Origin of the sequence: Proteus sp. PR00224 (genome assembly GCF_016238105.1) — a bacterium.
In the GTDB taxonomy this organism is placed as follows: Bacteria; Pseudomonadota; Gammaproteobacteria; order Enterobacterales; family Enterobacteriaceae; genus Proteus.
Map to the genome: position 1 here is coordinate 57,672 of NZ_JAEHQU010000006.1, position 195,823 is coordinate 253,494.

A 195,823-nucleotide genomic window follows, 5' to 3' on the forward strand; every position below is an offset into this window, starting at 1 on the left:
TAGATGTATATGCACAAGCCACGTTATCATGCATTACTCTTCCTAATATTTACCTTTATGATTGGTCTAATCATAAAAATGCGGTTTATCAGCGTTGTTCGATCAAACGGCGAAATATTATCAACTCATCAAGAACAATCACTTTGATTATGTGATATTTGGACAGGTTTGGAATAACTACGCGTCAAACCATGTCATTAATAAAATAGGTGATGTTAGAACCGTCGAAGAGCCTCGTAAACGCGTTGAGAAAGCGATGCGTGAAGCGCTTGATCTTATTATTACCACAGGCGCTAAACCCGTTTTTATTAAAACAGTTAATTCTATGCCAAGTGGTTTTATGACCTGTTTTTATGAAAATACAAAATTAAGAAAAGACTTTGCAGATAATAACTGTAATCCCAAAAACTATAAAGGTGAGGGGAATACATGAATGGATCAGTTATTCGTTAAATTAAAACAGGATTATCCAACTTTAATTATCATCGATCCTAAAGATGTGCAGTGTGATAAAAATATCTGCTTAACCGATATAGAAGGCGTGCCGGTTTATCGTGATGTAGGGCATATTACAGATTATGCTTCAACAATCTTTGGAATGATGTATCTAGAACGTTTTGGTAATCCGCTAGTCATCAAAAATCCTTAATATGACCATCAATCGGTCATCAAAATAATAAAAAGGGCGCTTTATCTTAGATAACCGCCCTTTTTATTTTTGAATATATTAATGATCCAAAGAAACAGAATGAACATGTTCAAGCTGTTTTAATGAGCAATAAAATTCAGGTAAGGTAATTTTTTGCCTAACTAACAGCTTCAAATTTACTTCAACGCGTTCTTTTTTAATATCACGAATAGTCAGATTTTCAATCACGTCTTTATGGTTTTTTAAATACTCAATTAAAAGAGGAACACCGCTTTCATGAGTAAATAACATACGTACTTTTATCTTACCTAAACGTTGGTTTTTCATTTGGAATAGCACCACTTGTGGGCTGAGTTGAATAGCCATAAAAAAGAGAAAAGTCACAATCATGGCATGCCAATAAAACCCTGAACCACAAGCAATCCCCACACCCGCTGAAGCCCATACTATCGCTGCTGTTGTTAGACCTGAAATTGCGTCATCACGTCGATGCAATATAACACCTGCGCCAAGAAAGCCGACACCACTGATAATTTGTGCTGCTAATCTCATGGGATCGCTACGAATATTGTCGGAGATATTGGCGTAATATTCTGCGGATTGAATAGAAACAATGGTTAATAAACAACTGGCAACGGCAATAATGACACAGGTTTTAAAACCGACAGGCTTTCCCTTTGATTCACGCTCTAAGCCAATAAGGCCGCCTAAAATAAAGGCGGCCAGTAATTTAGCGATACTTGAAAGTGATAAAGGGCCAATGCTGTCAACAAACTGTATTAATGCGTCCATGGTTTGCTCCTAACGTTGGCTTATTCCTTTATTTTAAAACTACGGTGTTGCAATACTTTCTTGTGCTTTTTTATCTTCGTTACTTTTCTTTTTACTCACATCATCTTTAAAGAAGAAGATAAAGAATATCGTCACAACGGCGGCAACAATCGCTGGGTATATCCAGAATGTTGACCATTGTGGTAAGGCTGCATCACCTGTTTCTGTTACGGTTGAATTAAAGATTTGACCACAAATAGTGGAAGCAAATAATAAGCCGAAACCATTAGAGACAATAAAACGTAAACCTTGTGCTTGAGCGCGAATTTCAGGTTTTGCTTTGCGGTCAACATAGATATCACCAGCGGTAAAGAAGAAGTCCCAACATAATCCCTGCAACATTAATCCGATGACGATAAAATAAAACTCTGTATTTATCGCTGCATAAGAGAAGAATATTGAGCGAATGATCCAGCTAACAGCACCTAAAAGAAGTGTAATTTTGAAGCCAAATTTCATTAAGAAGAATGACAAGACAAACATAAACAGCACTTCACAGGCGATCCCTATTTGCATAATAGACGCTGCATTATTAAAACCTAATGCTTTAATAAATACGGGAATATAAGCTGAGTAAGCTGTTTTAGGGATCATTAAAATAAAGATACTAAACATTAAGATAGCAAAATAGCGATCTTTAAATAATGACAGTGCATCCAAACATAAAATATCACGAGCAGAGAACGGTTTGCCTTTCGCTTTCGGTGGTGTATTCGGCAATGTAAAGCAATAGAAACCCAGTAATACGCCCACAGCAGAAGCAATATACCAAGTCATCGTACTACCAGAGAAGCCCATTTCTCCTAATATAAATCCGATAGCCATAAAACCGAACGTACCGAATACACGAATAATAGGGAAATATTTCACACCATTAATGTGGGAGAAACTAATACTATTTGAAAGCGCAGTGGTTGGATAAAACAATAATCCAATAATGAAAATTAAGAATAAAGTCATACCACTGTTTTGTGCTTCAATAAATTGAGGAACACAAATAATGACTGCGGCATTAATTAAATGAAGGATGCCCATCACTTTTTGTGAAGCAAAGAAACGGTCAGCCACCATACCAATAAATAATGGGGAGATAATTGTTGCTACACCTAATAAAGCATAGGCATTACCAATAATGCTTGCCATACCATAGGTACTTAATACTAGCCCCATAGTCATATTCCACGCACCTTGCATGAAATATTGCACAAACATCATAATTAGTAAGCGAGAGGTTATTTTCATATCCATCATCGTTCTCCTCTTAATTTGTTTCTAACGTTAATCCGTCGTAGGCAACGCGGATATTATGAGGAGCACAAACAGCTTCTAATTCGTGGTGAAGCAATTTACCGCTATGTGAAATATGCGAAACGGCAATTTGTGTATCTTGATGTAAACAACCTTGTTGTTGCAGTTTTTCTTTTGCTGCAAATACGGTTTCTAAGCTCATATGATTATCAGTACGATCTTTACCATTGAGTCCATAAGTACATTCAAAAACAACGATATCAAGTGGTTTGTTTTCTAACCATTTCCACGTTAATTCAGGGAACCAACCAGAATCATGACCATAGAAAATCACCTTGCCATCCTTCTCAATATGATAAACATAGCAAAGTTCCCATTTCGCATGATTAGCAAGTAATGGCGTAATTTTATAACCGTTTCTTTCGACAGTAACAAAAGGAATTAAGCAGTGAAAAGCGAAACGCTCTTTGCTGTAACCAGGTAAAACTTCGATACAACCATTAATGGCGCGATCATTGCCAAAAATATGAAGGGGATGGTTAATTTCAAAACCATAACCTTCCATTCGGCTAAACAGATCGCCAACATTGAAATGATCAGGATGCGTGTGAGTGAATAGAAGACTTTCAAAATGGGTAGCATCCATTCCATCACGCATTAACTGGTAGCTAAATGTAGGTGATACGTCGATTAACATAATGTCATCGACAATGGCAGACGAGTGAGTTCGGATATCTTTCCCACCAAGTTCTCTTGCTTTTAGACAGTGTTCACAACGGCAGAAGGGATTGGGTATGCCTTCTGAGGCAGCCGTCCCTAAAAAATGAAGTTTCATAAGAAATCCCCTTATCCTATTGTTTTATTATGATTTTATTAATTATCTGGTGTTGGCTATCTATAAGACATAGATAAATTTGAACGTTCCAATAATAAAATGATGAAGAGTCTTTGCCAATAAATGAAGATCAGATCAGTGATCTTATTCAAATTAATTTTATTATCTTATTGATTAATATGAATATGAGTTTTTAATTGATATTGATAATTATTTATTTGAGACAAGTAATAAAAGATTGTTTTATAAACAATTATTAAATGGAACGTTCAAATTAATTATCGGTAGTCGAGATAAATAATTCAGGTATGCTAGTGAAAGCGGAAATTGAGATGGAAAAAGGTCTATGGCAACGATAAAAGATATTGCAAAATTAGCAGGTGTTTCTCATGGTACTGTTTCTAACGTATTGAACAAGCGTGGAAATGTAAGCGTTGAGAAAATTGAAGCTGTGTATCAAGCCGCCAAACAAATGGGTTATCAATTAAATACACAGGCTCAACTGTTAAGAACCAATAAAAGCCATAAAATTGCGATACTTTTACCTCAATTAGTTTCTGAAAAATATGCTGTTTTCTTTAATTCTTTAAGACAATCTATCGCTCATTTTCCTGAGGTTACTTACGATCTTTTTTTAACGGATGACCTTGAAACCACAGAGTTAGAGCTATTACAGAAAATTGCAGCAGGTGGTTATAAGCAAGTGATCACCGTGAGTTGCCTTAATGATGCGAATATCTATTTTGACACGTTAAAATTGTCCCCTTCTCAAATTGCATTTATTTATCGCCAACCACTCAATACACAACGTTTTTTTACACTCGATTTTGCTCAAGCGGCAGAGGCTATTTGCCAACAGGTAGCAAAAACTGTCGGTAAATTGGTCGGCATTTTTATTGGCAATAGTGATTATTTAAATAATCAGATTTTTGTTAATGAATTACAACATCGACTTTTGAAGTACGCACCAAATAAAAAAAATGTGGTGCTTTGCGCGTCAGATGAAGAGAGCTATAAAATTGCGTTTGATTTCTTTTCTATGGAGCAAATTCCAGACATATTTATTGCTCAAGATATAGAAAAAGCACGTTATTTAACACAAGCCAGTTATTTCGGTAGCCATAATGATTGCCCGCCTATTTTTGCATTGAGCGATAATATTCCACCTGTATTAAAAGGGTTGTATTACTTTCCAATGAACTATGCCCAACTTGGGTTAGAAGTAATTGATGCGTTAATGCAAGATGCCGATGAGGGAGAGATAACAGCAAATAATGCCATTTATGTGCGTAATCAAAGTGATCATCTTTATACGCAAACCGCTGCGGTTATATGTGAGGATAAAGCAGATATAAATCTTAATTTGCTTATTCTGCCTAGTCCTTCAACCAGTGCATTAAAAAAACTATTGCCCCATTTTTATCGCCAGACAGGAATTAAAGTTAATTTGGCGATACACCCTTATGATGAAGTTTATCAAATATTGAGTCAGCTACATTTACATCCATATTATGATTTGCTGCGTATTGATATGGCGTGTTTTCCTTGGTTTGCGGAAAGAATATTGCAGCCATTAGATAAGATCGGTAATGGACTAACGGATTTATTAAATAATTTCTCATTGCCCACTCAACAGAAATTTAGTTTAGTCAATAATGTTGCTTACGCCATGCCTTTTGATGCCAGTGCGCAACTTCTGTTTTATCGAAAAGACTTGTTTGAAGATCCTATTCTAAAAAGAATGTATTACGAAAAAACCGGTAATGAATTAACGGTGCCTGCGACGTTCGAAGAATACGATAATGTAACGCAGTTTTTTACTGAACAGCATGAAGAAGGGCAATTAAATCGTCCAATGGGCGCTTCAACAACATTAGGGAGTGCAGGGCTCATTGCAACAGAATATTTATTACGTTACTACGCAAAAGGTGGGCGTTTAATAGGAAGTAATAATATTCCTAGATTAGCAATGCCGTTAGCGGGTGAAATATTAGAAGAATATCTACAGCAATTGTCGATCACCGAAAATATTGATAATAAATGGTGGAGTGAATCAGTTAGACAATTTGAGCAAGGTCATCTTGCTATGCTTATCGCTTATATGAATTTATTTAACGATGTCGCTCATAGCAATATTTTACCTAAAACAGGTTTTGCACCTGTGCCCGGAAGTATTCCACAATTAGGCGGTGGCGTATTAGGCGTTTCACGTTATAGCCAAAAATCACAATATGCAGAGCAATTTTATCGTTGGCTTTATTCCCCAATGGTGATGGATCACCTAATTTTATTAGGTGGAAACAGTAATCATCAAAATTTCAGCCATAACCAAGAAATTAGCCATCGTTACCCATGGATGACATTGGCTTATCAAGAAATTAATAAGGGAATACGAGAATCTTCGGTACCTAATGGTAAGTTATTTAATTTACGCCAAGCCGAGATTATTATCGGACAAGGTATTACGAATGTCGTTAATAATATTATGACGATAGATGAGACTATTGATTATATAAATCAGCGTTTGTTGATAGATACTCAAGGTGAGCGGTGAATCAGTTTTTATTAGGCGACTTGCATTGTATTTATTATCCGTATATTACTTGCGCTAGAGCTGGTATGAGTGGTCCTGCTCTATAAATTATCGAACGTCGCCCGCGCTGCACCCTGATATACGGTCAGATCGTAAGGATCAAAATGTATATTCCTTAGAGAGCGGATAAGGCAACAAGCAAGGTTGTAAAATATTGCAAATTCGAATTTGTATTGTTTCAGCAAAAAGCACCTCTTGAGGTGCTTTTTGTCGTTTAAGAGGTCAAAATTAGAGAAGAGATTTAAATTAAGCGGACAGTGCTCTTAATAAAGCAAACGCTTCTTTTACCTGCTCTTCTGTTACCACAAAGGCACGTAATACATCATTTTTATCAAAGCCTTTAGCGATAATGCCCGATTGTGTTGTACTAATATTCCACGTTAAATCTTTACGTGCGGTTTCACCGGCAAGGTGCAGTGGCATTAAAGGCGTTTTTACCCGAATAATCATTGGCGGTAGATTAAGTGGCGCATTATTTTCACCTACAAGTGATTTTGCTAAATGCATCGCACTCAATTGTATTGGCTGTAAAAATGGCAATAAGCTACCGTTGATTTGTGCACAGTCACCTAAGGCATAAATATCTTTATCACTGCTTTGCAGATATTCATTCACAATAATCCCACGGTCAGTATGTAAGCCTGCAAGATAAGCAAGCTCTATATTTGGTGTAAGCCCAGTCGCGGCAATAACACAATCAACGGTTAATTGATGATGTTGATTAAATGTCGCTAAAATTCCGTTATCGGTTTGTGTTAATGACTGTAACGGTGATTTGAGCATTAAACGCACACCAATTTCTGTTAGGCTTGATTGTAAACGACCACTGAGATCAGATGGGATCAGCGACGATAATAATTGCCCAGAAATATCAGCAAGGATCACTTCTTTACCTGCTCGACTAAAATCCATCGCTAATTCAGTACCAATTAACCCAGCACCTAAAATTAACACACGTTTAGCGTGATGAATTTGCGTTTCATAAGCTCGGTACTCTTGTTGGCTATTGAGCGTCAACATTAACTCATGCCCTGAAATTGGCGGACAATAGGTTTTGGCACCAGTGGCTAATATTAATTTATCGTAATACCATTGTTCGCCTTGCATGCTCTGAATACGTTTTTCATCCGTATTAATATCCGTAATTTGCGTATAAGGATGAATTGCTAATTGATATTGTTGTGCAAAGTCTTGAGCCGTTTGTTTCGTTAAATCATCGGCACTTTGTGCCTGACTGATTACATGGCTTAAATCGGGTTTGTTATATTCATCAATACTGTCTGATGCAATTAGGGTAATAGGAATATCTGCATTAAATTTGCGAATATTTTTCACTAATTGGCGCGCAGCAAAGCCCGCGCCAATAATGACAATCCCATTACTGAGAAGGTCTTTACTCATTTTGCCTCCTTGGCAAGTGCATCAAAGACATCTTTTCCTAATGAACATTCAGGGCATAAGAAGTTATCAGGTACTTCACTCCACGGCGTATTAGGTTGAACATTTTGTATCGGTTCACCAATTGCAGGATCGTAAATCCATTGACACACACTGCATTGCATACAAGGACCTAAATCGACAGCTTCAATATTTGTGGTAACTTCAGGTTGTGATGAGACTGTACAACAAGATTGGGTTGCAGGAAGTGGCGCTAAAGCCCATTGACGTGCAATTTCACGACCATATTCACGACAAATCTCTTGTGCTTGCATATCTGGACGCCATTTGGTTTTTAGCGCCAGTGCGGTTTCAAATCCGGCATCCATCAAGCGAGTTTGAATGCGATCAACAGCGCCACCATTCCAGCCATAACTCCCGAAAGCAGCCGCTTTTTTATTACGAAAACGTAAGCCTGTCATCTCTTCAAGCATCGCTGCAATTTTTGGCATCATCACATTATTCATTGTCGATGAACCGACTAGAACACCCTTAGAACGAAAAGCACTAGTGATGATGTCATTTTTATCACTTTTGGCGACGTTATAGCTTTTTACAAATACGTTAGGGTCAATTTCGTTAATACCTTGTGCAATCGCATCTGCCATCATTCGTGTATTGTTTGACATGGTGTCATAGAAAATAGTGATGCGATCTTCTTGATAGTCTGCTGCCCATTTTAGATATAATTCAACGATTTGCGTTGGGTTGTCACGCCATACCACACCGTGAGAAGTAGCAATCATATCAACAGGTAAGTTAAAGCCTAAAATTTCATTAATTTTGGGTGTTACAAGGCGACTAAATGGCGTCAAAATATTGGCATAATAGCGTTGGCATTGTTCAAATAATTCAGTTTGGTCAACTTCATCGTTAAATAACCGTTCATCACAATAGTGCTGACCAAAGGCATCATTACTAAATAAAATCGCATCTCCCGTTAAATAGGTCATCATGCTGTCAGGCCAATGTAACATTGGCGTTTCAACAAAAATGAGTTGCTTGCCATTACCAATATCTAGGCTATCGCCTGTTTTAACGATATTAAAATTCCATTCAGGATGATGGTGATGACCATTGATTGAATCAATGGCATTTGCTGTGCAATAAATCGGGGTATTAGGTATAAAAGACATCAGCTCAGTGAGTGCGCCAGCGTGATCTTCTTCTGCATGATTAATAATAATGTAATCAATCTCTTCTAGAGCAATTTGCGTGCATAAATTTTGCACAAATTCACGGCTGAATTTATGATCAACCGTATCAATAAGCACATTCTTTTCTTCACGTATTAGGTAACTGTTGTAGCTACTGCCTAATAATGTTTTGTATTCAGTGCCATGAAAATCACGAACTTCCCAGTCACGTTGTCCAACCCAATTAACATTATTTTTAACATGAATAGCCATTTTGTATTGTTCCTTCTCATTAATCTTTTCATAGGGATATGTATTGATATAATCAAGAAGCGTGCCATTTTTTAATTTGTTGTTTTATAACGTTTTTTATTTTGTTGGCTATTTATATATTGTCAATATGACTATCTTTATCATGTCAAAATGACCATAATAACAGTCATAATGACTATGAGGTGTTTTTATGGGCTTTTCTGTTGATGTGCTGGCTAAAATTGCCATTGAATTACAAAAAGATGTGGGTCATCAAGATAGGTTTCAACGCCTTGTGACCACGCTTCGGCAAGTGCTAAATTGCGATGCAGCCGCTCTGCTTCGTTATGAGCCTCATCAGTTTATTCCATTGGCGATAGATGGTCTTGTGCCTGATGTATTAGGGCGGCGCTTTTTACTTGAAGGGCATCCACGCCTTGAAACTATTGCGCGTGCTGGGGATGTTGTTCGTTTTCCTGCGGATAGTGATTTACCCGATCCTTATGATGGGCTTATTCCGGATAGAGAGCATTTAAAAGTGCATGCTTGTGTGGGATTGCCGTTATTTGCGGGACAAGACTTAATTGGTACGTTAACGCTTGATGGAATGGACCCTAATCAGTTTGATACCTTTAGTGATGAAGAATTACGTTTAATTGCTGCATTAACCGCAGGAGCATTAAATAATGCATTATTGATTGAGCAACTTGAAAATCAAAATATGTTATTTACGCCAACCAATACGTTTAAGCCCACAGTAAAAACAGAAATTATTGGTTTATCGCCTTCAATGATGCAACTGAAAAAAGAGATAGAAATTGTTGCACCCGCAGATATGAATATTTTAGTGAGTGGCGAAACGGGAACGGGTAAAGAGCTGGTGGTAAAAGCCATTCATGAAATGTCTAATCGTGCAGATAATCCGTTAGTCTATTTAAATTGCGCCGCACTGCCTGAGAGCGTGGCGGAAAGTGAATTATTTGGTCATGTGAAAGGGGCTTTTACAGGAGCAATTAGTCATCGTAGTGGTAAATTTGAAATGGCAGATAACGGAACGTTATTTCTTGATGAAATAGGGGAGTTATCATTATCACTGCAAGCCAAATTACTGCGTGTCTTACAATATGGTGATATTCAACGTATTGGTGATGATCGTAATTTACGCGTTAATGTGCGTGTATTAGCAGCAACAAATCGTGATTTATGGGAAGAAGTATTAGCGGGGAATTTCCGTGCTGATTTATTTCATCGTTTAAGTATTTTCCCTCTGCATGTGCCTCCATTACGAGAAAGAGACGAAGATATTCTGCTATTAGTAGGTTATTTTTGTGAGCAATATCGTCAACGTTTTAATCTTACTCAAGTGATTATTAGCCCAGAATTACGCCTTTATTTATTACACTATTCTTGGCCAGGTAATGTGCGAGAATTAGAACACACCATTCATCGAGCGATTGTTTTAGCCAGAGCGGGAAATAAAACTGATAGCCTTATTTTACAAGTGAGCCATTTTGCTTTAGGAGCTGAAAATCCAGTTCACTCTGGTTCTCAAATGTTACCTTCAGAAGAAAAAAATCTAAAAGAAGCAACGGACGAATTTCAGCGAGACTTAATCAAACAAGCATTACTGCGTAATAACCAAAATTGGGCAGCAACCGCGCGAGAATTATCACTTGATCCGGCTAATTTACGTCGTTTAACAAAACGCTTGGGATTAAAATTATCATAATTTTAAAAGGGATGTTCTAAATGAAAAAAGGTAATTTGGGTGCGTGGTCCAAATTACCTTAAATAATTATGTTAGGATGATAAGTTGTTAATAAATTTCTATTTTCTGAATGCGTTCACCGTGATGGTTACCAGTTCTGTTAATGTGCTATAAAATTGGCTATACCCACTCATTTTTAATTTATTTAAATAGTGAGGTAGCCATGTGGTTAAATGAAGGGAAAATAATTCATTAACTGCTTCTTCTTTTTTTTCCGATGCCAATACCGCCGCTTGAAATAGCATCAAACCGATATGATCAACAGGCTCTGGAAAAGGCGTGTTTACTTTTAAACGTTCCCGTTTTAAAAATTCACTCAGCGCAAGGGTAGAATCCCCTTGTAATAAACCTTCAAGATCTAAATAGACCGAACCCCAAGGTGGGGCAGGCAATGCATTAGGGCCAACAAAAAGATTTTGCCATTGGGTTTTTAATTGCTCTGTATCGATAGACACAGAATCAATTAAACGTTCACACAGACGGTTTTCAATTTTACAAGGCCACTGTGCTACAAAATCCCCAGTTTTAAAAAAGTTGAGTGCAGTTTTATTGGTGTCATCATCAGGTGGGAACAAATAACAAATTCCCAATAAATTAAATGCAGCCGCATAATAAGAGAGTCTGCTCATAATTTTGATATTTCCTTAAACAAACCCCGATTAATGAGGTTTGTTTTTTTTATTATTTAAACGACATACTCAATGGCAATTAGTGAATTGAGTAGAAAACATAGCGCAACATAAAGTCCGCGATAATTGCGATAACACAGCCAAGTGCAAAAATAGACTCAGTGGATTTCTCTTGATTTTTAGGGGCTAGGAATTTCACTAAACTATAACCACAAGCCAATACTGCAAAGGTTGCTAAGATCCAGCATGTAGTCCGTAACGAACCAATGGAGTAATAGACTTGAATAGGTGATAACGGGAATGTCACCGATTTTTGGCTATATAGAGTGCTAGTTAAATATTGCTCATAAAAAGGTTGATACAATAATCGACCCATTAAGCTAACTGCTATTATTCCCCATAGTTGCCATTTCCAACGCATTGGGAAAGAGGTTTGTGGTATTTCAATACCTAACTTATTTCCGACACGTTGCACTATTTTGAACAATAAAAAGAAAATTGCAGCACCTAGCGTTAACATTGCCCCGAAGAACATCACATACGTGTTGTTATCCATCCATGTCAAAATGGAGGTGTGGCGATAAATTGATGCCATGCAATAAATATCAAATAACCCAATCAGAATACTGGTACTTAATAACAGCATTGAGAGTTTGCGAGTGCGCCAGAGCCATAAAAAGGTTAAGCCTAGACAACCGACAAAAATAGCTGTGATAGCAACTTCACGACTTAGCCAAGCGGAAAAAACATTTCTAATCGCATTTGGGGCATTTAATGGCACACCTAAGTGAGTGATTGAGGCAATAGAGCCTAAACCTGCTAGTCCGCAAATAACAAATAAGGCCAATAGCATAAAGCGATAGTAGCTTTCTGCATTGAGATAATGAGAAAGGCGGCGAGCAAAAAGCCCTGTTGTTAGCGCAAGACCAATGGCCGCATTCATCATAAATGTGAAGATTAATAATGACCATTCATTCATTTTCTTTCTCCCTTATTATTAATTCCGTCACTATTGGCACCCTGATGTGGGTTAATAACAAGGTTTGGATGCGTTATTTCAGGGGAAGGTAAACCCGTGACATAATCTAAATCGCCATAGCGTTCACGTAGTTCATCAATAGGGCCAAATTGGATTGCACCTAACGGACAAGTAGCGACACAAACGGGTTGTTCACCTTTTTGCTGTAAATCGATGCAAAAATCGCATTTTGACATCTGTTTGGTTTCTGGGTTCATTTGTGGTGCGCCATAAGGGCAAGACCACGCACAAGCACCACAACCGACACATTTGTCTGTATCTACCATCACAATGCCATCACCTTCACGCTTATGCATTGCGGTTGTTGGGCAATTTTTAACGCAAATAGGATCGTCACAATGGTTACAAGAGATAGATAAGGTGTAAGCAAAGACATTATTAATCAGTGCGCCTTTAGGATTTCGGGTATACCCGCCACCCGTAATTTCATAGACACGACGAAATTTGCGCCCGACATCGAGGTTATTTTTATCTTTGCACGCAACCTGACACGCTTTACAACCTGAACAGCGAGCGCTATCGATATAAAATCCTAACTGTTTACTACTCACTGCGGGATAAACGATAAATTTACTCATGCTTTTGCTACCTCGACCAATAATGTTTGGTGAGCATTGCCGTGTGCCATTGCGGTGCTACGAGATGATGTTAATACGTTGGCACATCCACCTTGATCTATGCCTTTTGCATCAGGTTGCCACCAAGCACCTGCTTGCAAGGCGACAACACCAGGCATAATTCGTTGTGTTAATTTGACGGGAACCATGGTTACCCCGCGATCGTTATACACTTTGACTTTCTCGCCCTCTTTGATGTTTCTATCTAGGGCATCTAACGGATTAATCCACAGTTCTTGGCGTTGGACTTCTTGCAACCAAGGGTTAGCAAATTGTGTTGAGTTTGCGCGGTTACGCCCTTTCCATGTGATAAGTTGCAGAGGGAATTTATCCGTTAACGTATCTTCGGGGCCCTCAATTGCGGGTACATAATGAGAAAGCGCAGGAATATCGACATTATTCATGTCATATAAACGCTTAGAGAAGATCTCAATTTTTCCTGATGGTGTTGGGAATGGGTTATTCTCGATATCTTGGATATTTTTCTCAAATGCCACATTTTGAGTATGAGGACGATGTTTTAAGAGATGACGGCGTTTAACCAATAGCTCTTGAAAGGTTGGAATACCGTCTTCAGGACGTTTAACACTCGCGTCATTAACTAAATATTCAATCCAATCACGGTCAGTCTCTTTGCCTTCGCTAAATTGTTCGCCTACCCCTAATTTATCGGCAACTTCACGTAACCAATCGTAGTCAGTGCGACGCTCAAACTCAGGTTCAATTACTTTTTCAGAAAGAATAATGTAGTCGCCATAACTCCATGTACCACCGATGTTCCAACGTTCTAGGAAGCTGGTTTCTGGTAGTAAAATATCGGCGTATTTTGCACTTGGCGTAAGATAGAGATCACTACAGACGATAAACTCGACTTTCGATTCATCTTCAAGTACTTTCGCAGCATGAAGAATATCGGTATTTTGATTTGTCATGTAGTTACCGGCCATTGAGAAAATCATCTTGATTTCAGTATCAAGTTTCTCTGCATTCAGTAACCCATTTTGTGGTGTGACTAAACTTTTATCTTCACACGCTTGTACCCAGTTGGTGATATTGATTTTCGCTTTTACTGGGTTGATTAATAGGCTTGGCCCTGCGATGGTTTTACGCAGTTCAGAATTTAATGCCATTCCATAACCCGCAGCCCAACCACCACGCACTCCCACATTCCCCGTGATAGTGGCGAGTAAAGTAGCGCCACGCGCCGTCCGTTCACCACAAATATGACGTTGAGGCCCCCAGCCTTGCATTAATGCAGCAGGTTTTGTCGATGCGTATTCACGCGCTAATTGTTTAATAGTATCGGCAGGTACTTTAGTGATGGTTTCAGCCCATTCAGGGGTTTTCTTAATGCCATCTTTTTTACCCATTAAATAGGCAACTAAAGACTCATTTTCACCCACACCTTCTGGCATTTGGTGCTCATCAAAGCCGATTGTGTATTTATCAATAAAGGCTTGGTCATGCAGGTTTTCGCTGACGATGACATACATCATCGCATCCATCATCGCGTTATCTGTCGTGGGTAATAAAGGGATCCACTGATCAGCTAAAGAAGAGGCGGTATCAGAATAACGAGGGTCAACGACAATAAATTTAGTGCCGTTTTTCTTCATTTTTTGGAAAAAATGGTTTGAATGACCAAAAATAGTTTCGTTAGGATTATGACCCCATAAAATCACGAGAGGGGTATTTTCTAACGTATCTAATGTACTGCCACTGGCTGCGGTGCCGTATGTATAAGGCGTGACCGCAAGGGTATTGCCGTTACTGACAGAGTGATAATTTTCCAGAAAACCGCCAGTGATATTAAACAGGCGACGTAACATATTCGCACCTGAGAAAATACCGCCAGTAACGCCCGTACTTAAACTCACAAAGCGAGACGCTGGACCATATTGCTGGTTAATGTGTTGCATATTTTGTGCGATAAGCGTGGTGGCTTCTTCCCAACTGATGCGCTCAAATTTGCCTTCGCCACGTTTTCCAACGCGTTTCATTGGGTATTTTAAACGGTCTGGGTGATAGACAAATTTACGATAACCACGGCCTCGTACACAGGCACGCATAATGGGCATCTCTTCATCTAAATCAGCATCTGGGCGTGTGCTAATACGGGTGACTTTGCCATCTTTTACATGGGCACGAATGTCACATTTGCCTCCACAGTCAAAGCTACTACAGGTTGAAACAACGCGCTCTTCATCTTCGGTTGTTATTGATTTTACTGGGATAGCGTTATCTGTTGTCGCAGCAAAAGAGTTTGATGCGAGAAAAGGAAGGGTGACTAATGCTGAGCTCGCTTGAATAAAGTGACGGCGGCTAACATCGTTGAGAATGCTCTTTGTATCACTATCGTGATCGGACTGATTGCTCATAATGAACTCTACCTTAAACATAATAGGCGGATCCCGATATACCCGATACTTGATATAAAGAATGTGCGTGTTTTTTCTAGGCTATGAATAAAGGGAATGTCTGGTATCCGCTGCATTATTATTGAATGCATAGATAATTGCAGAATGCTCGAAATAACCTCTGCGAGAGGGATAGTAGTTGATTAATCTTTTGCCAACATTCTAAAACCAGACAATGACATTTGAATTTCAGCCTATTTACGAGAGGTGTTAAAAGCTCGTTTTTTGATTGTTAATAGGGTTTGTTAAATAGATATCAAGAAGGTTGAAATTTCGCATAAGGTATTTTAGCTATATATTTAAATATATAACGATTTTAATTATATAGGTTATTATTTGCCAGTGTGTAGAGCGTGGGATAACTGCTATATTAAAAGGAAGAAAATAAAAAGAGAGTGGTTTAAATTGTGAGAAATGTACCTTTAAAAAGCGTTGATTCACTTGACCGAGATGTTATTGCGCTAGGTACAGACTATCTGCCTAATACGTTGTTAGAAACGCATCAACATCGTCGAGCTCAATTTTTATATCCTGCCACAGGCTTAATTGAAGTGAGTACCAATGATGGTGAGTGGGTTATTCCACCGTCTTGTGGCGTATGGATACCGCCAGAAACAGGGCATGAAACTCGTATGTTAGATGTGAGTACGCGAAGCTTGTATATCGAGCCTTCTGCTGCTCCTCGTCATAGTAAACAGTGTGAAGTGTTAAGTGTTTCTCCTCTCTTTCGTCAGTTGTTACTTGAAGCTGTTGATGTACCTGCGGAATATGACAAAAAAGGGCGAGATGGTCTTTTAATGCAGTTAATCCTATGTGAATTATCGAAAGCAAAACCATTACCGTTTTTTGCGCCTATTCCACAAGACAGTAAATTAGCTAAATTATGCCGTGATTTTATCCGTAATCCTAAAATAGATTCTTTACCGCAACAGTGGGCAGATAAATTACATAAAAGTGAGCGCTCTTTTAGCCGATTTTTTCGTCAGCAAACAGGAATGTCATTTTCACAATGGCGACAGCAAGTCTGTTTATTAAATTCATTAACACAAATCTTATCAGGACGCGGTATTACCGAGATTGCCTTTGATTTGGGTTATAACAGCGCTGGCTCATTCTCAACAATGTTTAAAAAACAGATGGGACAATCGCCTTCTCATTTTAGTATGGATGCATTGGATATTGATCGGTTTTAATATGAATAATAAAATAATTCTCTAATTAAATTAAATATAGATAATTTTTGAGTTTAAAAATAGATATACTCTTATTTTAAGTTAGATGTTAATTTTATTTAAATAAGTAGGAATAGTATTCTTAATAAATATTTTCTTTAGAAGATAGTTCTATTATTTTATCTCTTTTATACTTTGCTCTCTTTTAGTATAGAGATATGTTTGTGGGATTAATTCTTAAAGAACAATGTGTTATTGTGGAACATGATTGCTCTGATTGGTTAACAACTCAGTCTGAAGAAAATCCAACTATTGAATATTCGAATGGTTTAAAAATTTATGCAATTTTTAAACGACAGTTTCTTTCAGGTAAACAAAGTCGTGACAGAAAACAACGTCACCTAGGAGATAACTGTCCTTTAATTTCTACAAAAATGTGCAAATAGCTATTATCAAAACAATTTTACTTTCGCACCTCATTCCGTAAACAATAAGGTAGAACCACTAAGCTAAGTGCCGTAATAATTGCGGTCGCGGTTAGCACGACAAAAAAGGCATTTTCAAAGGCGATATTTGCTTGAGATATCACAAGAGAAGCCATGTCATTTGGCAATTTTTCTGCCACAATAAGAGCCTCATCTAAACTGTCATATACCGCATCATCAATTGTTAATGAGTCAGGTAATATCAGTTTTAAGGTGTACACGGTACTCATCAAACTGCCCATAAATGTCACACCAATCACACTACCGAGCTCATAAGCTACATCTTCAATTGATGCCGCCATTCCCGCTTGCCTATCTGCGACACTCAACATAATTGACGTAGATGCCGAGGTAAAGATAATACCTAAACCAAAGCCGATTAAGAATAAGCTACCGATTAACACCATTGGAGATGTTGTTTGATAAACAGCAATTAACCACAGATTTCCCACCAAAGTAAGCATAAATCCAGCAATAATTAAGCGAACTTCACCTAAACGCACCAAGAAATAACCTGCCAAGGGAGAAGCAAGTACAGAGCCAATAGGAATAGGTAAAATGACCAGCGCTGCATTCAGTGGAGTAAAACCCGCAACAAGCTGTAAACGCTGGCTAAGCAATAATTCAATGCCTACAATGATCACCATAGAAAGTACGGCCATTAAAATACCGATACTAAAAAAGCGGTTTTTAAATAACCTAAAGTCAATCATCGGGTGAGTCTGTTTACGTTGGCGTAGAGTAAATAGAGTGAGGAAAACTACGGCAATAATGGCGGCAATCGTCGCTTCATTCCACTGTGTATAAGGTTTTCCTATCTCTTTTAAGGCATAAATAGTACTGATCAAACCCACTAAAATGAGTACTGAGCTTAAATAATCAATTTTATGATCACCATATCCCGAAAACTTAGGAATAAGCCAAATAGAGAACGGCAAGACAATAAGCACAATAGGGACGTTAATTAAAAAGACAGAACCCCACCAAAAATGTTCAAGTAACATGCCACCAATTAAAGGCCCTAAAGCAGCTCCGCCAGAAGCAACCGCAGACCAAATGCCAATCGCAATAGCTCGCTCTTGTGGATCGCTAAAAACTTGGCGCACGATTGATAGTGTTGCAGGCATACTCATTGCGGCACCCACGGCTAAAAAACCTCGAGAAGCAATTAAAGTGGTTGCTGTCGGTGAGAAAGCAGCACATAGAGAGGCAATCGCAAAAAGAGGAAGACCACAGATAAACAGCGTTTTATGACCAATTCTATCGGTTAGCATACCTGCTGCGGGTAATAATCCAGCAACAATTAATGGATAAGCATTCATTATCCAAAGTTTTTCTGAAGCACTTGCGTTTAAATCATAAGTTAAACGTGGCAATGCGGTATAAAGCACGGTTACATCAACAACAATGAGAAACAGCATGCTAGATACCAAAAGTAATACTATCCAACGTTTATAATCTTTTATCATAGAAATCTCAGTTATTTTTATGTGTATTATTTTTACTAGCGGCTATAATATAAATCCATACGAACGTATTGAAAAGAGGTTTTTTTTATGGGACGTCAAAGAACCATTGATAGAGAAAAACTGTTAGAAGCTATCTTCGACATTGTCATGGAGCAAGGAGCGGCAGCATTAACGATTGATACTGTTGCAAAAAAAATGGGGATCTCAAAAGGGGGCGTTCAATACTGTTTTAGTAGCAAAGAAGCAATGATTGATGCGATGTTTGAGCACTGGGAAGGCAGTTATGAAACGCAATTTAAAAAAATCGTTGAAAACGATAACTCACCTGAAAATCGAGTCACTGCACATATTCATGCCACTCATAATCATGACAAAGTCTCTTTTGCTAAAGGAGCGAGTTTGATGGCAGCATTGCTGCAAACGCCTGAATATCTACAAAGTACAAAAGAGTGGTATCAGCAACGATTAGCAGGTGTAGATATGACAACAGAAGCTGGAAAACGGGCAAGATTGGCATTTTTAGCGACAGAAGGCACTTTTTTACTGCGCTCTTTTGGATTAATGGATATTGATGATAACGAATGGCAATCTATCTTTGAAGATATTGATTCAGAGTTACTTCAGCAAGGGAAAAGGCAATAAAAAAGCATGTTGTTAATGAAAAGAACAACATGCTTTTTATTGAAGATAATAGGGCTAAATGGAATTAGTAATACATAGCAATTAGCTTATTATCTAGCTCTTTAACGTCAACGGGTGTATCGAAAATATCTTCGATAATCTCTGCTTTCATGATCTCTTTTGGTGAACCGTGATAATACAGTTGTCCGTTACGCATGGCTAAAATATAGTCAGAATAAACAGAAGCAAAATTGATATCATGAATAACGATAATAATGGTTTTTCCTAATTCATCTGCTGCTTTTCGCAGAAGTTTCATCATGATTACCGCATGCTTCATATCAAGATTATTCAGTGGTTCATCAAGCATGACATATTCTGTGTCTTGGCATAGCACCATCGCAACATAGGTACGTTGACGTTGCCCACCCGATAATTCATCTAGATAACGATGACGAAATTCAGTCAAATTTAAAAAGTCTAATGACTCATCAATAACTTTTTTATCATCGAGCGTTAAACGACCTTTGCTGTAAGGATAGCGACCAAAGCCAACTAATTCTTCTACGGTTAAACGGCTAACAAACTGGTTTTCTTGGCGCAGTATTGAAAGATTTCTAGCAAGAACATCGCTATCAGTTGCAGCAACATCCATACCATTAACGCTCACCATGCCACTTTCAGGAAGTAATAGACGTCCAATAACAGAAAGTAGTGTGGATTTACCCGCGCCATTAGGGCCTATGATCGAAGTAATACCGCCACGTTGAATTGTTGTTGTAATATTATCGAGAACGGTCGTGTCTTGATAACGTTTTGATATTTTGCTGATTTCAATCATATTAAAGTCTTCTTAACACCAAATAGATAAAGAACATCCCACCAACAAACTCAATCACAACAGAAAGTGTTCCTGTCATTTTTAAGCCATATTCTAAAACCAGTTGCCCACCGATTAAGGCAATAGTGCCCAGTAGGAAGGCTACGGGCATCAAGAAACGGTGCTGGCTACTGCCACTGATATGATAAGCGAGGTTAGCGACAATTAACCCTAAGAAGGTTAACGGACCCACTAACGCCGTTGATACAGCCACTAGAATAGAAATCAGTAACAGAATATAAGTGGTTTGTTTGCGGTAATTAATACCGAGGTTAATGGCATTGGCTTGTCCTAATGCCATGACATCAAAGCTATAACGCATACGCCAAAGTAAAACACCGACAACCACAATCATGGCTAAGGCACAAAAGATAAGATCAGGCGTTGCACGGGTGAAAGTGGCAAACATACGACTTTGTAAGACGGAAAACTCATTGGGGTCCATCAAACGTTGTAATAGCGTAGCTGAACTACGAAATAAAGTGCCTAAAATAATCCCGATCATCAGGACTAAGTTAATGTTAAAGCGTACCGAACTAAACAACCAACGATAGAGCACAACAGAAAATAGCACCAGCAATGTCGATTCTAAGAAGAACTTTGATAGGTTCAACATCCACGAGGCAGGCATATCCCCTTCAAAGAAAATAAACACAGTTTGTAGTAATACAAACAGGGCTTCTAACCCCATAAGTGAGGGTGTCAAAATACGGTTATTCGCGATGGTTTGAAACAATATCGTGGAAACACCAGCGGCAAACGCTACCACAATCATTGTAAGTACAATATAAGCACGGTGAGTCAGAATATAAGAGATATTGCCGTTTAGGTTTATCGTCATAAATAACACAATGGATAATAACGATGCCCCTAATAATAACCAAATACGAGACATAGGTGAGAGGCGCGTTTTCTTATGTTCGACAGCGCCAGTACATTTGCTAATTATGGATGAATTAACTTTTTGCATAACGTTGCTGCTTTAATATTAAGAAAAGGAAAATAACGGCACCCACTGCGCCTAAAATAACGCTGGCAGGAATTTCAAATGGGTAGCGAATAAGGCGACCAATCACATCACACAGTAAAACAATTGCACCACCACTCAAGCAAACCCAAGGAATGGTTTTGCGGATGTTATCGCCCATTACTAAGCTCACCAGATTGGGCACAATTAAGCCGAGGAAAGGTAATGCGCCGACAACGGAAACCACAACACCACTAATCAGTGCAATAATGGATAACCCAATGATCATCACTTTGCGGTAATTGAGTCCCACGTTAATGGAAAATTCACGCCCCATTCCGGCAACAGTAAAGCTATCAGCTACCCAACACGCCATGATTGCTAGCGCACCGACAAGCCATAACAGCTCATAACGGCCTTGTAACACACTTGAGAAATCGCCACTTGTCCATGCATCTAATGATTGCAGTAAATCGAAATATACCGCTAAGAAGATGGTGAGTGCGCCAATAACTGCACTGAGCATAATGCCCACTAAAGGTACTATTAGTGTTGTTTTTAAGGTGATCCTTTGCAAAAGCAACATAAATAACAAAGTACCAAGAAGGGCAAAAACAGTTGCAACCATCATTTTGGTAAAGATGCCAGCGGCTGGAAAGACCAACATGACAACTAATAAGCCAAGACTTGCAGATTGTGTTGTTCCTGCAAGAGAAGGTTCAACGAAGCGGTTTTGAGTGAGTAGTTGCATGATTAAACCTGCAACACTAATGGCACCACCAGCGAGTAATAATGATAGGGTTCTTGGCACACGGCTGATAAAGAAGATATCGCGCATATCGGGATCAGAAAAAAGCGAAGCAGGAGTAATATCTCCTGCGCCGACAAATAGACTGATCATTGAGAGGATAGCAACAATCCCTATCCCCAATGATAAATGGAACGTTTTCATTCGATTATTTTATTTTTTCTGATCCAACGCCTGATTAATGGTATCCATTAAGCGAGAGTAAGTTTGGATCCCGCCTGAAATGTAAATAGAGCTTGAATCAAGATAGATAACTTGGTCTTTGTTCCAAGCGTTTACTTTTCTTACCAGTGCGTTATCGAGAACTTGTTGAGCAGGTTGTGAATCTTCACGACCAATTGCTGCATCACGGTCAATGACAAACAGCCAATCTGGGTTAAGTTTTAACAGTAATTCAGAGTTAACGATGTTGCCGTGTGAACCTGGGCTATCAAAAACATAAGCGGGTTCAAAACCTAATACATCATAGATAAAGCCAAAGCGAGAGCCTGGCCCATAAGCTGAAATTTTACCGCCACTGACTAAAACCACCATTGCTTTACCCGCATCTGGGGTTTTTGATTTTACGGTAGCAATTTTGCTATTGAAATCAGCCAATAATTTTTTAGCTTGCTCTTCTTTACCAAAAATTTGACCTAATGTGGTTGTGCGTTCAGCAAGGCTTTCAATAAAACGCTTAGGATCGATATCCATTGAAATCGCAGGTGCAATTTCACTTAATTTAGGATAAGCATCACGCGCACGGCTACCACTTAAAATTAAATCAGGCGCTGTTGTGCTGAGCTTTTCATAGTTTGGTTCAAATAAGGCACCTTCATTGATGTAATCGTTCGGATTGGTGTACTTCTCTAAGAATTTTGGTAAATGAACATTCGTTTGTGGAAGACCAACAATAGAAACACCTAATGCATCAATAATATCGAGGGTTTCCATATTCATCACAACCACTTTTTGTGGGTGTGCAGGGATTTCAGTTGTCCCTTGGAAATGTTCAATCGTGAGAGTTTGTTTCTCTGCTGATTGTGTTGTTGATGTGTCTTGAGCGTTATCACAACCTGCGATAACAAGTGAAGAAAGCAGTAAGAACAGTGGGCTTAATGACTTTTTAAACATTCTCTTTCCCATATTGTTGCAACACGAAATAACACGGATCTTTACAGCAGTGGCCTAAATATCGATCCACAAAGAAGACGATAATACCATCAAAAATATAAAGAGTAATGATACTAATTCACATTCTCATAATAATAAAGAATTAACTTGACTAAAATGGCGAAATTTTGCGAGTAGTCATAAGTGTTAATCAGAAAGACAAATTTCGTGACGTGAAAGAACTCTTAAGATTATTTGCTCAATTTGTGAAGAGTGTCAAAAGAGTAGGTCAAGGAGAGACAATTCTGAACCTATAAGAAATATCGTTAACCAGTATCATTGCGTATACTTCATTCAAGCAGAAACAATCCTTATTTTAATCTTACTTCGGTTTCTGTACTGACACAGTAATGAATGCACAAGAGAAAGCCTTGTTATCTCTAGGGTAAATCGTTGCCAACTCAAGAGGGTTTTATGCAAAAGAAATATATTTACTTATTTTGTTCTGCTGGCATGTCAACATCTCTTCTCGTGACCAAAATGCGAGCACAAGCAGAAAAATATGAGGTGCCTGTGGTCATTGAAGCATTTCCTGAAACCTTAGCAGCACAAAAAGGACAGGATGCGGATCTGATTTTACTGGGTCCACAAATTAGCTGGATGTTGCCTGATATCCAAAAATTACTCCCTAATAAACCGGTCGAAGTGATCGATTCTTTGTTATACGGAAAAGTAGATGGCTTAGGTGTGTTAAAAGCCGCTGTCGCCTCTATTAAAAAAGCATCTGCAACAACAAATTAATTCTATTTTTTATTTTTTTATTATTTCTATTCCAGTCAAAGAGCGAATTTTTCAGCAAGCCGAGCAATTAGCGGCATTTTAAGGGTATTTTTCTATGAGTAAGTTTATTGGTTCACTTGAAAAGGTACTCCTTCCTTTTGCGGTTAAAATTGGAAAGCAACCTCACGTTAATGCGATTAAAAATGGCTTTATTCGTTTAATGCCATTAACCCTTGCAGGGGCAATGTTTGTACTTATCAATAACGTTTTTCTTAGTTTTGGTGATGGCTCCTTCTTTTATTCTTTAGGTATCCGCCTTGATGCATCAACAATAGAAACGCTCAATGGTTTTAAAGCCATCGGGGGAAATGTCTATAATGGTACATTGGGTATAATGTCGTTGATGGCACCGTTCTTTATCGGAATGGCATTAGCAGAAGAGCGTAAAGTTGACCCGATTGCAGCAGGTTTACTTTCCATTGCAGCCTTTATGACAGTAACACCTTATAACGCAGGTGGTGCTTATGCAGTCGGCGCTAATTGGTTAGGCGGGGCAAATATCATTTCAGGTATCATTATTGGTCTTGTTGTGGCTGAAATGTTTACCTTTATTGTGCGTCGTAACTGGGTAATCCGTTTACCAGATAGCGTACCCGCATCTGTTTCACGTTCATTCTCTGCATTAATTCCAGGCTTTATTATTTTATCAGTCATGGGGATTGTTTCGTGGGGATTAGCAACGTATGAAACGAACTTCCATCAAATTATTTTAGATTCTATCTCCACACCATTAGCATCAATGGGATCTGTGGTTGGTTGGGCTTATGTTATCTTCACTTCTCTACTGTGGTTCTTTGGTATTCATGGATCACTCGCTCTTGCTGCACTTGATAGTGGCATTATGACGCCTTGGGCGTTAGAGAACGTGTCAATTTACACCGAATACGGTTCAGTGGAAGCGGCACTGGCAGCGGGTAAGACGTTCCACCTCTGGGCAAAACCAATGTTAGACTCCTTTATCTTCTTAGGCGGTACAGGGGCAACACTGGGACTTATTCTGGCTATCTTTATCGCATCTCGTCGTGCCGATCATCGCCAAGTGGCAAAACTGGCATTACCAGCAGGTTTATTCCAAATTAACGAACCGATTATTTTTGGTCTGCCTGTGATTATGAACCCAGTGATGTTTATTCCATTTATTCTTATTCAGCCTATTCTTGCTGCGATTACGGTGACGGCTTATTACTTAGGGATAATCCCACCAGTGACAAATATTGCGCCGTGGACAATGCCAACCGGACTAGGTGCTTTCTTTAATACCAACGGTAGTATTGCGGCACTGTTATTAGCACTGTTTAACTTGGGTGTTGCCACACTGATTTATCTGCCTTTCGTGATTATTTCAAATAAAGCGCAAACTGAAATTGAAAAAGAAGAAAGTGAAGAAGATATTGCCAATGCGTTGAAATTTTAAGTGATAGAAAACACAAGTGCAGAGGCTTCTCTGCACTTGCAGTGTCAAAGAGGAAATATGATGTTAGATATTGAAAATGCTGTTGATAGCAGTGCAACCGATGATGAATTTGAAGAGATCATTATGGGGCTTATCATTAACTCAGGCCAAGCTCGTAGTGTGGCTTATGGCGCGTTAAAAAAAGCCAAAGAAGGTGATTTTGATGGCGCGAGAAAATTAATGGAACAATCTCGCGAAGCATTAAATGAAGCACATAAAATACAGACTCGTTTAATTGGTGATGACCAAGGTGTAGGAAAAACGAAAGTCAGTTTGGTATTAGTTCACGCGCAAGATCATTTAATGACATCAATGTTAGCCAGAGAGTTGGTGACAGAATTAATCGAGTTACATGAGAAGATAAAATAAGATGAATACCGTGGTGGAGTCATTGAGAGCGCAAAGCGAAATACGCATGGTCTATGAAGATCAGCTATTTAATGGCAAAAACTTTCATGTCTTTATTTATAATAAAACAGAAAGTGTTAGTGGATTGCATCAGCATGACTATTATGAATTCACCATTGTATTAACAGGGCGCTATTATCAAGAGATAAATGGTAAAAAGATTTTACTCGAACGTGGTGATTTTGTTTTTATTCCCATTGGTTCTCATCATCAAAGTTTTTATGAATTTGGTGCAACTCGTATTCTCAATGTGGGTATTAGCAAAGCCTTTTTTGATAAACATTATCTCTCGTTACTGCCTTCTTATTTTGTTGCCTCACAAGTTTATGAATTAAAAAATGAGTTTCTTTCCTATATTGAATCGGTTGTTGGATCACTGAATTTCCGCCATACCGAATTTAATGAGTTTATTGAAATTATCACCTTTAATGTGGTGAATAGATTACGACACCATCGAGAAAATAGAACACAAGACGATATTCCCTTATGGCTGAAAGACACTGTAAGCGAGATGCATGACAAACAAAAATTTGGTGAAAATGCATTGGCGAATATGGTGATGTTATCAGGGAAATCACAAGAATATTTAACCCGAGCAACTCGGCGTTATTACGATAAAACACCCATGCAAATTATTCATGATATTCGAATTAATTTTGCGAAAAAACAATTGGAAATTACAAACTATTCGATAACAGATATTGCTTTTGATGCAGGTTACAGCAGCCCAAGTTTATTTATTAAGACATTTAAGAAAATAACTTCGCTGACTCCAAATAGTTATCGAAAAAATTTATACAGCATTAAAGAAACAAACTAATTCATTATTAAGCGTAAGAAATTAATCAACAATAAAGATTAATTTTATCGAAAATAGAGAGAAAGAAGAAAATAAGCTTATTTTCTTCATGGCTCTTTACGCCTTAATTTCGCCATTAATACACAAATAACAGCACTATTACGCTGTATGGGAGTATTTTATGAGTCATAAATTAAAAGTAGTTACCATTGGTGGTGGAAGCAGCTATACGCCTGAATTACTAGAAGGTTTTATTAAGCGTTATCATGAACTACCCATCACTGAATTATGGTTAGTGGATGTTGAAGAAGGGCAAGAGAAGCTTGATATTATTTTTGAGCTTTGCCAACGCATGGTAAAAAAGGCGGATATTCCTTTAACCATTTATAAAACACTTAATCGCCGTGAAGCATTAAAAGACGCTGATTTTGTCACGACACAATTGCGTGTTGGTCAATTGAAAGCAAGAGAGCTTGATGAATCAATTCCTTTAAGTCATGGTTATTTAGGGCAAGAAACCAATGGTGCTGGTGGGCTATTTAAAGGTTTACGCACTATCCCTGTTATTTTCGATATTATTAAGGATGTTGAAGAGATTTGCCCTAATGCGTGGATCATCAACTTTACGAATCCAGCTGGCATGGTGACAGAAGCCGTTTATCGCCATACCAATTTTAAGAAGTTTATTGGGGTTTGTAATATTCCAATCGGTATGAAGATGTTTATTACAGATGTTCTTAACCTGACGGATAAAGATGAACTCTCCATTGATTTATTTGGCTTAAATCATATGGTGTTTATTAAAGACGTTATTGTAAATGGTCAGTCTCGCTTCCCTGAATTATTAGATGGCGTGGCTTCAGGAACATTAACCGCGGGCTCTGTGAAAAATATTTTTGATCTACCATTTAGTGAAGGCTTGATCCGCTCTCTTAATATGCTGCCGTGCTCTTATTTGCTGTATTACTTCAAGCAAAAAGAGATGTTAGCTATTGAAATGGGCGAATACTATAAAGGCGGTGCTCGCGCTAAAGTAGTACAAAAAGTCGAAAAACAGTTGTTTGAATTGTATAAAGATCCTGATTTAAATATCAAACCGAAAGAGTTGGAATTACGTGGTGGTGCTTATTATTCTGATGCAGCCTGTGAAGTGATTAATGCTATTTATAATGATAAACAAGCTGAGCATTATGTGAATATTCCACATCATGGTCATATCGATAATATTCCAGCAGATTGGTCAATTGAAGTGACTGCTATTTTAGGGCGTGATGGCGCTAAACCTCATCCTCGTTTAACACATTTTGATGAAAAAGTGATGGGATTAATTCATACCATCAAAGCCTTTGAAATCGCGGCCAGCAAAGCGGCTATTAGTGGCGAATTAAATGATGCTTTATTAGCGATGAACTTAACACCGTTAGTACTTTCAGATAAAGATGCAGAAGTACTTACGCGTGAAATGTTATTAGCACATAAAGCACATCTACCTAATTTTGCCAAAGCAATTGCTGAGTTAGAAAAAGCCTCTCATTAATTGTCAGTAGATAAAAATAAGTAATAAGGAGACAGAATGGCTGGTTTATTAATTGTGAATGCGGATGATTTCGGGCTAAGTAAAGGTCAAAACTACGGTATTGCAGAGTGTTTTCGTCATGGCGTGGTTAGCTCAACAACGGCACTTGTCAATGCTGAAGGAATTAAACATGCAGCACAATTGCGTCATGAGTTGCCTGGATTAGGTGTTGGGCTTCATTTTACGTTGACGATGGGTAAACCGCTGTCTCCTTTATCTTCTTTAACGCGTGAAGGTGTGCTAGGGAAATGGGTCTGGCAAATGGCAGAAGAGGGCAATTTGCCACTTGATGAAATACGTGTTGAGCTTAGCGCTCAATATCAGCGTTTTATTGAGATCTTTGGTTGTGAACCAGACCATATTGATAGCCATCATCATGTGCATATGTTCAAGCAAATTTTTCCTATTGTGGCGGAATTTGCCAAAGAAAAATCGTTACCAATGCGCGTTGATAGACCTTTAGCGCAAAAAGAGGGCATTGATACTCAAGGTGTGATCAGTAGTGAGGGTTTCGATAGCCAGTTTTATGGTGATGAAATCACACAGGCTTTATTTTTAAAGGTGCTTGATGAATCAAAAGCACGTCGTGAGCACTCTCTTGAAGTGATGACACATCCTGCTTTTATTGATAATTCGTTACGTGCAAGTGGTTATTGCTTTCAGCGCTTAACGGAGCTTGAAGTATTAACAGATATCACGTTAAAACAAGCGATTGAGGAACGAGGTTATCAGCTAGGCACTTATCAAGATTTAATAAAATGATTTAGAAAGTTGTTTAGACAATCGGTGTCTGTGTTATTCCCTAGTGTGGGTCTTTTTTGCGTTAATTTGCCTCTGTTTTTATAAAGCAGAGGCTTTTTGTTTTTAAGTGTTTTTATTAAGTCATAATAATTTAATTAAAAGCGATAACCAATATTGGCAATAAAACCATCCATGACTAAACGGTTACTGCTTAATTCATTCATTTTATAGCGGCTATTCTCATAACCCACAGACATAGATAGCATTTCAGTAGGATTAATAATGATACCCGCACCCCAACTAAAGGCATTCTTCTTGATTTTGTTTTGTGCGATATCTTTATCAGCGATATTCTTAAATTGTATTTGGCTAATACCTGCAACACCATAGACACTGAAAAAATCATTTAAACGTAATGTAGGGCCAGCCATAACAGAATAATAGCGGGCATTAATATCACGCAGTACTTTTTTAACTGGCTTATCTAAGTCATATTCATTTTGTGCATAAGTTGCGGTGGCTAAAATACCAACCTGCTGATTCAGCTCTTGGCGTAAAGAGAGAGAACCACCATGCATAGGGTTTTGGCCTTCCATTTTAAGTTGTGCGTAACCCGCTGAAAGTGTTGTTTTATCTAATTTAATCTCATTTTGAGCATAAGCCGAAGATGTAGCCAATAAACCAGTAATAAATAAAGTTGATAGTAATTTTGTTTTCATTAGTTATATCCCATAATTTAAATAATAAGAATGTATTATTAAGCGATGGAATTATAATGATGAGTCCATTTCAAATGGAATAAAAAATAACACGTTAGCTTAAATGCGGTTGTTTTATTAAAGAGGTCTATTAGTTGTTATTAAGATTATATAAATAATATTTTGATAATATAAATCACTATGAAAATAAATAAAAAATAAGAATGGAATTAAATAAAAAGGCTCTCTAAATAATAATAGAGAGCCTTTTTAGGCTTATTTAAGACCTAAATCACTTTGTAGGTTAATGACTTGATTTTGTAAGTTCTCTAATTCAAGTTGTTTTTCCATCACTGATTTTGATGGGTTGTTTTGTGCCGCTTTCATTTGTTTGTCAATTTCATTGATCTGTTTTTGAATATCATTTTGCCCTTTCGTTTTTTGGCGAATTTGATTTAACAGATTATTCATTGATTGGTTTAATGCTTGTTGGCTAGCTTGCTGACTTTTGAGAGAGGCATTGGTTTGTTGCTTTTCTTTCTCAATGGCAGCAAGAACGGCTTTAAACTCTGTATTTAATGCTTTCTCATTAGCGAGAATAGCTTTTTTTTGCTCGACACGATTGTCGTAAGTCCCTGAATAATTACAGTTAAACTTAGTAATTATACTGACATCACCCGTTGTTGGATCACAATCAGCGGGATTGGTGACACAACCGCTTAATAGTAAGGTCATGCCAACAAGGGAAAGAGGTAAAAATTTCATTATCATCCTTTTTAACGTTAACTAAGCTTTATTGCTGTCCGTTGAGTATAAAGACTATCAAGTTCTTCTTGTAAAGAGGTCACTTGCTTCTTCATCCCATCGATTTGTTTATCAAGTTGTGCTGTTTTTAAGCCATCTTGACGACTCTGCGCTGCAATATCTCGCCACTCACCTTCACGTTTTTTCATATCTGCTAAACGAGAACGCAGTGCTGCAATATTGGCATCAATACCTTTCAGTTGTTTCTCTGCAGCTTCTTTATTTAAACGTTGTTGTTTCATTTCTTGCTGAATTTTTGCAATGGCTTTTTTATCATCAGCAATAACCGCTTTCGCTGTGTTAGAGGCACTCTGTAAACGCTGATTTTCATTTCGAATATCAGCAATCATTGAATTGAGCATCTCTTCTTTCGTCGCATAGTTTTGGCGTTTATTGTCTAAATAGGCATTTGCACCAATACCGACACCACAACCCGCAACTGCAGCAATAAGCATACATGCGCCTTTATTGCTGGAGTTTGAGACTAAACAGCCTAATGCACCAATCGCCGCACCACCCGCACAAGCCGTAATGCCTGATTTGCTGAAAAACTCCATATCACTGTTATTTTTCAAACGAGGGTCAGTACCGCTATTACTTTGACATCCTGATAGGGCAAGCACAGCACTAATGCCAAGTACTGCCATAAGTTGTTTGTTCATACCACACCTATTATCCCAAGTCTCTGTTATTGTTTTTTGCACGCTTCAAGCCATTCGTTCCGTGAAACTTTACCGTTAGCCCAATATCCTTGGAGTCCCTGCATATACGTTGAAAGGTACGTATTTAAATTTGATTTTCCTCTGGCTTCCATCAATTGGCGTACAACGTCAATTTGTGGTTTCACCAAAGAGGCATCATAAGTTGTTGCCATATCCACTAATGTGTCTGCGTAATAACTCACGACAAAGTCGAGGGTTTTCTTATGTTCGTTAACTTGCTCTTGGCGTCGTTCGCAAGTGGCATCTTTTGTGCCCGCAGGACAATTTTTTTCATGTAATGCAATTAATCTGTCGTAGAACTCGCCATCATCTTTTAATTTGGTACATAAAAATGCACCCAATTGCAGTGATGTGCGGATAGCTTGATCTCGTTGCTCATCACGCAGTTGGGCATTTGCGCGTAATGTATTTTTCAATTCAGCTAACTGTTTTTTCAGTGCTTCATCTTGCACCTGGGTTGAGAGCGTATTTAGGCTATTAATCGAGTTATCGCTATTGGTTTTTGATTTATCGTTAGCGGGCTTCTCATTGCCCAGTTGTTGCCACTCTTTTTCGATCTCTTTGATTTTGTCTCTCGATGTCAATGCTGGCGCGACAATCGCTAAACGAAAGCCTGTGTATTTGTTTTTATTTGCACCGGTATTGGTGTAATAAGGCTCTTCTTGACGCCATGAACTGCGCATATCGCTTTCTGGGGTGAGATAACTACCACCACGCACAATAAAGCCACCAGCTTGCCCATGTAAGCGGTCGAGTTTGTTTAATCTAAAGGGTTCAAACATCATTTCAGCGACATTACCGAGCATGTCATGTAAGCCTAGTGGATTAGGCGATAACAAACCGGTTAACTGTAAAGAGCCATTCGCAGATTGACTGCCCGCAGACCAAATATAGTTTTTGGTGCCTTCTGGCATCGGGAAGCGCATATCACGAAATTCTGAGGCAGACACTTTTAAGCCACCACGCGCCGCAAATTCCCACTCCGTTTCTGTCGGTAATCTTGCAAAACCTTTTGCGCCATCTTCAACAGGTAGTGCTTCGGGATGTTTGCTTCTTAACCATTGGTTATATTGGTCTGCAAATTGCATTGCTTCATACCAACTGATATTCACTTTTGGTAAACGTAATTTATTTGACGCAACAGGGCACTCTTTACCGTTAATCACGCTCTGCATGGCGTTATATTGCAGATCGGTAACGGGGTATTTTGCCATAAGGTAGTAACGGCCTTTCTCTTTACCTTTTAATGGAAAGCTACCCGCAATATGTTCTGCTCGTGATTGTTCCAAATAACCCCATTCATCGCCTTCTTGCCCTAATGTCACACTGTAGTCTTGTAGCGGTTGGCTTAATGGAATAGTGACTTGGCGAAAGACCATTGAACCTTCACAAGGAAAAGGCAAGATCACATCATCAGGCAAAGCTTTTGGGTTAACGAATTTATCATCCCATTTGGCAGATGCGGTAAAACTGCTAGATAACAGCGCGAATGATAAAGTTAGAAGTGATAAATTAAATTTCACGTAAGCTCTCCGCAGGTTCAATCGAAACGGCACGTAATGCACCAATACTTGCCACCACTAAAGCCACAAGTAAGGCACTGCACATGGCAATCAATAAATCCCAGAATGTTAACTGACAGACAAAGGATTGTTCAGGTAAATGTGTGCCTAATAATGTGGTAAATAAGGTGCTACCGATACCATAAAGCCCAAGGGCTAAAATAAAGGCAACACTCGTTAATAACAGCGCTTGCAACACAATATATAAAGAAACTGCAAATTGACGAAAACCCAATAGGCGTAGTACTGCCATGTCTTTACGTTTGCGATCAATATTGGCAAGGAAGGCGCCAATTAATGAGGCAATACAGCCTAATAGTGATACCCAAGCAATCACGGAAAAAATAACGTTAAGAACGTAGCTGATGGCTTTTACAGACTCTATTTGGCTTTTTTGTGTCATCACATCAATGTGTTGTTGTCTAAACCAATCATCTAGTGGTGCAATGGCATCTAAATTTTTTGCATAAAGGCGAGCTTTAGCAAATTGAGTTCTTGGTTTCGCTTCAGTGCCTTGTGTTATGCCAAAAAGCGGCGTTTGATAACCATCTCGGTAATCTTCCATTGCCACTAAAACATCAAGAGAAACAAAAGCGGCCGCTCTTGGAAATTTGCTATCGCTGATAATGGCGCCAACAGTAAAGGTGCGTTTGGCGCGCTCATTAACGCCATTAAGTTTACGGCTGATAAATAAGCGCACACTATCGCCGACATTTGCTTGTAGTTTTTGAGCGGCATTGGACGAAAGTACTAAGGTGTCTGCATTTTTGGGAATAGCCACACCTTCTAATAACGGATCGTTTTCTGCTGTCGGAATAATTTCCGCATTATCAATAAAATGTTGCCCATCAATCACAATATCGGCTTGTGTGTTTAAGCTACGAGTTAATGGGATAACAAAACGAACCTCTTCTTTGTGTGCAATCTCATTAAACCAACTTTGTGGATAATTACCATTGCCTAACATACGTATTTCAAGGTTACGAGGATCATTTAGCAGTTGGTTGTGAAGCTGCGTCACAATGCCGTTTTTTAGTCCAAATAGCAGTAACAGTGGTGCAATAACTGAGACTAAAGAGAACACAATACAGAGAGCGACTTTGCGATCATAAATTAAGTCTCGCCAAGCGAGTGAACTGAGTAAGCCAAGGCGATTAGGATTGGCGCTATTGTTTGATAAAGACACTACCGCCTCCTTCTAGTTGTGCGTGATAGTGGCTGAAGCCAAAACGCTCGACTAAAGACCAATCGTGACTAACAACCAGCGCAGAGATATCGAGTTGTTTTACCATCTCCACAATCAATGCATACAACGCTTGTGCATTATGGGGATCGAGAGCGGCCGTTGGCTCATCGGCAAGTAATAAAGCTGGCTCATGGGCGATTGCGCGAATAAACGCAGCGCGTTGACGTTCACCAATGGAGAGCTGGCGAGGAAGGCGATTAAGCAAGGGGCGTAATTGCAAATGATCAATAGCGTGATCAAGCCAAGAAGAGTGCAGTGTTAATCCCAACATTTTACGAGGTAATTGGATATTTTGCATGACGGTTAAAAAGGGAAGTAACCCGCCACTTTGGAGCATAAAACCCAATTTCTCAGCACGTAATGATGAGAGTTGCGCTTGTTCATTATTCAACACCGCTTGCGTGATAATTAAATCATCACCGAGTTGAAAATGGGTTAATTCATCGGGACGTAAAATCAGCCCGAACATTTCCAATAAGGTGCTTTTACCGCAACCGCTTAAGCCAGTTAGCGCGCCGATTTCCCCTTTCTCAAGGGTCAATGAAGGAAGCGCAACACGAAAGCCGTGTTGCGCATCACCACGCGTAATTGCCATGCCTTCAATCTGGATCATTAAGGCAGGTTTTCCAGTGGAACAGGATAAACGTGATCGCGAGGATCGCTTTGTGGTGCAAGGGATATCCAACGATCAACATCTTCGTTATAGCGTTGATAATATTGCAACTTCGTATTGAGTCGGCGGATAAATTTCTCTTGCTCAAGGCCATCCCAGCTTTTCCACGTTTCTTCATCTAAACCAAGCACCTCACTTAAGTAAGGGAGGTTTTCGATGTATTCACCGAGTAAGCCCATTTCGCCTAATTTGGTTGCTGAACCTTGTTTGATTTGATTTGGATCGTTACCCATTGTGGCGGCAATCGAACGCAAATCCGCAAACATATTGTCTGGAGAGATCAAACCTTCATTAGCAGCATTAACGATTTTTTTCATGACATCGCTTAAATCACTCAACTCACTTTTAGTCAATAAGACCTGTACTTCTGTGGTTGGGATATTTTGCTGCAATAAATCACGGTCGCTTATCCATGCTTTAAACACAGGTGGTGCTTTAGTGCCTTGTTTTTCACCTAAATAGGCTAAACGCATGGCATACCCTAAATCGTGCGCATCGTTAAGTAAGGTGTTTGTTTCTTTGTCTTTGCTATAAGCAGGATCAGCATTTAGTGCGCTACCCACAGCCGCTTCACCACGATAAGCCGTTTGAATTTGAGTGGTTACAGCGGTTGCTAGGCTATCGACCATCCGACCAAAGCTATTGATATCCCCTGAATTAATCGGGTAGTAAAGCGATTTGTGTAAGAAAGGATTGAGCGTTAGCGCCTCATATTGTGCTTGTGCAGAAGCGTGATTTTTTGCACCTGATGGCGTTTTTAAATGCAGTGTATAAAGTGCAACACCGCGATAAGCGGCTTCTTGGCGAATTTGTTCAGCATCGAGCTTAGTTGATGAAAGAGGATCATCTCCCGTTAATGCGCCTGCATCGGTGATTAAAATAACGTAACGCGCACCAAAGCGTGTCCAATCAATATCATCAAGGGCTTGCATTACACCCGCATAAGCATCTTCATCAAAACGGCTACTTGAGACTTTCGCTTGGCGTAATTCTTTTACTTTATTGAGGAAGTCAGGGCCATCTTTGACATCATTGGGATTAACAAACATTTTGCTGTCGTATTCCAATGCAGGAACGGCTTTGATATTAGAGCGAAATGCCACTAAACCAAATTTGACCTTATCCAACATGTTGTCTTTTTCGACTTGTGCGTAAACCTTTTGAATCGCTTCTTTGGTTCTATCAATGTAAGGATCCATTGATATTGTTGAGTCGATAACAAACACTACTGCGGCAGAAAAACCTTGCATCATATTGTCAGCATCTTTGCTGTTAGGTGTTGTTGGTTTTGCACTGTTTGCAGTAGCATTCGCATTCTGTGCGTCTTTGCTGTCTTTGGTTTGTGAAGAGACAGAAGCCACATTGAGCACTCGCACTTTATAGCCAGCATCAGTAAAGACTTCATCTGAGCCTAATACAGGCAGTAGATAGAAATTACTTTTCTGATCAATCATATAATCAGGCTCTTTTGCTAAAACAGCCTGATTCACTTTTTGGTTTTTGATATCTGCTAAAAAGGGCTTGTACTGTTTTTCAGGGGTTGGACTTTCAAGTAAGCTTTCAACCGTTTGCTTATCTTTGAAAAACAGCATTGGGTTACGACCCGCAGGGTTAGTAAATGCGAGAGTTAACTGCATTTTCCACTCTGATGTACAACTTGCATTCATCCAACCGCTAATATGACCTAAGCTATCAGGGCCAACTTGTAGCCACTCATTGGCGCCTTGTTTTTGACGCTGATAAACATAAAAACGGCTAAATGCAGGTTGCTCTTTCCCTGTTGCGCCAATCTTGTCAGCAACTTGGCAACCTGGATAAGTTAATACACGTTGATAGAGGGTTTTTTTACCCTCTTGTAATAGCGGCTTTTTCTCTTCAGCACTTGTTGGTGCTGTTAGAATTAAACCGCTGAGAATAAGAGTAAGCCAATGCGCCTTTTTCATGCGACTTTCCTATTTTTTCAAAGCTTCAAGACGCGCTTTTGCGTCGCTGTTTTGTGAGTCATGATTTAGAACCGCTTCGTACCAATAAATGGCGGTTTCTTTGTCTGCACTAAAGCAACCTTGTGCTGATGCGGTTTCTGGATCGTATTCACGAGCGTAATTCAGTGCGATATCAACATCACCTGATTGTGCTTTATAAGCATATAAACGTTGAGCAACATCACATTGATTGTTCTGTTTTGCTTGTTCAATCGTTGCAAGGATAGTTTTGCTATCTGGTTGGCTCTGTATGCAGCTTTGTACAAAGGCTAATGCAGTACCAGATTTCATATTTTCAACACTACACACACTTGGGGTTGTGGGTTCTGGTGTCGGCTGTGGCGCAGGCTCGCCAGCAGGATTACCTCTTAGTAAGAAGAACCATGTTAAGACACCTGCTAAAATTAAAATCAAGATAATGGCTAAAATTAAGCCAATTTTTGATTTTTTCGGCGCGGGTGGTATTGGGCGCTGTGGCGGTTCATCTACTTTGATTTCAGGGATAATTGGCTCTGGTTCTTCAGATCCAATTTTGATAGGTTCTGGCTCTGGCTCCTGTGGCGCTTCTTCAACAATAGGAGCCGGTGGAACAGGCTGATTATCTAATGTTGCCGTTGATTTTAATGCTTCACTTTGACCTTGCGCTTGTGAGGCTAATACGCCATCACGAATACGTAATCGCCCGATATCTTGTGTTTCATTATCGTCTTTCAACGTAAATTGATACGCCATTTGTAAGTTGCTAACGAGGGGATCAACCAACGTTTTATCAAGAACGATTTGATAACCGTCATCAGCATCTTCAAGTGAAAGCTGGTGGAAAAAGGCATTACCTACCCATTCCCCTTTATCATTTAAGAAATAGCGATCTTGGTTACGCTGAATGCTTAAATAAACAGGGGAAGCGTCACCTTCCCAATTACGAATACTTAATACCGCAAAGCCAGGACGAGCAGGTTGTACGGGTTTTAATTCTGGATTAAACACGAATTATGACTCCACGACGGATGATTTCATGGTTTGAATTATTTGGCCTAATAGTGCGTTTTGTTCAGCACTGATCTCTCTTCCCGCAGAATGCCCCGCATTCTCAGTAATAATCGCTGATAAAGCGATAAGCCAATCAATTACAAATAAAAGGGTGTAGTTAACAGGGTTGGTAGGTAAGCGAACTAAGCGCTCATCCTCACCCCATTGCACGCTAGTGTTATCGGGTTTTTCAAAGATTTTATGACCGACATTGATTTTGCTATCTGGCTTCTCAACACCGTTATCTTTGAAATTAAACCAAGTAATAAAATCACCCAGCACATTATAAACACGAGATGACTGCTGTTCGGCTAAGTCATCACGACGGGCAATGGCTTCTGTCCCTGCAAGGGTTTTCAACATGCGTTGTTCAACACCTAGGCGATTAATAGCCGTGATAAGCTCATCAACTAGCAACACCATAATTTCTTGGTCAATGCCTAAATAGGTTAACAAGGTACTGTTATCAGGCAGGCTACGCAGATGATTTATCCATAATGCCATCACTTTTTTAGGATAGGTAACCTCATTGCCGTGACCTTTAGGGGCTTCATCTTCTTCAGGCTCTAGAGAAATCGGGGCATCGCTAAAGAGATCAAAAGTCGGTTGCTCTATAGCTGCAAAGGCAGAAACTGGCGCTTGAGTCGCTTTTTTGTTATCTGAAAGCGTATCGATAACCTCTTTTTCTTGCATATATAGATCGTAGAGTGATTTGCGAGAAGGCAACAGGTAATCCAGTAAAGCACCTTGCAAATAAGGGCGACTTTGCATAAAGCGTAAAATAGTGGCTGCGTTACGGCGTTTGACTTGGAGCTCTTCTTCACCGCCTGATTGATACCATTTTTCAAGATGATGACCGATTAAATCACGTTGAATTTCTTGCAATTGCTCACTAATACGTTCAAGTTTCAGTGATTTTAACGCAACGGTTTCAAGGTAGTCGGCAAGGCGTTGCATACCGCCATCGTTAAGCGACAACATAGCATCCCATGCTTGGTCTGGCTCACGAATATAGCGTTGGACAGTTTCGTCTTCAGCAAAGGTTTTTTTCATCAGATGTAATTGTGAAACACTGCCCTCGTTTAAGACAGTCTCTTTGCCATTACTGATTTGAATAAATGGGGTAGGTACACCTGGTTTACGCACTAAGAAGGTGTTATTGAAGGCTTCACCATTGATCCAATCTGATGACATCCATTCATATTGACCAAAGCGCTCTAACATGGCCATTTTGATCATGCCACCTTTACCCCATGATTGACGCAATAACGCTTCATTCAGGGTTAATGAGTTGGTAATACGCATATCAAACATGGTCATTGCCCAAATTAAACCAGAAGGGCGTTTAGCGCGTGTTAATGCATCTTTACCTTGCGTGTTATTGATCCACTCTGTGAGAACTGCACCGACTTCTTTTACGTCTGATTGCTTGTTTGATGCGGTACATACCACAAGTACATTCATCTCTTGGTTATCGGTATAACGTTCAAACAGATAGGCAACTTTACCCCGAAGAATAAGCTGTGCCAGAGGATTAGCGCTGTCATCGTTGACCTGACGACGTACATCCGCCATAGTTTCAACGCCTAAACGACCGCGATAGCCCGGAAAATCAAGCAGTTCAACGTGTTCAAATAGAGCCTTACTCGGTGCATCTAATAATGGGACGACTAATTCAACCGTCAGTGCAGTTAATTCGGCTAATGACAATGTGACAGGGGCATCAATACGATCGCCATGAACAGGACAAATGCTGATCTGGCTATCATTGGCAGTATTGAGACGCTCTAACATATCCACATTCATAATACTGTCTGCTTGTACTAACACGCCGTCTTGTTCTTTGACTAAAGAAGAGAGCGGAGCCAAAACAAGAGATGCATTACCTAAAGAAGCCAGTGTGGTGCTAAAACGTTGATAAGCGGATGTCAGCTCTGCAATATCGCCCCATAAAACAGAAAAGAGTTTAGCGCGTTGCGCAATGCTGAGATAAGGCGCTAATTCAATCGCTTTAGGCCAATAGGTTGTCGCCAGTTTTTTCTGGCTTTTTTCCGCATGGCGTTGCAGATAATCCCATAATGAAACAACATCATCATGAGTAATACCCGCAACAGGTGTCGCACTGCGTTGTGTGCTTAATGAATTGATTAAACGAGAAATTTTCTCATCATCTAATTCAAATTCAATTTTTTCCTGATTAAAGTCATACAGATAAGCATTGGCGAGAATTTTAACAATCTCAATTTCGCTGAAAAGATGTAGCTCGACAGGAAACTCTTGCGTACCTTTTGTGGCATTGCGACTAAAGCGAGTCACTAAACCTGTGGCTTCTTTACCGCCACCTGGTGGGTTGATGTGGTCGATAAAATCAAGGGTTTTACCTGACATGCTCGTTCTTAATCGGCCTTCTTGTCCTGCGGCAAGTGCTGAAATCAGGTACGATTTTCCTGCCTGAGACAGACCAAAAAAGCCCACAGACATTGGTCGTTGTGTCGCTAAACTGAGATTTTTCGCCATATTACGGCTACGGCGCAGACGATAGATAAGGCTATCGGCTTCGGTATTTAAACGAGGTGCATTACCTCTTACGGCCGTTACCCAATCAATGGCTTTACCTGCGCCTTGATAAATGGCATCCCATTTGGCTGTTAACTGTTTTTCATCCATCATATTCATTTACCTAATACACTCCCGCTATCCAGCCAATAGGATGTTTCACCAATACCACTATCTGCTAACGTATTGAGTTTGAAGCTTAAACCGTTCTTATTAACGCCACCTTTGCCATTAATAAGCTCCATCTCTTCAATACGTAATTTTTCAGATTTATTGTCATCATTATGGCCAGAGGCACCTCTTTCTTCTCCCAACTTGATATGCAATACGCTGTCTTCTTGGCTAAGTTGCTGTGCCAATTTCGGATTTTTAATGCGTAAGGTATAAAGTGGAGACGCAGGCCAACGGGCATTATCCAATTGACGGAAACCTAAGCGTATTCCGCCTCTGACTTCAAAATAGGTATCAGGATCAGGCTCAAATTTATCCTGAATATCACGGTAGTAAACGTCATTATCGGAAATAGTGTTGTTGTTATCCAACATCCCTAAATAACGTACTGTTGAGTAAGTTTTAAAGTTACCTGTCGAGAAGTAGAAGTTGAGTAAACGTGCATTTTCAGCCATTAAACACAACATTGCACCGACTGCCGCTGTTGATTTTGGATCGTCAATACGGCCTTTTTTGTTGAATGGATACCAACCCCCTGTTTTGTAGCCGTGTAATGGCAGAATACGAGAAGGCGGTACAGGCTGTAATACTTTTAATAGCGCTTGAATTCCCGGTAAACGAGAAGGGCGACCTGTCAGCAGTAAAACATCACAGGAGTAGTAATAAAGTACTTCACACAGTGCTTTTAAACTACGTGTGATATTAATACGTTCACCTGAAATAAATTCAGCGTGCAATTGCGCAAAGTTAATTTGTACAGGCACATTTAAAATGGAGAAACTGTCGCCACCACCAAGCTCTTTATTGGTTGCGTCATCAATATAACGACGTACATGTTCTGTCGGTAGAACGTTAAGTAATTCACCAAAAGTACTGTTAATGCCTTCATGAGGAACTAAGGGATCGTAGTTTTCGTATTGGCTTAAAATCTTTAACCCAATCGGATTAAAGATTTGTAGGGTAAGCTGTTGGCGCAACACTTGTTGCCCTGCATCTAAACCTTCACTGCCAAAAAGAGAAGACATCAGAGCATCAGCATCAGAAATACCCGCATCCGTTAATGCTGTGCGTAATGCAGGCAACACACAAATTTGGATGATATCTAATAAAATATCATCACCTGCAATTTTGAATCCTTCACGGAATAACTGTGTTGGAATAATTTTGACGTTGCTACCTGTACCCGTATCCAATTTATAGCGTGTGATAACGAGATCGGTTGTTCCGCCGCCAATATCAATTGAGGCAATCTTTAATGTACTATCACCCGTTAATGTGCGGTTATCTTCACGCACTTGGCTGGCAAAAAAGGCTTCAGTACGCTCACCAAATTTAATTTGAGTTTCGTTGTAGAGATAAACTAACTGGCCACAAGTGGCTTCATCCCATTTCACATGGATGTTTGGCATCGGTATACGACATTGTTCATCTTTACCGTCAAAACGCAATTTTTCGTCAGTCGGGTCCCAATTCATGGCTTTCCAAATTAGCCCTAATGCGTTTTCCATGCACGTCTCAAAAATAGCGCGCTCTGGTTTTGGCATTGCAGGTGGAATAGTCAAAATGATATTGCGCAATTGACGAGGCGCACTTGCGTGACTCATTTTAAGGCGTTGAGCTGGGCTGTTCATTTGTGTTAATGCCTGCGCTAACACTTCGGTTAACATCATGGTCATTAATGAACTGCGAGTATAGTTTGGCGTAAATACAGGCATGCGATCATCAGGCTCTAAACGGAATAACGGTTCACCGTGATCGTTTAGAAGATAAGTCATCGGCACAGCAGTCGCCAGTGGCTCTCTGTCTGTTTGACCAAAAGAACGACTAAAGCGCCAACCCGGCGAATAAGGCGAGTCGTCCCATAAATAGCGTTTAGGGCTTGAAATACCTGTTGAACCTTCAGTTCCTAAGCGTTGCGCTGCCATACGATTGGCTTCTGGGCCAACGCGACCAATGGTGGGCCACATAAAGGCATTGTTGCGACCGCTATTAACTGAAAAATCTTGTTTACCAAATTCAGCTTGCGCAAATTCAACACGGCTTTCAAATGGCTCATTATAGATTTGATAAGGATGGCTTAGATCACGCAGTGTCATTTCATAGAGTTGCGTTAACCCTTTGTTATCATTGATATGATCTTCAATTAAGATCCCACAAGTGCGTGAGTTACCCACATCAAGAATAAGATCAACTTCAATCGCAGGCTCTTGTGGTTTAGTTTCGTTAATTTTGATTTCAGGTAAGTGTAGTTTCTCACCTAATATATTGAGTAAATTGAGGTAATGTGCTTGATGTTGAAACTCTTTGAGCGCCTCTTCAAGTTCATCATGGTACATTTTGGTGACAGCCAGCGCTCTTTCGCTAAAGACTTCCTTTAACCAACCATCAATCCACGGTGTTTCAAGGAAGTTCTCAACTTCATAACCTAAATAGGCCAGCGCAAAAGCAACACCAGAGCGAACATCTTCTTCGTTTGGTGCAAGATAAGCAGTATTGGCGCGATTAGGCTCAATACGGGTATCAAATGCCACAACAACACGGTGTGTATGTCCATCTTCATCGGGCTCTGGCAGTTGATGGAACATCATTCTTACCCAGTTATCAGGGCCTTGAGAGAATGCGCGTGGTGGATTAAAACGGAAAAATGGCACTGGTAGCCATGTGTCATTTAATAGTGTTAATGACTCTTCAAGGGAGAAACTAAATTCAGCTTCTCTCGGTGTTTGAGGCTGATTTTTAGGTGCAGGATAAAGATAGTTATCATCTCGTTCATTATAGATGAGTCGCATTAACGGGCCGTTTTCGCCTTTTTTAACAAACTCACCGTACTCTTTGCGCTGTGGTAGCTTAAAACCGAAATCCAGAAACTGAATATTACTGTCTCGGATAAGGGTAATTTTATCTTTATAATCGGTCAGTGGCGCTAACATGAATTAGTTATTCTCCCGCTTCATTGATAATGGGAATGGCTGACTGTTCTCATATTTTCCTTGGCAATCAGCAATATTTTGGCTTCCTGGCTGGCAAATAATGTTTGGCATCAAATAGTTTGAGCCATCACTACACAGAGCCTGACCTTGGTTATTAATATTTAATCCGCCTTGATTAACGGCTGCGTTGACAGGTGCTTTGCAGGTCACGCCATCACTGCGAGTCATTACGACTTGTCCTTTGCCATTATCGAGTTGGTAATTTAGGCTCAGTGGCTTACCTGTTTTTTGATCTTGGATCCCCGCCCCTGCTTTCCATTGGCCATTTAGGAATTGGGTTGAGCCATTCGCTAATGCATTCGCAGGAATGGTCAGTGGTGTTGTGTTATCAACTGTCGTAGGCGGTGTAACATCGGGTGGAGCATTGGGATCAACAGGAGGGTTAGGCGTGTTGCTCTCATTTCCTGTATTTGGGTTGTTATCTGTTTTCGGTTGCTCATTTTGTGCCGCAGGATCAACGGGTGGTACATTCGGTTGTTGTGCATCTTCGGGCAATGTTCCTTCAGGTAAGGCACCTTGGTTATTGTCTGTTTGAGGATCAACCACAGGTAAACCCGTATTAGGATCAACCACTGCACCGTTACCGTCAGTGCCATTAATCACATTTCCATTCGTATCTACAGTGCCTAATGTTCCAGTGTGAACAGTGCCTGTTGGCACACCGACGGTGTGACCGTTAGTTACCACTGTGGGGATTTTCGGTTTTTCAAGCGTAGGTTCTGGCAATTTAGGCGCTTCAATATCTGGCGTTTTAATATCGACCGTAGGTAACGCTGGCGTTGAAAAACAGCCTCTTAAGAAGAAAATAGCGAGTAGAAGTAATAATAAAGGTAACAGCCACCATAAAAAACGCCACCAAGGACGCTTAGTGTCAGTAATGATGATATTTTCTTGGGCTGGTGGAACCGCTGGTGATGTTGGTGCGATTGGCGCAACCGCTGGCTTTAAGCAAGCAACAGGATCAACTCTAAGTTGCTGATTGGCGCTGACAAACCCCCAAAAGGTAATAATCGGTTGTCCATCAACAATAAAAATATGGTTTTCGTCAGGAAATTGGATAGTTTTACTGAGCAGGGCGCCAAAAAGCTGGCTTTCTTTATTTCCAGCTCTTTGCTGTTCTTGTTCACTAAAGGCGATTAAATCATCTTGATTCTTTTTCAGTAGAGCATAAGCGGCAGTGCGCTCTTCTTCTGAAGCCGCAGACCAAGGAATAACAGAGCCGTCAATCGGTGAATACCAGTCAATACGCTCGCCTGTTTCATTGGGCTGAGGAATAGCAAGGCATTGAGAAATATGTGCCTTTCCTCTTAAACGTAGAGTTTCACGTAGTTGCAGTGCCGAGATATAAACAGCCTGTCCATTTTCTCCCATAGGGAGGTAATTTTCTAATTTACCACTTCGTAAGAATGCTTTATTCACGACGATCATTCCGCTAGGCAAGATTATCTATGGGTAAGTTGGCTTATCCGTAAATAGGCTTTAAGGCTAAAAATAAAGATATAAAATTGATATACATTTTATATTATCAGAAATTGGGTGTCTATCTAGCGGATTATTTAGGGTTGATTAACTGATTATTATTAAAGGTTTTTTTATTTTTCTTGAGTGAAAGAGGGAATATTAAGGTAACGATTATGATAATTAAATAATGATGTTACAGGTTGCGCTATATTTTCTTAAATATATGGATTAAATCACCGAGATATTGAGTTTTACATTAAAAAATAATGAAATAGAAGAAAAAAAAGACAAAATATAAAAGAATAAACTATTAATGATCATCTAACTGTTGTGATAATAATCACAAAATAGGTTTATTCTGAATAATGAGGAAATAAAAAAGGAAAAAAATACCTAATTAAGGAATGCTCTTAAATAGATAAGATATAGAGCTTGTGAACTTCAATATAATAATAAAATACACGTAATACGTGAAAAAAATTCACCCTCAATGTGAAACCAAAGAGGGTGAGTTAAATATTAGAAACAGTAATCAATCATTATTTACAGTTCTTTGGAATATAATCTTCAATCGCTTTTCGAGTCATTAAACTGACTTCATTCGCATTACGCGCCGTGAAGACTTTACCGCCAGTGGCATTTGCCACACAGTTACCTGCACCAGTACCTAAAATATCCACCACATTAATGACGGCGCGAGGGTGAGCGCGCTTTAAGGTTCTGGCTGCGGCACAAGGGTCTTGATCGCAAGACTCTAAACCGTCTGATAACAATACAATAATGGTGTCATGATTATTGCCTTTAATTAAATTACCTGCACGCTTGATAGACTCGGCTAATGGTGTGCCACTATCGGGCTCAATACGTTTAATGTAACTGAGTAATTTTGATCTCTCATTACCACCATAAGCAGGGCTTGATTTCACAACACCACAGTCAGATGCCACAACGGTGGTAATTTTCATATCTGACGGAATGTTATTAATGATTTTTATTGCTGCGTTTCTTGCGGTTGTGATCCGTCGAGGTTCGGCATCATAACCTGGGAAAAGTTGTCCAGTTGAAGCGATATAGTCTAAATCACTCTCCGTTAAATTCATGCTCAGCGCCATAGAACCAGAGGCATCAAAGATAAGGATCACTTGAGGTGCAAGTTCCGCTGGGCGATCTGCGGGGCACATTTGTTTAATTTTACTGGCTAAGCGATTTTCACAGGTTGTATTTGCGGCTTTCTCTGTCACACCCGCTTTTTTCAATTCATCTTGTACACAAGCTTCTAATGGAGTGAGTTTTTTCACTGGCACAGGCTTGGGCACTGGTGCAGGTTCTGGTACAGGCTCAGGAATAGGCTCAGGAATAGGTTCTGGAACGGGTTCAGGGATTGGCTCTGGCTCAGGAACAGGCTCTGGTTTTGGCGGTATGACAACGGCAGGTTTCTCTTCAACCACAGGAGGAACCGCTTTCGGATCAAAACAGCCTTTTAACCAAGACGCCAATAAAATTAAAAACAGCAAGAATAAGAAGAGTAATAGCCAACGTAACCAGCGATTACGTGTTTTGGCGGGTACATCGGCAAGCGCGGCACCCGCAGCTGCGGCACTTGCGCCTGCGGTGACTTGTGCAATAGGTGGCGGTAATGGTGTTGTGCGTGGCCACCATGTAATAACGGGTTGCCCATTAATAATATAGACACTTTCGCTATCAGGTAGCGTCGATGCTGTATCTAAAAGATGGCGCTCTTCATCCGTAATTCTATTTTGCGATGCTAATAGCGCCGTTTGCGTTTTAATATCGTTAAGGCGTTCATCTAAAATACGTCTTATTTCTTGCTGCTCTTGTCCTTGTAACGACGTTAAGGCGATAGGATTACCAGAAACAGGAGAATACCACTCAATCACGTCATCCGACTTTTTCTCTGGCGTCGCAAATAGAGAACGATACTTAGTCGGAAAGTGTTGAGTTAGCAATTGAAGTAATTGCTGTTGGTGCGTTAAGGCAAAATCGGCGCGGGTAATATCAGCCGTTAATCGTGAGATTCGATTCATATTTTAGAGAGCCTTATGTGACGGCTATATTCGGTTAAAGAAAGCAAATTAAGATAGCAATATTATTGACTATAACGGTTTTATAAAAAAGGTGAAATTAAAGCGTTCACTTTTTTAATATAAGACAAAATTAAATTTTATTTCTAAATCCGCTCAATTTATTTCTCTATTTTAACAGGGGGAAATAATTCATTTGCTTATTTATCTCCACTCCCATTAGGATGCGCATTTATGTTAAAGATAAAGATCGCAAATTGGCCGTTCTCTCTTATTGAGTACTGGTGAATATTGATATAGCACATAGAGCATCAAGGCGTTACAAGGTATGTTACCCACACTAAAAAATAGCCAAATCATTCGCTTTTAGGGGAATTCATTCCTCTTTTTACGTTGATATAACAGCAGGTTTCTGATGACAAATAAAATAAATAATAACCAATTACTTAATGATGTAACTCGCTACTGGAATATCAGAGCTGAAAGTTATAGTGAGTCTAATCAACAGGAATTGCTGAGCGAGAAACAACAGAAATGGCGTCATCTGTTATTGGGGCATATCAAAGAAGGTGAAACCTTAAAAGTGCTTGATATTGGTACGGGGCCTGGTTTTTTTGCCATTTTATTAGCGTTATCAGGCCATGATGTCACGGCAATTGATGCAACTGAGGGCATGTTGCTGGAAGCCAAACAAAATGCGCAAACGCATCAGGCAAATATTCAATTTATTCGCGGTGATGTACACCAACTGCCTTTTGCCAGTGAACAATTCGATTTAGTGGTGAGTCGCAACGTGACATGGAATTTAAAAGCGCCTCAAAAAGCGTATTCAGAGTGGTTTCGTGTATTAAAACTAGGTGGTAGTTTGATTAATTTTGATGCTAATTGGTATTTACATCTTTTTGATGAAAATTACTGGCAAGGTTTTGTGGCAGATAGAGAGCGTTCAATTGAAAAGCAAGTTGAAGATCACTACGTCAATACAGATACCAAAGAGATGGAACGAATTGCTCGCCAATTACCGTTAAGTCAAATTAAACGCCCTCAATGGGATATTAATACCCTGTTAGAAGTCGGTTTTAGTCGATATATGATAGATACTCGCATTGGTGATTTTGTGTGGAACGAAGAAGAAAAGATTAATTATGGCTCCACACCGATGTTTATGATCCACGCACAAAAACAAAGAATAGATAATTAAAGGAGAACAACGTGAAGCCCTTATTTTCAGTGTTCCCAACACTATTATTAACACTTGCATGTGCTTTTCCTGCGTTAGCAGATAAAAGTAATAATATGTTGGATTATGCCAGCACAAAAGACATTCGTGATATTAACCCGCATCTCTACTCTGGTGAGATGGCGGCTCAAAACATGGTATTTGAATCCCTTGTATTAAATACCGAAAAAGGTGTTGCACCTTATTTAGCGGAGCGTTGGGATATTTCTCCTGATGGAAAGAGCTACACCTTCTTTTTACGTCATGATGTGACTTTTAGCGATGGTGAACCTTTTAATGCTAAAGCAGTAAAATTAAATATTGAAGCTGTGCTAGACAACTATGAACGACATGCGTGGTTAGAGTTAGTTCGTCAGATTGATAGTGTTGAAATTGTTGATGAATTCACGGTTAAATTAAATCTAAAAAACCCTTACTACCCAACATTAACCGAATTAGGTTTAACTCGCCCATTCCGCTTTATTTCGCCAAATTCTTTTATTAATGGCAAAACAAAAATGGGTGTTGCGAACTATATTGGTACAGGGCCTTGGGTATTAACTGAGCATAAAAAAGATCAATATGCTGAGTTTAAAGTTAACCCAAATTATTGGGGAGAGAAGCCGGTATTAAATGGCGTAATGTGGCGAGTGATCCCCGATAGACAAACTATGTTACTTTCTCTACAAAAAGGGGATATTCAGCTTATTTTTGGTGCAGATGGCGACATGTTAGATATGGATTCATTTGAAGCTCTTATGGCGTCAGATAAATTCAAAACTGAAATGAGCGCACCGATCGCTTCTCGCGCAATTGTGCTCAATAGTAGTCGTGCAATGACATCCAGCCAAAAAGTCCGCCAAGCATTACAATATGCGGTTGATAAAGAAGGGATTGCACAAGGTATTTTAGCGGGTAGCGAAAAAATCGCTGATACTTTAATGGCGCGCAGTGTGCCTTACTGTGATTTTGATTCTCCAACTTATGCTTATCAACCAACAAAAGCGATTGAACTATTAGAAGCCGAAGGCTGGGTATTACCAAAAGGTAAAGCTATTCGTGAGAAACAAGGTGAGAAATTACAGCTATTGCTCTCTTATAATGTGAATAATGCCGTTGAGAAAGAGATAGCTGAACTTATTCAAGATGATTTTAAAAAGATTGGTGTCGGTTTAACGATTTTAGGTGAAGAGAAACAAGCCTATTTAGATAGACAAAAAAATGGTGATTTTGATTTACAATATTCACTGTCATGGGGAACGCCTTACGATCCCGCTTCTTTTGTTTCATCATTTAGAATACCAGCTCACGCAGATTATCAAGGGCAAAAAGGGTTGGCAAATAAAGTCCAATTGGATGCAATGATTGGCGAGTTATTAATTACACCTAATGAAGCGCGCCGTCAGGAACTCTATAAAAACTTGTTTACGTCATTAGCCGAGCAAGCGATCTATATTCCGTTAACCTATTCACGTACTAAGGCTATCCATCGTAGTGAATTAGAAAATGTGGGCTTTAATCCATCTCAATATGAAATACCGTTTGAAAAGATGCGCTTTAAGCCTTAATTAATGCATCAATGAGATTAACCAAAATAAGTGAGGCACGTAATATCAACGTGCTTCACTGATCAAATCTTATGCTACGTTATATATTCTGGAGAGTGCTGGCTATCTTCCCACTGGCACTGATCATTTCATTTATTGCCTTTATTCTGTTGGAATTAGCTCCGTCTGATCCTGCGGAAGTCGCGCTACGCGTCAATGAAATAGTCCCCACACCCGAAGCCATTGAAGGCATGCGCCATGAATTAGGGTTAGATAAGCCTTTTTTTACGCGTTACTTTTTGTGGTTAATGGCGGGTTTGCAACTCGATTTTGGTACCTCTTTTCTTACAAGAACCCCTGTTATTCAAGAGATGTTAAGGGCGTTACCTCCAACACTTTGGCTAGCTTCAACCGCGCTATTCTTTACGATTATTCTGACACTCCCTTTAGCATTATGGTGTGTGGCTAAACCTCAAAGTTTTACGGATAAATGCATCCGTTTCATTGTGTTTATTTTAACGGCTATTCCTAATTATTGGTTAGGATTGCTATTAATTTGGGGAGTCGCTGTTTATTTGGATTGGTTGCCTGTCAGCGGGATGCTATCGCCTCAGTCTGTTATTTTGCCTGCTCTGGCGCTCTCTTTAGGGTATATCGGCACTTATTTACGGTTATTACGCGGTGCGATGTTAAATCAATGGCATCAGCCTTATGTCTTTTATGCCAAAGCGCGTGGATTACCTGATAATCTTATTTTGCGTCGCCATATTTTACGTAATTCGCTGTATTCCAGTTTAACGGCTTTAGGGATGAGTATTCCAAAGCTTATTGCTGGTACGGTGGTGATTGAGAATATTTTTGCTTGGCCGGGAATAGGGCGACTATGTATCAGCGCTATATTTGGTCGTGATTATCCGATGATACAAGCTTATATTTTATTGATGTCACTGTTATTTCTCTTTTTTAATTTTCTGATGGACGTCATTCAAATGATGGCAGATCCACGGCTAAGGAGATAATGATGTGGCGGATTTTTTGGCAACGACTCGGAAAAGATAAAAGTGCGCAACTGTGTTTATTGGTGATTATGATTGTGGTTATTGCAGGAATATTCGCCCCTTGGTTAGCTCCGCATGATCCCACATTAACCTCAATACGTTTGAAATTTAAGCCTATAAGCTTTGATTACCCGCTGGGTACGGATAATTTAGGGCGCTGTATCTTTTCAAGGTTATTGTTTGGTGTAAGAACGACGGTATTTTATGCCTTATTAGCCATGAGTGTGACATTAATGATTGGTTGGTTAATGGGAATGTTAGCCGGATTTTTTCATGGTAAGACAGACACATTAATTATGCGATTATGTGATGTGGTTTTGTCATTCCCAGCAGAAATTATGATCTTAGCGTTAGTGGGAATAATGGGGCCGGGTATTGGTAATATCTTAATTGCCGTTATTTTAGTGAAATGGGCATGGTATGCCAGAATGATCAGAGGGGTTGTTCGCCAATATTCCCATCGTAATTACATTGCATATGCACAGGTGATTGGTGCACCTTCTAGTCATATTTTACGACGTCATTTATTGCCAGTAACGTTTGCTGAAACTATTGTCTTAGCATCAACGGATATTGGTAGTGTTGTTTTAATGATCTCGGCGCTCTCCTTTTTAGGGTTAGGTGTACAACCACCAACGCCAGAATGGGGAAATATGTTGAGTGAAGCAAAAAATGTCATGGTATTACACCCAGAGCAAATGTTACCCGCAGGCATTGCAATTACCCTTGTTGTTACTGCATTTAATTTTTGGGGTGATTTCTTACGTGATGTGTTTGATCCGGATAATCGTCAGTCAGTAGGAGAAAAGCATGAACAACTTACTGACGCTTGAGCACGTTTCTATTACTCATCAAGAAAGCGGAAAAAAACTGATTGATGATATCTCTTTCTCGATAAAGCAAGGGCGTACATTAGCGATTGTAGGCGAAAGTGGTAGTGGCAAGAGTTTGATTAGTAAAGCCATTATGGGATTACTACCTGAACAATTAGTCATGTCAGGGGAGATTTTCTTGAATGGAAAGAAAATCAGTCATGAGGCGCTTTCTCAACGTCGAGCTTTATTGGGGACATCTTTAGGTGTGATTGTGCAAAATGGCATGAGTGCCTTTGATCCTCTAATGAGAATAGGAAAGCAATTTTGCCAAACTTTAATCTACCATTTTTCCTATTCTAAAAAGCAAGCCGTAGAAGAAACTGAGTTGGCATTATCTCATGTATTTCCTCATCAATTTCAATCTATTATGCAAGCATTTCCTCATCAATTAAGTGGTGGACAATTACAACGTGTGATGATTGCGATTGCACTTGCCTTATCACCAAAATTATTAATTGCAGATGAACCGACAACGGCGCTTGATGCACCTCTTCGCCAAGATATTTTAAAACTACTCCAGCATGTCGTCACAACTTATCATTCAACACTGATTTTTATTTCTCATGACTTAGGGATAGTCAATGAAATTGCTGACGATATATTAGTTATGCAAAAAGGAAAAATGGTTGAATGTGGTGAGAAAATAACCGTTTTATCGCATCCAACACAAGAATATACGCGTTATTTAATTAATGCACGCCGACAGCTTTCATTACGTTTCGAACAATTGATTAATAAAAAATAGATTAATATTATCCAAATAAAAGAGGGTTTATGTTATTAAGCGTTGAGAATATTAGTAAGTACTATACTCAAAAAAATAACACACTATTTGGTGAAAAAGTGAAGGTTATCGACTCACTCTCTTTTAATATTAATTCGAGTGAAGCTTTTGGTTTAGTGGGTGAAAGTGGCAGTGGTAAAAGTACGTTAGCGCGTTTAATTTGTGGATTAGAGTTACCTGATAGTGGTGCCATCTTTTTAAATAATAAGCCCGTTACAAAACGACTTCATCGCCAAGGTATAATTAGTATCGTTTTTCAAGATTATATGACGTCTGTTAATCCAACATTAACGGTAGGCGAAATTATTGCTGAGCCGATTAAAATCATTAATCCAAGTATTAGCACTCAAGCACTGAAAACACTTATTTTTGCTTTTTTAGATAAAGTAGAATTATCTAAAAGCTGCTATACACGTTATATATTTGAACTTTCTGGAGGGCAGGCTCAACGGGTATGTTTATGTCGTGCATTAGCATCTTATCCAAAACTTATTGTATTAGATGAAGCGCTTAGCTCTTTAGATATTCCCACTCAAGTTCAAATATTAGATTTATTAAAACAGTTAAAAGAAGAATTTACACTCTCTTATCTTTTTATTAGTCATGATATTCAAACAGTGGCTTATTTCTGCGATAAAGTGATGTTCTTTTTACAAGGTAAAAATATTGAATTGTGTGAGATAAATAACCTAGGTAAAGTCACGCAGGATTATTCAAAAAAATTAATTCAATCCGTTATTTAATCAATAAATAGTAATAAAAGACAGCAGTAAAATACTGCTGTCTTTTATTGGCAAAAATTAAAGATTATTCATTAAATGTTCTTGAACCGCTTTTGCATCGTTTGCAGCATTGAAATCAATACCAAAATTCAGCGTGCCTTCTTTGAGCTCAATACTACGTGGTGTTGCTTTAGAGCAGGTAATATTCTGTATTTTTTCTTTTACCGTTTCTTGTGCTATTTTTGAGCTCTCACAAGTATTAATTACGCCTTTTAATCCTTCGCTACAATAACTATCAATACCTGTTGTTTTTAAATCATCAGCAGTAAATGCAGACCAATCAAACATGACTTTTATATTGGCATCACAGCTTTTATTTAAATCAACAATACGAGATTGAATATTCTCCTCGAATTTTTGTTGTAATTCTTTTTCAGCTAATGTCGCTGCAAAGGTAGAAGAGGAAATAAGCAGTAGAGAAAGACTAATAGCAATATTTTTCAACATAATTAAATGCTCCAAAAAAGAATATATAAATTTAAATTAACTTATTAAAAGTAAAGTAATAGAGCGTTATAGCAATAGGAATATTATTGTTTTTATTTATTTTATTATTTTTTGAATAATATCTCTTATTATTAGAGAGATATCTTTTTATAAAAGGGTATTTATTGTCGAAATATTGCTATTTTTATAAGTGTTTTTACTTATCTTATTAATTAAATGTTCGTTAGCTTCATAACGAACATAATCGATTCAGTATGTCATCTAAATAACGCATAAAGCCAAATAAATAAATTATCAATAAAATCATGATATTAAATTATCTATGTAGATCTGCATCACAAACTAATCTTATTGTGATTGTTTTTTCAGCATGCTCGAATTAACTTGCTAACTCGAAGTAGCAAAAATTAGCATAGCGTTAGCAAATGATGAGGGTTCGCATGGAACAACAATATTTTATTGGCGTTGATGTTGGCTCAGCCAGTGTCCGTGCAGCGGTATTTGATAGCAATGGAAAGCGTTTGGGCTTTTCTGTCCGCCCTATTGCTCAATTCCGCCCAAAAACGGATTTCGTTGAGCAATCGTCTACCGATATTTGGCAGCAGGTTTGCACGACTGTAAAAGAGTCGGTGGCGTTATCAGCTATTGATCCTATCCATGTGAAATCTATTGGCTTTGATGCCACTTGTTCTTTAGTTGCTGTGGATAAGGATGGCAAAGGGCTTTCTGTTTCACCGAGCGGCAAAGCGGAACAAGATATCATCATGTGGATGGATCACCGTGCTGTACAAGAAACGGTTACCATCAATCTGACCAATGATCCTTCACTGCGATATGTCGGTGGTGAAGTGAGTATTGAAATGGAGTTGCCAAAAATTCTCTGGTTAAAAAATCATTATCCAGAGCGTTATCAAAACGTATGGCGATTCTTTGATTTAGCTGACTTTTTAGTTTGGAAAGCAACATCAGGGGATGTAGCAAGTACCTGTACATTAACCTGTAAATGGAACTATTTAGCACATCAGGGACAATTTAGTGAGAGCTTGTTAGCCGATGTAGGTTTGGATGAATTATTAGAAAAAGTACCACAAACCATCCTTGCGTTAGGTGAACAAGCGGGTTGTTTAGATGAGTCAGTTGCCAATGCGTTTGGCTTGCACACGGGTGTCATTGTTGCTTCAGGCATTATTGACGCACATGCGGGTGGGTTGGCATTAACGGCATCACAACCTGAAGGTAGTTTGGCAATTATCAGTGGTACGTCTAACTGCCATATGATCGTAAGTCAATATCCCATTATGGTACCTGGTGTTTGGGGACCTTACTTTGGCGCGATGTTACCAGACTTATGGCTAAATGAAGGCGGTCAAAGTGCTGCTGGTGCGTTAGTCGAGTGGTCTATTCGTCGTCATGAGTCATGGGCTGAATTAGAACAAGAAGCGAATGAAAAAGGGGTGAATTACTACGCCTTATTAAATGAAGCTGTCGCTGAATTGGAAGAAACAGAACAATATCCAACCGCACAGTTTCATGTTTTAGCTGATCACCATGGTAATCGCTCTCCACGCGCTAATCCTGCCGCAAAAGGTATGGTAAGCGGATTAACGTTGGAAAGTGGTCGTGTTGCATTGGCTCGTTATTATCTTGCAACACTGCAATCTATTGCTTATGGCACACGTCATATTATCGACACACTTGAAGATGCTGGACATCAAATTAATCGCATCGTGATGTGTGGTGGTGCAACGAAAAATCCATTGTGGCTACGCGAATATGCTAATGCGACAGGCCGTGAAATTCATTTAGCGCAAGAAGAAGATGCAGTGAATTTAGGGGCTGCATTATTAGGTGCCGTAGCGTGTAAAGCCTTTGATGATTTCTCTAAAGCTGCCAGCGCAATGGTACGAGAAGGTGGCATTATCGCACCAGATAGCGACACGTTTGCCTTCCATCAGGCCAAATATCAAGTTTATTTGCAGATGTATCAAGATCAGCAGCGTTATAACGAAATGATGTCAGATTGTTGACCACTAATTTTTCCGATTATGAACCGAGTTTACCTTACCAGGGATACCTTATGTTGAACTTAAATCTACCAAAATTACCAACGACCATTACAGCAGGTTCTAAAGAGATCCTGATGGTCACCAACGCAGACTTACGTGAGCCTGCAAACGTAACTTGCTGGCCTGTACAGAAAAAATTTGAAGATAAACTGGCTACAGCATTAGAAGCTCAAGGTTACAAAATGAAGCGTGCTCATGAGATTAATGAAGCTCGCGGTCATGGTTTTATCAGCAGTCAGCGTGAAGGTTGCGATATGTTTGCTGCAATCGATCCTGATGCACCAGTGATTGTGTTATTAACCGCATGGCAATATTCACACCATATTGCCTCTTCTTTAGCACACCATCGTGGCCCTATTTTACTGCTGGCTAACTTTGATGGTACATGGCCGGGTCTGGTGGGCATGTTGTGTTTAGCGGGTACGATGACCAGTTTAGGTAAAAATTATTCACGTTTATGGTCAGAAGAGTTTGATGATGAATTCTTTGTAGATGGTTTAGCTACTTGGTTAAAATATGGCTATGTAAATCATAAGCTTAACTATCTTACAGATATTGCGCCAACACACAGGGTAATGGCGACAGAAGCCGGCGAAGTAGGTCGCAAAGTCGGCGAATACATAATTAAAAATAAAGAAATAATCGGTTTGTTCGATACATTCTGTATGGGAATGATTAACGGGGTCTTCCCACAACAGGCAATGATCAATATTGGTATGCCAATTGAATCCCTTTCTCAGTCTGCGTTACTGGTCGAAATGGCAAAAGTACCGACAGAATTAAGAGAGGCATGTTTACAGTGGTACGAAGATAACGGGATGACGTTTATGTTTGGTCAAGATGACAAAACTGAACTCACTCGTGAACAAGTGATGGAGCAGTGCGCCATGATGATTGCAATGGCGCGTTTCGTAAAATGTTTTGGTTTAACGGCGGTGGGTGTGCAATATCAGCAGGGCTTAAAAGATTGTTGCCCTGCATCTGACTTTGCTGAAGGTGCGATTGGTTCGACCGCGCGTTTCCCATTACCAGATGAAAACGGCGAGATTATCTGCCCTAACACGCCAATTCCTTGTATCAACGAAGTGGATATGGGTACGGCTATTCCTCAAACGATGTTATGGCGTTTATTAACATCATTAGGATTACCGGCTGAAACTACACTACATGATATTCGTTGGGGTAGTGAGTATGAAGGAACATTCTACTGGGATATGGAAATTTCAGGCTCTGTTCCTTTTGAACACCTCAAAGGTGGCCTAAAAGGTGCAACAGGTTATCGCCAGCCTCCGATGTTCTTCCCTAAAGGGGGTTCAACTATCGCGGGTCAAGGCAAGGCAGGACGCTTGTTATGGAGTCGTGCACACTATGAAGGTACTGATGTGATTATGCATATCGGTACAGGTGTGGCGGTAGAATTACCTGAAGCAGAATTTGAACGTCGCCGTAGAGCAACTAACTACGAATGGCCATTACTGAACTGTACGTTAGATGGCGTAACTCGTGATGACCTTATGGCGGGACATCAAAGTAACCACATTACTGTGGCTTATGTTGATGAAGATAAATTGGCGTTTGTGCTAAAAGCATTCGTTGCTCAAGCACTGACTCAAGGTATCCAAGTGAAAGTGGCAGGCGATGCCATTAACTTACTGTAAGGAATTGATGATGAGTCAGCAAAAATACGTCGGTGTTTGGCCTGTTATGCTAACCCCTTTTGATGCCAAAGGGGAGATTGATTGGGCGTCATTAGAGCGCCTTGTAGACTGGTATATCGATTCTGGTGTACATGGACTATTTGCCGCCTGCCAATCAAGCGAAATGTTTTATTTAAGTGATGAGGAAACTCAAGCAATTACCCGTTTTATCGTTGAAAAAGCAGATGGAAGAGTACCTGTAGTTGCTTCTGGTCATACTGCAACCGCATTAAGTCAGCAAAAAGAACAATTGCAGGCAATGGCGAGTACTGGCGTCGATGGCGTCATTATGATCAGTAATCGCTTGGCTCTTGTCGGGGAGTCAGATGATAAAGCGATGGAAACACTGCAAGTCTTAACCAATGTGGTGCCAAAAGAGATTGATTTGGGTATCTATGAATGCCCTTATCCTTACAAGCGCTTGTTATCTGAAGAGATTGTAGAGTGGTGTGCACAAAGTAATCGCTTTACCTTTATCAAAGATACGTGCTGTTCTCTTCCGATGATAGAACGTCGTTTGGCATTATCAAAAGGAACTCGTTTGCATCTTGCAAACGCTAACAGTCAAACGCTATTAGCTTCATTCCAAGCTGGATGTCAGGCATATAGCGGTGTTATGGCAAACTTCCATCCAGAGCTTTATGTTTGGCTTTATGAGAATTGGAAAGATAAACCAGAGCAGGCTGCGGTGTTAGCTGATTATTTATCAACAGCAGCGATGACCGAAACACTGGATTATCCAGCATGCGCTAAATATCATCAGCGCCTGATTGGTAACTTCAGCACACTGGTCTGCCGTTCCCGTAACAGTAGTCAGTTTGAAAACTCATTTTTCCCTTCTGCCGTCAATAGCATGACTGCATTGGGTGAAAATATGAAGAAGTGGCTTTCGTTAGATTAATTTAGGACACAGGAGTAGGAATATGCCTTTCGTGATGAAGGAAACCCAGTTTGTGCTTGATAATGCACATTCACTTTTTAATCACTGCCATGCTTCAACGATTGTGCGTGTGCCTAACTCTGAGCGTTTATTAACCGCTTTTTTCGCTGGTGATAAAGAAGGTAGCGGTAATACCGCTATCTGGCTAGTGATGAAAGAGGGTGATCATTGGCAACATGCTCAGCCTGTTGTTAAAAATCCGGGTGTTGCGCACTGGAATCCAGTTTTACATGTTGACCCATCAACAGGTAATATCTGGCTGTTTTATAAAACGGGTCCCGATGTACATAGTTGGACGACCCAATACGTTATCTCGAAGGATGGCGGAAATAGCTGGAGTTTACCGAGTGAATTGGTTTCTGGTGATGTAGCACCTAGAGGTCCTGTGAAAAATAAAGTGTTAGTGATGTCGAATGGCGAGTGGTTGGCACCAGGATCGGTTGAGGATGACCAATTCTGGGATGCGTTTGTCGATATTTCGAGTGACAACGGTCAACACTGGTTGCGAGTAGATATTCCAATTGAACATCATAAAGGTGAACAGACGGAACATGAAATCTGGCAAGGTTTAAAGGACGATGCCTTATGGGAGACTGATCTACAACGCGTTTTTCAATGGGATGGCGTGATACAGCCAACACTATGGGAATCCCAGCTTGGGCATGTGCATGCCATGATGCGGAGTACGCGCGGTACGATTTATCGTAGCGATTCAACGGATTATGGGCGCAGTTGGTGTCCAGCTTATGCAACAATATTACCAAATAATAATAGCGGCATTGATGTCGTCTCCTTCGCAGATGGTCAACTGGCATTGGTGTATAACCCGAATTCAGGTAACTGGAGTCGTCGTTATCCCATCTCTGTCAGTCTTTCATCCGATAATGGCAGTACTTGGTCTGAACCATTCGATTTACTCGATGGGGAAGGCGAATTTTCATATCCGGCTATTATTGCTGAAAACAATACCCTACACGTGACCTTTACTTGGAACCGAAAAAACATTGTTTATCAGCAGTTAATGGCTACTCAATAAAAATGTGGAGAAAGGGTTTTATGAAAAAGAGTCTACTCGCAGCGTTGGCGATTACGATGACACTGGGCATGGGGAACGCAGTTGCCCAACAGTTAACGTATCCTACAAAAAATATTGATGTTGTCATCCCGAAAAATCCAGGCGGTGGTACTGATACTTCTGCACGTACTATCATTGAATTTGCAAAAGATGTGATGCCGGCTGGACGTATTTTCGTTCCTGTGAATAAGCCTGCGGGTAATGGTTTAACGGGTCTGATTGAAGTTGCTAATGCGCGTCCAGATGGCACGAAATTAGTAATGACAACCGTTGAACTTGCGATGTTCCCACACCAAGGAAAATCACCAGTTACTTATAAAGACTTCACCCCAATCGCAACAACTATCGCTGATCCAGTGGTGCTAGTTGTTAATGCAGAATCACCTTACACCACGTTACAAGAGTTTATCGATGGCGCGAAAGCGAACCCAGGTAAACTGAAAGTGGGTAACTCAGGGATGGGTGCTATTTATCACTTAGCGGGTGTTAATATCGAACGTACCACGGGGGCTAAATTTAACCATATCCCTTATAACGAAGGTACAGGCCCTTCAATCGCTGCTTTAGTGGGTAACCACCTTGATGGCGTATTAACAACGCCGGGTGCAGTTAAATCTCAAGTTGATGCTGGTATTCTACGTGTTCTTGGTGTAATGGATGAGCGTCGCTTCCCATTATTCCCAGCCGTACCTACTTTCAAAGAAGCATTGAAATTAGACACTAACGTGAAAATGCGTGCTTGGGCTGTATTAGCAACAACAGCTAATGTCCCTGATAACGTGAAGAAAGAGTTAGTCGGTGCATTCTCTGAAGTGGTTCAAAAACCTGAATATCAAGAAGCACTGAAAAAACAAGGTATTATGCCTGTTTACATCACAGGTGACGATGCTTACCAAATGATGAAAGAAGACCACGAAATGTATGCTGAGTTAATTTCAGCAACTCTGAAAAAATAACCTTTCTATGATAAACCACCCTATCCGCAAGCTGGATAGGGTCGGGGAGATCCCGACATGACTAAAATCAATACAATCATCGGTGCGATTTCAGTAGCTTTTGGGCTACTTATTATCTATCTCTCCCGTGATATGAGTATGTTTGATGAATATGGTGTACCAGGAGAGCGCTTCTGGCCTTATGGTTTAGCCATCTTATTTGTTTTACTGGGGATTTTTCAATGGATAGGTGTGATTGTGCAAAAAGTAAAACACGTTCACCAATCTGTTGACTTAAGTTCGACTGCGGTTAAGCGTGCTTATGGCTTAGGCATTTTTATGCTGCTATATGCAACTGGCTTGTATTTTTTTGGTTTTATTATTCCGTCATTGCTTCTTATCCCAATCATTATGTGGTTGATGAATGAAAGAAAGCCTATTGCGCTGGTTATTATTCCAGTCGTAATGGTTGCCGCCGTTTATGTCTTCTTTGACATTATCTTTAATTCACCTCTGCCAACCTCCGTCTTTTTTGAGTAAGCGGTAAAGGAGCTTTGAGATGGAAATACTAGACGCTTTAATGGCCGTTTTCAGTCTGGAAACGATAACGATGATCCTGTTGGGGGTATTCGCGGGTATTATTATCGGCGCATTACCAGGCCTAACAGTGAATATGGGGATTGCATTGCTTCTCCCATTAACTTACTCCTTCCAAGGAATGACAGGGATCTTATTATTATTGGGGATGTATTGTGGTGCCGTATATGGTGGCTCAATTACCGCAATACTAATAAGTACACCAGGAACACCCGCTTCTGCTGCTACGGTATTGGATGGTTATCCAATGGCGAAAAAAGGTGAAGCAGGAAGAGCACTGGGTTTATCTACGATGGGCTCTATGTTTGGGGGGATCTTTAGTACGATTGCCCTGATTGTTATTGCGCCTCAATTGGCAAAAGTAGCGACGGGTTTCTCTGCTGCTGAGTATTTTGCACTCGCTGTATTTGGCATAAGTATTATTACCAGTGTATCATCGCAATCGATTGTGAAAGGATTAATGGGCGGGGCAATTGGTTTAGCAATCGCAACCATTGGACTTGATCCGATGACATCAGGACCTCGTTTTACCTTTGATACTGTGTATTTAATGGGTGGTGTTTCATTTATTCCTATCCTGGTTGGCCTGTTTGCTTTCTCTCAAGGACTTATTAGCTTCGAAGAAGAGTACCGTGAGCGTAAGCAGAAGAAAAACGAAAAAATTAATGCACGTATTCACCGTGTATTACCAACGTGGGCAGATTTTAAACGCGTATTACCAACATATTTACGCTCTTCTGCTATTGGTACAACGATTGGAGCTATTCCGGGTACGGGTGGAGATATCTCATCATTTATCTCTTATAACGAAGCAAAACGTTGGTCTAAACACCCTGAAGAGTTTGGTCATGGTTCACCAGAAGGTGTGTCTGCACCAGAAGCCGGTGCAAACTCAGTGACAGGCGGAACCATGGTGCCTTTAATGACCTTAGGTATTCCAGGTGATGGTGCAACTGCTATTATCATGGGTGCATTTATGGTTCAAGGATTGGCATTAGGGCCTCAGCTCTTTACTGACAATCCAGTTGAAGTTAACAGTATCTTTATTGGTTTGATGATGGCGAATATTTTCCTCGGTATCTTAGGTTTCTTATGTATGAAACTCTTCGTTCGAGTGATGGATGTTCCGCGTCGCGTATTAGTACCAATTATCTTTGTATTATGTAGTGTAGGTGCTTATTCTGTGAACCATAGCATCATCGATGTGTTTGTGATGATGGGGGCAGGGTTACTCGCTTACATTATGATTAAGCTTGATTTCTCCATGTCTCCTGTGGTTATCGGGATTATCTTAGGGCCGATGGCAGAATCAAACTTACGCCGTGCTTTAATGATGTCTCAGGGTGATTTATCTATCCTGTATACACGCCCAATTACAGCGACATTCTTAGGTATTGCGATACTGACGTTGATCCTACCCATTATTGGACCTTCGTTAAAAGCGATGTGGAAGAAATACCGAGCTAAGCCTGCTCAATAAAGGTTAATCAGCCCTCATCATTAAGATGAGGGCTATATCAATGATGGAATATTAATGGCAAAAACAGTTGAACAGATTGCAAATGACCTGAATTTGTCTATTACCACAGTCAGATTGGTATTAAATGGCAAAGGTGATCAATACCGGATCAGTGCAAAAACGCAAAAGAAGATAGCAGACTATGTTGAGGTGTTTGGTTATACCGTCAATCATGCGGCTAGAAGCTTAAAGCTTAATAAAACAGATACCTACGGATTGGTTATTCCTCGTCTTTCTAACCCATTCTTTGCCGCTTTAGCCGAAAAATTAGAGATGCATTGTCACCAAATTGGTTGTCAGCTAACGATTAGCTGTACTTATGGTGATATCAAAAATGAAAATAAGCTCGTTAAATCAATGGACGAGCGCAATGTTGATGGCATTTTTATTGTTTCGTCTAGCCGCAAAAATCAGCTACATCATGTTAAGCATCGTCAAAAACCATTGGTTTTTTTAGATAGAGATTTCTCTGTTAGTGAAGCTATTTGTGTCGCTTCAGATAACTGTGACAGTGGCGCTCAGCTGACAAGAGCGATGATAAAGCAAGATGCGCCAATCCACTTTTTTGCGGGTGATGCATTATTACCAACTATTGCCGCTCGTTTGCGCGGTTATGTGCAAGCCATAAAAGGGCATTATGGTGATGATAACCGCGTCACTGTCTCTTATGCTGAACATAATACGACCAAAGATGGTGAGCGGATGATGAAACAGTATTTGGAACAACATCAGCAAATACCTTCTCATTTTATTGCTTCATCGTTGCCTATTCTTGAAGGTTTATTGAGTGTTATCCGTCAACGTGAAGGGAGTATCCCTGCTCATCTTCATATTGGTACATTCGATGATCATGTGATGCTCAGCTTTTTACCGAATAATGTGTGGTCCATGAAGCAGGACGAAGCGTTATTGGTAGAAAAAGCCTTTGAAATCATGACGGCAAAAATTTCAGGCACTGTTGTGAAAGCGCCTGCACTTATCAAAACACAGCTTATTGAACGTCTCATTCCAGCCTAATGAGTCAATTAGCAAACTTATTCGCCTCACTTTGTGAGTAGATTAAGCTTTCTATTCGCCTCACTTTGTGAGTAGAATAGAGTTTGTATTTGACTCATGGGGTGATTTATGTGGATTTGGCAACATTCAAACTGGACTCATTTCAGATTTAAAAGCAATACAATCATACCTTTGCTTATTGATACCCGTTTTATTCAAGGGATGCTTTATGGGCAAAGCCAAATGTTGCCTGAAAATAGCACTTCAGCATTAGATTCTATTTTGGCGAATATTATTTATTCGAGTGATATTGAAGGTGAAAAGTTAAATGCTTTTTCTGTTCGCTCTTCATTAGCAACTCGATTAGGCATTGTAGAGGAAAAAACATATCCTACTGATGAAAAATCAGAAGGTTTTGTTCAAGCGGCATTAGATGCGATTAATAATTTAGATGAGCCATTAACGCATGAGCGGTTATTTCAGTGGCATAACCTCTTATTTCCTCAGGGACACTCTATTTTAAATCCGATTACTTCAGGGCAATATCGAACAGGTATTGTGCAGGTTGTTTCGGGTAAAAGAATTGATAAGCCCATTGTTCATTTTGAAGCACCACCACCAAAATCAATAGAAACAGAAATGGCTTTATTTTTAGACTGGTTTAATGAAACGAGAACTCATTATGAACCTGATTTAATTATTCGAGCGGCTATTGCACATCTTTGGTTTTTAACTATTCATCCATTTGAAGATGGAAATGGTCGGATAGGCAGATTAATTATGGATTTAGCATTGGCTCAAGCTGAGAATAAAACAGTAAGGCTATATGCAATGTCAAAAACGATTAATGAGCATCGCCAAGAATATTATGACGTCATCGAAAATATGCAAAAAGGTGATGGCGATATTACATTATGGCTTCAATGGTTTTTACAAATGCTTCAATTATCGATTTTGGATGCGACCCATGAAATTGATAATACAGTAAGGGCAACAAAATATTGGCAAACTCACGATCAAGCGTTGTTATCATCAGAGCAATCAAAAGTGATTAATAGAATGCTTGGTGGGGATTTTGTTGATGGAATTAATAATAGCCAATATAAAAGTGTAGCAAAAGTCAGCCGAGCCAGTGCGACAAGGCATTTAGCATTTCTGGTTGAACACGGCTTTTTAGCGGATAGCGGTGCTGGTGGACGGAGTGTGAGATATATTTTGCAAGACTAGGTTTGTTATTATTAAACCACAATCGCGACATGAGTCTGTTTGTTTTACTGTTATTCTTTTTTTTATTTTTGTGAACGCGCGTTACTCTATTTATAGAGTCTTAACAAAAATAGGGGCTCTTGATTATCTGTGATCAGAGGCTCATAATTTAAGCGTATAGTTCCATTTTATTAATATAAAAGGATATTAAAGAAAGATGAACGATGATGTTGACCGATGTCCTGAGTGCGAAGTAAGGGCATATTATACGGATGATTTTGTTCGTGTTTACCAAGCCTATTCTAATACTATTGCTCAGAGCGCAGTCGCAAACGGAACTTTTGTTTCGCCCCCTTTTAGTATGACCCGCATGACGTGGGTAAAACCTTCCTTTCTTTGGATGATGTACCGTTCTGGCTGGGGACGCAAAGATGCTAATCAAGCGTCTATTCTTGCGGTTGATATTACACATGAAGGTTTTCAAGAGATGCTGACACAAGGTGTTGTGAGTCATTTTGATCCAGACCGTTACGCCAGTGCAGACGCGTGGAAAGAGGCATCAGAAACCAGTAATATCCGCATTCAGTGGGATCCTGAACGTGATATTTATCTTAATCGACTCAGCTATCGCACCATTCAAATTGGCTTGCGTAATCAAGCTGTTGAAAAATACTGCAAAGAGTGGATTGTGAATATTACAGATATTACCGATAAGGTACGTAAAATAGATACTTGTATTGCTAATGGTGATTTAGACACCGCATACAGCCTATTACCCTTAGAAAAACCTTATCACTTTGGTGAGTAATTCATCAAAATGTCACCCCGCTTAATTGGCGGGGTAATTGTGTTATAGGATCATGCTGTGATAAGTTCAGGGCGAACACCCAGCGTATGGCAAATAGCATACGTTAATTCTGAACGATTAAGTGTATAAAAGTGAAAATCTTTGACTCCTTCACGGCTTAAAATCTTCACCATATCAATGGCAATAGAAGCGCCTACTAGACTACGGGTTTCAGGATCGTTATCTAACCCATCAAACATTTTATGCATCCAACCCGGAATTTTCACATTGGTTAAACCCGCAAAGCGTTTTAGCTGTTTAAAATTAGTGACAGGTAAAATTCCTGGCACAATTTCAACATCAATACCTGTTGAAACGCAGCGGTCACGAAAACGTAAATAGCTTTCGACATCAAAGAAAAATTGGGTGATCGCACGGTTGGCTCCGGCATCGACTTTTCTTTTTAAATTGATTAAATCTGCTTGCGCACTTTTGGCTTCAGGGTGCACTTCAGGATAAGCCGCCACAGAAATATCAAAATCGCCCACCCCTTTAAGTAAATGCACTAAATCGGTGGCGTACATATCAGGTTTTTGAGTGTTATCAGGTAAATCGCCCCGTAATGCCACAATGTGGCGAATACCACTTTGCCAATAATCTTGTGCGATATGCTGTAACTCTTCACGGCTGGCATCAATACAGGTCAAATGAGGAGCCGCTTCTAGTCCTGTACGTTCTTTAATGCCTTTAATAATGGAGTGTGTTCTATCACGTTCACCTGAATTTGCGCCATAAGTGACAGAGACAAAGCTCGGTTTTAAGGTATTTAAGCGCGCAAGAGATTGCCAAAGGGTGTTTTCCATCTCCTCAGTTTGAGGTGGAAAAAATTCAAAGGAAACTTGGATCTGGCCATCAAGTTCAGCAAGATTTTGGTTTAGCGCTTCATGTTGGCTTGCGTGATAAAAGCTCATACCTGTACCTCATCAATCGTGTCACTGTGTTGTTATTTTTATTAAGTATCACTACTTATTTGCCCATCTAACCATTTAGACGTCTAGATGTAGATTCTCTTAATTAGGTTATTTAGTCAACAACTATTCACCCTATTTTTGATGAGGATAATTCAGTCACAATAAGAGAAAAATTCATGTTGTAAGACGTATTTGTGAGAAAAGTGAGTGTATCACCTGATAAGTTGGGTGATTTTTCTTCTACAATAAAACGAACTAACTGATTGATGGGAGGCGAAATGATCACTTGTAAACGTGTTTATGGTGATAAAGACGGAATGCATGAAGGTTATCGCGTATTAGTCGATAGGCTGTGGCCGAGAGGTGTGAAAAAGACCGATTTTCATTATGACGAGTGGAATAAAGGCGTTGCGCCTTCGACCGAATTACGAAAATGGTTTCATGGAGGCGGCGGTGATTTTGCTGAATTCACACAACGTTATCTCCAAGAATTAATGGCGGCACCAGAACATTGGCAATCGCTTGTTGCGATAGCAAAAGAGAAGCCTTTGGTATTACTTTATTCAGGAAAAGATGAGCAACAAAACAATGCTACTGTGTTAAAAGCCTTTCTAGAAAAACAGCTTAAATAGTGGTTAATTTAGGGTATTTCGATGATTTTGATATGAAAAAAGCAAAAAAAGTGGCGCGGTATTAGGCGCCACAAAAATTGCTAATAAAAACATCGAACAGAGTCAGAGAATAGTATGACTACTCTTATGAATTTTGAGTATTTGCTGCTAACCATTGGGTAATACGTTGTTTTTGTTCGTCATTTAGCCACATGCCGAGTTTAGTACGACGCCAAATTGCATCATCAACTTCGATAACCCACTCATGTTTCACTAAATAACGTAATTCTGCTTCATACAGGTTATGACCGAAGTTTTCGCCCATACCCGCTAAATCAGTAATGCCTTCGAGCAGTAATTCGGTATTGCTACCATAAGTACGTGCAAAACGCAGTGCCAGTGCTTCTGGTAACCAAGGGTGACGTTGGCGAATTAAACGTGAATAACCATCACGATCACAGCCTTCTAAATTACCGCCCGGTAATTGACCATTTTTAGTCCATGCTTTACCCATATTAGGGAAATAAGCAATGAGTTTATCAACGGCGTGTTCACCCAATTTACGATAAGTGGTTAATTTACCGCCAAATACCGATAGCAGAGGAGTTTGGCCATTATCATCGTGAACATCTAAGGTATAGTCACGCGTGATCGCTTGTGGTGAATCAGATTCATCATCACATAATGGACGCACACCAGAGTAATCCCAAACAACGTCTTCTTTGGTCAGTTGTTTCTTGAAGTGATCATTGTAGACTTTCAGTAAGTACTGAACTTCATTGTCATCAATCGCTACGTCTTTAGGATCGCCTTTATATTCAACATCCGTAGTACCGATGATGGAGAACTCATCCATCCAAGGAATAACGAAGACAATACGATTATCTTCATTTTGTAAGATGTACGCTTGTGGTTCGTTATGTGCACGAGGAATAACAATATGGCTACCTTTAATTAAACGGATACCATAAGGTGATTTCAGTTTTAAGCCTTCATCAAACAGTGTTTTAACCCAAGGGCCAGCTGCGTTGACAAGTGCTTTTGCTTGATAGAGCGAGGTTTCACCAGTGCGTAAATCCTGTGCTTCTACCATCCATAAATTATTTTCACGCCAAGCACGAGTGACTTTAGTTCGTGTGCGTACTTCACCGCCACGACGAACGATTTCTTGTGCGTTGAGTACCACTAAACGTGCATCATCAACCCAACAGTCTGAATATTCAAAACCGCGTGTTAATTCAGGTTTTAAAACAGAGTTTGCGCCGAATTTAATGCCTTTACTGCTTGGTAAGCTCACGCGTTTTCCTAAATGATCATAAAGGAATAAACCAATGCGGATCATCCAAGCTGGACGTAAATGGGGTTGGTGTGGCAGACGAAAGCGCATTGGAAATGCGATATGTGGCGCTAAGCGTAATAATACTTCACGCTCTGCCAGTGCTTCGCTCACTAAGCGAAACTCGTAGTGTTCGAGATAACGTAAACCACCATGAATAAGTTTAGAGCTTGCGGAAGATGTCGCACTTGCTAAGTCTTGAGCTTCCAGCATAAGTACTGAAAGGCCTCGGCCAGCTGCATCCGCCGCAATTCCAGCGCCGTTTATTCCGCCGCCGATGACAATCAAGTCTTGAGTTTTCATAACATCCTCCTACGAATGCGCGAAACAATTCTTTAATGTTCGTTTTCGCTCATAATTGTAATGAAGTTTGATGAAAATGCCAACTATATAACTGATAAAAAACATAACCGCGTGATATGGATAACAATTTATTATCATATCCACATAAACTGTGTGTTTATTAGAAATAAACAACATTGTTAATGTGTTAACAAAAAAGAGAGAAAATAGAATAAGTTAATCAGGTTTTTATTGAGAATAGACGAAAAAAAAGTACCTCGAGAGGTACTTTTTAGGAGAATTGCTAAATTAACATAATTCGAGTTGAACGTTGTGCTGCTCAACAATTTTTTGGATCCCCGCTGGTGGTTCTTGATCGGTAAATAAGTAATCGATCAGATTCATATTACCTAAATTAACCATTGCATTACGACCAAACTTAGAATGGTCAGTCACCAACATTACACAGCGTGAGTTTTCGATAATTGCGCGTTTAGTGCGAACTTCATGGTAATCAAACTCAAGTAGAGAACCATCCATATCAATACCGCTTATCCCCAAAATACCGTAATCAAGACGGAATTGAGAGATAAAATCAAGCGTAGCTTCACCGACAATACCACCATCTCGTGTACGCACTTCACCACCCGCAAGAATTAAGCGAAAGTCTTCTTTGCCCATCAGTAACGTTGCCACATTGAGGTTGTTGGTCACGATACGTAGGTTTTTGTGGTTAATTAATGCATGTGCGACAGCTTCAGGTGTTGTGCCGATATCAATAAACAGTGTTGCACCATCTGGAATTAAGCTTGCTACTCGTTGTGCGATACGTGATTTTTCATCAGACCACATAATTTTACGATCATGATAAGCCGTATTCACGGAGCTTGATGGTAATGCTGCACCACCGTGATGACGTTGGATTTTGTTCTTTTCCGCTAATTCATTTAAATCACGTCGGATTGTCTGTGGGCTGACTTCAAAATGCTCCACCAATTCTTCAGTGCTGACATAGCCCTGTAGGCGTACCAGTTCAATGATGGCATCATGTCGTTGCGTTTGCTTCACAGGTGTCCCCTAATGTTAAAAATATCATGTTAATTTTATTATGATCCACGAGATAATTGATGTCGATTATCCCACAAAGCCATCAATAAGCCGATAAGGAAGCCTGCAAAATGTGCGGCATTTCCGATAGAGTCACCTAAAACGCCCATATAACCCGCTACAATCCACAAAATCGAAAAGACGATTAAGCCTGTTGGCGCACCAATACCTTTTTCTGGATTACGTATGCCCGTTAAGCCTACATAGCCGATTAATGCGTACACAACACCAGAAAGTCCACCGAAGTTGGAGTCTGTAAACAGTGATTGTGCCCAATTACTAAATAGCGCAGAAACGAGCATAATCACAAATAATTTACTGGTGCCGAGTTGCTGTTCTGTTTGGCTGGCGAGATACCACCACATGGCGAGATTAAAGGCGATATGCATCAATGAAAAATGAACAAAAGCTGGCGTGATATAGCGCCAGACTTCAAAGTCTAGACTCTCTTCATAAGGCCATGCGAGGTGGAGCATAACATTATAGTCACCCACCACTTGTTGCCAGATAAAAACGAGGATACATAAAATAATCACCAGTACCGTTAAAGGGCCTGATCGTTGCACCATATTTTTTATCGAAAATGCAGGACGATATTTTATGCCTGTTTTTTGCGGATCACCAGTTTGCCAACTTGCAGCTTGATAGCGTGGGTGAAAAGGCTCACGTAGAAAAGTGTTTAGTTCTTTTTCAACCATATCCAACTGATGTTGGTCTTCTAACCAAAGTGAGATTTGCTGATTTTCATTTTTTGCGTGAATTCGCACACCTTTCGTTGCCATATAATTGACAAATAAATCAGCCGCTTGAGGGTTAGAAAGCGTAATAATGTGGATCATTAATAAAACTCATCTGTAGTTATTGCAGAGAAGTTATCGCTTGTGGAAACTCTCTTAGCCATGCTTCAAAACCACCATTAATACTATAAACGGTTTCAAAGCCCATATTGACCAGATATTGAGCTGCACCTTGGCTGCTATGACCGTGATAACACATCACCATAACAGGCACATCAAAATCAGCATCTTGTAAAAATTGGTTTAGCGTATCATTAGTGAGATGAAATGCGCCGGTAGCATGACCTATGCGATAACTCTGGGGATCTCTTACATCAACTAATATCGCCGATTGAGATGTCCAGAATTGATAGGCTTGTTCAATGCTGAGAAATTGAAACTTATCCATAATTGTCTTATTTATTATATTGTTAATTGATTTATTTGTTCTGAGCGAGAGAACGATACATTTATCATAACGTCAAATCGGTAAAGATGACGTTACACTTTGTAAATGATTATTTTAATAAACAAATCCCCCATGATATCAGTGCAGGTGAGTACCATAGGGGATGTGATACTGAGGGATATCAGTAGTAGGAGTGTTCACCGCGTTGGTGTTCAGTTAAATCTTTCACACCTTTTAACTCTTCTGGGAACAGGTTTAACAGTTCTTTTTCGATACCATCTTTTAAGGTGACATCAATCATGGAACAACCGTTACAACCACCACCGAATTGTAAGATAGCATAACCGTCTTCAGTGATTTCCATCAGACTAACACGACCACCATGACCCGCTAATTGCGGGTTAATTTGTGATTGTAGTACGTATTCTACGCGTTCAATTAACGGTGCATCAGCATCGACTTTACGCATTTTTGCGTTAGGTGCTTTTAGGGTTAATTGTGAGCCCAGTTGGTCAGTGACAAAGTCAATTTCCGCATCTTCTAAGAAAGGTGCGCTGATGTTATCAACATACGCAGAAAGTTTTTCGAATTTAATTTCAGTGTCGTTTGGCTCTACGGCATCAGGTGGGCAATATGAAACGCCACATTCAGCATTAGGTGTGCCTGGATTGATAACGAATACACGAATTTGGGTGTTGGGTTCTTGGTTAGCCAGTAGTTTGGCAAAATGCGCCTGTGCGGCATCAGTAATAATAATCATATCGTCTTGCTCAATAGTTGACTGTTCTGGTTGGTTATCATACGCCCAATTGGCGGTTAACTACAAGGTTCGACAAATCGCCCATACCTCAACAGAGCGTGCTCCCGCACGAAATAACAAAGGTATAATGCTCTTTAATGTCGCACCTGTAGTGATAACATCATCAATTAGTGCCAGATTTTTCCCTGATACCGACACTGTGTTATTTAATACAAATGCATTCTTTAAATTTTGTTGCCTTTGCTTGGCATTAAGATGCGTTTGCACCAGTGTAGCACGAGTTCTTATCAGGGTATCCGGTTGATAAGCACAATTTAGCCACCTTGCCAAAGGCTTAGCGATAGCTTCTACTTGCTCAAAGCCCCTAGACCAACGGCGATGACGATGTGAAGGAACGCTAATAATTCTATCGGGTTTCTGCACCAAATTTTCTCGCCGATGTGAAAGCCATCGCAATAGAAAAAGTCGTGCAAGACATAACGCTATTTGAGGGCGAGGTTGGTATTTATAAAGGTGTAATAATTTATTTAATGGCGGTTGATAGTCAGTGACTGTCAACATCTGTTTCCATGGTGGAGGCGATTGTAAGCAGCGTCCACATAGCATCATAGAGTGGGATGAGGGATATAAACAGCATGGGCAACGATTATGCTGTTTAGGTAAATAACGAATACAACTCGAGCAAATACCTTTAGTATCATAATGTAAGGGTTGACGACATAACCAACAATATCCTGCTATTGTTATCCACATAATGAACATCCTTGTAAAAGAAAAGAGAGCATAACAATGAATAAATTGTATTGGCAGACAATAGGTGAAGGAAAAACGCATCTTGTGCTATTACACGGATGGGGATTGAATGCACAGGTTTGGCAATCATTAATACCGCGATTAAGCTCGCATTTTACACTGCATCTCGTTGATCTCCCTGGATATGGTCGTAGCCAAGGTTTTCCTGCTCTTACATTAAAAGAGATGGCAGAGATTGTTTTTGCCAACGCCCCTGAAAATGCAATTTGGTTAGGTTGGTCTTTAGGTGGATTAGTGGCGAGCCGTGTGGTTTTAGATAATCCCAATCATGTACAAGCCTTGGTTACGGTGGCATCTTCGCCTTGCTTTGGCGCCCATGATGATTGGCCAGGTATCAAACCTGAGGTTTTAAAAGGCTTTGAGCAGCAATTAAATGAGAATTTTCATCGCATTGTTGAGCGCTTTTTAGCGCTACAAACGTTAGGCACCCAGAGTGCGCGTGAGGATATGAAAGCGTTAAAATCCGTGGTATTAGATCAACCACTGCCTTCTGTTGAGGTTCTTAATGGGGGGCTAGAAATTTTGCGTACTGAAGATTTACGAGAAGAGTTGAAAGCTTTGCGTTGCCCTTTTATTCGTTTCTATGGTTATTTAGATGGGTTAGTGCCTCGAAAAGTGGCTGGATTATTAGATGCTATTTATCCTCAATCGTCTTCTGTTATTTTCCGTAATGCTGCACATGCTCCGTTTATTTCGCACCCTGATGAATTTAGTGATGTACTTATTAACGCATGTAAAAAATGATTTCAGATCCGTCAAGATAGAACCCGAATATTGTTTTTCTTGGAGAAAAACTAAACCCCTACAATAAATAGGGGTTTAGTTTTTTTATAACGTATCAGCGTAATTGATAAAGCTTTGTTTGGCATGCGGTGGCTTCAGGGCAACTTTTACAACTGCCTGTGAGACAATCTTCTACATCCACCTCTTCAAGCTTACCCATCAATGTGAGCCGCTCTAACATTGCTTGCACCAAAGGTTCAGGCATATTGAGTTGATGGCTGATAAGACGGGCATCGGCTCGACCATTAAGGGCGATACAATCACGTACTTCTATCAGACTTGCCATCTTACTTTTCCTTTGTCACTTAGTGACAACTACCTTTTGAACAACATTGTTTAGACAATGAAGGCTTATTGCTTAAGTTAATTGTTAGGCGACTACGCGCATTACGCAACAAGATAAATAAAATTAAGTTGAAGATAACCACAGCAGCAATCGTTATGCCACTGCTTTGTGGATGTTCACTGAAGGTTGCCACTTGATAGAACAGGGCTGCCAATGAGTAAGCAATATTTAATCCCCAAAGAATAGAGAAAGTCATCCATCCACGGCTTGTTTCACGGGCAATAGCACCCATGACTGAAACGCAAGGTACATACAGTAAAACAAAGATTAAGTAGCTGTATGCCGCAATGCCTGAACCAAATTTAGCGCCCATGGTGCCCATTGTACCGGTATCCATTTCGCCATCACCTTTACTGGCTTCAATTGGGTTAGAAAGCGCAGCTAGCGTGAAGGTTTCTTTTAAGCTATCCCATGTTTCACCAAAGGCGTCACCAATTTCGCCCCACAGGTCGAATTCTTCAGGATCAAAAGGCTCATTAACAATACTTTCTGCGGTATAGAGGGTATTTAATGTTCCTACTACCACTTCTTTCGCCATTGCACCAGTGACTAAACCAACCGTTGCTTGCCAGTTATCACTGTGAACACCAATAGGTTGAAGTAATGGTGTGATCACTTTACTGACAGACGCTAATGCAGAATCATTGATGTTATCCGCAGGTTTACCTGAGAAGGTAAAGCTGTTTAACGCACCAATAAACATACTGGCGATAATAATGACTTTACCTGCACGTACCACGAAGCCTTTTAGACGTTGCCATGTTTGCATCAGTAACGTTTTTAGGTGAGGAACGTGATAAACCGGCAGTTCCATTACGAAAGGTGAGGCTTCACCACGCATAATGGTGTGTTTTAACAGTAAACCAGTGAGAATGGCGACGACAATACCGAGAAGGTAGAGCGAGAAAACAACACTCGCGCCATTTTTGCCAAAGAATGCAGCGGCAAAAACCGCAAAGATTGCTAAGCGAGCACCACAGGACATAAACGGTGCCATTAATACAGTGATCAGACGTTCTCTTGGTGCATCCAGTGTACGCGCACCCATAATGGAAGGTACGTTACAGCCAAAACCGACAATAAGTGGTACAAATGATTTACCTGGTAAACCCAGAGCCTGCATCAATCTATCCATCACAAAGGCAGCTCGCGCCATATAACCTGAATCTTCAAGAATAGATAAGAACAGGTACATCATCCCGATTTGTGGCACTAATGGCAGAACGGTATTGATACCACCACCGACACCTTGAGCAAGGAAAATCGTTAGCCATTCAGGGAAGTTAAAGGTTGCACCAATCCATTGAATACCATGGATAAAGATAGCTTCAGAGCCACCTTCAAAAGCAGGCTGTAAAGCACCACCAATGTTAATTGCGAGCACAAACATTAAGTACATAACAAACAGGAAGATAGGAACACCTAACCAACGGTTTAATATCACTTTATCGATATTTTGCGTCAGAATATTCGGCTTAATGGCTTCCATATTAATCACGGTATGGCAGATACGCTCAATATTTTGATAACGGGCATCTGCAATGACTAATTCGGGTTCATTGTTATGTTCGTCTTGAATTCGTTGGCGAATGGTTTTGATATCTTCACTAGTGACTTGAGCACGTTGGTGAGTATAGATATCACCCTCTAAACACTGTAATGCCATCCAACGACGTTGCTGTAAATTAAACTCATCGTGATTAATTTTTTCAGCAAGTGCCTCGACTTCATTAAGTAACCATATCGGATAAGACGTCAGTAATTCTTGTGGTTTTTTCTTTTCAGCAGGGAAGGTATCAATGGCTTCTTTGAGTTTATCAATACCTGATGCTTTGGTTGAAACCATTGGAATAACAGGGCAACCCAGTTGCTCTGAAAGTGCCTTGATATCAATTTGCATATCTTGGTGTTCTGCAATGTCGAGCATATTTAATGCCACGATACACGGAATACCAAGCTCAAGTAGTTGCAATGTCAAATAGAGGTTACGCTCAAGATTTGATGCATCAACCACGTTAATCAGCATATCTGCTTCATTACTTAAAATGAAATGGCAGGCAATTTGCTCATCAAGCGATGTCTGTTCTGAGATTGTCGTTAAAGAGTAAGTTCCGGGTAAATCGACGAGCTCAATTTTATGATTTGCAGTTGTGAAACGACCAACTTTGCGTTCGACCGTTACACCCGCCCAGTTACCTACACGCTGGCGAGAGCCTGTTAACTGATTAAAGAGTGTTGTTTTACCAGCATTGGGATTACCGATAAGGCCTATAGTGAGAGGAGTCATAATAGTGATGCCAATAGTTGTCTTGCCTGGTTGAATGAGAAATAACGATTATTTTTCGTTATGAACCACTTCGCTAAGATTAATGAGTGCGAGATCTTTTTTTCTCAAAATTAGGGATACTCGGTGCGTTTCTATTTGAATAGGATCACCCAGTGGTGCGATACGAATAACGTTAAACACAGCGCCAGGTAACATACCTAAAGATAATAATTTCTGTCTGTATGCTGGGCTAATCTGAGGTGAGTAGCTCAAGATTTTATAACTGTGATTTGGGATCAGAGACATGATTGTCCTTCCACGAATATTGATACAAAGAATAATGATACTGATAATTATTAACGTGTATGAGAATTCACATAATAATATTAAGGTTAATTATAATAAATATTTTTAATGCTAATGAGAATTATAATTATCCTTATTGGGTATAATTTAGCCTAGTCTATGCATATCTGCACTTGATTTAAATCAACCAGAGAAAAGATATTGAGATGAAAATAGACTGTTTACCTTATCTGTTACTAGACAAAAACAGAATGTGAAGATTTGAAATGTCAATGTAGCAACAATATAACAATCAATTGATAATATTAACGGGTCACAATATGACAGCAGATTTTAAGGCGATTAGCATGGCGAGCTCTTCATCGTTTTTTAAATGAAAAGCTCGCGTTGTTATTGTGAATACCCGCTAATTAGTGAGTTTGCTGGTGGCTAAAAAGTTGGTAAATATTGTTCGGGGTATAACTATTGTCTTCGTATGAAACGACCCAATCAGTTATTAATGCGGTGTTGATAGGATAGATTTCACCTTCTTGCATATCCTCAACATAAAATGGCACGTTGAGTAATTTTGCATAAACGGTGTCTCCATCACGAGACTGTGGCACAAACCACATATGCTCTAGCTCTTCCTCTTCACCATAAGGAATACCGAATTTGATCATAAACTGCCACGGGTTTTCAGTCTCTTCGGGTTTGTCTTTTCCTAATAATTTGGAGAGAAAACCACTTTTTTTCTCAACAGGTGGTTGATTGTAGTTATCAAACATAGAAACGAAGTATTCCCAGCGTCGCTTGGCTTTTTCAGACATCTCATAGGTTTCTTCATTGCTACGCAGTAGCATCATCGCTTGCTGCTCTTCATAACCTTTAAAGAAGGTTTCTAAAACCGGATTTTCTTCATTGGTTCTAAATAGCATAGAGGAAGGATGTTGATGATATTCATCACGATCGGCTAAATCACCCAAGAAAACACCATTTGGTGCGCCTTCTGTGTCATAACGCATCTCTTCTAAAGGTCTAAGATTTTCGAGAGGTGTTGATTGATTAATATGGCGAATACCTTCTTCAAAAGGTAATGCAACAAGATACTCCAAACCTGATGATGTTTGACCACAAAGCATTGGTTCACCAAATTCAATTTGACGATGATTAATACTGTTGTTAACAAAGCAGCGGAAGAGCTCAGGAATACCATAGTAAGATTCAAGCATACTTGGAATAACTAAATCGACTTCGGTTAAACCGCAGCGCGCTAATCCATGCGTATGAAACCAGAACATCGTTGGTGGATCATTTTCTGTGTCATAGACAGCATGAATAACATATAAGCTTTCTACTTCAGGATAGAGATCGGGCGTTTCTAATTGGAAGCGTATCCACTCAGGTGTTAATGCCTTACCTGCCGCTGATTCATCTAATGCTAAGACCATTTCAGGTGCGATGATATTAAGAAAATTCAGTTGATGGCGATAGCTTGCTAAAGGATGCAAAGTTTCAGTAAAAAGTGTTTCTAATAATAAATCTTGAGTTGTTGAATTCGCATGCGCGAGTAGTTGTGGTGTAAGTTCATCAGTCGAATACATTGGACGTATTTCGTAATCTTTATCACGAGGGTAAAGACAGACAAAAAAATGTAACTCGTCATCACCATGTTGGCAGCGATAGAAAAAACCATCGTCAATATTTTCACTTAGATAATTTATCTCACCATCAGTGTAATCGGTCTGTTCTTCTAAGCGTTGTTCAATAAGCGCATAGTTTAGTGGCTGTGCAGGGAAGGCCACTATACGAGAGGGCACTTTTTCTCCTTGCCCAGCTGCGATATCTAAGTACTGCTGTCTGTTATCCATATTTTTTATCACTCGTATATTAAAGATAGAAAAATAGGATATCAGGGATAACAAGAGAGGAATAGATGGAGTTATCTGAGCTTGAGAGGGTTATTTAATCTATTGTTAATAATGAGTATTAATGAAAAGTAAAAGAGAGAGCTAGCTATAAAAAATAACGGATATCAATAAGTTATTGATATCCGTTAGATGTAAGCTAATCAAGGCAAATGATTAGCCTTTTGATTATTTACCTTTCAATAATTGCATGATGTCTTCAGTTTTTTCTTCATCGTCATCATCTTCAAACTCAATACCTAGCTCAACCATTAATTCATCAATGCGATCAAGGGTTTTCTCAGTATAAGCCTGCTCTTCTGCGTTGAGTTTTTCACCGTTTTCAAGACGAGACAGTAATTCATCTAAGCGTGCATCGTTTTCTAATAGGTCTAACTCTTGCTCAGGCGTTAAACGAACGGGCTCTGCTTTAACTGGCGCAGGTTTTTTCTTCGCAACTTTTGGTGCATCGCCCACAATCAGAGGGATCGGTTTTTTGCTACCAATACGTGGATCTTTCGGCGCTGTATTGTTCGCTTGCTGTTTATTTTCCGCTTCCTGCTGACGGTTACCGGCAGGATTGCCACGGTGTTTCTTTTGACGTTTACGTTCACGTCCTTCCGCGTTCAGCTCTTCACGCGATTTCTTACGTGCTTTAGCTGCGGGCTTTCTTTTAATCATATTCATAATGGTAACTCGATAGTGATCTTCTTGGTTGCGCAATCTATCAGAAACAAAATTTCAATAAAAGCGCAAATTTAAGACAATTTAATTTTTGCTCACGTACAATGTGCGGTTCATTTCACTATACTTTACTGTGTTGTGACGTCAATTAACGACTAAATTAAATTAATTAACTTAAATTTCTATTTATTATGACATTATCATCTGCACAATTACGTAAACCAGTATATTGGTGGGTTATTGGTTATGCGACTCTTTGGATCTTAGTGAGTTATCTCTTTGACCCTACCGTGCCTTATGATGCCGTTGAGGCTGTCAATTGGGGCACTAACGGAGGGTGGGGCTCCCCCAAAAATCCTTGGTTTGTGGGTTTTATAATGACACCCGCTATTTACGGCGGTATCGATTTTAGCTTTTATTGGTATTTTATCCACTTTATTGTCATTGCTGTTGGGCTACTAGGCGTTTGGAACTTAGCCTACAAGTTGACACAAAATACGAACTTAGCTTGGTTTGCTATGTTGGCGCTTAATTTATCTGGTGTTATCAACTTTGATATTATCCCTTATAACGATAACTATATTCTAGTTGGTTGTTGGGCATGGGCGTTCTATTTTTTCCTTTGTGCGATTAATGATAATCAAAAGTATTGGATTGGCTTCGCTATCGCTATGGGCATTGCCACAATGGGGAAGTATTCATCATTAGCTTTTATCGGTTCTGTGTTTTTATCAAGCCTTTTTGTGCCTAAAGTTCGAGCAAGCTATTGTTCTCCTTATTTCTATTTAGCATTAGCTATTTGGTTTGCTTTTGTTATTCCCAATTTTATTTGGTTATGGCAAACCGACTTTGCAGCGTTTAAGTGGGTCGACTCACAAATTGAAAATCGTTTTAATTTACGTACAACGCGTGCTGCGCTGACCGTTTTTTACCCTGTGGTTTTAATGTGGGGAATTTTACGTTTTTATGGTGGACGTGTAAGTTGGTCTGCTTCTAAAGATAGCCAATTACTCAATTTTATTTTTCTGTTTCCATTAACGATTATTTTTATCTGGTTTAGTTTTCATGAAGGGGGGCGTATCAGCGAGTGGTTACAACCCTTTATGTCGATTGCGACTGCACTTTTTGTGGGCTCAATTAGTGTAATGCCTAAACGTTCATTACGTGGCGCACTGTATGGTTTAGGTGTTTTTGGTATGTTGGTTGTTTCTGGTTATACAGTCGTTCAAGCCGCTAATGTGCGTAATGCAGGACAAAAATTTATTGGCGTAAAAAACTTTGTGCAAGATGTTGAACAAGCTTGGCATCAACATTATCACACGCCACTTGCGTATGTGGGCGGTGAGTATATGCATGAATGGGTGACTTTTTATGGTAAAGATAGACCATTATCTTCACAGCCTTGGGTGTTAGAAGAGAATGTGCAACCTCCTAATATTTATAATCGACATATTACACTTCAACAATTAGAAGAAAAAGGTGTCGTATTGGTGAGTGAAGTTGGTTATTACTGTGAAAAAGCACATTTTGATGAAGGATTAAAGCACTGGCCGAGTTTAAAAATAGCCGATACTCAAGAGATAATGTTCCGTGCTGAACCAGATGCCATTACTGAGCCAGTTTGTATTGCTTTTGTGGCTCCAAAAACACATAAGGAAAAGTAGAGATGCGTTATGCTGATATTCGGGTCGAAACAGAAAGATTGATATTGCGTCCCTTTGAAATGGGGGATGCTGAAGATTGGTTTAAGATCATGAGTTCACCTGAAGTGACGCGCTACTGGAGCCATCTCCCTTGGCAATCACTGCAAGAAGCGCAGGAAGATATTATTCAAGATATCACTCATATGGAAAGAAAAGAGTATCTGCGCTTAGCGGTAATTGATAAGGCAACACATACATTAATGGGAATGTGTGTTTTCTTTAACCATTATCCTAATTCACGACGTGGCGAAATAGGGTATTGCCTTGATACAATTTATCAAGGAAAAGGCATGATGAAAGAAGCTATGGTGGCGTTTATTGAGTATCTCCATACACATCTATCTGTTCGCCGTTTAGAAGCGGATATCCACCCAGATAATAAAGCATCAGCTGCGTTGTTAGCGAAATTAGGTTTTGAACAAGAAGGGTATCTTAAACAGCGTTGGATTGTGGGTGATGAAGTGTCTGATTCTGCTATTTTTGGGTTGTTATTGCCCACCAAAGTAGAGTAATTGCAGAAAATAGAAAGGCACAAGTGAGATATAACACTTGTGCTTGTCGCTACTTAGCCAAAAAAGAGGCTTGATTTTTTAAGCTTAACGCCTGATTTACTGAAAAAATATCACCACGTACTTCTGGAATACCAAAAGATTTTAATCGAGCACTGTGTTTATCTAAATAAGCTTGAGCGTTTTCTTTTGAATCAAAAAGATAAATACCTCCCGCTTTTTGTGTTTCTTTATTTTCAGTCCAAATTTTCCAAATAAAGCCAGGCTCTTGGTTGATTGATGCAGATAATGTATCCATGGCTTGTGTCATTTCATCACCGAAAGGGCCATGATACGGGAAATCTACTTGTAGAAGCACGTGCATAATCACCTCTTTTCTTATAAAAAACGGCACGTTATTGGTGCCGTTTTGTCTGTATCATAATGATCTTAATTTATTGAGTGTTAGAATAAATTATTCAAATCAATAACATGAGTATCAATCAGTAATATTTTTAAAATAAACAGTAGTGAAACAATCACAACACATAGGTTAATTTCTTTCCAGCGGAAAGTCCCTATTTTCATCACACAATAGGCAATAAAACCAAGCGCAATACCTTCGGTGATTGAGAAGCTAAATGGCATCATTACCGCAGTGATAAAGGCAGGAACAGATTCTGTTAAATCATCCCATTTCACGCGCGTTAAACTTGATGTCATTAACACACCCACATAAATCAATGCACCAGCCGTTGCGTAGCTTGGCACCATGCCTGCAAGTGGTGATAGGAAGATAGCGAGTAGGAAAAGAATACCAACAACAACCGCGGTTAAGCCTGTACGGCCACCAACAGAAACCCCTGAAGTGCTTTCGATAAAGGCAGTGACAGAAGATGTACCCATTGCAGAGCCTGCAACAGAACTTAAGCTATCGACGTATAACGCTTGTTTCATGCGTGGAAATTTGCCTTTGTCATCGGTTAGACCCGCTTTATCTGTTACACCAATTAATGTGCCTGATGAGTCAAATAAGTTAACCAACATAAAGGCAAAAATAACACCAGAAAGACCAATATCTAAAGCACCGACAATATCCACTTTGCCAACAACAGTGGTGATAGAAGGCGGCATAGCAAAGATGCCTTGATATTGAACATCCCCTAAGAGAAGACCAATAACAGTGGTGATAACAATTGAGATAAGAATTGCGGCGTGAATATTACGTGCGGCAAGAATGGCGATAATAAAAAAGCCTAAGGCACCTAATAACACGTTATGAGAGGCAAAGTTACCAATAGTGACGATGGTGTCATTATTCGGAATAATAATACCCGAGTTTTTTAGCCCCATCATGGCGATAAACAGCCCGATACCGCTCGTAATACCAACACGTAAACTCAATGGGATATGGGCAATTATCCAATAACGAATACGAAAGAGGGTCAGTAAAAATAGTCCTACTGCACCCCAGAAAATCGCACCCATCGCGACTTCCCATGAATAGCCCATTGCGCCAACGACGACAAAGGCAAAGAAGGCGTTTAGACCCATTGCAGGGGCAACCGCAATAGGTAAATTTGCAACGAGTCCCATTAAAATACTGCCGAAAGCTGCAATTAAGCAGGTCGTCACGAAGACGGCTTTGATATCCATATTCGCAGCAGCGAGGATTTGAGGGTTAACGAAGATAATATAAACCATCGTTAAGAAAGTCGTGATACCCGCAATTAGTTCAGTGCGAGCGTTTGTACCGTGTTCTTGTAGCTTAAACACACGTTGGAGCAAACCCTGTGAACCAGAATTTGGTGATGACATGCTCATAGACAAAAGATCCCAAAAAAAATGTTTTTCGCTTTATCCTACACAAATAAAACCAGAACCGCACCTAAAAAAGTAATCGATTGCGTCTGTAAGGGATGAAATCTAGAAAATGAGTGCTTTTGAGTGATTAACCTAAACGTTTCTCAATGAATTTCTGTTTTTTAACAGGAAAGATTATTTGCCAAAAAGGACGTTTCTCTTTTTGTGTTGAAAATAATTTGGCTATTTTGTTGGCAATAATTTCTAATGAGAAACAGAGAACAAAATAGATGAAGGCCACAAATAGAAAGACTTCCATTGGATAAACCATGCTGCGATTATTAACTTGTGTTGCTAAGAAAGAAAGTTCACCTACACCCACCACATAGGCTAATGAAGTATCTTTAATTAAGGCTATCCACTGATTTATAAATGAAGGCACCATCATTCGCAATGCTTGCGGTAATACGATATGCCATAGGACTTGCCAACGATTAAATCCTAAAGATAATCCTGCCTGCCATTGCCCTTTCCCTATTGCCAAAATACCCGCTTTGACACCGTGCGCAATATAAGACGATGTAATCAACGCGAGAGCACAAATCACGGTCGTGATTTCAGGAATTTCCATTCCCAATACAACGGGCAATAGAAAATAGACCCAAAATATCAACATAATCACAGGAATAGCACGGAAAAAGCCTAAAAAAGCCGCAAAAAGGTTAACCCATACACCTCTGAGCATAGCCAGTGCAATACCACCCAATGTACCCAAAATAATAGATGCAATACCCGCAATGATACTGATAAAGACGGTCAGCGCTGCGCCTTCTAAAGGCCCGTCAGGATAAGCGCCGAAGAGTAGGTACTGCCAGTTATCAGCAATAACAGTAAAGTCCATATTTAATACCCTTGTGCTAATTTACGTTGCTGATGCCATTGTCCCCACGCTTCCATCAAGGCTATTGCTGCAATATAAAGAATGGTTGCGACACCAAAGGCTTCAAAGGTACGTAATGATTCGGTTTCAACTTGTCTTGATGCGTAAGAAAGCTCCGCAACACCAATAGCCATAGTCAGTGATGAGTTTTTTATCACATTCATGTATTGACCCAGCAAAGGAGGCAGAGCAATACGAAAGGCTTGAGGTAAAATCACATAACGCATAGATTGCCACTGTGTTAACCCTAGTGCTAAAGAGGCATATTTTTGCCCTTGTTTAACACCTTGAATACCGGCTCTTAGCTCTTCGGCAATAAATGGGGTTGAGTAAAATGTCAGACCTACAATGCCAGCTAAAAACTCAAAAGAAGGCCAAGCAAGCGTTAATCCTAGAAAGGAAATTTCATGAGGCGTATTTAGCCACATCATGGCACTTTGCGGCAGAATTTCTCCTGATGCGAAATACCAGAAGAACAACTGCACTAACAGTGGTGTATTACGGAACAGTGAAGTATAAGCAGTGGCCAACCAGCGTAATGGTACAAAAGCGCTATCTCTTGCAGCACTGAGGGCAAAGCTCATTAATGTTGCAATGACAATAGTCCAAAAAGAGATAAGCAAGGTGATTAGAAAACCGTTCCAAAGCCAGCTTAAATAGTGTGGCTCAAGAAGGTAATGTGAAAGAAATTGCTCAAACATATAATAAACCTATTGCAGACACCAAACCCCGCAGAAGCGGGGTAGGTGTTTTAATAAAGGAATAACTTTGTTTTTAATGAGAGAAGAAAGTTATTACGCTTTAAGGATCAAGATTGTGGTGTTTGCTCTGATAATGGAGCAAATTTGAAATCGCCACGAGGTTGTGCTGATTTTGTTTCAGGGCCAAACCAACGATTGTAGATTTCGCCTGCTTTGCCTTCTTTTTCTAATCTTAATAGCGTGTTGTTGATTTCGTTGATTAAGCGATCTTCGCCTTTAGCGGCGGCTACCGCTTGGTATTCACGCGTAATGCTAAACGGTGAGATTTCAAAGTCAGTTTTTACAGCATCAGGTAAATTTGCTAATAAACCCACGAGTTTTGCATCATCTTGCGTGATAGCTTGTACGTTACCATTGCGTAATGCAGCGAAAGCGAGTGGTGTATCGTCATAAGAGATAACTTTGGTGTCAGGATAGCGTTCACGTAAAGTGATTTCTTGTACGGTACCTTTATCAGCACCAATACGCAGTGAGTGGATTTGTTCAGGTTTGGTTAAAACACCTTTGCGTGCAATGAATTTTTGCCCTGTTGCAAAGTAAGGTACAGAGAAATCGACTTGTTTAGCGCGTTCATCCGTGATGGTGAAGTTAGCCGCGATCAAATCGACTTTTTTTGAGCTTAACAGTGGAATACGGTTTGCTGGATTAGTTGGACGTAGTTCCAGTTTTACACCTAAATCTTTGGCGATCTCGTTGGCGATATCCGCATCATAACCTGCGAGTTTTTTGGTTTGAGGATCAATAAAGCCAAAAGGAGGATTGCTATCAAAAATCGCGATACGTACTACACCTGCTTTTTTTATATCATCGAGTTTATCTGCTTTTGCAATACCAGAGAAAAGCACAGAGCCTGCAATTAATGCGGTTACCAAAACACGTAATTTCATATTCACCCCAAAGAAAAAGAATTATCATCGTTATGTTGGATATCACGCTATCAAGTTGATCTAAGTTCATAAAATAATAAAAATTGATATCGATATGCTTTTAAGGAATAAGGTGAGAAAAAGCGTTGAGCTAGAACGGTATTAATTTATGAGAGAATAAAAAAACAGCGACATAAACGTCGCTGTTTTGAAGAGAAGAAAAAGAGGGAGAAATTTATTTAGAGGTGTTGTTGTCGTCGTTTTTTGTCAGCATTCTTTCTACTTGATCACCACCAAGATGGCGGAAATCATGACCTTTCACGTAATAGAAAATAAATTCACAAATGTTCTGGCAACGATCGCCAATACGTTCAATAGAACGAGCACAAAATAAAGCGGTTAGCACACTTGGAATGGTGCGAGGATCTTCCATCATATAAGTCATTAACTGGCGGACGATACCTTCATACTCATTATCAATTTTTTCATCTTCACGATAGATACGCACTGCTTCATCGACATCCATACGGGCAAAAGCATCAAGAACATCGTGCAGCATTTGTATGGCGTGTTGACCTAACGATTCTAAGCTCACAAGCAGAGGTTGATGCTGGTGTGAAAACTTTTCAAGCGCAGTTTTACAGATTTTTTCAGCAACATCACCAATACGTTCTAATTCAGCGATCGTTTTTGATATTGCCATAATTAAACGTAAGTCACTCGCTGTTGGTTGACGCTTAGCAATAATTCGCATACACGCATCATCAATGGCGACTTCCATCATATTAACGTTATGGTCACCTTGGATCACTTCATTTGCCAAGGCTTGATCTTGGTTATGCATTGCCATAATGGCTTTTTTCAGTTGCTCTTCAACAAGCCCCCCCATAACCATAAGCTCAGTGCGGATATGCTCTAACTCAGCATTAAATTGACCAGAAATATGCTTATTGTGATTTAAATTATCCATTAATTGCCTCGTTATCAGCCATAACGCCCAGTGATGTAATCTTCAGTTTGTTTTTTCGCAGGACGCGTAAATAACGTATCCGTATCGCTAAACTCGATTAATTCGCCTAAATACATAAATGCAGTGTAATCAGAACAACGTGCGGCTTGTTGCATGTTATGTGTCACGATAACCACGGTATATTCTGATTTGAGTTCACTAATCAGCTCCTCTATACGACCAGTAGAGATAGGGTCGAGAGCAGAACAAGGTTCATCCAGTAATAAAACTTCAGGACGGATTGCGATACCACGAGCGATGCATAAACGCTGTTGCTGACCACCAGAGAGACTATATCCACTCTGATGTAATTTATCTTTGGTTTCGTTCCATAATGCGGCTTTGGTCAACGCCCATTGAACGCGCTCATCCATATCAGCACGAGAGAGCTTTTCAAATAAGCGGACACCAAAGGCAATATTGTCATAAATCGACATTGGGAATGGTGTTGGCTTTTGGAATACCATCCCAACTTTGGCGCGTAATAGTGCGATATCTTGCTTATCTGTCAGGATATTGTTGCCATCTAACAGAATTTCACCTTCAGCACGTTGTTCACCATAAAGCTCATACATTTTATTAAAAGTACGCAGTAAGGTCGATTTACCACAGCCAGAAGGGCCGATAAATGCCGTCACCTTATTTTTGGCAATATCTAAAGAGATATTTTTCAGCGCATGGAATTTACCGTAGTAGAAGTTCAAATCACGAACTTGAATTTTATTTCCTGCGTTATCATTAGCCATAATCATTCAACGTCTCTCTTGCTTAACTTTCTGCGTTAACCGTGCTTGCGTTTAGCAAACAGCACGCGCGCAATAATATTGATAAATAGAACACAGAGGGTGATAAGTAATACGCCAGCCCAAGCAAGCTCTTGCCATTGTGCAAAAGGACTCATGGCGAACTTAAAGATAGTCACAGGTAAGTTAGCTATCGGTTCGTTTAAGTCTGTGCTCCAGAATTGATTTGATAGTGAAGTAAATAACAGTGGGGCAGTTTCACCTGCAATACGTGCAATCGCTAATAATACACCTGTGATAATGCCTGATACCGAGGCTTTTAAGGTGATTTTAGAGATCATCTTCCACTTTGGTGTGCCTAATGCGTAAGCGGCTTCACGCAAGCTATCTGGCACTAACTTCAACATATTTTCAGTGGTACGAATAACAATAGGAATTTGCAGTAACGCTAATGCGATAATTCCAGCCCATCCTGAAAAGTGCTGCATCTGTGCAACAACAATGGTGTAGACAAAGAGTCCGACAACGATTGATGGTGCTGACAGCAAAATATCGTTAATAAAACGGGTAGTTTCAGCAAGCCATGAACGACGACCATATTCAGCAAGATAAATCCCTGCAAGAATACCTAACGGTGTTCCAATAACTGTCGCCCATAAAATTAGTAATCCACTACCGACAATGGCGTTTGCCAATCCACCACCATCAGTATTTGGCGGAGGCGTCATTTCAGTAAAAAGGGCTAACGACATGCCATCAAAGCCTTTTGTGAACGTAGAGAATAAAATCCACGTTAACCAAAAAAGACCAAATGCCATGGTAGAGACTGATAAAAACAGCGCGATACGGTTTTTTTGACGGCGCCAAAGTTGGCGTTTATGGCGTACACGCAATTCACTTTCTGTTTGAACTTGTAATGAAGAAGAGGATGTTTTGGACATATTAACGCGCTCCTTCATTCTTAGATAAACGTAATGTCATAAACTTAGAAATCGCAAGGACGATAAAGGTAATGACAAACAAGATAAGCCCTAATTCCATCAATGCCGCAGTATGTAACCCCGTTTCGGCTTCCGCAAATTCGTTGGCTAATGCAGAGGTAATACTGTTACCTGGCATAAACAGTGAGGCTGAATCTAATTGGTAGGTATTACCGATGATAAAGGTTACCGCCATGGTTTCACCTAAGGCGCGACCTAATCCCAACATAACACCACCAATCACCCCATTACGGGTATAAGGCAGAACGATATTCCAAATCACTTCCCATGTTGTACAGCCAATGCCGTAGGCAGATTCTTTCATCATAACGGGAGTCTGTTCAAACACATCACGCATCACAGAAGCAATATAAGGAATGATCATGATAGCGAGGATAACACCCGCAGCTAAGATACCAATACCAAAAGCAGGGCCAGAGAAAAGCTCGCCAACGATAGGAATGGAGGACATCACATTACCTACAGGCTCTTGGAAATAGGTTGCAAAGAGTGGTGCGAAGACAAACAGCCCCCACATACCATAAACAATACTAGGAATAGCGGCGAGTAACTCGATAGCAATACCTAATGGGCGTTTTAACCAGTTAGGCGCTAATTCGGTTAAGAAAAGGGCGATACCAAAACTGACAGGCACCGCAATAACCAATGCGATTATCGAGGTCACAATGGTGCCGTAAATAGGCACTAATGCACCAAATTCCTGTGCAGGAGGATCCCACTCTTTCGACCATAAGAATGAAAGGCCGAATTGTTGAATACTTGGCCATGAGGCGAAAATCAGTGAAACAATGATACCTGTTAAAAGCAAAAGCGTAATCAACGCAGCTAGGCGAACTAGTGCGCTGAAAATAACGTCCCCTCGTTTACTAGGGGCCTTTATTACCGTTGTGTGCTCGGCCATAAAGCCTCTTTTAATTTATTACCCCCTGTTTGTCAGGGGGTGAACGTTAACTTATCTCTTAATGGTTGCCGTTTTATTAGTAAATCGGTTTACCATTACTGTCTTTGATACTTGTTTTCCATGCTGCACGAATTTGCTCTACAACTTCGGTTGGCAATACTGCGTAATCTAGGTTTTTCGCTTCCTGATTACCTTTGTCGTAAGCCCAGTTGAAGAAATTCAGTACTTCTTTACCTTTTACGGCATCTTTTTGTGTTTGATGCACTAAGATAAAGGTGGTTGAAGTAATCGGCCATGCGTTTTCACCTTTCTGGTTAGTCAGGTCTTGTGCAAAGCTTTTGCTCCAATCAATTTTTCTTGCTGCGGCACTAAAACTGTCAGCTGTTGGTGCGATTGCCTCGCCATCAGCTGTGACTAATTTAGTATAAGCAAGATTGTTTTGTTTCGCGTAAGCATATTCAACATAACCAATTGAACCTGGTACACGTTGAACGAATGCCGCGATACCATCATTCCCTTTTCCACCTAAGCCTGTCGGCCATTTTACGGTAGAGCCTGCGCCTACTTCATCTTTCCATGCACTATTTACTTTTGATAAGTAGCTAGTGAAAACGAATGATGTACCTGAACCATCAGCACGGCGAATAACCGCGATATTTTGGTCTGGTAATTTTACGCCTGGATTGAGTTTTGTAATGGCAGGGTCATTCCATTTCTGGATCTTGCCTAGATAGATATTACCGATAGTGTCGCCATCTAAGGTCAGTTCACCTGATTTGATACCAGGAATATTGACTGCCATAACAACGCCACCAATCACGGTAGGGAATTGGAATAAACCGTCAGCTTGTAATTTGTCGTCTGCTAATGGCGCATCAGAAGCACCAAAATCAACGGTATTTGCAATGATTTGTTTAACACCACCAGAGGAGCCAATGCCTTGGTAGTTAATTTTGTTACCCGTTTCTTTCTGATAGGAATCTGCCCATTTAGCATAAACTGGGGCAGGGAACGTTGCGCCAGCACCAGTCAGTGAGGTCGTTGCCTGTGCAGAAAGAGCGGTCATTGAAAACGCAGCGGCAATGACACTAGTCAGGGTGGTACGCATCAGTTTCATAATCCCTCCTGTGGGATAGGTAGAATAATTTTCGACATCTATCAACTTCGGTTACGGTACGCACAGACAATAGGTCAGTTTGATGACAATTAAATGTCTTAATTGTGACAGTTTTATGACAAAGCGAAAAAATGATGAAATATTTATAGGAGGAGAGAAATGAGAATAGAAATGGTGTAATAAAATGCACTTCAATATTTGAAATAGAGTGGGCTAATCATTCTCGTCTTCACGTTCTTTTAATGGGAAGTTAGCTCGAATTAATAATCCGCCTTTAACGCTATCATCAAGTTCAACATAGCCGCCGTGGGCATCCATGATACGGCGAATAATGGATAATCCTAAACCCGCACCCGTTGAGCTTCGAGCTTGTTCGCCCTGAACAAAAGGTTGGAAAAGACGTTGTCTATCTTCTTGTGGAATACCAGGGCCATCATCTTCTACTTGAAACCATGCATATTCTTCATTTTTCCCACTCGAAACACTGACCCAACCATTACCATAGCGATTGGCATTGACAATCATATTGGCAAGGGCGCGTTTTACTGCAATAGGGTTGGCGGTGATATTAATGGGTTCAGGATGAAGATGTTCTTCACTGATTTTTCCTAAATTAGATTCAGCTGAAATGACTTCTTGTAATAGATTATTCATATCACACAGTTCTAAAGACATCTCTTTACCTGTGCGCATATAGTCTAAGAATTGCCCAATAATGGCATCACAATCTTCGATATCTTTATTGATAGAGTCTGCGAGGTAACTATCTTCGGGACTCATCATTTCAGTTGCTAGACGAATTCGAGTCAGTGGTGTACGTAAGTCATGGCTAACACCTGCCATAACAAGCGTTCTATCATTATCCAGCGAGCGAATACCTGATGACATCTGGTTAAAAGCACGAATAATTGAGCGCATTTCAGAAGAGCCAGATTCAGGAATAGGAGGAGGAATAACGCCTTTTCCGATACGGCGCGCAGCGTACTCTACTTCATTAAGTGGGCGATTTTGAAAACGATTATAAAGCCAGAAAAAAGCGACAACGATAATAATGAAAATAATCGCTTGTCGGTAAACAGGCAGTAAGAAGTTTTGCCCTAATTCAGTGAGTGGAACACGGATCCAAAGTGAGGGGGACATATGCGTATTAACCCATAGCACAGGGTATTCTAGCGTGTTTTCAACCCAGATCTCTGTTTTTCCTCCCAGATATTCAGACATCTGTTCACTTAATTCATCATTGATTTTGGCCCAATAGAGCCCTTCCTCAAGCGCGGCTTCTTTATCAAAAAAAGAGATACCGAGTTCGGTATAGATTTTATTGCGTAAAGCAGGGGAGATTTTTAGCGGGGTGCCGTCTACTAGGATCAGTTCTTCAGGCATTAAAGTGCGTATTTCATACGCTAAAACTTTATTAAATTGCTGAAGGCTTGGCCCAACAATAAGGTGTTGCACAACGATATAACTGGCTATCAAGCTAAAAAAAAGTAGCGAGATAACCAGAAATAACGAGCGTGTCAGTTTATTGTGGGGTGAAAGCCTCAGCCTTCTCATTGAACGCTGGTTCCATCAGGAACGAAGACGTAGCCGAGTCCCCAAACTGTTTGAATATAGCGAGGATGTGTTGGGTCCTCTTCAATCATGCGACGTAAACGTGAAATTTGGACATCGATTGAACGCTCCATCGCACTGTATTCACGACCACGAGCAAGGCTCATTAATTTATCACGAGAAAGTGGTTCACGAGGGTGAGATACCAGTACTTTCAATACGGCGAATTCACCACTTGTCAGAGGCATATGCTCTTCTTCGTGGAACATTTCACGCGTACCAAGGTTTAGCTTGAACTTACCAAAAGAGATAATGGTGTTATCTTGTGAAGGTGCGCCAGGCAATTCATTTGCTTGACGACGAAGGACTGCGCGAATACGTGCTAGTAGTTCTCTTGGATTAAAGGGTTTTGAGATGTAATCATCAGCACCGATTTCAAGTCCAACAATTCTATCAACCTCTTCCCCTTTCGCAGTAACCATAATAATAGGAATAGGGTTGTTTTGGCTTCTTAAGCGGCGGCAAATAGATAGGCCATCTTCACCAGGAAGCATTAAATCGAGCACAATAAGATGGATAGATTCGCGAGTGAGCAGACGATCCATCTGATCGGCGTTTGCAGCAGTACGGATTTGAAAACCCTGCTCTGTCAAATAGCGCTCTAAGAGTGAACGCAGACGTAAATCATCATCCACGATTAGCACTTTATAACTTTCTTGCATTTTTTAAGCTCCCGAAGTGCAAATGCTTTTATTAGCGAATTCTATCATTGATAAGAATATTAAACCAAAACCAAAGAATAAATGTTAATAATTTATAGATAAAACTTGTTCATTAGCTCTAGTAAAGGGGATAAAACTATTTATTTATCTTATTCTGAATGATATTTGATAGATAATACGCAGTAATTAACTTCACCACCTGGTGTCTGCACGCTAATTTCATCATCAACTTGCTTACCAATAAGCGCTCTGGCAACAGGGGAATCAATAGAAATCCACTGTTTTGCTGGATCAAATTCATCGGGGCCCACAAGCCTAAAGGTTTTGACATTTTCGTCATTATCTTCAAGCGTGACCCAAGCACCGAAATAGACTTTTCCTTCTTGGCGAGGATCTGGGTCAACAATTTTTAGTTCATCAAGACGCTTTGATAAAAAACGAACACGCCTATCAATTTCACGTAATCGCTTCTTTCCATAAATATATTCAGCATTTTCTGAACGGTCACCTTGTGCCGCTGCTTCTGAAACCGATTGTGTGACACGCGGGCGCTCTTCTTTCCAAAGATATTTTAGCTCTTTGTCTAAGGCATACCAGCCATCACGAGTAATATAGTTACTTTTTGCCATTACGAATAAAAACTATCATCAACATTGAATTTCATAAAGGTACTATAGCGTGAATGTTAAAATAATCTGTTAATTTCCTCATAATTGTCGAGCTAGATAGGAAATTTGCCAAATTTTTTTAATGCTCTGCGTGTATAATAGCCATCTTTTTTAACTATTCCTCTCGGTAGGTAAATATTTTATGAATGAATCATTAAGCCGAATTATTGCAGATGAGCTCTCTGTTAAGCCCCAGCAAGTCCTTTCGGCTATAACGTTACTGGATGAAGGGAATACGGTGCCATTTGTTGCCCGTTATCGTAAAGAGGTCACAGGCGGATTAGATGATACGCAATTACGTCAATTAGAAACTCGCCTCAGTTACTTACGGGAACTCAACGATCGCCGCCAAACAATTTTAAAATCAATTGAAGAACAAGGAAAACTGACACCAGAACTGCGCTCTTCAATTAATGAAACTCAAAGTAAAACAGAACTGGAAGATCTCTATCTTCCTTATAAGCCTAAGCGCCGTACTCGTGGTCAGATAGCGATTGAAAATGGATTAGAACCCTTAGCGGATTTACTGTGGAATGAACCACAAAATAATCCAGAAGAAGCGGCAACCGCTTATATCAACGCAGAAAAAGGTGTTGATGACACCAAAGCCGCTTTAGATGGCGCACGTTATATTTTGATGGAACGTTTTTCAGAAGATGCGGGATTATTAGCAAAAGTTCGCCAATATTTATGGAAAAATGCGCATCTTGTTGCCAAAGTGATTGAGGGTAAAGAAGCTGAAGGGGCGAAGTTTAGTGATTATTTTGATCACCATGAGCCTATCGCTAATGTTCCCTCTCACCGCGCATTAGCTATGTTTCGTGGTCGTAACGAAGGTATTCTTCAATTATCACTTAATCCAGATCCGCAATTTGAAGAAGCACCCAAAGAGAGCTACGGCGAACAACTGGTTACAGAGCATTTAGGGTTACGTTTAAATAATCAACCTGCGGATAGTTGGCGTAAAGCTGTCGTAAGCTGGACTTGGCGTATAAAAGTTTTAATGCATATTGAAACCGAATTAATGAGCCAACTACGCGAAAAAGCGGAAGAAGAAGCAATTAATGTTTTTGCACGTAATCTTAATGATTTGTTGATGGCAGCGCCTGCTGGCATGCGTGCCACAATGGGGCTTGATCCAGGTTTACGTACAGGTGTTAAAGTTGCAGTTGTTGATAGCACCGGCAAATTAATTGCTACAGATACAATTTATCCACATACAGGACAAGCGGATAAAGCGGCGGCAAGTGTAGCTGCGTTATGTATTAAGCATAATGTTGAATTAGTGGCGATTGGTAATGGTACGGCGTCTCGTGAAACAGAGCGATTTTTTGCTGAAACAGTAAAACGCTATCCAGAAGTGAAAGCACAAAAAGTGATTGTTAGTGAAGCGGGCGCATCGGTATATTCAGCGTCAGAGCTTGCTGCTAATGAATTCCCTGATTTAGATGTTTCTATCCGTGGTGCGGTTTCTATCGCGCGTCGCTTACAAGATCCTCTGGCTGAACTTGTAAAAATTGATCCTAAGTCAATTGGTGTGGGTCAATATCAGCATGATGTTAGCCAAACATTATTAGCGAGAAAACTTGATACTGTCGTTGAAGACTGTGTGAATGGTGTTGGTGTTGACTTAAATACAGCATCAGTACCGTTACTAACGCGTGTTGCAGGGCTTAGCCAATCTATTGCTCAAAATATTATTAGCTGGCGCGATGAAAACGGTCGTTTTGTTGATAGAAAACAGTTACTCAAAGTGGCACGTTTAGGGCCGAAAGCCTTTGAACAATGTGCCGGTTTCCTACGTATTCGAGATGGTAAAAACCCGCTTGATGCTTCAACGGTTCACCCTGAAGCGTATCCTATTGTTGAAAATATTCTGCAATCTACCCATCAGAAAATTGATGATTTAATGGGTAATAGCGCTTTAATTTCACAAATAGATGCAAGAGCATTTATTACAGAGCAGTTTGGTCTGCCAACGATTAATGACATTTTAAAAGAGTTAGCAAAACCAGGGCGCGACCCACGTCCAGAGTTTAAAACGGCGACTTTCGCTGAAGGTGTCGAAACGATGAATGACTTAGTTAGTGGCATGATCCTTGAAGGGACTGTGACCAACGTGACTAATTTCGGTGCATTCGTTGATATCGGTGTACACCAAGATGGCTTGGTTCATATCTCTTCTTTAGCAGATCGATTTATTGAAGATCCACATACTGTGGTGAAAACTGGAGATATTGTTAAAGTTAAAGTTCTAGAGGTTGATTTAGCTCGTAAGCGCATCGCACTGACTATGCGTTTAGATGAAGTCGCGGGTGATAGTGATAAAAAACCATCATCATCAAATACCACGAATTCTGTTAGAAATAACAAAGGGCAAAAACCAGCTCGTAATAACCGTCAGTCAATGAATAATGGTAATAATGCAGGAAATAGCGCAATGGGTGATGCTTTAGCAGCAGCTTTTGGGAAAAAACGCTAATCGCTAATAGTGCATTTATTGCTATCGCATTAGTGAGTAAAAAGAACGAAAATAATGAGCGTGATATAATCAATATTGGTTATATCGCGTTTTTTATTACATATGATTTAGATGTTTTCTTTAGATGAAAATATTTATAAGAACTAATTAAATAGCAAAGTAATATAAATTCTCTTCCATTTTTTTTTATAGGTTTAATTTTAAACTGACTTAAGGGATATTGAAAAAATAATAGATAAAGCATTCTCTGTTTTATCTCTATATTTATTTGTTATTATTTTTATCATCCATCATCTATTCTCCCCATCGCCGATTGCCTTTATATTATCAAATAAGGGTTGATAGCCTTTTAACCTTATTATTATTGAGGTTTTTAAGGGTGACTCCTTGAGCTAAAACTGAAAAGTATTATTTCTGTTTATATCAACTCTACTTCAATTAATAGAATGAATATCTATGGGTTTATTTCACCTTTATTGGGTTATTAATATGAATTTAAATAAATTATCGTTTGGTTTGATCATGATTTCTGCTTCATTACTAGCAGGGTGTGCATCAGAATCTTCACGCTCTTTAGAAGTGGCTAAAGTAGCAACCTATAACACGACTTACACAGGTGCAAAAAGCGCGATTTCTATCGGTAAGTTTGATAACCGTTCTAGTTATATGAATGGGATCTTCTCTGATGGAGTTGATAGATTAGGAAATCAATCCAAAACTATTTTAATGACGCACTTACAACAAACAGGGCGTTTTAATGTATTAGACAGAGCCAATTTATCTGAATTAAAAGAAGAAGCCGGCATTAAAGGGCAAAGCCAACAATTGAAAGGCGCTACTTATGTGATCACTGGCGATGTGACAGAATTTGGTCGTAAAGAAGTCGGTGATCGTCAATTATTCGGTATTTTAGGTCGCGGTAAAACACAGGTTGCTTACGCAAAAGTGAATTTAAACGTTGTGAATGTGAATACATCAGAAGTCGTGTTCTCATCTCAAGGTGCGGGTGAATACGAGCTTTCTAACCGTGAAATCATTGGGTTTGGTGGAACAGCAAGCTATGACTCAACACTGAACGGTAAAGTGCTTGATTTAGCTATTCGTGAAGCAGTTAATAACTTAGTTGCAGGTATTGAGAGCAATGCTTGGCAGCCTTCAAAATAATACGCTTTTATAAGGATATAACGATGTCTAAATCATTAATAAGCCTTATTTTAGGGGCATTATTACTGACGGGCTGTGCAAGTGGCCCTAAACCACTTTATAACTGGGACAGTTATCAACAAGTGGTATATCAGCACTATCAACAAAGTGAAAGTGATCCTCAAGCACAAATTGATGCATTGAAGAAAAGCATTGAACTTTCTCGTGCTAAATCATTAGGTATTCCGCCAGGATTACATGCGCATTTAGGGATGTTATATGGTGCGACGGGCGCATTAGATTTAGCAATGGCAGAATTTAATGAAGAAAAAGTACTTTACCCTGAATCAGCGGAATTTATGGATCGTCTGATGAAAAACAAAGGAATGCAAAAATGAGTCGCTTATTCGCTTTAATATGCTTGGCTTTTGCGTTGGTATTAACGGGTTGCGCCCAACCTATCAAAACAGATTACACTGCCTTTAAACAGAGTAAGCCAAAAAGTATTCTTGTATTAGTACCTCAAAACCATACAACGGAAGTTGGCGCGGGGCACAGTTTCTTATCTCAAGTAACATATCCTTTGGCAGAAGCGGGATATTATGTTTTCCCTGTTGCTGTCGTTGAAGAGACATTTAAGCAAAATGGTTTATCCATGGCTGGGGATATTCATGCAGTAAGTCCTAATAAACTACGTGAAATCTTTGGTGCTGATGCTGTTTTATACTTAGATATCAAAGAGTTCGGAACGACATATCAAATTATTTCTAGTGATACGCGAGTTACCGTTACTGCTAAGCTTGTTGACCTTCGTAATGGTGGTGTGTTGTGGAGTAGTTCTGCAACGGCATCAAGTACGGAAACAGACGGTTCATCAGGTAGTTTAGTAGGGATGTTGGTCTCAGCTGTTGTGAATCAAATTGTGAATACAGTATCAGACAAAAGCTACCAAATTGCAGGTATAACAAGTGTACGTTTACTTTCAGCAGGAAATGCGAACGGTATTCTATATGGTCCTCGCTCTCCTAGTTATGGTAAAGAAGCAGAATAAGCAAATGCAATAAAATAAGCATAAGAATGAAAAGGCTCTGTTTAATTAATTTAAAATAAGCAGAGCCTTATTTTATTTGCGAAATAATAATTATTCTTATTTGATGTTGGGTAATACTACCTATATTTATCACAGAATAAGTATGAAATAGAGAGTAAATAAAAAAGAGGAGTTGTCATTGAAAGGATAAACCATCCTTGGTTGCCAGTCCGTTTCCTTCCGTGGTTAATAATCCATAATTCGGGTATATAAAAGAGACTGATTAAATAAGAGAAACGTCAAAGAGAATAAGATAAGGTATGGGGGATGCTATCTTTCCTTGTAATATAGCGACCTTTATTCTTTAAATAGTCCTCAAATTTAAATCAAAACACGACCTAGTTGGATATTAATCAATGTTTGTCTCTAGGATATGTAATATTATAATTTAGGTAAAGATATAATTGTTACTATTATTATAATCATCGAATTAAGAGGGAATAAAAGAATAATAAAACTAATATAACGAGATATTTAATTAATTTAAATCGTATTTTGAGTAATATATCGTTTTAAACTCGGCGTAAAAGTTCTCCTCTGATATTTCACGATGAATTAAAACCACTAACATATTGAATAAACTTAATTTATTTATGAATATCTTTAATGGATAAGACTATTTTTACATAATGTGATTTGCATCACGTCATATATTTGAGTGTTATTGCCTATCAATAAGAAGATAGGGATTTATACGATACCTCTTTCGATCATATTCAGTTCCCGATTTATTGGTTACACTATTCTTTCAGATATTCATAATGTCTGTTTGCTGGTATGAGATATCAGCGGTTCACTTTTGGAAGGTAGAGGCATGTCAGAACAAACAATTATTTGGGATCTTGACCTGATCCATAAGTATAACTATTCAGGTCCTCGCTATACATCATACCCAACAGCATTAGAGTTTAATCAGCAATATGGCGATGATGATTTTATCAAAGCGACTCAACGCTATCATGAGCGCCCTTTATCGCTTTATGTTCATATTCCTTTCTGCCATAAGCTGTGCTATTTCTGCGGCTGTAATAAAATTATTACGCGCCATAAACATAAAGCAGATGAATATCTTGATGTTTTAGAAAAAGAAATTATTAACAGAGCACGCTATTTTAAAGACAGAAAAGTGACTCAAATGCATTGGGGCGGGGGTACACCTACTTTTCTGGATAAGCAACAGATTAGTCGATTGGTTTCGCTATTACGTCACCATTTTCATTTTGTTGATAATGCAGAACTCTCTATTGAGATTGATCCTCGTGAAATTGAGCTAGATGTTATCGACCATCTACGTTATGAAGGATTTAATCGCCTGAGTATGGGGGTGCAAGATTTCAATAAAGAAGTGCAACAAAAAGTAAATCGTGAGCAAGACGAAGCATTTATTTTTGCATTGGTAGAGCGTGCGCGTGAAGTGGGTTTTCACTCCACCAGCATTGACTTAATTTACGGCTTACCTAAGCAAACCAAAGAGAGTTTTGCCTTTACATTAAAACGCGTTATTGAACTATCACCAGATAGATTGAGTGTTTTCAATTATGCGCACTTACCTAATTTATTCGCGGCTCAGCGTAAAATTAAAGATGAAGATCTCCCTTTAGCAGAAGAGAAGTTAGAAATATTACAAGAGACAATTTCTACGCTGACAACAAACGGCTATCAGTTTATTGGTATGGATCACTTTGCTAAACCGGATGATGAATTAGCGGTTGCTCAGCGTAAAGGTATTTTACACCGTAATTTCCAAGGCTATACCACTCATGAAGAGTGTGATTTATTAGGCATGGGAGTTTCTGCAATAAGTATGTTAGGTGATAACTATGCGCAAAATGAAAAAGTATTGAAAGAGTATTATGCGCGCGTTAATAGTGAAGGAAATGCACTATGGCGAGGTTTATCTCTGACTAATGATGATTGTATTCGCCGCGATGTGATTAAAACCTTAATTTGTAATTTTAGTCTGCGTTTTTCTGATATTGAAAAAATGCACAATATTGTCTTCCATGACTATTTTAAAGAAGATTTAGAATTACTTGTGCCAATGAAGAATGACGGTTTAGTTGAAATAACAAAAGATGGTATTCAAGTAACACCAAGAGGGCGCCTGCTTATTCGTAATATTTGTATGTGTTTCGATACGTATTTACGAAATCAAATGCGCCAACGTCAATTCTCGCGTGTAATTTAATTGATGAAGGGTTAGGGGATCAATATTCCTCTATCCCTAACTCTTTTAATTTGCGGGTTAATGTATTTCTGCCCCAACCTAATAATCGTGCTGCATCTTGTTTATGCCCTTGCGTATATGCTAAGGCGCTTAGTAAAAGAGTACGCTCAAATTGAGGTAATGCATCTGTTAAGATGTTTTCTTTCCCTTCTCCTAATGCTTCATCTGCCCATAATGAAAGATGCTGTGACCAATGTTGAGAAGCAGCAATTCGACTGATATTTTTTGCTTTTTCATCAGGTTGGCGAATTTCTTGTGGTAAATCTTGAGGCATAATCTCTTGGCTTGCCGTCATTACCGTTAACCAGCGACACACATTCTCTAATTGTCTGACGTTACCTGACCAGTTGTATTCCATCATTATTTGTAAACTTTGCTGATGAAGAACTTTGGCTTCGACACCCAATTCTTTTGCTGTTTTTTGCAGAAAATAGCGCGCTAAGCTAGGAATATCTTCGGTTCTATCGCGTAATGGTGGTAACTGAATGCGTATGACATTGAGGCGATGATAGAGATCTTCACGAAAATCACCGGCTTGAACTCGCTTTTCTAAGTCTTGATGAGTTGCGGCGATAATACGTACATCGACTTTTACTGGGGCATAACCGCCTACTCGATAAAATTGCCCTTCAGCAAGGACTCGCAGTAAACGTGTTTGAATATCAAGAGGCATATCACCAATTTCATCAAGAAACAGTGAACCGCCATTTGCTTGTTCAAATCGACCTTGGCGTACTTGAGAGGCGCCTGTAAATGCCCCTTTTTCGTGACCAAAAAGCTCTGATTCAATCAAGTCTTTAGGAATTGCCGCCATATTTAGCGCGATAAAAGGAGAGGACGCTCTTGGGCTGTGACGATGTAATGCATGTGCCACTAACTCTTTGCCTGTACCCGATTCCCCATTAATAAGTACACTAATTGAGGAGCGAGAAAGCCGACCAATAATACGGTAAACCTCTTGCATTGCAGGTGCTTCACCAATCATATCTGTAACTGATTGTAGCAAGGTTTCATCGGTATTCGGTTGTTTTTGTTCGCGATAATGAGTAATGGCGCGGTCAATTAATGCCAATGTTTCGTCGATATCGAACGGCTTTGGTAAGTAATCAAATGCCCCTTGTTGATAGGCATTAACGGCAGCGTCGAGATCAGAATGTGCCGTCATAATAATAACGGGCAGAGTTGGATATTGTTCTTTAATTATTTTTAAAAGAGATAAACCGTCGATATCAGGCATACGAATGTCTGATAACAATACATCAGGTTGTTCTGTATTGAGTGCATTAAGCACATCATTCGCATGTTCAAAGGCTTTACAAGACATACCTTCACGAGAAATGGCACGTTCAAGTACCCAGCGAATGGAGCTGTCATCATCAACAACCCATACATTTCCTTTTTGCATTGGTTATCTCCTACTTAATTGGTAAATAAATAGAAAATTCAGTATTTCCGGGCCAACTGGTAAATTCAATTTTACCTGCATGTTGATCCACTAAATTACGCGCAATAGAGAGCCCTAATCCATTACCACCTTCTCTACCACTCACCATGGGGTAAAAAAGCGTATCTTGTAGATGAGGAGGAATACCATCACCAGTATCAATCACATCTATACGCGCAGCAAGGCGGTGACGTTCGCCATGAAGTGTGATTTGAAAAGCCGTACGGGTACGCAAAATAATCGTTCCCCCTGTTTTTTCGACGGCTTGTAAGGCGTTGCGTGTAATATTCAGGAGTACTTGTTCTATTTGATCTGGGTAATGTGATAACTCAGGTAAGCTGGGATCGTAATCTTTTAGTAAGGTGACATTTTCAGGGCATTCGAGCGAAATAAGCTGAGCAACACGCTCAACAACATGGTGAATACTCTGATGTATTTTTGTCCCTGGATGTTGGGGACCGAGTAATCTGTCCACCAGCACACGTAGGCGATCAGCTTGTTCAATAATGACTTGTGTATATTCCGTTAAAGCTGGATCAGGTAAGGATTTTGCTAGCAATTGAGCCGCGCCCCGTAATCCTCCCAACGGATTTTTAATTTCATGTGCCAGCCCCCTAACCAATTCCCTCGCTGCCATTTGCTGTGCTTGTTGTATCTGCTCTTGGCTTAACCGGCGTTGACTATCCATAGGCGCCAGCTCCAGCAAAATGTGTTGCTCGGAAATAGGTTGGGCACTGAGCGACATTGTGTGTGATTGGTTATTTACAACCAATATTACTTCATTGTCGGTAAAGCTTTGTCCATTCGCTAATGTTTCACGCATTAAATCAGCATCAAAAGAGTAATAGCTGAAAAGGGCAGTGAAAGGCGTTTCAAATAATTTTCGACGGCTTTGTGCTAAAACCTGTAACGCAGAATGATTTGCGTAGCAAATAATAAACTCTTTGTTGATAACCAATACAGAGTGTATCAATGAGTTTAAAATTAATGTGTTGTCAGGTAAGTCTGCCGTTTCCATATTCAATACCCCGTTGCACCATTTTAGTGCATCTTACCTTTATTACATTAATGAACCAATGCGTAAGTGAAAAGACTGACTCCTTAAAGGGGAGAAAAGTGCCCATCCGAAGATGGGCAAAATAGCTTCACGGCAAAAAAAACAGTTTTACATCTAGGCTTAAGTTTTTATCAATAAAAGGTCTTAAGCGCTGTAATACATTTCAAATTCAAGAGGATGCGGAGCCATACGTACACGTTGAACATCAGCACGTAATAATTCTAAATAAGCATCAATAGCATCATCAGTAAATACACCACCGCGGGTTAAGAATTCACGATCTGCATTTAATGTATTTAATGCTTCTTCTAATGAACCTGCGACAGTTGGGATCTCTTTTGCTTCTTCTGGCGGTAAGTCATAGAGGTTTTTATCCATAGCATCACCTGGGTGAATTTTATTGATAATGCCATCAAGACCAGCCATTAACTGAGCCGCAAACGCTAAATAAGGGTTTGCTAAAGGATCTGGGAAACGGACTTCTATACGGCGCGCTTTCATGCTGGCAACCACAGGAATACGAATTGACGCTGAGCGGTTACGTGCAGAGTAAGCAAGCATTACAGGTGCTTCAAAACCTGGGACTAAACGTTTGTAAGAGTTAGTCGTTGGGTTAGTAAATGCATTTAGCGCACGAGCGTGTTTGATAATACCGCCGATGTAATACAGCGCCATTTCAGATAATCCGCCGTATTTGTCACCTGCAAATAGGTTTACACCGTTTTTAGACAGTGACATATGGCAGTGCATACCTGAGCCGTTATCACCCACTAATGGTTTTGGCATAAAGGTCGCTGTTTTGCCAAATACGTGAGCTACGTTTTGTACCACGTATTTATAAATTTGGGTTTCATCTGCTTTTTTGGTCATGGTATTAAAGCGAGTAGCCACTTCATTTTGACCCGCAGTTGCGACTTCATGGTGATGAGCTTCAACGACTAAGCCCATTTCTTCCATGATGTTACACATAGTAGAACGAATATCTTGTGATGAATCGACGGGTGGCAGTGGGAAGTAACCACCTTTAACCATCGGGCGGTGACCTTTGTTGCCGTCTTCATATTTGGTATTGGTGTTCCATGCCGCTTCAATATCGTTGATAGCGTAAGATGCGCCAGAAATATCGTTTTTGAAACGAATATCATCAAATAGGAAGAACTCTGGCTCAGGTCCAAACAGTACTGTGTCTGCGATACCACTTGATTTTAAATAGTCTTCAGCACGTTTTGAGATAGAGCGTGGGTCGCGATCATAACCTTGCATTGTGCCTGGTTCTAAAACGTCACAACGAATAATCAGGGTTGGATCTTGGAAAAATGGATCAAGCATTGCGGTTGTTGCATCTGGCATCAGCACCATGTCTGATTCGTTAATGCCTTTCCAGCCACCAATAGAAGAGCCATCGAACATTTTTCCTTCTTCAAAGAAATCATCGTTAACCTGATGAGCCGGAATAGTAAGATGTTGTTCTTTACCGCGGGTATCAGTGAAACGTAAGTCAATATATCTAACTTTATGTTCTTCAATCATGGATAATACATGTTCAAGGGACATAGGAACTCTCCTGGCGAATGGTTTTATTGAGTGCAGTGGCCTTACACATTTTTTCGGTGAATTTTTTGCTCACCTAAATTCTATTGCGAAAAGCATGCCAACTTATCTAAAAAGGGATATATACTGTATTGATGAAGTTTAGTGTAGAATATCTCCTGTGATTTTTTAATTATTGCACAAAGTTGGTGCAAATTAAGCCTAATTAATTGCACTGTTTTGGTGCAAGCGAACGGATACTACTAAATTCTGAGGCGTGAAAAGGATCACAATTCAATTAATTGCATATTGTTAAGCAATCATTATTGTGATCTTGTTTAGTCTCTCGTCTAAAGCGTGTACAATACTGCGCTTATTTCTACAATGCCTGAGGCAAATTTTGTGATCGAAAACTTGCGTAATATCGCCATCATCGCCCACGTTGACCATGGTAAAACAACTATCGTCGATAAATTACTACAGCAATCTGGTACGTTCGGCGAACGTGAAACCGTTGCTGAGCGCGTGATGGACTCAAATGATCTCGAAAGAGAGCGCGGAATTACTATTCTTGCGAAAAATACAGCGATTAAATGGAATGACTATCGTATCAATATCGTAGATACCCCAGGACACGCCGACTTCGGTGGTGAGGTAGAACGCGTTATGTCTATGGTAGACAGCGTTCTATTGCTGGTTGACGCGATGGATGGCCCAATGCCACAAACTCGTTTTGTGACACAAAAAGCGTTTGCTAACAACTTAAAACCAATTGTTGTTATCAATAAAGTTGACCGCCCTGGTGCGCGTCCAGACTGGGTTGTTGATCAGGTATTTGACCTGTTCGTAAACTTAGGCGCAACTGACGAACAACTTGATTTCCCAATTATCTATGCATCTGCATTAAACGGTATTGCGGGAACAGATTACAATGACATGGCTGAAGATATGACTCCGTTATATGAAGCTATTGTCAAATATGTAGAGCCACCAAAAGTTGATCTGGACGGCACATTCCAGATGCAAATTTCTCAGTTGGACTACAACAACTACCTAGGTGTTATCGGTATCGGTCGTATTAAGCGTGGTAAGGTTAAACCTAACCAGCAAGTGACTATCATCGATAGCGAAGGTAAAACTCGTAACGGTAAAGTCGGTAAAGTGTTAGGTCACTTAGGCTTAGAACGTATTGAAGTTGAAGTCGCAGAAGCTGGCGATATCATCGCAATCACAGGTTTAGGCGAACTGAATATTTCTGATACGATCTGCGAAACAGGTGCTGTTGAAGCATTACCTGCATTAGCCGTTGATGAACCAACTGTTAGCATGTATTTCTGTGTTAATACTTCACCTTTCTGTGGTCGTGAAGGTAAGTTTGTGACTTCTCGTCAGATTTTAGATCGTCTGAAAAAAGAGTTAGTCCATAACGTAGCATTACGTGTAGAAGAAACTGAAGATCCAGATGCATTCCGTGTATCAGGTCGTGGTGAGCTTCACCTGTCAGTTCTGATCGAAAATATGCGTCGTGAAGGTTACGAATTAGGTGTATCTCGTCCTAAAGTTATCTTCCGTGATATTGACGGCCGTAAACAAGAGCCTTTCGAACAAGTCACTATCGATATTGAAGAACAGCACCAAGGTGATGTGATGCAAGCGATGGGTGAACGTAAAGGCGAAATGCGTGATATGCAACCAGATGGTAAAGGACGTGTACGTTTAGACTACATTATCCCTAGCCGTGGTCTGATTGGTTTCCGTACTGAATTTATGACCATGACATCAGGTACTGGTTTACTGTATGCAACATTCAGTCACTATGATGATGTTCGTCCAGGTGAAATCGGTCGCCGTAATAACGGTGTTATGATCTCTAATGGCCAAGGTAAAGCCGTTGCTTACGCACTGTATAGCTTACAAGACCGCGGTAAATTATTTGTGACTCATGGTGCAGAAGTTTACGAAGGCCAAGTGATTGGTATTCATACTCGCTCTAATGACTTAACAGTAAACTGTTTAACGGGTAAAAAGCTGACTAACATGCGTGCTTCTGGTACAGATGAGGCGACAACGCTGACTCCACACCTGAAACAAACATTAGAACAAGCATTAGAATTTATTGATGACGATGAGTTAGTTGAAGTAACTCCGCAGTCTATTCGTCTGCGTAAGCGTTATCTGTCAGAAAACGATCGTCGTCGTGCTTACCGTAGCAAAGACTAATTCGTTATTTATTCTGATAACATAATTCTTAGGGCGCGTTTAGCGCCCTGAGTTTATACTCGTCATACTTTAAGTTACAGGGTTGACTGCGTTCAACTAGTCGCCTATCTGTAACTTAAATTATTTAGAGTATGTGGTACTAGTTGTACTATCAGACGAATGCGGTGGGAAATTTGCCACCGCATAAGTTTTCTCTTAATCACGCCTTTATTTCCCCTTTGTATCCCACTCTTTTTATTTACAACTTAAGTATTGTTTATTGCCTTAAATACAACTTTAAAGTTGTTTTTGTTGCTACATACAATTTATGAGTTGTTTTTTGGTTGTCATACAACTAGAGTGTTGTATACATTGCCAATGTAATCACTAAAATGGTTTAGAGCTAATCATGAAAACTATTAATGAAATTGCTAATTTAATTACAGAGCAACGTAAAAAATTAGGTATTGAACAAAAAGATATGTATTTACGTATCGGTATGAAACAGCAGCAATACCAACGTATAGAATCAGGAAGTGATTTAAAACTATCAACCTTACTAAGAGTATTAGAAGGACTAGATTTAGAGTTATCAATCAGAACTAAAAATTCTCATGTAAACCCTATGATTGCAAGTACTGCAATAGCGAATAAAAGCGAAATTGATTTGAAAGATGATGGGGATGATCTCGACTTTTGGTTTAAAACAAAGGAATAAGGTATGAATAAGCAGATAGAGAAAGTGGAAGGTCTTAAGATTCAGCTGTATGGAATTGATGTTGCGGTTATTGCTCATTATGTAAAAATATACTGACATTTAATCCCCATTTTGTCAGGATGCCAAAAGAAACTCGACCGACTTTCACATTAAGGCAGCTATCTGATCCTGATTATTTAAATAAGCCTCAAATTCGAACACAAAAAATCTCGCCTGTACTATCTAATTTGTTACCTGAAGGTGTATTAAGGGAATACACCGCGAATGCATTAAAATGCCACGTTGATAATGAGTTTGCTATTCTTGCTTATTTAGGTGCAAATTTACCAGGAGCCATTTTAGTAACTCCTATAAAAGCAGGTGGTGTGCCTGATTGGGCACTTGAGCATCGTTTATCGACAGAACCTCTACAAATCGATATTAAACATGTTGATAAAAAATTTTCATTAGCGGGAGTACAGGTTAAATTCTCTTCATCTTTCATTAAAGGTCGATACCATATTGATGAAGATACTTTACAAGATATGTGGATTATAAAAACACCGCCTACCATTCATAAAGGTGTTCCTGTTAATGAATATACTTGTATGAAATTAGCGGAAAGTGTCGGTGCTGATATCCCTGAAATAAGGCTTATTGAATTAAATCAGTTAAAAAACTTACCTGATATTCAATTACCAAATGAGCCATATGCCTATGGCATTAAACGTTTTGACCGTAGTGGAGAAGGGCGTATTCATACAGAAGATTTTGCTCAAGTATTCGGGTTATTTCCGTCAGATAAATATCAAAAAATTAATTATGAGCAAATAGGCAAAGTTATTTATGAAACAAGCTCGGAACGTTTAAAAGATATTCAGCAAATGGCTAGAAGATTACTCATTAATATTTTATTGGGTAATGGTGATGCTCATTTAAAAAACTGGACATTAATCTATCACAATCGTATTTCACCTCAGTTATCACCTTTATATGATGTTGTATTTACAGAACCCTATATTAAAGAGGATAAACTAGCTTTGAATATGGCCGGAACAAAGCACTGGTTTGATATATCAATGGGGCATTTTGAGCGTTGGGCTGAAAAAGCCGATTTACCTTGGGTCGCTATTAAGCCTCATTTACTTGATGTTGTTATAACAGCAAGAACGCAATGGCCTTCATTATTACAACAGCTTCCAATGCTTGATGAGCATAAAGAAAAATTATCATTACATTGGGCGCAGTTGCATGATGATTTTAAAATTGTATAAACATAAACGAGGAGAGAACGTTTTATCATCACCTCATAATTCCATTCTAGATAATGATGCTTCTAGTCTCATTTTTCCGTTCTCCCTCTTCTGGTTTTCTGTTTTACAAAAAAATTAAGTGTGATTATTGTACTTTTTTGGTGTTTAAGCCTGTTCAGTAAAGCGATTTATGATTAAAGTAAAATGAGTTTTCTATTATGGAGAGGATTTATGCTTTATATCTTTGATATGGGTAATGTGATTATTGATATCGATTTTAACCGAGTATTCGCAGTATGGAGTAAGCTGAGTGGTGTTCCATTAGCAAGCATAAAAAAGGATTTCACCGCCGGTGAAGTTTTTAAATTACATGAGCGCGGTAATATTACAGATATCGAATTTGCTGAAGAAATTAACTCAGAACTTGGCATGAGCTTAAGCTTTGAGCAATTCGCTGAAGGATGGCAGGCTATTTTTATCGCAGTAAGACCTGAAGTCATTGATATAATGAACAAATTAAGAGAACAAGGACATCGGGTTGTGGTGTTATCAAATACTAATCGTTTACACCAAGATTACTGGCCAGAACACTATCCTGAAATCGCGGCTTCTGCTGATTTTCTCTACTTGTCGCAAGATCTTGGCATGAGAAAACCCGATCCTGAACTCTTTAAGTATGTTTTAGAATCTGAAGATGTTGAAGCACAAGATGCCGTTTTCTTTGATGATGTAAAAGCCAATGTTGATGCTGCTATTGCTGTGGGTATAAAGGGTGTACATGTCATTGATAAACAGACCATCATTGACTACTTCAAAGATTATGATTTTTCTCTCCCAGTAGAAGAATAATGCTATTGTAAGGATAACAATAGATTGAATTTGTTATCCTTTTTTATTGATTTATTTTGGAGAGAGAATGATCGCGTTAATTCAACGAGTGACACAGGCAAAAGTGGATATTGCAGGTGAAACTGTCGGCGCTATTAATCAAGGTTTATTGGTTTTATTAGGTGTAGAGAAAGACGACAACGAACAGAAAGCCAAAAGATTATGTGAGAAAGTATGCGGCTATCGTATATTTAGTGATGAAAACGACAAAATGAACCTAAATGTGCAACAAGCAGGTGGTAGTCTATTAGTTGTATCTCAATTCACACTTGCCGCGGAAACACAAAAAGGAATGCGTCCAGGGTTTTCGAACGGTGCGCCCCCAGAATTAGCGAAAAATCTCTATCACTACTTTATTGAACAATGTCAGCAACAAGGCTTAGAAACGCAAACAGGTCAATTTGCTGCTGATATGCAAATCACACTGACTAATGACGGCCCAGTCACCTTTTGGCTGCAAGTATAACGTCAAACGTACAGTCGTGTTAAAAGGAGCTCAGATATGTACCATTTACGGACCCCAAAGACAGAGGCAGAATTTGATGCCTATTATGCTTTTCGCTGGGAAATGCTTCGTAAACCTCTACATCAACCTGAAGGCTCTGAAAAAGACGGTTATGACACTCTTGCTCATCATCAAATGGTTGTTGATGAAACAGGACAACCCGTTGCGATTGGGCGACTCTATATTAATGCCGACAATGAAGGTGCTATTCGCTTTATGGCGGTGCGTACAGATGCACAAGGTAAAGGTTTAGGCACATTAGTGGCTATGGCGCTAGAGTCGCTTGCTCGCCAAGAAGGTATAAAACGGATCGTGTGTAGTGCACGAGAAGAGTCTGTAAGCTTCTTTGAAAAGTTAGGTTATGAAAATTGTGGTTTAGTGACAGGTCCTCAAACGACACCCATTAAGCACTTTTTTATGAAAAAAAGTATTGAGTCTTTGGATGATATTCTTCATCGACCAGATTGGTGTGCAGAATTACAAAAACAATGGCATCAACATATTCCTTTAAGTGAAAAAATGGGATTACGTATTACTCAATACACAGGAACCCGTTTTTATACCACTATCCCTGAAGCAGGAAATCAAAATCCTCATCACACTATTTTTGCAGGTAGCCAATTTTCACTCGCAACATTAACAGGTTGGGGATTGATTTGGCTATTAATGCAAGAACATAAATTGCAAGGTGATATTGTGCTGGTGGATGCACATATTCGTTACCGCAAACCTGTATCAGGGCGTCCTGCTGCCGTTGCTGATATGGAAAATTTAAGTGGGGATTTAGGGCGACTAGCGAAGGGAAGCAAGGCACGTATTAAGTTGGACGTCGATATTTGTGGTGATGAAGGTGTCGGTGCTGTTTTTAGCGGTACTTATATTGTTTTACCTTCACAAAATAAGCAGTGCTAATTCAGCTATCTATCTTTAGAGTAACTTAAAGGGAAATCACTATTTTCTTTTGGGTTACCTTTTCTATTTTCTGCGTTTTTTATTAAAAAAACAGAGTATAAAAAATCTATTCTTGAATGCTGGTGTTATAGAGTTTCTATCGCTATCCAATTGATGTATATTTCGCAGTTTACGGAGGGAAGCATGGACACCAATTTATCTACTCGTCTTAATAAATATATCAGTGAAAGCGGGATCTGCTCACGTCGTGAGGCTGACCGTTATATTGAGCAAGGACTTGTCCTTATTAATGGCAAACGCGCTGGTATTGGCGATCAAGTATTTGCTGGCGATGAAGTCAAAGTCAATGGTCGATTGATTGAAGCACAGGATAACTCTGAGCTGGTTTTGATTGCGCTGAATAAGCCTGTGGGTATTGTGAGTACCACAGATGATGGCGAAAAAGATAATATTGTTGACTATGTTAACCACAGTACCCGTATTTTCCCAATTGGGCGTTTAGATAAAGATTCACAAGGATTGATTTTTCTGACCAACCACGGTGATTTAGTCAATAAAATCCTACGTGCAGGTAATGATCACGAAAAAGAGTACCTTGTGACAGTGAATAAGCCGATCACAGATGAATTTATTCATGGAATGGGTGCGGGTGTTCCTATCATGGGACAAAAAACCAAGAAATGTAAGGTCAAGAAAGAAGCGCCGATGGTGTTTCGTATTACCTTAGTTCAAGGATTAAATCGCCAAATTCGCCGTATGTGTGAATATTTTGGTTATGAAGTCACTAAGCTTGAACGCATTCGCATTATGAATGTAAGCTTATCGGGATTACCTGTTGGCGAATGGCGTGATCTGACCGATGATGAACTCATTACCTTATTTGAAGCGATTGAAAAATCGACTTCTGAAGCGCCACCAAAACCAAAGCAAAATAAGCCGAAAAAACAAATTAGTAGTAATGCGAAAGCATTGGGTATTCATATTCCTCAAACAAAAACCAAAGAAACGGAAAATAATTCCCGTAAGCGTTTTGTTCAGCCTGGTCGTAAAAAGAAAAAACGTTAATTTTATCTGTGAAAATGCGATAAAAAAAACACCTGAAAGGGTGTTTTTTTGTTTGTTCTATTTAAGACAAATTATTGCATCGATAAAATTAGTCTAAATTAAGCTCATTTAATTTATTTTGGCGACGTTCAAGTACGATCGCTGCAAGCTCTGCATCCATAACTCGCTCAATTAATACATCATAGTCTTCTTTAGAAAGGCAATAGAACAACGGAGTTTTATTGTCATCACACACAAGCAGTGTGCTGTTGTCTTCAAGTGCAGTTAAAGGAGATTGTTGAAACATATTTAAAGATATTTTTTCAGGGGAAAAATCTTCGTCAGACATGAAAACTCCACAATAAAGAAAAGGGCATTAGCGCATTGTAACGCTTTTTATAAAGGGAGCAATCCGTGCTCCTGCGAAAGATCAATATTATAGGTGATTAATTATCTCGCCATTTTGTATCACTGAGTTGAGTATTTGTTGTTCATCTTTACTTCCCGTTAATGTGCCATTAAGTGTTGATGCCACTGGGTTTGAACGTAAATCACCTTTCAATTTTAGTGTGAACTGGCCTATTTCATCAGAGTAGGTTGTTTTTAAACCTAATGTATAAGGCGTTGATAAAGGTACATTTAGACCATTAGCAATAAGTGAAAATTGGCGCTGTTGGTTAGATTGCACTAAACCTGCTGAACCTCGAACAATGCCATTACCAATAAATGCTGAATATTGCTCAACAATAGCGTTATCTTGTTGAGTGACAATTTTTAAATCAGGGCGACGTAATTCAATGCGATTTAACGTACCACTATCGGCATTTAATATGGCTGAACCTTGCCATAATCCCCATTCACCTTCTTTTGCAACCACTAAATTTCGCAGTTTTCCTGTTAAGTTGGTGAATTGGAATGGAAATTCTGGTGTGATATCAATCAAGATAGATTGATTGATAGATAACTGTTCGATAGTGATATTTTGAATATTACTCTTGTTATCTATTGGTTTAGCTAAAAAGTTGAGCCAATTTTCAGGTAGCGTATATAAAATGCCTGATAGTGTGGCGTCTTGGATAGTGATGGTTTTATTGTCTTTATTCCAATGACCAGCAAGCTTAATTAAGCCTTTTTCATAGCGTAGACTGAGGTTATCTAGATTAAGTTGATTGTTTTGCTGGTTGAGTTTTGCGATAAGATCAGTGAAGTGTTCATCTTGAAAAACAACGTCATTTGTATTGAGTTCACCAGTTGTAAATGAAAGAGCGTTATCCCAACTAAACTGAGAAAATTGCCCATCAAATCCACTGATTGCCCACTGTTTTCCTTCAGCAGTAAAATCAACAATATTGAGTGCTCTTATGCTAATACGGGGATATTCAGAGAGAGACTGAATTAATTCGTTAAAGGTTTGCGAGGATTGCCAGCGCAAGCCATTCATATAAACTTCATCAAATTTCCATTGATTATCTTGATATTGACCACTTAATGAAAGTGAACCACTGAGTAAGCGGGTGCCTAGTTTCTCTATTTGAATATTATCGGGTTGGTATTCACCGGAAATAATAAAGTTACTAAAATGATTGTTGTTTATTGAGCCTTCTGCAATCGAAAATTGGAAATGACCCGCACCAATAACATCATTTAATGTTGGTTTCCAAGGTGTAATACCACCTGTTATTTTGTCAGCATTAAACGTGATATCCACAGTATTGTTGCTCAATGCCATATTTTTAAATTGCAAAATATCAGCACTTAGTGGCATGGCTGGCGATTTACCAGTGAGCTTAATTGAACCGTTTTCTAAGGTGATTTTTTGTAGATGAGATGGTGTGGTAAAAAATTGCCAATTCAATCTAATTTGCGCTGATTTTGCCGATACTGTGGCTTTATCTTGTTTAGGATTAACGAGGAGATCATGAACAATGACTTGTTCGGGTTGCATAAGATCATGCTCAATACCTGAGAAGCGAATATCATAGTCAGTGTATTGTGTCAGCCATTCACTGGTTTTTTGCGCGCCCCACTGAGTCTGAATAAAAGCGTAAATTATAATAATAAATAAAATAACGATAAGTATCAGAGATACCAAACTTTTCATCAGCCAGCGCATAACCTTTCTCCTGTTTTATACTCCATCAAAACAGTATACAGTTATGCCTGAAAACTGAGCGATGCTCAAGTCATCATCGGATAAATCAAAGAGATTTTGCCTACTTATTAGTTATCTCGGATATCCTCGTGATCAAGCTTTGTGTATGTGGTGACGGCTTAGGTAATTTTTCTAAACACTTATTCACTTCTTTAAGTATTTCTATAACGGATTGAGAGTACTGGGTTTCTTCGACGGTTAATTTTCTTTGATGTAACTTATTACCGTAATTAATAAGTTGAGATATTAACTCATTAGGCTCGATATTTCCGGAGCGATAAACATCGTAGAGATTAGGTGTAGTACTGGATTGATTTTGTAAGTAATTAAATGAATATTGAAGGGCATCTGCTTTGTCTTTATTGGCAGGATTATTCAGGCATGGATTTATTAAAAACGTGTGTAAATCTATGTTGATATGCTTTAAGTTAAATTCAGCAACAGACTTATTTCCTAAATAAGCAAATTTATGGTCACTATTAAACAATGAAAGAATGGAATCTTTGAGATAAGTAAAAAATTGCCCAATAGTTTGTATATGAAAATCTTTAGTAGATGGGTGATTTTTTAAGTATTCAAGTGCAGTGTTTGTCATTGGGGTAAGAGGTATTGGCATCTTATTTTCCTTTGAATTTTAGTAAGAAGATGAATATTAATTACTGTAATTAAAAGGAAAAGGCTTTTATAAAAATGCCATTAGCCTAAAAGTAATAAATAAAGCGCTATTTTTTATTATGAAGATAGCGCTTTATTATTATGTTGCTAATTAATGATTATTTTTCTGGTGGAAAAATAAGATTTAAAATAATGGCAGTTAAACCACCAGCAGCAATACCTGAGGACAGCAATGTTTTTAGCCAATCCGGTGCAAACTGCAAGATTTGAGGCTGCTGTGAAACGCCCAATCCTACTGCAAGTGAAATCGCAAGGATCATGATGGCTCGGCGGTTTAGTGCTTCTTTGGAAACAATACGTACACCAGATGCAGCTATCGTACCGAACATAACTAATGTGGCTCCACCTAATACGGGTTCAGGAATTCTTTGCACAAATTCTGCAACGAATGGAAATAAGCCTAAGATAACGAGCATTGCGGCAACAACATAACCTACATAGCGACTTGCAACGCCTGTTAATTGAATAACGCCATTATTTTGACCAAAACAAGAATTTGGGAAGGTATTGAAAAATGCCGAAACCATAGAGTTAATTCCATTAGCCAATACGCCCCCTTTAATACGTTTCATATACAAAGGACCACTAACGGGTTGCTCTGAAACATCTGAAGTTGCTGTAATATCCCCAATGGTTTCTAGTGATGTGATCATAAACACCAGCATTAAAGGAATAAGCAAATGCCAATCAAATGACAACCCATAATAAAAGGGTTCAGGAATAGTCATGAAAGGTGTTTCTTGATGTTCTGCTGGTGTGGGCAACATATCTAAAGCCCAAGCAAGAACATAACCCACAGCCATTGCAATGACCAAAGAAGCAACGCGTAAATAAGGATTTTTTTGTCGATTAAGTAAAATAATAACAATAAGTACAGAGCCTGCTAATAACAGGTTTTGTGGTGAACCGAAGGTATTATTTTCAATGGCTGCATAACCACCACCAATAGAGGTTAATCCAACTTGAATTAAAGAGAGACCGATTATCATCACTACGACACCTGAAACTAACGGTGTAATGATGCGTCTTGCTAAATGAAGGACGCGAGAAAGGACGATTTCGGTTAATGAGGCAACCATTAATGTACCAAAAAGTGCCGCCATCATTGTTGGAATATCCGCCCCTCCATTTTTTAGCGCTAATCCGCCCATAATCAAAGGTGCGACAAAATTAAAGCTAGTACCTTGAATTGATAACAATCCTGAACCTATCGGTCCCCATGCCCGAATTTGAATAAGAGAGGCAATGCCTGATGCAAATAAAGACATGCTGATAATGCGTTGAGTATCATGTGCAGGTAATCCTAATGCTTGGCAAATGAGGATCGCAGGTGTGATAACCGCAACAAACATGGCTAAGAGATGTTGGCAAGCAGCAAAAAGTGTTTGTGGTAATGGCGGTTTCTCTTCTAAAGCAAAAAGAAGTTCGCTATTTTTTTTAATTGAAACGTCACTATTTTTAGGCAAATTTTGATTTTCTGAAGTAACCATGGTGTGAATTTCTTATTCGACAAAAACGGTATTTTAATGATCTGCGCCACAAAAGCAATCGTTTGCGTAAAAATGATGTTATCAAAATGCATAAGAGGTGCTCACATTTTTATATGTTTTAACTTGTGTTTGTCTCCGTTTTTTTTTCTAATCGGGGATACCTGCTTTTGGCGTTGTTTATGGATGAACTTAGCGTCGTAGTATTTTTATATAAAATTAACAAATAAGACGGGGTACATAAATGTATCATCTTGATGTTTATGGCACGCTGGTTGCGGCCACTTTGGTTCTCTTGATCGGACGTAAGTTAGTGAAATCTGTTCCTTTTTTAGAACGGTATACGATCCCAGAACCCGTTGCAGGTGGGCTACTTGTTGCTGTTCTTCTATTAGCATTCAAATCTTTTATGGACTGGGAAGTGAGTTTTGACCTCTCATTAAAAGATCCATTAATGCTGGCATTCTTTGCAACAATTGGTTTAAACGCAAACCTCGCAAGCTTAAAAGCGGGAGGAAAAGCGCTTTTTATTTTCATCTTTGTTGTTGTTGGACTGTTGTTAGTACAAAACACAGTCGGTATTGCATTAGCAGAAATGTTAGGTCTTGATCCATTAATGGGATTACTTGCTGGCTCGATTACATTATCGGGTGGTCATGGTACAGGGGCTGCTTGGGGTAAAACCTTTGTTGAAAATTATGGTTTTATGAGCGCGTCTGAAGTGGCGATGGCTTGTGCTACTTTTGGTTTAGTGTTAGGTGGATTGATTGGTGGCCCAGTTGCACGCTACTTAATCAAAAATATCCCAACGCCAGGATTAGGTGCTGACGACCATGAAATGCCAACAGCGTTTGAGAAGCCGACAACAGGCCGAATGATCACTTCAATGGTTTTATTAGAAACTATTGCGATGATCTCTATCTGTTTAATGGCAGGTACGTTCCTTTCTCAACTGTTAGAAGGTACAGCATTCTCATTACCGACCTTTGTGTGCGTTCTGTTTATTGGTGTTATTTTAAGTAATAGCCTTTCAATGCTTGGGTTCTACCGTGTTTTTGATAGAGCGGTATCAGTCTTAGGTAACGTGAGTTTATCGTTATTCTTAGCGATGGCATTAATGAGCTTGAAATTATGGGAGCTTGCGTCACTGGCGATACCAATGCTGGTTATCCTTGGTGTTCAAGCAGGTGTAATGGCACTGTATGCCATTTTTGTAACTTTCCGTGTCATGGGAAAAAACTACGATGCCGCGATTTTAGCAGCAGGTCACTGTGGCTTTGGTTTAGGTGCTACACCAACGGCGATTGCAAATATGCAAGCTGTAACAGACCGTTTTGGACCGTCTCATCTTGCGTTCTTGGTCGTACCTATGGTCGGTGCATTCTTTATTGATATTGTGAATGCAATAGTGATTAAACTGTATCTGATGCTACCGTTTTTTACGCCTATAGTTGCAGGGTAGTTTGGTTGCTATAAATTAAAAGAGTTTCAAAAACGTTAAAGAGCACCTCAATGTTGAATATCGACATTGAGGTGTTTTTCTATGTGTATTTAACTTACGAATATTTCAAGATCAACCCAAAGCGAGATGAAACGCACGCTAAGCCATGCAAAAAAGTAACCTTAAGCTTGGCTATATTGTGTCTTGGCAGGCAGCCAGCGTTCGATTAAGGCTTGAGAATGCTTAGGGTAGTGTTGATGCAGGTAACGAGCGATACGTTGAACTTCAGGAACAAGTCCTTGGTCGCGTAACAAGTCAGCGACTTTAAATTGTGCATTACCCGTTTGCTTAGTGCCTAAAAGCTCACCAGGACCACGAATTTCGAGATCTTTTTGTGCAATCACAAAACCATCATTGCTATCTCTTAATACCTGCAATCGCAAACGTGCTGTTTGAGTGAGTGGTGTTTTATATAACAAGACACAATGAGAGGCGATAGCGCCTCGGCCTACACGTCCACGTAATTGGTGTAACTGTGCGAGTCCCAGTCGTTCTGGGTTATCAATGATCATTAAACTTGCATTAGGTACGTCAACACCGACTTCAATCACTGTTGTCGCGACTAAAAGTTGAAGCTCATTTTCTTTAAATGCGGCCATTACAGCTTGTTTCTCTGCGGGTTTCATTCGCCCGTGTACCAATCCCACTTTGATTTCAGGGAGTGCGATTGTAAGCTCATCATAGATAACTTGAGCTGCTTGCGCTTCAAGAACATCAGAATCTTCAATTAAGGTACATACCCAATAGGCTTGTCGCTTTTCTTCTGTGCAAGACAGCCTGATGCGTTCAATAATGTCATTACGGCGAGTATCAGGGATAGCGACAGTAGTAACAGGTGTGCGCCCTGGTGGTAATTCGTCGATGATAGACGTGTCCATATCAGCATAGGCTGTCATCGCTAATGTTCGAGGGATTGGCGTTGCCGTCATCACTAATTGATGGGGATGAAAGCCTTGCTCTTCGCCTTTTTTCCACAACGCGAGACGTTGATGTACGCCAAAGCGGTGTTGCTCATCAATAATCACTAAGGCTAGAGAGTGAAACTTAACTTGTTCTTGGAATATAGCATGCGTTCCAATAATGATGGAAACGTCACCATTAGCAATGGCATTTTGCTGTGTTTCACGCGCTTTTCCTTTCTGTTTTCCTGCTAACCAACCCACTTGAATACCAAAAGGCTCAAACCATTTTTTAAAGGTTAATGCGTGTTGCTCTGCCAACAATTCTGTTGGTGCCATTAAAGCCACTTGTTTGCCATTAGCAATAGCACGCAATGCACTTAGTGCTGCAACTAAAGTCTTACCTGAACCTACATCCCCTTGGATCAACCGCATCATCGGATAGTCTTTTTCTAAATCTGTTTCTATTTCATGGACGACACGTTGTTGTGCATTCGTAGGGGTAAAGGGGAGTGACGATAGAAATTGTTGGCGTAACGTAGAGGTACTTGGCATAAACAATGGCTCTGCACGATAAGATTGTGCGCCAGCTCTTGCATTGAGCATACCTAGATTGTGGGCGAGTAATTCTTCAATAATTAGCCTTTTTTGCGCAGGGTGCTGTCCTTTCTCAAGCTCCGCAAAAGCGATATCAGGTGGAGGATTATGCAGAGTGCGTAATGCCGTGGCTAACGGAGGTAAACCGTGAATAAATTGTTCGGGCAATAATTCGTTAATAGCACAGGTATCGAGTAATTCTAAGGCTTGCTCTATTAATTTGCGTAGTGATGTTTGGCGTAAGCCTTCTGTTGTTGAATAGATGGGCGTGAGCGTTTCTTGCAGTTTAACTTCCGAACCTGCAACTTTGATTTTGTATTCAGGGTGAATAATTTCTGGTCCACGGCTTCCCCGTTTAACTTCGCCATAAGCAGTGACTTGTTTACTTTGAGCAAGGTTATTTTTCATTGCGGCAGTAAAGTTAAAAAAGCGAAGGGTTAAAATGCCAGAGCCATCAGAAATTTGGCAGGTCATCATTTTTCGTCGACCAAAAGTGACTTCGGTTCTTAGAATTTCACCTGAAACAGTGGCCGGAATGCCGGGAAGCAGATCGCTGATAGCATAGAGGTGTGTTTGATCTTCATAACGCAAAGGAAGGTGGAGTAACAAATCCTCAATAGTCACAAGCCCTATTTTTGCCAGCTTGTCTGCCTGACTTGCACCTACGCCGTGAAGAGTGGTTAAGGGGATTGCATCAAGCAGTTTTCCTTTCATGGGATCAATACTCCGTCTTTTTTAATTTCCTAAGTTGTTTTTGCGTCATTTGCATTTCTGCCCACCATGACTCAGGTGCTTCAATCTCACCGTTACCATTAATATAAGGGCGAGGCAGTCCTTTTCGACGAGAAACTTCTGCCAATACTGGGTATCCGCCTTCAAAGAGAAGAATTTGTTGTTCTTCTTCCGTTAAGGTGCTTTCTGTTCGATTATACATACCCGCAGCCTGACGTTGGCGTTGTGCTTCATATAAAATTAGTGCACTGGCGACAGAAACATTTAGGGATTGTACCATTCCCATCATCGGCACAATAATATCTTGATCTGCAAGCGCGATAGCATCTTGTGAGATACCCGTTTTTTCTTGCCCCATAATAATACAAGTCGGGCGTGTGTAATCAATCTCACGGAAATCAACCGCTTTATCTGAGAGATGAGTCGCAAGAACTTGCATACCTTGGGTGCGAAAGGCGCTAACTGCATCTGTAATCGTAGGATGAGTTTCTACATTGACCCAACTGTTACTCCCAGCCGCAGGTGAAACTAACATCCGCATTTTTTCTTCAGGCCAAATAGCATGAATTTTAGGAATACCCACAGCATCAGCTGTTCTTATAACAGCAGCAACATTATGGGATTTATGCACTTCTTCAAGGCAAACGGTAAGATCAGGCTGCCGCATCGCCATCATTTGGCAGATGCGGGCATATCGAATTGAATTCATGACTAGTTTTTATTACGGCTAACGCGCAGAACGTCTGGCATGATGCGAAGTTTACGCATGATATTGGCTAATTGAATTCTGTCTTTCGCGGTTAAGCGAATAAAAGCACAATACACGCGACCATCTTTCTCTTCGGTATTCATACTTTGAATACTCGAGTTTGCATCATTAATAGCTGCGGTTAAGTTTGCTAAAGCGCCTTGGTGGTTAATCATATCAACTTTAATTTCAGTGATGAAATCACTGTTGATCTCTTTATCCCACTCGACAGGCATGAATTTTTCAGGCTCTTTTTGGTAACCACGTATATTACGACAAGATTCATGGTGAATAACCAAACCTTTACCTGGGCTAATATGTGCAATGATAGGATCACCCGGAATAGGGCGACAACATTTAGCGAAGGAGATCAATACACCATCAGCACCTTTAATTGGGAGTTTAGGTGTTTCATCATTAGATGTTTCTGTTGGTGCGTTCTCATCTTGATTTTGACTATCAATCAATAAATTACGCGCAACAACAACGCTCATAGTATTACCTAAACCAATTTCAGCCATTAAGTCGTCGATTGAATGAAGCTTCATACGCTTCAACTCGCGCTCAATATTTTCAGCTGAAATATCAGCAAGCTTGTGCTCACCTAATGCGTGATTGAGTAAACGACGACCTAAATTAATAGAGTCTTCACGTTTTAGGTTTTTTAGAAGTTGTCGGATTTTAGAGCGAGCTCTTGAACTGACGACAAAGTTTAGCCAAGCTGCATTCGGTCTTGCACCCGGAGCAGTAATAATTTCAACCGTTTGTCCAGTACGTAGCGATTGTGAAAGTGGATAAGGTTGTCTATCAACCCTAGCACCCACACAGGCATGACCGATATCTGTGTGTACGGCATAAGCAAAATCGACAGGGGTTGCACTTGTTGGTAATTCAACAATGCGACCTTCTGGCGTGAAAACGTAGATTTCATCAGGAAAGAGATCTGATTTTACGTTCTCAATAAATTCAAATGAGCTACCTGCGCTTTGTTGCAATTCAAGTAAACTTTGCATCCAGCGTTGGGCTCTAACTTGTGCAGTTGTACCCGGTTGTTCACCTTGCTCTTTATAAGCCCAATGTGCTGCAACCCCCATTTCTGCCATTTGATCCATATCTTCAGTACGAATTTGTACTTCAACTGGCACTCCATGAGGGCCAATTAGTGAGGTATGAAGAGATTGATAGCCGTTGGCTTTTGGGATTGCAATATAGTCTTTAACTCGACCGGGACGAGGCTTATAAAGACTGTGCATTTGACCTAAAACGCGATAACAGGTATCGACTTCTTTCACGATAACGCGAAAGGCGTAAATATCCATGATCGAGTGAAAACGTTGCTCTTTTAACAACATTTTCCGATAGATAGAGTAAAGGTGTTTTTCGCGACCGTTAACTTTGCATTCGATATGCGCTTCTGTCAGGCGACCTTCAATTTCAGAGAGGATTTTATTAATCATCTCTTTACGGTTACCTCGAGCTGCTTTAACGACTTCTTTGATTACACGGTAGCGATTAGGATGTAGCGCCTCGAAACCCAGCTCTTCAAGCTCTGTTTTGATATGGTGTATACCTAAACGGTGTGCAAGAGGACTGTAAATTTCGAGTGTTTCTCGAGCAATACGGCGACGTTTATCTGGGCGTAATGATCCCAGTGTGCGCATATTGTGAGTTCGGTCTGCCAGCTTGATCAAAATGACGCGGATATCTTTTACCATCGCCATAATCATCTTACGGAAGTTTTCAGCCTGAGCCTCTTTTTTATCTCTAAACTTCAATTTATCAAGTTTAGAGACTCCTTCAACAAGATCGGCGACCGTACTACCAAAGAGGCTTTCGATATCTTGGAAGGTTGCAGGTGTATCTTCGATAACATCATGCAACAGCGCCGCCATCAGCGTTTGGTGGTCTAATCGCATATCTGCAAGAATACACGCAACCGCAACAGGGTGAGTAATATAAGGCTCACCACTTGAACGAGTTTGCCCCTCGTGGGCATTTCGGGCGACGATAAAGGCTTTTTTAAGTTGTTCGACTTGCTCCGATGGCAAGTATTTTTGAACGATTTGATTCAGGCTTTCAAACAGGTACAAGGCAGACCTACCCCTATTTTATAAAACGATTAACGACGACCTTCCGCAATCGCTGAAACAGCTTGTAATTCTGCTGCTTCTTGCTCTTGCTGCTCTTGACGTTCACGAGCATCAAGAATTTTACCGTTAATCAGGCCTTCTTCGATTTCACGTAGCGCGACAACAGTCATTTTATCATTTTCTTCTGGAACTAAAGGATCTTTAGCGCCAACTTGTAACTGACGCGCACGACGTGCTGCGACCAGAACGAGGTCAAAACGGTTACCAATTTTCTCTACAGCGTCTTGAACGGTTACGCGTGCCATATTTGTGTTACTCCACCATTAACGAAATGACTGGGCATAATACTGAAAGTTAACTCAGTCTGCCAATAATTTGCTGATTAAATCACCATGTCGTAGCGTTTGACGATCAAGGCGTAATTTTTCTGAACGAATAATTGATTGTAAATCAGCAAGCGCGGTATTGAAATCATCATTAATCAGCAAATAATCATACTCATTAAAATGTTCCATTTCCGATACAGCTTGTGACATACGTTTTGTAATCACTTCTTCGCTATCTTGCCCACGTCCACGAAGTCGGCGGTAAAGCTCTTCTTTTGACGGTGGCAGAATAAAAATACTGCGAGCTTCAGGCATCGCTTTACGCACTTGCTGTGCGCCTTGCCAGTCAATATCTAAAAAGACATCGACACCACTGGCTAAGATTTCTTTGATAACTTTGCCGGAAGTTCCGTAATAATTACCAAAAACACAAGCATGTTCGAGGAAATCCCCGCTGTCTATCATGCTTTTAAATTCTTCTTCAGTAACAAAGAAGTAATGTTCACCATGGCTCTCTCCCGGTCGCATTGGGCGGGTTGTATGAGAGACAGAAACCTGCGTGTCATATAAAGGCTGTGTTTTTAACAGCGCTTGAATAAGACTTGATTTACCCGCACCGCTTGGAGCGGAAACAATATAAAGTGTTCCTTGGATCATGATGACTTTCTGAATTTGACTGGAGAATTAAGTATAAATACATGTTTAGGGAGCAAATCCCCCATATAGTATACACATACAATGAATGACATACAGTGCCCATGTTTAATACAGGGCCATTTTTTTCTTATTACATTCTATTTTCTTAATATAGAAACAAGAGAAAAATTAAACTATGTCAATATTAACATACAATTAAAGGCTCAGTGATAGGAATTACCTTTTATCACAATAGCGAAAAGAGATTATATTTTGAGATACCCCACAGAATCAAAAAGAACCGCTGTCGTTAAAACAGCGATTCGTTAATCTTGATTCTCGTAATTAAAGACAGGTAAGCCCAATTTATAACGAATAGCGAGAAGTCGAGCTGTTAACCCAGCAATTAGGGTAATGATGATAATGACGTCTCTTGGTAACGGTGTATAAAACAGTAATCCCATATAAAGCCACGCAGCACCAAAAGCGATACCGGCATAAATCTCTTTTTGGAAAACAAGAGGAATGGTATTACAAAGCATATCTCTTAATACACCACCAAAAGCACCCGTAATCACCGCAGCAATAGCAGCAATAATTGGGCCATAGTCCATATCGAGTGCGATTTGTGCGCCGATAATAGAGAAAACCATTAGGCCAATGGCATCTAAGATAAGAAAGAGTCGCTGTAAGTGTTTCATCATAGGTGCAACCCACATGGTGATAACAGCAGCACATGCAACAGTGACGATATATTCGGGGTGTTTTACCCAACCCAGCGGGTAATGGCCGAGTAGAATGTCTCTGACAGATCCACCACCAATGGCAGTTGCAGAGGCGATAATAATTACGCCAAAAACATCCATTTTACGACGACCAGCAGCGAGTGCACCCGTCATGGCTTCTGCTGTAATACCAATAATATAGAGAACACTAAGTAACATGATTTTCTAATTTTCTGACTATTTAGTGAGGATAGAATAATTACCTTGCGAAAAAGTCTCGACTGAATTTTTTTAGTGCCAGGTAAAATTAATTAGTTTTTATAATGTGGAAATTTATTTCCCGATAAGGATAAATATGTCTTTTCAGGAACACCAGATTACGTTTGATAGCCGTCACCATCAGCTAACTAATATAAATGTTTGGACGCCAGATAGCCAGTGGTTAGCCTATGATGTACGTCCCAATGGGGGATCTTTTACAGGTCTAACCATAGAAAAAATTCATGCGAAAACAAAACAGCAACAGATCATTTACACAGCAACACAAGGGGCACATGCAGGGGTTGCGACAGTAAGCCCAACAGAGCCCGTACGTTATGCCTTTATTCATGGGCCAGAAAATCCAGATAATGAATGGCATTATGACTTCCATCATCGTCGTGGTGTGATTGTTGATGAGTCAGAAAATAATCGTGCATTTAATATTGATGCGTGTTCATTGACTTCACCTTATCAAGCGGGTGCATTGCGTGGCGGTACGCATGTTCATGTTTTTAGCCCTGATGGCACTCGTTTAAGTTTTACTTACAATGATCATATTATGCATGAACTTGGTAGTGAATATGATCAACGTAATGTAGCTGTCGCTGTGCCTCTCAAAGCGGTTAACGTCATTAAGAAACACCCTCGTGAATATGATGGTGAATACTTCTGTACAGTGATAAGCCAAACCGTGGCGCATCCACAAAAGGGAAGCGACGAAATTAATAAAGCTTATGAAGAGTGTTGGATTGGTACTCAAGGTTATACAAAAGCGGATGGTTCACAACAACGTTGGGCTATTGCATTTATCGGCGATACCGTGAGTGAAAATGGTGATAAAGTTTCTGATATTTTCTTAGTGGATTTACCCGATGATAATCATGCTTTTAGTATTGAAGGTGATAAACCACTAGCAGGAACCGACACAACAATGCCAGCAGTGGCTAAAGATATTTACCAAGTTCGCCTAACAAATACCGCAAATAGAAAATATGCAGGTGTTTTAAATCAGCCTCGTCACTGGTTAAGAAGCTCGCCACAAGGCGATGCGATTGCTTTTTTAATGAAAGATGATAACGGTATTGTGCAGTTATATACTGTTTCGCCAAGTACCAAGGAAGTGAAACAAATCACCTCACAACCATGGGATATTCAGTCTGCCTTTACGTGGAATAGTAACGGACAATATCTCACTTTTATTTGTGATAATAGCGTGATGCTATGTAATGCGAAAACGGGTGAGTTAACTCGATTAACAGAAAAAACAGTACAAGCACCGAGTAGTGATGCTGTCGTATTCTCTCCAAATGACCAATATATTGCATTTATGCGTGATGTTGATGGTTATCGTCAGATATTTACAGTAGAGACTGGGTTGTAGTTTTTAATAAAAAGGGTATCTAAATCATGGGATACCCTTACACTATAATAAAAGAATCTTTAATAAATTACTTCTGAATCAGAATATTTGTTCTTTGATTGAAGTTGCTATAATTTTAGCAAACTCTACAGGAACTGCATTGCCTACCATTTTATAACCATTATCTAGTGTAGTATAACTAAATATGAAATCATCAGGGAAAGTTTGAACCCTTGCACATTCACGAATAGACATTCGCCTATATAAATCTTTTTTTTCTGGAACAAATTCAAATTTATCTTTTGCTATTTTTATCATTTTAGGGGCATTTGGGTGTATGGGGGCATGCCTTCCACCTGCCTGTATAGTGAATGATTGTTCATCCCACCCTCTCACTCTATTCCTAGATAAAAAGATAGATGAAAAATCGCCAGTCATATATTCATGATTTGGGTACTGTATCTCTGGATTCTTCTTATTTTTATCTATAGCAGCTACTGCATTATCTTTTAGATCAAAAATGGCATCTTTTAATGTTAGTTTATTCTTTACTGCTTCTGGAAATATGAATTCTTTGTTGATTGAGTGATGTAATCCAACAATAATCAGTCTTTTTCTATCTTGAGGCACATTATAATCACTAGCATTTAGAAGCCTGTATGTGACGTTGTAGCCAGCTAATGAGAATTCGTTTAATATGTTAGACAATGCTATGCTATGCTTCGCATGTAAAATCCCTGATACATTTTCAGCAAGAAAAAACTTAGGTTGCTTGGCTTTTAAAAGGCGAATGTACTCATGAAATAATTGTCCTCTTTCATCATTGATCCCTCTACGAGCTCCTGCTTCAGACCAGCTTTGGCATGGTGGTCCTCCAATAAATCCATCAACATCTGGTATATCGTTAGGTTCAACTTTAGTTATGGAACGTTTATCGAGTAAACATTTTGGAAAGTTGATTTCATGTGTTTCCCAAATATTTTTATCGAATTCATTTGACCAAGCTAAATCAAAGCCAGCTAACTGGAAGCCGAGATCAAGACCTCCTGCACCTGAAAATAAAGTTGCTAATTTAATTTTACTCATACTCAATCCGCCTTGTGTTCATCTTTTTTATTATCACATGCTAAAAAGAAAAAGGCCAATTTATTTTTAATTCAAAAACAAGTGGATAGAATAATGTCGGAAAAAACAGATAAATTTGAAGATGATATTGTTAGTCAAATTAATACGGGGGATAAACTGCCATTAAAAATTCCTAAATGGTTAACTGATATTGGTGTTATCAGTGGAGCTACTGTTAGGGAGGCTAAGAGGTTAGGTTCTCTTGGAGAAAAAACAGATATTCTAATTACTTTTGAAACAGGGGCACCAATTAAAATTTCAGCAAAACTTAGTAGTGCTGATTATTTTGGTAATTGGTATTCACATAAAAGAATTATTTCAGAATTTGGTATTGATGCGTTTTATAAGTTAACTCAACATTGTACTAAGTGGGCCAATAGTTGGGTTAAACAACCTAGTGCATCTTTTTTTATTGGTGTTAGTGTTTGTTTTGGCAAAAGGACTGGACAAACAGGGGAAGAATTCACATCTGTTTTTAGTTATGAAGACATAAAAAAAATTGTTGCTGGAGATGGTTCTGGAGATGGAGTAGCCAACTGTCTGTTAGTTAGCGATGATGTGCCAAACAGTTTAGTTGATTTGATCAGTAAAATTAGACCAATAGATCAACATACCTTAATGGATATTAGTAGTAACTTTAAGGTTATATATCGACCTATCAATACGCAAACCGAGAGAAGTAATCGAGGAAAGTGTATATATGCTCAGTATATTCCAAATCAAAAGTTGCCTGAGTTAACTAGTGTCTTCAATATACAACAAATAAGGGAATTAGGGCAGTTTTGTGAAGTTGAACCAAATAGCTTAAATCATAATAATTTAGCTAAATTACTTAAATCACAGTTCAATATAGATATACCATTAAAAAAATAACTAATCTATTGTTCATATCCATCCATAAAGCTATAAAAAACAGGCATTGCTTTCACAATGCCGGTTTACGTATTTTGAGCTTTACAACTTATTGTAAAACAGAAATATCTGCGACTTTTAAGAACAGTTCACGCAATTGACTTAACATGGTTAAACGGTTGATACGAACAGCCTCGTCTTCATCCATTACCATGACTTTATCAAAGAAGTTATTGACCACATCACGTAATGAGGCCAGTTCAACTAATGCTTCTTGATATTGGCGTTCTGCAAATAAAGGTGCCAATTTATCTTGTAATACAGAAAGATTAGCCGCTAATTGAACTTCTTCTGGTGCTTTTAAGACGGAAGCTAAAACGGTGTCATTTAGTTTTACATCAGCTGATTTAGCTAAGATATTGGAAACACGTTTATTGGCTTCTGCTAATGCAGAGGCTTCCTCTAATGTGCGGAAATAAGTTACTGCTTTAACGCGAGCATTGAAGTCAGCTGGCTGTGTTGGACGACGTGCCAATACAGCTTGAATAGTGTCAATGCTGTAACCCAGTTCTTGATACCAAGAACGGAAACGACCTAACATAAATTCGACCACATCACTGACCACATTTTTATTAGTCAGTTTGTCACCGTAAAGGCGAACCGCTTCTTGAGTCAGCTCTTCAATATCTAACGGTAAATCTTGCTCAACGATAATACGTAAAACACCCAGTGATGCACGACGTAGAGCAAATGGGTCTTTATCCCCTTTAGGATGTTGACCAATACCGAAAATACCCGCAAGTGTATCCATCTTCTCTGCAATAGCGAGGGCGCTAGCAACAGGATTAGAAGGTAATTCATCACCCGCGAAACGAGGCTGATATTGTTCTTTCAATGCAACTGCGACTTCTTCGGCTTCACCATCATGACGCGCATAATGCATACCCATAACACCTTGGGTATCTGTGAATTCGAACACCATATTGGTCATTAAGTCACATTTTGACAGTAAACCTGCACGGGTTGCTTTATTAACATCAGCACCCATTTTGCCCGCAATAAAGCCAGCTAATGCTTGAATACGGTCAGTTTTATCACGCAGTGTGCCTAAATCTTTTTGGAATAATACGGTTTCAAGGCGTGGTAAGTTATCTTCTAAACGTTGTTTACGGTCAGTTTTAAAGAAGAACTCGGCATCAGCTAAGCGAGGACGTACCACTTTTTCGTTACCGCTAATGATCTGCTGTGGATCAGAAGATTCAATATTAGTGACGAAAATAAAGTTTGGTAATAATCCACCTTGTTTGTTATAAACAGGGAAGTATTTTTGGTCACCTTTCATGGTATAAACCAGTGCTTCAGCAGGAACTTCAAGGAATTTTTCCTCAAATTTTGCTGTTAACACAACCGGCCATTCGACCAATGAAGTGACTTCTTCGACTAAGCTATCGCTTAAATCTGCAATACCGCCAAGTTTTTCAGCCGCAAGGCGAGCGTCATGAAGAATAATTGATTTACGCGTTTCGTAATCAGCAATCACTTTTCCGCGCTCATACAGAATTTCAGGATATTGATCCGCATTATCAATAGTGAATTCAGCTTCACCCATAAAGCGGTGACCACGAATAACGCGATCGCTTTGGATACCTAAAATTTCACCATCAATAACAGTATCACCTAATAATAAGGTGACAGTATGAACAGGGCGTACAAAGTGAGTTTCTTTATCGCCCCAGCGCATTAATTTTGGAATTGGTAATTTTGATAACGCATTGCTTACCATGCCAATCAGTAATTGGTTAACTGCTTCACCTTTTACTTCTGCACGATAAAATAACCATTCGCCTTTATCTGTTGATAAGCGCTCTGCTTGATCAACAGTAATGCCATTACCTCTTGCCCAACCTTCAGCTGCTTTTGTTGGTTTACCATCAGCATCAAATGCTTGAGCAATCGCAGGACCACGTTTTTCAATGGTTCTATCTGCTTGTGATTTTGCCATATTGGCCACTTTAATGGCTAAACGGCGAGGAGCTGCAAACCAAGATACATCACCATGAGTGATATTTGCGTTATCCAGTTCAGCAGTAAAATTAGCAGCAAAAGATTCGGCTAAAGAACGAAGCGCTTTCGGCGGTAATTCTTCTGTGCCGATTTCCACGAGGAAAGTCTCAGTTGTCATGATAGCCTCTTACTTTTTACACATAGGGAAACCAAGCGCTTCACGAGAAGCATAATATGCTTCAGCAACTGCTTTGGTTAAAGTACGGATACGTAAAATATAACGCTGGCGCTCTGTCACAGAGATAGCTTTACGTGCATCCAATAGGTTAAAGGTGTGTCCTGCTTTTAAAATACGTTCATAGGCAGGTAAAGGCAGAGGTTTTTCTAACTCTAACAACTCACGAGCTTCTTTTTCATATTGCTCAAAGCAAGAGAACAGGAAGTCTACGTCTGCGTATTCAAAGTTATAGGTTGATTGCTCAACTTCGTTTTGATGATAGATATCACCATAGGTGGTTTTACCTAATGGGCCATCACACCAAACTAAGTCATAAACGCTATCAACACCTTGAATATACATGGCAAGACGTTCTAAACCGTAAGTGATTTCACCCGTAACAGGTTTGCACTCTAATCCACCAACTTGTTGGAAATAGGTAAACTGCGTCACTTCCATGCCGTTGAGCCAAACTTCCCAGCCTAAGCCCCAAGCACCTAAAGTTGGGTTTTCCCAGTTATCTTCAACAAAACGAATATCATGAATTGTTGGGTCTAAACCTAATTCTCTTAATGAGCCAAGATAAAGTTCCTGAATATTATCAGGTGATGGCTTAATGATAACTTGGAATTGGTAATAGTGCTGTAAGCGGTTAGGGTTTTCACCGTAACGTCCATCTGTTGGACGACGAGAAGGCTGTACATAAGCCGCAGCGATAGGCTCTGGACCTAATGCTCGTAAACAAGTCATTGGGTGCGATGTGCCTGCGCCCACTTCCATATCTAATGGTTGGACAATGGTACAGCCCTGGCGAGCCCAGTAATCCTGCAGTGTCAGGATAAGACCTTGAAAGGTTTTGGTATCAAACTTTTGCATGTTATATCCGCATGGCGATACATAGAATAAAAAGAAAGGTTTCAGTATACCTTCTAGACGAAAGATATACAGCAAGGAATGCGGGCAATTTTCCCTCGATCAAAAAAATAATCCCTTAATTGAGTTTATGACTATGCTCAAAGAATTAGATTGAATTTTTTTTCACCTATTTACATGTATATTTATACAGTATATAAAATGGTACTATTAAAAGTTATTGGTAACAAGGAATGAAAAAATGAATAAGTGGCGTTGCGATTGGGTAACCAGTGATCCTGAATATTTGGCATATCATGACGAAGAATGGGGTAAACCTGAACGAGATAAGTACAAGCTTTTTGAAATGATCTGCCTTGAAGGCCAACAAGCAGGGCTATCTTGGTATACCGTGCTTAAGAAAAGAGAAGGTTTTCGTCGTTGTTTTTTTGATTTTTCACCTGAAAAAATTGCCAAAATGACAGATAAGGATGTTGAGACCTTATTACAAAATCCCGCAATTATTCGTCATCAAGGAAAAATTAACGCCATTATTAATAACGCACGTATTTTTATGGCAATGGAAGAACAAGGTGAAGACTTTAGTCAGTTTATTTGGCAATTTATTGATAATAAACCCATTATTAATCAGTGGAACGATATTTCTCAGGTACCCGCATCAACTGACATCTCAGATAAAATGGCTAAAGCCTTAAAGAAAAAAGGCTTCAAATTTGTTGGCACAACAACTTGCTACGCTTTTATGCAAGCCGTTGGTATGGTAAATGACCATATTCTCTCTTGTTTTTGTCGCCAAGAAGAGAATAAAAACACTAATAAAAAGTAAAATATGAGTTGAGTTATCTTTAATTTGAGATGTAATTGGATTTATATTTCAATATTTTCATCTGTATTAATATTGTTGTTTTATGATTTTGATTATAACTATTGATGCAGATTAAAGCTCGCGGTATGGTGTTTCTTAACGAGAAAACAACATAGAAGATACCTGCAAAGATGACTCAACTATCACAATTTGGGCAAAAGTTTGCCCAGCATTCAGGCATTGCTCGCTTGATGCAAGACTTAAATGAAGGTATTCGCACACCTGGCGCAGTGATGCTCGGGGGGGGAAATCCTGCTCATATTCCTGAAATGGATAATTATTTTCGTCAATTACTTAAAGAGATGACAGAAAATGGCTCATTAAGTGATGCGGTTTGTAACTATGATGGCCCGCAAGGTAAAGATGCCATGTTACAAGCGCTGGCGGCATGTTTAAAAGAGAAGCTAGGCTGGAATATTTCGGCGAAAAATATTGCACTAACTAATGGCAGCCAAAGTGCTTTTTTCTATCTGTTTAATTTATTAGGTGGCACAACCAAGGATGGGAAAAAACGTAAAATTCTTTTCCCAATCGCCCCTGAATACATTGGTTATACTGATTCTGGATTAGAAGAAGATCTGTTTGTTGCGAATAAGCCAACAATAGAAATGTTGCCGAATGGGCAATTTAAATATCATGTTGATTTTGCTCATCTTGAAATCAGTGATGATATTGCGGCTATTTGTGTTTCGAGACCAACAAACCCAACGGGTAATGTTATTACAGATGACGAAGTTGAAAAGCTAGGGGCTTTAGCTAAACGGCACAATATCCCTCTGATTATAGATAATGCTTATGGTGTTCCTTTTCCGGGTATTATTTTTACTCAAGCAACACCTCGTTGGAATGACAACACTATCCTTTGCATGAGTCTATCTAAGTTAGGCTTACCAGGAGCGCGTTGTGGCATTATTATTGCCAGTGAAGAGCTGATTTCAGCCATTACAAATGTTAACGGCATTATTAGCCTCGCACCCGGTGGAATTGGGCCTGCAATGGCATTAGAAATGCTAAAACGCGATGATTTAATGCGGTTATCCCAAGACGTGATAGGGCCTTTCTATCATCAACGAGTACTTGAAACTATTCATATTATTCGCCGCTATTTACCTGAAGAACGTTGTCTTATTCATAAGCCTGAAGGTGCAATCTTTTTATGGCTTTGGTTTAAAGACTTACCTGTTTCTTGTGAAGAGCTTTATCGTCGTTTGAAAAAACGTGGCGTATTAATGGTGCCGGGACATTACTTCTTTCCGGGATTAGAAGATTCATGGGATCACGCTCATCAATGTATGCGAATGAATTACGTACCTGAGCCTGAATTGATTGAGAAAGGAATAAAAATTCTGGCTGAAGAAATCGAGAATATCTATCAGCCAGTGAATATCTAATAAAAATGCCCCTTCAGCGAGAAGAAGGGGCAAAGACAATAACGAGGACTTTTGAGCATAAGTTTGACGGAAAGAAATTGATTACTAAAAATTTAGCAATCCGTCTCAATCTAAATTTCTTAGCACGAGAACTATTAAAACAGATATTTATAAAATCTATGGCTTAAATAAGAGCCATTCATTGCCTTAATTATCCCTCTGCTAAGCTAAATGTGGATTTTGATAACAAACTTGGCTCAACTATTTAATATATTTATTATTTTTACTACAAAGTCCATATGATAAGTGCCATCAATTGTGGTGTTATGATGCGTAAAAACATGGCTAAAGGGTAAACTGTGGCATAGGAAAGCGCGGCAGCTCCACTTGAGCTATGAATTGAGTTTGCGAAGGCTAATGCAGGGGGATCGGTCATTGAGCCTGCTAACATTCCGCAGAGACTTAAATAATTAAGCTTAAAGAAGACTCTGGCGAGCACACCAACAATTAATAACGGTAATAACGTAATCAAAATACCGTAGCCAATCCAACTCAAGCCTTGACCATTAATTAACGTTTCAACAAATTCACCGCCAGAGTTTAGCCCTACCACCGCAAGAAACATGACAATACCCAGTTCTCGCAATGCCAAGTTTGCACTTGGAGGCATAAACCAATAGAGCTTACCAAATGTACCAATACGCCCTAAAATTAAGGCAACAACAAGGGGACCACCGGCTAATCCCAGTTTAAGTGCCACAGGAATGCCGGGAATAAAAATAGGAATAGAGCCAAGTAAAACCCCTAAGCCGATACCAATAAAGACAGGGAGCATTTGAACTTGTTCTAATTTCTGACGAGCGTTACCTAACAGGATTGTAATAGCTTCAATAGATTCAGGACGTCCAACGACATTAAGAATATCCCCGAATTGCAACATACTATTATTGCTTGGAATAAGTTCGATACCTGCGCGGTTCAATCGAGTCACTACAACATCGTATTTTCTTTTCAGATCCAGATCTTTTAAACGCTTACTGAGTACAGAATCATTCGTTACAACGACCCGCACTGATTGCAGTAAATTTGTTGATGTTGAAAGTGAAGCGTCGACCTCTTCACCAAGTACTAGGCGTACTTTATTGAGATCTTCTTTTGAACCCACAATATGCAGTAAATCTCCCAACTGAATAATCGTTGATGGCATAGGTACCATAATGTTATCTCCACGCTTTAAACGGGAGCAGACGATGGCGTCTTCATTGAGCAGAGGAATATCTTGCATTAATAAGCCATCTAAATTGGGGTTTTTAATCGCAATATTAATGGTATGTAGTGCATCTTTAGTGCTGTGTTGTTGGTTGCTAAAAGCTTTTGCTTCTTCATCAATGTTGATTTTAAAGAACACACGAATAAGCCACATTACTAGCAGAATGCCACAGATCCCCATAGGATAAGCCATGGCATAGCCCATCCCCATTTGCCCCACAGATGTTGGGTCAACATGTAGATCTGTCAGTATTTGTTGTCCTGCACCTAAAGAAGGGGTGTTGGTAACAGCGCCCGAGAAAATACCCAAAATAATAGGCAAAGGAACGTCAAATAGACGATAAATAGACGCGGTTATGATTGAGCCAAGAAGAATAATTAATATGGCAAAGGCGTTTAGTTTTAAGCCCGAAACACGTAGTGAGGAAAAAAAACCAGGGCCGACTTGGATACCAATAGTATAAACGAAAAGAATAAGCCCAAATTCTTGAATAAAATGAAGGGTCTGTGCATTAAGAGATAAGTTATAGTGTTGAGCAAAGTGACCAATAATAATTCCACCGAAAAGAACACCACCTATCCCTAGGCTGACCCGATAAATTTTGATATTGCCAATCCAAAGACCTAGAGCGCCTGCTAATGACAACATCACCATTGTTAATGCAATATCACTCATAAAAAAGATCCTGTACCCAAAAACAAAAATGAGAAAATTTGAGCTAAAACGATAAACCTATTTTGGCAAAAAACGATGAAAGTCGCTGTGTCTTATCGCACAGATTCAACATATATAGAGATCAAAAAAACAAGAAAGATAAATATAGAGTGAAAGTATTTATTTAAAATAATGAAGGTTGAATTTTAATATCATCGAAACATAATAATTAATAATATTATTATGCTTTTTTTTATTGGATAAAGTGAAACTTTCTTATACTAGAATTATTTATTTAATGACTGAAAAATTAAGCTTTTTTATATCATCTTTCTCTTGTCCTATAAGAGAAAACAGGTTTAACTATATGATAAAAAGCGTTGACTACAGATCTCGTTTTATAGGTGCCCTATGATATTCAGAATGACAAGTAAAAATTTAACATTAGTCACATTTTTGACGACATTACTGACAGGTTGCTCAAGTGTTATGACTCATGCAGGCCCGAATAAAGAACTTTATTCAGGGACAAAAAATAACATGACAATGCTAAAAGATGATGAAACTGGATGGGCAATGAAACCATTGGTTATTCTCGATCTCCCTTTTAGTGCCGTATTAGATACTTTATTATTACCTTATGATTATTATACTCAGGGTGATGATAAAAGTGATAATTCACCTAAAGAGCGCATAAAAAGATTGGAAAGCACAACTGTGAATAATCGTCATGAAAATAAGAATTAATATCAAGTTAATGACTAAATAATAAATAAGTAGTTATATTTAGTCATTATCTGTTTATTTAATTATTTATTTAGCACTGTTTCTTCTTTAGGGCCAAACATTTTATTCAAACTATTAAGCTCTTGCATTTCCTTGTCACATATTACTTTTTGGTTTGCCAAAGGCGCTGTCATTATCTGCTTTTTGCTTTGCTCGAAGTTAGCCTTAATCTCCGGTATATTATGTTTTAGATCTTCTCTTTGAGAAATGTACTGAATAAATTTATCCGCTTCTTTAAAGTACACTCGGCAAGCATGAGCTGTAGATGCTTGAGCTGGAAGTGTGGTTGACAATAAAAGTAGTGCGACACCCCACCAACATTGTTTCATTCTCTAAACTACCTACCTTATTTGACATAAGGTAATTATATAAAAAGCACACTAATTAGACGACAATAATTAAGAATAAATTTGTTATTTTTTTTCATGTTTTATGGACAACGTAAAGAAAGCCATAGTAAAACGAGGAAAGAAAGGTGAGCTTGTTACAATAAAGCTAAAACTCACCTCGTTTTTATGATAAAAAAGTTAAAAATCAACCGTTTTGGTTGAAAACCATACGAACAGTCAGGAGATACTAAAAAAGTATTGACGGAGTGGGTTTCTGGCAGTAAGATGCACCTCGTTTTCGGCGAGTAGCGCAGCCTGGTAGCGCAACTGGTTTGGGACCAGTGGGTCGGAGGTTCGAATCCTCTCTCGCCGACCATATTAAGAAACCCCGCTTTTAAAGCGGGGTTTTGTCGTTTTAGTCTTACCAAAATACCTTGCTCTTATTTTTGATTTCGCCATAAATGGTGTTTTCTCTCGATCATCTCACTTCTATCTCATCTCTATCTTGCATTCCAAACACGCATTCTGCTCAGAAGCAGAGAACCGTGGAAATATTTTCCAAATTAAGAGAAATATTGGCTAGAAATAGCTTTGGATTTATCCAGCTCAATAAAGTTGTTTTATCCTTAAATGATTTTATAAAAGCCCTATTAATAATCTAAAGAAACCTCTCAGTTTTTCGTTCAACTCTCTTTTTATTGAGGATGGAACGTCTGAGAATGTTGAACGAACATAAATTTTTCACTATAAAAGCATGAAAATCATTAATAACAGACTGAATCTAATCGGCTTATCTAGTTAAGTGGTTTGTTAAGAGCCAAAAATTGATACTTTTCACTCTATTTGCCTGATTAAAACTAAAATCAGGATCGTCTAGCAAGGTGATTATTTTTCTTCCATAACAGAATAAAGCACCAAGTTCTTTGTTTCATTTCAAAATATTCGTTCAATATTTAAGCGGTTAATCACAAATTATGGCTTTTTTTAAAATAGTCATTTCACTTAAGGATTTCTTAATGTGTGGTTTTATTGACTAGATATTAGTCAGAGACTTATTTTTTTATTCTGAGTTTGTTCGATATTTGTTTCATTTGTGTTTATAACAGGTTCTTTTTACCTTCTAACACCTTATTGACGTAAGGGAATACAGTTGGTTAATTGAACAATGACAAAATAAAAAGGTATTCCGTTTTTAAACAGGAAACCAAAACACAACAGAACAATTTCGGAGAGTAATGATGAAAAGCTCCAAAAAACAGACAGGAATTTTGACCGCTACAATTGGATTGCTCGCATTAGCTGTTTCTGCGGGTGTGCAGGCCAAAACATTGGTGTATTGCTCTGAAGGTTCGCCTGAAGGATTTAACCCTCAGTTATTTACCTCTGGAACAACCTATGACGCAAGTTCAGTGCCTATCTATGACCGTTTAGTTGAATTTAAACTGGGTACAACAGAAATTATTCCGGGCTTAGCTGAAAGCTGGGATGTAAGCGATGATGGCAAAGTGTATACCTTTCATTTACGTAAAGGCGTGAATTGGCATAGTAGTAAAACCTTTAAGCCAACGCGTGAATTTAATGCGGATGACGTGATGTACACGTTTATGCGTCAAATGGATCCAAAACATCCTTACCATAAAGTCTCTGGCGGAAGTTATGAATACTTCTCCGGCATGGATATGAACAACATGATCGAGAAAATCGAGAAAGTTGATGATCATACCGTTCGTTTTGTTTTAACTCGTTCAGAAGCACCTTTTATTGCTGATATGGCAATGGACTTTGCATCCATATTATCTGCTGAATATGCGGATAATATGATGAAAGCAGGTACACCTGAGAAAGTGGATCTAGATCCTATCGGTACAGGGCCTTTTCAATTACAGCAATATCAAAAAGATTCTCGTATTCTTTATAAAGCCAATGACCAATATTGGGGTAAAAAACCAGATATTGACCGTTTAGTCTTTTCTATCACACCTGATGCCTCTGTACGATATGCAAAACTGCAAAAAGGTGAGTGTCAGGCAATGCCTTTCCCAAATCCTGCTGATATTGCGAAGATGAAACAAAATAGCGATATCAATCTATTAGAACAACCAGGCTTAAACGTGGGTTATATCTCTTTTAACGTTGAGAAAAAACCATTGGATAACCAAAAAGTTCGCCAAGCATTAAGTATGGCGGTGAATAAAGACGCCATTATTGAAGCGGTTTATCAAGGTGCAGGTCAGAAGGCGAAAAACCTCATCCCTCCTACAATGTGGGGTTATAACGATGACATCGTTGATTACGAATATAACCCTGAAAAAGCGAAAGCATTGCTAAAAGAAGCTGGTCTTGCAGATGGTTTTACTATCGATTTATGGGCAATGCCAGTACAGCGTCCTTATAACCCAAATGCCCGCCGTATGGCTGAAATGGTACAAGCGGATTGGGAAAAAATTGGCGTTAAAACCAAAATTGTAAGTTACGAGTGGGGCGAATATCTCAAGCGCGCTAAATCTGGCGAACACCAAGCAGTCATGATGGGTTGGACTGGTGATAACGGGGACCCTGATAACTTCTTCGCTACGCTATTTAGTTGTGCGGCAAAAGAGCAAGGATCGAACTATTCAAAATGGTGCTATAAGCCATTTGAAGATCTGATCCAGCCTGCACGAGTAGCCGCCGATCACGAAAAACGTGTTGAACTCTACAAACAAGCTCAAGTTGTTATGCATGATCAAGCGCCTGCTCTGATTATTGCTCACTCGACTGTTTATGAGCCTGTGAGTAAAAAAGTAGAAAACTACGTGGTTGACCCATTAGGTAAACATCACTTCGAGAATGTCTCTCTTAAATAATAGCAATACCTAATCGTTGGGTTGTCTTAAGTACGGTGTCTTTCTTTATGAAAGGCACCGCTATTCAATAATAACGAATACATTCAGTACACTGTGGGCGCAGGGGACTTTCCCCTGATTTATCAGCGCTATCTTTTAGCTGATGTTTGAAAAGAGAATTAGGATATGCTGCAATTTATCCTTCAACGTTTGGGACTTGTGATCCCTACGTTTATCGGAATTACATTACTGACGTTTATTTTCGTTCATCTTATTCCCGGTGATCCGGTAATGATTATGGCGGGTGAGCGTGGACTTTCTCCAGAACGACATGCTTATTTAATGGCTGAATTGGGACTGGATAAGCCTTTATGGCAACAATATCTCAATTATCTAAATGGTATTCTCCACGGTGATTTAGGTATCTCATTAAAAAGCCGCATTCCTGTATGGGATGAATTTTTACCTCGCTTTAAAGCTACTTTAGAACTTGGCGTTTGCGCCATGATTTTTGCGGTTTCAGTTGGGATCCCTGTTGGTGTTTTGGCTGCGGTAAAACGTGGTTCTATTTTTGATCATACCGCGATTAGTGTGTCATTAGCAGGTTACTCCATGCCAATTTTCTGGTGGGGGATCATGTTAATCATGCTAGTGTCTGTAAAATTAGACCTAACCCCAGTCTCTGGGCGCTTGGCTGATAGTGTCTTTTTAGATGACAGCAACCCACTCACTGGATTTATGCTGATTGATACCTTTATTTGGGGGGAGGAAGGGGATTTCTTAGATGCAGTTCACCACATCATTTTACCTGCTATTGTATTAGGAACCATTCCTTTAGCTGTTATCGTGCGTATGACGCGTTCTTCGATGCTTGAAGTATTAGGCGAAGATTATATTCGTACTGCTAGAGCAAAAGGTTTGAGCCGTGCTCGCGTCATTCTTATCCACGCATTACGCAATGCGATGTTGCCTGTTGTCACCGTTATTGGATTACAAGTTGGAACAATGCTGGCTGGTGCAATTTTAACAGAAACTATTTTCTCATGGCCGGGATTAGGACGCTGGTTGATTGATGCCTTACAGCGACGCGATTACCCAGTTGTTCAAGGTGGTGTGCTTTTAATTGCAACGATGATTATCTTTGTCAATCTGTTGGTTGATGTTCTTTATGGCATTGTGAATCCTCGTATTCGCCATAAAAAATAAGGAATGCATAATGACTGAAAATAAAGTAACACCGGTCATCAGTGCACCGGCTCCCATGACGCCCTTCCAAGAATTTTGGCACTACTTTAAACAAAATAAAGGTGCTGTTGTTGGGTTAATCTATATTGTAATTATGTTGCTTATTGCATTACTGGCGGGCTTTCTTGCACCTCATGCCCCTAATGAGCAATTTCGTGATTTCTTATTAGTGCCTCCTGTTTGGCAAGAAGGGGGAAGCTGGCAATTTATTCTCGGTACTGATGATGTTGGTCGCGATATTCTTTCTCGCTTAATGTTTGGTGCTCGACTTTCATTATTGGTGGGCTGTATTGTTGTCGTGCTATCACTTATCTTAGGAATTATTCTAGGATTGGCCGCGGGTTATTTCGGTGGTCTTGTAGATATCGGCATTATGCGTGTCGTCGATATCATGTTGGCATTACCAAGTTTATTATTGGCATTAGTGTTGGTAGCTATTTTTGGTCCTTCTATTGTTAATGCTTCTATCGCACTGACCTTTGTTGCTTTACCTCACTATGTTCGATTAACGCGAGCCGCTGTTTTAATTGAAGTTAACCGCGATTACGTTATTGCTTCTCGTGTTGCGGGGGCGGGCTCAATGCGTCAAATGTTTATCAATATCTTACCTAACTGTCTTGCCCCTTTAATTGTTCAAGCCTCTTTAGGTTTTTCTAATGCCATCTTAGATATGGCAGCATTAGGCTTTTTAGGAATGGGCGCGCAGCCACCGACACCTGAATGGGGAACCATGTTATCTGATGTATTGCAGTTTACACAGAGTGCGTGGTGGGTTGTGACGTTTCCTGGTCTTGCTATTTTGTTTACCGTATTAGCCTTTAACTTAATGGGTGATGGTTTACGAGATGCACTTGATCCGAAATTAAAGCAGTAACGGAGTAAGAACATGGCATTACTAAATATTAATCAATTATCTGTTCACTTTGGTGATGAAGATACTCCGTTTAAAGCGGTAGACCGAATAAGCTATCAGGTTGAAGAAGGGCAAGTTGTGGGTATTGTCGGTGAGTCTGGCTCTGGTAAATCAGTCAGTTCATTGGCAATTATGGGACTTATTGATTTTCCAGGACGAGTGACAGCACAAGAGCTTTATTTTGATGGCAGAGATCTGATGAAAATCTCTGAATCAGAGCGACGAAATTTGGTGGGTGCAGAGGTTGCAATGATTTTCCAAGATCCGATGACAAGCTTGAATCCTTGTTTTACGGTTGGCTATCAAATCATGGAAGCATTAAAAGTCCATCAGGGAGGAAGTCGTAAAACACGTAAACAACGTGCTATCGATCTCTTAACGCTGGTGGGTATTCCTGATCCCGCTTCTCGTTTAGATGTCTATCCACACCAGCTTTCAGGGGGAATGAGCCAGCGTGTGATGATCGCAATGGCGATCGCTTGTCGCCCTAAATTATTGATTGCAGATGAACCTACCACAGCACTGGATGTGACTATTCAGGCTCAAATCATAGAGCTTTTGCTCGATTTACAAAAACAAGAAAATATGGCGCTAGTGTTGATTACCCATGATCTTGCATTAGTGGCAGAAGCCGCAGACACCATTATTGTGATGTATGCGGGGCAAGTGGTGGAATCCGGAAAAGCATCAGAAATTTTTAAAGCGCCTCGCCACCCTTATACTCAAGCATTATTAAGAGCACTCCCTGAGTTCGCGAGTAATAAAGCGCGATTAGCATCGCTACCGGGCGTTGTACCAGGGCGCTATGATCGACCAACAGGTTGCTTACTCAATCCTCGTTGCCCATATGCTCATGATGAATGTTATAAGGTTGAGCCTGAATTAAAAGAATTAGGAACGCATCGTGTGAAGTGTCATACACCGTTAGATAATGCAGGGGAACCTACCCATGGCTGAAGTTAATCCAAATGTATCAACTCCTTTATTAAAAGCGGTTAATTTAGCGAAGTATTACAGCGTAAAAGGTGGGCTTTTTTCAAAAGAGAGAACAGTTAAAGCCCTTGATGGTGTCTCTTTTGAATTAGAACGTGGTAAGACTTTGGCTGTTGTTGGTGAATCAGGATGTGGTAAATCCACATTAGGTCGATTACTCACGATGATTGAGGTTCCTACTTCAGGCGAGCTTGCTTATCGTGGGCAAAATCTGTTAATTAAAGATAAATCGGCTGAGAAGCTACGTCGCCAAAAGATCCAAATTGTGTTTCAAAATCCTTATGGATCATTGAATCCGCGTAAAAAAGTAGGGCAAATTTTAGAAGAGCCTTTATTGATTAATACAACACTGAATGCCTCTGAGCGTAAAGAAAAAGTATTATCAATGATGGCAAAAGTGGGGTTAAAAACAGAGCACTATAGCCGATATCCTCATATGTTTTCTGGTGGTCAACGTCAGCGTATTGCTATTGCACGAGGCTTGATGCTTGATCCAGACATTGTGGTAGCCGATGAGCCTGTTTCTGCGCTGGATGTATCCGTTCGTGCCCAAGTACTGAATTTGATGATGGATCTACAACAAGATATGGGGCTCTCTTATGTTTTTATTTCTCATGATCTCTCGGTTGTTGAGCATATTGCAGATGAAGTTATTGTAATGTATTTAGGGCGTTGTGTAGAAAAAGGAACAAAAGCTCAAATTTTTGAAAATCCACAACATCCTTATACACAGGCATTATTATCAGCCACACCAAGATTGACGCCTGAATTAAGACGAGAGCGTATTAAATTAACGGGAGAATTACCGAGCCCATTAAATCCGCCACCGGGTTGTGCTTTCGCTGCTCGTTGCCGTCGTGCATTTGGGCCATGTAGTCAATTACAGCCAACATTAAAAGAGTATAATGGTCAGCTTATTGCTTGTTTTGCGGTGGAGCAAGATAACGCGATAGTTTAAATAAAATAAATTTATCTCATAAAATAAGAACAATATACTGATTTATATTGTTCTTATTTTTTTATTAATAATATTTAATTAATCTTAACTAAATAATCTAATAATGATTTTATAGATATCAAATATTATATTTATATGAGTTTTTTAAAATATAAACTTCAATGATATTAAAGGAAAATAATATTTTTCACTAAGAAATATACTGCGATTAGCATTGCACTTTAACTTGAAGTTAAGGTTTTAATGGCATTTAATTTTATATTTTTTAGTGAATTGTATCTTTTTATTAAAATAAAGTAGATTTATTGTAGATAACCAAGAAAAAATAATATTTAATTTTTATTTTACTATTTTTATCTTATAACTATACTCAAATAATAATAATTATATATTTATCTACTTTCATTTTAATGGATAAGCGCTTTTTATAACGTTATTTTCTTTATTGAGAGTGATACATAATCACAAAAATACAGTATAATCACTCTGATCAGACATGTATATTGGAAATAGCAACGATGAAACCTCATCTTAAACATTCATTAACAATAAAACAGATGGCCGCTGTTGCGGGCGTTACGTTGGTGACTATTGCTATTTTTATCAGTATTCAACTTGTTTATTTGATAGAACAACGCCGTGAAGATTATCAAAATCAGCTTTTTAATGCTGGTGTAAGTATCCAGCAACCACTCGCTGATGCATTGTTACGATCAGATTTGAACGATGCTAAACAACAGATTGTTACACTAAAAGCGACGGGTATTTTAGGTAAAGCGATTGTCATGCAACCCGAAAATGTACAAGTGATGAGTTTAGATTTCGCACCTAAGAAAGAAGTCTCTGAATTCTCAAGTTGGCTTTTTGGTATTCCCGTTGAAGCTGTTATTCCTTTACAGCCATTAGGTATTACTTCAACAGATGATAAGTCCTATAGTGGTCATCTCATTTTACAGGCTGACACAAATCGTTTTTATCGTTTTGCCAGTAATACTGTTGCCTTGATGCTAACAACATATCTGTTGATGGGGCTTATTCTGACGGTTGCTATTAGCTGGTGTATTAATCGTATTGTTGTAAAACCTTTACGCCAAATCGCCGTCACCCTCAATAAAGATAGCCAAGTTTCAGCGTTATCTTGTCCAAAATCACATTGTGATGATGAGATTGGTTTGCTGGTTAAAGGATATAATCATCAAAAATCTGATCAAAAATTGCCGAAGGTCTGAACCTTCTTACGCCATAATGAGTCTAATCACTATAGTGATTTCATTTCATGTTTCTGTGGTGATAAAGATGATAATACAAAAAATAGACATCCAACATCTAACATGTCTTTTGGCACTTATTGTTAAACCTCATAAGTGGTTTAATACCAAGGATTAATACAACAGAGGTTCACATGCAGGGTGTAATGACACGAATTTTATTGGGAAGCGTTATGTTCGGCGCTGTTATTTGCCAAGTTCAAGCGGAAGCTTTGCAGCCTGATCCGGCTTGGCAAGAAGGGCGACTAGCAAATGGTTTTCAGTGGCAAATCTTACAAACACCGCAACGCCCAAATGATAGAATACAGATCCGTTTATTAGTCAATACAGGTTCTTTATCAGAAAAAAGTAGTGAAACGGGTTTTTCATCCTTAGTGTCCAAACTCAACGTTTTGGAAAATACAGGCTTAACGCCAGAGAAACGCGATAATCTATGGAAAAATGCGTTAGATCCTGACTATCCGTTACCTCCAATGATCGTTTCATACGATTTTACTGTTTATAATCTAAGTTTACCGAACAACCAGCCTGAGCTATTAAAGGATGCTTTTGCATTATTAGCAGGTATTGCTAAACCTGCTGAATATACCGAAGATGCGGTTCGTAATGCGGTTCAATCACCGCTTCCTATTGCAACATTTCCTCTCAATATTGAAGATCCTATTTGGCGCTCACGCCTTGAAGGCTCAAATCTAAAAGGCCACAATCCAGGAAAACCGGTTAATCAATCTGTAAATACTAAAGAGCTGTCAGATTACCAACAACGTTGGTATACCCCAGATATGATGACACTTTATGTTGCAGGTAATGTTGATAATCGAGTATTGACTGAAAGTATTAATCAGGCATTTTCAACTCTATCAGGAAAGCGTGTAACACCTGTTCCAGTGCCTGTTCTTGCCGATATGAAACCTGAAACGTTATATGTGCAAGAGCCTATGCGTGCAAAAGACCAAATTGCTTTAATTTGGGATTTAGACTGGTCGCCAGTAAAAGACTCTGACACATTAAATAAATATTGGTTAAGTGATTTAGCTCGTGAAGTCATTTTTGTGCATTTGGGTCGTAGCCTTGAACAACGTAAGGAAAACGACAGTACTCAAATTAACATTGATTGCCGGGTACAATATCAGCGTGCAAGTTGTTCTTTAAATATTGATACTGCAACGGCTCATATTCCTGCATTAGCATCATGGGTGGGAGAAGAGTTAGGTCGTTTACGTAATCAAGGTATTAGTGATGAACTATACCAAGAGCTTCAACAAGAAAAACAACTTCAATTAACTCAGTTGTTTGCCCGTTATGCAAAAACCAGTACGGCAATTTTAATTAATCAGCGTCTGTTATCACAACAAAGCAATATTATTGATATTCCACCTGAACAATATCAGCGTTTACGCCAAGCATTTTTAGCTGGTTTAACAAAAGAGACATTAAATCAGGAGCTTTCAAGAGTTTTATCTGAAGATATTACTTTTGTATTAACGCAAAGTGGTGAAACACCAACGGTGAATTTAGGTGAATTGCGTATTCAATTTGAAAAGCAAGTTCATCCAGAAACGGCAAATACACCTGCGCCTGTTGCAACTAATACTACACCAAATAAAGCAGTTGAAACTCCGGCTGTAACAACTCCAGCGGTAGCAACAACACCGACGAAGAAACCGTAATAAAACAGAGATAGGCTGATATTAGAAATTTATCAGCCATAAAATAAACAAAAAGCCAAAAGTGTTATTGATACATTTTTGGCTTTTTGATTTTTGATTTTTGATTTTTGATTTTTGATTTTAAAGGCGTTTAAATGCTTCTTTAACAATGGTTATCAGATCTTCACGGTTATTTTTTTGGGTTGTAAAACCGGCAATAGCAATTTGTTTTTCAGGTAAGTAATAAGCTACTGACCCCCAATAACCAAGATGATAGTAAAGTGTGCCTAGGTCAGTTTCTTCGGCCATTAAACCTAAACGATAATTTGCAGCACCTGTATGTGATCCTTGCCATTTCATCTCTTTTAAGGTTGATGGATGCAAGTAAACTCTATCTTCGAAGAGGTCAGCTGTAAATTTAGCTAACTCAAGGGTTGTCATCACAAGCCCGCCACCGCCAAAAGCATCCATTGAAGCATCAATATGAGTACCTTCGTGCTCACCTGTAAACTGTCTAGCACGCGCTTTAGGATGCTTAGGTTGTAGTTCTAAATCTTCCCACCACGTTTGTGGTAAATCTAAGTCTTGGAAATGCAATAATTCACGAACGCTGGTGGCCATATTTTTTCTCATAAACTGAGAGAGGATATCACCTAACAAGATGTATCCTGTATCTGAATAAATGAAGCGTTTTCCAGCTGGAATAATGGGAAAGCCTTGTTGAGCATAGCGCGCTATTTGTTCTTCTCGTGTCCATTTATGAGAGGGATCTTTAATCACATCTTCAAGATAAGCTTCATTTGCATGATCGAATAAACCACTGCTATGGCTTAATAAATGGCGTAGTGTAATGGCTTTAAGATCATACCCTAGCTCTAATAATGTCTGTTGATAATGAGCACTTAAATATTTAGTTATATCATCATCAAGGGATAGAGCATCTTGTTCCCATAAACGTAAAAAAGCGGCTGCGAGAAAGGTTTTTGTATTACTAGCGATTCGAAAAGGCGTATCTACAGTTAATTTTTTCTGGGTACTTTCATCGGCAAATCCGTGCGCCATACCAAAAGGGTACTGAATGCCTGCACCTGTAATATAGATAGCACTTGCTGAAGGTAAGGCATGAAAAGCATCAGTCATTGATTGAACCATAGTTACTTCCTTATCTGTCAGGAAAATAAATCAGCAAAAAGGGTGTACTTTGCACCCTTTATTATATTGCAGAAATTTTTTATTTACTTTTTGTTGCTGCTCGTAATTCTGTTACTGTTTTACCGCCTATTCCCCAGTTATCTGTTTCAACTTCATCAATTACCACAACCGTGGTTGCTGGATTTTTGCCTAATACATCAACCAAAAGTTGTGTTGCTCCCGCAATGAGCTGCTCTTTTTGCTCTGCGGTTGCACCTTCGCGTGTAATTTTAATATTAACGTATGGCATTGTTTTTCCTTATTACGTTATTTATAGGCGGTTAATGCAGGGAATTAACCATATAGTTTTATCATAAAGTTAAGATGTTGATTGCGTTTCAGACAACTGTTCTTTGCGCATATTTGGGCCATCAGTGGCGATCCACGCGGCACAAAAGAGTGTTAATCGGGCAAAAAAGTAGAAGAAAGCCATTAAACCTATCACTGAACCAAATGCGGCACCTGAAGGTGAGCTTGCGATTTTGGGTAGCATCCATGTCATAACGGATTTCAATATTTCAAAACCAATGGCAGCGATAAGTGTGCCTTTAATAAGCGAAATTCGTTTTGGTTGATGGCGAGGTAAGATCCACAATATCCATAAAAAGAGTAAATAGTTTGCAGTAATGGAAATAGTTAAGCCGATGGTTGTCCATGCTGGCGTTAGCCATTCAATACCGTCTAATCCCAATGTGTGAACAATCATTCTTTGGGCTGAACCTGCCACAGAAGTTAGCGTAATAGTGACAATTAACGCAAAAAGTAAGCCAATTAGCGCTAAAAAGTCGCGAAAGTAGCGGAAATAGATTTTCTCTTGCTCTTCTTTATTTCTTTCCCAAACGGGGCGTGATTGAGCCAAAATGGCTTGGCGTAAATTACCCACCCAATTAACACCAGAATAAAGTGCAATTGCTAAACCAGTTAAACCAACGGTTGTACGCTGGCGAACTGCGGTATCAATACTTTGTTGAACTGTGGATGCAAGCGTTGGATCGTCAATGCTATTTGCGACACCTGTAATTAATTTAGCGAGTAAATCTGGATTTGAGGCCAAAACAAAACCCGCACAGGCAAAAGAAAGCATTAATACTGGGATTAATGATAAAAATGAAAAGTAAGTAATAGCTGCGCCGAACTGATTTCCCATTCTGTCAGTGAAACGTTCTGCTGCACGAATAAGGTGTGCAATAAAAGGGATATTGGTGATGAAGTTACTGATTTTTATCCCAATTCCAATGGCTTTTTTCCCACCATGAAGCCCTTTTTCCAGCCCTTTTTTTAGTGGCTGAGTCAGTTGAGTTTTTTCACTTACTGTTTTTTGTTGCTGCTCTTCTGACATATATCCTCTTTAATTAGATCAGTCCATTTTCAATAAATTAATGTTACTACTATAGTTTTCACTCAAAAATATCATAGCTTAATTTCTATTACACACCTTATGCTTATTGTAATTAGCCACTGATTTAGGAGATGTATTTGTTTGTTCTGGCTTAAGTGTAGATGATGCTCTATTAAAAGGTGTAGATAATCTTGTACTTAATAAAGGATAAAAAACCAATACAGCAATTCTGAAATTAAGTTTAGTTTAATAAGAGAATGGCTACTCACTTATTGTTTTAGTCTGTATTTCACAGTCAAATAAGGAGTAGGCATTAATTATTGATGATAACTACTTTGTCAGTAGATTTAATTCTTCTTCAATTGCTTTTAAATCAGCTTTTTCTTCAGCTAGCTTTCTTTCTTGTTTAGCAATTTTATCTGCATCACCTTTAAGTTGTGCTTCTTTTAATTCGAGCTCACGCTCTTTAACGTCAAGTTGTTTTTCACGTAATTCAAGGCGTGTGTTTTCAACCACTTTTTCAGGTGTGCAATAGCGTTCAACATTTTGTAATGCTCGCTCCAAGCCTTGGATACGATATTGATTACCATGTGCTTTTGCATATTCCATCTGCTTTTGGATATTCTGTTTTTTTATTTCACAACCATTGGTTGATCTATCGGCATAAGCATTACTTGCGAGTAAGCTTAAGGTTATGGCAGTAAAAAGTAATTTTTTCATCTTTCTATCCTATTTAAACTTAAGTGAAATATGGGCTTATCATAACGGCTGAATACTAAGACACAACGTTTCTTTCGCTTTCAATGAAGAAGTTCGGCTTTTTCTGATACACTGAGTTTAATCACTATTTCTGAGTAAATTAATTACTAAGCTATACTTATTTCTAACGGAAGATAAAGAATGCTGAGCTATCGCCATAGTTTCCATGCTGGCAACCACGCCGATGTTTTAAAACATATTGTTCAAACACTCATCATTGAGTCTTTAAAAGAGAAAGAGAAACCTTTTCTTTATCTTGATACTCATGCTGGCGCTGGACGTTATCAATTAACCAATGCTCATGCGACTCGCACTGGCGAATATTTAGAAGGGATCGCACGCTTATGGCAGCAAGAAGAAGTGCCTGAGCTTATTTTGCCTTACCTTGAAGCGGTTGGAGAATTAAACGCAAGTGGGGAACTGCGTTATTATCCGGGATCACCTCTATTAGCGAGCAAATTACTAAGAGAACAAGATTCCTTAGCGCTAACAGAATTACATCCAACGGATTTTCCTTTATTACGTACCGAATTCTCTCGTGACGAGCGAGTTAGAGTTTCTCGTGAAGATGGTTTTGGCCAATTAAAATCTAAGTTACCTCCGCCAAGTCGTCGTGGATTCGCATTAATTGATCCACCTTATGAACTCAAACAAGACTATTCTGCTGTTGTTAAAGGTGTTGTTGAAGGCCATAAGCGCTTTGCGACAGGAACTTATGCGATTTGGTATCCCGTTGTTCACCGTCAGCAAATCAAACGCATGTTAAAAGAGCTTGAAGCAACAGGGATCCGTAAGATTTTACAAATTGAATTAGCAGTAAAACCCGATAGTGATCAACTAGGGATGACTGCATCAGGCATGATTGTGATTAATCCACCTTGGAAATTAGAATCACAAATGAAATCAATACTCCCTTGGTTACATAAAACCTTAGTTCCTGAGGGTATTGGACATACATTAGTTGAGTGGGTTGTACCAGAATAAGCATCTTTATTATTGTTTTTGCCTATTACTGTAAAAGCTAAAATCTGACGTGCTATGTTTTAAATTTTGTCATAATAGACATCATGATATGAAAGACTTAGCCTGTGAGTTACCTATTTTTCTACAGATAAATGGATCAGAGAAATGACGAGCAAACATTACGATTACATCGCCATCGGTGGCGGTAGTGGCGGTATTGCATCAATTAATAGAGCGGCAATGTATGGCCAAAAATGTGCATTAATTGAAGCGAAAGCGTTAGGTGGCACTTGTGTTAACGTGGGTTGTGTACCTAAAAAAGTGATGTGGCATGCAGCGCAAATTGCTGAAGCTATTCATCAATACGGTCCTGATTATGGTTTTGATACCACAGTGAACCGTTTTGATTGGGATACGCTAATTAGTAGCCGTTCTGCTTATATTGACCGTATTCATCAATCTTATGACCGTGTCTTAGGTAATAACAAAGTTGATGTTATCCAAGGGTTTGCTCGTTTTGTTGATGCCAATACGATTGAAGTTAATGGCGAAAAGATCACGGCTGATAATATTCTGATTGCAACAGGCGGTCGCCCTGTTCAACCTAATATTCCAGGTGCTGAGTATGGTATTAATTCTGATGGCTTTTTTGAATTAAAAGCCTTACCAAAACGTGTTGCTGTTGTTGGTGCTGGTTATATCGCTGTTGAACTTGCTGGTGTGTTAAATGCTTTGGGTAGTGAAACGCACCTATTTGTGCGTAAACATGCGCCACTGCGTAATTTTGACCCATTAATCGTTGAAACACTGTTAGAAGTGATGGAAGCCGAAGGGCCTAAATTACATACACACGCTATTCCTAAAGCTGTAATTAAGAATGCGGATGGAAGTTTAACGTTACAACTGGAAAACGGCACAGAGCAGACAGTTGATACATTAATCTGGGCAATTGGTCGTGAGCCAGCAACAGATAACCTGAATCTGGCGGTAACGGGGGTCGAGTTAAATGAAAAAGGCTATATCAAAGTCGATAAATTCCAAAATACCAATGTAAAAGGAATTTATGCTGTTGGCGATAATACAGGTGCAGTTGAATTAACGCCTGTTGCTGTTGCCGCAGGGCGTCGTTTGTCAGAGCGTTTATTTAACAACAAACCTAACGAACATTTAGACTATTCAAATATCCCAACAGTGGTATTTAGTCATCCAGCTATTGGTACTGTTGGTTTAACAGAGCCTCAAGCGGTTGAGCAGTACGGTGCTGATCAAGTTAAAGTGTACAAATCGTCTTTCACAGCAATGTATAGTGCTGTGACTCGTCATCGCCAACCGTGTCGTATGAAGTTAGTTTGTGTTGGCGCAGACGAAAAAATTGTTGGTATTCATGGTATTGGGTTTGGTATGGATGAAATGCTACAAGGTTTTGCTGTGGCTCTGAAAATGGGCGCAACGAAAAAAGACTTTGATGATACTGTGGCAATCCACCCAACTGCAGCAGAAGAATTTGTTACGATGAGATAAGCTATTTTCGTTTTATCGCTTAAGCTTATTTTTATTATTATGTAAAAAGCTAGAGTTAACCCTCTGGCTTTTTTTATTGAGAATTTGTACTTACCCCAGTTTTATTTCGAACTCGAATATCCTCTTTTCTACGTATTTTCCAAAAAGTATATTCGTCTACTTACTGACCCATAAACCAGTTACTAGGTAAAGTTACTTATTTTGTAAAAATAAGGCTATTAGATAGTCAGATCATCTTTTTATTTTATGCAATTGTGCGATAGATTTTGCTTGTTTTGTAAACAATATTTTACAGCCCTCCTCGTCATTTGTATCAAAATGTTAATTATTTAAACAATTGCTTTTTCTATTAAAAATTTATCCCATTCTAAATATCTTCTTATTTATCAATTGATAATAAACGCAAGGTTTTCATCTCTAGCTCATTAAATGATGAATTTCTATGAAAAAAAATGGTTAAAGTAACCATATTGTATCTATGGATATTGTTGTTCTAAGAAATGGTTAACAAATAATTATAATTATTAACAATATAATGAACTATGGTATTATTCAGTTTTAAAGAAATAAATGAACAACATTATAAATATAAATAGTAAATCCATTACTGAGGTAGAAGATGAAAATTTCAAGGAGAAAGCTGCTTTTAGGTGTTGGTGCTGCGGGTGTTTTAGCCGGTGGTGCTGCGTTAGTTCCAATGGTTCGCCGTGATGGCAAATTCGTTGAAGCTAAATCTAGAGCATCATTTGTTGAAGGTACAGAGGGTGTGCTGCCTAAAGAGTCTGATGCAGTGATTATTGGTGGTGGTATCCAAGGTATCATGACTGCTATCAACCTTGCAGAACGTGGCATGAGTGTCACTATTTTAGAAAAAGGCGAGATTGGCGGTGAACAATCAGGCCGAGCATACAGCCAAATTATTAGTTATCAAACATCACCAGAAATTTTCCCATTACACCATTACGGGAAAATCTTATGGCGTGGAATGAACGAAAAGATTGGTGCTGATACCAGTTATCGTACACAAGGTCGAGTAGAAGCCCTTGCAGATGAAAAAGCATTTGATAAAGCGCAAGCGTGGATCAAAACAGCAAAAGAAACGGCTGGATTTGATACACCATTAAACACGCGCATTATTAAAGGTGAAGAGTTATCAAACCGCCTTGTTGGTGCTCAAACACCATGGACTGTGGCCGCTTTTGAAGAAGACTCAGGTTCTGTTGATCCAGAAACAGGCACACCTGCATTAGCACGCTACGCTAAACAAATTGGCGTAAAAATCTATACCAACTGCGCGGTAAGAGGCATCGAAACTGCTGGTGGTAAAATTTCTGATGTTGTAACAGAAAAAGGTGCAATTAGAACATCTCACGTTGTTCTTGCTGGTGGTATTTGGTCACGTTTATTTATGGGTAACATGGGCATTGATATTCCAACGCTGAATGTTTACTTATCACAGCAACGTGTATCAGGTGTTCCGGGTGCACCTCGTGGTAACGTGCATTTACCAAACGGTATCCATTTCCGTGAGCAAGCCGATGGTACTTATGCTGTCGCACCTCGTATTTTCACAAGCTCTATCGTGAAAGATAGCTTCTTGTTAGGGCCTAAGTTCATGCACCTATTAGGTGGTGGTGAGCTGCCATTAGAATTCTCTATCGGTGAAGATTTATTCAACTCATTCAAGATGGCAACATCTTGGAAATTAGATGAAAAAACACCGTTTGAACAATATCGTGTTGCAACAGCAACGCAAAATACTGAGCACTTGGATGCTGTATTCCAAAGAATGAAAGCTGAATTCCCAGTATTTGAAAAATCACAAGTTGTTGAACGTTGGGGCGCAGTAGTTAGTCCAACATTTGATGAATTACCTATTATTTCTGAAATCAAAGAATACCCAGGCCTAGTTATCAATACTGCAACCGTATGGGGTATGACCGAAGGCCCTGCTGCTGGTGAAGTGACTGCTGATATCGTTACAGGTAAGAAACCTGTTATTGATCCAACACCATTTAGTATGGATCGCTTTAAGAAGTAAATAACCCCTTGTTTTACTGTAAATTAAACATGTTAAGGAGTTTTCATGCGTTATAAAAGTTTACTTGTTGCTCTGCCTTTTATTTTTGGTGTAGCAAGCGCGAATGCGGAAGGTGTTGTACACCATAAATTAAACGGTATGCCTATTTCTGAGTCTGTTGAAGTAAGTGCAGGTAACAACCTTGTTTTCTTAAGCGGTAAAGTACCAGCTAAGAAATCAGCAGATGCACCAGAAGGCGTATTAGCGTCTTATGGTAATACTGAAGAACAAACTATTAGTGTATTAGAACAAATCAAAACTCACTTAAATGAACTTGGCCTAGACATGAAAGACGTTGTGAAAATGCAAGTCTTCCTAGTTGGTGGCGAAGAAACTAAAGGCGAGATGGACTTTAAAGGCTTTATGAACGGTTATTCTAAGTACTTTGATGCTTCTAAAACTGACCAACTGCCAGCTCGTTCAACTTTCCAAATCGCAAAACTGGCTAATCCAGCATGGCGTGTAGAAATTGAAGTTATCGCAGTTCGTCCTGCAAAATAAGAACGATAGCTTTTACTCAATTTTGAAGTAAAACATAATCAAATAAAACGCTAGAGAAGGGTAACTTTCTTTGGCGTTTTTTTATAGTATCGACATATTATGGCGATATGTCGATAAAATGTGTTTTTATAAACATAATAGCGAGACATGTTTATGGTATCGACATGTTATGGCGATATGTCGATAAAACTAGATTTTATAAACATAACAGCGTGACATGTTTATGGTATCGACATGTTATGGCGATATCTCAACACAAAACTGTCATAAGAATTGAATCAATAATTAGCTACTTTCACCTTGAATAAACTTCACTGGAATAACAGAGATGTTATCTGTGATTGTTTTATTCTCAATTAATGCGCTAATCACTTCTACGCTTTTTTCAGCCAGTTTTTCAAAGGGTTGTTCAATACAGGTTAATTGGCGCAGTGTTTGGTTTAACCAAGGACTGCCATCGTAAGCAACTATTTTTAATTGTTCTGGAATGGCAATATTTCGTCTTGTTGCTTCATTAAATAATGCCATGGCGGGAATATCAGCAGCAAAAATAGCATCGATCTCTGAATGCAAAGAAAGTATTTTTGTTGCAAAAGAGTGAAAATAGTCTTTCTCTTCTTCTTTCCAATTTACTTTACAAGGAATAGGTTTAATACCTGCCTGAATAAGCGTTTCTTTAAAAGCTAAACAGCTTTGATATGAAGGGGTTGATGATAAATAACTTGAATTATCTTCAATATAGAGGATTTTTTGGCAACCTTTTTGAATAAGGTGTTCTGCTGCTAATCGACCACCAGTATGGTGATCGGAACACACTAATGGAATATCACGAAGATGACGATCTAGCGTTACCACTGGTCTTTGAATATGCTGATATTCACTATCATCCAATAACAGATATTCTGCAATAATACCGTCGATCTGACCGCGTTTAAGCATATCAAAAAATATACGTTCACGTACTTTGCTATTTTGTGTTGCACATAACATCATGCTATAGCCATTTTCAGCGAGCTTATTTTCAATAAAACGTGTCACTGTCGCAAAATAAGGGTATTCAAGGCTATTAATAATGACACCAACAACAGCACTCTTTTGTTGATATAAATTTCTTAGCCAAGTATCTGGAATATAATCTAATTCCTCAACCGCTTTTTTTATTTTTTCTCGTGCAGCTTGAGACACATAGCCACTGTTATTTAATGCTCTGGAAACAGTGCTTGCTGCGACATTGGCTTTTTTTGCGACATCACGGATCCCGGCCATTGAATATGCTGTTGCTCCTTTCAATTAGTTGATGACTTAATATATCTTAATATGATTATGACAAACCCATCTTTATTGAGGTAATTGTGTTTTTTTAGTATGAGCTATTTCACATTTTAGTATGTTAATTACCTTACCCTCTCTTTTAGTGCCTATAGTATCTTATATTAATTATGGAACAGTTCCATATATGCTAATTACCTTAGTGAGGTGAATATGTCTAATACTTGGTGGAAAGATGCCGTGGTCTATCAAATTTATCCCAAGAGTTATTATGATAGTAACGGGGATGGTGTCGGCGATTTAGCTGGGATCACGGAGAAATTAGATTATATTCAGTCACTTGGTACAAACGTTATTTGGTTATGTCCGATTTTTAAATCACCAATGAAAGACAATGGTTATGATATTGCTGATTATTCTGTTGTCGATCCTATCTTTGGTGATAATAACGCGTTAGATAAACTTATTAGCGAAGCTAAAAAACGTGATATTAAAATTCTATTAGATTTAGTATTAAATCACTCTTCTGATGAGCATCCTTGGTTTAAAGCGGCAATTGAAGATCCTAATAGCCCATATAGCGATTATTATATTTTTAAACAATGGGATAAGCCGACTCCTCCTAATAATTTACGCACTTATTTTGATTGCTCCGTTTGGAGTCGCGTTGGAGAAACTAATCGTTGGTATTTCAATTCCTTTGGCCCTGAACAACCGGATTTAAACTGGGAAAACCCACAATTACGTAAAGATATTATCAACATGATAAATGTCTGGATCAAAAAAGGTGTTGCAGGATTTCGTATTGATGCGATTGGTAATTTAAAAAAATCACCTGAAGCCTTATCTGAATATCAATTTGAACCTGATAAAGATGATGGTTCAGCGTCTTTAGTGCCTTGGGTATTAAATCAACCTGGTATTGATAAGTTTTTAACTGAATTAGTCGAGAATACTTTTAAGCCTGCAAATAGTATGACGGTTGCAGAAATTGATGTACCTGAAAAAGATTTACGCGCTTATGTTGGCGAGAATGGTTATTTTTCCATGGTATTTGATTTTAGTATCGCTGATTTAGATATTCGTAATGAGAAACCATTTACCATTAATCCAATCACAGGTGAAAGATTAAAACCTGTATTTATTAAAAGTCAGCTAGATACTCAACGCGTAGGTTGGGGAGCACCTTATTTAGAAAATCATGATCAGCCTCGTTCATTAAATAAATTTCTTCCTAAAGGGGCGATTAATGTAACTAGTGCCAAAATGTTAGCGACATTTTTATTAACTCAACGAGGAACTCCTTTTATTTATCAAGGGCAAGAAATTGGCATGACTAATTGCCCAATGACATTAGAAGAACATGATGATTTGCATGTTTTTAAATTATATGAATGGGGTGAAAAATTAGGTTATAGCGACGAGCAAATAATTGAATACTTTAATGACCGTAGCCGTGATAATTCAAGAACACCTTTTCAATGGGATCGTGAAATAAATGGTGGTTTTAGTACTGGAAAGCCATGGCTAAAAGTTAACCCTAATTATGTGGATATTAATGCAGAGCAAGAGACACAAGATAAACATTCTCTTTTCGCTTATTATCAACAATTAATTGCATTAAGACGACATTCAAAGATCAGTGATATTTTGGTCTATGGTGAATTCTCGCCATTGGTTTCACCAGAAAATGTGATTGCTTTTAAGCGTACTTATGATGGTAACTCAGTCAATATTTACTGTAATTTTAGTGGTGAAGAAAAAGCACTTACCATTAAAGCTAAAGATATTTATTTGCATAACAGCCCAATAGTGGAAGATGCGCAAGGTGGTCTTATTCTTCAACCTTATCAAGCAATTATTTTTGAATGAAAATAATTACTTTAATGGATAGGTTCTGATCTTCATTGGAACCTATTTTTATTAATCTATCTGTTAGCTATATTTTATTGGTGATATTGTTTAAATTAGAAATCAACATTAGACATAAACTAAATTACCTTATTTTTATTACTAGAAAAAACATGGATATTTCCCCAGCTATTGTTCATAAAGTAATCCAACGTATTACGACAGAACGAAAATCTTATGACAAAGCGAAAAAGCGCTACTATAAAAAGCTAAGTCCAGATTTTTCACCTTTATCTCTATTCAAGATAAATGAAAACACAATTTCAAAATGCTTAGCATTTCTACTTGATCCAACAGAAACGCATGCTCAGGGTAAATTATTTACTCAAAATTTCTATAAACATTTTATTAAAAATAATAAATATCAGTCTGTAAAATCAGTCTGCCTTGAACAGGCAGTTGAGCGAGACGATAGTTATCGCCGTTTAGATATTTTTGTTGAAACATCTGATTTATTGATAGGTATTGAGAATAAACCATGGGCTGAAGATGAAGAAAATCAGTTATATGATTATGGCTGCTGGTTGAAAAAAAGAGCAGGAAGAAGTCGAAAAAAATGGATCTTATTTTATTTAAGTAATTCCGAATATAGCGAGTATTCTTTATCTAAAGATACAGATAAAGAGATAAAAGATAATATTCACCATATTACTTATTATGAAATTATTAAATGGTTAGAAGAATGCTCCTATAAAATAGAGTCAATTCAGGTAAAAATGTTTATTGAATCTATTATAAAATTTATTAATTCAGAAATTAATTACGAGTTAAATATGGAATTGCAAGACGAAATAGTAGAAAAAATATTAGAAGATAATGATGCAATTAGCTCTGCTCTTTTAATTTCTAAAAGCATAGAAAATATTAAGTTGTCAATAATGAATGAGTTTATAACTCATATTATAAATAAAACAGATGAGCTCTCTATAGATTTTTATTTTGATGAAGAAGACTTTAGAAAAGGGAAAAAAGAGTCTGGATTTTATGTCGATTTTAACGATGATAGCCTTTATTATTTGGTGTTTAAATTTGAGAGTTCAAATTTAAGAGATTTTTATTGGGGCTTTGAAAGAAAAAATGAAGCACCCAAAAGAAATAAATTAAAGAACTACACTGAAATTCAAAGTGAAATTGAACGAATATTTCCTGACTATTATGTTGAGTGTCAACTAAATGCTGAAAATTATCCTTGGTATGCATATTCAGAAGAAAGCCTCAATATGCCACAGAATTGGAATGCTGATGATAATATTTGGCTAATGTTGAGAGATTTTGGCGAAGACAGTTTTGCAGAAACTGTGGTGACTATTATTAAAACAATCAGTGACGAATTTGATTTAGAATTATTAGAATAGTATTTAAGAGACTGTCATTTATGTGGGCTATAAAAATAGCCCACAACGATCATTTATTGTTTTTAAGCCAATCTGCAATAAATTCTGCAATAGCCTCGGGTGCATTGATATCTAGTAGTGGGAAATCTACGTTTAAATCACAATCACTGGCGACGGCAATAACGTGCTCATCAAGTAAGTCATTAAAATTACGTTCGTTGATATGGCGATAGAGCGCAATTTTAGGAATAGCTTCGCCTTTAAAGCCTTCGACTAAGATTAAATCTAGCTTACTCGTATCAAAACGAGATGCGAGGTAATACAAATCTAATTCTGGTAGTTCTGGCGTCTCTGTCATTAATGCCCAACGTTGTTGGCTTGCGACTAATGTCTGATCTGCTCCTGCTTTTCTGAGTTCGTAACTGTCTTTTCCGGGCTTATCCACATCCATATCATGATGAGTGTGCTTGATCATGCCTACACGAATTTCTCTTTTGCGTAATTCTGGAATAAGCTGTTTTAGTAGTGTCGTTTTACCCGTTCCACTCCACGCCGTGATCCCTAAAAGGGGTAAATCTACTTGTGCCATATTTTTCATTCCTATTTTTTTAATTTGTTGGCTTTTTCAATATCGTCAGGGGTATTTAAATTAATAAAAGCACTTGCTTGATCCGCAAATAAAACAGAATGCGCATTTATCTGTTTCATAAACAACATTAATTTTCGATCACCTTGTGCTAAATAAGTTTCTAGCATTGGAATAATACGACGATTTAGCAGTGCTAAGGTAGGATGTTCTCTTTCACCATCATCAACATAAACGGCTAATGCATCGCCTCTTTGCTCATAGAGTTTTTCAACTAAATTAAGAGGGAAATAGGGGACATCGCAAGGTACAAAAGCAACCCAAGGTGTTGAAGCTTGCTTTAATAACGTGAGCATGCCAGCTAAAGGCCCTGAAAATCCTTCTATTTCATCTGTAATAACAGGATATTGGCTTTGGCGATATTGTTCTAAATTTCGGTTAGCACTAATCAGTATGCTATCAACTTGCGGTGCTAGTTTTTGGGCAATATGGCGGTATAAAGGCTGTCCATGTAGAATTTGAAGCCCTTTATCAGCTCCTCCCATTCGTGTTGCTTGGCCACCCGCAAGTATACCGCCTGTAATATTCTTCATTTTCATATTCAATATTTGTGAATAAATTGGCTAAATTTTCCGAACGATTTTTATCAAGGAAAGACGATATACTAATAAAAAATATCGACTTAATGAGATTTCATGTAAAGCGACAGCAATTTTTATCAAAAAAGCGTAATCTTTACGCATATTGACAGAGGTTTCCTTTTTCTATCGGATAATAATTGGTACTTTGTTGTTGTAATTAATAATAAGGATTTTTTGTATGAAATGTCACCGTCTTAATGAAGTTATGGAATTATTGCACCCAGTTTGGGAAGAAAATTCTGATTTAAACTTAATTCAATTATTGCAGAAACTGGCTGATGAAGCGGGTTTTAAAGGTCAATTATCTGATCTGACTGATGATATTTTGATTTACCATCTGAAAATGCGCGGTTCAGCGCCAACAGATGTGATACCAGGACTGAAAAAAGATTACGAAGAAGATTTTAAAACCGCCATTTTACGTGCTCGTGGCGTGATTAAAGATTAAATTCAGGATAGAAAATGGAAATGTCTGCCTCATTTAATTTTCAGGGACTTTCACCTGATAACATTTGGGACGCGTTAGTTAAAATCGGTTTTTATCCTGAGTCAGGGTTAACGGAATTAAATAGCTATGAAAATCGTGTTTTTCAATTTATGGATGAGCATCGACAACGTTATGTGGTGAAATTTTATCGCCCTCAACGCTGGTCGTATGAACAAATAAAAGAAGAACATGAATTCGTTTTAGCATTAAAGGAGGCAGAGGTATCCGTTGCTGCCCCTTTAATGATTAATAGTGAGACAGTTCATTTCTCTGATAATGGCTTTTATTTTGCAATATTCCCTAGCATAGGGGGAAGAGCATATGAAACTGATAATTTATTTCAGCTAGAAGAAGTAGGACGCACATTAGGGCGCATTCATCAAATAGGCAGAAAAAAGAGTTATGAGTACCGACCGACAGTTTCTATTGCAGAATATCTGATAGCGCCCAAATTAGAATTTGAAAGTAGTGCGTTAATTCCTAATAACCTCAAACCTCAATTTATAGAGGTTATAGATAAACTTATTCATGATGTGCGTCCTAGAATAGAGGACTCTGCATGGCAAATATTACGGCTACATGGTGATTGCCATCCCGGTAATATATTGTGGCGTGATGAAGTTGTAATGGTTGACTTTGATGATTCCCGAATGGGACCTGCGGTACAAGACTTTTGGATGTTATTAAATGGCTCACGGCAAGAGCAGGTTATACAGTTAGATACGATCCTTGAGTCTTATTATGAATACCAAGATTTTGATTTACGTGAATTGTCATTAATTGAACCACTAAGAGCAATGAGAATGGTGCATTATCTCGCGTGGGTATTAAAACGCTGGAATGATCCTGCTTTCCCTCGTGCTTTTATTTGGTTTCAAGAGCAAGATTTTTGGTTTAAGCAATTAGCCTTATTCAAGGGACAAGTGGAGCAGTTAAATGAGCCTCCTTTACAACTTAGTCCAATGTATTAATTCTTAGGAGACGATGAGAAATGAAAAAGATTTGGCTGGCGTTAGCAAGTATGGTGTTAGCATTCAGTGTTTCTGCTGCTGATTTTTCTGAAGGAAAACAGTATACGAACCTTTCTAAACCTGTTGCATCAGCGCCTGATGTTGTTGAGTTTTTCTCTTTTTATTGCCCACATTGTTATCAATTTTCTGAAGTGTATAAAGTCAATAGTACTGTTGAAAAGAATGTACCAGAAAATACTAATATTGTCCGCTACCACGTTGATTTCTTAGGACCTTTAGGTAAAGACTTAACACGTTCTTGGGCTGTAGCAATGGCCTTAGGTGTTGAAGATCAAGTTTCTCCAGTTTTATTTAAAGGTATTCAAGAAACGCAATCTATTCGCTCTGTTGACGATATCCGTAATGCCTTTATTAAGGCTGGCGTTAAAGGCGAAGATTATGATGCTGCAATGAATAGCTTTGTGGTGAATTCTTTAGTTAGCCAACAACAAAATGCTGTCGCTGATTTTCAAATCAATGGTGTTCCTGCCATGATCATTGGTGGTAAATATAAAATGAAAAATGATGGTATCAGCGCAAAATCACCAGAAGAGTATGCAAAAACATATTCTGATATTGTGAATCAATTATTGCTGAAAAAATAATATAGGCTTAATTTTTTCCTATATAGACTAAGTAAAAGTATATAGATTCTTATATGAAAAATAGCACTCAAGACATAGGAGTGCTATTTTTTTTACTTTCATATTTTTGTCATAATATAACTATCCACATTAATAAAAAATATTGAGATTAATTTATAATATCTTAATGATTTCGCTAAGTGATTGATTTTTTAATTGTGTTAATAAATTTAAAAGGAAGCTAACTTATTAATATAGAGAGAGTTACAAAACTACTCACAGAGTTATCCACAGGTTGTTCTGGTGTTGTCTAAAAAATAAATCCTTAATAAAAAAGATGATACTAATATGAACGTTAATATTTATGATGAATAAATAGCTCTATCTTAAATACTTTCTAATTTACACAGTAAGTTTACTTTTTATTCTTCGTTTTTAATTGAAATCAGATTAATGGATATGGCTTCTGATAAAAAAGTACTTTAATTAATATTAAGTTATCATTCATACTTATTCTTTCTGTTAAGTTCGGTTAATAATAAATAATTGAGTATTTAAGCCGAATTTCTGCATTTAAGAACAGGTAAAATTCGTCTATTGGGCTGTGATGTGGCATTCTAGTCATATCAACGAACCTCAGAACAATGATGAACAGATTATGGTCCAGATAGCAGAAAACCCCTTTATCCTTGTAGATGGCTCTTCATACCTTTATCGTGCCTATCATGCCTTTCCACCGCTAACCAATAGCCAAGGTGAGCCAACGGGTGCGATGTATGGTGTGTTGAACATGTTGCGTAGCTTGATAATACAGTATAAGCCAAGCCATGTTGCGGTTGTGTTTGACGCTAAAGGTAAAACATTCCGTGATGAGTTGTATGAGGAATACAAATCTAATCGTCCTCCAATGCCAGATGATCTGCGTGAACAAATAGCGCCTTTACATGAGATGGTGCAAGCAATGGGTTTACCCTTGTTATCTATTTCAGGTGTGGAAGCGGATGATGTTATTGGAACATTGGCACTAAAAGCGGCGGCTGATGGGCGTGATGTCCTAATAAGCACCGGCGATAAAGATATGGCGCAATTAGTGACGCCAAAGATCACGCTGATTAACACCATGACCAACGTTATTTTGGGTCCTGATGAAGTTAAAGAAAAATATGGCGTTCCTCCTGAACTGATTATTGATTTCCTCGCATTGATGGGCGATTCATCGGATAACATCCCTGGTGTCCCCGGTGTTGGTGAAAAAACCGCACTAGGTCTTCTACAAGGGCTTGGTAGTTTAGATGATATCTATCAACAGCTTGATAATATTGCAACATTGAATTTCCGTGGCGCTAAAACACTTGGCGCTAAAATGGCAGAGCATGAGAAAGTGGCAAAACTTTCTTATAAGTTGGCAACGATTAAAACTGATGTTGAACTCGATAAAACGTTTGATGATTTAGTGGTTAATGAGCCAAATTTAGATCAATTATTAGAGATGTTCACGCGTTATGAATTTAAACGCTGGATAAGTGATCTTCAAAATGGTGGCTGGTTAGCACAACGCAGTACACACAAAGTTGCAGTGCCTTACACCTCAGAAGCTGTTAAACCCAAAGAAGCACCTGTATCAGCTAATTTTCCTGTTATTACACAAGAGAATTATGAAGCTGTCTTAACGCATGAAAGTCTGGCGCGATGGGTTGAGCTTCTCAAAAAAGCACCTGCATTTGCATTCGATACAGAAACGGATAGTTTAAATAATATTGATGCTCGTTTAGTGGGATTATCATTTGCTATTGAGCCGGGTAAAGCCGCTTATATTCCACTACGTCATGAGTATTTAGATGCGCCAGACCAACTTCCTGTTAATGAAGTGCTAGTGGCATTAAAACCCATTTTAGAAGATAAAAATATTTTAAAAATTGGGCAAAACTTGAAGTTTGATCGTGGCATTATGGAAAATGAAGGTATCGAATTAAACGGTATTCATTTTGATACGATGTTGGAGTCTTACGTATTAAATAGCGTGAGTAATCGACATGATATGGATACTTTGGCTGAAAAACATTTAAACCATAAAACCACGACATTTGAAGAGATCGCGGGTAAAGGTAAAGGTCAACTTACCTTTAACCAAATTGAGGTTGAGCAAGCGACGTTATATGCGGCTGAAGATGCCGATATCACTTTATTACTCCATCAAGCGCTATATCCTCAAATAGACGCTATTGAGCCTCTTAAGCATGTTTACCGCGATATCGAAATGCCATTAGTTCCTGTGCTTTCTAGAATGGAACGCAAGGGAGTATTAATTGATGCTCAAGTGTTAGCTGTTCAATCTCAAGAAATTACACAACGTTTGGCTGAAATTGAAAAAGAGACGTTTGCGTTAGCTGGACAAGAGTTTAATCTCTCTTCACCTAAGCAGTTACAAGAAATTTTATTTGATAAATTGCAATTGCCAGTTATCAAGAAAACCCCGAAAGGGGCGCCATCTACCAATGAAGAAGTATTAGAAGAATTAGCACATAGCCATGAATTGCCTCGCTTAATCTTAGAGCATCGTGGTCTTGCGAAACTGAAATCTACCTATACTGATAAATTACCATTGATGGTAAATAGTAAGACGAAGCGTGTACATACTTCATATCATCAAGCAGTGACGGCAACGGGGCGTTTATCTTCTCGTGATCCGAATCTTCAAAATATTCCAGTGAGAAATGAAGAAGGGCGTCGAATTCGCCAAGCATTTATTGCGCGTGAAGGTTTTAAAATTGTTGCTGCCGACTATTCACAAATTGAATTACGGATCATGGCACATTTATCGCAAGATAAAGGTTTGTTAGATGCCTTTGCTCAAGGTAAAGATATTCACCGTGCAACTGCATCTGAAGTGTTTGGTATACCTTTAGAAGACGTCACCTCTGAGCAACGTCGTAGTGCGAAAGCGATCAACTTTGGTCTTATTTATGGCATGAGCGCATTTGGCTTATCGCAACAGATTGGTGTTGAGAGAAGAGAAGCTCAGCGTTATATGGATCTCTATTTTGAACGTTATCCAGGTGTCTTGGACTATATGGAGCGCACACGTAAACAAGCTTCTGAACAAGGCTATGTTGAAACGTTAGATGGTCGTCGCCTCTATTTACCAGAAATTAATTCAAAGAATGCAATTCGTCGTAAAGCTTCAGAGCGTGAGGCGATTAATGCGCCAATGCAGGGTACCGCTGCGGATATTATCAAAAAAGCTATGATTGCTGTGGATAATTGGATTTGCAATGAATGTCCTGCTGATGTGCATATGATTATGCAAGTACACGATGAATTAGTGTTTGAAGTGCGAGAGTCTTACCTAGAGAACGCAAATATCATGATCCATAAATTGATGGAAAGCAGTATGGAATTAGCTATTCCGTTGAAAGTGGAAGTGGGTATTGGTAATAACTGGGATGAAGCACACTAGTTTTTAAGTATCGTTTTTAAATATTAAAAGGGCACAATGAAATACATTGTGCCCTTTATTTTTTATGTCAAAACTTATCAACATGTGAAAAAGAGATAAGTGAATAATTAAGCAACTTGCGAGTCTATCAGCTTGCTTAATTTCTTCTGTTTTTTCTCAATCCGTTGGCGTTTTAACGGAGATAAATGGTCAATAAAAAGTTTGCCATCAAGATGGTCTAACTCATGCTGAATGCAGCCTGCAAACAAATCAGCGGCTTCAAATTCAATTTCATCACCATTTCTATCCAATGCCTTAACCTTTAAGAAGCGGTAACGCTCTGTTGGGGCAAAAGAATCTGGAATAGATAGACACCCATCCATCATATCCATCACTTCATCTTCAGTGCTGATAATTTCAGGATTGATAAGTGCAATCGGTTGATCTCGGTTTTCAGAAACATCAATTACAACAATGCGTTTAGATACATTAACCTGAGGTGCTGCTAAGCCAATACCTCGTTCTGCGTACATGGTTTCAATCATGTCATCGATTAATGTGCGTATTTCGTCATCTACTTTTTCCACTGGTACTGCGACTCTGCGCAGACGCTCATCTGGAAAACGCAGGAGCGTTAATACAGCCATGGATACCTCATTTTATCGCTAATTACATATTTACTACGGTCTCGCAATAAGCGTATCACAAAATCATTAAGGATAAACCGCACCTTTTGTGTGATTTGTTCTATTTTTAATCATATTCACGTAAGTGATTAAAGTCTCATAATTATGTAATTAAACTACATTTATTTATGGTTTGAATACATAAACACATAGCTGAATCGTGTCTGCATGTGAAAAAAAATTACAAAAGGGCTTTTATTAACCAATAAAATAGAGTACATTATCTCTCGTAGGGTACAGAGGTAAGATGTTCTATCTTTCAGACCTTTTACTTCACGTAATCGGATTTAGCTGAATATTAGCTGCCCCAGTCGACTTTATTTCGACTGGGGCATTTTTTTATCTAAAATTCACTGAAGTGGTTTGTGCGAGAAGTGAAAGGGAAAAGTGATTTCCCTTTTATCAATAGAAGATCAGAACGCTATCGTTGAGAAAAAAGAAGATAATTAAGCGTTGTCATCATTTGTAGGCTGTTCTTCTGAGCCTGAAAACCATTCATTAAGTGTGTTACGTAGCTTATCAATGCCAATTTTTTTCAATGATGAAAAGTATTCTACGCGGATATCGCCTACTTTATTTGCCAGCTCTTCACGTACGCTCATTAACTGCTTTTTACGCGCGCCTGATGCGAGTTTATCCGCTTTAGTCAGTAAAACGAGAGTAGGAAGCTCTGAGCCCACAGCCCAGTCAATCATTTGCATATCGAGATCTTTTAATGGATGACGAATATCCATTAAAATAACCACACCTTTTAAGCACTCTCTTTTTTGTAGGTATTCACCTAAAGAGCGTTGCCATTTACGCTTCATTTCTTCAGGAACTTGGGCATAGCCGTAGCCTGGTAAATCGACTAAGCGTAAGCCTTCTTCAATTTGAAAAAGGTTGATTAATTGCGTACGGCCTGGGGTTTTACTGGTTCTGGCTAATCCATTTTGTTGGGTTAACGCATTTAAAGCACTGGATTTACCGGCATTAGAGCGACCCGCAAAGGCAATTTCAATTCCTGTATCTGGTGGTAAATGACGGATATCAGGTGCACTGATGATGAAATGTGCTTTTTGGTAATTAAATTGGGTCATTATGGTATAAACCTCTCTGAAATAATGCGGCTTTTCATGCATACTCATTTCAATTTTGCATGAAAATGAATATCTAAAATATTTATTTGCTCTATTTTGGCGCAATTTAATGACTTATAACAGTGCTTAAAAATTAAAATTTACCCTGTTATAACGTAATTAGACTTATTGAGCGTAAATAAAGGTAAATGATTGGCACTATTTACCTCAGCGAATTAGAATCGCTGCATATTAAGTAAGTTGTAGACTATTAAAGTAAAGGATCCCTGCATGTTAAAACGTTTTCTTGTCACCTTCGTTACCGCTTGCACTTTAACAACAGCGACTTTTGCAATGGCAACGGGAGAAACCTTCGTTAAATTAGTCACCTCTGAAGGCAATATTGAAATATCACTGGATAATAAAAAAGCCCCAATTACAACGAAAAATTTTATTCAGTATGTCGAAGATGGGTACTATAACGGCACCACTTTTCATCGTGTTATTCCTGGCTTTATGGTTCAAGGCGGTGGTTTTACTGCTGATTTACAGCAAAAACAAACCAGAGCGCCAATTAAAAATGAAGCCGACAATGGATTACGCAATGTAAAAGGTTCTATTGCCATGGCTCGCACATCAGATAAAGACAGCGCAACCAGCCAATTCTTTATTAATGTGGCTGACAATGCATTTTTAGATCACGGTCAACGTGATTTTGGCTATGCCGTATTTGGTAAAGTTGTGAAAGGAATGGATGTAGTTGATAAAATTTCACAAGCTCCAACTCGTAATATTGGACCTTACCAAAATGTGCCAGTAAAAACGGTCACTATTTTATCTGCGGAAGTCGTAAAACAATAAACGCATTATTAGGATAGGATATTTACTTATTCTAATAAGATAAAATGCATATAAACCGGAATGAATATTTTCATTCCGGGATTTTTAGTACAAAAAAATCTTTTTTATCCTTCCTTTTTTCGTGTGATCTCCTGCAATAAGTATTCACTACGCTATTAATCACTCTATTCATCATCAATTACCGTCATTCTTGTTATTGCGCAATAAATCAGCAGGTTTTCTTGCTTACTATTCATATTTTACACCTGTGCTATGATAATCGGCTTTGTTGTACCCAAGTCGGTTAAACAACGAGCTATTTTGGCAAATCTACACTCGCTTTAAAATAGTAATAAAATAGATAATGATAAGAAAATCAGTCGGATAGGCTAATATGCTGTTACTTATTGATAATTACGACTCGTTTACCTACAACCTCTATCAGTATTTCTGTGAATTGGGTGCTGAGGTTGTTGTTAAGCGTAACGATGAGATCGGACTTAAAGAGATAGAAAAGATGATGCCAGCACATCTTGTTATCTCGCCAGGACCTTGTACTCCTGATGAAGCTGGGATCTCTCTTGAGGCTATACAGCGGTTTGCCGGTGAAATTCCTATTCTTGGCGTTTGTCTTGGACATCAAGCGATAGGACAAGCTTTTGGTGCATCAGTTATCAGAGCACGAGAAGTGATGCATGGTAAAAATTCATTAATACATCATAATCAACAAGGTGTTTTTAAGGGACTTAATCGGCCTTTAAATGTGACGCGTTACCACTCTTTAGTGATTGATGCGACGACATTACCGGTTCCCTTTGAAGTGACGGCATGGAGCCAACATGATGGAAATGTTGATGAAATTATGGGAATTCGCCATCGTACTCTGCCAATTGAAGGGGTTCAATTTCACCCAGAAAGTATTTTAAGTGAACAAGGACATGAGCTATTAAATAATTTCCTTAAATATTAAATGGATAGCATTTAAATAGCGAAATAAAGCCTTTTTATACAAAACCACATTTGATTTTTTATTCATATTTAGTGATTATATTTTCATATTGAATATGAATAACGATCAGGTGGGGTAATGACAAAGCAAAGCATCAACCGGGCAACTTACGATCAAGTAATGTTGCCAATTTATTCACCCGCAGAATTTATTCCTGTCAAAGGGATGGGTAGCCGTGTTTGGGATCAGCAGGGAAAATCGTATATTGATTTTGCTGGTGGTATTGCTGTTTTAGCACTGGGGCATGCTCATCCTGCTCTTAATCAAGCCTTGAAAGAACAAAGTGAACAACTTTGGCATGTTAGTAATATTTTTACTAATGAACCAGCATTGCGTTTAGCACAAAAATTAATAGATAACACATTTGCAGAACGTGTCTTTTTTGCCAATTCAGGCGCAGAAGCGAATGAGGCAGCATTTAAGTTGGCTCGCCATTATGCCATCACTCGCCATAGTCCTTATAAAACTAAAATTATTGCTTTTCACCATGCATTCCACGGCAGAACACTGTTTACAGTATCTGTTGGTGGGCAACCTAAATATGCAGATGGTTTTGGCCCTAAGCCAGCAGATATCGTGCATATTCCTTTCAATGATTTAGAGGCGGTTAAAGCGGTTATTGACGACCATACTTGTGCTGTCGTATTGGAACCTGTGCAAGGTGAAGGTGGTGTCACGGCAGCAACACCTGAGTTTATGAGAGGGTTACGTGAATTGTGCGATAAGCATCAAGCTCTGCTTGTCTTTGATGAAGTACAAACAGGTATGGGACGTACAGGCAAGCTTTTCGCCTATATGAACTATGATGTGACACCAGACATTATTACCACTGCAAAAGCGCTAGGAGGTGGTTTTCCACTCAGTGCGATGTTAACAACACATGAAATAGCTTCTGTAATGGGCGTAGGGACTCATGGTACAACTTATGGTGGCAATCCATTAGCTTGTGCAGTGGGTAATGTCGCATTTGATTTAATTAATACACCTGAGGTACTTGAGGGTGTAGAAAAGCGCTATCAATGGATTGTGGATGAACTGGTGGCAATTAATCAAACGTACGATGTCTTTTCGCAAATCCGTGGACAAGGTTTATTGATCGGTGCGCAATTGGCACCACAATATAAAGGTAAAGCCAAAGAGTTACTCGGTCTTGCGGCCAAACATGGCTTAATGATGTTAAACGCAGGAGCAGATGTGATGCGTTTTACACCATCGTTAATTATTACCCAAGAAGAATTACAAGAAGGAATGGTGGCATTAAAAGCGGCTATTGCGGAATTTGTAAAAGGGTAGTGCGGACTATAAACCCCATCTATAAGGATGGGGTTTATACAGATTGTATCATCAATAGCCCTTTTATTGGGCTATTGTTTGTTCGGGGTAGGGAAACTTAGCGAGTCCCGTAAACGACGATAGTTTTACCGTGTGCTGAGATCAGGTTTTGATCTTCTAGCATTTTGAGAATACGGCCTACAGTTTCGCGTGAACAACCAACGATTTGACCAATTTCCTGACGTGTAATTTTAATTTGCATGCCATCAGGATGCGTCATGGCATCGGGTTGTTTTGCTAAGTTTAGTAAGGTTTGTGCAATACGGCCTGTAACATCAAGGAAAGCAAGGTTACCTACTTTTTCTGATGTTGTTTGTAATCTGTTCGCCATTTGAGCAGAAAGGCGCATCAGAATATCAGGGTTAACCTGAATTAATTGACGGAATTTTTTATAGGAAATTTCTGCTACTTCACAGGCTGTTTTTGCTCTAACCCATGCACTACGTTCTTGATCTTCTTCAAATAATCCAAGTTCACCGATGAAATCCCCCTGATTTAGGTAGGAGAGGATCATTTCTTTTCCTTCTTCATCTTTAATAAGAACAGCCACGGAACCTTTAACAATATAATAAAGTGTTTCCGCTTTCTCACCTTGGTGGATCAGCGTGCTCTTGGATGGATATTTGTGAATATGGCAGTGTGACAAAAACCATTCAAGAGTCGGGTCTGTTTGCGGCTTGCCGAGAACCATTCGCGTTATCCTCTGTACGTTAAATGCAGCCTTTCAAAACGGATAGGTTCCCTTTTGATACAGCGTGCTTAAAAATCCTATCTTTACCTATTAACTTCCTGAGAACACGGTAAGTTAATATGGAGTAGATTATAATAAATGAGAAAATAATGCATTGATCTTAACCACTATCATCAAGCAGATATTGTTTTTAACACAATTAGTGCATTAAGTCTCGTTTTACGCAGTCAGCATAATAAACCTATTTGCTAATTGCTAGTTGAATTATGAGAATGTACTCTTTTAGTTTCTGTCATCTTTAGGGGAAAATAAATGGAAGCGAGAGTTAAGTGGGTAGAAGATTTATCTTTTGTCGGTGAGTCTTCTTCTGGCCATCAAATCATGATGGATGGAAATTCAGGTGATAAAGCACCAAGCCCAATGGAAATGGTATTAATTGCTGCGGGTGGGTGTAGCGCTATTGATGTTGTGAGCATTTTACGTAAAGGTCGTCACCAAGTGACTGATTGTGAAGTGAAATTAACATCAGAAAGACGCGAAGAAGCCCCTCGTCTATTTACTGATATTAATTTACATTTTATTGTTTCAGGTAAAGAATTAACGGATAAAATCGTAGAACGAGCTGTTCAATTATCCGCAGAAAAATATTGTTCTGTTTCTTTAATGCTAGGAAAAGCAGCCAATATTACGCATTCATTTGAAATAAAAGATGCTGACTAATTTTGATATTTTAAAATAAAGTTTAATTCGAAAAATAATATCCCTTAATTAATGGGATATTATTTTTATAGAGATAAATTTTATTTTGGTTAACTTATCTTTTCGCCATTTAATAATTTTTTGACTAATGGCGCCATAATTAATTCCATCGCTAATCCTAATTTCCCGCCCGGTACAACAATAGTATTTATTGTTGACATAAATGAGCCATGCAACATCGCAAGCAAATAGGGAAAATCAATATCGGTTAAGCCTCGAAAACGAATAACAATAAAGCTTTCATCGAGAGTGGGGATTGCTTTGGCAGAAAAAGGGTTTGAAGTATCAACCGTTGGAACTCGTTGGAAGTTAATGTGAGTGCGTGAGAATTGAGGAATAATATAGCTAATATAATCATCCATTGAACGTACAACCGAATCTCTTACCGCCTCTTGTGAGTGTCCTCTTTCTGTGGTGTCTCGAATAAGCTTTTGTATCCACTCTAGGTTTACGATAGGGACAACACCCACTAGTAAATCAACATGTTGTGCGACATTGTGCTCATTGGTGACAACGCCCCCATGTAACCCTTCATAAAAGAGAACATCGGTATTATTTGGCAAAGGCTCCCAAGGTGTAAATGTACCCGGTAATTGGTTGTAGGGAGTGGCTTCATCATAAGAGTGTAGATACTTGCGAGATTGACCTTGTCCTGTATCACTATACTGACTTAAGGTCTTACTCAGTAAGCTAAAATCATTTGCTTCAGGGCCAAAATAACTGATATGTCTACCTTGTTCTCTGGCTTTTCTTATCGCCATATCCATTTCAGGACGGGTATAGCGATGGAAACTATCTCCATCAATCAATGCAGCATTTGTATTGAGTTGTTGGAATATCTTACGAAAAGCTTGGCTTGTTGTGGTAGTTCCTGCACCACTTGAGCCAGTCACTGCGATGATAGGATGCTTGATTGACATAGGTTATCCTTTTGCTAAATAAGGTTGGCCCTTATTGACGGCGATACATCGCTTGCTTTGAATAACTAACCAGAGCGAAACTGCGATGCCGGCATAATATTGACGCTCTCATGAAGTTCTGACCAAACCAATACGGCTTCACCGGATTTAAGTTGTTTTTTTACGTCGGCGACTTTTTGTTCAAGCGTTTTCTCTTGGATACCATAATCAGTGCCTTCTCGTAAAACAAAACTTTCAATAAGATTATCAAGTGTCTCTGTAGAAAGCTCATTCCAAGGAATTATCATTTGGTTTTCTCCAAATAAGCGGATAACCAGTCAGGTATTCGGCTTTCAAGCCACATCACGGGTTTAGAAAGTTTTCCACTTACAAAACCGACATGCCCACCAAACTCGGTGAGTTGATATTCAATGTTATTTGGTAAGGTTGTGATATCAGGAATAACATCCGCAGACATAAAAGGATCATCTTTCGCGTGAATAATCAGTGTTGTTTTCTTTATTTTATTTAATAAAGGTAATGCACTGCATTGGCGATAATAATCTAACGCATCTTTAAACCCGTGAATTTTAGACGTGATAAGATCGTCAAATTGACGTAGTTTTTTAATGGATTTTATCGTCAATAAGCTGATTGGTAATGATTCAGGATAGCGAATAAGCTTGCGTGTCGCGTTATTTTTCAGCTCTTTTAACAGATACCATTGATAAAAACGAGAAAAGCCATGTTCAATTTTTGTTGAGCATGGTTCTAGCATCAATGGTGCAGAGACAATAACGGCAGCATCTACAACCGCATTTTCACCGCTTTCTGCGAGATAATAGGCAAGCATATTTCCACCAAGAGAGTAGCCAACGGCGGCTGTTGGTTGCTCACCAAATTCCTTTTTCAACCAATTTAAGAAGTAGCGAGCATCTTCCGTTTCACCTGAGTGATAAATGCGCTTTTGTCTATTGGGTTCACCACTACATCCTCTAAAGTGCATCACAACGCTTAGCCAGCCTCTCTCTTTTGCTGCGGCCAACATGCCGTGAGCATAAGGGCTACTAAATCCACCTTCTAAGCCATGAAAAATGACTAAGCGCGGTTTATTGAGTGCCGTTGTCGGATCTTCACTCCACGCTAAATCGACAAAATCGTTGTCTGGGAGATTGAGTCGTTGCCAATGTGGCGTAAGTTGTGGCGTCCTACGTACAATTCTTGGTAAGAGCGTTTGTAAATGTGGATTTTTAGCCCAACGCATTGGATTAAAGTATTGAGACATATTTTCCGTCTATCAAAATGAATTAACACTTGTTTGCTAAATAACATACTGCTATTTTCGGTGAAAATAAAACATCTGTCACATCTTTGAGCACTTATAATGACAATTAGTCTGATTTCATCGTTAGCTATTTTCCTATTTATTGCTGCTATCACGCCTGGACCCAACAACTTATTGCTTACTTCATCAGGTGCTAATGTAGGTTTTAAAAGCTCATTAAAGCTGATGGCTGGCATTATGCTAGGTATGCAATGTGTTTTGCTGAGTTCTGCATTTGGTGTTGCCGCATTATTGATAATTTATCCTGCACTGCATATTGGATTGAAGGTAGTCGGGAGTGCGTATCTGCTTTGGCTTGCTTGGAAAACAGCAACATCATCTTATCAGCGTTTAGATATTCCAGCAAAAACGCCCCAAGCAGTAAGCTGGTTTCAAGGCGGATTATTGCAATTTCTAAATCCAAAAGCGTGGATGATGGGATTAGGTGCAGTAGGAAGCTTCAGTTTATCGGGCGATGCTTATTTTAGCTCTGTTATTGCTATTAGTATTGTTATGGTTATTGTTAATTTCGTTGCCGGTATTGTTTGGATATTAGGCGGAACATTAATTAGTCTATTTTTACAAAGCAGACAGTCTTGGTTTATTTTTAATATCTCGATGGGATTATTAACGGCACTTTGTGTACCTTTGATTTGGATAGGGTAAATTAAAAAACATTTACAAATCAATAGATAATTTAACTTTCTTGATTAAAGTGATGTTTTTTTAAGTTTGGTTGAAATGATCTTTCTGAATGTGTATCAAAAAAAGAGCATTAATCTATCAAAAGAGAGATCTGCGATCATCTGCCATCTTTATTATGTATGTTACAGTGTCAATCATATAAAAGGCTTATTGGTTTTGGGGTTTTACTCTTTTTAATATCCGTCTTTTTATTTAAATATGTTGTTTAACCTATTTTTATATCATTAAAAATAAAAATAATTCCGCTATGAAGGAATTATTTATTCCTTATTACTGTTTGTAATTAAAGGTTTTTTATTGTGTTAATGTTTTTAAAATGTGTTTTATATTGTCATTTAGTTAATTATTATGTTTAAAAACGCAATTTTGCTGAATATAAGTATATTCAGTTTATATCGTGTTGTTGACTAAGAAGAATAAATTATTATTTAAAATTGGAAAAAATTAAATTAAGTATTATAAAATATAGAGGTTAATGTGTGAGAGATTGAATAAAAAGAGTCAATATAACGTTATTATAAGAACAAGTATTTCGATAATAATATTACTTTTTTTATGATTTATTGTATCTCATATTTTGTTTCTAATTGATTTTATTCTAAAAACTTAATTACTTTAGGTATTAAACGTTTTATCAAAATTATTCCATATATAACTATATTGTACTCGAAGTGGATATTGTCATTATGCCAACATTAACGAAAATTGCGTGGATCAAGCCTGGTATGGCGACAAATCAACGTAAAATAGCGGATTATATTTTAGAGAACCCAGAAAAAACGGTCACTCTTTCATCACAGCAACTTGCTGAAACAATGGGTGTGAGTCAATCAGCTATTGTTAAATTTAGCCAAAAAATTGGATTCAAAGGTTTTCCTTCTTTGAAGCTTGCAATTAGCGAAGATCTTGGGCGAAAAAATGCAAATACTGGGCAGGATCCTAGCATATTACATAATCAGATTGGCTCTGAAGATAGCTTAGTTGTAATAGCTCAAAAACTTGCTCAAGAGAAGAATAATTCTATCAGTGATACCACTCGCCAAATTAATTACCTTCATTTTGAAAAGGTGATCCAGCTTATTGATGAAGCTCAGCGAGTTCAGATTATTGGTATTGGTGGTTCAGGGTTAGTCGCAAGAGACTTAAGTTATAAATTACAGAAAATAGGAATAACCACTCTGATTGAAACAGATCATCATGTTCAGATATCTGTTGCTCAAATGTTAAGTTCAAAGGATTTACAGATAGTTATTTCTTATAGTGGCAAAAGAAAAGATATGTTAGTTGCGGCCTCTGTGGCTAAAAAACAGGGAGCAAAAATCATTGCTATTACAGGAGAAAAACACTCTCCATTAGGAAGAATTTCTGATTATATATTAGAAACAATTGCGGATGAAGGTGAGTGGCGAAGCGCTTCAATCTCTTCACGTACAGCACAAAATACGATCACTGACCTTATTTTTATGGCGTTATTAAAGAAACGTGATGAGTGTGCGAAGACATTAGTGCTAAGTTCACAGGCATTAATTAATAGCCTTGATAATTAAAAATTTTGAACTGATTCAAAAAACTAATATTTAAATGTAGGTATTTACACTTATTACTAAAGTTATTCTCCTAACGGCCGAAACGATAGTTATTTAGGCAGTCTTTTTTTGTTGAGATATTTTAATTTCAATGTCGAGGAGAGTAACTAATGCGTAACAATCAACCGGTGACACAGCGAGAATACCCGGTATCTGAAAACGCAACACTGATGTCGACGACAGATCTTGATGGCAATATTATTTATGCCAACGAGGATTTCGTCGAAGCCAGTGGGTTTTCAGTCGAAGAGTTGGTGGGGAAACCCCATAATATTGTCCGGCATCCAGATATACCTTCAGAAGTCTTTAAGGATATGTGGAGAACTTTAAAGCAAGGCGAGGTTTGGACTGGGATCGTTAAAAATCGGCGTAAAAATGGGGATCACTATTGGGTAAGGGCAAACGTCACTCCCATTATACGTCAGGGTAAAATTCAAAGTTTTATGTCAGTAAGGACGGCGGCAAAAAAAGAGGAAATAGCACAAGCCTCAGCACTTTATGCCGCATTTAATCAAGGTAAATATCCTTCACACACGTTTTTAAAAGGCGCTTTTGTTTATAAAGGATGGCAACGTTGGCGCTCATGGAATCAAACAATTTCATTAAAAAAACGACTCCGTCTTTTTATCCTCTTACCCTTACCTTTTATGTTGTTAAGTGCATGGTTTGCAGGCTTATCAGGTAATGCGCTTTTTATTCATATCGCGATTTTGCTGATATTACTGATGGTTAATGAACGCGTTCTCTATTTTCAAATTGTTAAGCCAATTAGACTACTTAATGAGCAAGCGAATCGAGTTGCAACTGGCGATGAACATAATGTTACATATATAAATCGCATCGATGAAGTCGGCATGACACAGCGTTCAGTTAATCAATTAGGACGTATGTTCCGTTGGCTGGTTAGTGATGTGAGTCATCAAATTCATCAAGTCGATATCTCTTGTGATCAATTAGCCGCAGGTAATCGCGATCTGTATGTGAGAACAGAGCAAACCGCCAGCAATGTTGAAGCAACCGCTTCAACAATGAATGAATTAACCACGGCGGTAAGCAGTAATAGTGAAACGGCAGGGCAGGCAAACAATCTTTCTAATATCACTTGTGAGGCAGCGATAAAAGGAGGTAGTGCAATGGATAATATCGTTACTACAATGAATGATATTGCGAAAAGCTCTGATCGTATTAGTAATATCATTGGTGTTATTGATAGCATTGCCTTCCAAACGAATATCCTTGCACTTAATGCATCTGTAGAAGCGGCAAGAGCGGGTGAGCAAGGTCGAGGTTTCTCGGTAGTGGCAACAGAAGTAAGAGAATTGGCACAACGTAGTGCCGAAGCAGCGAAAGAGATCAAAGCATTGATCAATGCCTCAAGTAGCAATATCAAAGTTGGTTCAAAGCAGGTCAATGAAACTGTCGGAACAATGGAAGATATTGTGGTACATGTTAAAAATGTGACCGATTTAATTGGTGAAATCAGTCTCGCATCCACAGAGCAAAGTGCAGGTTTAAAAGAGCTTGGTCGCGCTGTTGAAAAATTGGAATCGATTACGCATGAAAATGCGAATTATGTTTCGAAAGCTTCAATGATTTCAGGTGAAATGAAAGTACAAACTAACTACTTAGTTAGTGCAATCAATGTATTCCATTAATTTGTCATTATTTAAGAAGTAAAAGAAAAAGACACCTACTAAAAATAGGTGTCTTTGTGTTTATCTAAATCACGTTTTTATCATGATCAAATCAATGGATTAAAAGCTTGTCCAATCATCATCTTCATCGTTATTTACAGTTGCGGTTCCTTTTGCCGATTTTTTCTCTTTCACTTCATCTTTGACTGTATTTTTTATCTTCTCATTTTTTGTATGTAGTGATGTTTCAGACGAGAACGGTTTTTCTATGACTTTGTGTTGTGCCTTTTTATTGAACTGTTCACTTTCAGCCGTTTTAAACTGTTCAACGATTTGTTCAAGATTACCTGCTTCTTCAGTCAATAAGCTGGCAACAGAGGAAGATTGCTCAACCATCGCCGCATTTTGCTGTGTTGCCTTATCCATTTCAGTGACTGCAAGAGAGACTTGAGTAATGCCTCGAGTTTGTTCTTCTGATGCAGATAAAATTTCAGTCATTGAATCTTCAACATGTTTTACGGATGTCAGTATTTCGCACATAGAAATACTGACTTGCTCAACAAGATCATTACCATGACGAACACGGCTAATAGAGGCATCAATTAACTCTTTAATTTCCTTTGCAGCTTCGGCACTGCGTTGTGCTAATTCTCTTACTTCTGTTGCCACTACCGAGAAACCCCGACCTTGTTCACCTGCTCTGGCGGCTTCAACCGCAGCATTTAATGATAAGATATTGGTTTGAAAAGCGATGCTATTGATAACAGCAGTGATCTCACCAATTTTTTGTGAGCTATCAGCAATGTCAGTCATCGTTTTCACCATTCTATTGGTGACATCGCCCCCTTTACTGGCAATATTGGAAGTTTGGCTGATAAGGTGTGAAACTTCACGAGCACTTTCTGTATTATTTCTCACTGTTGCTGTGAGTTGTTCCATACTTGATGCTGTTTCTTCTAATGCGCTCGCTTGCTCTTCGGTACGACAAGAAAGATCGGTATTCCCTGCGGATAACTCTTGAACACCAGTATAAATATGATGACTTGTTCCTCGGATCGCATTCACAATTAATGACAGTTCGGTACGCATATATTGAATACCTGTAATTAATTGGTCGATTTCATTATTTCCTTTTGCGGTGACATCTTTATTTTCTAATAAATTTCCTTGTGAAATTTCCGACATATAATCGACAATTTGATTGATACGTAAAACAATATTTCGACGTATCCAAAGTACAACAAGGACAGTGAAAAGAATAAAAACAAACATAAAGACAAAAGCTAACACCAAGGTACGTTCATAATTACCTTGAGCTGCTTTTATTGCGTGAGTAACAACGTTATCACTGAGGTAATCTGTTGCTTCATAAAGGGATTGAGTGAAGCGTTCATTGGTATTATGTGCATAAAGAGATTGAAAACCGTAGTAATCGCGTATCTCTAGACATGATGCAAGTTGGTCAAGATCGTAAAGCACACGATTAAAGAGCTTTTTCATACTCTCTATTTTTTCGGGATCAAAGTTAGCTTCTTCAGTAGCAGTGAAGTACTCGGTAATAATACGTATAACTTCTTGTTTTCTTTTTGGATAAGAGGAAAGAAAGTCAGAGATTTTATTTTCTGCAATATCGGGTGTGAGATGAGCGTCAAACATAACATTTAGCATATCTTCACGTAATTTATTTAACTCAGCATAACCATAATCCATCGTTTTTATCTGTTCAAAGCCATTTGCTAATTGTGAGATCCGCTTATTTGTTAAACTCGCGTCACGGATACTCATTGCACCAGAAAAAAGTTGAATGGCGCAAAACAGTATTAAGATAAACATTAAACCATTAGATATTTTTATTCGTTTCAGCATAGCCTTACCTATTTAATTGGTTTGTAGGACACACAGCAAGGAGCGATAACTATTTATCAATTAAACTTATTCGGCTCAATGTTTAAAAACTTTACCTTTTCTACTCTGTTTGATAGTAAAAACGACTTATATTTCTTTTTTTAGCTTTAATTGTCAGCTAATGGCTAAAATTTTCTAATGATTAATAGAAAAGACTATAAGTATATTAACTTACTTATTTTTTGTGTTAATTGTTAAAATATAAATATTAATAATGATTTATTAAGCATTAAAATGATAATAAGCAGTATTTTATTTTTATTTATCTTTTTGTCTTATGATAAGCACAATAAAATTATCGCTTTCATAAATACTCTTAATATTTCTTAAAAAATGCTTTTATTTCGTATGAAAAACGATCTGTTTTTTTGTGTTTATGTGCGGTGAGATCAGAAATACTCCCAGAAAAATGACTGGGAGTAGGGGAGGGTGAGGTTTTGTTATATGTTCTGGACTATTTTTTACACCGCTATCTCTCTCGATGTTGGGTGAGAAAGATAATTAAAAGCTTTCCCAATTATCGTCTGTTTCGTGATTATTGGTTTTGATTGTGGGGGTTTTAAGTGTTTCAGTGTCTTGCGATTTAGCTGAAAATGCGGGCAATTTAGCTTTAGCGGGTGCGACTTTTTCGTGTTCCACTTTAAATGTATTCACAATCGTATCCAACATACTTGCTTGTTCACTTAATGTGGCGGAAGCAGCCGTTGATTGTTCAACCATCGCCGCATTTTGCTGGGTTGCTTTATCCATCTCATTAACAGCAAGGCTGATTTGTGCAATACCACGCGTTTGCTCTTCTGATGCAGATAAAATTTCCTTCATCGAACCTGAAACATGATTAACAGATGTAACAATCTCCCCCATTGATAAACTAACTTGTTCGACGAGATCATTACCTTGTCTAACACGTAATATTGTCGATTCAATAAGCTCTTTGATCTCTTTCGCCGCTTCTGCACTGCGCTGTGCTAAGTTGCGAACTTCACTGGCAACAACAGAGAAACCACGACCTTGTTCGCCCGCTCTTGCCGCTTCAACAGCAGCGTTAAGGGCTAATATATTGGTTTGGAAAGCAATATCATCAATAACCGCAGTGATTTCACCAATTTTTTGTGAGCGATCGGCAATGTCGGTCATTGTCATAACCATCTTATTACTATGCTCACCGCCTTGTACGGCAATATCAGCAGTGCTCATAACGAGCTCTGTTACTTCACGAGCGCTTTCCGTGTTATTACGAATAGTTGCGGTCATTTGCTCCATGCTGGATGCCGTTTCTTCTAATGCGCTGGCTTGCTCTTCAGTTCGGCTTGATAAGTCATTATTACCCGCAGCAATCTCTTGTACGCCAGTGTAAATAGTTGCACTAGTATTGCGAATAGAGCTTACCATCTCTTTTAATTGAGCACGCATTTGCTGTAAGCCAAGCATGAGCTGATCGATTTCAGTCTTACCTGAAATATCGCTATCAATGCGACTGACTAAATCACCTTTAGCAATCGTTTCTTGATAGGTGATCATTTGGTTAATGCGCACAATAATGTATTTGCGGATCCAAATAAGAACTAAGGTGGTAAAGATGAGGAAGATACCCATAAAGAGTGATGCTACCCACAACATGCTGTGGTAATTATCTTCTGCTTCAATGACTGAAGGGTTAACAACTTCATCGGTAATAAAGTCTGTGGCTTCATACAGGGAATTCGTGAAGTTAGTGTTTGCTGGGCTTTTTAAAATTAAACGAACCGCGTTAGTGTTACGTTCACTTAAATACTGCGCCAGTAAATCAAGATCAGCTCGGCTTTTTTGATAGAGCTGTTTGATTTGCGCCATACGTTGCTGATCGAAACCTGTTTGCGCAGATAGCTCAACATATTCATTCATCAATGCATCAACTTGCGCTTTACGTGCAGGCATAGTTTGCATAAATGCAGTGATATTCGCATCCTCGGCTTGAGGGTTTGAAATATAACTAAATGCTTGTGCAATAATATCAGTACGTAATGTATTCAACTCCGCATAGGTATTATCCATGGTACGTAGTTGATCGAAACTGTATGAAATTCTTTTAAGAGTATTTTGAGTCTGGTAGGCATCGTGAATGCTTTGTACTCCAGAAATGATCTGAATAATACAAAACAGAGTCAGGACACACATTAAACCTTGAGAGATTTTAATTCGTTTTAACATAACCCTACCTATTAGCTTTGCCTTTTCGTTGGTAAGTGGGAGGTCCACTTAGCAGAATGATTAATTCGGCTGGAATGTTAAAAACTTTAGCGTGAAAGAATTTATTTCCCTTACTTAATATAAATAGGTAGAAAATAAACGTTAGATGATTATTTTGATTGGGTTATTTTTAGATAGAGTGAGATTATGTTTTGTGTAAATCGTGCTATTGTAAAATGATATAAATACTGTAAGTGAAATGAATTGTATAAATTTTCAGAATGAATTGAAGAGCAAAAAGAAAGGAACTATTTCGCTTAAAATAGTTCCTTTTTTAATGAATCGGGTTGTATTACTGGGCTTCAAATGTGTTTGTCATTTCTTCCAGTGTTTCTTGTAACTCCATCCACTCCATTTCCACTTCTTCTAGTGCAGATTTCGCAACACCTTGTCGGCTTAAGCAATCAGAAAGCTCATTTTTACGGCTAGTATCATAAATACCACTATCAGAAAGAGCAGTTTCGATATCACTAAGTTCTTGGCTTAATTTATCCATCTTGCTTTCTAATGTTGTGAGTTTCTTGCGTAAAGGCTGGGTTTGTTGTCTAAACTCAGCTTCTTTACGTTTTTGCTCTTTTTTATCTTGAGCACTTAAATTGGTGGTTGTCGTAGTATTGTCGTTATCTTGTTGGCTTTTATTTGCCTGTGTCTCTTGACGATTTTGATCAACTAACCATTGTTGGTAATCATCAAGATCGCCATCAAATGGTTCAACTTGACCATCGTGTACAAGATAGAGATCGTCAGTGGTAGAGCGTAATAAATGCCTATCATGCGATACAACAACAATTGCCCCTTCAAAGCTAATTAGAGCTTGGGTTAGTGCTTGGCGCATATCTAAATCAAGGTGGTTTGTTGGTTCATCCATTAATAGCAAGTTAGGACGTTGCCAAACTAAGAGTGATAAGACTAAACGTGCCTTTTCACCGCCAGAAAATTGACCACAAGCATCCGTGACTTTATCGCCATGAAAACCGAAACCGCCCAAGTAATCACGTAGTTTTTGTTCAGTTTCTTTGGGCGCCAAACGAGCTAAATGCTGTAGTGCCGATTCATCAGAGCGTAAAAACTCCAATTGATGCTGGGCAAAATAACCAAGTTTAATGCCTTTAGAAAGAGCCAATTTCCCCTGTAACGGTTGAATTTCGCCTGCAAGTAATTTTATCAGTGTCGATTTACCTGCACCATTGCGCCCTAATAATCCAATGCGTGAGCCGGGAACTAAATTGAGTTTGATGTCATTAAGAATAACTTTTTCACCATAACCCGCGCTGACTTTCTCCATTGATAAAAGAGGATTAGGTAAGCTTTCAGGTTGGCGGAAACTAAATTGGAATGGGTTATCTGAATGTGCAGGAGCAACGCGTTCCATTCGTTCAAGCATTTTTACACGGCTTTGAGCTTGTTTTGCTTTTGTCGCTTTCGCTTTAAATCTATCTATAAAACTCTGTAAGTGTGCAATTTTGGCTTGTTGATTCTCAAACAAAGCTTGTTGTTGCGCGAGTTTGGTTGCACGCTGCATTTCAAATGAAGAGTAGTTACCTGAATATTCAAAGATTCTTTCTTGCTCAATATGCAAGATTTTATCCACGATCGGATCAAGAAAATCACGGTCATGGGAAATTAAAATAAGTGTGCCTGTGTAGCTTTTTAGCCATTTTTCTAGCCAAATTACAGCATCTAAATCTAAGTGGTTGGTAGGTTCATCGAGTAGCAGTAAATCAGATCGACAAATCAGCGCTTGTGCTAAGTTTAAACGCATCCTCCAGCCACCTGAAAATGATTTTACAGGTTCATTAAGTTGCTGTTGGCTAAAACCTAAACCATTCAGTAAGGTCGCTGCACGAGATTGTATTGTCCATGCATTAATTGCATCTAATTGCCCGTGTATCAGTGCAATAGCGTGACCATCGTTTATTTCGTTAGCTTTTTGTAATCGTTGTTCTAACTGACGGTATTCTCTATCACCATCAATAACATAATCAATAGCTGGTACATCAAGTGCAGGTGTTTCTTGGTTAACCCATGCCATTGACCATGTACTAGGATAGGTGACATTGCCTGCTTCAGCTTGAAGTTCACCTTTTAATAAAGAAAGTAATGTGGTTTTGCCACAGCCATTTTTACCAACTAGACCAATTTTTTGCCCTGGATTAATGGTTGCACTGGCATTGTCCAGTAACACTCTGACACCACGGCGAATTTGCAAAGAAGAAAAAACAATCATAAATATCGTCTATTAAGAGTATGTAAATTAATATATAGAGTAAGTTGTTCGTAACTGTTGGTCACAATGCGTGCATGGTAACGGAAAAAATGGTTTCTGACACGTTTTGTAAGGAGGAATGATGTCAAACGCATCAAATGTATTACTGGTGTATGTTCATCCCGAACCGCGCCAATCAATCGCCAATAAAGCGTTATTAAATGCGGTGAGGGATTTAGAGAATATAACTATCCATGATTTATATGCTATTTATCCTGATTTTTTTATTGATATACACCATGAACAATCTTTGCTGTGTAAACATCAAGTGATCGTTTTTCAATTTCCATTGCAAACATATAGTTGCCCTGCGTTATTAAAAGAGTGGCAAGATAGAGTGTTAACTCGCCCATTTGCTAACAAAGCAGGTAGAGCACAATTAAAGGGTAAGTCATTTCGTTGTGTTATTACAACGGGAGAGCCTGAGCAGGCTTATCAACATGATGGGAAAAATCACTACACACTCACAGAATTATTACGCCCCTTTGAATTAATGGCAGAAATGTGTGGTATGCGCTGGTTATCACCAATGATTGTGTATTCAGCAAGACAACAATCTAAAACAACACTGACTCATATCAGTGAAGCTTATCGCCATTGGTTAAGTGCGCCACTTGAAGGGGAGCAAGCTTAATGGAAGATAATTGGATGATTAAAGCTGTGCTCTTTTTCCTGTGTGCGGCCGTGGTTATGGTGCCTATTGCACAGCGCCTTAAAATTGGTGCGGTACTCGGTTATTTAATTGCTGGTATTGCCATTGGTCCTTGGGGTTTAGGGCTGTTTAAAGATGTCGATAACATCTTACATTTTGCTGAATTAGGTGTGGTCTTTTTAATGTTCCTTATTGGTTTGGAATTAAATCCAGCCAAATTATGGGAATTGAGGCGTGCCATTTTTGGTGTTGGTTCAATGCAGGTGGTATTAACCGCCTCTATTTTTTCAGGACTCATTCTCGTTTTCACTTCTTTCTCGTGGCAGGCAGCCGTTATTGGTGGATTAGGTATTGCGATGTCTTCTACTGCGATGGCATTGCAACTTATGAACGAGAAAGGAATGAACCATAATGAAGGTGGGCAATTAGGTTTTGCTGTTTTACTTTTCCAAGATATGGCGGTTATTCCTATCCTTGCCGTTATTCCTTTGTTAGCCGGAGAAACGGCAAGCAGTGATTGGTATCGTATTGGCGTGAAGGTGGCTGCTTTTGCTGGGTTACTGATTTGTGGTCGTTATTTATTACGCCCATTCTTACGCTTAGTTGTGAAATCAGGCGTAAGAGAAGTTTTTACAGCTGCTGCGTTACTTGTGGTATTGGGTGCTGCTATTTTTATGGAAACCCTAGGCTTTTCAATGGCTATGGGAACCTTTATTGCGGGAGTGTTATTGGCAGATTCAGAATATCGACATGAATTAGAGATCTCCATTGAACCTTTTAAAGGTCTACTTTTAGGACTCTTTTTTATCTCTGTTGGTATGTCTTTAGATATCGGCATCTTATGGCGTTATCTTCCACAAGTATTATTGGGCGTCTTAGTTCTGGTTATTGTGAAAGCGTTGATACTTTATAGTATTGCTTGGTTAGCTAGATTGCGTTTTTCCACGCGTTTACAATTCTCAGCGGTGTTAAGCCAAGGTGGGGAATTTGCGTTTGTTGTTTTCTCAACATCTATGGCAATGGGCGTATTAGATAGTCAGCAAATGGCGTTGTTGTTGGTTGTTGTCACACTTTCTATGATGACAACACCTCTTGTGATGCAAATGACAGACGCTGTGTTTGCTCGTCGTTATAATGAAGCTAAAACGGACGAACAGCCCTTTGTTGAAAATAACCACCCAGAGGTCATTCTTGTTGGATTTGGTCGAATGGGGCAGGTTGTAGGGCGCTTATTAATGGCGAATAAGATTAATGTCACGGTATTAGAGCATGATGTCGGAAGCATAAGCACCATGCGTAAATATGGCTATAAAGTTTATTACGGTGATGCAACTGATCTCAATCTATTGCGCGCTGCTGGAGCTGAGCATGCTAAAACTATTGTTATCACCTGCAATGAGCCCGAAGCTACGATGGAAATCGTTCATCTTTGCCAACACCATTTTCCTAATTTGCATATTATTGCAAGGGCAAGAGGGCGTGTTGAAGCTCATGAGTTGCTCAAAGCGGGTGTGACAGATTTTAGTCGTGAAACATTTTCTAGCGCCTTAGAATTAGGACGTAAAACGTTAATTGAATTAGGCATGCATCCTCATCAAGCTTATCGGGCACAACAGCATTTCCGTCGTCTGGATATTAACTTATTGAGAAAGCTGGTGGATGAATCTCCTGAAGAAGTCTCTAACGTTTCACGAGTGAAAGAAGCGAGACGAGAACTTGAGGAGCTCTTTAGTGAAGAAATTCGTCAAGAGCACCATCAGCCTGATATTTGGGATGAATCTTTAACAGAAGATATTCCTCAAATGCATAAAGAAAAAAAATCTATTGATAAATAGGAGAATTGACCCCATGTCTGCAACCCGTAAACGCTTTATCGCAGGAGCCGTGTGTCCACACTGTAAAGCTCAAGATACACTCAAAATGTGGCGTGAAGATAAAGTGGATATTGTGGAATGTGCAAAATGTGGCCACCAGCAACGGCAAACAGAGGGTGAAGTTAACTCACTTGTTCGTGAAAATGAACAAGTCATTGGGATCTTTACACCACAATAATTGTAGGTTTTTTGATATAACCCGATACAGAAGATTTATTTTTCGTTACAATCGGGAAAATTTTGCCCACGGGTATGTAGGAGATGTCATGAAAGTAGCAAACGACTTGGTAGTTAGTCTGGCTTATCAAGTAAGATCAGAAGACGGTGTTTTAGTTGATGAGTCCACGGTGAGCGCACCGTTAGACTATCTGCATGGCCGTGGTTCTTTAATCAGTGGTTTAGAAAATGCATTAACAGGTCGCGAAGTCGGTGAAAAATTCGACGTAGAAGTTGCTTCTGATGATGCATATGGTCAATACGACGAAAACTTAGTTCAACGCGTACCGAAAGATGTTTTTGTGGGTGTTGATGAGTTAGAAGTTGGTATGCGTTTTCTTGCTGATACCGATCAAGGTCCAGTACCAGTAGAAATCACAGGTATTGAAGGTGACGAAGTTATCGTTGATGGTAACCACATGTTAGCAGGTCAAAACCTGAAGTTTCATGTTGAAATCGTTGCAATTCGTGAAGCGACTGAAGAAGAATTAGCTCACGGTCACGTACACGGTGAAGAAGAGCACGAATGTTGTGGTGGCCACGGTCACGGTGAAGAAGGCGGATGCTGTGGCGGTGGTCACGGTCATGGTCATTCACACGGTGAAGAAGGTGGATGCTGCGGTGGTGGCGGTCATGGTCACGGTGGTCACGGTCACGGCAATGGCGGTTGTGGTTGCCAGCACTAATCTTTTTTTGAAAAGATCAAAAGGAGCGTTTAAGCGCTCCTTTTTTGTTTTCATTTTTGATATTAACAGCGAATGGCGACTTAATAGTGAGGTGGGGGCGTTTCATCCTCGGGTCTAGCAAGTATTGAGGTTTGAGAATTTTTTAGGCGCTCAGAAACAATTTTTAAGGCTTCTTTAAAGCGGCTGATTTCAATTTGCTGCTGTGTGACCACCTGATTTAATTCTTCAATAGTCGCGTCTTGGAAAGCAACTTTGCTTTCTAATTGAATGAGCAATCGCTCTACTTCCTTAATATCCATTGTGTTTTTCCTCCTTTAAAATGTCTTATTACGACGAATATGATTAACAAACTCGTAAAATTTAATCTTATTTACTGATATATACACAGGAAGACATAAATCTGGTTTGAGATAAAAGACTATTTTGCTAATGTGATAGCACTCTGTGCTGACAAAAATCCTAACATTAACTGTTAAGAGTGTCGGCAAATTTTTTAAATTCATATAAAATTGCTACCCGCGGATGAGTATATACCGCAACGACAGCAAGAAGTGATGCAAAATGTTTTGGCGAAGATCTATGATGATCGTTTGCAAAACGTAGCGACTCACTAACATATACTGGAGAATGGGATGAAATCTTTATTAAAAACGACGTTGCTGGCAACCAGTTTAGCTTTCGCATTCAGTGCGCCTCATGCATTCGCTGAAGAAGCAGCAGCTAAAGTGCCAACACTAAATAGCGCATTTAAAACTCAAAATGAGCAAAATGCCTATGCGTTAGGCGCGTCGATGGGTCGCTATATGGAAGCTGCATTACAAGAACAAAAAAATATTGGTATTACTTTAGATTCTAAACAACTGTTAGCAGGTGTTCAGGATGCATTTAATAGTAAATCAAAATTATCAGACTCTGAAATTGAATTAACGTTAGCTGCTTTTGAAGATCAAGTCCGTACTGCTGCAACAGCAAAAATGGAAAAAGAAGCGACTGAGAATAAAACTGCGGGTGATAAATTCCGTACAGAGTTTGCTGCGGAAAAAGGTGTGGTAAAAACCAAATCAGGTTTACTGTATTTAGTTGAAAATCCTGGTAAAGGTAAGACACCAACAGATGCTGATCGCGTTACTGTAAACTACAAAGGCATGCTGATTGATGGTAAACAATTTGATAGCTCTTATGATCGTAACGAACCTCTGACAATTAGCCTGAAAAGCGTTATTCCTGGCTGGACTGAAGGTATGAAGTACATCAAAGAAGGCGGTAAAATCAAGTTAGTTATTCCACCAGAATTAGGCTACGGACAACGTGCAACAAGTGGTATTCCAGCTAACTCAACATTAGTCTTTGAAGTTGAATTACTGAGTGTTGAAAGCGATAAGTAATTTACTTATCTCTAAATATCACTAAAAAAATGCTGACATTGATGTCAGCATTTTTATTTCTAATGTATAGCTCACCACTTATTAATGCATAGTGCGCATAGTGAACATAGAGTTAGTCTACTGTCTCTTCTATAATAATGGTTTTGGGCTTTTTAAAAACAAACAGTAAGCCCACAATGATTGCACCCATTCCCGCTAAACTCAGCCAAGACATTTTATTACCTAAGAAGATGTAATCCATCAATGCTGTCACGCCAGGGACTAAATAAAATAAGCTCGTGACGTTAACTAAATTACCTGTTGTGAGTAAGCGGTATAGTAGTAGTTGAGCAACAACAGAAATAATCACGGCAAGCCAAAGCACAGGAATGACAAAGCCAATGTCGAATGAGGCGTGAAAAGGCTGGAATGGCACAAATAACAAGCACAATACAAGGCTAACAACATATTGTAGCGGTAGGGCATCCATTGGTGCTAATTGCAGTTTTTTCTGTGAGATTGCACCGAAGCTCATACAAAGTAGTGCAACTAACGCGTAAATCATTCCCGTTAATGAAAGGGCTGTATTAAATAGACTTTGGGCAACCACTAACACTAATCCTGCCAGGGCGATTAAAAGCCCTAATAGCCGTGTCGCGGTAAAATTACGTTCTATTATCCATAGTGTAATAATCGGCTGAACGCCCATAATTGTGGCTAACATTCCTGGTGTAATGCTATTAGCGAGTGCTAAAAGATAACAGATGGAATAACCACCAATAATCAATAAGCCGACCCATGCCGTTTTTAAACGACTTCCTTTTGGTGGCAAAAAGCGATGGCGTTGAATACACAAAAAAGAGAGAAATGCTAAAGCGATAATAAAGCGCCAAGTTAAAATAGCAAATGAGCTACCATTATCTAATCCCCAGCGAGAAAAAATAGCACCACTGCTCCATAATAAAACGAATAATGTCGTCGGGCCGAATTTTGCCCAATATTGACCTAAGTACATGATGATATACCTGTAAAACAAGCAATAAGAGAGCTTGATTATTTTTAATGATTATTAGCGAATTGATAAAGTATCAATGAATAAACGTAAATAACATATCATTATATAGATGTTGGTTAAGTAGGTTCTTAAGCTAAGCAAGTTAATCAAGCGATGTGAGTTGCAACAACAACCGTTGTATTGACTACAACCACTTTCACAGGCGGAGGTGGTGAAGCGAGGATCTCAATAGGTATAGAAGCAACAGAAATTAATCCTATTATTGATGAAGTTTGCTGAGATTGGCATATCATCAGTATATTCATGGGATTAATCACTCGTTAAAATAACAATGATTTGGAATATAGGTAATCTATTCAATAGTGTCAATTTTTATCCTAACCACACCTAAGAAGGGAAGTTTGCAAAAATAAAAGGTGGGAATGAGTACAAAATATAAAGAAAAATGAAAAAAGCTGTGACCTATCACAAAGCTCTTATTCTAAGTCACTTGACGTAGATCTTCTGGCGATCTAACGTCAGAATTGTTCTTAATTCTGTTTTTATATTTAAATTTTTTTAATATTGAATTGATCCGCAATGACGAATCGTTATAAAAAATAGAACCTCAAGTCATTATCATAATTAAAGCCTTTAAGGATTATATAATCAAATGTCTAGCCCGTTATTTAATGGTGACAGCAGCGAGTTTGAAAAACTAGATAGCCGACCTTTTACTCAAACTGATCACGAAGTACTAAAGTCCTATGAAGCTGCCGTGGATGGTTTGGCAATGCTCATCGGCAATCATTGCGAAATCGTATTGCACTCTCTGGAAGATTTGAAATGTTCAGCGGTTAAAATCGCGAATGGAGAACATACTGGTCGTAAGATTGGTTCTCCAATTACCGATTTGGCATTACAAATGTTACATGACATCACAGATGAAGATTCAAGTTTTTCAAAGGCTTATTTTACTAGGGCAAAAAGTGGTGCATTGATGAAGTCAATCACGATTGCCATTCGTAATCGTGAACGTCGTGTCATTGGTTTATTGTGTATTAATATGAACCTTGATGTTCCATTCTCTGAAATAATCAAAACCTTTATTCCTGAAGAAACACATGAAGTTGCATCGGATGTTAACTTTGCCTCATCTGTTGATGATTTAGTGGCTCAAACATTAGAGTTCACGATTGAAGAAGTAAATAATGATCGTGAAGTCGCGAATAATGCCAAGAATAAACAAGTCGTGTTAAGCCTTTATGAGAAAGGTATTTTTGATATTAAAGATGCCATTAATCAGGTTGCAGACCGCTTAAATATCTCAAAACATACTGTGTATCTCTATATTCGCCAGTTTAAAAATGGAGAATAAGGCAACATTATGAGTTCCTTGACATATTGTTTAGTGGTTACAGGGCCTCATTACGGAACTGAACAAGCTTCAAGTGCCTATTTATTCGCCAATGCCCTTATTGAAAAAGGGCATCAGATTGCACAAATCTTCTTCTATCGGGAAGGTGTTGTGAACGCCAATAAATTGGTATCGCCTGCAAATGATGAATTTGATCTTCCTAAAGCGTGGGTTACCTTGGCGAAAAAACATCAAATCCCCTTGCATGTTTGTGTTGCTGCCGCATTACGTAGAGGAATTATCGATGAGCAGCAGGCCAAAGAGCAGGAAATGGATAGCTATAACATGGCGCCCGAATTTGAGTTAAGTGGTTTGGGTTCACTGGCTCAAGCGATGTTGACCTGTTCCCGAGTGGTGCAATTTTAATGAAGAAAATGAATTCGATCGCATTCCTTTTTACTCAAGCACCTCATGGTAATAGTGCAGGGCGAGAAGGTTTAGATGCATTACTCGCAACCTCTGCATTAACAGAAGATATTGGTGTTTTTTTTATCTCTGATGGTGTGTTTCAACTCGTTGAAAATCAACAGCCTGAAGGGATTTTGTCACGTCATCATGCTGCAACATTTAAAGTGCTACCCTTGTATGATGTGACAAACGTCTATATATCACAGAAAGACATGGCTCATCGTGGATTATCCTCTCAAACTTCTTTTGTGTTGGATGCACAGGTGATATCCCAACAAGATATTACTCAAAAATTGAGTGAATATGATGTGGTATTGCGCTTTTAATACAGAAGTTAGTCAGGAAGGTTGAACGGTTATGTTGTATACTTATTCTGTCTCTATTTATCAAAGTGATTTAGAGGCTTTTTTATCTTTATTGACAAAAGAAGATGATGTTTTGTTAATACAAGATGGTGTACTGGCAGTCCTTGAAGACAATCCCTTATTAAAACATTGTCTTCAACAGCAAATTTCAGTTTACGCATTAATTGAAGATGTTTTGGCAAGAGGCTTAAAAGATCAAGTATCTCATCATATTAAACTCATCAATTATAGTGATTTTGTCGATTTAACGGTAAAACACCCCCAACAAATTCATTGGGGAGCGTAGAATTGCTGTATAATTCTTGACACATGAGCCCGTCAGCAATAAAATTCTGCGTCCTCATGTTTTGTCTTGTTGACAAGACAGAGTTCAAATCCGTGTTTACGAAGCAAAAACCAGGAGCTTTTTTTAAATGGCAACTATTAATCAGCTGGTACGCAAATCTCGTAGCTCGAAAGTTGTTAAAAGCAACGTTCCAGCTCTGGAAGCTTGCCCGCAAAAACGTGGCGTATGTACTCGTGTATATACTACCACTCCAAAAAAACCAAACTCAGCACTGCGTAAAGTATGCCGTGTGCGTTTGACTAACGGTTTCGAAGTTTCTTCCTACATCGGTGGTGAAGGCCACAACTTGCAGGAGCACTCCGTAATCTTAATCCGTGGTGGTCGTGTTAAAGACTTACCAGGTGTGCGTTACCACACTGTTCGCGGCGCGCTGGACTGTTCTGGTGTTAAAGACCGTAAACAAGCTCGTTCTAAGTACGGTGTGAAGAAGCCAAAGGCTTAATGGTTCTCCGTTAAGTAAGGCCAAACATTTTTTCACAAATAATGTCAAAATAAACTCATTGAGTTTTGGACAACCCTGAATTTTAAACGGAGTATTTCCATGCCACGTCGTCGTGTAATTGGTCAACGTAAAATTCTGCCAGATCCTAAGTTCGGATCAGAACTGCTGGCTAAATTTGTAAACATTCTGATGGTAGACGGTAAAAAATCTACTGCAGAATCTATCGTATATAATGCGCTTGAGACCCTGGCTCAGCGTTCAGGCAAAACTGAACTGGAAGCGTTCGAAATCGCATTAGATAACGTACGTCCTACTGTGGAAGTTAAATCCCGCCGTGTTGGTGGTTCAACTTACCAAGTTCCAGTTGAAGTACGCCCAGTTCGTCGTAATGCATTAGCAATGCGTTGGATTGTTGAAGCTGCTCGTAAACGCGGTGATAAATCCATGGCTCTTCGCCTGGCAAATGAATTATCTGATGCGGCTGAAAACAAAGGCGCTGCTGTTAAGAAACGTGAAGACGTTCACCGTATGGCAGATGCAAACAAGGCGTTCGCACACTACCGTTGGTAATCCACGGAGTATTGCAACTCTTTTCAGGACAGCTCTGCTGTCCTTTACCTGAATTGAACGCCCACGAGAGAGGAAAAAATGGCTCGTCAAACCCCCATAGCACGCTACCGTAATATCGGTATCAGTGCGCACATCGATGCCGGTAAAACCACTACAAGTGAACGTATTCTGTTTTATACCGGTGTAAACCATAAAATTGGTGAAACTCACGAAGGTTCAGCAACAATGGACTGGATGGAGCAGGAGCAGGAACGTGGTATTACTATCACATCCGCAGCAACTACTGCATTCTGGTCTGGTATGGCTAAACAGTTCGAGCCTCACCGTGTAAACATCATCGACACCCCAGGTCACGTTGACTTCACAATCGAAGTAGAACGTTCTATGCGTGTTCTTGATGGCGCGGTTATGGTTTACTGTGCAGTTGGTGGTGTTCAGCCTCAGTCAGAAACAGTATGGCGCCAGGCTAACAAATATCATGTACCACGTATCGCGTTCGTTAACAAAATGGACCGTATGGGTGCAAACTTCCTGCGTGTTGTTGAACAAATCAAAACACGTCTGGCAGCAAACCCAGTTCCACTGCAAATCCCAGTAGGCGCTGAAGAAGATTTCACCGGTGTTGTTGACTTAATTAAAATGAAAGCAATCCGTTGGAATGAAGAAGACCAAGGTGTTACTTTCGAATACGAAGACATTCCTGCAAATCTGCAAGATTTAGCTGAAGAATGGCACAACAACCTGGTTGAATCTGCTGCTGAAGCATCAGAAGAACTGATGGACAAATATCTGGGCGGTGAAGAACTGACAGAAGCAGAAATTAAAGCTGCTCTGCGTAAACGCGTTCTAGATAACGAAATTATCCTGGTTACCTGTGGTTCTGCATTTAAGAACAAAGGTGTTCAGGCAATGCTGGATGCGGTAATTGAATACCTGCCAGCACCAACAGATGTACCTGCAATCAAGGGTATCTTACCAGACGGTAAAGATACTCCAGCAGAACGTCATTCAAGCGACGAAGAGCCATTCTCATCTCTGGCATTCAAAATCGCAACTGACCCATTTGTTGGTAACTTAACATTCTTCCGTGTGTACTCTGGTGTGATTAACTCAGGTGACACAGTTCTGAACCCGGTTAAAGACAAAAAAGAACGTTTTGGCCGTATTGTTCAGATGCATGCTAATAAGCGTGAAGAAATTAAAGAAGTTCGTGCGGGCGACATCGCTGCTGCTATCGGTCTGAAAGACGTAACTACTGGTGATACTCTGTGTGCGATTGATGCACCAATCATCTTAGAACGTATGGAATTCCCAGAGCCAGTAATCTCTGTTGCTATCGAACCTAAGACTAAAGTTGACCAAGAAAAAATGGGTATCGCTCTGAACCGTCTGGCTCAAGAAGATCCATCTTTCCGCGTATCAAGCGACGAAGAAACTGGTCAAACTATCATTGCTGGTATGGGTGAACTGCACTTAGACGTGTTAGTTGACCGTATGCGTCGTGAATTTAAAGTTGAAGCGAACGTAGGTAAACCACAGGTTGCTTACCGTGAAACTATTCGTGATACAGTAACTGATATCGAAGGTAAGCACGCGAAACAATCTGGTGGTCGTGGTCAGTATGGTCATGTTGTTATCGACCTGTCTCCATTACCAGCAGGTGGTGAAGAGAACTACGTATTTATCAACGATATCGTTGGTGGTGTAATTCCTAAAGAATTCATCCCAGCTGTTGATAAAGGTATTCAAGAACAGCTGAAATCTGGTCCATTAGCAGGTTACCCTGTTGTGGATATTCAGGCTCGTTTACATTATGGTTCTTACCATGATGTTGACTCCTCAGAAATCGCGTTTAAAATTGCCGCATCAATGGCATTTAAAGACGGCTTCATGAAAGCTAAGCCAATTCTGCTTGAGCCAGTCATGAAAGTTGAGATTGAAACGCCAGAAGATTACATGGGCGACGTTATCGGTGACTTAAACCGTCGTCGTGGTATGGTTGAAGGTATGGACGATCTGCCTACCGGTAAGATCATCCGTGCTCAAGTACCACTGGCTGAGATGTTCGGTTATGCAACTGACCTGCGTTCACAAACTCAGGGTCGTGCTTCTTACTCTATGGAGTTCTTGAAGTACAACGAAGCGCCTAGCAACGTCGCTCAGGCTATTATCGAAGCTCGTAAAGCGAAATAAGATCCTTTCGAGTTCAATTTAGTTTACGCTCCCTCTATTTGAGGGAGCGATATTAAGGAATATAGTCG

At 39.1% G+C, this 195,823-nt stretch carries 177 protein-coding genes, 1 tRNA gene and 1 pseudogene (1 of these 179 running past the window's edge); 90 read left to right on the top strand and 89 right to left on the bottom strand.

The features are described from left to right. The 3 genes in view from JEP71_RS17560 to JEP71_RS17570 are tightly spaced (each overlapping or abutting the next) and all read left to right on the top strand, a layout consistent with a single transcriptional unit that may run on beyond the window. Positions 1–155: the end of an SGNH hydrolase domain-containing protein gene (locus JEP71_RS17560; RefSeq protein WP_232797601.1), read on the top strand. 241 nt of this gene lie to the left of the window's left edge; 155 of the gene's 396 nt are visible here — the last part of the coding sequence; the start codon falls outside the window, past its left edge; the stop codon is at positions 153–155. Beyond that, positions 152–433, top strand: coding sequence for a hypothetical protein (locus JEP71_RS17565; RefSeq protein WP_232797602.1), 282 nt, complete (start codon positions 152–154; stop codon positions 431–433). The genes JEP71_RS17560 and JEP71_RS17565 overlap by 4 nt, the downstream gene beginning before the upstream one ends. Then, the gene (locus tag JEP71_RS17570; protein WP_232797603.1) at positions 434–649 is read left to right on the top strand and encodes an SGNH hydrolase domain-containing protein; all 216 of its coding nucleotides are present in this window, start codon (positions 434–436) and stop codon (positions 647–649) included. It begins immediately after the preceding gene. Between the two features lie 78 nt (positions 650–727). Here JEP71_RS17570 and JEP71_RS11590 read toward each other — a convergent pair whose 3' ends face one another. From JEP71_RS11590 to JEP71_RS11600, 3 genes are read right to left on the bottom strand one after another with little or no spacing between them, the layout of a single operon-like run. Beyond that, a complete protein-coding gene (locus JEP71_RS11590; RefSeq protein ID WP_198626265.1) occupies positions 728–1,441 on the bottom strand; it encodes an MgtC/SapB family protein in 714 nt (237 codons plus the stop codon). A gap of 39 nt (positions 1,442–1,480) precedes the next feature. Continuing rightward, entirely contained in the window at positions 1,481–2,728 is a 1,248-nt protein-coding gene (locus JEP71_RS11595; RefSeq protein WP_198626266.1) for an MFS transporter, read from the bottom strand. A 13-nt stretch (positions 2,729–2,741) separates the two neighbouring features. Further along, entirely contained in the window at positions 2,742–3,563 is an 822-nt protein-coding gene (locus JEP71_RS11600; RefSeq protein ID WP_099076083.1) for an MBL fold metallo-hydrolase, read from the bottom strand. Between the two features lie 346 nt (positions 3,564–3,909). Here JEP71_RS11600 and JEP71_RS11605 point away from each other — a divergent pair, with 346 nt between their 5' ends. Then, complete coding sequence (locus JEP71_RS11605; RefSeq protein ID WP_198620131.1) at positions 3,910–6,117, top strand: extracellular solute-binding protein; 2,208 nt, start codon at positions 3,910–3,912, stop codon at positions 6,115–6,117. Positions 6,118–6,402: 285 nt separating this feature from the next. Here JEP71_RS11605 and norW read toward each other — a convergent pair whose 3' ends face one another. Beyond that, a complete protein-coding gene (gene norW, locus JEP71_RS11610; RefSeq protein ID WP_198626267.1) occupies positions 6,403–7,557 on the bottom strand; it encodes an NADH:flavorubredoxin reductase NorW in 1,155 nt (384 codons plus the stop codon). After that, positions 7,554–9,002, bottom strand: coding sequence for an anaerobic nitric oxide reductase flavorubredoxin (gene norV / locus JEP71_RS11615; protein ID WP_198626268.1), 1,449 nt, complete (start codon positions 9,000–9,002; stop codon positions 7,554–7,556). Before norV ends, norW begins: the two co-directional genes overlap by 4 nt. Positions 9,003–9,192: 190 nt before the next feature. Between norV and norR the strand changes: the two genes are divergently transcribed. Then, positions 9,193–10,710 (top strand): nitric oxide reductase transcriptional regulator NorR, encoded by a 1,518-nt coding sequence (gene norR, locus JEP71_RS11620; RefSeq protein WP_198620128.1) that lies wholly within the window; start codon positions 9,193–9,195, stop codon positions 10,708–10,710. A 98-nt stretch (positions 10,711–10,808) separates the two neighbouring features. On the opposite strand, the gene JEP71_RS11625 is transcribed toward norR, so the two are convergent. The 4 genes from JEP71_RS11625 to JEP71_RS11640 form a co-directional block, all read right to left on the bottom strand. Next, a complete protein-coding gene (locus JEP71_RS11625; RefSeq protein ID WP_198626269.1) occupies positions 10,809–11,378 on the bottom strand; it encodes a molecular chaperone TorD family protein in 570 nt (189 codons plus the stop codon). Between the two features lie 79 nt (positions 11,379–11,457). Beyond that, positions 11,458–12,357, bottom strand: coding sequence for a dimethyl sulfoxide reductase anchor subunit family protein (locus JEP71_RS11630; protein WP_198626270.1), 900 nt, complete (start codon positions 12,355–12,357; stop codon positions 11,458–11,460). Then, positions 12,354–12,995 carry a DMSO/selenate family reductase complex B subunit gene (locus JEP71_RS11635; RefSeq protein ID WP_198626271.1) on the bottom strand — a complete coding sequence of 214 codons (642 nt, stop codon included), beginning with the start codon at positions 12,993–12,995 and terminating at the stop codon, positions 12,354–12,356. Before JEP71_RS11635 ends, JEP71_RS11630 begins: the two co-directional genes overlap by 4 nt. After that, positions 12,992–15,412, bottom strand: coding sequence for a DMSO/selenate family reductase complex A subunit (locus JEP71_RS11640; RefSeq protein ID WP_198626272.1), 2,421 nt, complete (start codon positions 15,410–15,412; stop codon positions 12,992–12,994). The genes JEP71_RS11635 and JEP71_RS11640 overlap by 4 nt, the downstream gene beginning before the upstream one ends. A gap of 446 nt (positions 15,413–15,858) precedes the next feature. Between JEP71_RS11640 and JEP71_RS11645 the strand changes: the two genes are divergently transcribed. After that, positions 15,859–16,644, top strand: coding sequence for an AraC family transcriptional regulator (locus JEP71_RS11645; protein WP_198620123.1), 786 nt, complete (start codon positions 15,859–15,861; stop codon positions 16,642–16,644). 203 nt (positions 16,645–16,847) lie between these two features. Continuing rightward, a pseudogene (locus tag JEP71_RS17700) lies at positions 16,848–17,048 on the top strand (hypothetical protein); the annotation flags it as partial. Positions 17,049–17,086: 38 nt separating this feature from the next. On the opposite strand, the gene JEP71_RS11650 reads toward JEP71_RS17700, so the two are convergent. Beyond that, entirely contained in the window at positions 17,087–18,577 is a 1,491-nt protein-coding gene (locus JEP71_RS11650) for an MFS transporter (RefSeq protein ID WP_198626273.1), read from the bottom strand. A gap of 87 nt (positions 18,578–18,664) precedes the next feature. On the opposite strand from JEP71_RS11650, the gene JEP71_RS11655 reads away from it, so the two are divergent. Next, complete coding sequence (locus tag JEP71_RS11655; RefSeq protein WP_198626274.1) at positions 18,665–19,219, top strand: TetR/AcrR family transcriptional regulator; 555 nt, start codon at positions 18,665–18,667, stop codon at positions 19,217–19,219. Positions 19,220–19,283: 64 nt separating this feature from the next. Here JEP71_RS11655 and JEP71_RS11660 read toward each other — a convergent pair whose 3' ends face one another. Genes JEP71_RS11660 through JEP71_RS11675 form a run of 4 tightly spaced genes read right to left on the bottom strand, consistent with a single transcriptional unit; the run spans position 19,284 to position 22,966 of the window. Further along, complete coding sequence (locus JEP71_RS11660; protein WP_196533912.1) at positions 19,284–20,039, bottom strand: iron ABC transporter ATP-binding protein; 756 nt, start codon at positions 20,037–20,039, stop codon at positions 19,284–19,286. 1 nt (position 20,040) lies between these two features. Next, the gene (locus JEP71_RS11665) at positions 20,041–21,048 is read right to left on the bottom strand and encodes an iron chelate uptake ABC transporter family permease subunit (RefSeq protein WP_198626275.1); all 1,008 of its coding nucleotides are present in this window, start codon (positions 21,046–21,048) and stop codon (positions 20,041–20,043) included. After that, positions 21,035–21,997 carry an ABC transporter permease gene (locus JEP71_RS11670; protein WP_198626276.1) on the bottom strand — a complete coding sequence of 321 codons (963 nt, stop codon included), beginning with the start codon at positions 21,995–21,997 and terminating at the stop codon, positions 21,035–21,037. Before JEP71_RS11670 ends, JEP71_RS11665 begins: the two co-directional genes overlap by 14 nt. 9 nt (positions 21,998–22,006) lie before the next feature. Then, positions 22,007–22,966: a siderophore ABC transporter substrate-binding protein gene (locus JEP71_RS11675; protein ID WP_198620120.1), complete on the bottom strand. Its 960-nt coding sequence runs from the start codon at positions 22,964–22,966 to the stop codon at positions 22,007–22,009. A gap of 453 nt (positions 22,967–23,419) precedes the next feature. On the opposite strand from JEP71_RS11675, the gene JEP71_RS11680 reads away from it, so the two are divergent. The 6 genes from JEP71_RS11680 to chbG all read left to right on the top strand — a co-directional run bounded on the left by JEP71_RS11680 (position 23,420) and on the right by chbG (position 28,783). Next, positions 23,420–23,746 carry a PTS sugar transporter subunit IIB gene (locus JEP71_RS11680; RefSeq protein WP_069369489.1) on the top strand — a complete coding sequence of 109 codons (327 nt, stop codon included), beginning with the start codon at positions 23,420–23,422 and terminating at the stop codon, positions 23,744–23,746. Between the two features lie 94 nt (positions 23,747–23,840). Further along, positions 23,841–25,199: a PTS N,N'-diacetylchitobiose transporter subunit IIC gene (chbC, locus tag JEP71_RS11685; RefSeq protein ID WP_023583173.1), complete on the top strand. Its 1,359-nt coding sequence runs from the start codon at positions 23,841–23,843 to the stop codon at positions 25,197–25,199. A gap of 60 nt (positions 25,200–25,259) precedes the next feature. Then, complete coding sequence (gene chbA / locus JEP71_RS11690; RefSeq protein WP_088494268.1) at positions 25,260–25,607, top strand: PTS N,N'-diacetylchitobiose transporter subunit IIA; 348 nt, start codon at positions 25,260–25,262, stop codon at positions 25,605–25,607. A gap of 1 nt (position 25,608) precedes the next feature. Next, on the top strand, positions 25,609–26,466 hold the full coding sequence (gene chbR, locus JEP71_RS11695; RefSeq protein WP_198620118.1) for a transcriptional regulator ChbR: 858 nt from the start codon (positions 25,609–25,611) through the stop codon (positions 26,464–26,466). Between the two features lie 160 nt (positions 26,467–26,626). Further along, on the top strand, positions 26,627–27,982 hold the full coding sequence (locus JEP71_RS11700) for a 6-phospho-beta-glucosidase (RefSeq protein ID WP_198620117.1): 1,356 nt from the start codon (positions 26,627–26,629) through the stop codon (positions 27,980–27,982). A 36-nt stretch (positions 27,983–28,018) separates the two neighbouring features. Next, positions 28,019–28,783, top strand: a complete 765-nt coding sequence (chbG, locus tag JEP71_RS11705; RefSeq protein ID WP_198620116.1) for a chitin disaccharide deacetylase — start codon at positions 28,019–28,021, stop codon at positions 28,781–28,783. Positions 28,784–28,917: 134 nt separating this feature from the next. Here the strand turns inward: chbG and JEP71_RS11710 are convergent, their stop codons facing one another. The 12 genes from JEP71_RS11710 to JEP71_RS11765 all read right to left on the bottom strand — a co-directional run bounded on the left by JEP71_RS11710 (position 28,918) and on the right by JEP71_RS11765 (position 46,701). Next, positions 28,918–29,481, bottom strand: coding sequence for an Ail/Lom family outer membrane beta-barrel protein (locus tag JEP71_RS11710; protein ID WP_198620115.1), 564 nt, complete (start codon positions 29,479–29,481; stop codon positions 28,918–28,920). 255 nt (positions 29,482–29,736) lie between these two features. After that, entirely contained in the window at positions 29,737–30,225 is a 489-nt protein-coding gene (locus JEP71_RS11715; protein WP_232797604.1) for a hypothetical protein, read from the bottom strand. A 17-nt stretch (positions 30,226–30,242) separates the two neighbouring features. Then, a complete protein-coding gene (locus JEP71_RS11720; protein ID WP_109373735.1) occupies positions 30,243–30,926 on the bottom strand; it encodes a hypothetical protein in 684 nt (227 codons plus the stop codon). Between the two features lie 26 nt (positions 30,927–30,952). Continuing rightward, the gene (locus JEP71_RS11725; protein ID WP_198620114.1) at positions 30,953–32,509 is read right to left on the bottom strand and encodes a formylglycine-generating enzyme family protein; all 1,557 of its coding nucleotides are present in this window, start codon (positions 32,507–32,509) and stop codon (positions 30,953–30,955) included. Continuing rightward, the gene (locus JEP71_RS11730) at positions 32,499–33,734 is read right to left on the bottom strand and encodes an ABC transporter permease (protein WP_198626277.1); all 1,236 of its coding nucleotides are present in this window, start codon (positions 33,732–33,734) and stop codon (positions 32,499–32,501) included. The genes JEP71_RS11725 and JEP71_RS11730 overlap by 11 nt, the downstream gene beginning before the upstream one ends. Then, positions 33,715–34,407, bottom strand: a complete 693-nt coding sequence (locus JEP71_RS11735) for an ABC transporter ATP-binding protein (protein ID WP_232797605.1) — start codon at positions 34,405–34,407, stop codon at positions 33,715–33,717. Before JEP71_RS11735 ends, JEP71_RS11730 begins: the two co-directional genes overlap by 20 nt. Then, positions 34,407–36,410, bottom strand: coding sequence for a vWA domain-containing protein (locus JEP71_RS11740; protein WP_198626278.1), 2,004 nt, complete (start codon positions 36,408–36,410; stop codon positions 34,407–34,409). The genes JEP71_RS11735 and JEP71_RS11740 overlap by 1 nt, the downstream gene beginning before the upstream one ends. Before the next feature lie 9 nt (positions 36,411–36,419). Further along, on the bottom strand, positions 36,420–37,436 hold the full coding sequence (locus JEP71_RS11745; RefSeq protein ID WP_196533924.1) for a hypothetical protein: 1,017 nt from the start codon (positions 37,434–37,436) through the stop codon (positions 36,420–36,422). Between the two features lie 3 nt (positions 37,437–37,439). Beyond that, positions 37,440–40,148, bottom strand: coding sequence for a putative virulence factor (locus JEP71_RS11750; RefSeq protein ID WP_232797606.1), 2,709 nt, complete (start codon positions 40,146–40,148; stop codon positions 37,440–37,442). A gap of 2 nt (positions 40,149–40,150) precedes the next feature. Beyond that, entirely contained in the window at positions 40,151–43,135 is a 2,985-nt protein-coding gene (locus JEP71_RS11755) for a virulence factor SrfB (protein ID WP_198626280.1), read from the bottom strand. A 3-nt stretch (positions 43,136–43,138) separates the two neighbouring features. Next, positions 43,139–44,614 carry an SrfA family protein gene (locus tag JEP71_RS11760; RefSeq protein ID WP_198626281.1) on the bottom strand — a complete coding sequence of 492 codons (1,476 nt, stop codon included), beginning with the start codon at positions 44,612–44,614 and terminating at the stop codon, positions 43,139–43,141. Positions 44,615–45,195: 581 nt separating this feature from the next. Continuing rightward, on the bottom strand, positions 45,196–46,701 hold the full coding sequence (locus JEP71_RS11765) for a vWA domain-containing protein (protein ID WP_198626282.1): 1,506 nt from the start codon (positions 46,699–46,701) through the stop codon (positions 45,196–45,198). Positions 46,702–47,113: 412 nt separating this feature from the next. On the opposite strand from JEP71_RS11765, the gene JEP71_RS11770 reads away from it, so the two are divergent. The 6 genes from JEP71_RS11770 (at position 47,114) to JEP71_RS11795 (ending at position 52,924) form a co-directional block, all read left to right on the top strand. Beyond that, entirely contained in the window at positions 47,114–47,899 is a 786-nt protein-coding gene (locus tag JEP71_RS11770; RefSeq protein ID WP_198626283.1) for a class I SAM-dependent methyltransferase, read from the top strand. Positions 47,900–47,910: 11 nt separating this feature from the next. After that, positions 47,911–49,485, top strand: coding sequence for a nickel ABC transporter substrate-binding protein (gene nikA, locus JEP71_RS11775; protein WP_198626284.1), 1,575 nt, complete (start codon positions 47,911–47,913; stop codon positions 49,483–49,485). 71 nt (positions 49,486–49,556) lie between these two features. Further along, on the top strand, positions 49,557–50,483 hold the full coding sequence (gene opp1B / locus JEP71_RS11780) for a nickel/cobalt ABC transporter permease (protein WP_109373724.1): 927 nt from the start codon (positions 49,557–49,559) through the stop codon (positions 50,481–50,483). A 2-nt stretch (positions 50,484–50,485) separates the two neighbouring features. Continuing rightward, on the top strand, positions 50,486–51,355 hold the full coding sequence (gene opp1C / locus JEP71_RS11785; RefSeq protein ID WP_109373723.1) for a nickel/cobalt ABC transporter permease: 870 nt from the start codon (positions 50,486–50,488) through the stop codon (positions 51,353–51,355). After that, on the top strand, positions 51,333–52,142 hold the full coding sequence (locus JEP71_RS11790; protein WP_198620104.1) for an ABC transporter ATP-binding protein: 810 nt from the start codon (positions 51,333–51,335) through the stop codon (positions 52,140–52,142). Before opp1C ends, JEP71_RS11790 begins: the two co-directional genes overlap by 23 nt. Positions 52,143–52,171: 29 nt before the next feature. After that, positions 52,172–52,924, top strand: a complete 753-nt coding sequence (locus JEP71_RS11795) for an ABC transporter ATP-binding protein (RefSeq protein WP_198620103.1) — start codon at positions 52,172–52,174, stop codon at positions 52,922–52,924. 57 nt (positions 52,925–52,981) lie between these two features. On the opposite strand, the gene JEP71_RS11800 is transcribed toward JEP71_RS11795, so the two are convergent. Next, positions 52,982–53,410 (bottom strand): hypothetical protein, encoded by a 429-nt coding sequence (locus JEP71_RS11800; protein WP_198620102.1) that lies wholly within the window; start codon positions 53,408–53,410, stop codon positions 52,982–52,984. A 440-nt stretch (positions 53,411–53,850) separates the two neighbouring features. On the opposite strand from JEP71_RS11800, the gene JEP71_RS11805 reads away from it, so the two are divergent. The 10 genes from JEP71_RS11805 (at position 53,851) to JEP71_RS11850 (ending at position 65,249) form a co-directional block, all read left to right on the top strand. Next, positions 53,851–55,437: an FGGY-family carbohydrate kinase gene (locus JEP71_RS11805; RefSeq protein ID WP_109373719.1), complete on the top strand. Its 1,587-nt coding sequence runs from the start codon at positions 53,851–53,853 to the stop codon at positions 55,435–55,437. A 50-nt stretch (positions 55,438–55,487) separates the two neighbouring features. Beyond that, positions 55,488–57,134 (top strand): signal transduction protein, encoded by a 1,647-nt coding sequence (locus JEP71_RS11810; RefSeq protein ID WP_198626285.1) that lies wholly within the window; start codon positions 55,488–55,490, stop codon positions 57,132–57,134. A gap of 10 nt (positions 57,135–57,144) precedes the next feature. Further along, complete coding sequence (locus JEP71_RS11815; RefSeq protein ID WP_198626286.1) at positions 57,145–58,074, top strand: dihydrodipicolinate synthase family protein; 930 nt, start codon at positions 57,145–57,147, stop codon at positions 58,072–58,074. 22 nt (positions 58,075–58,096) lie between these two features. Further along, entirely contained in the window at positions 58,097–59,149 is a 1,053-nt protein-coding gene (locus tag JEP71_RS11820; protein WP_198620100.1) for a sialidase family protein, read from the top strand. A 20-nt stretch (positions 59,150–59,169) separates the two neighbouring features. Then, the gene (locus tag JEP71_RS11825; protein ID WP_232797607.1) at positions 59,170–60,144 is read left to right on the top strand and encodes a tripartite tricarboxylate transporter substrate binding protein; all 975 of its coding nucleotides are present in this window, start codon (positions 59,170–59,172) and stop codon (positions 60,142–60,144) included. Between the two features lie 57 nt (positions 60,145–60,201). Beyond that, entirely contained in the window at positions 60,202–60,663 is a 462-nt protein-coding gene (locus JEP71_RS11830) for a tripartite tricarboxylate transporter TctB family protein (protein ID WP_109373714.1), read from the top strand. 19 nt (positions 60,664–60,682) lie between these two features. Continuing rightward, positions 60,683–62,200 carry a tripartite tricarboxylate transporter permease gene (locus tag JEP71_RS11835; RefSeq protein ID WP_198626287.1) on the top strand — a complete coding sequence of 506 codons (1,518 nt, stop codon included), beginning with the start codon at positions 60,683–60,685 and terminating at the stop codon, positions 62,198–62,200. Between the two features lie 54 nt (positions 62,201–62,254). Then, the gene (locus tag JEP71_RS11840) at positions 62,255–63,256 is read left to right on the top strand and encodes a LacI family DNA-binding transcriptional regulator (RefSeq protein ID WP_109373712.1); all 1,002 of its coding nucleotides are present in this window, start codon (positions 62,255–62,257) and stop codon (positions 63,254–63,256) included. A gap of 108 nt (positions 63,257–63,364) precedes the next feature. Beyond that, positions 63,365–64,462, top strand: coding sequence for a Fic family protein (locus JEP71_RS11845; protein ID WP_160230792.1), 1,098 nt, complete (start codon positions 63,365–63,367; stop codon positions 64,460–64,462). A 196-nt stretch (positions 64,463–64,658) separates the two neighbouring features. Next, on the top strand, positions 64,659–65,249 hold the full coding sequence (locus JEP71_RS11850; protein WP_198626288.1) for a DUF4291 domain-containing protein: 591 nt from the start codon (positions 64,659–64,661) through the stop codon (positions 65,247–65,249). 50 nt (positions 65,250–65,299) lie between these two features. Here JEP71_RS11850 and metF read toward each other — a convergent pair whose 3' ends face one another. After that, positions 65,300–66,199: a methylenetetrahydrofolate reductase gene (gene metF / locus JEP71_RS11855; protein WP_198626289.1), complete on the bottom strand. Its 900-nt coding sequence runs from the start codon at positions 66,197–66,199 to the stop codon at positions 65,300–65,302. 278 nt (positions 66,200–66,477) lie between these two features. Between metF and JEP71_RS11860 the strand changes: the two genes are divergently transcribed. Further along, on the top strand, positions 66,478–66,831 hold the full coding sequence (locus tag JEP71_RS11860; RefSeq protein ID WP_109373708.1) for a DUF488 domain-containing protein: 354 nt from the start codon (positions 66,478–66,480) through the stop codon (positions 66,829–66,831). Positions 66,832–66,955: 124 nt separating this feature from the next. Here the strand turns inward: JEP71_RS11860 and glpD are convergent, their stop codons facing one another. From glpD to gntX, 6 genes are all read right to left on the bottom strand, one after another. Next, positions 66,956–68,449, bottom strand: a complete 1,494-nt coding sequence (glpD, locus tag JEP71_RS11865; protein WP_198620098.1) for a glycerol-3-phosphate dehydrogenase — start codon at positions 68,447–68,449, stop codon at positions 66,956–66,958. A 288-nt stretch (positions 68,450–68,737) separates the two neighbouring features. Then, positions 68,738–69,496: a DeoR/GlpR family transcriptional regulator gene (locus JEP71_RS11870; protein ID WP_006534541.1), complete on the bottom strand. Its 759-nt coding sequence runs from the start codon at positions 69,494–69,496 to the stop codon at positions 68,738–68,740. Between the two features lie 38 nt (positions 69,497–69,534). After that, a complete protein-coding gene (gene glpG / locus JEP71_RS11875; protein ID WP_196533936.1) occupies positions 69,535–70,374 on the bottom strand; it encodes a rhomboid family intramembrane serine protease GlpG in 840 nt (279 codons plus the stop codon). A gap of 19 nt (positions 70,375–70,393) precedes the next feature. Continuing rightward, positions 70,394–70,720, bottom strand: a complete 327-nt coding sequence (glpE, locus tag JEP71_RS11880) for a thiosulfate sulfurtransferase GlpE (protein WP_069369522.1) — start codon at positions 70,718–70,720, stop codon at positions 70,394–70,396. Between the two features lie 181 nt (positions 70,721–70,901). After that, positions 70,902–71,480: a Fe-S biogenesis protein NfuA gene (gene nfuA, locus JEP71_RS11885; RefSeq protein ID WP_109373704.1), complete on the bottom strand. Its 579-nt coding sequence runs from the start codon at positions 71,478–71,480 to the stop codon at positions 70,902–70,904. A gap of 60 nt (positions 71,481–71,540) precedes the next feature. Beyond that, positions 71,541–72,233 carry a DNA utilization protein GntX gene (gntX, locus tag JEP71_RS11890; protein ID WP_198626290.1) on the bottom strand — a complete coding sequence of 231 codons (693 nt, stop codon included), beginning with the start codon at positions 72,231–72,233 and terminating at the stop codon, positions 71,541–71,543. 36 nt (positions 72,234–72,269) lie between these two features. Here gntX and bioH point away from each other — a divergent pair, with 36 nt between their 5' ends. Continuing rightward, entirely contained in the window at positions 72,270–73,037 is a 768-nt protein-coding gene (gene bioH, locus JEP71_RS11895) for a pimeloyl-ACP methyl ester esterase BioH (RefSeq protein WP_198626291.1), read from the top strand. A gap of 94 nt (positions 73,038–73,131) precedes the next feature. Here bioH and JEP71_RS11900 read toward each other — a convergent pair whose 3' ends face one another. The 5 genes from JEP71_RS11900 to yihI all read right to left on the bottom strand — a co-directional run bounded on the left by JEP71_RS11900 (position 73,132) and on the right by yihI (position 78,567). Continuing rightward, positions 73,132–73,362, bottom strand: coding sequence for a FeoC-like transcriptional regulator (locus JEP71_RS11900; RefSeq protein ID WP_100159654.1), 231 nt, complete (start codon positions 73,360–73,362; stop codon positions 73,132–73,134). A gap of 19 nt (positions 73,363–73,381) precedes the next feature. Further along, entirely contained in the window at positions 73,382–75,709 is a 2,328-nt protein-coding gene (feoB, locus tag JEP71_RS11905) for a Fe(2+) transporter permease subunit FeoB (protein ID WP_198620095.1), read from the bottom strand. Between the two features lie 48 nt (positions 75,710–75,757). Continuing rightward, positions 75,758–75,994 (bottom strand): ferrous iron transporter A, encoded by a 237-nt coding sequence (gene feoA, locus JEP71_RS11910; RefSeq protein ID WP_036914344.1) that lies wholly within the window; start codon positions 75,992–75,994, stop codon positions 75,758–75,760. Between the two features lie 410 nt (positions 75,995–76,404). Then, complete coding sequence (locus JEP71_RS11915; protein ID WP_198626292.1) at positions 76,405–77,844, bottom strand: DUF4026 domain-containing protein; 1,440 nt, start codon at positions 77,842–77,844, stop codon at positions 76,405–76,407. 225 nt (positions 77,845–78,069) lie between these two features. After that, positions 78,070–78,567, bottom strand: a complete 498-nt coding sequence (gene yihI / locus JEP71_RS11920; RefSeq protein WP_196534093.1) for a Der GTPase-activating protein YihI — start codon at positions 78,565–78,567, stop codon at positions 78,070–78,072. Between the two features lie 188 nt (positions 78,568–78,755). Between yihI and JEP71_RS11925 the strand changes: the two genes are divergently transcribed. Then, entirely contained in the window at positions 78,756–80,228 is a 1,473-nt protein-coding gene (locus tag JEP71_RS11925) for a glycosyltransferase family 39 protein (protein ID WP_198620093.1), read from the top strand. 2 nt (positions 80,229–80,230) lie between these two features. Further along, entirely contained in the window at positions 80,231–80,779 is a 549-nt protein-coding gene (locus JEP71_RS11930; protein WP_198620092.1) for a GNAT family N-acetyltransferase, read from the top strand. 49 nt (positions 80,780–80,828) lie between these two features. Here the strand turns inward: JEP71_RS11930 and JEP71_RS11935 are convergent, their stop codons facing one another. The 13 genes from JEP71_RS11935 to greB all read right to left on the bottom strand — a co-directional run bounded on the left by JEP71_RS11935 (position 80,829) and on the right by greB (position 92,798). Continuing rightward, positions 80,829–81,140, bottom strand: coding sequence for a monooxygenase (locus JEP71_RS11935; protein ID WP_198620091.1), 312 nt, complete (start codon positions 81,138–81,140; stop codon positions 80,829–80,831). Positions 81,141–81,220: 80 nt separating this feature from the next. Beyond that, positions 81,221–82,579 carry an NCS2 family permease gene (locus tag JEP71_RS11940; protein WP_196534089.1) on the bottom strand — a complete coding sequence of 453 codons (1,359 nt, stop codon included), beginning with the start codon at positions 82,577–82,579 and terminating at the stop codon, positions 81,221–81,223. 127 nt (positions 82,580–82,706) lie between these two features. Beyond that, complete coding sequence (locus tag JEP71_RS11945) at positions 82,707–83,459, bottom strand: amino acid ABC transporter permease (protein ID WP_198626293.1); 753 nt, start codon at positions 83,457–83,459, stop codon at positions 82,707–82,709. 2 nt (positions 83,460–83,461) lie between these two features. Further along, entirely contained in the window at positions 83,462–84,199 is a 738-nt protein-coding gene (locus JEP71_RS11950; protein ID WP_198620089.1) for an amino acid ABC transporter permease, read from the bottom strand. A 107-nt stretch (positions 84,200–84,306) separates the two neighbouring features. Continuing rightward, positions 84,307–85,146 (bottom strand): ABC transporter substrate-binding protein, encoded by an 840-nt coding sequence (locus JEP71_RS11955; RefSeq protein ID WP_198626294.1) that lies wholly within the window; start codon positions 85,144–85,146, stop codon positions 84,307–84,309. 214 nt (positions 85,147–85,360) lie between these two features. Next, the gene (phoU, locus tag JEP71_RS11960; RefSeq protein WP_198620087.1) at positions 85,361–86,095 is read right to left on the bottom strand and encodes a phosphate signaling complex protein PhoU; all 735 of its coding nucleotides are present in this window, start codon (positions 86,093–86,095) and stop codon (positions 85,361–85,363) included. A gap of 14 nt (positions 86,096–86,109) precedes the next feature. Beyond that, on the bottom strand, positions 86,110–86,886 hold the full coding sequence (gene pstB, locus JEP71_RS11965) for a phosphate ABC transporter ATP-binding protein PstB (protein WP_006534565.1): 777 nt from the start codon (positions 86,884–86,886) through the stop codon (positions 86,110–86,112). 29 nt (positions 86,887–86,915) lie between these two features. Further along, on the bottom strand, positions 86,916–87,818 hold the full coding sequence (gene pstA, locus JEP71_RS11970; RefSeq protein WP_109373688.1) for a phosphate ABC transporter permease PstA: 903 nt from the start codon (positions 87,816–87,818) through the stop codon (positions 86,916–86,918). Position 87,819: 1 nt separating this feature from the next. Next, positions 87,820–88,779: a phosphate ABC transporter permease PstC gene (pstC, locus tag JEP71_RS11975; protein WP_109373687.1), complete on the bottom strand. Its 960-nt coding sequence runs from the start codon at positions 88,777–88,779 to the stop codon at positions 87,820–87,822. Positions 88,780–88,855: 76 nt separating this feature from the next. After that, entirely contained in the window at positions 88,856–89,896 is a 1,041-nt protein-coding gene (pstS, locus tag JEP71_RS11980; RefSeq protein ID WP_109373686.1) for a phosphate ABC transporter substrate-binding protein PstS, read from the bottom strand. Positions 89,897–90,109: 213 nt separating this feature from the next. After that, positions 90,110–91,450, bottom strand: coding sequence for a two-component system sensor histidine kinase EnvZ (gene envZ / locus JEP71_RS11985; protein WP_198626295.1), 1,341 nt, complete (start codon positions 91,448–91,450; stop codon positions 90,110–90,112). Then, positions 91,447–92,169, bottom strand: coding sequence for an osmolarity response regulator transcription factor OmpR (gene ompR, locus JEP71_RS11990; protein WP_198620084.1), 723 nt, complete (start codon positions 92,167–92,169; stop codon positions 91,447–91,449). Before ompR ends, envZ begins: the two co-directional genes overlap by 4 nt. 149 nt (positions 92,170–92,318) lie before the next feature. Further along, positions 92,319–92,798 (bottom strand): transcription elongation factor GreB, encoded by a 480-nt coding sequence (gene greB, locus JEP71_RS11995; RefSeq protein ID WP_109373684.1) that lies wholly within the window; start codon positions 92,796–92,798, stop codon positions 92,319–92,321. Between the two features lie 181 nt (positions 92,799–92,979). Between greB and JEP71_RS12000 the strand changes: the two genes are divergently transcribed. The 5 genes from JEP71_RS12000 to hemN all read left to right on the top strand — a co-directional run bounded on the left by JEP71_RS12000 (position 92,980) and on the right by hemN (position 99,740). Next, positions 92,980–95,319: a Tex family protein gene (locus tag JEP71_RS12000; RefSeq protein ID WP_198626296.1), complete on the top strand. Its 2,340-nt coding sequence runs from the start codon at positions 92,980–92,982 to the stop codon at positions 95,317–95,319. Positions 95,320–95,808: 489 nt separating this feature from the next. After that, positions 95,809–96,483 carry a CsgG/HfaB family protein gene (locus tag JEP71_RS12005; protein WP_100159734.1) on the top strand — a complete coding sequence of 225 codons (675 nt, stop codon included), beginning with the start codon at positions 95,809–95,811 and terminating at the stop codon, positions 96,481–96,483. 23 nt (positions 96,484–96,506) lie between these two features. Further along, complete coding sequence (locus JEP71_RS12010; protein WP_160230784.1) at positions 96,507–96,860, top strand: DUF4810 domain-containing protein; 354 nt, start codon at positions 96,507–96,509, stop codon at positions 96,858–96,860. Continuing rightward, positions 96,857–97,513 carry a DUF799 domain-containing protein gene (locus JEP71_RS12015; protein ID WP_198626297.1) on the top strand — a complete coding sequence of 219 codons (657 nt, stop codon included), beginning with the start codon at positions 96,857–96,859 and terminating at the stop codon, positions 97,511–97,513. The genes JEP71_RS12010 and JEP71_RS12015 overlap by 4 nt, the downstream gene beginning before the upstream one ends. Positions 97,514–98,366: 853 nt before the next feature. After that, a complete protein-coding gene (gene hemN, locus JEP71_RS12020; RefSeq protein ID WP_198626298.1) occupies positions 98,367–99,740 on the top strand; it encodes an oxygen-independent coproporphyrinogen III oxidase in 1,374 nt (457 codons plus the stop codon). Positions 99,741–99,759: 19 nt separating this feature from the next. On the opposite strand, the gene glnG is transcribed toward hemN, so the two are convergent. The 3 genes from glnG to glnA all read right to left on the bottom strand — a co-directional run bounded on the left by glnG (position 99,760) and on the right by glnA (position 103,834). Next, complete coding sequence (gene glnG / locus JEP71_RS12025) at positions 99,760–101,184, bottom strand: nitrogen regulation protein NR(I) (RefSeq protein WP_198626299.1); 1,425 nt, start codon at positions 101,182–101,184, stop codon at positions 99,760–99,762. Positions 101,185–101,194: 10 nt separating this feature from the next. Then, entirely contained in the window at positions 101,195–102,241 is a 1,047-nt protein-coding gene (gene glnL, locus JEP71_RS12030; protein ID WP_198626300.1) for a nitrogen regulation protein NR(II), read from the bottom strand. Positions 102,242–102,424: 183 nt separating this feature from the next. Beyond that, positions 102,425–103,834: a glutamate--ammonia ligase gene (glnA, locus tag JEP71_RS12035; protein ID WP_088494326.1), complete on the bottom strand. Its 1,410-nt coding sequence runs from the start codon at positions 103,832–103,834 to the stop codon at positions 102,425–102,427. A 360-nt stretch (positions 103,835–104,194) separates the two neighbouring features. Between glnA and typA the strand changes: the two genes are divergently transcribed. From typA to rluF, 7 genes are all read left to right on the top strand, one after another. After that, positions 104,195–106,030 carry a ribosome-dependent GTPase TypA gene (gene typA / locus JEP71_RS12040; protein ID WP_198620077.1) on the top strand — a complete coding sequence of 612 codons (1,836 nt, stop codon included), beginning with the start codon at positions 104,195–104,197 and terminating at the stop codon, positions 106,028–106,030. A gap of 388 nt (positions 106,031–106,418) precedes the next feature. Further along, the gene (locus JEP71_RS12045; protein WP_198626301.1) at positions 106,419–106,727 is read left to right on the top strand and encodes a helix-turn-helix domain-containing protein; all 309 of its coding nucleotides are present in this window, start codon (positions 106,419–106,421) and stop codon (positions 106,725–106,727) included. 119 nt (positions 106,728–106,846) lie between these two features. After that, complete coding sequence (locus JEP71_RS12050) at positions 106,847–107,980, top strand: type II toxin-antitoxin system HipA family toxin (RefSeq protein ID WP_311747435.1); 1,134 nt, start codon at positions 106,847–106,849, stop codon at positions 107,978–107,980. A gap of 210 nt (positions 107,981–108,190) precedes the next feature. Next, a complete protein-coding gene (yihX, locus tag JEP71_RS12055; RefSeq protein ID WP_109373676.1) occupies positions 108,191–108,808 on the top strand; it encodes a glucose-1-phosphatase in 618 nt (205 codons plus the stop codon). A gap of 67 nt (positions 108,809–108,875) precedes the next feature. Further along, positions 108,876–109,313, top strand: coding sequence for a D-aminoacyl-tRNA deacylase (dtd, locus tag JEP71_RS12060; protein ID WP_072064855.1), 438 nt, complete (start codon positions 108,876–108,878; stop codon positions 109,311–109,313). A gap of 36 nt (positions 109,314–109,349) precedes the next feature. After that, on the top strand, positions 109,350–110,264 hold the full coding sequence (gene fabY / locus JEP71_RS12065) for a fatty acid biosynthesis protein FabY (protein WP_100159682.1): 915 nt from the start codon (positions 109,350–109,352) through the stop codon (positions 110,262–110,264). A 183-nt stretch (positions 110,265–110,447) separates the two neighbouring features. Beyond that, positions 110,448–111,329 carry a 23S rRNA pseudouridine(2604) synthase RluF gene (gene rluF / locus JEP71_RS12070; RefSeq protein ID WP_098941675.1) on the top strand — a complete coding sequence of 294 codons (882 nt, stop codon included), beginning with the start codon at positions 110,448–110,450 and terminating at the stop codon, positions 111,327–111,329. Between the two features lie 88 nt (positions 111,330–111,417). Here rluF and JEP71_RS12075 read toward each other — a convergent pair whose 3' ends face one another. The 4 genes from JEP71_RS12075 to JEP71_RS12090 all read right to left on the bottom strand — a co-directional run bounded on the left by JEP71_RS12075 (position 111,418) and on the right by JEP71_RS12090 (position 115,625). Next, positions 111,418–111,657, bottom strand: a complete 240-nt coding sequence (locus JEP71_RS12075; protein WP_198620076.1) for a hypothetical protein — start codon at positions 111,655–111,657, stop codon at positions 111,418–111,420. A gap of 87 nt (positions 111,658–111,744) precedes the next feature. Continuing rightward, positions 111,745–113,421, bottom strand: a complete 1,677-nt coding sequence (locus tag JEP71_RS12080; RefSeq protein WP_198626302.1) for an AsmA family protein — start codon at positions 113,419–113,421, stop codon at positions 111,745–111,747. A 100-nt stretch (positions 113,422–113,521) separates the two neighbouring features. Then, complete coding sequence (locus tag JEP71_RS12085) at positions 113,522–114,076, bottom strand: hypothetical protein (protein WP_198620074.1); 555 nt, start codon at positions 114,074–114,076, stop codon at positions 113,522–113,524. A 157-nt stretch (positions 114,077–114,233) separates the two neighbouring features. Further along, positions 114,234–115,625: a uracil-xanthine permease family protein gene (locus tag JEP71_RS12090; protein WP_198620073.1), complete on the bottom strand. Its 1,392-nt coding sequence runs from the start codon at positions 115,623–115,625 to the stop codon at positions 114,234–114,236. A 241-nt stretch (positions 115,626–115,866) separates the two neighbouring features. Between JEP71_RS12090 and gltS the strand changes: the two genes are divergently transcribed. Then, on the top strand, positions 115,867–117,084 hold the full coding sequence (gltS, locus tag JEP71_RS12095) for a sodium/glutamate symporter (RefSeq protein WP_109374336.1): 1,218 nt from the start codon (positions 115,867–115,869) through the stop codon (positions 117,082–117,084). Positions 117,085–117,245: 161 nt separating this feature from the next. On the opposite strand, the gene recG is transcribed toward gltS, so the two are convergent. The 6 genes from recG to JEP71_RS12125 form a co-directional block, all read right to left on the bottom strand. Beyond that, entirely contained in the window at positions 117,246–119,333 is a 2,088-nt protein-coding gene (gene recG / locus JEP71_RS12100) for an ATP-dependent DNA helicase RecG (RefSeq protein ID WP_198626303.1), read from the bottom strand. A 4-nt stretch (positions 119,334–119,337) separates the two neighbouring features. After that, positions 119,338–120,060 (bottom strand): tRNA (guanosine(18)-2'-O)-methyltransferase TrmH, encoded by a 723-nt coding sequence (gene trmH / locus JEP71_RS12105; RefSeq protein ID WP_198626304.1) that lies wholly within the window; start codon positions 120,058–120,060, stop codon positions 119,338–119,340. Between the two features lie 2 nt (positions 120,061–120,062). Continuing rightward, on the bottom strand, positions 120,063–122,189 hold the full coding sequence (gene spoT / locus JEP71_RS12110) for a bifunctional GTP diphosphokinase/guanosine-3',5'-bis pyrophosphate 3'-pyrophosphohydrolase (protein ID WP_196534064.1): 2,127 nt from the start codon (positions 122,187–122,189) through the stop codon (positions 120,063–120,065). Positions 122,190–122,218: 29 nt separating this feature from the next. Continuing rightward, positions 122,219–122,494, bottom strand: coding sequence for a DNA-directed RNA polymerase subunit omega (gene rpoZ, locus JEP71_RS12115; RefSeq protein ID WP_006534607.1), 276 nt, complete (start codon positions 122,492–122,494; stop codon positions 122,219–122,221). 54 nt (positions 122,495–122,548) lie between these two features. Then, positions 122,549–123,172: a guanylate kinase gene (gene gmk, locus JEP71_RS12120; protein WP_006534608.1), complete on the bottom strand. Its 624-nt coding sequence runs from the start codon at positions 123,170–123,172 to the stop codon at positions 122,549–122,551. 305 nt (positions 123,173–123,477) lie between these two features. After that, entirely contained in the window at positions 123,478–124,095 is a 618-nt protein-coding gene (locus JEP71_RS12125) for a trimeric intracellular cation channel family protein (protein WP_088494339.1), read from the bottom strand. Positions 124,096–124,231: 136 nt separating this feature from the next. Here JEP71_RS12125 and JEP71_RS12130 point away from each other — a divergent pair, with 136 nt between their 5' ends. Further along, positions 124,232–125,518 (top strand): DUF3748 domain-containing protein, encoded by a 1,287-nt coding sequence (locus JEP71_RS12130; RefSeq protein WP_198626305.1) that lies wholly within the window; start codon positions 124,232–124,234, stop codon positions 125,516–125,518. Positions 125,519–125,596: 78 nt separating this feature from the next. Here JEP71_RS12130 and JEP71_RS12135 read toward each other — a convergent pair whose 3' ends face one another. Further along, positions 125,597–126,583 carry a DNA cytosine methyltransferase gene (locus tag JEP71_RS12135; protein ID WP_198626306.1) on the bottom strand — a complete coding sequence of 329 codons (987 nt, stop codon included), beginning with the start codon at positions 126,581–126,583 and terminating at the stop codon, positions 125,597–125,599. 93 nt (positions 126,584–126,676) lie between these two features. On the opposite strand from JEP71_RS12135, the gene JEP71_RS12140 reads away from it, so the two are divergent. After that, entirely contained in the window at positions 126,677–127,495 is an 819-nt protein-coding gene (locus JEP71_RS12140; protein WP_198626307.1) for a hypothetical protein, read from the top strand. Positions 127,496–127,583: 88 nt separating this feature from the next. On the opposite strand, the gene glyS is transcribed toward JEP71_RS12140, so the two are convergent. Both glyS and glyQ read right to left on the bottom strand, forming a co-directional pair. Beyond that, positions 127,584–129,656, bottom strand: coding sequence for a glycine--tRNA ligase subunit beta (gene glyS, locus JEP71_RS12145; RefSeq protein WP_198626308.1), 2,073 nt, complete (start codon positions 129,654–129,656; stop codon positions 127,584–127,586). A 9-nt stretch (positions 129,657–129,665) separates the two neighbouring features. Further along, positions 129,666–130,571 (bottom strand): glycine--tRNA ligase subunit alpha, encoded by a 906-nt coding sequence (glyQ, locus tag JEP71_RS12150; protein WP_004246832.1) that lies wholly within the window; start codon positions 130,569–130,571, stop codon positions 129,666–129,668. 238 nt (positions 130,572–130,809) lie between these two features. Between glyQ and JEP71_RS12155 the strand changes: the two genes are divergently transcribed. Next, entirely contained in the window at positions 130,810–131,394 is a 585-nt protein-coding gene (locus JEP71_RS12155) for a DNA-3-methyladenine glycosylase I (RefSeq protein WP_198626309.1), read from the top strand. A 170-nt stretch (positions 131,395–131,564) separates the two neighbouring features. Beyond that, positions 131,565–132,824, top strand: a complete 1,260-nt coding sequence (locus tag JEP71_RS12160; protein WP_198626310.1) for a valine--pyruvate transaminase — start codon at positions 131,565–131,567, stop codon at positions 132,822–132,824. Between the two features lie 265 nt (positions 132,825–133,089). On the opposite strand, the gene JEP71_RS12165 is transcribed toward JEP71_RS12160, so the two are convergent. After that, positions 133,090–134,748 carry a putative transporter gene (locus JEP71_RS12165; protein ID WP_198626311.1) on the bottom strand — a complete coding sequence of 553 codons (1,659 nt, stop codon included), beginning with the start codon at positions 134,746–134,748 and terminating at the stop codon, positions 133,090–133,092. A 402-nt stretch (positions 134,749–135,150) separates the two neighbouring features. On the opposite strand from JEP71_RS12165, the gene JEP71_RS12170 reads away from it, so the two are divergent. After that, complete coding sequence (locus JEP71_RS12170; RefSeq protein ID WP_198620061.1) at positions 135,151–135,474, top strand: YceK/YidQ family lipoprotein; 324 nt, start codon at positions 135,151–135,153, stop codon at positions 135,472–135,474. Positions 135,475–135,536: 62 nt separating this feature from the next. On the opposite strand, the gene JEP71_RS12175 is transcribed toward JEP71_RS12170, so the two are convergent. Continuing rightward, positions 135,537–135,842, bottom strand: coding sequence for a DUF5339 family protein (locus tag JEP71_RS12175; protein WP_198620060.1), 306 nt, complete (start codon positions 135,840–135,842; stop codon positions 135,537–135,539). Positions 135,843–136,141: 299 nt separating this feature from the next. On the opposite strand from JEP71_RS12175, the gene JEP71_RS12180 reads away from it, so the two are divergent. From JEP71_RS12180 to JEP71_RS12215, 8 genes are all read left to right on the top strand, one after another. Continuing rightward, positions 136,142–136,218: transfer RNA gene (locus JEP71_RS12180), tRNA-Pro, on the top strand. A gap of 862 nt (positions 136,219–137,080) precedes the next feature. Further along, positions 137,081–138,688, top strand: a complete 1,608-nt coding sequence (dppA, locus tag JEP71_RS12185; RefSeq protein WP_100159698.1) for a dipeptide ABC transporter periplasmic-binding protein DppA — start codon at positions 137,081–137,083, stop codon at positions 138,686–138,688. 165 nt (positions 138,689–138,853) lie between these two features. After that, complete coding sequence (gene dppB, locus JEP71_RS12190) at positions 138,854–139,873, top strand: dipeptide ABC transporter permease DppB (protein WP_196534055.1); 1,020 nt, start codon at positions 138,854–138,856, stop codon at positions 139,871–139,873. Positions 139,874–139,883: 10 nt separating this feature from the next. Continuing rightward, positions 139,884–140,786, top strand: coding sequence for a dipeptide ABC transporter permease DppC (gene dppC, locus JEP71_RS12195; RefSeq protein WP_160230778.1), 903 nt, complete (start codon positions 139,884–139,886; stop codon positions 140,784–140,786). A 12-nt stretch (positions 140,787–140,798) separates the two neighbouring features. Continuing rightward, on the top strand, positions 140,799–141,782 hold the full coding sequence (gene dppD, locus JEP71_RS12200; protein WP_198626312.1) for a dipeptide ABC transporter ATP-binding protein: 984 nt from the start codon (positions 140,799–140,801) through the stop codon (positions 141,780–141,782). Next, complete coding sequence (gene dppF / locus JEP71_RS12205; protein WP_196534053.1) at positions 141,775–142,776, top strand: dipeptide ABC transporter ATP-binding subunit DppF; 1,002 nt, start codon at positions 141,775–141,777, stop codon at positions 142,774–142,776. The genes dppD and dppF overlap by 8 nt, the downstream gene beginning before the upstream one ends. A gap of 518 nt (positions 142,777–143,294) precedes the next feature. Continuing rightward, a complete protein-coding gene (locus JEP71_RS12210) occupies positions 143,295–144,005 on the top strand; it encodes a HAMP domain-containing protein (protein WP_198620059.1) in 711 nt (236 codons plus the stop codon). 173 nt (positions 144,006–144,178) lie between these two features. Continuing rightward, complete coding sequence (locus tag JEP71_RS12215) at positions 144,179–145,714, top strand: insulinase family protein (RefSeq protein ID WP_232797608.1); 1,536 nt, start codon at positions 144,179–144,181, stop codon at positions 145,712–145,714. A gap of 120 nt (positions 145,715–145,834) precedes the next feature. Here JEP71_RS12215 and JEP71_RS12220 read toward each other — a convergent pair whose 3' ends face one another. From JEP71_RS12220 to JEP71_RS12235, 4 genes are all read right to left on the bottom strand, one after another. Further along, a complete protein-coding gene (locus JEP71_RS12220; RefSeq protein ID WP_198620058.1) occupies positions 145,835–146,845 on the bottom strand; it encodes a serine hydrolase domain-containing protein in 1,011 nt (336 codons plus the stop codon). Between the two features lie 79 nt (positions 146,846–146,924). Then, the gene (locus JEP71_RS12225; RefSeq protein WP_006534633.1) at positions 146,925–147,134 is read right to left on the bottom strand and encodes a 2-hydroxymuconate tautomerase family protein; all 210 of its coding nucleotides are present in this window, start codon (positions 147,132–147,134) and stop codon (positions 146,925–146,927) included. Positions 147,135–147,203: 69 nt separating this feature from the next. After that, positions 147,204–148,223, bottom strand: a complete 1,020-nt coding sequence (yhjD, locus tag JEP71_RS12230; RefSeq protein WP_196534050.1) for an inner membrane protein YhjD — start codon at positions 148,221–148,223, stop codon at positions 147,204–147,206. A gap of 330 nt (positions 148,224–148,553) precedes the next feature. Beyond that, positions 148,554–148,943 carry a DUF1090 domain-containing protein gene (locus JEP71_RS12235; RefSeq protein WP_198620057.1) on the bottom strand — a complete coding sequence of 130 codons (390 nt, stop codon included), beginning with the start codon at positions 148,941–148,943 and terminating at the stop codon, positions 148,554–148,556. A 180-nt stretch (positions 148,944–149,123) separates the two neighbouring features. Here JEP71_RS12235 and JEP71_RS12240 point away from each other — a divergent pair, with 180 nt between their 5' ends. The 4 genes from JEP71_RS12240 (at position 149,124) to JEP71_RS12255 (ending at position 154,047) form a co-directional block, all read left to right on the top strand. Further along, complete coding sequence (locus JEP71_RS12240; RefSeq protein ID WP_109374314.1) at positions 149,124–149,966, top strand: 23S rRNA (adenine(2030)-N(6))-methyltransferase RlmJ; 843 nt, start codon at positions 149,124–149,126, stop codon at positions 149,964–149,966. A gap of 144 nt (positions 149,967–150,110) precedes the next feature. After that, complete coding sequence (gene gorA, locus JEP71_RS12245; RefSeq protein ID WP_198626313.1) at positions 150,111–151,466, top strand: glutathione-disulfide reductase; 1,356 nt, start codon at positions 150,111–150,113, stop codon at positions 151,464–151,466. 619 nt (positions 151,467–152,085) lie between these two features. After that, positions 152,086–153,507, top strand: a complete 1,422-nt coding sequence (locus tag JEP71_RS12250) for an NAD(P)/FAD-dependent oxidoreductase (RefSeq protein ID WP_198626314.1) — start codon at positions 152,086–152,088, stop codon at positions 153,505–153,507. A gap of 45 nt (positions 153,508–153,552) precedes the next feature. After that, positions 153,553–154,047 carry a RidA family protein gene (locus JEP71_RS12255; RefSeq protein WP_198620055.1) on the top strand — a complete coding sequence of 165 codons (495 nt, stop codon included), beginning with the start codon at positions 153,553–153,555 and terminating at the stop codon, positions 154,045–154,047. A 285-nt stretch (positions 154,048–154,332) separates the two neighbouring features. Here JEP71_RS12255 and JEP71_RS12260 read toward each other — a convergent pair whose 3' ends face one another. Further along, positions 154,333–155,313: a LacI family DNA-binding transcriptional regulator gene (locus tag JEP71_RS12260; protein WP_198626315.1), complete on the bottom strand. Its 981-nt coding sequence runs from the start codon at positions 155,311–155,313 to the stop codon at positions 154,333–154,335. A gap of 216 nt (positions 155,314–155,529) precedes the next feature. On the opposite strand from JEP71_RS12260, the gene JEP71_RS12265 reads away from it, so the two are divergent. Both JEP71_RS12265 and JEP71_RS12270 read left to right on the top strand, forming a co-directional pair. Continuing rightward, complete coding sequence (locus tag JEP71_RS12265) at positions 155,530–157,188, top strand: alpha-glucosidase (RefSeq protein ID WP_198626316.1); 1,659 nt, start codon at positions 155,530–155,532, stop codon at positions 157,186–157,188. A gap of 152 nt (positions 157,189–157,340) precedes the next feature. Further along, entirely contained in the window at positions 157,341–158,582 is a 1,242-nt protein-coding gene (locus tag JEP71_RS12270) for a PDDEXK-like family protein (RefSeq protein WP_198620052.1), read from the top strand. A gap of 49 nt (positions 158,583–158,631) precedes the next feature. Here JEP71_RS12270 and mobB read toward each other — a convergent pair whose 3' ends face one another. Both mobB and mobA read right to left on the bottom strand, forming a co-directional pair. Further along, positions 158,632–159,150, bottom strand: coding sequence for a molybdopterin-guanine dinucleotide biosynthesis protein MobB (gene mobB, locus JEP71_RS12275; protein ID WP_198620051.1), 519 nt, complete (start codon positions 159,148–159,150; stop codon positions 158,632–158,634). Between the two features lie 11 nt (positions 159,151–159,161). Beyond that, on the bottom strand, positions 159,162–159,746 hold the full coding sequence (gene mobA, locus JEP71_RS12280) for a molybdenum cofactor guanylyltransferase MobA (RefSeq protein WP_198620050.1): 585 nt from the start codon (positions 159,744–159,746) through the stop codon (positions 159,162–159,164). 220 nt (positions 159,747–159,966) lie between these two features. On the opposite strand from mobA, the gene JEP71_RS12285 reads away from it, so the two are divergent. The 4 genes from JEP71_RS12285 to polA all read left to right on the top strand — a co-directional run bounded on the left by JEP71_RS12285 (position 159,967) and on the right by polA (position 165,326). Beyond that, complete coding sequence (locus JEP71_RS12285; protein ID WP_023583277.1) at positions 159,967–160,236, top strand: YihD family protein; 270 nt, start codon at positions 159,967–159,969, stop codon at positions 160,234–160,236. A 14-nt stretch (positions 160,237–160,250) separates the two neighbouring features. Beyond that, the gene (locus JEP71_RS12290) at positions 160,251–161,246 is read left to right on the top strand and encodes a serine/threonine protein kinase (RefSeq protein ID WP_198626317.1); all 996 of its coding nucleotides are present in this window, start codon (positions 160,251–160,253) and stop codon (positions 161,244–161,246) included. A gap of 20 nt (positions 161,247–161,266) precedes the next feature. Next, positions 161,267–161,890: a thiol:disulfide interchange protein DsbA gene (gene dsbA, locus JEP71_RS12295; protein ID WP_109374234.1), complete on the top strand. Its 624-nt coding sequence runs from the start codon at positions 161,267–161,269 to the stop codon at positions 161,888–161,890. Positions 161,891–162,527: 637 nt separating this feature from the next. Further along, a complete protein-coding gene (polA, locus tag JEP71_RS12300; protein ID WP_198626318.1) occupies positions 162,528–165,326 on the top strand; it encodes a DNA polymerase I in 2,799 nt (932 codons plus the stop codon). Between the two features lie 107 nt (positions 165,327–165,433). Here the strand turns inward: polA and def are convergent, their stop codons facing one another. Beyond that, a complete protein-coding gene (def, locus tag JEP71_RS12305; RefSeq protein ID WP_151436305.1) occupies positions 165,434–165,952 on the bottom strand; it encodes a peptide deformylase in 519 nt (172 codons plus the stop codon). A gap of 286 nt (positions 165,953–166,238) precedes the next feature. Here def and JEP71_RS17760 point away from each other — a divergent pair, with 286 nt between their 5' ends. Continuing rightward, a complete protein-coding gene (locus JEP71_RS17760) occupies positions 166,239–166,286 on the top strand; it encodes a hypothetical protein (RefSeq protein ID WP_438361642.1) in 48 nt (15 codons plus the stop codon). A 151-nt stretch (positions 166,287–166,437) separates the two neighbouring features. On the opposite strand, the gene yihA is transcribed toward JEP71_RS17760, so the two are convergent. After that, positions 166,438–167,070, bottom strand: a complete 633-nt coding sequence (gene yihA, locus JEP71_RS12310) for a ribosome biogenesis GTP-binding protein YihA/YsxC (protein WP_099075959.1) — start codon at positions 167,068–167,070, stop codon at positions 166,438–166,440. 270 nt (positions 167,071–167,340) lie between these two features. Between yihA and ppiA the strand changes: the two genes are divergently transcribed. The 3 genes from ppiA (at position 167,341) to argD (ending at position 170,191) form a co-directional block, all read left to right on the top strand. Beyond that, positions 167,341–167,910 (top strand): peptidylprolyl isomerase A, encoded by a 570-nt coding sequence (gene ppiA / locus JEP71_RS12315; RefSeq protein ID WP_069369599.1) that lies wholly within the window; start codon positions 167,341–167,343, stop codon positions 167,908–167,910. A 373-nt stretch (positions 167,911–168,283) separates the two neighbouring features. Beyond that, positions 168,284–168,859 carry an aminodeoxychorismate synthase component II gene (locus JEP71_RS12320; RefSeq protein ID WP_100159719.1) on the top strand — a complete coding sequence of 192 codons (576 nt, stop codon included), beginning with the start codon at positions 168,284–168,286 and terminating at the stop codon, positions 168,857–168,859. Positions 168,860–168,976: 117 nt separating this feature from the next. Beyond that, a complete protein-coding gene (gene argD / locus JEP71_RS12325) occupies positions 168,977–170,191 on the top strand; it encodes a bifunctional acetylornithine/succinyldiaminopimelate transaminase (RefSeq protein ID WP_198620046.1) in 1,215 nt (404 codons plus the stop codon). Positions 170,192–170,288: 97 nt separating this feature from the next. Here the strand turns inward: argD and crp are convergent, their stop codons facing one another. Further along, the gene (crp, locus tag JEP71_RS12330; protein WP_004246872.1) at positions 170,289–170,921 is read right to left on the bottom strand and encodes a cAMP-activated global transcriptional regulator CRP; all 633 of its coding nucleotides are present in this window, start codon (positions 170,919–170,921) and stop codon (positions 170,289–170,291) included. A gap of 312 nt (positions 170,922–171,233) precedes the next feature. Between crp and JEP71_RS12335 the strand changes: the two genes are divergently transcribed. Beyond that, the gene (locus JEP71_RS12335) at positions 171,234–171,641 is read left to right on the top strand and encodes an OsmC family protein (protein WP_023583286.1); all 408 of its coding nucleotides are present in this window, start codon (positions 171,234–171,236) and stop codon (positions 171,639–171,641) included. An 89-nt stretch (positions 171,642–171,730) separates the two neighbouring features. Here JEP71_RS12335 and JEP71_RS12340 read toward each other — a convergent pair whose 3' ends face one another. The 3 genes from JEP71_RS12340 to JEP71_RS12350 form a co-directional block, all read right to left on the bottom strand. Then, positions 171,731–172,600 (bottom strand): phosphoribulokinase, encoded by an 870-nt coding sequence (locus JEP71_RS12340; protein WP_198626319.1) that lies wholly within the window; start codon positions 172,598–172,600, stop codon positions 171,731–171,733. A gap of 65 nt (positions 172,601–172,665) precedes the next feature. Continuing rightward, on the bottom strand, positions 172,666–172,887 hold the full coding sequence (locus JEP71_RS12345) for a YheU family protein (RefSeq protein WP_023583288.1): 222 nt from the start codon (positions 172,885–172,887) through the stop codon (positions 172,666–172,668). After that, entirely contained in the window at positions 172,884–173,864 is a 981-nt protein-coding gene (locus tag JEP71_RS12350; protein WP_109374240.1) for a hydrolase, read from the bottom strand. The genes JEP71_RS12345 and JEP71_RS12350 overlap by 4 nt, the downstream gene beginning before the upstream one ends. 99 nt (positions 173,865–173,963) lie before the next feature. Here JEP71_RS12350 and JEP71_RS12355 point away from each other — a divergent pair, with 99 nt between their 5' ends. From JEP71_RS12355 to JEP71_RS12365, 3 genes are all read left to right on the top strand, one after another. After that, positions 173,964–174,569 (top strand): LysE family translocator, encoded by a 606-nt coding sequence (locus tag JEP71_RS12355; RefSeq protein WP_160230771.1) that lies wholly within the window; start codon positions 173,964–173,966, stop codon positions 174,567–174,569. A 725-nt stretch (positions 174,570–175,294) separates the two neighbouring features. Continuing rightward, positions 175,295–176,155, top strand: a complete 861-nt coding sequence (locus JEP71_RS12360; protein WP_109374242.1) for an SIS domain-containing protein — start codon at positions 175,295–175,297, stop codon at positions 176,153–176,155. A gap of 149 nt (positions 176,156–176,304) precedes the next feature. Further along, the gene (locus JEP71_RS12365) at positions 176,305–177,849 is read left to right on the top strand and encodes a methyl-accepting chemotaxis protein (protein WP_198626320.1); all 1,545 of its coding nucleotides are present in this window, start codon (positions 176,305–176,307) and stop codon (positions 177,847–177,849) included. Positions 177,850–177,948: 99 nt separating this feature from the next. Here JEP71_RS12365 and JEP71_RS12370 read toward each other — a convergent pair whose 3' ends face one another. From JEP71_RS12370 to JEP71_RS12380, 3 genes are all read right to left on the bottom strand, one after another. After that, positions 177,949–179,694, bottom strand: a complete 1,746-nt coding sequence (locus tag JEP71_RS12370) for a methyl-accepting chemotaxis protein (protein WP_198620042.1) — start codon at positions 179,692–179,694, stop codon at positions 177,949–177,951. 540 nt (positions 179,695–180,234) lie between these two features. Beyond that, positions 180,235–181,923, bottom strand: a complete 1,689-nt coding sequence (locus JEP71_RS12375) for a methyl-accepting chemotaxis protein (protein WP_198620041.1) — start codon at positions 181,921–181,923, stop codon at positions 180,235–180,237. Positions 181,924–182,254: 331 nt separating this feature from the next. Beyond that, a complete protein-coding gene (locus JEP71_RS12380; RefSeq protein ID WP_196534030.1) occupies positions 182,255–184,189 on the bottom strand; it encodes an ABC transporter ATP-binding protein in 1,935 nt (644 codons plus the stop codon). A gap of 121 nt (positions 184,190–184,310) precedes the next feature. Here JEP71_RS12380 and kefG point away from each other — a divergent pair, with 121 nt between their 5' ends. The 4 genes from kefG (at position 184,311) to slyD (ending at position 187,656) form a co-directional block, all read left to right on the top strand. Then, positions 184,311–184,862: a glutathione-regulated potassium-efflux system ancillary protein KefG gene (gene kefG, locus JEP71_RS12385; RefSeq protein WP_109374247.1), complete on the top strand. Its 552-nt coding sequence runs from the start codon at positions 184,311–184,313 to the stop codon at positions 184,860–184,862. After that, the gene (gene kefB / locus JEP71_RS12390; RefSeq protein WP_198620040.1) at positions 184,862–186,715 is read left to right on the top strand and encodes a glutathione-regulated potassium-efflux system protein KefB; all 1,854 of its coding nucleotides are present in this window, start codon (positions 184,862–184,864) and stop codon (positions 186,713–186,715) included. Before kefG ends, kefB begins: the two co-directional genes overlap by 1 nt. A 13-nt stretch (positions 186,716–186,728) precedes the next feature. Then, positions 186,729–186,932: a YheV family putative zinc ribbon protein gene (locus JEP71_RS12395; RefSeq protein ID WP_109374248.1), complete on the top strand. Its 204-nt coding sequence runs from the start codon at positions 186,729–186,731 to the stop codon at positions 186,930–186,932. Between the two features lie 88 nt (positions 186,933–187,020). Continuing rightward, positions 187,021–187,656: a peptidylprolyl isomerase gene (slyD, locus tag JEP71_RS12400; protein WP_109401561.1), complete on the top strand. Its 636-nt coding sequence runs from the start codon at positions 187,021–187,023 to the stop codon at positions 187,654–187,656. A gap of 80 nt (positions 187,657–187,736) precedes the next feature. Here the strand turns inward: slyD and JEP71_RS12405 are convergent, their stop codons facing one another. Then, positions 187,737–187,955: a SlyX family protein gene (locus JEP71_RS12405; RefSeq protein ID WP_023583298.1), complete on the bottom strand. Its 219-nt coding sequence runs from the start codon at positions 187,953–187,955 to the stop codon at positions 187,737–187,739. 333 nt (positions 187,956–188,288) lie between these two features. On the opposite strand from JEP71_RS12405, the gene fkpA reads away from it, so the two are divergent. Beyond that, complete coding sequence (gene fkpA / locus JEP71_RS12410; RefSeq protein ID WP_198626321.1) at positions 188,289–189,041, top strand: FKBP-type peptidyl-prolyl cis-trans isomerase; 753 nt, start codon at positions 188,289–188,291, stop codon at positions 189,039–189,041. 112 nt (positions 189,042–189,153) lie between these two features. Here the strand turns inward: fkpA and JEP71_RS12415 are convergent, their stop codons facing one another. Next, complete coding sequence (locus JEP71_RS12415) at positions 189,154–190,035, bottom strand: DMT family transporter (protein ID WP_198626322.1); 882 nt, start codon at positions 190,033–190,035, stop codon at positions 189,154–189,156. A 146-nt stretch (positions 190,036–190,181) separates the two neighbouring features. Beyond that, complete coding sequence (locus JEP71_RS12420) at positions 190,182–190,340, bottom strand: hypothetical protein (protein ID WP_198620037.1); 159 nt, start codon at positions 190,338–190,340, stop codon at positions 190,182–190,184. A 347-nt stretch (positions 190,341–190,687) separates the two neighbouring features. On the opposite strand from JEP71_RS12420, the gene JEP71_RS12425 reads away from it, so the two are divergent. The 7 genes from JEP71_RS12425 (at position 190,688) to fusA (ending at position 195,755) form a co-directional block, all read left to right on the top strand. After that, positions 190,688–191,392, top strand: a complete 705-nt coding sequence (locus JEP71_RS12425) for a helix-turn-helix transcriptional regulator (protein WP_069369616.1) — start codon at positions 190,688–190,690, stop codon at positions 191,390–191,392. Positions 191,393–191,401: 9 nt separating this feature from the next. Continuing rightward, complete coding sequence (tusD, locus tag JEP71_RS12430; protein WP_109374252.1) at positions 191,402–191,797, top strand: sulfurtransferase complex subunit TusD; 396 nt, start codon at positions 191,402–191,404, stop codon at positions 191,795–191,797. Next, the gene (tusC, locus tag JEP71_RS12435; RefSeq protein WP_198620036.1) at positions 191,797–192,165 is read left to right on the top strand and encodes a sulfurtransferase complex subunit TusC; all 369 of its coding nucleotides are present in this window, start codon (positions 191,797–191,799) and stop codon (positions 192,163–192,165) included. The genes tusD and tusC overlap by 1 nt, the downstream gene beginning before the upstream one ends. A 31-nt stretch (positions 192,166–192,196) precedes the next feature. After that, positions 192,197–192,490, top strand: coding sequence for a sulfurtransferase complex subunit TusB (tusB, locus tag JEP71_RS12440; RefSeq protein WP_198626323.1), 294 nt, complete (start codon positions 192,197–192,199; stop codon positions 192,488–192,490). 127 nt (positions 192,491–192,617) lie between these two features. Next, positions 192,618–192,992, top strand: a complete 375-nt coding sequence (gene rpsL, locus JEP71_RS12445; RefSeq protein WP_004236497.1) for a 30S ribosomal protein S12 — start codon at positions 192,618–192,620, stop codon at positions 192,990–192,992. Between the two features lie 99 nt (positions 192,993–193,091). After that, the gene (gene rpsG, locus JEP71_RS12450; RefSeq protein ID WP_004246897.1) at positions 193,092–193,562 is read left to right on the top strand and encodes a 30S ribosomal protein S7; all 471 of its coding nucleotides are present in this window, start codon (positions 193,092–193,094) and stop codon (positions 193,560–193,562) included. A 78-nt stretch (positions 193,563–193,640) separates the two neighbouring features. Then, positions 193,641–195,755: an elongation factor G gene (gene fusA, locus JEP71_RS12455; RefSeq protein WP_198620034.1), complete on the top strand. Its 2,115-nt coding sequence runs from the start codon at positions 193,641–193,643 to the stop codon at positions 195,753–195,755. Positions 195,756–195,823: the final 68 nt, after the last annotated feature.

Bases quoted from the DNA above. Each gene is read 5' to 3' on its own strand.
- bioH (WP_198626291.1), top strand. From the start codon at position 72,270: ATGAATAAATTGTATTGGCAGACAATAGGTGAAGGAAAAACGCATCTT.
- gltS (WP_109374336.1), top strand. From the start codon at position 115,867: ATGTATCATCTTGATGTTTATGGCACGCTGGTTGCGGCCACTTTGGTT.
- gorA (WP_198626313.1), top strand. From the start codon at position 150,111: ATGACGAGCAAACATTACGATTACATCGCCATCGGTGGCGGTAGTGGC.
- JEP71_RS11640 (WP_198626272.1), bottom strand. From the start codon at position 15,412: ATGAGCAATCAGTCCGATCACGATAGTGATACAAAGAGCATTCTCAAC.
- JEP71_RS12045 (WP_198626301.1), top strand. From the start codon at position 106,419: ATGAAAACTATTAATGAAATTGCTAATTTAATTACAGAGCAACGTAAA.
- JEP71_RS12290 (WP_198626317.1), top strand. From the start codon at position 160,251: ATGGAAATGTCTGCCTCATTTAATTTTCAGGGACTTTCACCTGATAAC.
- typA (WP_198620077.1), top strand. From the start codon at position 104,195: ATGCCTGAGGCAAATTTTGTGATCGAAAACTTGCGTAATATCGCCATC.
- hemN (WP_198626298.1), top strand. From the start codon at position 98,367: ATGTCAGAACAAACAATTATTTGGGATCTTGACCTGATCCATAAGTAT.
- glpE (WP_069369522.1), bottom strand. From the start codon at position 70,720: ATGGATAAGTTTCAATTTCTCAGCATTGAACAAGCCTATCAATTCTGG.
- glyS (WP_198626308.1), bottom strand. From the start codon at position 129,656: ATGACAACTGAGACTTTCCTCGTGGAAATCGGCACAGAAGAATTACCG.
- yhjD (WP_196534050.1), bottom strand. From the start codon at position 148,223: ATGTCAGAAGAGCAGCAACAAAAAACAGTAAGTGAAAAAACTCAACTG.
- nfuA (WP_109373704.1), bottom strand. From the start codon at position 71,480: ATGATTATTATTACTGATGCCGCACAGGCGCATTTTGCCAAACTACTG.
- JEP71_RS12420 (WP_198620037.1), bottom strand. From the start codon at position 190,340: ATGAATATACTGATGATATGCCAATCTCAGCAAACTTCATCAATAATA.
- pstB (WP_006534565.1), bottom strand. From the start codon at position 86,886: ATGATTATGGCTAATGATAACGCAGGAAATAAAATTCAAGTTCGTGAT.
- phoU (WP_198620087.1), bottom strand. From the start codon at position 86,095: ATGGATAATTTAAATCACAATAAGCATATTTCTGGTCAATTTAATGCT.
- JEP71_RS11680 (WP_069369489.1), top strand. From the start codon at position 23,420: ATGCAAAAGAAATATATTTACTTATTTTGTTCTGCTGGCATGTCAACA.
- JEP71_RS12375 (WP_198620041.1), bottom strand. From the start codon at position 181,923: ATGTTAAAACGAATTAAAATCTCTCAAGGTTTAATGTGTGTCCTGACT.
- chbR (WP_198620118.1), top strand. From the start codon at position 25,609: ATGAATACCGTGGTGGAGTCATTGAGAGCGCAAAGCGAAATACGCATG.
- JEP71_RS12250 (WP_198626314.1), top strand. From the start codon at position 152,086: ATGAAAATTTCAAGGAGAAAGCTGCTTTTAGGTGTTGGTGCTGCGGGT.
- rpsL (WP_004236497.1), top strand. From the start codon at position 192,618: ATGGCAACTATTAATCAGCTGGTACGCAAATCTCGTAGCTCGAAAGTT.
- fkpA (WP_198626321.1), top strand. From the start codon at position 188,289: ATGAAATCTTTATTAAAAACGACGTTGCTGGCAACCAGTTTAGCTTTC.
- JEP71_RS11915 (WP_198626292.1), bottom strand. From the start codon at position 77,844: ATGGATAACAGACAGCAGTACTTAGATATCGCAGCTGGGCAAGGAGAA.
- JEP71_RS11675 (WP_198620120.1), bottom strand. From the start codon at position 22,966: ATGTTTAAAAAGTCATTAAGCCCACTGTTCTTACTGCTTTCTTCACTT.
- JEP71_RS12255 (WP_198620055.1), top strand. From the start codon at position 153,553: ATGCGTTATAAAAGTTTACTTGTTGCTCTGCCTTTTATTTTTGGTGTA.
- tusC (WP_198620036.1), top strand. From the start codon at position 191,797: ATGAAGAAAATGAATTCGATCGCATTCCTTTTTACTCAAGCACCTCAT.
- JEP71_RS11825 (WP_232797607.1), top strand. From the start codon at position 59,170: ATGAAAAAGAGTCTACTCGCAGCGTTGGCGATTACGATGACACTGGGC.
- dppB (WP_196534055.1), top strand. From the start codon at position 138,854: ATGCTGCAATTTATCCTTCAACGTTTGGGACTTGTGATCCCTACGTTT.
- opp1B (WP_109373724.1), top strand. From the start codon at position 49,557: ATGCTACGTTATATATTCTGGAGAGTGCTGGCTATCTTCCCACTGGCA.
- glnA (WP_088494326.1), bottom strand. From the start codon at position 103,834: ATGTCCCTTGAACATGTATTATCCATGATTGAAGAACATAAAGTTAGA.
- JEP71_RS12005 (WP_100159734.1), top strand. From the start codon at position 95,809: ATGAATTTAAATAAATTATCGTTTGGTTTGATCATGATTTCTGCTTCA.
- JEP71_RS12050 (WP_311747435.1), top strand. From the start codon at position 106,847: ATGCCAAAAGAAACTCGACCGACTTTCACATTAAGGCAGCTATCTGAT.
- JEP71_RS12270 (WP_198620052.1), top strand. From the start codon at position 157,341: ATGGATATTTCCCCAGCTATTGTTCATAAAGTAATCCAACGTATTACG.
- JEP71_RS11925 (WP_198620093.1), top strand. From the start codon at position 78,756: ATGACATTATCATCTGCACAATTACGTAAACCAGTATATTGGTGGGTT.
- kefG (WP_109374247.1), top strand. From the start codon at position 184,311: ATGTCAAACGCATCAAATGTATTACTGGTGTATGTTCATCCCGAACCG.
- JEP71_RS11950 (WP_198620089.1), bottom strand. From the start codon at position 84,199: ATGTTTGAGCAATTTCTTTCACATTACCTTCTTGAGCCACACTATTTA.
- glnG (WP_198626299.1), bottom strand. From the start codon at position 101,184: ATGCAAAAAGGAAATGTATGGGTTGTTGATGATGACAGCTCCATTCGC.
- JEP71_RS12090 (WP_198620073.1), bottom strand. From the start codon at position 115,625: ATGGTTACTTCAGAAAATCAAAATTTGCCTAAAAATAGTGACGTTTCA.
- yihA (WP_099075959.1), bottom strand. From the start codon at position 167,070: ATGACCCAATTTAATTACCAAAAAGCACATTTCATCATCAGTGCACCT.
- JEP71_RS12015 (WP_198626297.1), top strand. From the start codon at position 96,857: ATGAGTCGCTTATTCGCTTTAATATGCTTGGCTTTTGCGTTGGTATTA.
- JEP71_RS11820 (WP_198620100.1), top strand. From the start codon at position 58,097: ATGCCTTTCGTGATGAAGGAAACCCAGTTTGTGCTTGATAATGCACAT.
- JEP71_RS12085 (WP_198620074.1), bottom strand. From the start codon at position 114,076: ATGCCAATACCTCTTACCCCAATGACAAACACTGCACTTGAATACTTA.
- dppF (WP_196534053.1), top strand. From the start codon at position 141,775: ATGGCTGAAGTTAATCCAAATGTATCAACTCCTTTATTAAAAGCGGTT.
- dppC (WP_160230778.1), top strand. From the start codon at position 139,884: ATGACTGAAAATAAAGTAACACCGGTCATCAGTGCACCGGCTCCCATG.
- JEP71_RS11815 (WP_198626286.1), top strand. From the start codon at position 57,145: ATGAGTCAGCAAAAATACGTCGGTGTTTGGCCTGTTATGCTAACCCCT.
- JEP71_RS12130 (WP_198626305.1), top strand. From the start codon at position 124,232: ATGTCTTTTCAGGAACACCAGATTACGTTTGATAGCCGTCACCATCAG.
- JEP71_RS11600 (WP_099076083.1), bottom strand. From the start codon at position 3,563: ATGAAACTTCATTTTTTAGGGACGGCTGCCTCAGAAGGCATACCCAAT.
- dsbA (WP_109374234.1), top strand. From the start codon at position 161,267: ATGAAAAAGATTTGGCTGGCGTTAGCAAGTATGGTGTTAGCATTCAGT.
- JEP71_RS12350 (WP_109374240.1), bottom strand. From the start codon at position 173,864: ATGTCTCAATACTTTAATCCAATGCGTTGGGCTAAAAATCCACATTTA.
- pstS (WP_109373686.1), bottom strand. From the start codon at position 89,896: ATGAAACTGATGCGTACCACCCTGACTAGTGTCATTGCCGCTGCGTTT.
- JEP71_RS11735 (WP_232797605.1), bottom strand. From the start codon at position 34,407: ATGATCCAGATTGAAGGCATGGCAATTACGCGTGGTGATGCGCAACAC.
- JEP71_RS11845 (WP_160230792.1), top strand. From the start codon at position 63,365: ATGTGGATTTGGCAACATTCAAACTGGACTCATTTCAGATTTAAAAGC.
- pstC (WP_109373687.1), bottom strand. From the start codon at position 88,779: ATGGCCGAGCACACAACGGTAATAAAGGCCCCTAGTAAACGAGGGGAC.
- JEP71_RS12235 (WP_198620057.1), bottom strand. From the start codon at position 148,943: ATGAAAAAATTACTTTTTACTGCCATAACCTTAAGCTTACTCGCAAGT.
- rluF (WP_098941675.1), top strand. From the start codon at position 110,448: ATGGACACCAATTTATCTACTCGTCTTAATAAATATATCAGTGAAAGC.
- mobA (WP_198620050.1), bottom strand. From the start codon at position 159,746: ATGAAAATGAAGAATATTACAGGCGGTATACTTGCGGGTGGCCAAGCA.
- norW (WP_198626267.1), bottom strand. From the start codon at position 7,557: ATGAGTAAAGACCTTCTCAGTAATGGGATTGTCATTATTGGCGCGGGC.
- JEP71_RS11650 (WP_198626273.1), bottom strand. From the start codon at position 18,577: ATGATAAAAGATTATAAACGTTGGATAGTATTACTTTTGGTATCTAGC.
- JEP71_RS12260 (WP_198626315.1), bottom strand. From the start codon at position 155,313: ATGGCCGGGATCCGTGATGTCGCAAAAAAAGCCAATGTCGCAGCAAGC.
- JEP71_RS12380 (WP_196534030.1), bottom strand. From the start codon at position 184,189: ATGATTGTTTTTTCTTCTTTGCAAATTCGCCGTGGTGTCAGAGTGTTA.
- gmk (WP_006534608.1), bottom strand. From the start codon at position 123,172: ATGATCCAAGGAACACTTTATATTGTTTCCGCTCCAAGCGGTGCGGGT.
- JEP71_RS12220 (WP_198620058.1), bottom strand. From the start codon at position 146,845: ATGGTTCAATCAATGACTGATGCTTTTCATGCCTTACCTTCAGCAAGT.
- greB (WP_109373684.1), bottom strand. From the start codon at position 92,798: ATGGCAAAAAGTAACTATATTACTCGTGATGGCTGGTATGCCTTAGAC.
- JEP71_RS12165 (WP_198626311.1), bottom strand. From the start codon at position 134,748: ATGAGTGATATTGCATTAACAATGGTGATGTTGTCATTAGCAGGCGCT.
- mobB (WP_198620051.1), bottom strand. From the start codon at position 159,150: ATGGCACAAGTAGATTTACCCCTTTTAGGGATCACGGCGTGGAGTGGA.
- JEP71_RS11710 (WP_198620115.1), bottom strand. From the start codon at position 29,481: ATGAAAACAAAATTACTATCAACTTTATTTATTACTGGTTTATTGGCT.
- JEP71_RS12175 (WP_198620060.1), bottom strand. From the start codon at position 135,842: ATGAAACAATGTTGGTGGGGTGTCGCACTACTTTTATTGTCAACCACA.
- JEP71_RS12155 (WP_198626309.1), top strand. From the start codon at position 130,810: ATGAATAAGTGGCGTTGCGATTGGGTAACCAGTGATCCTGAATATTTG.
- glnL (WP_198626300.1), bottom strand. From the start codon at position 102,241: ATGGAAACGGCAGACTTACCTGACAACACATTAATTTTAAACTCATTG.
- kefB (WP_198620040.1), top strand. From the start codon at position 184,862: ATGGAAGATAATTGGATGATTAAAGCTGTGCTCTTTTTCCTGTGTGCG.
- trmH (WP_198626304.1), bottom strand. From the start codon at position 120,060: ATGAATTCAATTCGATATGCCCGCATCTGCCAAATGATGGCGATGCGG.
- JEP71_RS11935 (WP_198620091.1), bottom strand. From the start codon at position 81,140: ATGCACGTGCTTCTACAAGTAGATTTCCCGTATCATGGCCCTTTCGGT.
- JEP71_RS12215 (WP_232797608.1), top strand. From the start codon at position 144,179: ATGCAGGGTGTAATGACACGAATTTTATTGGGAAGCGTTATGTTCGGC.
- JEP71_RS11660 (WP_196533912.1), bottom strand. From the start codon at position 20,039: ATGATTGAAATCAGCAAAATATCAAAACGTTATCAAGACACGACCGTT.
- recG (WP_198626303.1), bottom strand. From the start codon at position 119,333: ATGAAAGGAAAACTGCTTGATGCAATCCCCTTAACCACTCTTCACGGC.
- feoA (WP_036914344.1), bottom strand. From the start codon at position 75,994: ATGTCTCTGATCCCAAATCACAGTTATAAAATCTTGAGCTACTCACCT.
- chbC (WP_023583173.1), top strand. From the start codon at position 23,841: ATGAGTAAGTTTATTGGTTCACTTGAAAAGGTACTCCTTCCTTTTGCG.
- JEP71_RS12395 (WP_109374248.1), top strand. From the start codon at position 186,729: ATGTCTGCAACCCGTAAACGCTTTATCGCAGGAGCCGTGTGTCCACAC.
- opp1C (WP_109373723.1), top strand. From the start codon at position 50,486: ATGTGGCGGATTTTTTGGCAACGACTCGGAAAAGATAAAAGTGCGCAA.
- JEP71_RS12080 (WP_198626302.1), bottom strand. From the start codon at position 113,421: ATGCGCTGGCTGATGAAAAGTTTGGTATCTCTGATACTTATCGTTATT.
- JEP71_RS12415 (WP_198626322.1), bottom strand. From the start codon at position 190,035: ATGTACTTAGGTCAATATTGGGCAAAATTCGGCCCGACGACATTATTC.
- fusA (WP_198620034.1), top strand. From the start codon at position 193,641: ATGGCTCGTCAAACCCCCATAGCACGCTACCGTAATATCGGTATCAGT.
- JEP71_RS12000 (WP_198626296.1), top strand. From the start codon at position 92,980: ATGAATGAATCATTAAGCCGAATTATTGCAGATGAGCTCTCTGTTAAG.
- JEP71_RS11715 (WP_232797604.1), bottom strand. From the start codon at position 30,225: ATGAAATTTTTACCTCTTTCCCTTGTTGGCATGACCTTACTATTAAGC.
- JEP71_RS12170 (WP_198620061.1), top strand. From the start codon at position 135,151: ATGACAAGTAAAAATTTAACATTAGTCACATTTTTGACGACATTACTG.
- JEP71_RS12365 (WP_198626320.1), top strand. From the start codon at position 176,305: ATGCGTAACAATCAACCGGTGACACAGCGAGAATACCCGGTATCTGAA.
- chbA (WP_088494268.1), top strand. From the start codon at position 25,260: ATGTTAGATATTGAAAATGCTGTTGATAGCAGTGCAACCGATGATGAA.
- JEP71_RS11605 (WP_198620131.1), top strand. From the start codon at position 3,910: ATGGCAACGATAAAAGATATTGCAAAATTAGCAGGTGTTTCTCATGGT.
- JEP71_RS11790 (WP_198620104.1), top strand. From the start codon at position 51,333: ATGAACAACTTACTGACGCTTGAGCACGTTTCTATTACTCATCAAGAA.
- gntX (WP_198626290.1), bottom strand. From the start codon at position 72,233: ATGTGGATAACAATAGCAGGATATTGTTGGTTATGTCGTCAACCCTTA.
- JEP71_RS12125 (WP_088494339.1), bottom strand. From the start codon at position 124,095: ATGTTACTTAGTGTTCTCTATATTATTGGTATTACAGCAGAAGCCATG.
- norV (WP_198626268.1), bottom strand. From the start codon at position 9,002: ATGGCTATTCATGTTAAAAATAATGTTAATTGGGTTGGACAACGTGAC.
- JEP71_RS11655 (WP_198626274.1), top strand. From the start codon at position 18,665: ATGGGACGTCAAAGAACCATTGATAGAGAAAAACTGTTAGAAGCTATC.
- dppA (WP_100159698.1), top strand. From the start codon at position 137,081: ATGAAAAGCTCCAAAAAACAGACAGGAATTTTGACCGCTACAATTGGA.
- envZ (WP_198626295.1), bottom strand. From the start codon at position 91,450: ATGAGAAGGCTGAGGCTTTCACCCCACAATAAACTGACACGCTCGTTA.
- JEP71_RS12405 (WP_023583298.1), bottom strand. From the start codon at position 187,955: ATGGATATTAAGGAAGTAGAGCGATTGCTCATTCAATTAGAAAGCAAA.
- JEP71_RS11810 (WP_198626285.1), top strand. From the start codon at position 55,488: ATGTTGAACTTAAATCTACCAAAATTACCAACGACCATTACAGCAGGT.
- JEP71_RS11625 (WP_198626269.1), bottom strand. From the start codon at position 11,378: ATGAGCAGACTCTCTTATTATGCGGCTGCATTTAATTTATTGGGAATT.
- dtd (WP_072064855.1), top strand. From the start codon at position 108,876: ATGATCGCGTTAATTCAACGAGTGACACAGGCAAAAGTGGATATTGCA.
- JEP71_RS11900 (WP_100159654.1), bottom strand. From the start codon at position 73,362: ATGGCAAGTCTGATAGAAGTACGTGATTGTATCGCCCTTAATGGTCGA.
- JEP71_RS12360 (WP_109374242.1), top strand. From the start codon at position 175,295: ATGCCAACATTAACGAAAATTGCGTGGATCAAGCCTGGTATGGCGACA.
- pstA (WP_109373688.1), bottom strand. From the start codon at position 87,818: ATGTCCAAAACATCCTCTTCTTCATTACAAGTTCAAACAGAAAGTGAA.
- def (WP_151436305.1), bottom strand. From the start codon at position 165,952: ATGGCTGTATTAACGCTCCTGCGTTTTCCAGATGAGCGTCTGCGCAGA.
- JEP71_RS12425 (WP_069369616.1), top strand. From the start codon at position 190,688: ATGTCTAGCCCGTTATTTAATGGTGACAGCAGCGAGTTTGAAAAACTA.
- JEP71_RS11740 (WP_198626278.1), bottom strand. From the start codon at position 36,410: ATGAAAAAGGCGCATTGGCTTACTCTTATTCTCAGCGGTTTAATTCTA.
- JEP71_RS11770 (WP_198626283.1), top strand. From the start codon at position 47,114: ATGACAAATAAAATAAATAATAACCAATTACTTAATGATGTAACTCGC.
- ppiA (WP_069369599.1), top strand. From the start codon at position 167,341: ATGTTAAAACGTTTTCTTGTCACCTTCGTTACCGCTTGCACTTTAACA.
- JEP71_RS12370 (WP_198620042.1), bottom strand. From the start codon at position 179,694: ATGCTGAAACGAATAAAAATATCTAATGGTTTAATGTTTATCTTAATA.
- rpsG (WP_004246897.1), top strand. From the start codon at position 193,092: ATGCCACGTCGTCGTGTAATTGGTCAACGTAAAATTCTGCCAGATCCT.
- JEP71_RS11940 (WP_196534089.1), bottom strand. From the start codon at position 82,579: ATGAGCATGTCATCACCAAATTCTGGTTCACAGGGTTTGCTCCAACGT.
- yihI (WP_196534093.1), bottom strand. From the start codon at position 78,567: ATGAATATGATTAAAAGAAAGCCCGCAGCTAAAGCACGTAAGAAATCG.
- glpG (WP_196533936.1), bottom strand. From the start codon at position 70,374: ATGATCCACATTATTACGCTTTCTAACCCTCAAGCGGCTGATTTATTT.
- glyQ (WP_004246832.1), bottom strand. From the start codon at position 130,571: ATGCAAAAGTTTGATACCAAAACCTTTCAAGGTCTTATCCTGACACTG.
- dppD (WP_198626312.1), top strand. From the start codon at position 140,799: ATGGCATTACTAAATATTAATCAATTATCTGTTCACTTTGGTGATGAA.
- JEP71_RS12225 (WP_006534633.1), bottom strand. From the start codon at position 147,134: ATGCCATACGTTAATATTAAAATTACACGCGAAGGTGCAACCGCAGAG.
- JEP71_RS11800 (WP_198620102.1), bottom strand. From the start codon at position 53,410: ATGTTGAAAAATATTGCTATTAGTCTTTCTCTACTGCTTATTTCCTCT.
- JEP71_RS11945 (WP_198626293.1), bottom strand. From the start codon at position 83,459: ATGGACTTTACTGTTATTGCTGATAACTGGCAGTACCTACTCTTCGGC.
- JEP71_RS12345 (WP_023583288.1), bottom strand. From the start codon at position 172,887: ATGATAATTCCTTGGAATGAGCTTTCTACAGAGACACTTGATAATCTT.
- JEP71_RS12240 (WP_109374314.1), top strand. From the start codon at position 149,124: ATGCTGAGCTATCGCCATAGTTTCCATGCTGGCAACCACGCCGATGTT.
- JEP71_RS11765 (WP_198626282.1), bottom strand. From the start codon at position 46,701: ATGAATCGAATCTCACGATTAACGGCTGATATTACCCGCGCCGATTTT.
- norR (WP_198620128.1), top strand. From the start codon at position 9,193: ATGGGCTTTTCTGTTGATGTGCTGGCTAAAATTGCCATTGAATTACAA.
- JEP71_RS17570 (WP_232797603.1), top strand. From the start codon at position 434: ATGGATCAGTTATTCGTTAAATTAAAACAGGATTATCCAACTTTAATT.
- JEP71_RS12335 (WP_023583286.1), top strand. From the start codon at position 171,234: ATGGAAGCGAGAGTTAAGTGGGTAGAAGATTTATCTTTTGTCGGTGAG.
- JEP71_RS12320 (WP_100159719.1), top strand. From the start codon at position 168,284: ATGCTGTTACTTATTGATAATTACGACTCGTTTACCTACAACCTCTAT.
- JEP71_RS12265 (WP_198626316.1), top strand. From the start codon at position 155,530: ATGTCTAATACTTGGTGGAAAGATGCCGTGGTCTATCAAATTTATCCC.
- JEP71_RS11930 (WP_198620092.1), top strand. From the start codon at position 80,231: ATGCGTTATGCTGATATTCGGGTCGAAACAGAAAGATTGATATTGCGT.
- JEP71_RS11955 (WP_198626294.1), bottom strand. From the start codon at position 85,146: ATGAAATTACGTGTTTTGGTAACCGCATTAATTGCAGGCTCTGTGCTT.
- JEP71_RS12210 (WP_198620059.1), top strand. From the start codon at position 143,295: ATGAAACCTCATCTTAAACATTCATTAACAATAAAACAGATGGCCGCT.
- JEP71_RS12075 (WP_198620076.1), bottom strand. From the start codon at position 111,657: ATGTCTGACGAAGATTTTTCCCCTGAAAAAATATCTTTAAATATGTTT.
- fabY (WP_100159682.1), top strand. From the start codon at position 109,350: ATGTACCATTTACGGACCCCAAAGACAGAGGCAGAATTTGATGCCTAT.
- metF (WP_198626289.1), bottom strand. From the start codon at position 66,199: ATGAGCTTTTATCACGCAAGCCAACATGAAGCGCTAAACCAAAATCTT.
- JEP71_RS12355 (WP_160230771.1), top strand. From the start codon at position 173,964: ATGACAATTAGTCTGATTTCATCGTTAGCTATTTTCCTATTTATTGCT.
- JEP71_RS11635 (WP_198626271.1), bottom strand. From the start codon at position 12,995: ATGAGTAAATTTATCGTTTATCCCGCAGTGAGTAGTAAACAGTTAGGA.
- ompR (WP_198620084.1), bottom strand. From the start codon at position 92,169: ATGCAAGAAAGTTATAAAGTGCTAATCGTGGATGATGATTTACGTCTG.
- JEP71_RS11590 (WP_198626265.1), bottom strand. From the start codon at position 1,441: ATGGACGCATTAATACAGTTTGTTGACAGCATTGGCCCTTTATCACTT.
- JEP71_RS11750 (WP_232797606.1), bottom strand. From the start codon at position 40,148: ATGATGGATGAAAAACAGTTAACAGCCAAATGGGATGCCATTTATCAA.
- tusB (WP_198626323.1), top strand. From the start codon at position 192,197: ATGTTGTATACTTATTCTGTCTCTATTTATCAAAGTGATTTAGAGGCT.
- crp (WP_004246872.1), bottom strand. From the start codon at position 170,921: ATGGTTCTCGGCAAGCCGCAAACAGACCCGACTCTTGAATGGTTTTTG.
- JEP71_RS11670 (WP_198626276.1), bottom strand. From the start codon at position 21,997: ATGAAAACGTTCCATTTATCATTGGGGATAGGGATTGTTGCTATCCTC.
- tusD (WP_109374252.1), top strand. From the start codon at position 191,402: ATGAGTTCCTTGACATATTGTTTAGTGGTTACAGGGCCTCATTACGGA.
- yihX (WP_109373676.1), top strand. From the start codon at position 108,191: ATGCTTTATATCTTTGATATGGGTAATGTGATTATTGATATCGATTTT.
- feoB (WP_198620095.1), bottom strand. From the start codon at position 75,709: ATGACTCCTCTCACTATAGGCCTTATCGGTAATCCCAATGCTGGTAAA.
- JEP71_RS12340 (WP_198626319.1), bottom strand. From the start codon at position 172,600: ATGTCAATCAAGCATCCTATCATCGCAGTGACTGGCTCAAGTGGTGCA.
- JEP71_RS11720 (WP_109373735.1), bottom strand. From the start codon at position 30,926: ATGAACAAACAACTTATGGCAGTACTTGGCATTAGTGCTGTGCTTGCC.
- rpoZ (WP_006534607.1), bottom strand. From the start codon at position 122,494: ATGGCACGCGTAACCGTTCAAGACGCTGTAGAGAAAATTGGTAACCGT.
- JEP71_RS12135 (WP_198626306.1), bottom strand. From the start codon at position 126,583: ATGAGTAAAATTAAATTAGCAACTTTATTTTCAGGTGCAGGAGGTCTT.
- glpD (WP_198620098.1), bottom strand. From the start codon at position 68,449: ATGAAAACTCAAGACTTGATTGTCATCGGCGGCGGAATAAACGGCGCT.
- JEP71_RS11805 (WP_109373719.1), top strand. From the start codon at position 53,851: ATGGAACAACAATATTTTATTGGCGTTGATGTTGGCTCAGCCAGTGTC.
- JEP71_RS11665 (WP_198626275.1), bottom strand. From the start codon at position 21,048: ATGCAAAAAGTTAATTCATCCATAATTAGCAAATGTACTGGCGCTGTC.
- argD (WP_198620046.1), top strand. From the start codon at position 168,977: ATGACAAAGCAAAGCATCAACCGGGCAACTTACGATCAAGTAATGTTG.
- JEP71_RS11840 (WP_109373712.1), top strand. From the start codon at position 62,255: ATGGCAAAAACAGTTGAACAGATTGCAAATGACCTGAATTTGTCTATT.
- JEP71_RS11850 (WP_198626288.1), top strand. From the start codon at position 64,659: ATGAACGATGATGTTGACCGATGTCCTGAGTGCGAAGTAAGGGCATAT.
- JEP71_RS11835 (WP_198626287.1), top strand. From the start codon at position 60,683: ATGGAAATACTAGACGCTTTAATGGCCGTTTTCAGTCTGGAAACGATA.
- JEP71_RS12285 (WP_023583277.1), top strand. From the start codon at position 159,967: ATGAAATGTCACCGTCTTAATGAAGTTATGGAATTATTGCACCCAGTT.
- polA (WP_198626318.1), top strand. From the start codon at position 162,528: ATGGTCCAGATAGCAGAAAACCCCTTTATCCTTGTAGATGGCTCTTCA.
- JEP71_RS12010 (WP_160230784.1), top strand. From the start codon at position 96,507: ATGTCTAAATCATTAATAAGCCTTATTTTAGGGGCATTATTACTGACG.
- JEP71_RS11830 (WP_109373714.1), top strand. From the start codon at position 60,202: ATGACTAAAATCAATACAATCATCGGTGCGATTTCAGTAGCTTTTGGG.
- JEP71_RS11595 (WP_198626266.1), bottom strand. From the start codon at position 2,728: ATGGATATGAAAATAACCTCTCGCTTACTAATTATGATGTTTGTGCAA.
- JEP71_RS11630 (WP_198626270.1), bottom strand. From the start codon at position 12,357: ATGAATGAATGGTCATTATTAATCTTCACATTTATGATGAATGCGGCC.
- chbG (WP_198620116.1), top strand. From the start codon at position 28,019: ATGGCTGGTTTATTAATTGTGAATGCGGATGATTTCGGGCTAAGTAAA.
- JEP71_RS11795 (WP_198620103.1), top strand. From the start codon at position 52,172: ATGTTATTAAGCGTTGAGAATATTAGTAAGTACTATACTCAAAAAAAT.
- JEP71_RS11755 (WP_198626280.1), bottom strand. From the start codon at position 43,135: ATGTTAGCGCCACTGACCGATTATAAAGATAAAATTACCCTTATCCGA.
- JEP71_RS12160 (WP_198626310.1), top strand. From the start codon at position 131,565: ATGACTCAACTATCACAATTTGGGCAAAAGTTTGCCCAGCATTCAGGC.
- JEP71_RS12140 (WP_198626307.1), top strand. From the start codon at position 126,677: ATGTCGGAAAAAACAGATAAATTTGAAGATGATATTGTTAGTCAAATT.
- slyD (WP_109401561.1), top strand. From the start codon at position 187,021: ATGAAAGTAGCAAACGACTTGGTAGTTAGTCTGGCTTATCAAGTAAGA.
- JEP71_RS11860 (WP_109373708.1), top strand. From the start codon at position 66,478: ATGATCACTTGTAAACGTGTTTATGGTGATAAAGACGGAATGCATGAA.
- JEP71_RS11700 (WP_198620117.1), top strand. From the start codon at position 26,627: ATGAGTCATAAATTAAAAGTAGTTACCATTGGTGGTGGAAGCAGCTAT.